Source organism: Paenibacillus jilunlii (assembly GCF_900102965.1).
GTDB classification, from domain to species: Bacteria; Bacillota; Bacilli; order Paenibacillales; family Paenibacillaceae; genus Paenibacillus_AQ; species Paenibacillus_AQ jilunlii.
In genome coordinates this window covers 166,668-328,345 of record NZ_FNGM01000002.1, presented here as the reverse complement: position 1 = coordinate 328,345, position 161,678 = coordinate 166,668, and the positions used below count along the sequence as shown (strand labels likewise).

General features: G+C 53.1%; 139 protein-coding genes, 1 pseudogene and 2 riboswitches. Of the genes and pseudogenes, 101 read left to right on the top strand and 39 right to left on the bottom strand.

The genetic code is table 11. The features are described from left to right. The first annotated feature begins 27 nt into the window (after window positions 1–27). The 9 genes from BLQ82_RS06250 (at window position 28) to BLQ82_RS06210 (ending at window position 13,726) form a co-directional block, all read left to right on the top strand. The gene (locus BLQ82_RS06250) at window positions 28–786 is read left to right on the top strand and encodes a hypothetical protein (RefSeq protein ID WP_425287525.1); all 759 of its coding nucleotides are present in this window, start codon (window positions 28–30) and stop codon (window positions 784–786) included. Between the two features lie 395 nt (window positions 787–1,181). Further along, on the top strand, window positions 1,182–2,168 hold the full coding sequence (locus BLQ82_RS06245) for an ABC transporter permease (protein WP_062520679.1): 987 nt from the start codon (window positions 1,182–1,184) through the stop codon (window positions 2,166–2,168). 12 nt (window positions 2,169–2,180) lie between these two features. Then, the gene (locus BLQ82_RS06240) at window positions 2,181–3,083 is read left to right on the top strand and encodes a carbohydrate ABC transporter permease (protein WP_062520680.1); all 903 of its coding nucleotides are present in this window, start codon (window positions 2,181–2,183) and stop codon (window positions 3,081–3,083) included. 56 nt (window positions 3,084–3,139) lie between these two features. Beyond that, a complete protein-coding gene (locus BLQ82_RS06235) occupies window positions 3,140–4,681 on the top strand; it encodes an ABC transporter substrate-binding protein (protein WP_062520682.1) in 1,542 nt (513 codons plus the stop codon). A 168-nt stretch (window positions 4,682–4,849) separates the two neighbouring features. Continuing rightward, window positions 4,850–8,263: a carbohydrate-binding domain-containing protein gene (locus BLQ82_RS06230; protein ID WP_062520684.1), complete on the top strand. Its 3,414-nt coding sequence runs from the start codon at window positions 4,850–4,852 to the stop codon at window positions 8,261–8,263. 158 nt (window positions 8,264–8,421) lie between these two features. Next, a complete protein-coding gene (locus tag BLQ82_RS31820; RefSeq protein WP_157243759.1) occupies window positions 8,422–8,562 on the top strand; it encodes a hypothetical protein in 141 nt (46 codons plus the stop codon). A gap of 618 nt (window positions 8,563–9,180) precedes the next feature. Then, window positions 9,181–10,908: a glycoside hydrolase family 3 protein gene (locus BLQ82_RS06220; protein WP_062520688.1), complete on the top strand. Its 1,728-nt coding sequence runs from the start codon at window positions 9,181–9,183 to the stop codon at window positions 10,906–10,908. Continuing rightward, window positions 10,898–11,971 (top strand): glycoside hydrolase family 88/105 protein, encoded by a 1,074-nt coding sequence (locus tag BLQ82_RS06215; RefSeq protein ID WP_062520690.1) that lies wholly within the window; start codon window positions 10,898–10,900, stop codon window positions 11,969–11,971. The genes BLQ82_RS06220 and BLQ82_RS06215 overlap by 11 nt, the downstream gene beginning before the upstream one ends. Window positions 11,972–12,007: 36 nt before the next feature. Beyond that, complete coding sequence (locus BLQ82_RS06210; RefSeq protein WP_143013356.1) at window positions 12,008–13,726, top strand: hypothetical protein; 1,719 nt, start codon at window positions 12,008–12,010, stop codon at window positions 13,724–13,726. A 355-nt stretch (window positions 13,727–14,081) separates the two neighbouring features. Here the strand turns inward: BLQ82_RS06210 and hflX are convergent, their stop codons facing one another. Further along, entirely contained in the window at window positions 14,082–15,353 is a 1,272-nt protein-coding gene (gene hflX / locus BLQ82_RS06205; RefSeq protein WP_062520694.1) for a GTPase HflX, read from the bottom strand. Window positions 15,354–15,956: 603 nt separating this feature from the next. Here hflX and BLQ82_RS06200 point away from each other — a divergent pair. Next, the gene (locus BLQ82_RS06200) at window positions 15,957–16,751 is read left to right on the top strand and encodes a hypothetical protein (protein WP_062520695.1); all 795 of its coding nucleotides are present in this window, start codon (window positions 15,957–15,959) and stop codon (window positions 16,749–16,751) included. Window positions 16,752–16,778: 27 nt separating this feature from the next. Here the strand turns inward: BLQ82_RS06200 and BLQ82_RS06195 are convergent, their stop codons facing one another. Then, window positions 16,779–19,811 carry a DEAD/DEAH box helicase gene (locus BLQ82_RS06195; RefSeq protein ID WP_062520697.1) on the bottom strand — a complete coding sequence of 1,011 codons (3,033 nt, stop codon included), beginning with the start codon at window positions 19,809–19,811 and terminating at the stop codon, window positions 16,779–16,781. Further along, the gene (locus tag BLQ82_RS06190; protein WP_062520699.1) at window positions 19,808–21,454 is read right to left on the bottom strand and encodes an SWIM zinc finger family protein; all 1,647 of its coding nucleotides are present in this window, start codon (window positions 21,452–21,454) and stop codon (window positions 19,808–19,810) included. The genes BLQ82_RS06195 and BLQ82_RS06190 overlap by 4 nt, the downstream gene beginning before the upstream one ends. Before the next feature lie 177 nt (window positions 21,455–21,631). On the opposite strand from BLQ82_RS06190, the gene BLQ82_RS06185 reads away from it, so the two are divergent. The 18 genes from BLQ82_RS06185 (at window position 21,632) to BLQ82_RS06100 (ending at window position 40,745) form a co-directional block, all read left to right on the top strand. Then, window positions 21,632–23,947 carry a helix-turn-helix domain-containing protein gene (locus tag BLQ82_RS06185; protein WP_062520701.1) on the top strand — a complete coding sequence of 772 codons (2,316 nt, stop codon included), beginning with the start codon at window positions 21,632–21,634 and terminating at the stop codon, window positions 23,945–23,947. A 174-nt stretch (window positions 23,948–24,121) separates the two neighbouring features. Then, the gene (locus tag BLQ82_RS06180) at window positions 24,122–25,135 is read left to right on the top strand and encodes a tripartite tricarboxylate transporter substrate binding protein (RefSeq protein ID WP_208810744.1); all 1,014 of its coding nucleotides are present in this window, start codon (window positions 24,122–24,124) and stop codon (window positions 25,133–25,135) included. A gap of 160 nt (window positions 25,136–25,295) precedes the next feature. Beyond that, entirely contained in the window at window positions 25,296–26,300 is a 1,005-nt protein-coding gene (kdgT, locus tag BLQ82_RS06175) for a 2-keto-3-deoxygluconate transporter (protein ID WP_062520702.1), read from the top strand. A gap of 247 nt (window positions 26,301–26,547) precedes the next feature. Further along, window positions 26,548–27,123 carry a bifunctional transcriptional activator/DNA repair enzyme AdaA gene (locus BLQ82_RS06170; RefSeq protein WP_062520704.1) on the top strand — a complete coding sequence of 192 codons (576 nt, stop codon included), beginning with the start codon at window positions 26,548–26,550 and terminating at the stop codon, window positions 27,121–27,123. Further along, window positions 27,116–27,670 (top strand): methylated-DNA--[protein]-cysteine S-methyltransferase, encoded by a 555-nt coding sequence (locus BLQ82_RS06165; protein ID WP_062520706.1) that lies wholly within the window; start codon window positions 27,116–27,118, stop codon window positions 27,668–27,670. Before BLQ82_RS06170 ends, BLQ82_RS06165 begins: the two co-directional genes overlap by 8 nt. After that, on the top strand, window positions 27,651–28,550 hold the full coding sequence (locus tag BLQ82_RS06160) for a DNA-3-methyladenine glycosylase family protein (protein WP_062520708.1): 900 nt from the start codon (window positions 27,651–27,653) through the stop codon (window positions 28,548–28,550). The genes BLQ82_RS06165 and BLQ82_RS06160 overlap by 20 nt, the downstream gene beginning before the upstream one ends. A 243-nt stretch (window positions 28,551–28,793) precedes the next feature. Beyond that, window positions 28,794–29,336: a sigma-70 family RNA polymerase sigma factor gene (locus tag BLQ82_RS06155; RefSeq protein WP_062520710.1), complete on the top strand. Its 543-nt coding sequence runs from the start codon at window positions 28,794–28,796 to the stop codon at window positions 29,334–29,336. Further along, window positions 29,329–30,486 (top strand): DUF4179 domain-containing protein, encoded by a 1,158-nt coding sequence (locus tag BLQ82_RS06150; protein WP_062520712.1) that lies wholly within the window; start codon window positions 29,329–29,331, stop codon window positions 30,484–30,486. Before BLQ82_RS06155 ends, BLQ82_RS06150 begins: the two co-directional genes overlap by 8 nt. 180 nt (window positions 30,487–30,666) lie before the next feature. Next, window positions 30,667–31,428, top strand: coding sequence for a hypothetical protein (locus BLQ82_RS06145; RefSeq protein ID WP_143013354.1), 762 nt, complete (start codon window positions 30,667–30,669; stop codon window positions 31,426–31,428). A gap of 151 nt (window positions 31,429–31,579) precedes the next feature. Then, the gene (locus tag BLQ82_RS06140; protein ID WP_062520716.1) at window positions 31,580–32,566 is read left to right on the top strand and encodes an alpha/beta fold hydrolase; all 987 of its coding nucleotides are present in this window, start codon (window positions 31,580–31,582) and stop codon (window positions 32,564–32,566) included. Between the two features lie 894 nt (window positions 32,567–33,460). Then, the gene (locus BLQ82_RS06135; RefSeq protein ID WP_062520718.1) at window positions 33,461–34,471 is read left to right on the top strand and encodes a LacI family DNA-binding transcriptional regulator; all 1,011 of its coding nucleotides are present in this window, start codon (window positions 33,461–33,463) and stop codon (window positions 34,469–34,471) included. Between the two features lie 40 nt (window positions 34,472–34,511). Further along, entirely contained in the window at window positions 34,512–35,336 is an 825-nt protein-coding gene (locus BLQ82_RS06130; protein ID WP_062520720.1) for an ABC transporter permease, read from the top strand. A gap of 38 nt (window positions 35,337–35,374) precedes the next feature. After that, entirely contained in the window at window positions 35,375–36,406 is a 1,032-nt protein-coding gene (locus tag BLQ82_RS06125; RefSeq protein WP_062520722.1) for an ABC transporter ATP-binding protein, read from the top strand. Between the two features lie 53 nt (window positions 36,407–36,459). Then, a complete protein-coding gene (locus BLQ82_RS06120) occupies window positions 36,460–37,632 on the top strand; it encodes an extracellular solute-binding protein (protein ID WP_062520723.1) in 1,173 nt (390 codons plus the stop codon). Further along, on the top strand, window positions 37,629–38,474 hold the full coding sequence (locus BLQ82_RS06115; protein WP_062520725.1) for an ABC transporter permease: 846 nt from the start codon (window positions 37,629–37,631) through the stop codon (window positions 38,472–38,474). The genes BLQ82_RS06120 and BLQ82_RS06115 overlap by 4 nt, the downstream gene beginning before the upstream one ends. Continuing rightward, window positions 38,471–38,944 carry a hypothetical protein gene (locus BLQ82_RS06110; protein WP_062520728.1) on the top strand — a complete coding sequence of 158 codons (474 nt, stop codon included), beginning with the start codon at window positions 38,471–38,473 and terminating at the stop codon, window positions 38,942–38,944. The genes BLQ82_RS06115 and BLQ82_RS06110 overlap by 4 nt, the downstream gene beginning before the upstream one ends. Beyond that, window positions 38,941–39,933: a CehA/McbA family metallohydrolase gene (locus tag BLQ82_RS06105; RefSeq protein WP_062520731.1), complete on the top strand. Its 993-nt coding sequence runs from the start codon at window positions 38,941–38,943 to the stop codon at window positions 39,931–39,933. The genes BLQ82_RS06110 and BLQ82_RS06105 overlap by 4 nt, the downstream gene beginning before the upstream one ends. A 38-nt stretch (window positions 39,934–39,971) precedes the next feature. Then, a complete protein-coding gene (locus BLQ82_RS06100) occupies window positions 39,972–40,745 on the top strand; it encodes a glycerophosphodiester phosphodiesterase (protein WP_062520733.1) in 774 nt (257 codons plus the stop codon). Window positions 40,746–40,835: 90 nt separating this feature from the next. On the opposite strand, the gene BLQ82_RS06095 is transcribed toward BLQ82_RS06100, so the two are convergent. Further along, the gene (locus tag BLQ82_RS06095) at window positions 40,836–41,261 is read right to left on the bottom strand and encodes a VOC family protein (RefSeq protein WP_062520736.1); all 426 of its coding nucleotides are present in this window, start codon (window positions 41,259–41,261) and stop codon (window positions 40,836–40,838) included. Window positions 41,262–41,375: 114 nt separating this feature from the next. Here BLQ82_RS06095 and BLQ82_RS06090 point away from each other — a divergent pair, with 114 nt between their 5' ends. Continuing rightward, window positions 41,376–42,401 (top strand): helix-turn-helix transcriptional regulator, encoded by a 1,026-nt coding sequence (locus BLQ82_RS06090; protein WP_062520738.1) that lies wholly within the window; start codon window positions 41,376–41,378, stop codon window positions 42,399–42,401. 200 nt (window positions 42,402–42,601) lie between these two features. On the opposite strand, the gene pdxR is transcribed toward BLQ82_RS06090, so the two are convergent. Beyond that, window positions 42,602–44,035 (bottom strand): MocR-like pyridoxine biosynthesis transcription factor PdxR, encoded by a 1,434-nt coding sequence (gene pdxR / locus BLQ82_RS06085; protein ID WP_062520739.1) that lies wholly within the window; start codon window positions 44,033–44,035, stop codon window positions 42,602–42,604. A 102-nt stretch (window positions 44,036–44,137) separates the two neighbouring features. Here pdxR and BLQ82_RS06080 point away from each other — a divergent pair, with 102 nt between their 5' ends. The 7 genes from BLQ82_RS06080 (at window position 44,138) to BLQ82_RS06045 (ending at window position 51,778) form a co-directional block, all read left to right on the top strand. Then, window positions 44,138–44,704, top strand: coding sequence for a GNAT family N-acetyltransferase (locus tag BLQ82_RS06080; RefSeq protein ID WP_062520742.1), 567 nt, complete (start codon window positions 44,138–44,140; stop codon window positions 44,702–44,704). 163 nt (window positions 44,705–44,867) lie between these two features. Further along, window positions 44,868–45,335 carry an Hsp20/alpha crystallin family protein gene (locus BLQ82_RS06075; protein ID WP_062520744.1) on the top strand — a complete coding sequence of 156 codons (468 nt, stop codon included), beginning with the start codon at window positions 44,868–44,870 and terminating at the stop codon, window positions 45,333–45,335. Window positions 45,336–45,737: 402 nt separating this feature from the next. After that, window positions 45,738–46,733, top strand: coding sequence for a DnaJ C-terminal domain-containing protein (locus tag BLQ82_RS06070; RefSeq protein WP_062520745.1), 996 nt, complete (start codon window positions 45,738–45,740; stop codon window positions 46,731–46,733). A 183-nt stretch (window positions 46,734–46,916) separates the two neighbouring features. Beyond that, window positions 46,917–47,216 carry a hypothetical protein gene (locus tag BLQ82_RS06065; protein WP_208861945.1) on the top strand — a complete coding sequence of 100 codons (300 nt, stop codon included), beginning with the start codon at window positions 46,917–46,919 and terminating at the stop codon, window positions 47,214–47,216. A gap of 108 nt (window positions 47,217–47,324) precedes the next feature. Next, window positions 47,325–47,672, top strand: a complete 348-nt coding sequence (locus BLQ82_RS06060; RefSeq protein WP_062524887.1) for a hypothetical protein — start codon at window positions 47,325–47,327, stop codon at window positions 47,670–47,672. A gap of 315 nt (window positions 47,673–47,987) precedes the next feature. After that, window positions 47,988–50,630: an ATP-dependent chaperone ClpB gene (clpB, locus tag BLQ82_RS06050; protein WP_062524890.1), complete on the top strand. Its 2,643-nt coding sequence runs from the start codon at window positions 47,988–47,990 to the stop codon at window positions 50,628–50,630. Between the two features lie 344 nt (window positions 50,631–50,974). Then, window positions 50,975–51,778, top strand: coding sequence for an ankyrin repeat domain-containing protein (locus BLQ82_RS06045; protein WP_244280707.1), 804 nt, complete (start codon window positions 50,975–50,977; stop codon window positions 51,776–51,778). A gap of 798 nt (window positions 51,779–52,576) precedes the next feature. Here the strand turns inward: BLQ82_RS06045 and BLQ82_RS06040 are convergent. Next, a complete protein-coding gene (locus tag BLQ82_RS06040) occupies window positions 52,577–53,836 on the bottom strand; it encodes an MFS transporter (protein ID WP_062525280.1) in 1,260 nt (419 codons plus the stop codon). A 66-nt stretch (window positions 53,837–53,902) separates the two neighbouring features. Beyond that, window positions 53,903–55,738 carry a glycosyltransferase family 2 protein gene (locus BLQ82_RS06035; protein ID WP_062524892.1) on the bottom strand — a complete coding sequence of 612 codons (1,836 nt, stop codon included), beginning with the start codon at window positions 55,736–55,738 and terminating at the stop codon, window positions 53,903–53,905. A 285-nt stretch (window positions 55,739–56,023) separates the two neighbouring features. On the opposite strand from BLQ82_RS06035, the gene BLQ82_RS06030 reads away from it, so the two are divergent. The 7 genes from BLQ82_RS06030 (at window position 56,024) to BLQ82_RS06000 (ending at window position 63,387) form a co-directional block, all read left to right on the top strand. Then, complete coding sequence (locus tag BLQ82_RS06030; protein ID WP_062524893.1) at window positions 56,024–57,640, top strand: ABC transporter substrate-binding protein; 1,617 nt, start codon at window positions 56,024–56,026, stop codon at window positions 57,638–57,640. An 82-nt stretch (window positions 57,641–57,722) separates the two neighbouring features. Continuing rightward, on the top strand, window positions 57,723–58,673 hold the full coding sequence (locus BLQ82_RS06025; protein WP_062524899.1) for an ABC transporter permease: 951 nt from the start codon (window positions 57,723–57,725) through the stop codon (window positions 58,671–58,673). A 4-nt stretch (window positions 58,674–58,677) separates the two neighbouring features. Beyond that, window positions 58,678–59,523: an ABC transporter permease gene (locus tag BLQ82_RS06020; RefSeq protein ID WP_062524901.1), complete on the top strand. Its 846-nt coding sequence runs from the start codon at window positions 58,678–58,680 to the stop codon at window positions 59,521–59,523. A gap of 16 nt (window positions 59,524–59,539) precedes the next feature. Continuing rightward, a complete protein-coding gene (locus BLQ82_RS06015; protein ID WP_062524903.1) occupies window positions 59,540–60,556 on the top strand; it encodes an ABC transporter ATP-binding protein in 1,017 nt (338 codons plus the stop codon). Beyond that, entirely contained in the window at window positions 60,528–61,457 is a 930-nt protein-coding gene (locus tag BLQ82_RS06010; RefSeq protein WP_062524905.1) for an ABC transporter ATP-binding protein, read from the top strand. Before BLQ82_RS06015 ends, BLQ82_RS06010 begins: the two co-directional genes overlap by 29 nt. 83 nt (window positions 61,458–61,540) lie before the next feature. Then, window positions 61,541–61,987, top strand: a complete 447-nt coding sequence (locus BLQ82_RS06005; protein WP_062524907.1) for a hypothetical protein — start codon at window positions 61,541–61,543, stop codon at window positions 61,985–61,987. A gap of 572 nt (window positions 61,988–62,559) precedes the next feature. Further along, window positions 62,560–63,387 (top strand): MBL fold metallo-hydrolase, encoded by an 828-nt coding sequence (locus BLQ82_RS06000; protein WP_062524909.1) that lies wholly within the window; start codon window positions 62,560–62,562, stop codon window positions 63,385–63,387. A 224-nt stretch (window positions 63,388–63,611) separates the two neighbouring features. On the opposite strand, the gene BLQ82_RS05990 is transcribed toward BLQ82_RS06000, so the two are convergent. Next, window positions 63,612–64,451 (bottom strand): SDR family oxidoreductase, encoded by an 840-nt coding sequence (locus BLQ82_RS05990; protein ID WP_062524912.1) that lies wholly within the window; start codon window positions 64,449–64,451, stop codon window positions 63,612–63,614. Window positions 64,452–64,631: 180 nt separating this feature from the next. Between BLQ82_RS05990 and BLQ82_RS05985 the strand changes: the two genes are divergently transcribed. Beyond that, a complete protein-coding gene (locus BLQ82_RS05985; protein ID WP_062524914.1) occupies window positions 64,632–65,660 on the top strand; it encodes an AI-2E family transporter in 1,029 nt (342 codons plus the stop codon). Window positions 65,661–65,795: 135 nt separating this feature from the next. Next, window positions 65,796–66,235 (top strand): annotated as a pseudogene (locus tag BLQ82_RS32550) (hypothetical protein); the annotation flags it as partial. A 382-nt stretch (window positions 66,236–66,617) separates the two neighbouring features. Here BLQ82_RS32550 and BLQ82_RS31270 read toward each other — a convergent pair. Beyond that, the gene (locus BLQ82_RS31270) at window positions 66,618–66,923 is read right to left on the bottom strand and encodes a hypothetical protein (protein ID WP_143013352.1); all 306 of its coding nucleotides are present in this window, start codon (window positions 66,921–66,923) and stop codon (window positions 66,618–66,620) included. 23 nt (window positions 66,924–66,946) lie between these two features. Next, a complete protein-coding gene (locus tag BLQ82_RS05975) occupies window positions 66,947–67,336 on the bottom strand; it encodes an SHOCT domain-containing protein (protein ID WP_062524920.1) in 390 nt (129 codons plus the stop codon). A gap of 374 nt (window positions 67,337–67,710) precedes the next feature. Between BLQ82_RS05975 and BLQ82_RS05970 the strand changes: the two genes are divergently transcribed. The 16 genes from BLQ82_RS05970 (at window position 67,711) to BLQ82_RS05890 (ending at window position 84,802) form a co-directional block, all read left to right on the top strand. After that, window positions 67,711–68,406 carry a response regulator transcription factor gene (locus BLQ82_RS05970; RefSeq protein ID WP_062524921.1) on the top strand — a complete coding sequence of 232 codons (696 nt, stop codon included), beginning with the start codon at window positions 67,711–67,713 and terminating at the stop codon, window positions 68,404–68,406. Further along, on the top strand, window positions 68,403–69,869 hold the full coding sequence (locus tag BLQ82_RS05965; RefSeq protein ID WP_062524923.1) for a sensor histidine kinase: 1,467 nt from the start codon (window positions 68,403–68,405) through the stop codon (window positions 69,867–69,869). Before BLQ82_RS05970 ends, BLQ82_RS05965 begins: the two co-directional genes overlap by 4 nt. Window positions 69,870–69,963: 94 nt before the next feature. Continuing rightward, window positions 69,964–71,085 (top strand): TolB family protein, encoded by a 1,122-nt coding sequence (locus BLQ82_RS05960; protein WP_062524925.1) that lies wholly within the window; start codon window positions 69,964–69,966, stop codon window positions 71,083–71,085. 637 nt (window positions 71,086–71,722) lie between these two features. Further along, window positions 71,723–72,265, top strand: a complete 543-nt coding sequence (locus tag BLQ82_RS05955; protein WP_062524927.1) for a MarR family winged helix-turn-helix transcriptional regulator — start codon at window positions 71,723–71,725, stop codon at window positions 72,263–72,265. Between the two features lie 184 nt (window positions 72,266–72,449). Continuing rightward, window positions 72,450–73,904 carry an aryl-sulfate sulfotransferase gene (locus BLQ82_RS05950; protein WP_062524929.1) on the top strand — a complete coding sequence of 485 codons (1,455 nt, stop codon included), beginning with the start codon at window positions 72,450–72,452 and terminating at the stop codon, window positions 73,902–73,904. 37 nt (window positions 73,905–73,941) lie between these two features. Beyond that, entirely contained in the window at window positions 73,942–74,970 is a 1,029-nt protein-coding gene (locus BLQ82_RS05945) for an ABC transporter substrate-binding protein (protein WP_062524931.1), read from the top strand. 22 nt (window positions 74,971–74,992) lie between these two features. Next, window positions 74,993–75,769 (top strand): ABC transporter ATP-binding protein, encoded by a 777-nt coding sequence (locus BLQ82_RS05940; protein WP_062524933.1) that lies wholly within the window; start codon window positions 74,993–74,995, stop codon window positions 75,767–75,769. Window positions 75,770–75,788: 19 nt separating this feature from the next. Then, complete coding sequence (locus tag BLQ82_RS05935; protein ID WP_062524935.1) at window positions 75,789–76,565, top strand: ABC transporter permease; 777 nt, start codon at window positions 75,789–75,791, stop codon at window positions 76,563–76,565. Window positions 76,566–76,664: 99 nt separating this feature from the next. Further along, complete coding sequence (locus tag BLQ82_RS05930) at window positions 76,665–77,102, top strand: MarR family winged helix-turn-helix transcriptional regulator (RefSeq protein WP_062524938.1); 438 nt, start codon at window positions 76,665–76,667, stop codon at window positions 77,100–77,102. A gap of 71 nt (window positions 77,103–77,173) precedes the next feature. Further along, window positions 77,174–78,292, top strand: coding sequence for an alpha/beta hydrolase family protein (locus BLQ82_RS05925; RefSeq protein ID WP_062524940.1), 1,119 nt, complete (start codon window positions 77,174–77,176; stop codon window positions 78,290–78,292). Window positions 78,293–78,532: 240 nt separating this feature from the next. Further along, window positions 78,533–79,645 carry an ABC transporter substrate-binding protein gene (locus tag BLQ82_RS05920; protein WP_062524942.1) on the top strand — a complete coding sequence of 371 codons (1,113 nt, stop codon included), beginning with the start codon at window positions 78,533–78,535 and terminating at the stop codon, window positions 79,643–79,645. 98 nt (window positions 79,646–79,743) lie between these two features. Then, on the top strand, window positions 79,744–80,667 hold the full coding sequence (locus tag BLQ82_RS05915) for an ABC transporter permease (RefSeq protein WP_062524944.1): 924 nt from the start codon (window positions 79,744–79,746) through the stop codon (window positions 80,665–80,667). Next, window positions 80,664–81,464 (top strand): ABC transporter permease, encoded by an 801-nt coding sequence (locus tag BLQ82_RS05910; protein ID WP_062524945.1) that lies wholly within the window; start codon window positions 80,664–80,666, stop codon window positions 81,462–81,464. The genes BLQ82_RS05915 and BLQ82_RS05910 overlap by 4 nt, the downstream gene beginning before the upstream one ends. 100 nt (window positions 81,465–81,564) lie before the next feature. Beyond that, complete coding sequence (locus tag BLQ82_RS05905; protein ID WP_062524947.1) at window positions 81,565–82,608, top strand: ABC transporter ATP-binding protein; 1,044 nt, start codon at window positions 81,565–81,567, stop codon at window positions 82,606–82,608. A 224-nt stretch (window positions 82,609–82,832) separates the two neighbouring features. After that, window positions 82,833–83,714: an alkaline phosphatase family protein gene (locus BLQ82_RS05900; protein WP_062524949.1), complete on the top strand. Its 882-nt coding sequence runs from the start codon at window positions 82,833–82,835 to the stop codon at window positions 83,712–83,714. An 851-nt stretch (window positions 83,715–84,565) separates the two neighbouring features. Next, window positions 84,566–84,802 carry a DUF6953 family protein gene (locus tag BLQ82_RS05890; RefSeq protein ID WP_062524953.1) on the top strand — a complete coding sequence of 79 codons (237 nt, stop codon included), beginning with the start codon at window positions 84,566–84,568 and terminating at the stop codon, window positions 84,800–84,802. Between the two features lie 691 nt (window positions 84,803–85,493). Here the strand turns inward: BLQ82_RS05890 and BLQ82_RS05885 are convergent. Then, window positions 85,494–87,821 carry a UvrD-helicase domain-containing protein gene (locus BLQ82_RS05885; RefSeq protein WP_074647917.1) on the bottom strand — a complete coding sequence of 776 codons (2,328 nt, stop codon included), beginning with the start codon at window positions 87,819–87,821 and terminating at the stop codon, window positions 85,494–85,496. Between the two features lie 199 nt (window positions 87,822–88,020). Here BLQ82_RS05885 and BLQ82_RS05880 point away from each other — a divergent pair, with 199 nt between their 5' ends. Beyond that, window positions 88,021–88,506 carry a hypothetical protein gene (locus BLQ82_RS05880; RefSeq protein WP_062524957.1) on the top strand — a complete coding sequence of 162 codons (486 nt, stop codon included), beginning with the start codon at window positions 88,021–88,023 and terminating at the stop codon, window positions 88,504–88,506. Between the two features lie 29 nt (window positions 88,507–88,535). Here BLQ82_RS05880 and BLQ82_RS05875 read toward each other — a convergent pair whose 3' ends face one another. Further along, window positions 88,536–88,985, bottom strand: a complete 450-nt coding sequence (locus BLQ82_RS05875; RefSeq protein ID WP_074647967.1) for an Imm30 family immunity protein — start codon at window positions 88,983–88,985, stop codon at window positions 88,536–88,538. A 749-nt stretch (window positions 88,986–89,734) separates the two neighbouring features. On the opposite strand from BLQ82_RS05875, the gene BLQ82_RS05870 reads away from it, so the two are divergent. Next, entirely contained in the window at window positions 89,735–89,902 is a 168-nt protein-coding gene (locus BLQ82_RS05870) for an aspartyl-phosphate phosphatase Spo0E family protein (protein WP_074647913.1), read from the top strand. A gap of 164 nt (window positions 89,903–90,066) precedes the next feature. Here BLQ82_RS05870 and BLQ82_RS05865 read toward each other — a convergent pair whose 3' ends face one another. Then, the gene (locus BLQ82_RS05865; RefSeq protein WP_062524959.1) at window positions 90,067–90,939 is read right to left on the bottom strand and encodes a Cof-type HAD-IIB family hydrolase; all 873 of its coding nucleotides are present in this window, start codon (window positions 90,937–90,939) and stop codon (window positions 90,067–90,069) included. 267 nt (window positions 90,940–91,206) lie between these two features. Here BLQ82_RS05865 and BLQ82_RS05860 point away from each other — a divergent pair, with 267 nt between their 5' ends. Beyond that, a complete protein-coding gene (locus tag BLQ82_RS05860) occupies window positions 91,207–92,448 on the top strand; it encodes a DUF445 domain-containing protein (RefSeq protein ID WP_062524962.1) in 1,242 nt (413 codons plus the stop codon). A 363-nt stretch (window positions 92,449–92,811) separates the two neighbouring features. On the opposite strand, the gene BLQ82_RS05855 is transcribed toward BLQ82_RS05860, so the two are convergent. The 3 genes from BLQ82_RS05855 to BLQ82_RS05845 all read right to left on the bottom strand — a co-directional run bounded on the left by BLQ82_RS05855 (window position 92,812) and on the right by BLQ82_RS05845 (window position 95,344). Beyond that, window positions 92,812–93,138, bottom strand: a complete 327-nt coding sequence (locus BLQ82_RS05855; protein ID WP_020433554.1) for a P-II family nitrogen regulator — start codon at window positions 93,136–93,138, stop codon at window positions 92,812–92,814. Between the two features lie 204 nt (window positions 93,139–93,342). Then, window positions 93,343–94,443 carry a glycosyltransferase family 4 protein gene (locus BLQ82_RS05850; RefSeq protein WP_062524965.1) on the bottom strand — a complete coding sequence of 367 codons (1,101 nt, stop codon included), beginning with the start codon at window positions 94,441–94,443 and terminating at the stop codon, window positions 93,343–93,345. Between the two features lie 85 nt (window positions 94,444–94,528). After that, window positions 94,529–95,344, bottom strand: coding sequence for a hypothetical protein (locus BLQ82_RS05845; RefSeq protein WP_062524966.1), 816 nt, complete (start codon window positions 95,342–95,344; stop codon window positions 94,529–94,531). A 295-nt stretch (window positions 95,345–95,639) separates the two neighbouring features. Between BLQ82_RS05845 and BLQ82_RS05840 the strand changes: the two genes are divergently transcribed. The 27 genes from BLQ82_RS05840 to BLQ82_RS05715 all read left to right on the top strand — a co-directional run bounded on the left by BLQ82_RS05840 (window position 95,640) and on the right by BLQ82_RS05715 (window position 124,097). Continuing rightward, a complete protein-coding gene (locus BLQ82_RS05840; RefSeq protein WP_062524969.1) occupies window positions 95,640–98,798 on the top strand; it encodes a PAS domain S-box protein in 3,159 nt (1,052 codons plus the stop codon). Then, the gene (locus tag BLQ82_RS05835) at window positions 98,795–99,403 is read left to right on the top strand and encodes a C39 family peptidase (RefSeq protein ID WP_062524972.1); all 609 of its coding nucleotides are present in this window, start codon (window positions 98,795–98,797) and stop codon (window positions 99,401–99,403) included. The genes BLQ82_RS05840 and BLQ82_RS05835 overlap by 4 nt, the downstream gene beginning before the upstream one ends. 73 nt (window positions 99,404–99,476) lie before the next feature. Next, entirely contained in the window at window positions 99,477–101,450 is a 1,974-nt protein-coding gene (pulA, locus tag BLQ82_RS05830) for a type I pullulanase (protein ID WP_062524975.1), read from the top strand. 700 nt (window positions 101,451–102,150) lie between these two features. Further along, a complete protein-coding gene (locus tag BLQ82_RS05825) occupies window positions 102,151–102,477 on the top strand; it encodes a PadR family transcriptional regulator (protein ID WP_062524977.1) in 327 nt (108 codons plus the stop codon). A 6-nt stretch (window positions 102,478–102,483) separates the two neighbouring features. Continuing rightward, entirely contained in the window at window positions 102,484–103,272 is a 789-nt protein-coding gene (locus tag BLQ82_RS05820) for a permease prefix domain 1-containing protein (protein ID WP_208810748.1), read from the top strand. 15 nt (window positions 103,273–103,287) lie between these two features. Beyond that, window positions 103,288–103,449 carry a hypothetical protein gene (locus tag BLQ82_RS32340; protein ID WP_208810750.1) on the top strand — a complete coding sequence of 54 codons (162 nt, stop codon included), beginning with the start codon at window positions 103,288–103,290 and terminating at the stop codon, window positions 103,447–103,449. Between the two features lie 260 nt (window positions 103,450–103,709). Then, window positions 103,710–105,194 (top strand): glutamate synthase subunit beta, encoded by a 1,485-nt coding sequence (locus BLQ82_RS05815; protein WP_062524979.1) that lies wholly within the window; start codon window positions 103,710–103,712, stop codon window positions 105,192–105,194. A gap of 118 nt (window positions 105,195–105,312) precedes the next feature. After that, a complete protein-coding gene (yfcE, locus tag BLQ82_RS05810) occupies window positions 105,313–105,855 on the top strand; it encodes a phosphodiesterase (RefSeq protein WP_062524981.1) in 543 nt (180 codons plus the stop codon). 150 nt (window positions 105,856–106,005) lie between these two features. After that, window positions 106,006–107,064 carry an agmatine deiminase family protein gene (locus tag BLQ82_RS05805; protein WP_062524984.1) on the top strand — a complete coding sequence of 353 codons (1,059 nt, stop codon included), beginning with the start codon at window positions 106,006–106,008 and terminating at the stop codon, window positions 107,062–107,064. Further along, entirely contained in the window at window positions 107,061–107,936 is an 876-nt protein-coding gene (gene aguB / locus BLQ82_RS05800; RefSeq protein ID WP_062524986.1) for an N-carbamoylputrescine amidase, read from the top strand. Before BLQ82_RS05805 ends, aguB begins: the two co-directional genes overlap by 4 nt. 298 nt (window positions 107,937–108,234) lie before the next feature. Beyond that, entirely contained in the window at window positions 108,235–109,044 is an 810-nt protein-coding gene (locus BLQ82_RS05795) for a transporter substrate-binding domain-containing protein (protein ID WP_425281123.1), read from the top strand. Window positions 109,045–109,143: 99 nt separating this feature from the next. Next, window positions 109,144–109,791, top strand: a complete 648-nt coding sequence (locus BLQ82_RS05790; protein WP_062524988.1) for an amino acid ABC transporter permease — start codon at window positions 109,144–109,146, stop codon at window positions 109,789–109,791. A gap of 15 nt (window positions 109,792–109,806) precedes the next feature. After that, window positions 109,807–110,529: an amino acid ABC transporter ATP-binding protein gene (locus BLQ82_RS05785; protein WP_062525286.1), complete on the top strand. Its 723-nt coding sequence runs from the start codon at window positions 109,807–109,809 to the stop codon at window positions 110,527–110,529. A gap of 157 nt (window positions 110,530–110,686) precedes the next feature. Next, window positions 110,687–111,133, top strand: coding sequence for a tellurite resistance TerB family protein (locus BLQ82_RS05780; RefSeq protein ID WP_062524991.1), 447 nt, complete (start codon window positions 110,687–110,689; stop codon window positions 111,131–111,133). 123 nt (window positions 111,134–111,256) lie between these two features. Further along, entirely contained in the window at window positions 111,257–111,853 is a 597-nt protein-coding gene (locus tag BLQ82_RS05775) for a TerD family protein (protein WP_062524993.1), read from the top strand. A 29-nt stretch (window positions 111,854–111,882) separates the two neighbouring features. Next, window positions 111,883–112,458 (top strand): TerD family protein, encoded by a 576-nt coding sequence (locus tag BLQ82_RS05770; RefSeq protein WP_062524995.1) that lies wholly within the window; start codon window positions 111,883–111,885, stop codon window positions 112,456–112,458. Window positions 112,459–112,509: 51 nt separating this feature from the next. Beyond that, the gene (locus BLQ82_RS05765; RefSeq protein ID WP_020430847.1) at window positions 112,510–113,091 is read left to right on the top strand and encodes a TerD family protein; all 582 of its coding nucleotides are present in this window, start codon (window positions 112,510–112,512) and stop codon (window positions 113,089–113,091) included. Between the two features lie 82 nt (window positions 113,092–113,173). Next, window positions 113,174–114,478 (top strand): TerD family protein, encoded by a 1,305-nt coding sequence (locus BLQ82_RS05760; protein WP_062524996.1) that lies wholly within the window; start codon window positions 113,174–113,176, stop codon window positions 114,476–114,478. A gap of 26 nt (window positions 114,479–114,504) precedes the next feature. After that, window positions 114,505–115,245: a TerC family protein gene (locus BLQ82_RS05755; RefSeq protein WP_062524998.1), complete on the top strand. Its 741-nt coding sequence runs from the start codon at window positions 114,505–114,507 to the stop codon at window positions 115,243–115,245. 233 nt (window positions 115,246–115,478) lie between these two features. After that, window positions 115,479–116,687: an HpcH/HpaI aldolase/citrate lyase family protein gene (locus BLQ82_RS05750; RefSeq protein ID WP_244280706.1), complete on the top strand. Its 1,209-nt coding sequence runs from the start codon at window positions 115,479–115,481 to the stop codon at window positions 116,685–116,687. A 76-nt stretch (window positions 116,688–116,763) separates the two neighbouring features. Next, window positions 116,764–118,059: a phosphoribosyltransferase family protein gene (locus tag BLQ82_RS05745; RefSeq protein WP_062525290.1), complete on the top strand. Its 1,296-nt coding sequence runs from the start codon at window positions 116,764–116,766 to the stop codon at window positions 118,057–118,059. Further along, complete coding sequence (locus BLQ82_RS05740; protein WP_062525000.1) at window positions 118,056–119,210, top strand: cysteine protease StiP family protein; 1,155 nt, start codon at window positions 118,056–118,058, stop codon at window positions 119,208–119,210. The genes BLQ82_RS05745 and BLQ82_RS05740 overlap by 4 nt, the downstream gene beginning before the upstream one ends. Continuing rightward, on the top strand, window positions 119,207–120,040 hold the full coding sequence (locus BLQ82_RS05735; protein WP_062525002.1) for an HAD family hydrolase: 834 nt from the start codon (window positions 119,207–119,209) through the stop codon (window positions 120,038–120,040). The genes BLQ82_RS05740 and BLQ82_RS05735 overlap by 4 nt, the downstream gene beginning before the upstream one ends. Then, window positions 120,037–121,110: an ATP-grasp domain-containing protein gene (locus BLQ82_RS05730; protein WP_062525004.1), complete on the top strand. Its 1,074-nt coding sequence runs from the start codon at window positions 120,037–120,039 to the stop codon at window positions 121,108–121,110. Before BLQ82_RS05735 ends, BLQ82_RS05730 begins: the two co-directional genes overlap by 4 nt. 24 nt (window positions 121,111–121,134) lie before the next feature. Continuing rightward, window positions 121,135–121,842, top strand: coding sequence for a hypothetical protein (locus BLQ82_RS05725; RefSeq protein WP_425281124.1), 708 nt, complete (start codon window positions 121,135–121,137; stop codon window positions 121,840–121,842). Between the two features lie 14 nt (window positions 121,843–121,856). Next, window positions 121,857–122,957 carry a toxic anion resistance protein gene (locus BLQ82_RS05720; protein ID WP_062525006.1) on the top strand — a complete coding sequence of 367 codons (1,101 nt, stop codon included), beginning with the start codon at window positions 121,857–121,859 and terminating at the stop codon, window positions 122,955–122,957. Between the two features lie 333 nt (window positions 122,958–123,290). Continuing rightward, the gene (locus tag BLQ82_RS05715; protein ID WP_062525007.1) at window positions 123,291–124,097 is read left to right on the top strand and encodes a formate/nitrite transporter family protein; all 807 of its coding nucleotides are present in this window, start codon (window positions 123,291–123,293) and stop codon (window positions 124,095–124,097) included. Window positions 124,098–124,268: 171 nt separating this feature from the next. Here BLQ82_RS05715 and BLQ82_RS05710 read toward each other — a convergent pair whose 3' ends face one another. From BLQ82_RS05710 to BLQ82_RS31815, 6 genes are all read right to left on the bottom strand, one after another. Next, entirely contained in the window at window positions 124,269–124,925 is a 657-nt protein-coding gene (locus tag BLQ82_RS05710) for a 3-oxoacid CoA-transferase subunit B (RefSeq protein WP_062525009.1), read from the bottom strand. Beyond that, the gene (locus tag BLQ82_RS05705) at window positions 124,918–125,586 is read right to left on the bottom strand and encodes a CoA transferase subunit A (protein WP_062525011.1); all 669 of its coding nucleotides are present in this window, start codon (window positions 125,584–125,586) and stop codon (window positions 124,918–124,920) included. The genes BLQ82_RS05710 and BLQ82_RS05705 overlap by 8 nt, the downstream gene beginning before the upstream one ends. A gap of 41 nt (window positions 125,587–125,627) precedes the next feature. Further along, a complete protein-coding gene (locus BLQ82_RS05700) occupies window positions 125,628–126,368 on the bottom strand; it encodes an acetoacetate decarboxylase (protein ID WP_062525013.1) in 741 nt (246 codons plus the stop codon). A 32-nt stretch (window positions 126,369–126,400) separates the two neighbouring features. Continuing rightward, the gene (locus BLQ82_RS05695) at window positions 126,401–127,585 is read right to left on the bottom strand and encodes an acetyl-CoA C-acetyltransferase (RefSeq protein ID WP_062525015.1); all 1,185 of its coding nucleotides are present in this window, start codon (window positions 127,583–127,585) and stop codon (window positions 126,401–126,403) included. A gap of 375 nt (window positions 127,586–127,960) precedes the next feature. Further along, a complete protein-coding gene (locus BLQ82_RS05690) occupies window positions 127,961–130,210 on the bottom strand; it encodes a TPM domain-containing protein (protein WP_062525017.1) in 2,250 nt (749 codons plus the stop codon). Between the two features lie 158 nt (window positions 130,211–130,368). After that, complete coding sequence (locus tag BLQ82_RS31815) at window positions 130,369–130,512, bottom strand: hypothetical protein (RefSeq protein WP_167529887.1); 144 nt, start codon at window positions 130,510–130,512, stop codon at window positions 130,369–130,371. 281 nt (window positions 130,513–130,793) lie between these two features. Between BLQ82_RS31815 and BLQ82_RS05685 the strand changes: the two genes are divergently transcribed. Further along, a complete protein-coding gene (locus BLQ82_RS05685) occupies window positions 130,794–133,928 on the top strand; it encodes an EAL domain-containing protein (RefSeq protein WP_062525019.1) in 3,135 nt (1,044 codons plus the stop codon). 99 nt (window positions 133,929–134,027) lie between these two features. Here the strand turns inward: BLQ82_RS05685 and BLQ82_RS05680 are convergent, their stop codons facing one another. Next, on the bottom strand, window positions 134,028–135,122 hold the full coding sequence (locus tag BLQ82_RS05680; protein ID WP_062525022.1) for a GGDEF domain-containing protein: 1,095 nt from the start codon (window positions 135,120–135,122) through the stop codon (window positions 134,028–134,030). A gap of 225 nt (window positions 135,123–135,347) precedes the next feature. Further along, window positions 135,348–135,447, top strand: a riboswitch (purine riboswitch). A gap of 122 nt (window positions 135,448–135,569) precedes the next feature. Between BLQ82_RS05680 and BLQ82_RS05675 the strand changes: the two genes are divergently transcribed. Next, the gene (locus BLQ82_RS05675; protein WP_062525024.1) at window positions 135,570–136,994 is read left to right on the top strand and encodes an NAD(P)/FAD-dependent oxidoreductase; all 1,425 of its coding nucleotides are present in this window, start codon (window positions 135,570–135,572) and stop codon (window positions 136,992–136,994) included. A 420-nt stretch (window positions 136,995–137,414) separates the two neighbouring features. Here BLQ82_RS05675 and BLQ82_RS05670 read toward each other — a convergent pair whose 3' ends face one another. Next, window positions 137,415–137,996: a nucleotidyltransferase family protein gene (locus BLQ82_RS05670; RefSeq protein WP_062525026.1), complete on the bottom strand. Its 582-nt coding sequence runs from the start codon at window positions 137,994–137,996 to the stop codon at window positions 137,415–137,417. Window positions 137,997–138,255: 259 nt separating this feature from the next. Between BLQ82_RS05670 and BLQ82_RS05665 the strand changes: the two genes are divergently transcribed. From BLQ82_RS05665 to BLQ82_RS05655, 3 genes are all read left to right on the top strand, one after another. Continuing rightward, on the top strand, window positions 138,256–139,860 hold the full coding sequence (locus tag BLQ82_RS05665) for a LytS/YhcK type 5TM receptor domain-containing protein (RefSeq protein WP_208810822.1): 1,605 nt from the start codon (window positions 138,256–138,258) through the stop codon (window positions 139,858–139,860). Further along, window positions 139,857–140,585 (top strand): LytR/AlgR family response regulator transcription factor, encoded by a 729-nt coding sequence (locus BLQ82_RS05660; protein WP_062525028.1) that lies wholly within the window; start codon window positions 139,857–139,859, stop codon window positions 140,583–140,585. Before BLQ82_RS05665 ends, BLQ82_RS05660 begins: the two co-directional genes overlap by 4 nt. A gap of 124 nt (window positions 140,586–140,709) precedes the next feature. Further along, window positions 140,710–141,987 (top strand): L-lactate MFS transporter, encoded by a 1,278-nt coding sequence (locus BLQ82_RS05655; protein ID WP_062525030.1) that lies wholly within the window; start codon window positions 140,710–140,712, stop codon window positions 141,985–141,987. 139 nt (window positions 141,988–142,126) lie between these two features. On the opposite strand, the gene BLQ82_RS05650 is transcribed toward BLQ82_RS05655, so the two are convergent. Together BLQ82_RS05650 and BLQ82_RS05645 are read right to left on the bottom strand one after the other, a co-directional pair. Then, window positions 142,127–142,567 carry a MerR family transcriptional regulator gene (locus BLQ82_RS05650; RefSeq protein WP_062525032.1) on the bottom strand — a complete coding sequence of 147 codons (441 nt, stop codon included), beginning with the start codon at window positions 142,565–142,567 and terminating at the stop codon, window positions 142,127–142,129. Window positions 142,568–142,587: 20 nt separating this feature from the next. Beyond that, a complete protein-coding gene (locus tag BLQ82_RS05645) occupies window positions 142,588–143,328 on the bottom strand; it encodes an SDR family oxidoreductase (protein ID WP_062525034.1) in 741 nt (246 codons plus the stop codon). Window positions 143,329–143,499: 171 nt separating this feature from the next. Here BLQ82_RS05645 and BLQ82_RS31810 point away from each other — a divergent pair, with 171 nt between their 5' ends. Both BLQ82_RS31810 and BLQ82_RS31805 read left to right on the top strand, forming a co-directional pair. Next, window positions 143,500–143,643: a hypothetical protein gene (locus BLQ82_RS31810; protein WP_157243828.1), complete on the top strand. Its 144-nt coding sequence runs from the start codon at window positions 143,500–143,502 to the stop codon at window positions 143,641–143,643. Between the two features lie 267 nt (window positions 143,644–143,910). After that, window positions 143,911–144,048 (top strand): hypothetical protein, encoded by a 138-nt coding sequence (locus tag BLQ82_RS31805; RefSeq protein ID WP_167544676.1) that lies wholly within the window; start codon window positions 143,911–143,913, stop codon window positions 144,046–144,048. Window positions 144,049–144,193: 145 nt separating this feature from the next. On the opposite strand, the gene odhB is transcribed toward BLQ82_RS31805, so the two are convergent. Next, a complete protein-coding gene (odhB, locus tag BLQ82_RS05640; RefSeq protein WP_074647910.1) occupies window positions 144,194–145,495 on the bottom strand; it encodes a 2-oxoglutarate dehydrogenase complex dihydrolipoyllysine-residue succinyltransferase in 1,302 nt (433 codons plus the stop codon). 50 nt (window positions 145,496–145,545) lie between these two features. Next, window positions 145,546–148,416: a 2-oxoglutarate dehydrogenase E1 component gene (locus BLQ82_RS05635; RefSeq protein ID WP_074647907.1), complete on the bottom strand. Its 2,871-nt coding sequence runs from the start codon at window positions 148,414–148,416 to the stop codon at window positions 145,546–145,548. A gap of 437 nt (window positions 148,417–148,853) precedes the next feature. Next, window positions 148,854–148,947: riboswitch (cyclic di-GMP riboswitch) on the top strand. A 29-nt stretch (window positions 148,948–148,976) separates the two neighbouring features. On the opposite strand from BLQ82_RS05635, the gene BLQ82_RS31005 reads away from it, so the two are divergent. After that, entirely contained in the window at window positions 148,977–149,132 is a 156-nt protein-coding gene (locus BLQ82_RS31005; protein ID WP_082722731.1) for an anti-repressor SinI family protein, read from the top strand. Window positions 149,133–149,227: 95 nt separating this feature from the next. On the opposite strand, the gene BLQ82_RS05625 is transcribed toward BLQ82_RS31005, so the two are convergent. The 5 genes from BLQ82_RS05625 to BLQ82_RS05605 form a co-directional block, all read right to left on the bottom strand. Then, on the bottom strand, window positions 149,228–149,560 hold the full coding sequence (locus BLQ82_RS05625; protein WP_036706095.1) for a helix-turn-helix domain-containing protein: 333 nt from the start codon (window positions 149,558–149,560) through the stop codon (window positions 149,228–149,230). Between the two features lie 257 nt (window positions 149,561–149,817). Further along, a complete protein-coding gene (locus BLQ82_RS05620; protein ID WP_062525039.1) occupies window positions 149,818–150,426 on the bottom strand; it encodes a TasA family protein in 609 nt (202 codons plus the stop codon). Between the two features lie 85 nt (window positions 150,427–150,511). Next, window positions 150,512–151,099, bottom strand: coding sequence for a signal peptidase I SipW (sipW, locus tag BLQ82_RS05615; protein ID WP_062525041.1), 588 nt, complete (start codon window positions 151,097–151,099; stop codon window positions 150,512–150,514). Window position 151,100: 1 nt separating this feature from the next. Next, the gene (locus BLQ82_RS31800) at window positions 151,101–152,354 is read right to left on the bottom strand and encodes a hypothetical protein (protein ID WP_062525043.1); all 1,254 of its coding nucleotides are present in this window, start codon (window positions 152,352–152,354) and stop codon (window positions 151,101–151,103) included. A 652-nt stretch (window positions 152,355–153,006) separates the two neighbouring features. Next, window positions 153,007–153,930 carry an AraC family transcriptional regulator gene (locus BLQ82_RS05605; protein WP_062525044.1) on the bottom strand — a complete coding sequence of 308 codons (924 nt, stop codon included), beginning with the start codon at window positions 153,928–153,930 and terminating at the stop codon, window positions 153,007–153,009. A 272-nt stretch (window positions 153,931–154,202) separates the two neighbouring features. On the opposite strand from BLQ82_RS05605, the gene BLQ82_RS05600 reads away from it, so the two are divergent. Next, window positions 154,203–154,940: an SDR family oxidoreductase gene (locus tag BLQ82_RS05600; protein WP_062525295.1), complete on the top strand. Its 738-nt coding sequence runs from the start codon at window positions 154,203–154,205 to the stop codon at window positions 154,938–154,940. A gap of 299 nt (window positions 154,941–155,239) precedes the next feature. On the opposite strand, the gene BLQ82_RS33160 is transcribed toward BLQ82_RS05600, so the two are convergent. The 6 genes from BLQ82_RS33160 to BLQ82_RS05570 all read right to left on the bottom strand — a co-directional run bounded on the left by BLQ82_RS33160 (window position 155,240) and on the right by BLQ82_RS05570 (window position 161,070). Further along, the gene (locus BLQ82_RS33160) at window positions 155,240–155,326 is read right to left on the bottom strand and encodes a hypothetical protein (RefSeq protein ID WP_425287524.1); all 87 of its coding nucleotides are present in this window, start codon (window positions 155,324–155,326) and stop codon (window positions 155,240–155,242) included. 106 nt (window positions 155,327–155,432) lie between these two features. Continuing rightward, on the bottom strand, window positions 155,433–156,470 hold the full coding sequence (locus tag BLQ82_RS05595) for an aldo/keto reductase (protein WP_425281126.1): 1,038 nt from the start codon (window positions 156,468–156,470) through the stop codon (window positions 155,433–155,435). A 54-nt stretch (window positions 156,471–156,524) separates the two neighbouring features. Then, window positions 156,525–156,737 carry a hypothetical protein gene (locus BLQ82_RS05590; protein ID WP_062525046.1) on the bottom strand — a complete coding sequence of 71 codons (213 nt, stop codon included), beginning with the start codon at window positions 156,735–156,737 and terminating at the stop codon, window positions 156,525–156,527. Between the two features lie 192 nt (window positions 156,738–156,929). Further along, on the bottom strand, window positions 156,930–157,490 hold the full coding sequence (locus tag BLQ82_RS05580; protein ID WP_062525049.1) for a PadR family transcriptional regulator: 561 nt from the start codon (window positions 157,488–157,490) through the stop codon (window positions 156,930–156,932). A gap of 5 nt (window positions 157,491–157,495) precedes the next feature. Continuing rightward, on the bottom strand, window positions 157,496–159,016 hold the full coding sequence (locus tag BLQ82_RS05575) for an MDR family MFS transporter (protein WP_062525051.1): 1,521 nt from the start codon (window positions 159,014–159,016) through the stop codon (window positions 157,496–157,498). Between the two features lie 212 nt (window positions 159,017–159,228). After that, window positions 159,229–161,070: a bifunctional diguanylate cyclase/phosphohydrolase gene (locus BLQ82_RS05570; RefSeq protein WP_062525054.1), complete on the bottom strand. Its 1,842-nt coding sequence runs from the start codon at window positions 161,068–161,070 to the stop codon at window positions 159,229–159,231. Between the two features lie 180 nt (window positions 161,071–161,250). Between BLQ82_RS05570 and BLQ82_RS05565 the strand changes: the two genes are divergently transcribed. Next, window positions 161,251–161,619, top strand: coding sequence for a metal-sensitive transcriptional regulator (locus BLQ82_RS05565; protein WP_060865284.1), 369 nt, complete (start codon window positions 161,251–161,253; stop codon window positions 161,617–161,619). The last annotated feature ends 59 nt before the right edge of the window (window positions 161,620–161,678 follow it).

The following is a 161,678-nucleotide window of genomic DNA, read 5'->3' as shown; positions in this document are numbered from 1 at the left end:
GAAACGGGAGCGACTGGAGTTACAGGTGTGACTGGCGCAACCGGAGAAACGGGAGCGACTGGAGTTACGGGTGCAACGGGCGCAACCGGGGAAACGGGAACGACTGGAGTTACAGGTGCAACAGGTGCAACAGGCGCAACCGGGGAAACGGGAGCGACTGGAGTTACAGGTGCAACGGGTGCGACCGGGGAAACGGGAGCGACTGGAGTTACGGGTGCAACGGGCGCAACCGGGGAAACGGGAGCGACTGGAGTTACAGGTGTGACTGGAGCAACTGGGTCAACTGGTGCAACCGGCCCGAATGTTGCGGCGGAAGGGTTCTCGGCGTTTCTGCCCACAATCTCGGCCAGTGCCAGCACCCAGCTTGCCGGCTGGACGGTGACGTCGCCGTATTACGACAGCACCTCGTTTAACGAAACAACGGGGAACTATACGGTTCCGGTTACGGGCCGGTACTCTTTTGAAGCAACGATCAACTACTCTACCACCGCAGCGATTTCGGTTGCGTTAGGTGCAGGAGTTAACCCTTCATTTGTGATACGGAGAACTTCTCCTACGACTGTAGATTTGGTAACCGGACTATTCCCTCTGCTGAATGTCAACATTGCGCTTGTATTAACCCTTAGAACGATCTTGGGCAACGGGACAGTTACCTTGGCCGGTGAGTTTGATCTGACAGCAGGCGATGTGATCGGTCTCTTCTATGAGGCGGATGGTTTAACGGTTCCACTTGATCTGGGGAGCACGTCCTCTGGCGTGGTCTGGTCAGTTCACAGATTCACTTAATGCATTGTAAGAAGAAACATATTTAAATTACAACCAGAAGGGGCCAACATCCACGGGTGAAGGCCTCTTCTTTTGTGCATTTAGAAAATTATGATTTTTCTGTTGCGGATAATGTGTCTATAAAAGTCGGGGGTAGGGATAAAAAACTTTTAGTTCAATTTGTTTAGCGAGAAATGCCGTAGTTGAAGAGCTGAAGGCTGATTTGTCCGGAAATAACAGCAGAAATGCCGTTGTTCAAGTAACGAAGGCCGGTTTGGTCCTGAATGGAGCGATCTTCAAACTCTGTAGATTATCGAACTTTTATTATAGATGGCCTTATTTAGCATCTGCGGTTCTCCGGCTACACTTAAAGCATAGAAGAGAGAGACTGCTGAAGAAATCAGGAGGCGTAAGCGATGATCACTCATGAAAAAAGAAACGCGCTGGACACCAGGCTGCATCTGCCGGTGCGGTTACATCCGAAAAGAAGCTCCATGCTGGGGTATTTGCTGAAGCACAAGGTGCTGCTGCTTATGCTGCTGCCGGGTGTAGTGTTCCTGCTCATTAACAACTACCTGCCGATGTTCGGGATCATCATTGCCTTCAAAAATATTAACTATGTCGACGGGATTCTCGGAAGCCCGTGGGTGGGGCTGGATAATTTCAAATTCCTGTTCGCTACCTCGGACGCCTGGATCATCACCCGCAACACGGTGCTGTACAATTTCGTGTTTATCATTCTCAATCTGGTGATTGCCGTGTCCATTGCGATTGCCCTGAATGAGCTGAAAAACAAGCTGGCCGCCAAATTTTATCAGAGTATTATGTTCTTTCCGTATTTCCTGTCGATGGTGGTGGTGAGCTACCTGGTATTCGCTTTTCTAAATGTTGAATACGGTTTCATTAACAAAGGAATCCTGGCGATGTTCGGGCTGAATGAGCTGAACTGGTACTCGGAGCCGAAATATTGGCCGTTTATACTGCCGCTGATCAATCTCTGGAAAGGGGTGGGGTATGGCTGCGTAATCTATCTTGCGGCAATTATCGGCATTGACAGCGAGTATTATGAGGCGGCGCTAATCGATGGAGCCAGCAAGTGGAAGCAGATTCTCCATATTACGATCCCGCTCATCCGTCCGGTCATCATCATCACAACCATTCTTGCCATCGGCGGCATTTTCCGCTCTGACTTCGGGCTGTTTTACCAGACTACACTCAACTCCGGGGCGCTCTATCCTACAACGCTTGTTATCGACACCTATGTCTATAATGCCTTAATCAACATGGGCAACCTGGGCATGTCCGCCGCAGCCGGGCTATACCAATCCATCGTCGGCTTCTTCCTCGTTCTCGGCTCGAACTGGATCGTGCGCAAGGTCGACAAGGACCAGGCCGTTTTCTAAAACTTAAGGAGGATGGAACCAGTGACCAACAATCAAATATCCCGGCCGACGAATATTATACTTCATATGATCTTTATCATCCTGTCGATTACCTGCCTGCTGCCGATTGTACTGGTGTTCATGATTTCGATTACCGACTACGATTCCATTGTGCTGAACGGTTATCAATTTATCCCGGAGAAGCTCAGTCTGGAGGCGTATGCCTATATTTTCAAAGACTATACCGTCATTGTAAAAGCCTACGGCGTGTCCATCTTCGTTACCGTTGCCGGCACTCTGCTCAGCGTATTCATCTCTTCCCTGTATGCGTATCCGATTTCGCGGGCTGATTTCAAGTACAGAGGATTCTTTGCTTTCCTGATTTTTTTCACGATGCTGTTCGGCGGCGGGCTGGTGCCCTGGTACATGGTCTACACTCAGGTACTCGACCTCAAAAACTCAATATGGGCCCTCATCGTTCCGATGCTGCTGTCCCCGTTCAATGTGCTGATTATGAAGACGTATTTCCAGATGAGTGTGCCGCCTGCGCTGATTGAGGCCTCCAAAATTGACGGTGCCGGTGAGCTGCGGACCTTCTTCCGGATTGTATTCCCGTTGTCTCTGCCGGTATTTGCGACGATTGGCCTGTTCAACACCCTGCATTACTGGAACGACTGGTTCAACAGCATGATCTTCATCACAGACACAGACCTCTATTCCCTGCAGTACCTGATGTATAAAATGATCTCCCAAGCGGACTACCTGAGCCGCAACGGGGCTTTGATTCAAGGCTCGGCGACTGAGCTCGCCAAACTGCCGGGTGAAACCATCCGCATGGCCATGGCGCTGATCGGCATTGGTCCGATTGTGCTGGCATATCCGTTTTTTCAAAGGTATTTCATCAAAGGCCTGACGCTGGGCTCCATTAAAGGCTAACCTCGGATTCCACCGGTTTAGCATATATTGATTCATCTAGGGGAGGAAAACAAGATATGGCGGGAAAAAAGGGAACGGGTCTACTGCTTTCACTTGTACTATTGATTGGTCTATCGTTAAGCGGGTGCGGCGGAAACAACAGCAATAATGAGCCGGCCCCGGCCGGGACGCAGGCGGACAGCACCGCTGCTCCGGCTGCTTCGGATCAGGCGGTGGCCACCGAAAAAACGAATAAGCTGGAACAGGTGGAGCTGTCGCTGTATTTGCCCGGCGGACCGGATAAGGATGTGGCCTCCGTCGAGCAGGCGATCAATGAATATCTGAAGGATAAGATTAACGCCACAATCAAGATCAACCAGCTCAGCTGGGATAAACCGGCAGACAAGGTGAACCTGATGATCCAGTCCGGCGAAGTATTCGACATGGTCTACACCTGGAACTTTATGACCAACGCCGCCAAAGGCGCGTATCTGCCGCTGGAGGAACTGCTGGACACCTATGCCAAGGAGACCAAGGCACAGATTAACCCGGCTTACCTGCAGGCCGCTACCGTCAACGGACATTTGTATGCGATTCCAACCGAGAAGGAGCTGGGCCAGTCGGTAGGGTTTGCTTTTGACAAGGCGATTGTTGACAAGTATGGGTTCGATGTGAACAGCATCAAGAAGCTTGAGGATATTGAACCGATGCTGAAGACGATCAAAGAGAAGGAGCCAGCCATTACACCGCTGTTCATGAATCATACCGACAGCCTGAACTGGTTCACCGTGTACCCGGACAGCGAGGACCTCGATGGCAGCAATGAAATTCCGACACTGCTCGATTATAAGACGATGAAGGTTTTTAACGAATACGATACCCCGGAAATTCTGGCACGCCTGCAGCTGATCCGGGAATGGTACAAAGCGGGTTATATCAACAAGAACGGGGCTACCGACAAAACCGAGCTGAAGGATGCCGTAAAAAGCGGCAAGGCCTGGTTCACCTACGGCAATATGAATCCAACCTCCACCAATGACTGGACCCGTCTCGCCGAGAAGCCGATGGTCATCAAAACCCTTTTGCCGGTACAGGTCAGCACCAAAAGCCTGCAGGGCTCTATGCTCGCCATCTCCAGAACCTCCAAAAACCCTGAGCGGGCCATGATGTTCATGAACCTGATTCATACCGATCCGGTCCTGTATAACCTGTTAACCTTCGGCATTGAAGGCAAGCACTACAAAAAAGTAAGCGACAATACGGTTGAATTTATCCCGGACAGCGGCTATAACTCCGTATCCTCGTGGATGATCGGGAATGTGCTGCTGAACTATCTGAACAAGGACGAAGACCCGAAACGGGTGCAGCTCTATACCGACTGGAACAAAAACTCCAAGGTGTCCCCGGTGATCGGCTTTGTGTTTGACTCGACCAAGGTGCAGTCGCAGATCGGCGCGCTGATCAACATTACGAAGCAGTATAAGAATACCCTGTACTCCGGGGAAAAAGACCCTGAGCCCATCCTGAAGGAAATGAACAACAAGCTGAAGGCTGCTGGACTGGATGCTGTCATAAGCGAAATTCAGTCGCAAATGGATGCGTTTTTGGCCGCCAAATAAGATGTTGAATGATTAGCAGACCCAATATCCGGTACAGTTCGGCCGCCTCCCTGATTCTTAACTTCAGCTTGCTGCGGCCGCTTGCCTGGGTGTCGGGTATTCCTATTCGCCGAATTAGCAATTGGGGGCCCTGTTTCTATTCTAATAGAAGAGGGTGTTAATGTGCGAATGATTAAAAAAACAGCTGTACTGCTTACCCTGTTATGTGTGCTGATGACGGTTCTGATGCTGGGCGGGCGTATTGTATCCGCTGCGGCAACCGCCACCTGTGAGTGTGAGCCGTCCGGCTTACTGTGGCAGGTGGGCGAACCGGACAATAGCTCAGCCGAATTTACAGTTTACAATAATGTGTACAGCAACCTTCCCCTGCCTCTGCCCGCTGAAAGTTGGAATACGATCTCCAAAGGAATGAAGGCCGATGTCAATCCGGCGATGAGCCTTGCGTTTGATTTGACGGCGGTTCCCCAGTATGGAGTGGAGTTCAGCTTCAAGGTGATAGACGCAAGCACAGCAATTCCCCAGCTTACCGTTTTCACAAATGGTCTCATGAGCGGACTCATTCAAATTACAGGTCTGAATAACGGAGAAGCTGCCCTGGAGAACACGTGGAAGCAAACCTACAGACTGTATATTCCCAAAGAGCAGCTGCACGTTGGCCAAAATGTGCTGCAGCTGGAGGTCGACCGTGGGTTGTATGCGGATCCTCAGGCTCCCGGTTATGATGGAGATCAATATTTATGGTTCGAGTGGGACTATTTCAAGCTGAAATCCCGGCATCAGCAGGCTGATGAGCCGATACATGGACGGTACGTGCATCTGGGAACCACGCTGGCGGCAGCTACCTTCAAATATGACGAGAATGCGATACGCCATCTGGCGCCTATGACCAAATGGATGGGCATCGCCTACAGCGGCAATTGGATGCGGGCCTCCTTCTGGTCGGATACGAGCGCAGGCTGGGATCCGCAGGGCCGGAACTATCTGGAGACGCTGCGTGATCTGAATCTGGAACCCATGGTGAATATCATCGGGGGCAATTGGAAGAACAATGCCGATCTGGTGGGCGGAACGGTCAGCACGGCACTGAGGAGCTATTACTCCGCATTTGTCAGCAAATTCGGGGATTTGTACCAATATGCGGAATCGGGCAATGAGCCCGGCTTGTTCAGGTGGTCCCAGCAATCTGTGCTGGCAATCCATGAGCTGATGGATCAGGAACGCCAGACCAACAACCAGCCCTATCTCAAAATTGTGGCACCGGGCTGGGCCTATTGGCCGTACAACGGAATACCTGACGGGTGGGAGCGGGATGCTGCCCAGCGCGAAGAAATTGAAGCGCTTTCAGATGTAACGAACGGACACAGCTATGGCGGAACCGGCGTTCAGCCGCTGCCGGGCGGCAGCCTGTATGAGAATCTGCAGGTGTACGGAGAAGCGGATGAGGGCTTTGGCAAAGAGATGGCGATGAGCGAAACCGGCAGCAACGACAATCATTCCGACAATACGAAATACGGTACGTATGCTTACAGGTTCGCTTCCGCTTTTGACCGGGAGCTGCGCGGGAATATCGGCTATGTTGACCATATTATGCAGCACGCAGCCTTCTTCAATGACGGGACGGAGTTCGGGTTGTTCGATTCCGGCATCAACTGGAACACACACCGCTTCGAGGATACGGCGGCTGTAGCGGCCAATAGCAACGAACCGGGCGAGACGCGGCTGAAGACATTCCGCAGGCTAGCCGCCGCGTATGCCACCCATGGGCGCCCGCTCAGCTACGAGATTATGAATCCGTCTGACCTGAGCGGCAAAAAAGCGTATTTCCGCGCGGTCGACACCTCGGCGCTGGATACTTCGGAGATAGGGGCATCGGCAGATAAGATCCTGCTGAATTTTGTGAACTTTGAGACGCAGCCTGTGACAATGCAGGTGCGGGTCACGATGCCAGAGGGCGGGGAATACGCCGGAGAGCGGTTCGGCCCGGGCGATACCTATGCCGCCGCCCACTCCAATCTCCAGCTTACGGCAACGCCCGATCTTACGCTTACAGTAACCCTCGGCGCAGGCGAAACTGTCCAGTATATTCTGGATGAGCTGGAGACAGAATCGCCCACTGCTCCCACCAGTCCGGCAGCAGTGGCGGTGAGCCACGAGCAGGTGAAGGTGACCTGGAATGCCGCAACGGACAACGACAGTGTTGTGAGTTACAATGTGTACCGGGACGGCGGGACAGAACCGGTAATGACTATTCCGGGGCGGATTACCTTTTATAATGACTACACCGTAGCTCCTGAGACGTCATACAGCTATAGGGTTCAGGCGGTGGATGATTCCGGCAATGTCTCGCCCTTGACTGCAGCCGTATCTGCAACCACACTGCCGATGCCGATCACGCCGCATGTGGCGGGAGACCCGACCAAATTTGAGGCGGAAGCCACCGCATTTGCCGCGCCGCTCAAAATCGGCCACTACAGCATTGCTTCAGGGGGAAGAGTGGTGGAGCAGACCCATGCCGGAGGTTTGACAATTCAAGGGTTCTATTCGGAGAACGGCGGAAGCTACACATTAACAATTGCATACGCTTCCAATCAGGATTCGAAGAAAAATATCCTGATTAACGGCCAAAAACAAACAACCGTGACCCTGCCTTCCACCGGAAGCTGGAACTCTAACTTTACCGCGAAACAGTATGGCATTACGCTCCAGCCGGGGTATAACATGATCAGCTTCACCTCCGCCGGGAACGGTGCAAATCTTGATTATTTCAAGCTTGAGGAAGGGGCTTATGTTCCTGTCTCGGCCTGGTATACCGTGGAGCACGATCATGCTTATATCGACTATACCGGCTTCACGACAGCTTCCAATAGTGTATCTCACGTGACCTATGCGCCTGACGCCACGGCGATGTTCAATTTCAAAGGCATCGGGGTCCGCTGGAGATCGGATGTCAAAAGTGATATGGGCAGCGCCGATGTCTACGTCGACGGGCAGTATAAGGAGACGGTAGTTATTCCCCAGGCTGGTCTTGAGGGAGATAACAAAATTGTCTATGAGCTTACCGGTCTGGAGTATGGCCTGCACCGGATTGAGATCAAAGGGACCAACGGGCTGGTGATGGTCCATGGGTTCGAGTTCGAGAGTTATGAATCCACACTTCCCGCTCCGCTTCCGGACCTGACTGTTACGGATATCGGCTGGAACATCGTTAATAGCGACGGCACTCCATCTTCGCACACGGCTCCGCAGCTCGGCGATTCCTTAATTTTCTGGGCCAAGGTAAAAAACATCGGAGTGCGTCCAACGCCGCTGAACACCTCTACGGGATCTGGCCAAATAACCGGCGGCGCTTTTTCCGTCAACGGCGGAGTGGTCTCCTGGACGGATACGAACAACACCGTGATCCAGCCGGGAGAAGAGATCACCCTGACCGCCAACGGCAGTGCCCAAGGCACGCCACGGTGGGCAGTTCCCACCATCGGCGATTTCAACATCGGCTTCTTCGTGAACGATATCTGGCGGTATGAGGAGATGAACAAGGAGAATAACAAATTGAATGAGACATTGAGCATCAGCTTGCCCTAGCAGGGCTTTAGATTGGAGCGCATAAGTCTGCAACAGTATCCCGCCGCCTGCTTTGTGAAGTGCGGCGGCGGGAATTTACATAAGGGGACCGTCAACGGACGGCATTTCCCCATTCTGATGTATTTCCTGCAACAGAATTTGATCCCAGGGGGCTGGAATTGGATTCGATTGCACTTTGTGCAGCAGAATATGGCGGGGAAGCTGAGATAAGGCCGTTTTCAGAATTTCTATTGCACGAAATACAGCAGATTAATATTTCAGACACGAAATCAGCAAATCTGCTGTACGTTTTGCAATAGATGGAGTTGAGCAGCTAATTGTGCTGCTGTTGCAGTTTTGGGGCAGCGCAGCTGGCCCATGCCTTTACGGTTTGGTGGGGAGCAGCGTCCCGATGTTTTCCGGGAGGCGGGTTACAGCCAAAGCGTCCCCGCAGGGGTAAAGGCTCTCTGCACATATTAGCGCGGGAGCTCCCCCCTGCCTACGCCAGCTATCCGGGTGTCCAGAGGGCCGGGGCTCTTAGGGTCCCCCTTGGCTAAGGGGGATTTAGGGAGATCGAAAATCCAATAGGATTTCGAACTTTTATTATAGATGACCTTATTTAGTCGCTGCCGTCTGCCAGATACACTTAAGACAGTAAAAGTTTTTGGGGGAGCAAATTGTCCCTTTGCCTTGGGATGTTTGGGGGAAGCGGAGCGTTCCCTTGCCTTTTGCAGCAGGCGGGCAACAGCCAAAGCGTCCCCCCGCAGGGGTGAAGCGCTCTCCGCACACAGCAGCCCGGGAGCACAACACCCCCGCCTCCGCCAGCTATCCGGGTGTCCAGAGGGCCGGGGCCCTTGGGGTCCCCCTTGGCTAAGGGGGATTTAGGGGGATCGAAATGCCTTTAGGGGGATCGAAAACTGATCAGGAGGAATTCACACATGCAAAGGCCGCTGACAAGGGAAGAGCAGGATTGGGTAGAGCGCACGCTCGCATCCATGAGCCTGCGGGAAAAGATTGGGCAAACGATGCAGGATCATGCGGGGCGGCTGCCCTTCAAGGGTAACGATGAGGAGGCGCTTGCGGCATATTTGAAAGCGTATCCAGTAGGCAGCTTTTTTATCGGTGGAGAGGTTATTCAGAAGGCGGCGGGCAAGGCAGAGGAGTACAGGGATTGGGCGGAGCAGCTGCAGCGGATCAGCAAATATCCCCTGCTGTTCTCCGGCGATCTGGAGTTCGGCGCGGGATCGGCGGTGAAGAGCCTGACCGCATTCCCGCCGCTCCTTGGGCTGGCTGCTGCCGACGATGAGGCCCTGGCCTACGAATACGGCAAATTTACAGCACTGGAAGGCCGGGCAGCGGGTTTCACCTGGGCGCTGGCACCCGGGACGGATCTTTTGCTGAACTGGATGAATCCTGTAATTACTACGCGCTGTCTAGGGGATGACGCGAGACGGGCGGCCAGACTGGCGGGCGCAGTCATGCGGGGGATGCAGGACCATGGCCTGGCAGCATGTGCCAAGCATTTTCCGGGAGACGGGGTAGACTATCGGGACCAGCATATTGTCACCACCATCAACGGCTTGTCTGAGGAAGAATGGTTCGCGGCTTACGGGCAAGTGTCGCAGCATATGATTGATCAGGGTGTCCTGTCATATATGACCGGGCATATTGCCCTTCCCTGGCTGGAGGGGGGGATGCAGGGGGAGAAGCCAGTACCGGCAACAGTGTCGGAACGCATCACCACAGGGCTGCTGCGGAAGCGTATGGGCTTTGCGGGCGTGGTGCTGTCGGATGCACTGGATATGGGCGGATTTCTGGCCTGGGGCGAGTATGAGAAACGGCTGGTGGACTGTTTCAACTGTGGGACGGATGTGCTTTTGTGGCCGGGTGTGGATTATTTCGGGGTCATGGAGCGGGCAGTCAGGGACGGGGCCGTCCGTATGGAACGGCTGGATGCCAGTGTCCGCCGGGTGCTGGTGCTGAAAGCCCTGCTTGGGGTACACCGGGTGGATCCAAAAGGCAGGGACCCGCAAGCGGTTCCGCTGCTCAATGATCGGCTGCCGCCAAAGCTTGACCTGGAAGCCAGGCAGCTAAGCCGGACGATTGCGGAGCGATGCATCACGCTTGTCCGCAATCGTGGCGGTATGCTGCCGCTTAACCCGCAGACCACCCGCCGGGTACTGGTGGTTCTGCTGAACAAAGTGACGGAAGGCCGCAAGTATGAGCGGATGAATGTCTTTGTGGAGCTTTTACGGGCGAGAGGGTTACAGGTGGATATCCTCGATGAATTTGAGCCGCTGAGCACGCTGCGCAAATGGGAGCTGTCAGGGATTCGCTGGGATGCTGCGTTTGCGCCTTATTTTTTGCCTCTGCACGGCATGATGAATACAGCCCGGCCGGTGGGCGAGGCGGCCAAAGCGATCTGGGCGATGCAGCATGCGGAGACCATCCGCCCGATTGGAATTTCTTTTGCCACACCATATCTGCTGCAGGATATGCCGTTTCTGGATGCGCTAATTAATGCCTATTCGCTGCATGAGGAGACGGTGGAGCTTACGGTAAAAGCGCTGTTCGGAGAGGTGCCCTTTCAGGGGCAGTCTCCGGTGAAGGCGGACCCGCAGGACGGTTCAATGGAATTAAGGGGGCTTCATCATCATGAACACTGAGCGGAAGCTTGCGGAGACGCTGGATTTATTGTTTCGGTACATGATTTTGGAGGAGCACAAGGGAAAGTGGGGAATGGACATCGACCACTGGGATTGGGTGCCGGGGGTCGGCGTGATTTCGTTGATGGAGTACGCCACAGCCAGCGGACGGGAGGAAGTTCTGGATTATCTGCTGCAGTGGGTGAACCGCAATAAGCGCAAGGCCGAAGGGGCAAAAGTGATCAATTCATTGGCCCCCTTTGCGCTTTTTCCAGAGCTGTACCGCCGGACAGAGGATCCATGGTTTCTGCAAAAGGCCATGTCCGCCGCCGATTGGATGCTGAAGGCTGCTCCGGTCACACGTGAAGGCGCGTTAGAGCATACTGTAACGGAAAATGTGGATTTCCCGGAGCAGGTATGGGCGGATACGGTCTATATGGCGGTTTTGTTCCTGGCGCGCCTGGGCGGGCTGACGGGAGAATCCCGGCTGGCGGATGCTGCAGTCAGGCAGACGCTGCTGCACCTGCAATTGCTGCAGGACCCGGAGTCGGGGCTGCTGTACCACGGCTGGAATAGCCGGGCGGGCCATCATATGTCGGCCGTTCATTGGGCGCGCGCCAATGCATGGATTACCCTGGCCGTTCCCCAGATTGTTGCGGAGCTTAGAGAGGTGGTTGCGATTCCCGAAGAGCTGTACAGCCGGTACCGCTCGCTTGCCGCAGGTCTGCGGTCCTGTCAGGCGGGGAATGGGTTATGGCATACGGTCTTGAACCGAACGGATTTTGTTCAGGAGACTTCAGGCAGTGCGGGCATAGCCTGCGGGTTCATCAAGGGCGTGGAGCAGGGCCTGCTGGATGCCTCTTATCTGGATGGTGCCCGGCGGACCGTTCAAGGCATTCTTCCGCTCATCGCGGAGAACGGAGAAGTGCAAGGGGTGTCCGGCGGGACGCCCGTCATGCCCACGGCAGATGCTTACAATACGATCGAAGTCTACCCTACGCTGTATGGACAGGGGCTGGTGATGCAGCTGTTCACGCATGCACCGGATTTGTTATCGGGTACACGTTCGGCATGGGAAGTGTGATTGGAATCCCTTTACCTTGAGGAAAGGAAGATCATCATGAAGAAAACGGCCGAACAGCTAAATAAGCATGAAGCCATAGATCATCAACGGATGCTGATCCGCAAAATGCAGTCACTCGGGTCCCGCTACAGCCCGGAGCTCTGCATGCTTCAGTCGCCGTTCAGCAGCCCGGGTTATCATACCGCGCTGCGGGATGCCGAATTCATCCATTCCACCCGGGATTCGCTGTCGTATGCACTCGGGCTGCTGGATACAGAGCTTGCCGAGCATGAGCTGCGGGCCTTCGAGATTATCGCCCGGGTGGTGTCTCTGCAGGATACTGACCGCAGCCATGATACCTTTGGGATCTGGTCCTGGTTCTACGAAGAACCGCTGGCACAGATGGCGCCGCCCGACTGGAACTGGGCAGACTTCTGCGGCAGCCGTCTGGTTCAGGCTCTCAAGCGCCATGGGAGCAGATTCCCGGGGGCCCTGCGCAAGGCCGTTGCCGACTCCATTGGCTATGCCTGTGAGGCCATTATTAAGCGGAATGTCGGGCCGGATTACACGAATATTGCGATTCTGGGGGCCTTCGTCACCAGAATTGCAGGGGAGCAGCTGGGACGCGGGGATTTCGCGGACTATGGGTTGAAGCGTCTGCAGAAGCTGTATGCGTATACGATGAAACGCGGCGCTTTTCAGGAATACAACAGCCCGGTCTATACGTACATCGCCATCCTGGAGTTGTCCAAGCTGCATTCTGAAACCATGGATGACGAGGTGCGCGGGCTCACCAGAGAGTTGATTGATCTCACCTGGAGGACAGTGGCGGGCTATTACCACCCGGCGACGGGGCAGTGGTCCGGCCCGCATTCCCGCTCTTATGAGACACTCCTGAATAATCAGAGCAAGGCTTTTTTGCAGGTGGCCACACGGGGGACAGTGATGTTTTTCCGTTGGGATGAGCTGCCGTACGAAGAAGAATGGTACAAAAGCGGCTTCGAGTGTCCAGCGGCCTGTCTGGAGGCCTTCAGCGTTCCGCGTACACAAGAAATCAGGCAGCTCTATGAAGGCGATGAGACGGATGGCACCGGCAAATGGGCCGTTACTTATATGACTCCCCAGATCAGCATCGGATCTTTTACAACTAGTGATCTGTGGAATCAGAGGCGGCCGCTGCTGGTCTATGCGGATAACAACGGCCTCCCTGCTTATATTCAGCTCCGCTGCCTGCACGATGGCTATGATTTTTGCTCGGCCCGCTTCAAGTCGAAGCAGGAACAGGGGCAGGTGCTGTTCGGCATTGATTTCATCACAGACGGGGGGGATACCCATCCCAATCTGGATCTTACCGGCGGCGCAATCGAGGCTGGGGATTTACGGCTGCGGCTGGAGATCGGAGGCCGGCTGGAGGGAGTGGTGGCCGAGTCTACGGAAGAAGGGGCTTCCATTCGGATCGGAGAGGCACACTGTGTGCTCACGACATGGTTTGCATCGTTTACCGGGCACGCAGGCGGGAGCCGCGACTGGACCTGGGAGGTTCAAGAGACAGGGGACCGCATTCTGGTGGAACTGGTTCTGTACTCCGGCCCGCGCAAACGCATAGACCTTCGTGCCCTTCAGCAAGCGGCAATGGTTTTTTCTTTGGATATGGAGCAGGTGCCGGGAAGCGCCGGTCCGCAAATAGAGGTGACAGCGGGCAAGCTGCGGGTGAGCGCCGGCGGGGATGAGGCGGAAGCCTTCTCGCTTCGTCTGCGTCCTGGTCAAGCGGAGTAGAACTGTTACCGGGTGCAGTCGTCGTAAAAAAGAATAAAGCAGCAAAAGAAGGAATGATGGGAGTTCTAAAAGAAAGTGAGGTGGAATTAGTACACTTAAATGGACTCAAGAGCTTCTTTTAGAGCGGTTAGTGACGGTTAGTGGGAAAAAGTAAAGTTAATTTAAGTGGATTGCCCTCAAAGGGCACGAATCGCTAGGATTAAATATCCTTTTTCCAACTAACGCTAGAAAAGAGCCAACTACATGACAGTGAGAGTCCACTACACGGCCACCAGGTAAAACAGAACCTATAATCCACAACGGCTGCGCAGTCCGGTGAAGGACGGCGCAGCCGTTTGTTCATTCTGCTCACTGCCTACTGAGAGATCACAACAAAATCGCTTTTGAACCGCTCATAATCGGCAGCCCGGCATTCCAGCTTCAGGCGTGTGCCCTGTTCTTCATAACTGACCGCCTGCACATCGGCGTGGTTATTGAAGTAGGAAACCACGCTGCCGCGGTCGAAGGGCACGAGTATTTCGCACTGGATATAATCATTGAAGACATGCTGCCTGACCAGGCCAATCAGCTCGGCGATTCCGCTTTTCTCCTTAGCAGAGAGGGTGACGGTATTCTCCTTTACTACAGGATAAGGCAATTCCGTCAGGTCAGCTTTGTTATAAGCCTTAATGGCCGGGATTCCGTCCGCGCCCAGGGCCTTCAGGGTTTCCTCCGTAACAGCGATATGCTGGCCCACCTGCGGATCGGAAATGTCGGCTACATGAATCAGCAGATCAGCCTCGGTGACCTCTTCGAGCGTAGAGCGGAACGCCTTGACCAGATGATGGGGCAGCTGGCTGACAAAACCGACCGTGTCGGTCAACAAAAAGGTTTTACGGTCAGGCAGCTCAATGCTGCGCACTGAGGTTTCCAATGTGGCGAACAGCATATCCTTGGCCAACACCCCTTTTTGAGATCCGGGGTGGTAGGTTTCCATTATGGTGTTCATTAAGCTGGACTTGCCGGTATTGGTATAACCGACGAGACAGACTACGGGCACCTCGTTTTTGCGCCGCTGCTTGCGCTGGACCTGCCGCCGGGCCACTTGAGTCTGCAGCTCCAGCTGCAGTGCCGTGATGCGTTCCTCAATTCTGCGCCGGTCCAGCTCCAGCTTGGTTTCCCCGGCGCCGCGGTTTTTCAGTCCTGCCCCGCCACCTTGTCTGCCGAGAGACTCGCGCATCCCGGTCAGCCGGGGGAGCATGTACTGCAGCTGTGCCACCTCCACCTGGAGCTGGGCCTCCTTCGTTTTGGCGCGTTCGGCAAATATATTCAGAATCAGCACGGTCCGGTCAATGACCTGACGGTCCAGCGCCGATTCCAGATTACGGATCTGGGAAGGGGAAAGCTCATCATTAAAAATAACAATAGGCGCATCCAGCGCTTCCAACAGGGCTTCCAGCTCCCCGATTTTGCCTGTACCGATATAATGCGACGGATTAATGCGGCTGGATTTCTGGCTCAGCTCCCCGACCACCTCAAGCTCGCAGGCGGCCGCCAGATTGCGCAGCTCTTCCATGGAATAAGCGAAATCCTTGTCATTCTGCAGCTGAACACCGACAATCACTGCTTTTTGCTGTACAGTTTCCATATATTCATTCAACCTCCACTAGTAAAATTGGACATGAAAAAGCACAGGCGGTCTGCCTGTGCTAACAGTATCAATAGAGGACAACAGAATAGGGCCGCCGGAGGAATCTCCATCCCCCAGTCCCTTCGTCGGCATTTCCATAGCAACAATGAATGTATGCGAAAAATACAGCGGCCCTGCAGAACAGCAAGCTGCTGCACCTGCCTGTGGGGCGGTTCATTGTTATTGCCTAATGGAGCTGCAAGTATTCCTAAAGGCTGATGCCGGCGGGCCTGATCTGTCCGCCGGACGATGGGTTTAAGCTGTGGGCTGCCTTCAAAAATAGATAGACCTATCCTGAGTCCTCTGCACGGGGCAGAGCTTTAGCGCTATAAAATTAGCTTAGCCGCGTAAAGTACGAATCCGGATATAGTCTATCACACGCAACCCTCCGTTCTTCAAAAGTTACGTTGATTCTAACACATTAGCCGGAAGCTGGCAACTTGCTCCATTTCAGGAAGAGTCCGATGCGCTGCCATGCTGCCAATCTGCCGTTTTAACTAGATACTTCCAAATTATGCCGCATACGATATAAGAACGGCATTACTAGAAGGAGGATGAACTGTGCCTTATTTAACGACTAACACATTAACAAGCAGACCTACCAGGGGGCTGGGCACCATTAGCCAGGTAATCATAAAAGCGGTCAACAACGGATCGTCCAAAGCTGTGGTGTATATAACAGGCCTGAATAATGATGTAACCCCGGAAACACTGTTTGCCCAGGAATTATTTGAAGTGAATTACCGGGAAGTAGTAACCAGAACCTATAACATCACCCAGACTTATTTTCAGTTCAATGCCGTATATTCCCAGGAACTGATGCAGCTCCAGATTTTCCTCGTGGATAGTGCGGGTGTCTTGTCGCTGGTTCCGCAGGAGCAGCTTAAGGTTAGCAGAATCACCTCGGAATTCCGGGAAAATATTGCTGTGACTACCTCGGATTTTGCTCTTATCAGTTTCCGCAGAAACACTGCAGTCGTAATTCCGGAGGCTGTTGCCGCTGAAATCAAGCCGGACAGCCTGGAAATTCTGGCCTCCACGCCTATCCGGTACAAAATTGTGGGCGGCGGAACCGTGAATGGCACCTTTGTCAGCTTCCCTACGCCTACTACGGCGATACCTGCAACCGCAACAGCACTGCAAGTGAATTACACCTGCACGGACGTGACCGGCGGAAGAGTGATCACCCAAGGCATCGGTTCCGGCATAGCCGGTGCCTATCAGAATGTAGCCGCCAATTTGGCCGGTCAGCAGCTTTTATATAATCTGACGGATGAAATTATCACGCTGGTCGTCAGCTCGCTTGCGGGTTCAGACAACCTGGCAGCGGTCTTCAGAATGTCCGAGGAATGGTGAAGCTTGAATGCGCCAGCTCATGACCGGTCAGCCTACCCACTCCCTCCGCAGTGTGAACAGATCCTTCAGGGCATCGGTGGACAGCTCGGTAATCCAGCTTTCGGAGCTTGCGATCACATCATCGCTGAGCTGCTGCTTGCTCTCCAGCATTTCGTCGATTTTTTCCTCCAGCGTCCCCAGTGAGATGAACTTGTGCACCTGCACATCCTTGGTCTGGCCCATCCGGTACGCGCGGTCCGTCGCCTGATTCTCAACAGCCGGATTCCACCAGCGGTCGAAGTGGAAGACATGATTGGCTGCGGTCAGGTTCAGGCCAACCCCGCCCGCCTTCAGCGAGAGGATGAACACATTGGGCTGGTCCGACTGCGGCTGGCCCCCAGCCGGCAGGGCTTCCCCCTGCGGCGGCGCAGGGGTCTGGAATTGCTCGATCATGCGGTCGCGTGCGCTTTTGGGTGTGCTGCCGTTCAGATACAGCACAGGTTCCTGCAGCTCCTGGGACAGCACGGCCTGCAGCATCTTGCCCATGCCGACATATTGAGTGAAGATCAGGCAGCGCTCATTCTCCTCGCGCAGCTCACGCACCATGGCGAGCAGCCGCTCCAGCTTCGCTGACCGCTCAATCAAGACCGCGGTATCGAGCCGGCCTTCCGTTTCTGCCTCGGGCAAGGCATCCTTGCTCAGCAGCAGCGGATGATCACAGAGCTGCTTAAGACTGGTCAGTGCAGCCAGAATAGCTCCTTTGCGTTCAATGCCCTCCAGCTTTTGCATCCGTTCCAGAAGGCCGTTGACGTTCTGGTCATACAGGGCTGCCTGTTCAGCCGTGAGGTGTACATAGGTTTTCATCTCATTTTTGTCCGGAAGATCGAGCTGGATCGCCGGGTCTTTTTTCTTGCGGCGCAGCATGAACGGCTGAACCATCTTCTGCAGATCCGCCGTCCGCTTCGCATCCCGCTCCTTCTCAATGGCATTTGCGAACCGGTCCTGAAAGGATTTGGCGCTGCCGAGGTACCCCGGGGTGATGAAATCATAGATTGACCACAGCTCCGAGAGCCTGTTCTCAATCGGTGTCCCCGTCAGCGCGATCCGGTGGAGTGCCGGGAAGCTGCGTACAGCCGAGGACTGCTTGGTCCCGGCATTTTTGATGTTCTGCGCTTCATCGAGACAGACCGCCGCCCAGGTGAATTGCTTCAATAGTTCCTGGTCGAGCGCAGCCGTGGCGTACGAGGTCAGGACCACATCCGCCTGAGAAGCTGCGCCGTAGAAGTAGCCGGCATCCAGCCGTTTGCTGCCATAGTGCAGCATCACCTTCAGGGAAGGGGCGAACCGCTGCAGCTCCTTCTGCCAGTTGCCGAGCACTGAGGTCGGGCAGATGATCAGGGAAGGCCAGCCGGGCGGGTCCGTCTGCCGCACCCTGCCGGCAGCGGGGACAGCTTCGGCTGCCTCCTCCAGCTCCTTCAGATGGAGCAGATAGGCAATGAGCTGCACGGTTTTGCCCAGGCCCATGTCGTCGGCCAGCACGGCCCCCAGGCCGAAACGGCGCAGGAAGGCCAGCCAGGCAAAGCCCTCCTGCTGGTAGCTTCTCAGCTCAGCGTGCAGCCCCGCAGGCACAGCGGGCTGCGGCCACCGGTCACGCTGGCCGAGCTGGCCGATCAGCTTGACCAGATGCGCGTTCAGCTCCACTTCCAGCCGGAAGCGCGCTGCGTCCTCTTCAGCCTGCTCCGCTGCAGCTTCAGCAGCTTCCTCTTCGCTGCTGCCGAGCAGATGCAGCTGCAGCACGTCCTGGAAGGACAAGCCCTGCGACTTGTCCATTCCGGCCATGGCCCGTTGGATCTGGGCCAGGAGGGCGGGGTCCAGGGGAATCCACTGGCCCCTGAACTTCACGAGCCGCTCGCCGCGCGCGACCAGCTCGGCGAACTCCGCCTCGGAGAGGTCGGCGTCGCCGATGGAGATGCGCCAGTCGAAGTCGACCAGCGCATCCAACCCAAACAGCGACCGGCCTCCGCGGGTGCCCTCGCCGGAGCTGATCTTGGCGCGCAGGCGCGGCTTTTTGCGGCTGGCGGCTTCCCACCACGCCGGCAGCAGCACCTGCCAGCCGGCCTCCAGCAGGCGCCGGCTGTCGACCGTAAGGAACCGCCACGCGACCTCGTCGCTAAGCGGTTCCCCAAGCACATCGCGCCCGCGGCCGATGTGCCCGCCGGGCAGGCTGTCCCGCAGGCGCGACAGCCACCCGGCCGCCCGCTCGCGGACGTGCTCCGCCCACGGCGCGGGCCAGCGCCCATGCGGCTCTCCGTCGTCGGAGAGCCGCAGCGGCACAAGCGCGGATTCATCGCGCTTGTCCTGAAGCAGCAGCTGCAGCCGCCAGGAGGACGAGTCCCCGTCCGGCTCCAGCAGCTGCAGCACGGGACGGAACGGCGCGGAGTCTGCCTTCCAGCCGATGGACATCAGCCAGCTGTCCGCGTCCATCCCCGCGGCCGCCAGCCCGCTGCGGCTGAACAGCAGCGGAAATTCGCTCCGCAGGTCGCCCGCCTCGGCTTCCGTGCTGTAATACCGCTGAAAGACCGCCGCCGAGAAGGCGGCCTGCAGCCCTTCGGCAAGCGTGCTGCGCTCCCGCAGCCCGCGCAAGCCCGCTTCGGCTTCCGGGTTACCTTCCGCCGCGCCCGCAAGCGCCTGGCTGTCCCAGTCCCACCGCAGCTGCCCTTCACGGAAAGCGGAGAAGCTGGGAACATACTGCTTCTCATCCAGCAGCGCGGCCAGAACCGGGGCCAGCGCAGTCAGGATTCCGGCATTGCCCTCCCAGCTCCATCCGATATGCCGGAGCACCTTCAGATCCGCGAAGAACGGGATTACCTGCTCGGCAGGAAGAATGACCAGCTCCACGCCATCGGCGTTCTGGGTAGTTAATTCCGTGCCATAGAAGGATTCCTCATGCCAGGCGAACAGCTGCTGCTTCAGCAGCAGGCCGGAGACATAGTCATCCCGTTCGTTGATGCCGTAGATCAGGGCATCGCCATATTGGCTCAAGGCCAGCTGGACGGTAATATTTCGCGTATGCATACTCATGGAATCAGCTTTCCTTTCCGCAGCTCCTCCTGCAATGCGCGAAGCCGGCTGTGCCGGGTGGTGAAGGCATCCAGAAATTCTCCCCACCGCTCCTCGCGCTTCATCTTCTTATACAACTTGGCGAGACGCTTCAATAGCTTAACAGCGGCCTTATAGCTGTGGCGGTTCTTCTCCAGCACGAACCGTTCCGCCGCCTGATGGTAGAACGGCAGCAGCAGCTCCGGCGCATGTTTCTCCACCGGCTGCAGGTCGCTGACCCGGAAGTCGGAAGGCACCTTGCCGGAGGACAGCTGATAGTCCATCCATTCCTGCCATTTGCCGTGGTCCAGCAGCTTGTCTTCATAGATACCGCCCGAGAGCGGAAGCATCGCGGATAGCGTGTTCCACATTTGGGGTTCCGCCTCCGGCAGACGGCGGACAACGTCTTCCCAGTAGCCGGCATATCTGTGCAGATTATATAAGCGGCTGTTCAGCAGGGGGCCTGTCGTTTCAAGCCAGGCCGCAAGACGGGACCAGTGTCCGGCTTCGGCGAGCGGCTCCAGGCAGCCGAGCAGCTCGTCCGGATGCAGGCCCGGCCGCCCGGAGGCGGCAGCCAGCCGTTCCCAGGCGGCTTTGTCGTCGCTGAGGTAGAAGTACATCCGGCTCTCTGCCAGCAGCAGCGCTGAGCGGTTAACAGCAGCGCCCAGCCCGCCAGCCCGTTCGCGGAGCGACTCAAGCTCCTCCAGATAGAGCGCCGGATCGCTGGCGTTCGGGGCAATCCAGCGCTGCCAGAGCTGATCGTAGCAGAAGGAGAAATAAGGCTGCTCCCGCAGACGGTCGCGTGATTCCGTCAGCATCTCAAGCTGCACATAAGCCAGCGTATCCTTGAGCCTCAGCCATGCCTCCGGCTCTGAGTCGAGCGGCAGGCTGCGCTTCATCAAGCGGATAATCGCCTCTTGAAGCTCAGAGACGGCAATAGCTGTGTAATATCCCAGCGAATAGCCTGGAGAGGAGAGGGCTCCAGCGTTATGCTGGCCGCCGGGTGTAATCAGACTCTCCAGGATGAACAGATGGGCATTAAGCTGGAACAGCAGTTCAGCGGCAGGCGGGAGGCCGGCCTCCGCCTGCGCAATGGCGGACAGCGCCCGTTCAGCATATTGCGGATTGCGTACCGTCTGGGCCAGCGGCGCGGTGAGCAGCGCCATATAGTCACGCCACTCGGCTACCGTTGCCCCGGGAATCAGCCCGGCGAGCTTCTTCGCCTGTTCCCGGCGGCTGCCGGAAACACCGGCAGCAGAGGAAGCCTCCAGAGCCTCTGCCTTCTTCCGGTCGATGACGGCCTTGGCATTGGCCAGCATATTCACGGACCGTTCCTGCGACTCGGCAACACTCATCAGCACAGCCGCCATATGCTTGCAGGGTCCCTGAACGGGGCAATCGCAGTGGCTTTCCGTCAAGCTGTCCAGCTCCACACTGACAGCGTAATCCTCTCTGCCCTCGACAACCGCCATCACTCTCCGGGATGAGATCATCCGGAGCGACCGGACACGGTTCTGCTTATAATATTGAAATCCCCGCTTGAGGGTCAGATCCTCAAAATAGTAGGCCACATCCGAGATGAGCTTGTCCCATTCGGCATCGTTTATCATTAAATTAGGCTGCATTTGGATTAATCTCCTGTATAAAGATCTTTTTGAACCCTACTATTATATCATTGATCAGGTTCTTCACTCTAAACGTTTAAAATCTTAAAGAGTATGATATGCTCCATATTGAAGTATGGATGAAACATGCTACTCTATGGTCTGGAACCAGACCTGCGGAAGGATGAAGCAATACCAATGCTGCGATTCAAATTGAAATATTTGCTGAACAACAAACAAAACCGGCTGATCCTGATGCTGACCGTCAGTGTGTCGCTGCTGATTATACTGATTGGCCTATTCTCCTACAGAGAGTACCGGAATGCGCTCGATACCGAGTTGAACACGCCGAATATTGAACTGCTGCAGATCAATCTGGATGTCACCAACAGGGCATTCCGGGAGTCGGACAATAAAGCGGTGGATGTATCCTTTCATCAGGCTATCCTGAAATACATTGATGCAGACGCTGAAAATGCGGGTATAGCCGCCGAGCCGCAGGATGTATTGAAAACGCTCGCTACAGAGCCGGACATTCATGCCATCAGCGTAATCAAATTCAAGGATCATTCTGTGATTTCAAGCGGCTATGGCTACAAGGCTTCCTGGGAGGAAGCGCCGGAGCATGCCTGGATCCCGTGGATTGGGCAGATTAAGGAGAAGCCGCTGCTGATCAAAAGAAGAGTCTACACCGGCACCGACCCCCAGCTCAGCGCTACGGAGCTGCTCTCATTAGCCCGTCCGATTGTCCGGAATGGCGAGGTTGCGGGAGCGGTATTGATTGATCTGGATTACGACATGCTGTTCTCCAAAATGTACAGCCATTTGTCGAGCTATCAATTTGTGTACAATCTGGAAGGCGAATTGATCTACCCCAAACTGAACCTCCCGTTTCCCCTTACGGAAATGGACAAGGTGTTGAAGGATATTGACGTAAGCCCTTTTGCACACGTGAAGATTGAAGGCAAGGCCTACATGGCCAACCAGACCTTCTCCAATGTGACCGGCTGGCGGATGCTTTCACTGGTTCCCATGGAGCAGCTGCTCAAAAATGTGACCACCGCGCGCAATATGATGCTCATGCTGTCACTGATTTCCATCGCTGTAGGATGCTCGGCCATTTATTATTATAACTTTGCGGCCTTCCGGCCTTTGAAACGGATCAACAAGCTGTTGACTCCGGATATGGCAGCAGCCGGTCATGGCAATCTGTATGATCTGGAGCCGGTGATCGGCAAGCTGGTGGGTGATTTCCAGAGCAAATCGCTGGTCGCGGATTGGAGTCTGCCGGAGCTGCGGTCCAAATATGTAAATGATCTGATCAGCCGGAGCATGGGCACACAGGAAATGCGGACCAAATGGGAGCACTATTTTGCAGATTGGCGGGAGGATTCCTTCCAGCTGCTGACCATATCCATTGACCGCCATTCGCAGTGGGCATCGTCTTTTGTGGAAGAGGACCAGATGCTGCTGAAATATGCGATGAACAATATTGTACTGGAATATTTTGGGCCCGTCTGGAGAGTCGTGACCACTGCTCCGCAGAAGGACAGTCTGGCCGTGCTGCTTCAGCCCCGGGAGCAGGAAGAGAGGGATCTTAAAGAGGAAGCGGTCAGACTGGTCGTTCTCCTGCAGGAGGTGCTGAAGATCTCTGTGTCCATTGGTGTGGGAGGCACCGCTTCAGGCGTTGCGCAGGCGGCCCGCTCCTACGATGAATCCATGCACGCCTTGTCCTGCCGCCTGTATGAGGGGTACGGCCTGGTTCATGCTTACCCGGAAGCGGAGGGCAAATATACCGAAAACGCCGGCGCTGCGGATGAAGCCTGGAGGCAGGAGGTGCTGCACGCGCTGAAGTCATCGGATGGCGAGACAGCCCGGGAGCGGGTCCGCAGAGGGACGAGCGATACACGCAAACTGGGCATACAGCCGCAAAAGGTCTTCCGCTCCATCAATGATCTGCTGGAAGAGATGATGAGTATTGCCACAGCCGGAGGTTATCCGCTTCCCGCTGAGCTTGCAGATTACACCTGGCATCAGGTGACAACCATGGATCTTGCTGAAATTGAGGATATGCTGTGCCGTATTGCCGTTCATATGGCTGGTGTGCTGGGAGCGCACCGGCAGTCCAAGGAATATTTGCTTGTGCAGAATCTGATTGCGTATATGGAGAGCCACTTGCAGGAGAACATCGGACTTCAGGATATCGCAGCCCATGTCAATATGGGGGTATCCTCGGTCAGTACGATCTTCAAGGAAGAGACTGGTTCAACGGTATATGACTACCTCACCAACCTGAGAATTGATAAAGCCTGCGGGCTTTTGCAGGATAGCGGCCTGAAAATTGCCGACATCGCCCTTCAGGTGGGGTACCAGAATGAGAACAGCTTCATCCGGGCCTTCCGCAAAATCAAATCGACGACTCCGGGCAGGTTCCGGGAGAGCAGCAAATATGCCAGCGGGTATGCAGATCGGCCAAAACCGCGCCATTCCGGCATTTCTGAGGATTCGGAATAAGATAATATGATTGTAGGACACCCCCGAATACGATAAAGTTCTACTTGAGAAAACTTTCACAGCTGCGAAGCATACTGGCTGAGGTTTAGAAATCCGGGGGTGGGGCAAAAGAGTAAACGGCAGGATTTGCAGGTTCCGGCCACCAGCTCGATATCCTTAATGAAGAGAAGAGGGATGCTTTTGAAACGGGGAATGCGAATAGGAATCTGGACAGCATCGCTGCTGGCTGTGGTCCTCCTCCTTCTTATTGGAAACCGCATAACGGACGATCACAGCAATAAGGGGGATAACGCTGATTTCCCCGAGAAGCCGGTCACATTAATTGTGCCGTACGCTGCAGGCGGAGGAACCGATGCAACAGCAAGGGCATTAGCCAAAGCGACAGAGAAGGTTCTGGGACAGCCGGTCATCGTGGTCAACCGGACAGGCGGGGGAGGCTCTGTTGGACTGATGGAAGGCGCGGGCGCCAAGGGTGACGGATACACGGTGACTTTTTTGCCGGCCGAATTGACCATCCTTCCGCATTTGGGCTTGCTGCCGATTACCTATGAGAAGTTCAAACCCATCGCTCAGACCAATTTTGATCCTTCCGCCATTACCGTAAGGCAAAGCGCACCGTGGCAAACTGTGAATGAATTTCTCGACTTTGCGAAAGCGCATCCAGGTGAACTGAAAATGGGAAACGCAGGAACCGGAAGCATTTGGCATTTAGCTGCCATAACGTTGGAACGGGAAACAGGCGTGAAGTTTGCACATATTCCCTTTGAAGGTGCCGGGCCCGCCGTTTCCGCTTTAATGGACGGTTTTGTGGATGCGGTGCCTGTAAGTCCCGCTGAAGTGAAAAAGTATGTGGATGAAGGAAAGCTGCGGACACTGGCGGTTAACGCCGACAAGCGCTCTGATGCGCTGCCGGGTGTTCCCACTCTGGAGGAGCAGACCGGAATACATGTGAATTTCACGGGTACATGGAGAGGACTTGCGGTACCAAAGGATACACCGGACGCGGTTGCGGATATACTTGCCGGGGCATTTATCAAGGGCACCGAAGACAAGGCATTCCGTGAGTATATGAATGTCAATGGACTTGGACTGCTGGTTAAGGACGGCAAAGCCTTTTCCCGGCAATTGAAAGAAAGCGATGATGTATTCGCCAAAATGATTCCGGAGCTCGGACTCAGCCGCAAGTGACGTGAAAGCGCAGTCAAGCGAATTTTCTCTCAGAGACAGCTGCCCGCAGGTTAGCATACTGCAGTGGACAGCTAGGCTCGTGGGCTGATTTGCTGTGCCTGTAACATAAAAAATATTCATTTTATGCAAAAATTAAGTGAAGAAGGGTATGATTAATCACATGAAAATCAAACAAACCTTAGATAGGATTCCCGGTGGTATGATGCTGGTTCCATTATTTCTTGGAGCTATCATCCACACGGCTTTTCCGAATGCGGGCGAGTACTTTGGCGGCTTCACCAAAGGTCTGATGACAGGTACTGTGCCTATTCTGGCTGTCTGGTTCTTCTGTATGGGCGCTGCCATTGATGTGAGAGCAACCGGAACTGTACTCCGTAAATCCGGTACACTCGTATTGACCAAAATCGCCGTAGCTTGGGTTGTAGCCATGATTGCGATCCAGTTTCTGCCCGAAGGCGGTGTTCAAACCGGATTTTTTGCCGGATTATCTGTTCTGGCGATCATTTCCGCAATGGATATGACGAACGGCGGCCTGTACGCTTCTATTATGCAGCAATATGGCACCAAAGAAGAATCTGGCGCATTTGTATTGATGTCTCTGGAATCCGGTCCGCTTGTAACCATGCTGATCCTGGGCAGCACCGGGGCAGCCGTATTCGAACCGCATCTGTTTGTAGGTGCTGTGCTTCCTTTCCTGATCGGTTTCCTGCTGGGTAACCTCGACCATGATCTGCGCGCTTACTTCGGCAAAGCTACACAGACACTTATTCCGTTCTTTGGCTTCGCACTGGGCAGCTCGATCGACCTGGGTGTAATTGCTGATACAGGCCTGCTCGGTATTCTGCTGGGGGTTGTTGTCATTATTATTACAGGTGTGCCGCTGATTCTGGCCGACAAATTCATTGGCAAGGGCAACGGGACTGCCGGACTTGCCGCTTCCAGTACTGCCGGAGCCGCTGTAGCGAACCCGATGCTGGTAGCCAACATGAAGCCTGAGTTTCTGCCAGCCGCCGAGTCTGCAACCGCACTCGTGGCCGCATCCGTTATCGTGACCTCCATCCTGGTTCCGATCGTTACAGCGTACTATTCAGATTATATGAAAAAGAAGAACCCGCCGGTAGAGGGTGGCCCTGTGGATGTTCAAACTGGGAAAGCTGCGATATAATATATTCATATAACAACGAAGATAATATAATTATCTTATACAAACAGCCCCTCCGTCACCGCCGTCATGGCGGTGACGGAGGGGTATTTCTATAAGGAATGATGGCGAAAGATTCAGGTTCAAGGAAGTGGCAAAGGATACGAACCGGGGAAGCGTATATTGCACTGTCGGAATCTTGCTCTCCTGTTCCAAAGGGCTGCATAAGGCATATTGAATCGTATATACTGGCGGTATGAGGTGATTACCGATGGAACAGGCATTATTCGAGCGGATCTACGAATCCGTTGTGCGGCGCGAGCCAACCTATGATGGCGTATATTATACAGCGGTGCTGACGACACATATTGTCTGCCGCCCATCCTGCCGGGCGAGAACGCCGAAGGCGGGCAATGTGGTTTTTTATGACTCATTGGAGCAGGCGGTAGCCGCCGGGTTCAGGCCCTGCAAAAGATGCCGCCCGGAGGAAGGCGGCGTGCTGCGCCCGGACGCGGTGCTGGCGGCCGAGGCGGATAAGCTGATGGAGACGCAGTTCGGGCAGAAGGTGACACTGCAGATGCTTGCCGAACGGCTGAGGGTCAGCCCGTTCCATCTGCAGCGCACCTATAAGCGGGTCACCGGGCGGTCGCCCGCCGTGCGGCTCGATCAGCTGCGCCTGGAAAAAGCCTGTGCGCTGCTTGCAGATACGGAGCTTGCGGTTGCTGACGTGGGACAAGCGGTGAGCTTTCGCGGGCCATCCCACTTTACTGCATGGTTCACGCGGAAGACCGGTCTGCCGCCGACAGAATACCGTGCCCAATTCAAAGGAGGGATTCATCATGAGTGAAATTACGATTTATCGTCATACCCTGAACCTGGGGAACCGGGACTGGACCCTGTGGGCCAGTGAAAAGGGCCTGGTCCGTTTATCTTTTGGGCTAGAAGATCGTCTGCCTGAAGGGAAGTGGCTGAACACCTATGCCCCACGGCACCGTTATCAGGAAGATCAGACGGTGTTCGAGCAGCTGGGAATTACCCGGGAAATGGAGAGCTATTTCGGGGGAGCAGCGGTCAGCTTCAGGGATATCCCGCTGGATATCTGGGGAACTCCGTTTCAGCAGGAGGTCTGGAAGGGCCTGGCCACTATTGGGCACGGTGAAGTCATTACCTACCGGGAGCTTGCTGAGAGAATTGGCAGACCGCAAGCCATGCGCGCCGTAGGGACAGCCAACGGACAGAATCCGCTGCCGGTCATTCTGCCTTGTCACCGGGTCATTGGCACGAATGGTACACTGACCGGATACCGGGGAGGGCTCAAGCTGAAGCAGGAGCTGCTTGCCTTGGAAGGCATTAATCATGTGGGGGCGGCGGGCCATGAACGATTTGCTTTTTGAGCTGCCGCTGCCGGAGTTTTTCGATTTCGGGGTCTGCCTGGAATACCTGAACCGCTCGCCGCTTGAATGCCTGTACCGTACGGATCAGGAGGGGGTGACCCGTTATTTCAATCTGGATAACCAGCCGCTGCTGATCCGGCTGACAGCTCCCGGGGGGAGCAGAATGCACGTAACGCTCCTGCACGGAGACATTCCCGGTCCAGGAGCGGCAGAATGGCTGGCCCGGTATATCCGGGAATGGTTCGATCTGGACCGCGATCTGGTGCCATTCTACCAGTTGGCGCAAGCTGACCCGCTGCTGGCACCGCTTGCTGAGCAGCACAGGGGGCTGCGGATCGTCGGCATTCCCGATTTGTTCGAAGCATTGTGCTGGGCTATCCTGGGCCAGCAGGTGAATCTGGCCTTTGCCTACAGGCTGAAGCAGCAGCTGACCGCTGCCTACGGCGGATCGCTGGAATGGGAAGGGCATGTCTATTATGCATTCCCCGGCCCGGAAGTGTTTGCAGATGTGCAGCCGGAGGAGCTGTGCGCCCTGCAGCTGACCCGCAGCAAAGCCCGGACGGTGCTGGACGTGGCCGACCTTATAGCCAGCGGCGGCTTAAGCCGCGAATCCCTGCTGGCGCTGCCGTCCCCGGACGCCGCCGAGCAGCGTCTGCTGCAGATCCGCGGAATCGGCCCATGGACCTCGCAGTATGTGAGGATGCGCTGTCTGGATGACACCACAGCCTTCCCGGTGGGAGATGTCGGGCTGCAGAATGCGGTCAAATTTCTGACCGGCATGGACCGGAAGCCTACCCCGGCAGAGCTGCTGAAGCTGGCAGAGCCCTGGCGCGGCTGGGAGGCTTACGCCACGTTCTATTTGTGGCGGGCGCTGTATTAAAGCTTAATGAATCTCCGGGAAGGCCCAAGAATGCTGCGTTCAGCAGATGTCCGGCCTGTCTATGGATACACTATATCAGCATACAAGCCATGGTTCCTGCAGCATCGGGAGTCATGGCTTGTATGTTTTACAGAACGGATGACCAAACTTTCTGCCGATTTTCAGTTTTTTTTCCTTGAAAATAACTTTTTGGATGTCTTGCCCATCTAATTATATAGAGGGCCCTCAAGGAGGAAGAATCATTTGCTGGACAACGAACTGGATATCCAAAAGGCGCAGAGAGGCGACCATGAAGCGTTTATCCGTCTTTTTAGACAACTGGAATCACAGTTGTACCGATTAGCCAAAACCATTCTGATCCAAGATGAAGATTGCGCAGATGCGCTTCAGGAAACGACACTGAAGGTGTATAAAGGACTCGCGAGCCTTAAGCAGCCCAAGTTTTTCAAAACCTGGGTGATCCGCATCCTGATTAATGAATGCAATCAGTTGCTCCGCATGCGTGAGCGGACTGTGGTTGTGGCGGAGATTCCCGAAGAAACGGCCGCTTCCTATGCACATTTTGAAGATTCAGGGAACGTGGACTTGCAAAGCTGCATTAATAGGCTGGACGAATCCCTGCGGCTGGCTATCGTGCTTTTCTACTATGAGGATTTATCCATTAAGCAGATTGCGGGTGTGCTTGGCATCTCCGAAGGGGCGGTCAGGGCACGGCTTCACCGCGCACGCCGATTGTTATCCGAACAGATACATCCTGTGCGGGAGGAGGGTCTTGCTCATGAATAATGAAAATTTAGAAAAGCAGCTCAGGGAGCTAAGAAAAGCAAATAAACAGGAGCTTCCTCCTTTACTGCGAACGCGGCAGGATTCAATTTATGCATCGCTCGCCACAATCGTCCAGGATTCTGCCGGGAAGAAAAAGAAAAGAAAAATATATCCAAAAATTGCGGCTATAGCTGCGGCAATATTGCTCAGTGTTATGCTAACGGCAATCTATCCGCCAGCGTTAGCCAATGCGCTGAAGCAGCTTCCGTGGGTAGGCGGTATTTTTGAACGGGCAGATGATCTGGGACTGCAGGCCGCCCAGAGTTTGGGTCTGATTTCCCGTCCAAATAGCAGTGATACTCATGAAGGGATCACCTTATCTGCCGAAGAGGCGGTATTTGACGGCAACCGTTTGGCATTCTCAGTGAAGCGTGAAGGGGAAGGGCTGGGCGGTAAGCTGACCGGAGTTACAGTGGGCCCGGATGGGAAACTTTTTCAGGAGAAAGGCACAATTTCATCTGCAAAAGTAATGATCGACGGGGTTCCGCTGGAGGTGTTTGCAGATGGCCGTTGGGACGCTTTGCCGTCTTTAAGCTGGATAGGGGGGAAGGAGGGCAATACAGCTATTTTTGCGCTGGTCGATTCTTCGAATTTGGGTATCTCGACGAAACCCTTTCCTGACCAGTTTGTACTGACCTTAACCATTGGCTTAGAAGGTATTGATGAACCGTTCATTCTCCAAATTCCCGCACGGAGGGTTACAGAAAACATAATTGACAACCCTGATATACGCGTACAGGCAGATGGATGGAGTCTGACGCTGCAAAAGCTGGAATACAGTCCATTAACGACCCGTCTGTCACTCACGCTTGAACAAGAGGCAGACGGAGACCGCACAGCTTTTAATCTAACGGGCTTTGAAGTAAAGGATGAACAGGGACTGGTGCTGGAAAATATATCTCAATCCGAGCTCCTGTCTTCTGATAGGTCGCGTAATGTGGATTTGCTTACAGAGCCGTTCGGCAAACACCCAAATATGCTCACCATCCGAGCCTATTATAATGAATTAAAGGGCCCGGAGAAAAAGCATGGGCTGTTCAAAACAGATAGCACAGGAAACCCGGTGAAGCATTATATTGACGGTCTGGAGATCAAAGTGGCAGTCCAATAAAAAAATTAGGAGATGGATATCATGAGAAAAAAGACAATAAAATTGGCTGTAATTGTAAGTGCTTCCGTATGGCTTGGAGTGCTGGGAATACCGGCTGCCACCTATGCATCCGGGGTTCAACCGGCCGCCGAAGCTATCCTGAATACACCGGAAGCCTCGGATTCACACGATGAGCTTACTTTGAAAGGCAAAGCACAGTTTGACGGAAATTATATTAAACTCAATCTGAGCCGTGAGGGAACCTTGTATTCAGGAAATTTCGCAGGAATAACCTTAAATGCTAAAGGCAAACCTTATATTGCAGAAGGGACAATAGTGGATATAGATGCAAAGATAACTCAACCGGGAGGGATTGAGTTGATGTTCCCACGCTGGAGCAAGGATGGGGATATCAACAAAGCGGTTGTTGTATTGCCGATCGGATGGTTAAATGAAGAACAAAAGGCAGGCCTGGCCGCTGCCTCTGAAATCAGCGTGAATGTCAAGCTTCAAGGTGTACAAGAGCCGTATGTACTGAAGCTTCCCTTTAAGCAGGAAGGAGTGGTGCGCAACATTCAGCCGCCTGCTCCAAAGGCAGACAGCCAATTTCAAATCGGAACCACCCGAATCGCTGCAGGAGAGGGTTCTGTGCGTATTGAATTGGCGGTAAAAGGAGTACCCGAGCAAGCCCATCATATAGGATATGACATTTATGATAACCTGGGAAATGAGTTGGACATGATCGCAAGGGATTCTAAACCATATACCAGGGATACTATTAAGGATACCATTTTTGAAGACTTATTGTACGGAGCGGTCCGCCCAGACGCAGAATTTCTGATAATCAGACCCTATCAAGCGGTGTTTGAAAAGGGCAACCAAGGGTTATATAAGCTGGATGCCAAGGGAAACGTAATTAAAAATTACTACAAGCAGCTGGAAATCAAAATTCCTCTGAAATAGGCATTGCCGCAAGCAAACTTATTTTAAACAAAATTTAAACAGCCCCTGCCCATGTATTTAAACTAAGCCCCTTACAATGAAGTAATGAAGAGAGGGTATGAAAGCAATCATCTTCATTCATCCATCATTGGTTAAAGGGGCTATTCATTCTATGAAAACGAAGAAAAAGTTCAAGTGGCTGAAAATAATCAGGAACATCATGCTGTTTGTAGTCGCAGTCCTGCTTATAGTTATGTCGGGTAACAGTGTAATGACCATGTATGAGCATAAGCAATATCCGGCATGGGGCCAGTATGTAGAAGTGAAGGGCAAGAAAATGCATGTGTACACGAAGGGAACAAAGGGCCGCACAATTGTAATGTTACCGGGGCTGGGCACAGCCGCACCTGTGCTGGATTACGAGCCTTTGCTTAATGAGTTGGCCAAACAAAATAAAGTGGTAGTCGTAGAGCCCTTTGGGTATGGCTGGAGCGATCTGACCAATGAAGAGCGGACTGTGGACAACATCGTCGGGGAACTCCGCAGCGCGTTACAGCAAGCGGACATCCCGGGCCCATACACGCTTTTGTCCCACTCTGCATCCGGTATCTACAGTGTGTATTATGCCAACAAATATCCCGATGAAATCGAAGCGATTGCAGGAATTGATATCACCCTGCCGCAGGCTGTGGAGTATTTCAAGGAATCTGTACCTGGGATCCCTGCATATATGAGCCTGATTGCACCAAGCGGTGCGGCAAGACTTGTAACCTATATAAATCCGTCAGATTTCCTGCCGAAGGCGGACGAAGGTACGTATTCTGATGAGAACATAAAACTGACCAAAATGATCACAGCCTGGAAAGCGTACAATAAAGACGTAGTAAAAGAAGCGAATGAAATGGAGCATAACATCAACGCAACGAAAGAGATGACCTTGCCGCCCAATTTGCCTGTGATAATCTTTACGCCCAAGATAGATAAGGTAACTGAAGACGGCAAGTCCAATATCACCTTCTATGAAGAGCAGCTCAAGAATGTACGCACCCACCAACTAATCGTATTAAAAGGGCATCATTATCTGCATTGGACACACTATAAGAAAATAGCCGATGATGTGAATGCATTTTTAAGTGCTTCTCTGGCGCACCCTTTTTGATTCATGAATAATATTGAACTGAACGAAGATAGTATGGGTCCGGTTGCATTTGATATTGGAATATTTGAAGATGAACGACAACAATCATGAGTGTTTGGCAAAGAGAACAAGCTGTCTGGTATGCATGATTGCACTTCGTGCAATAGGTGCTGCAGCAAAAGGGAAACGCCCTAAAAAGACGACCTTCATTCTGAATTCCGAATGAAGAGTCGTCTTTTTTACCGTATGGGAAATTATGGTTTCCTAACGAATTCACCCGGCAGGGAGGTAATCAGTCGGTTCGATAGCCTTTTTCTAACTCGCGCTTGGAAAGAAGCAGATGAACAATCATTAGTTGGAAAAAGGGAACTTATTTCCCCTCCAAATCAATAAATGGAGGAATTAAGTGGAAAAATGGAACTTAATTGTGTGATATTACTCCTTCAGGAGTGAAATGAGCTGAATTAGTGATCCTTTTTCCACTTGGAATTACCGCCGGATGTATGAAGCGTCCTCCAGGCAATGCTAAATTGAAATCCACAACAACTACGTTTTCCAGTGAAGGACGGCGCAACCGGTTTGTTCAAATATAAGGAGTTATATGTTTAACGCCACAAATCATCCTTATATTGCTCGCTGAAACGGTACCGTCCATTTTAAGGGCGGTGAAGCCATTTCTTCTCCAACCCTTCCAAGATCTCACATTTCCCCAAACCGCATTTGCAGAAGGCTTACATAACAGCGCTTCCGGGAGCTTTTATTGAGAATAGAGCCCAAGATTACGTAAAGCTCAAAAAAATGATTTACGAAATTGAACCTTTTCATTAATACCGGACTTACATTCAGTAGTTAATCTGTTTGATGTGGGAACGATCTCATATGGGAACGGTCTCACAGAGAAAGCGAGGGTAATCCGTGAGAAATATCAAAGAGATTGCGCAACTGTCTGGTGTATCCAAATCTACAGTTTCCCGGGTAATTTCGGGCAGTGGATATGCAAGCCAGGAGGCAAGAGACAAAGTGCTTAAAGTCATTCAGGAGCTTCAGTACAAACCCAATGCGGTTGCGCGGGCGATGGTCTCGCAGCGGACACACAATATCGGCGTACTGATCTATCGGCGTGAGTATCCTGTTGCGTCGCATCCTTTTTACGGAAAAATACTGGATGCCATCCTTGCGTCGGCTTCCTCCATGAACTATTCGGTATTTGTGACCACCGATCATGAGATGTCGCTGCGCTCCGCTGACTTTATGCTGGAGAAAAGGGTGGATGGGCTGATCCTGATCAGCCGTCTTGAACAGAATGTGATCGACCACATCGGCAAATTTGGCGTTCCGTACATCATGGTGAACGGGTCCACGGATGTTCCCGGGGTCATTCATATCGTTAACCGCGACCAGAACGGAGGCCTGGAAGCCGCTCGGCATTTGAGCGGACTTGGGCACCGGCGGATATTCATGCTCGCCGGACCGCAGTCCCACCGGAGCCATCATCTCCGGCTGGAGGGCTTCCGCGCCTATATGAACGGGCAAAGGGCAGAGTTTGGCGATTCCGATATTGCTTATCTGCTGGCATCAACCTTTGAGGAGGGCTACCGGATGATGAAAGAGCATTGGGAGCATTTCCGAAGCCGGTCCTACACTGCGGTCTTCGGCACCAACGATATGATCGCGCTGGGGGCGATGAAGTTTCTTATGGAGCATTCCGTTAGTGTTCCCGGGCAGGTAGCTGTTATGGGCTTCGATGATAATGATGTTGCATCCATTCTGACACCCTCACTGACTACGGTGAGAGTCGATACGGAGAAAATGGGGAGGCTGGCCTGCGTGATGCTGGACAAGCTGATCCGGCATGAGCCGGTAGAGGAAACAGCGGTCGAGCTGGAACCGCAGCTTGTAATCCGGGACTCCACCCGACGATTCTAATAACGGCGTGATGCTGATGCAGAGAGGAGAAACGCTTGTAATGAGATGGTATTTAAAAGCTGTCGGCCCCAAAAAAATTATCGAGTTTTTGTTGCTGGCCGCCTTCGTGATTTTCTTTATGGGGCCTTTGTTAAATCTGGCGCTCCTGGCTTTTACCGGAAATTGGAGTTATCCGGATCCGCTTCCCAGAGAGTGGTCGCTGAAATGGTGGTCCTTTGTGCTGTCACGGGACGGAATTGCCGAGTCGATTGGGCTCTCATTCGGCATTGCTGCTATCGTCACCGCAGTGTCGATCCTGCTGTGCGTTCCTGCAGCGTATGCGTTCGCACGGATCCGGTTCCCGCTCAGCCGTTTCTTCCTGTTCTCGTTCCTGCTGACACACGCTTTTCCCAAAATGGGTCTATATGTTTCGATCGCTGTATTGTTCTATAAAATCGGTCTGATGAACACCCTGCTGGGAGTGGTGCTCATCCATATTATCAACGTGCTAATGTACATGACCTGGATTCCCACTGCTTCCTTCCGGAATGTCCATACGGCACAGGAAGAATCGGCAAGGGATGTGGGAGCAAGTCCGTTCCGCGTATTCCGCAGCATCACTTTACCGCTGGCGATGCCGGGAATCATTGTCGCTTCCATCTTCACCTTCCTCAGTTCATTGGATGAAGCGCAGGGGACCTATCTTGTAGGGGTGCCTAATTTCAGAACAATGCCCGTGGTTATGTATGGCATTATCACGGATTATCCCGCTTATGCCGGCGCAGTGTTCTCCATTATTTTGACAGCTCCGACCTTGATTCTGCTGCTGGCCGCCCAGAAATTTGTCAGTGCAGATGTCTTGTCGAGCGGGTTCCAAATGAAATAACAGGCGTAATTCCGCAGTCACTTTGACAGGAGGTCATTATGAAGGCTCATTTATCGATACAGAAGCTGACGAAACGGTACAAGACTGGCGACGGTGTCACCGATATTTCATTGGATGTGAAGAAAGGAGAGATGATCACCCTGCTTGGCCCTTCCGGCTGCGGTAAAACGACGGTGCTTCGCAGCGTCGGCGGCTTCCTGGACCCGGACTCCGGTGACATCATGATCGAGGGAAAAAGCGTCTTGAGCGCTCCCCCGGAGAAACGGCCGACATCCATGGTGTTTCAGGGCTATAATTTATGGCCGCATATGACGGTTTATGAGAATTTGGCCTTTGGACTCAAAATCAGGAAAATCCGGAAGGCTGAACGCGATAAAGCGATTTCAGAGGTGCTTGAGCTGGTCCGGCTGCCCGGCTCAGAGAAGAAGTATCCCGGGCAGCTGTCAGGCGGACAGCAGCAGCGTATTGCGGTGGCGAGATCGCTGCTGCTGAAGCCGGCAGTCCTGCTGCTCGATGAGCCATTCTCCGCCCTGGACGCCAAGCTGCGCCACGAGATGCGTGAGGAGCTCCGGGAGATCCAGGCTGAGCTTGGACTGACGATGGTATTTGTCACGCATGACCAGGAGGAGGCATTATCCATTTCCGACCGGATCGTAGTCATGAACCATGGACAGATCGAGCAAATTGCCACACCGCAGGAAATTTACGATGAGCCGAAATCCTTATACGTCGCTCAATTTATCGGGAAAATGAATTTTATGAAGGGGGTGATCACTGAAGAGGGCATTCAAGTAGGTTCACTTCACTTTCCCAATGCCACAGGCCTTTCAGGCGAAGTCACTGTAGCGGTTCGGCCTGAGGATATTATATTGGAGAGCTCAGCAGGAAGCGGACTTCATGGAATCATTAAACAAATTATGGTGCTTGGGCATTATGCCGAAGTTTCTGCCGACATCCGGAATCATGGCGTGATCCGGGCTTTCATGGCCCGTGACAAGGTTAAGGAACTGCAGCAGGGTCAAGAGATTTCCGTCCAGTTCTCGAAAATTTTGGCGTATCCGCAAGTGTAAATCAAATTTCCAAGACTTTTATAAATTCATGAATCCTGAGGAGGCATTTGTGTATGTTGAATAAGAAAAAGGCTTTATCCCTGACGGCAGGTCTGGTTCTGGCGGGTTCTGTGCTGGCTGGCTGCGGTGCTGACAAGAAGGCCGAATCCGCTGCGGACGGGGGCGGAAATTCCACTTCAGCTCCAGCCGCTTCATCGACAGAGTTCACTTTCTATTATACAGGTTCGCAAAATGTGGATGATTTATGGAAAACGCTGATTCCAATGTTTGAAGCGAAGAACCCGGATATTAAGGTTAACCCGGTCTACGTTGCTTCCGGTACAGCTGCTCAGCCTACCTATGATAAAATCATGGCTGCCAAGCAGGCGGGCAAAGGCTCGGGCGGTGTTGATCTCTATGAAAGTTCAATTGATGACGTAACTAAAGGTAAAAATGATGATCTGTGGGATTCGCTCAGCGACGGTAAGATTCCTAACTTGAATAACGTCGACCAGCAAACCATGAATGATGTATCCAACCTGGCCGTTCCTTACCGTTCGTCTGCGGTAGTCCTCGCTTATAACAGTGATAAAGTTACTGCGCCTCCGCAAACACTGGACGAGCTTTACGACTGGATTCGTGCCAATCCGGAGAGGTTCGCCTACAATGATCCGTCTACCGGCGGTTCAGGCAGCTCGTTCGTGATTACGTCAATCTACAAATTTCTGCCGGAAGAGGCCATCCACAACTCCGATCCAAGCATTGAGAGCCAGTGGACGCAAGGCTTTGATCTGCTGAAGGATCTGGGTAAATATGTATACGGAAAAGGAATTTATCCGAAGAAAAACCAGGGAACACTCGACCTGCTCGCCAGCGGCGAAGTAGACATGATTCCAGCCTGGTCGGATATGGTTTTGGATCAGATCGCCAAGGGGCAGCTGCCGGCTTCCACCAAAATGCAGCAGGTGACGCCAGGCTTTAATGGCGGCCCTACTTATCTGATGGTACCTAAGCTTTCTGACAAGAAAGACGCGGTGTACAAATTCCTCGATTTCACGCTATCGCCTGAAGCGCAGGCAGAGGTTGTGAATAAAATGCAGGGCTTCCCGGGCATTAAGCTGTCCAATATGCCGCAAGACATCCAGGATTCCTTCAAAGGCGTGTCCGAAGGCTACCGGACATTCAGCCTTGGGGATCTGGGCAAGGATATCAATCAAAGATGGCAAAGTGAAGTTGCTGCCCAATGAGCAGACAGGCAAAAAGGGGGCTGCTGGGGATTTCCCTGGTGCTCCCTTCCTTTCTAATTCTGGTGTTTATCGTCGTCCTGCCTATTATAGGTTCTTTGAAGGAAAGCCTCACGAATGACGGGGGCGGCTACGACCTGTCCAATTATAAATTTCTGTTTACGGACAAGCTGATGCGCTCCAACATCATCTTCACCCTTGAGGTCACCGTGATTTCTTCACTGCTTGTACTGGCTGTCAGTTATGTTCTCGCGGTCTATATGCGTTTCAATAACGGCTTTGCTGTGCGCTGGATCCGCCGGATGTACATGATTCCGATCTTTATTCCTACCGTTATTGCTACTTACGGCCTGATGCAGCTGCTCGGCAATCATGGCTGGGCGTCGCGGATTTTGTACCATCTGGGGCAGGACAGCTTTCCGCGGATGATTTACGACATGAAGGGCATCATTATCGCAAATTTATGGTTCAATATACCGTTTACGACGATGCTGCTGGGCTCCGCTTTATCGTCCGTGCCGGATGCCGTTATTGAAAGCGCCAAGGATGTAGGCGCAGGACGGCTCCGGATTTTCTGGAGATTAATTCTTCCATTGACCTATAAGACACTGCTAGTGGCGGTCACCTTCGTGTTTATGGGTGTGATCGGCTCCTTTACGGCGCCTTATCTGGTGGGTCCCAATGCTCCGCAAATGCTTGGCGTCTCCATGGAGCAGGTTTTCGGTGTTTTCCAGGACCGTCAGCTTGCTGCAGCCTTGGCCTTCTTTACCTTCCTGTTATGTTCGTTTATCGGATACTTCTATGTCCTTTCTATGATTAAAGAGGAAGGGATGCGGCGGTCATGAAAAAGGTAATCGTGGATGCACGGGGCAGAGTGACACCTGCAAGCTCGAAATCGCATATTATCCACCGGTTCTTTCTGGCTTCGGCGGGAGGGCGGCTAGGGATCAATTTTTGGTACGGACCCAAGCAGCTGGAAGATTTGGAGAAAGCGAGAACTTTGGTCGAGCGCAGTATTGATCTCTACTTTGAAGAAGAAACCATAGCGCAGGCCAAAGCACACTTTAAATCGTATCTACCGCTTAACAATTTGATTACGGTCTCGGTTGACAGTCCCAATGGGCATCTTGGTGCTGCGCACCGGCATGATCCGGAACAGTTTCTCCATATTTCCAGACATGAAGCCTCTCCCGGTCTTGTCTGCGGGGATATCGTGGCGGGAATGTGGGAGGTTACCTTAAGCCTGCATGCCATCGTAACCGACTACTGTGAATATTCGCTGCAAATCTGGCAGGAAGAGGAGGCGGCGCAATGACCTGGATAGCCTGTGAGCTTCATACACATACGTTCCACAGTGATGGCAGGCAGTCTTTGAACGAGCTGGCTTTGGGAGCCAAAGCGCTTGGTTTTGACTGTATTGCCCTGACCGACCACAATACGATGGCAGGACTGGCGCGCAAAGAACAGATTGAACGTGAAACCGGACTGTTGATTATCCCGGGTATGGAATGGACCACTTTCTTCGGTCACATGGTTATAATCGGGGTCAAGGATTACCAGGATTGGCGGAGGGTGGGGCCGGGAGATATCCATGCCGGACTGGCCCGGGTTCATGAGCAGGGCGGCCTTGCCGGCATGGCTCATCCTTTCCGTCCGGGCAGTCCGATGTGTACGGGCTGTTTCTGGGAGTTTGAAATCCGCGACTGGAACGAGATTGATTATATCGAAGTCTGGTCCACGACCTTTGCCCCGGTGAAGAAAAACAACATCCGTGCTTACCGGCTGTGGACGGACAAATTGAACGAGGGGTTCCGGCTTGCCGCTACTTCGGGAAGGGACTGGCATCTCCAGGAGCGGACGGATGCACCTTTATCCGTGACCTACTTGCGGATTCAGGAGGGGGAGGCGCCTTTTACTGAACGGGCGATAGAAGCGTTGTCCTCCGGCCGGGTCTCCGTCACCTTGGGACCCAGACTTGATCTGGAAGTGAATGTTAACGGGGAAGTGTATCAAATCGGTGATGCAGTAAAAGGCTCGGACGAAAGGGAACGGCTGGCATCTGTTAAAGTGCTGGCGGATTTCACCTCCCGCCATGAGCATTGGCATTTGCCGGAGCAGTCCTTTACGGTCAGTCTGAAGAGCAATTTAGGCGTACTGTCCGAGCATGCCGCGATGCCGGAGCAGTTGCCGCTTCATACTGAAATCTCCGTTCAAGGCCTGCTGTGGATGCGCGCCGAGCTGTGGGGGATTATTCAGGGTGTGAGAACGCTGATTGCGTTTACGAATGCCATATATTTCGACTGATCAAAGAATTTATCCAGCATGAAGGCGAGGGATCGGAGATGGAGGCAGAAGGAAGGAACTCCTTCCCATTCATAACAGCGCATACTGGCTGCATGGAGACGCTGGACAATACCCTGGATGCCGTGCGGATGGGGATTAAGCTTGGAGCGGATATTGTGGAGGACGATGTGCGGGTGACGAAAGACGGAATTGCGGTACTGGCCCATGATGATATCTGGACCACGGTAGCAGGGCGGAGCATCAGCATCTCAGAGACGAGTTTCGCAGAGCTGAAGAATGTGGAGGTCGCTGTAGATTATGCCGGCAAGCGGGGCAGCATGAACTTCAGCACGCTGGAAGAGATGCTGCGGTTAATTAAGCCGTCCGGAACCATCGCCAATCTCGATCTGAAAGTGGATGAAGCTGTAGACGCTGCTGCAGAACTGGTCCATAGATTAGGTATGCCGGAACAGGTCTTTCTGTCAGGCTGCGAAAGGGAGCGTGCCCTATTGGCACAGCGCAGACAGCCTCAGCTCAGAAAGCTGCTTAATGCAGACATTCAGCTCTTCAGAACCTCGCCTTATGAGTTTGCCGTGGGACAGACCTGCCGGGAGGCACTGGAGGCTTCTTGTTTTGGAATAAACATTTATCATGAAATTGTGACCCCCTGGTTTATGGAGCGCGCCCATGCTTCCGGGCTGCCCGTGTATGTCTGGACCGTGAACGAGACGCGGCTTATGGAGCACTACGCCGATCTTGGCGTTGCCTCTATTACGGCCCGGAATGTGCAGGCATTGGTGGACTTGAAGCAGGCGAGAGCCAATGAAGCATGACCATATTCCTCAATCTGAACTAACCTGCAAACGAGAGAAAAGGCTTGAGCAGCGGAGTCTGCATCAAGCCCAAAACCTACTTTGGGGTATTCACCGTCCCCGCTTCGTGAATATCTGGAAAGCCACACCGAACTTGTCAGTGACCATACCATAAGCGGGACTGAAGTAGACGGGGGCAAGCTCAATATCAACTTGACCGCCTTCTTTTAAAGAGTGGTACAGCTGTTCTGCCTCTGCGGTGCTGTCTGCCGTGATACAGATATTAATGCCATTCCCCGGGAGCAGTGTCTGTCCCTCCTCCAGATCGGCTACAAAAAAGTCCGTCTCTCCGACACGCAGCACAGAGTGGGCAATGCGTGCCTTAGCTTCCTCTGACATCGGTGCATCGGGATTCTGCGGTCCTTCTCCGGCGGTTTGCTTGAAGAGCAGCTTCGCTCCCAGCACCTCCTGATAGAATTCAATCGCCTGCTGTGCATTGCCGTCGAGCAGTATAAAAGGGTTCAGCTGTAATGTCATGTTCCAATCTCTCCCTGTTAATGAATTTGCCGTCTGCAGATGGGCTATGAGTTCATTGTAGGGTATAATAGTGACAAGTGTTGTCATAAATATAAAAAATATTGGAGCTATGCTATGTCAAAATCCAAACGGCTGCTGGATCTGATGATGACCGTCAACCGGAAGCGCAAGTTCACCGTCAAAGAGCTGGCAGAGGAATTCGGTGTGTCCTCCCGGACCATCCTTAGGGATTTGCAGGAGCTGGGCGAGCTGGGTGTGCCGCTCTATTCTGAAGTGGGGCCGCATGGCGGCTACCAGGTGCTGAACGAGAGAATCCTCCCTCCGATTGCGTTTACGGAGGAGGAAGCGGTGGCGATCTTTTTTGCCAGCCATGCCCTGCGCCACTATAAGTACCTGCCCTTCAAGGAAGAGTCTGTGGCCGCATTGCAGAAATTCTATCATTATATGTCCGGAGATGTCCGCGACCGTATTGACGAGATGAAGCACCGGATAGATTTTGTAACCCCGGCGCGGCAGGCGGAGTTTCCCTATCTCGCTATTCTGCTGGAAGCCGCCACAGGGCAGAAAGTGCTGCAGATTGATTATGAAACCAAGGGCAAACGTATGGAGCGGGCCATCCAGCCGATCGGCATCTATGCCAGCAGCGGCTTATGGTATTGCCCGGCCTATTGTTTCCTGCGGGGCGGCATCCGCGTGTTCCGCTGTGACCGGATGCATGCTGTGAAGGTTGACACCGCAGGTCTTGCGCCGCTGGATCTGCGGCATGTTCATCTGGGGAATAGGGAAGCTTACAGCCACTTCCAGCAGGGAGCTGAACAAGAAGAGCGGAAGGAACCCGGGCAGGAAGCAGACGAGAGACCGGGGCGGGTGCCAACTAACGGCAAGGAACAGTCCCGGTTGCATATTGAGCTGACACAAGAAGGGGTTCAGGCATGCGAGGCCGAGCTCTGGTCAGCGTCCTTGCTGCACATCCGTGAAGACGGCACCGGCTGGCTAGGAGGCCAGGTCCCGCGCAATGATCTGCGATTCTTTGCCCGGTTCGTGATTGGCCTGTGCAACGAGGCTGAGGTACAGGAGCCGCCGGAACTGGCCGGGAGGGTTAGGGAGCTGCTTGCCGGGATGCTGGCCAGATATAAGTAGAGTGGTGCCGGGAGGCCTTTCCTGATTATTGTCTTTGTGCAGAATCTATCAGAAGACTCAGAAGTCTATATTTCTGATTGCAGCGCGGTCAACTGGGAATTGGTATTCCTTAATTTCTAAATCTAATTTCCCTGGAGAAAAGATATTTTCTTTATACCCGCCCATATAGACTGAGTTCATAAGAAAATCAAACCATTCCTTTAGAAGGCTGTGGCTTCTAAACCTTTATCCCACACTCCGGCCAGCCGCCGGATGCCCTCCTCAATCCTCTCCTCGGCAATGCCGCCGAAGCCCAGAATAAATTCCGGCTCGTCATGCTCCGGCCTGCTCCACCATGTATAGGACATGGGCGTAACACGGATACCTGCCGCTGCGGCCTTTTCTGCGAGCTGGCGGGCACTGCCGCCGCTGTGAAGGGTGAGCAGAATGTGGAATCCTGCCCCTTGTCCGTGCACGGCTGCTTTTTCCCCGAAATTGCGTTGGATCGCACTCAAAAGCAGATCATGCTTCCTCTGGTAGACCAGACGCATTCTCCGCAAATGCTTCGCAAAGTGCCCCCTCTCCATGAAATAATGCAGCGCTATCTGATTCAGCCGGGAAGCGGAATGCTCCAAGTACAGCTCGCTTTTCAGGCTGTGGTAGTCCGGCACAAGCGACTTGGGCAGCACCATATAATGAATACACAGCGCCGGGGCCAGCGATTGGGCGAAACTGCACATATAGATCACAGGACTGTCTTCCAGGAGTCCCTGCAGCGCGGGAATCGGCCGTCCATGATAGCGGAACTCACCGTCATAATCATCCTCTATAATATAGCTGCTGTTCCTCCGGGCCCACTCCAGCAGCGCCAGCCGGTTCGCAATGGGCATCACCATCCCCCGGGGGAACTGGTGGGAAGGCGAGATGTACACGCAATTTGCTCCGCTTGCGTATAGCTGCGTTACGTCAAGCCCGTCTTCCTGCAGTTGAAGGGGCAAAATCTGAAAGCCATGCCGCTGAAATGCCGCAGGGAGCAGGTGGTATCCCGGATTTTCAATCGCAAGCTTCATCGCCTTCTCCTGAAGCAGGAGTGCCAGAAGCGAGCATAGCGTATACTGGTCGCCGCCGATCACAACCTGCTCTGCTGTGCAGCGCAGCCCGCGGAACTGCCGCAAATGGGCGGCGATGCTCTCCCGCAAGGCAGGTTCTCCCTGTGGATCGCCATATTGCAGCAGATCGGGATTGGCAAGCTGCTCCTGGTAGAGGCTGCGCCATATTTTGTCTGGAAAGAGGGAGAAGTCGTTACGTGAAATATGGAAATCATATGGGTAGGTCCGGGAATCACGCGGGGTAATAGAACGGACCGGCAGCGGTGGACGGTCTGGCTCTGCTGCGGTTCCGCCCAGCCCATGCACCTGTTGTACATAATATCCGCTGCGCGGCCTGCTCACGATGAAGCCCTCGGACAGCAGCTGCTGGTAGGCCAGCTCTACCGGAGTGGTGCTGAGCTGAAGCTGGGCGGCCATGATGCGGATGGAGGGCAGACGGGTGCCCGTAGGCAGCGAGCCGCTGATGATTTCTTTTTTTAAATAGTCATATAGCTGTATGTAGTAAGGTACTCCGCCAGTATCGCTGAGATTCGGGACAAGCAGCATAGGAACTCCTATCTGTCCTTCGAAAAAGGACGGATTTGTCTATTTGTAAGTATACAATTTTGCCATATCATAGAGCTACATTAACGACAGGAGATGAAGAGAATGAGCAGGAACTCCGGCATGTTATGGGGGGAAAAGGTGTATCTGCGCCCGCTGAACGGGGAAGACGCCGAGCTGTATTACCATATGTTCTACGATGCGGAGGCCCGCAGGCTTACGGGAACGCAGAAGCATATTACGAAGGAGCAGATCGCGGCATATATTGAGCGCAAAGCGGAGGATGACAGCGGGGTGCTGCTGCTAATCGCCCTTAAGGACACCGATGAGACCATCGGGGACATCGCCATTCAGGATATGGACCGCAATAACCGTACAGCGAATCTGCGGATCGCTATTGGAGATGAAGCCCATCAGGGAAAGGGCTATGGCCGGGAAGCGCTGCTGCTGATGCTCGACTACGGCTTCGGAATTCTGAATTTGCACCGGATTGAACTCGAGGTTTACGCATATAATAAACGCGCAGCGCATGTGTATGAGTCCATTGGTTTTGTCCGGGAGGGTGTGCGGCGCCAGACGCTTTTCTATAATCATCAGTACCATGATGTGGTAATGATGAGCATGCTGGAGAACGAGTACCGGGAGCGCTACATATCCATGAAGGTCAAATAAGGTCAAAAAGTGAAAAACACTAAAATTTGGTTTAAAAAATGAGCTGAAATGCCGGATTTTCCCGGTTTTTCGGCTTATACAGGTTTTGTCTTCCCCCGGGAGGGGGACTATAATGAAGCCATAGGTCAAATAAAGTCAAAGTCAAATGAGAGGAGAATGTAAAATGTTTGATTTGGTTCCTTTTGGAAAACGCAGAGATGATGCTTTTGGTGTGCTGGCCAAGTCCCTGAATGAAGTGTTTAATGATGATTTTTTTGCACCCATTAAAAGCTCAACGATGTCCTTCCGTACGGATATCCGGGAGAACGAGCAGGCGTATCTGATCGAGGCCGAACTGCCCGGCTTCAAAAAAGAAGAAATCGACATTGATTACGCCAGCCCTTATTTGACGATCAAAGCGGTACGCAAGGAAGACAACAGTGAGGAAAACAAGGACCACCAGGTGGTGCGCAGAGAACGCCGGTATGGGGAGTACGTCCGCCGGTTCTATGTGCAGGATGTTGCCGAGGATGGAATTCGCGCTTCGCTGAAGGACGGCTTGCTGACCCTGTCGGTACCGAAACAGCAGAAACCGCTAGGTAAACGCATTGAGATCCAAGACGATGGTTCATCCGGAGAGCGGCTTCAATAAAAGCTTCGTAAAAGCTTCAATACCAGGAAGTTGGCAGGTACGGCGCTATGCGGCAGGCCTCCGGGGGAAGCGGAGTGCCTGCTGCACCGCTGAAGTGTAGAAGGAAGCAGATGTTCAAGTCCGGCTGGATCGGCTGGTAAAAGGGATTCCCGGGCCGGCGGCCAGCGCCGTTCCCTCTAAGGTCCCTGCAGGAACAGCGGATTCACCGGGCTTTTCATATAGCACCATCATACAGGCGCATTGTAGTGGGGATTCCGGCTATGGTGCGCCTTTTTACGGAATTGGAAATTCTATAGGGCAGCAGAGTCCCACACAGCAACATAAACAGGCCGGAAAACAGGGTAATAGATAATAAAGAACAGATGAATGGTACGGCTCAGCTTATGAAAGGAGGAGATACCGTTGGCGGCAAACTATTATGAAGCATTGGGTGTAGGGGAAAAGGCCTCCAAGCAGGAAATCAAAAAAGCCTACCAGAGGCTTGCCAAGAAATGGCATCCCGATGTTAATAAGGCCCCAGAGGCGGAGGCCAAGTTCAAGGAAGCGGCGGAAGCATATGAAGTGCTGGGCAATGATGAGAAAAGAAAAGCCTATGATCAGGAGCTTCACTACGGATTCGGCGGCGCAGCCAGCAGCGGGGCGCGGCGCAGCGGAGCTTCTTCGTCGGCGTATGGGGATTCACCTTTTGGCGCGGGATGGGGCGGAAGCTCCTCCTTCGGCGGGAGTATTCCTGATGATGATTTGTTTGGAATGTTTTTTGGCAGCCGGGGGGCGGCGGACCGGGCGGGGTTTGATTTCTTCTCCGGCAGCACCGCCGCCGGCAGCCCATTCGGTGAAGCCCGGAGCACGATGCAGGCGCAGCTTGAAGTTTCACTGGAGCAAGCATACAAAGGCGGCAGCATCCGGGTTCAGGTGGGCGGCAGGGATGTGAACGTCAGCATTCCGCCGCGTTCCGCTGAGGGGACGGTTATCCGGATTCCCGGCAGCAGCGGGAATGGGGCGGTGCAAGGCGGTGATCTGCTGATCTCCCTGCATCTGCTGCCGCATGACATTTACGAACCGGACGCCGGAGATCTGTACGGCACAGTGGAGATTGCGCCTTGGCAGGCCGTGCTCGGCGGCGAAGCCAAGGTGCCGCTGCCGGACGGCAGCAGCGTGAAGCTGAAGATCCCGGCCGGGATGGCGGGCGGTCAAACGCTGCGCCTCTCCGGCAAGGGGCTGAAGCGCCCGGATGGCGCGAACGGAGACATTCTGTTCGCGGTAGAGATTGTGATTCCCGCCGGGTTAACGGAGGCGGAGAAGAAGCTGTACCGCCAGCTGGCCGAAGCTGGCAGCTTCCAGGCCGGGCCCAAGCGGAAGGGCCCGGGGGCTTCGCGGCGCAAGGCTGCGATGGGCTAAGCGCCGTGCCGGCCGCTGGCGGCACTGGCCGCCGGGCGGGCGAGCCCGGCGGGGCTTGACGGAAGCGGGGCTTGGCGGAAACAACGGCAATCTGCCGTTGTCGAGCGACCTGCGATGACCGGAACTAAGGAAATAAGAGGTAAAGCTACCCTTGAATTCGGCGCAGGCGGGCGGTACGAGGGAATGAGAGGTAAAAGTACCTTTGAATTGGCCGCAGGTGGGCGATATGAGGAAATGAGAGGTAAAAGTACCCTTGAATTCGTCGCAGGCGGGCGGTACGAGGGAATGAGAGGTAAAAGTACCTTTGATTTCGGCGCAGGTGGGCGATATGAGGAAATGAAAGGTAAAAATACCCTTGAATTCGCCGCAGGCGGGCGATACGAGAGAATGAGAGGTAAAAGTACCTTTGAATTGGCCGCAGGTGGGCGATATGAGGAAATGAGAGGTAAAAATACCCTTGATTTCGGCGCAGGCGGGCGATAGGAGGGAATGAGAGGTAAAAGTACCTTTGAATTCGTCGCAGGCGGGCGATATGAGGAAATGAAAGGTAAAAATACCCTTGAATTCGCCGCAGGCGGGCGATAGGAGGGAATGAGAGGTAAAAGTACCCTTGATTTCGGCGCAGGTGGGCGGTATGAGGAAATGAAAGGTAAAAGTACCTTTGAATTCGCCGCAGGCGGGCGATACGAGAGAATGAGAGGTAAAAGTACCCTTGAATTCGCCGCAGGCGGGCGGTATGAGGAAATGAAAGGTAAAAGTACCTTTGAATTCGCTGCAGGCGGGCGATATGAGAGAATGAGAGGTAAAAGTACCTTTGAATTCGGCGCAGGTGGGCGGTATGAGGGAATGAGAGGTAAAAGTACCCTTGAATCCGCCGCAGGCGGGCGGTATGAGGGAATGAGAGGTAAAACCTTTGAATTCTCCGGGGACGACTATTGATTGTTTGAGCTTCGGCAGAAGTGTTGCAGCTGGGTTTGGTGCAAACAACGGCAGAAGTGCCGCTGTTTGGTGCGTGGTAGTCGGTTTTGGTGGGAACAACGGCAAAAGTGCCGTTGTTTGGCGCGTGGTAGCCAAGTTTGGTGCAAACAACGGCAAAAATGCCTTTGTTGGGAGCGTGGTAGCCGGGTTTGGTGGAAACAACGGCAGAAATGCCGTTGTTGGGCGGATAGGCCGCCCCAAACGTCCTGCCATCGACGCGGGCGGCGGCCCGGAGTCACGTGCGAGCAAGCAAATTACTGAAAGGTGATGAAGGAGATGGACTTCAACAAATTAACACAAAAGCTGCAGGAGGCGGTTGCCGCAGCGCAGTCGCTGGCAGCCGCTGCCGGGCATCAGGAGATTGACAATCTCCATCTGCTCAAGGCGCTGCTCCAGCAGCATGAGGGTCTTCTGCCGCGCCTGCTGCAGAAGATGAATATTCCTGTACCCGAGCTGCTGCAGGGTACGGAGGCACTGCTGCAGCGGAAGCCTAGCGTCAGCGGCTCCGGGGCAGGGACAATGCGGCGGTATGCATCGCCGTCGCTGATCGCTGTGCTGGAGCAGGCAGAGAAGGAAGCCGCGCAGATGCAGGATGAATTTGTGGCGGTGGAGCACGCTGTGCTTGCGATGGTGTCCGATTCCAGCAGCGGGAACCGGGAGCTGCGCGGGCTGTTTACCAGCCGCGGCGTGACGCGCGACAAGCTGCTGGAAGTGCTTGCTGAGATCCGCGGGCATCAGCGTGTGACCAGCCGTGAGCCGGAAGCAACCTATGAGGTGCTGGAGAAATACGGCCGTGATCTGGTGGCCGAGGTGCGGGCGGGCAAGATTGATCCCGTCATTGGGCGCGATGGAGAGATCCGCCGGGTGATCCGCATTCTCTCCCGCAAAACGAAAAACAACCCGGTGCTGATCGGGGAGCCCGGCGTAGGGAAGACAGCGATTGTTGAAGGACTCGCCCACCGGATAGTCCGCAAGGATGTGCCGGAGGGGCTAAAGGATAAGACGATCTTTTCGCTGGATATGAGCGCGCTGATCGCCGGGGCCAAGTACCGTGGGGAATTTGAGGAACGGCTGCAGGCAGTGCTGAAGGAAATCCGTGAAAGCGACGGACGGATCATTCTCTTCATCGATGAACTGCATACGATTGTCGGCGCGGGCAAAACGGAAGGCGCGATGGACGCAGGCAATATGCTGAAGCCCATGCTGGCGCGCGGTGAGCTGCACTGTATCGGTGCGACGACGCTGGATGAATACCGCAAATATATTGAGAAGGACCCGGCGCTGGAACGCCGCTTCCAGCAGGTGCTGGTCAGCGAGCCGGATGTGGAGGATACGATCTCGATTTTGCGCGGATTAAAGGAACGTTTCGAGGTCCATCACGGGGTGAAAATCCATGACAGCGCGCTCGTGGCCGCCGGTGTATTGTCGAACCGGTATATTACGGACCGTTTTTTACCGGACAAGGCGATTGACCTGGTCGATGAAGCCTGTGCGATGATCCGTACGGAGATTGATTCCATGCCGGGCGAGATGGATGAAGTGACCCGCCGCCTGATGCAGATGGAGATCGAAGAGGCTGCGCTCAAAAAAGAAACCGACGATGCCAGCAAGCGCCGCCTGGAAACCCTGCAGCGTGAGCTGGCGGATCTCAAGGAAAAACATCTGGAAATGACGGCGCGTTGGGAGAAGGAAAAGTCAGCCATTCAGGGTTTGCGTGAGCTGAAGAAGAAACTGGAACAGGCCCGCAAGGACCTGGTGGATGCCCAGGAGGTTTACGATCTTAATAAATCTGCCGAGCTGAGCTACGGCATTATCCCCGACCTGGAGCGGCAGCTCAAGGCAGCGGAGGAGGCGGCGTCGCAGGATCAGGAGAGCCGGCTGCTGCGTGAAGCTGTGACCGAAGAGGAAATCGCTGATATTGTATCCCGTTGGACTGGGGTTCCTGTAAGCAGACTCGTGGAAGGCGAGCGGGATAAGCTCCTGCGGCTGGAGGATACGCTGCATGAGCGGGTAGTCGGGCAGGAGGAGGCCGTCCGGCTGGTAGCCGATGCTGTGCTCCGGGCCAGAGCGGGCATCAAAGACCCGAACCGGCCAATTGGCTCATTCCTGTTCCTGGGGCCGACCGGTGTCGGGAAGACGGAGCTGGCGAAAGCGTTGGCGGTATCGCTTTTTGACCGCGAAGACGGCATGATCCGCATTGATATGTCGGAGTATATGGAGAAGCACAGCGTTTCCCGCCTTGTCGGTGCGCCTCCGGGGTATGTAGGGTATGAGGAAGGCGGCCAGCTCACCGAAGCGGTACGCCGCCAGCCATATACCGTGGTGCTGCTGGACGAGGTGGAAAAAGCCCATCCTGATGTGTTCAACATCCTCCTGCAGCTGCTGGATGACGGACGGCTGACCGATTCACAGGGCCGGATGGTAGACTTCAAGAATACGATTATCATCATGACCTCAAACATCGGCTCGCCGCATCTTATTCAGGGTACCGATGACAACGGGGAGCTTACGAATGCGGTCAAGGACCGGGTCATGAAGGAGCTGAGCAGCCATTTCCGGCCGGAGTTTTTGAACCGTGTGGACGACATTGTGATGTTCAAGCCGCTCCAACTGGATGAGATTGAACAGATTGTTGTTAAATTGGTGGATGGACTCCGTCTGCGTCTGGCTGACCGCGGCGTTGGCCTTGCGCTTAGCGAATCAGCCGTACGTTTTATCGCCAGGGAAGGCTTCGATCCGGTATACGGCGCAAGACCGCTGAAACGGTTCATCCAGCGCAGCCTGGAGACCCGTGTGGCGCGTGCGCTGATCGCCGGTGAGGCAGAAGAAGGCTCCGTAATGGAGGTCAACGAAGCCGGAGGAGAACTCTCCGTAACGATTACCCACCCGAAGCCGGCTGAGGCGCTGAACTCTATCTGATTGAAGGGGATGTGTGCCGGATTCTGAATGGGTACAAAGCCGATAGCTGACACTTTTACACAATGAAACAGGCTTGAATGATGAGTTGAAGTGAAATTTGAGGCAGTCAGAACATTCCAGAATTCCAGCCAGTAAACCGGATATCGTGTAGAAGAAAGTAAAATTGAAGGCATCGGACAAAAAAGCTTATAGTATAGTCATGTTATACGAGGAGTGTGTGTTATGCTCATCAACCTCCGCTGGCATTCGGTAAAATCACAATAAAAAATGTCGAATATATAGCAGGCTTCGGGCAGGACTAGGTTTGGCGGTTGCGAGAGAGCAGGAACGGAGGTTCTTATCTTATGTGCGGGGAGAAAGATATGCCCTTTGTATCAAAAGACAACCCGCTGGTAGTTTCCGTGATTAAAGCGATTCGTACTGGCGATGTCCCATCGTTAAGGCGGCTGCTTGCCGGGAGTTCCGGGCTGGTTACGTCAAGAATTACCGGAATAGACGACGAGTACAACAGCAGGGGGGAGTCGCGTACTCTGTTGCATGTAGTCACCGATTGGCCCGGCCATTTCCCAAACAATGTTGCGATAGCTGCCGCGCTGATAGAGGCCGGTGCCGACGTGAACGCCCGATTTACCGGACCGCACAGCGAGACGCCGCTTCATTGGGCTGCGAGCTGCGATGACATCGAAGTGCTTGACATGCTTCTCGATTCCGGTGCCGACATCGAGGCTCCCGGCGCTGTCATCGCCGGTGGAACGCCACTGGATGACGCAGTGGCGTTCGCACAATGGCGGGCGGCGCACAGGTTGATTGAGCGCGGGGCCAAGTTCGCTCTTTGGCATGCGGCCGCGCTGGGTCTGCTTGACGCTATGGAGGCGCACTTCGCCGGAGAATCGCTTTCACAGCGATACCCTTGGGGAGCGGGACATCCTTCACCTCCGGACGAAGTGACCGTCGCTTTCTGGTGTGCTTGCCACGGCGGGCAGCGACACGCCGCCAAATACCTGCTTGATCGAAAGGCTGAGCTGAACTGGATTGCGGTGTGGGATCGCCTCACCCCCCTGGACGCTGCTATGCGCAGTAATGCTGCTGATTTGGCACAGTGGTTGCGCGGTCTGGGCGCTAAATCCGCACAAGAGCTAGTACCTTGACCGGATATGATTCTAGTTTCATGCACTTCCTATAGGGAAAATGTGGTAGGGCCGCAGATGGACAAAAAACACACGAATATGTTCGCAAAGGAAGAAATGTTCGCAAAGGAAGCTGCAGCCTGTTTCTGTTCACGGAGCCGCCCGCCGGATGACGTCACGTGCAGGCTTCGGAAAGACGTATGAAAACTTTGCACCTGAACAGGCGTTGGCCTTGACGAAACGGTTGGAAATCAGTCGAATTTGATAGCCCTTTTGATCCTTTTTCCAAATAGCGCTTGCGAAGAAGTAGCTGAGCAGTGCTAGTTGGAAAAAGGGAACTTATTTCTTCCCAAAACCAACAATTGTGGAATTTAAGTGGAAAAAGGAAACTTAACTAGGCCCTATTCCCTCGGCAGGGGCAAAATGAGCTGAATTAGTGTACCTTTTTCCACTTCACCTGCGGAGAATAGGGTGCTGGGGCAAATTAGTGTACCTTTTTTCCACTTGTAATGGCCGAAGGACTCGTAAAGGGTTCTCCAGGCAACGCTAAACTACGGGTACCGTCCTAATAAGGACGGCGTAGCCGTTTCTGCTTGTTTTCCCCGTTATCCGGGGGAAGCAGAAACCAACGGAAACAAACGTCCGCAAGCCGTAAAGGCGGGGACGCTTGTTAATATTACGCCTGGATTTATATGTTTCACGCCACAAATCATCCTTATATTTCTCGCAAAAACGTACCGTCCTTTTATAAGACGGTACGTTTCTGCTTGCGGAAAACCAGTTCCTTCCCGCCCAGTGCAGCTTGTGTTATACGCTGCCCTACATCAACTGCCCTCTGACCTTTAAATGGCGGTATAGCCAATATGCCGAAACCGAGCACAGCAGCGCGCACAGTCCGATGAAGCCGTAGCCGGCCTGCAGTCCGCGCAGCAGCCCGGTGCCATCCTCCTGCCCCCCGGAGAACAGCTGCTTGATCCCCTCGGTGATCGCACCGATGAAGTAATTGCCGAGGACGCTGGCCACACCCATCAGAGTGACGATGAAGGTGATGGCCGTATCGCTGCCCTGGCGGTAGCGGTCGGCGATCAGTGCCATAATGGTCGGGTAGATGGGTGCGATGCCGACACCGGCGATGGCGAACAGGATCGCACCCGATTCGCCCCAGAGAATGGCGGCGAATGTGCAGATACCCGAGAAGGCAGAGAACAAAATCAGGGACAGGGCGAAGCCGATTTTGTCGGTCACAGGACCCAGCACAAGCCGGGCCAGTGTGAAGCAGAGGAAGAAGGCGGACAGCATGCCCGCAGCGGATGAAGACGGCCAGCCGTAGGCTTTTTCCAGAAAATTAACCAGCCAGCCGCCCACGGCCAGCTCCGAAATAACGCCGAACGAGAGAACGGCTACCAGCAGCCAGATAACCGGATCACGGGAAATGGCGGAGAGCGGAATCCGGTCTTCTGTAAGTGTGGCATCACCGGGGAATTTGCCCAGAACAGCTGGAATCATCGGAATCACCGACAGCATGAGAATCAGCAGATAGACTCCCCGCCAATCCAGCATATGGCCGAACAAAGTCACCGTCATCAGCCCGGAGGAGATCAGCGGGGCGACTGTCGAACTTAGGCCGTAGAAGAAGTGCGACAGGTTCATCATGGTTCCCGTATTTTTTACAAAGATTCTTGCCCCGAGCACGGCGAGCCCGATCTCCAGCATGCCGTTGCCGATATACATCAGGAAAAAAGATCCTGACAGCGCCGGATAGCTATGCGAGAGAAAGATGAACACACCAGATATGGCCATGGAACCGAAGGAGAGCAGACTGACCGCCTTGATGCCGATTTTGCGGATCAGCAGGGCGGTAAACGTGCATGCCAGCAGATACCCGAGGGAGTTCAGGGACAACAGGGTGCCCAGCTGCATCTCATCAAGCCGCAGATCGCTCTGGATGCGCGGGATGGCTGGACCTTTGATATTTTCAGAAAAGCCGAAGACCAGAAAGCCGATGAATACGGTCAGCAGTTGCAGCGTATAATTGCGTTTGGATGAAGCGGAATTAAGAGACGAGTCAGCTTTCAAAATGTACCTCCTGAAGTTTATGTGCGCCGGATTAAGGGTCAAACCGCATGAGGCTCATTATACCACCGTTCACTCTGTCCAAGGAACCAAATTTGGATGCGGATCCAGAATGGACCTGTATTGCTCTTTCCAGCCGTATTGCCCATCGGGATCAAGCAGCATATAGCGCAGATATTTGTCCAGCCGGTATTCCGCCTTGGACCAGCCCAGATGCTTCAGCCGCAGATTGCTTAACAGATGGGGGAGCTCAAAAATATTCTCCGGCAGCCGCCCGCAATGCTGCGGAAGATCATTCCACTCAAAATTGAAATCTTTTCGGTAGCGGAGCAGAAAGGGGCGGTACCGCAGATGGGAGCGCCAGTATTCATCTTCACGGTAATGCCGGTCGTCCCAGAAATCGTACAGCCGGAAGCAGAACAGGTCGCAGCTCTCTTCACGGAGCAGGCTGTCGATATCACTGGCGAACCTGTCTTCAAAAATCTCATCCGCATCCAGACAGAGAATCCATTCAGGATCGCTCTTCACGACCTCCTCCCACTGCTGCTTGCGCAGCTCGGATTCATTGCTGAACTTGGAGACGCTGTTGCGCACAAGGTGCAGCGGAATACCCTGCAGAACCTCCCGGCAGATCTCAGCCGTGTCATCGGTGCTGCCATCGTCAATGATAACGGCCTCGTCGATGTACTTGCGGTGCACCTGCAGAACCTGCCGCAGGAAGCGCTGGCCTTCATTTTTGACCACCATGGTTAAGGTCAGCTTCGGCCGGGGGGAAGTGCCCCGCTCTGTCGAAGCTGCGGCAAATTCAGCCGCCGCCCGGCCGGCTTTTTGGCCGCCTGTCTCCTCTTGCTGCAGCGGGTCCTTGCTCAGGCGCTGCCGGGCCGCAGCTTCCGTCCAAGGCCGGGTCCCGTCCTCGGCGGCGGATGGTGCCGCTTGCTCTTCCTCCGCGTCTGCCGCTGTCACTGTCACTGTATTGGCTTCCGTTCTCCCCGGTGCATCCGCCTTGTCCGCTGATCCGGCCTTAGATCCCTGGACGTCTTCGGCCGTCCTCTCATGGATTGCGGCCTTCCTGGACGGGTCATCCGGCTCGACCACCGTCGTGAGCCTGATGAAATCCGGCACCTTGTCGAGGTCGCTGTCCCTGTACAGGTGGAGCGCGGGATAGTGGGTATCCACATAGAGCGGGATGCCCAGGGCGGCAGCGCGGATGCAGAAGTGGCGGTCTTCGCCCCAGTAAGAGATATTGCGGATTCTGTCATAGCTTGCGCCTGAAGCAATGGCCCGGCTGCTGATCAGAGTGCAGGCGCCCAGACCGCCGACCTCATAAATGCCCGGTACCTGCAGTTTGGCCAGGAATGCATGGAATCTGCGGTTGATCTCTTCCCGGCTGAGCTGTTCGCCCGGTTCTGCTTCCCATTGATTGTATTCATCATGCATCCAGACCTGAGGCTGCAGGATAGTTCCCGGTTGCCACTGTGTCCAGAACACCTCGGAAATAATATCCCTGCCGGTTCCGATCAGATGCAGGAGGGTGTCCGGATGCAGGATCAGATCGGAATCGATCAGGAACAGATAATCGTAGCTGAAGGCTTCGGCCCGCCGGATCATCAGATTTTTGAAGCCTGCGACCTTCCAGACCAGGTTCGAATTCCAGAAATGGGTGGTATCGTTGCGGATATAGGCATCATGGAGCCCGGAGGATTGGAGGAAAACTTCATTTCTGCTGGCTGCGAAGGTATCGAGCAGGCGGCTGGATTCCTCCTCGTCGTTGTCATCGATCAGATAGAAATTCAGTTCCAGACCCTCGCGCCGCAAGCGCAGCAGGGAGTCCAGGAACTCCTGCAGAATGTGCGGCTTCTGGTGAATCGGGCTGCCGATCAGCACCCGCTTCTTGCTCTTGCTCATCATAGTCCACTCCAGTACAAAGAGGTGTAATGGTTATATGTATTCAATATATTTACAGAAGTACTGGACTAACCCTCATTTTTAACGGAATCCGGCAAAAGGCCGGGTCTGCGGGTGGAATGTTTACAGCACCATCCATGGGAGAGGAAGGCCCCCGAAGGGCCTGCTGGCCATTTTCCTGCGTGTTACAGTTATGTTAATTCCAAACCATTGTAATTCCTAGTATTCCGATATATAATTCAAAAACAAAGAGTGAAGCTGCTTATAGACAATGGAGGAGAGAAAGATATGCGTAGAGGGTTATCTGGGGTTATAGCTATAGTATTGTTAACATTTTTGATTAGTGCGTGCTCCGGGGGGAATAACGCGGCATCACCGGCAGCAAGCGGTACACCTGCGGAATCACAGCAGCCGGCTGCGGGCGAAGGGCCGAAAGATGGTGGAAGCCTGATTATCGGAGTTGCAGCCGACCCGGTAGTGCTTAATCCGAACTATGCGGGGGACCGTGTCAGCCTGACTATTGACCAGGCGCTGTACGCGCCGCTGTTCCAGGTCAACAACGGGAAGAAAACCTTTTATCTGGCGGACAGTCTGACACCATCTGCCGATAATCTTACCTATACATTGAAGCTGAAGAGCGGACTTACCTGGCATGACGGGGAGAAGCTTACCGCCGATGACGTAGTGTTCACTGTTGAGAAGATTCTGGATGAGAAGCAGAACAGCTTCCTGCGGGCCAACTTCCTGATTAACGACAAACCGGTCACAGCCACGAAGGTGGACGATCTCACTGTGGAATTCAAGCTGCCGCAGGTCAGCCCGGCTTTTGAAGCTACGCTGGTGCAGGTCACTCCGATTCCTAAGCATATTTTTGAGAACGAGACTGATATTGAGAAAAGCACCAAAAATGCTGCTCCGGTGGGCTCCGGTCCCTTCAAATTCAAAGAATACAAGGCAGGCGAATATCTGACGCTGGAACGTTTCGACAACTACTTCGGCGGCAAGCCGCACCTGGATTCGGTCACTTACCGGATTGCCAAGGATACGAATGCCGCGAACCTGGCCCTGCAGAATGGCGAGATTAACGTGCAGTACCTGGATCCGAAGGATGTAAGCACCATTCAAGCTACCAACAACTTTGAAATCCTGCCTTACGCCGAAGGGCGCTTGTCCTATCTCATGTTCAATGCGAACAGTGATACCGGTGCCCTGGCCAAAAAAGAAGTCCGTCAAGCCCTGTCACTGGCGCTCAGCCGTGATGAAATTATTCAGACCGCCTACACTTCGGGCGAGTATGCCGATCCGGCCAAGTCTTTCCTGACCCCGGATGCACTATACTTCACTAACGATGTGCCTACCTACGATAATGATCCAGCCAAGGCCAAAGAACTGCTGCAATCGGCAGGAGTCAGCAATCTGAAGCTGAGATTTATCGTACAGAGCGGCAACAAGGCGCAGGAAGCCATCTCGCTGTACGTGCAGCAGAAGCTGAAGGCAATCGGCGTGGAGGTTGAACTGCAGAATATGGATTCCTCTGCCTGGGTGCAGAAGTTCATCGACCTGAAATCCACCGATTATGAACTGGCCCTGACCGGCTATATTATGGGCTATGATCCGGATGCTTACCGCATTCTGTTCACCTCCGGAGCGTCTTCGAACTATTCGCATTATGCAAACCCGGAAGTCGACAAGCTGCTGAATGAAGGTGCGGGTGAAGCCGACACAGCCAAACGTGCGGAAATTTACAAAAAAGCGCAGGAGCTCGTCGCCCAGGATGCGCCGATCTATCCAATTGCTTATACCAAAACCGTTGTCGCTGTATCCAAGAACTATGGCGGTCTTGAAGAAGCGGTGCTGAAGCCTGTTGTTATTTTCGAAGACCTGTCCAAGATCTACCAGAAATAAGCGCGGGGAAAATAAGTGCGGGAAAAAATAAGCTGGGCCGCCCGGCTTATTTTTTGCCGATCAAGAGCGGGAGAAGCTGCGTATGAGACAACTCATCGTCCGAAGATTGCTGCAAACACTGCCGATGCTGTTTTTTGTGTCGGTAGTGTGCTTTACCATGATCAAGCTGGCGCCGGGAGATCCGGTGCTGTCTTTTGTTACACCGAATATGCATGCGGATGACATTGAGCGTATCCGTCATAACCTGGGACTGGACAAACCGGCCTATATTCAATATTTTATCTGGCTGAAAGAAATGGCTAAAGGGAACTTCGGGTATTCCCTGGTTAATCACCAGCCTGTGCTCGGGCAAATTCTGGAGCGTCTGCCGGCAACAGCCGGTCTGATGGGCAGCGCAATTGCGCTGGCTGTAATGCTGGCGGTTCCGCTCGGCCTGATTGCCGGTGCGAACCGCAACCGCTGGGCCGACAAGCTGATTAATTTTATTTCCTATGTCGGCATCTCCATTCCTTTATTCTGGCTGGCGATTCTGCTGATATATCTGTTCGCCATCAAGCTGCACCTGCTTCCCAGCATGGGAATGCGCACGATTGGTGTGGAATCCGCAGCGGATGTGCTGAAGCATGGGATTTTGCCCTGCTCGGTGCTGGCTTTTGGGTTCCTCGCCGGGTATGTGCGCTATATCCGTTCCAGTACGATTGGGCAGCTGAAGGAGGAGTATGTGCAGATTCAGTATGCCTTCGGCTCCAAAAAGTCGACGATCCTGTTCCGGCATGTCATGAAGCATGTGCTGCTCCCGGTCATTACGCTGCTCGGGATGTCCATGGGCGATCTGGTGGCGGGCGCTATCGTGACGGAGACGGTTTTTTCCTGGCCGGGCATCGGCTCGCTGGGCATGACGGCGGTCAAGGGAATGGATTACCCGGTGATTATGGGGATTACACTGTTCTCTTCGCTGATGCTGATCTTTGGCAATATGGCGGCGGATATACTCTACAGCTTCGTGGACCCACGAATCAAACTTAAGGGGTGACCTCATGAACCGCAGTAAATGGAAAAATGTAAAAGACGAGCTGTTTGCCAACGGTCTGGGTGTCGCCGCTGTGCTGATTCTGACGGTCTTCACGCTTGGAGCAGTGTTTGCCTTTCTGTCCGGCTATGATCCCAATGCGATGGACGCCATGGCCCGGCTCACGCCGCCCGGTGCCGGCCACTGGTTCGGGACGGACGACTATGGCCGCGATTATCTGGCGCGGGCGCTCTATGGCGGGCGTATCTCCCTCTTGGTCGGCTTCGCTTCAATGATCGTGGCAACCGGCATTGGGGTCACCATTGGTGTAATCAGCGGCTACTTTGGCGGCTGGCTGGATAATCTGCTGATGCGGATGCTGGATGTGGTCCTGTCGATCCCGTCCTTTCTGATTCTTCTGCTGCTCAGCGTCTATTTGAAGCCAAGCGTCGGCAACATTATTATTATTATTGCCCTCTTAATGTGGATGAACGTAGCCCGGGTCGTCCGGGCCGAGACTATGACGATCAAGGAACGCGAATATGTGCTGTACGCCAAAGCTTCAGGCCAAAGTGCCTCCGGCATTATCTGGCGGCATATTCTTCCCGGCCTGGTGCCGGTCATTATCGTAGGCGCGACCAACAATATCGCTTCGGCGATTATGATGGAATCGTCGCTGAGCTTTCTCGGCTTCGGGGTGCAGCCGCCGAATGCGACCTGGGGCAGCATGCTGAACAGCGCCCAGGGCTATATTGCCCAGGCGCCTTATCTCGCGCTGTTTCCGGGTCTTTTGATCCTGCTGACTGTACTGAGTTTTAATGTGCTGGGTGATATTTTGCGTGTCGGCTTTGAACCGAAGCTGACACGGAGATAGGGAGTGTGAAGACATCATGACGAAGCGGCTGCTGTCTGTAGAGAATTTACAGGTTTCGTTCGCGACCCGGGATGGGGAGAACCAGGCCGTCCGGGGGGTCAGCTTTCATATAGATGCCGGTGAAACGGTAGGTATTGTCGGGGAATCCGGCAGCGGCAAAAGCGTCACAGCCAAAGCGGTCATGTCGCTGATTACCCCTCCGGGCCGCATAACGGCCGGGAATATCAGGTTTCGCGGCGGGAGTCTGACCGGACTGTCCGAGAAAGAGTGGCGGAGTCTGCGCGGCAACCGGATTGCGATGGTTTTTCAAGACCCGATGACCTCCCTGAATCCGGTGAAAAAAATCGGCCAGCAATTGACGGAGGTCATCCGCAGGCACCGTGGACTGAATAAAGAAGCGGCGTTTGCCGAAGCGGCCAAACTGCTGCGCCAGGTAGGCATCCAGCAGCCGGAGCAGCGGCTTAAGCAGTATCCGCATGAATTCAGCGGCGGGATGCGGCAGCGGGTAATGATCGCCATGGCGCTGTCCTGCCAGCCGGAGCTGCTCATTGCCGATGAGCCGACAACGGCGCTGGATGCCACGATACAGGCACAGATTCTGGACCTGTTCAAGGAGCTCAAAGAAAATTCCGAAACGGCGATTGCGCTGATTACGCATGATCTCGGAGTGGTGGCGCAGGTCTGCACCCGCGTGATTGTCATGTACGGCGGGCTGATTATGGAGGAAGGCACGGTGGAGGATATCTTCTACCGGCCTCAGCATCCGTATACCCAAGGCCTGCTGCGCTCCATTCCGAAGCGCGGCGGAGGCTCGCGCGAGCGGCTGATTCCGATTGAAGGCACACCGCCCGATCTGCTCGACCCGCCGCCCGGCTGTCCGTTCATGGAGCGCTGCCCCCATGCTTTTGGCCGCTGCAGCGAACGCCCGCCTGTCGTAGAGCACGCTGCAGGCCACCGCTCCATGTGCTGGCTGGCCGAGGGTACGCAGAATCAGGCGGCGGCATATGCCGAGGGGAGGACTTCCGGTGAGTGAGAGCAAAGTATTGGTGGATGTGAATAACCTCCAGAAGCACTTCTCCAAAGGCAAGGATCTGCGCGGACGCGATACTGCTGTAGTAAAAGCAGTCGATGGCGTAAGCTTCCAGATCCGCCAAGGGGAAACCTTCGGGCTGGTGGGCGAATCCGGCAGCGGGAAGTCTACGGTCGGGCGCTGCCTGCTCCGGCTGTACGACTATACTGGCGGAGAAGTGTTCTTCGATGGACAGCCGCTCGGCAAGCTGGGGGAGAAGGGGCTGAAGCCTTTCCGCCGCCGCATTCAATCGATCTTTCAGGACCCGTATTCTTCGCTGAATCCGAGTCTGAATGTGCTGGAGCTGATCAGCGAGCCGATGAAAATCCACGGCATCTACCAGGGGGAAGAGCGCAAGGAAGCGGCGGCGGCGCTTTTGGAACGGGTAGGACTGAAGAGAGAGCATCTGTACCGTTTTCCCCATGAGTTCAGCGGCGGGCAGCGTCAGCGCATCTCCATTGCGCGGGCGTTATCGGTCCGGCCGGAATTTGTCGTCTGCGACGAGCCGATTTCGGCACTGGACGTGTCCGTTCAGGCACAGGTTGTCAATATGCTGGAGGATCTGCAGTCGGAGTTTGGCCTGACCTACCTGTTCATTGCCCATGACCTGTCGATGGTCCGGCATATTTCGGACCGCATCGGCGTCATGTATGCTGGACGACTGGTTGAGGTGGCAGACAGCGATGAATTGTATGACAATCCGCTGCATCCCTACACCAGGGCACTGCTGTCCTCTATACTGGAGACTGACCCGCGCAAGGGCAGCCAGAGAATCAGGCTGGAAGGTTATTCCCGAGCGAGCGGTGCGGATGCCCAGGCAGTGCTGAGGGAAGTAAGCCCCGGCCATTATGTGGCTGTTGACTGAGCATAGCCGCACCCATGCACAACCATAATGGGAGGTTATGAGATGGCAGGGGCCATAGACAAGGTAAAATGGGAGGTTTTGAAATGACAGAGACGCTAGACAAGGTAAAGCTGTCGCAGTGGGATGCGCTGCTGGTAGAATCACTCCGTTCCCTCGGCTGGTCCGATGAGGAACTGCTGCGCAGAGTAGAGGCAGGTGAGCTGCCGGTAGATGAGAGCGAATACCATTTTGATTATGCCCAGCTGACCCATCTTGCAGGGGAGCAGCCGGAAGTGTTCCGGCAGGCGGTAACGCAAGGCTACCAGATCAAATACAATACGATTCGCGGCATCCGCAGCTGGATTTTCGTTGCCCTCGGTAAAGAGGCCGACCTGGAGCTGGAGGAAGGCAAGGAAGCAGCGGAAGTGACATTGACTGAGCCTGAGCATGACAGACTGGAATCCGTGCTCTCTTTCGGCTGGCGGATTACAGGCGGTCCTTCGGGCACAGATGGTACCGGAGTTTACCGGATCGAACCTATCCAGAGATAAATTCAACGTGAAGATTAACTGCCCCGCCGGCTTTGCGCCAGCGGGGCAGTTTTTGTGCAGGGAAGTGTGAATTTTTCCGGATACTATTTTACCGTTGGCGGTTTATCTGTTGTAGTCTTGGGCAATAGGTTTTGCCGTTGGCTGTATATTGACTTTATTGTGGCTGTATGCTGGCTCTGTTATTAACCGTATATTGGTTCTGTTGTTAGCCGTAAGCTGGCTGTGTAAATCTGTGGCCGTCTGAAACGCACGCCGTACAATAGACGTATGATAAGAAACAGAAAAGCGGCAAGAACTGTTAGAAGTAAATAAGAGCTATATGGGAAGATAAAGTCAGAGACCTAAAGAGTGAATAATCAGGTGAAATTAGGCAGAGCTAAATGGAGCTGTGCGCGTATGATTTTTCCACCTATTTCAAGCGATTTCAGCGGATAAGGGTTATTTGAAGCAAATTAGGTTTCCTTTTTCCCACTATTGCTCTTGTCAGGTGGGGATCACCCGAAATAGGTTTCCTTTTTCCACGATAGGTTATCAGTCGGGCGCAGTTTATGATTAGGAGGGGAGAAAATCAAGTGCTGAAGTGGAAGCGCGGTGAAATTACCTTGTTCCAGAGTGAGCTTTACGAGACGAATTCACTGGTTATTGAGAGCGCCGGACATGTGCTGGTCGTTGATCCTTGCTGGTTGCCGCGCGAGGTAGAGGAGATCCGTCAATATGTCAGCGGCATCCTTGGCGGAAAACGTCTGCTGTTGCTGTTCACTCACTCTGACTTTGATCATATTATCGGATATGGGGCCTTTCCGGAGGCTGAGATTATTGCAAGCAGAGGTTTTGCAGACAAAAGCCTGGAAGTGCGGGAAACGATTCTGGAGGAGATCCGCATCTTTGACGATGATTACTACCTGAGAAGGCCTTATGCCATTGCCTATCCCGCTGTGGATCATATCATGGAGCAGGATGGTCAGGAGATGGTATTCGGGGAACTGCGGCTTACGGGTTATATGGCGCCGGGTCATACCAATGACGGTTTGTTTACGGTGGTGGATTCACCCGGAGTGGTCATTGCCGGAGATTATTTGTCGGATGTGGAGTTTCCTTATATTTATGACAGCAGTACCGCCTATGAAGCTACGCTTGACAAGGTGGGGCAGATTATAGCCCGGCATCCTGTCCCGCTGCTCATCCCCGGACATGGGGAGGCAGCGGAGAGTTTGCTTGAGATCGAGTGCCGCAGGGCAGCGGGATTGGGGTACATCCGCAGACTGCGGGCGGCTGTCGCTGCCGGCGATCAGTCTGCGGCGGATCAGCTCATTACAGGCTGTGCCTTTCCCCGCAATATGCGCAAATTCCACCGCAGCAACCAGGAACTGATGGAGCAGGAGCTCTATGGGACCGGATGAAACTGCCGGTCTTGCCGAAGACATCTCTGCAGTGGATCAGGGCACTATTACCGGGGATCGTTGTGGTGACTTCCTCATAAAGTCTGTGCCCATGGCCCAGCCCGAACAGTATGTGCGGCCCCGGGCTAGCGTTAGACGCAGCCCCGGTACCGGGCTTCCTGTCGTGCTTCGTCTGCCACCGCTACCGGCATTCATGGCCTGATTCCCCTGCGTTGGAAGCGCCCTTACATATTCAACTGGATTTTGCGGGTGCTAAGTACCCCCTCCAGACCGGTAGGGTCTGTGCTTACTTTGCGGGAGACGAAGTTCTCCGCATGTTCCGAAGTGCGGATGCGGAGCGGCTTGGGCTCCATATGCACCAGGTTCCACATGACTTCGGCTACAGAATCTGCCGACTGAGGCTCCACATTACGCTCGAGGAATGCCTGGGTATATGCCTCAATTACCGGTTTGTATTCGTCATCGAGCACCCCTCCGGTTTCGGATACATGCCCAAGCACGGTGTTGTTGAATTCCGTCGCGATCGCGCCTGGCTCAAGCAGGGAGATGTCAATATTGAACTGTGGCTTGTAATAGGTAGCCATACTCTCAAGGAGGCCTTCCAGTGCGAACTTGCTCGCACAGTAGATCTCATTCATGGGCTGGCCCACCAGTCCGCCTACGCTGGAGGTGGCTACGATATGCCCGTAGCCGGTCTTGCGCAGCAGCGGAAGCCCCGCCCGGATCGTATGCATGACTCCATAGACGTTGGTGTCGAACACGCGGTGAATATCCTCTACCGGTGCTTGACCGAGCGCTCTGAGGTAGCCGAATCCGGCGTTGCAGAACAGCACATCGAGCGTGCCCTGCTCCTGCTCAATCTGATCGATGACCCGCTGAATGCTCTCAGGTTTCGTGACTTCCAGCTCTACGAATTTTAGATGCTCCACTTCGCGGTAGCGCTCCTGATCACGCTCCAGGTTGCGGGTTCCGGCATAGACGGTCCAGCCTTCCTTGGCGAATTTCAGGGCCGAGGACAGGCCGATGCCGGATGAAGCGCCGGTGATACAGATAATTTTACCCATACTGGATGCCTCCATTTTTTTCACACATTATAGCATACAAAGGCCAGGCATTCAGTAAGTCGACATAAAGTTTGTATTTTCGCAGATTTGACAGGGCATTCAGTTGCTATAAGTGATTTCGGTACTGTAGACTGTATATAAAGTCCTAATCGCAAGCGAATAGAGAGGAACAGAGGAATAATGGATGTGTTTAAGCGTTATTATGCCAATTTAACAGTCCGGCGCTTTTTGATTCTGGCGCTGATTGCACTGCTGCTGTACAGTATCCGTGATATGCTCAATCTGGTGCTGCTGACGTTTCTGATTGCTTATGTGATGAACAGCTTTCAGGTGCTGCTGTCCAAGCGGATCAGCAAATACGTCAAGGTGAACAGCAAGGTTATTATTGTTGTTTTATACCTTGCTCTAATTACGATGATCGTGCTGGCGCTCGTCAAATATCTGCCCAAAGTATATACGCAGATTAAGCAGTTAACTGATTTTCTGACCACCCTGACCCCTGACGATCTCCCGCAGAACGAAATTACTCAATACATATTCAATCAGCTGAAGGATTTGAACTATGAGTCCTATGTGACCCATGGCATTGGGTATGTGCTCAAAATCAGCAACTGGGGGACCACCTTCGTTTTAGCAACCATTCTGAGCTTTGTCTTCATTTTGGAGAAAAACCGTATTGTGAGCTTCACGTCCCGTCTGAGAGACAGCAAGATTTCCTGGTTCTATGTGGAACTGGAGTACTTCGGCAAGAAATTCATCTCTTCTTTCGGCAAGGTTATTGAAGCACAGATTCTCATTGCCTTGTTCAACACCATGTTTACTGTAATTGGCTTATGGATACTTGGCTTGTTTTTTGAGCCGTTCCCGTATCTGTTCGCGCTGTCAATTATGATCTTCTTGCTCAGCCTGATTCCGGTAGTAGGATTTGTGATCTCACTGATTCCTCTATGTATTATCGCGTACAATATCGGCGGACTGGCGATGACGCTCTATGTGCTGGGACTGATTGCCGTGCTGCATTTCATGGAAGGCTACTTCCTGAATCCGAAGCTGATGTCCTCCAAAATGAACCTGCCCATGTTCTACACCTTTATCGTGCTGCTGTTCTCCGAGCATTATATCGGCGTATGGGGGTTGATCCTCGGTATTCCCATTTTCGTCTTTTTCCTTGATATCCTGGATATTACCCGGGAGAAGCCGGAAGTGTAGGCCGTACCAAGACATAGCAAATTTAGTACACTATTAAAAGGGGCATTCCGACTGATTCTGGTTTGAATGCCGCTTTTTTTAGTTCGTTGGGATAAAAGAATAACCGTGGCAGTAAAAAGAGAATGGGAGGATTCAATGATCAGATATCCGTCTTTACAAGCAGGAGCTGTGATGGGGACAACATGCCCTTCATCCGGGGTGCCAACGGAAACGCATGAATTGCTTAAGCTTGCGGTTAGCCGCATGGAGTTCATGGGTTTGCCACCGCACATGGGACGAATCTGATTGATCTCAGAGGGGAGCTTACGGATGAGGCCACAGCGATGTGGTCAGAAGTGCTCGCTTTGCAGGTGGGCGAATCCATTCTTCAGCATTCATCTTCGTTGTATCAAAAGGAATGGAACTTTGCGGAACCCTCGCCTTGTGTATTTCATTTGACGGAGCCGACCCGCTGGAGATCCGTATCCGGGGCGAATGTGCATATGCAGGGCCGCCTGCTTGGCGGATGCATCGATGTGATCAGACACTTGATTGGGACACCGTTCGGGGATGTGCGGCATTTTCAGCAAAATTACGGCGCGTACGCCGAGGCAGAGCTGAGAGCCGCTGAGGGCAGCGACTCAGTGAAACAGACGTTCAAGACGTAGCCTGCTGGAAAAGGATGGCGCTGTCGCAAGGGATAAAGTATCTCTGATTCCGGAGAACCGGGCTACTGGGCCAAATGAGAAGGTAAGCCAAGTGGAAAAAGGGAACTTAAATTCCTCAGAAATCAACAATCGCGAGGGTTAGGTGGAAAAAAGGGAACTTAATTCAGCAATATTCCCTTATCCGGAGCGAAACGGACTGGATTAGTGTCCCTTTTTCCACTTAGCCTGCCGGGTTGCTTGCTGCTTAAGCAAATTAGTGATACTTTTTCCACCTAAGCAGCAAACGAAGGGCGAAGAAGACACACCCTCCTTACACAAACTTCTTGACACTGCCTGCCGCAAGCGGCAGGGTGTGAAACAACGGCAGAAATGCCGTTGCTGGAGCCGCCGCAGGCGGCAGGGCATGAAACAACGGCAGAAATGCCGTTGCTGGAGCCGCCGCAAGCGGCAGGGCATGAAACAACGGCAGAAATGCCGTTATTTCACGGCCCTCCTCCAGGCCCTGCCTCCCATGGGCCGCCCGCCGCTGGCAGCAAACAGGCTGTCCCCTAAGCAGATTTTCTGCGAGAGGACAGCCTGTTTTTCCAGACCCTATAGAGACAGAATAGCTCGTCATGTGTAGAGTGTATGTACCCTCTGTCAGCCGAAAGAGGTCATTACACTTTGGGTTACGATCTCCTTCAATTCGGCTTTTTGCGCGGCATATTGCTGGCGGGTGATGCTGCCGCTCGCGAGGCGCTGATCCAACTGCTCTGTGAGCTGGCTCACCTGCAAATCAATGACGCTTACAATATTCCCGCCGCTCTCTTCAGCGATATCCATTAGAGACTTGCCGTCATACAGCGCGTCATACAGCTCCTCATCGGAGGACTGATTCAGCGCCTTTAATAAATCATCTTTATCGGCTACACTGGTGGCAGACCATTTGGCGACCGGGCTCGCATTTAGGGCGGGCTTGCCCCAGGCGGTTCCTCCAAAGGAGATGGCCACAATCATGGTCCCGACAATCATCACTCGTTTAATATTCATCATTCATCCTCTTTTCAGATTTTATTATATCGGTCAGGGTCATTAGTTACGGCAGTTAGGAGTTTTAGGCTTAAATTCATTCTAACCGGCAAAGCTGAGGTTAAGCTTAACTCTTCTTTAAGATAACCTAAAGAATGAATCCCTCCCCCGGTACTACGTCTCTAATCACGAAGAGGGCTCAACTATTTCTAGCCGACAGGAACTTTTCAGCGCTAGGCACGTCTGGAAGTGTGCGGCTTTCCTGTATGATTTTTTATCAAGAACAAGCAAGGTAGAAGGCTCCCGGTAACATAGATCAGCCTGGGGAGCATGAGTTCACCGGTGATTCTCTGGGCCATGAATTAATAACCGCAAGCGGAAGAGGTGAACCTCCAATGACCAAAAAAGTGCTGGTAGTTGATGACGAGCCGGGGATTGTAAATGCGATTGCCTATGCGCTGAGGCGTGAAGGCTATGTGGTGGATACCGCCGGGGACGGCGAGGAGGCGCTTGCCAAAGCGCAGATTTTTCATCCGAACGTGATGGTGCTGGATGTGATGATGCCGAAGCTGAATGGCTATGATGTGTGCCGCAAGCTGGAGGACCGCGATGACATCGGAATTATACTGCTTACCGTCAAAAATGATATCGTTGATAAAATCGTCGGCCTGGAGCTGGGCGCAGACGATTATATGACCAAGCCGTTCGAGATCCGCGAGCTGCTGGCCCGGGTGAAGGCGCTGATGCGCAGGCTGGACAAGAATATGGCCGAGGTCAAAAGCGAGCTGATCGAATATGGTGCGCTGCGGATTTACGCGGACCGGCGGTCCGTTCAGCTTGGGGAGCAGCAGCTGGAGCTGACACCGAAGGAGTTCGATCTGCTGCTCCTGCTGCTCTCCCATCCGCAGCGCGTCTATATGCGCGAAGAGCTTCTGGAGCAGGTCTGGGAGATGGACTATGCGGGCGGTACGCGCACCGTGGACATCCACATCCAGCGGCTGCGCAAAAAGCTGGGCGAGCCCTACCAGAATATTCTCCAGACCGTCTATGGAGTCGGTTATAAGGCCGTTCCGGCAGGGAGCTTCGCATGAGGATCAGCATCAAGCTGAAATTTAGCCTGTTCCTGGCGGTGCTGCTGATTTTGTCGATCAGCATCCTGAGCTATTTTGTGCTGCGCGGAGTCGGGCGGAATCAGCAGGCGCAGACTGAGAACCTACTTGCCCAGCATGTCAAAACGGTAAATCTGCGGGTTAAGCAGACGTATTATACCGGCACCCGCCTTACGCCGCAGGCCTTCATGCAGCAGCGGGGAAAAGCGCTGGCCGCAGAGCTGGCCGGATTCACCGGACTGCAGGTGACGCTGTACGACACCAAGGGACAGCAGGTAGGGACATCGCTGCAGAGGGAAGGGCCGGCGGCGGGGCGGAAGCCTGCTGACGCGCTGGCCTATGCGCTGCAGAACAAAATCGCCTACCAGAGCTCAGGCGATACCCTGCTCTATCTGGCGCCGCTGCAAGGGCCGGAGCACCAGATGGGGGTAGTGCAGCTGGAGTATCCGCTGCAGGATGCCCAGAGCTTCCAGCGGACGCTGCTGAATCTCTTCCTGACCACAGGCGCCGCTGTCCTGGTCCTGAGCTTTATTGGCGGCTACCTGTATTTCAACAAGGCCGCCGCAGCGATCGGGCGGCTGAAGAAGGCGGCGGAATCGATCCGCCGCGCCGAGTATATCTCTGCCCCGCCAGTGAAGCGGAAGGATGAGCTGGGGGAGCTGGCCGACGGCATCTACTTTATGAGCCGGGAGATTGACAGCAGCATTGCCGCGAAGGATGAGGAGCAGCGCAAGCTGCAGCTCGCCGTGCAGAAGCTGCAGGCGCTGGAGCAGCAGCAGAAGCAGTACATCGGGAATATCAGCCATGAATTTAAGACGCCGCTGACTTCGATCAAGGCTTATGTCGACCTTCTAAATATGTACGATGATGACCCCAAGCTGTTGTCGGACGCTAAACTCAGCATTGCCAAGGAGACCCAGCGGCTCTATGAAATGGTGGAGAAGGTGCTGCAGCTGACGGCGCTGGAGAAATATGATTTTGAGTCCCAGGCTGAGCTGCTGGAGGTAGCGGACGTACTGCAGGATATCTGCAGCCGTATGAAGGGCAAGGCGGAGCGGTACGGTCTGACGATTACACTGGATGCCGAGCCTGCGCAGATCTGGGCCGATAAGGAAAGCTTCATGCATATCTTCATCAACCTGCTGGATAATGCGATCAAATATAATGTCCCGCAAGGGACGGTGCTTCTTCACAGCGGGGTCAGGGATCACCGGGTCTGGATCACAGTCAGAGATTCCGGCATTGGCATTCCGGCGGAATCCAGGGACAAGATCTTCGAGCCCTTCTACACAGTCAACCGCGACCGTTCCAGACAATCGGGCGGTACGGGGCTGGGGCTGTCCCTCGTCCGCAATCTGGTGGAGAAGCAGAACGGAACCATTGAACTGCTGGAGCCGGACGGTGAGGGGACGGCGTTTCAGCTGTCTTTTCCCGTAATGTCCTGAAGTGGTTAAGTTTACAACTTGGAAACATCCGGTGAGCACTTTGGAAATAAGCATCCGGTATGCTGGGGGCAACACAACCTGGGAGGAACCATCTATGAATTTGAAAAAAAGGGTCAGGCTTAGAAAAGCAGGCGTGATTCTGCTGTGCAGTGCTGTCCTGCTGTCCGTGGCTGCTTGCAGTCCGGAGAATTCCGAATCACGCCAGACGGTCGAGAAATCCGGCCAGAAAATCACGGTCATAGACAACACCGGCGAATCGGTCTACACGAAGCTGAAGCTGGAGGGCATCGACAAGATTGAAGGCGTTCGCGGGACGGATTTTGCCGGTGAGGATACGATCGTGGTGGATAAAGAAAACCGCAATCTCTCCCCGCAGACAGTGGAAGGGCAGGAGCGTTATCCGCATAATCTATACCTCCGTACGCTCTCTTCGGGCACCGAAACGCCGCTGCAGGAGGGTGAGAAAAATTACGGCGCGGCACAGCTGTCTCCGGACAAGAAGCAGCTCTTTTACAAAGAGCTCTATGACGCTACCGGCCTCGGCTTTATTATGAATCTGGCCACGGGAGCATCCGTGAAGGCAGGCGATGCGGAGTTCAGAAGCGAGGAAGGGAGCTGGGCGGACAATGAGCATGTGATTTACCCGGATATGGAAGGGACTATCATAAAAGCGGACGTGAACGGGAAACAGGAAACGGTGGTGAAGACCGGGGTCCCTTATGTCCATGAGGTGGTTCAGACCGGCAGCCGGATTCTGTATGTCACAGGGGAGGACGGCCAGCTGAGTGCTTATAACACGGAGACCAAGCAGACCAAGGTGCTAAAAAAGAGTGTGCTGTGGGTTATTCCGTCACCGGATGGCAGCAGGCTGGCGATTGTCGAACGGGTGAAGCCCGGAGAAATGGTGCTGCTGCTCTGCGACAGCGAAGGCAGTGAACAGTCCCGGCTGGCTGCGGGCCAGCAGATCTTCGGGACCAGCTGGTCGCCGGACGGCAGCAAGCTGGCTTATGCAACGACTGCCGCAAGTGCTGCCGAGGACCAGGACGGCCTGTTCATCACTGAAGTGGAGACCGGGGAGCAGACGCCTGTGCTGAATGACATTGAGGTGGCTGACCAGCTCCGCTGGAGTCCCTCGGGCAAGAAGCTGCTGGCCTCCGTTTCAGTCCTGAAGGATAATGTGTATCAGTTTATTACGTATGTTGTAAGGCTGTCTTGATGTGTCAAAGTCACCGGATCTTATATGTTCAAGTTGATTGAAGTGAGAGATGGCGATAATGTGATATACAGGCACCTATTCATACCGATTGACACCGTAATTACCTCAAAAAGAAATAGGCCGCCCTCTGTACAGGATAGCGACCTATTTCTGTGGGTAATGCCTGTTTAAAGCCGCCGCCCTTAAAAGCGGCTATTGCACCGGAGAGTCGTGTTAGCGCACGGCTCTCTTTGCAGTGTACGTCTTTTGTATCTTTACTATACCACAAGTGGATTTAATAAATATATATATATACAATTCAAAATACATTCATTTCTCCTACTCGAATATACCAGTTTCCGGTTGGATCAACTTCACGGAGCGTTTAGGTATAAATGCCCGAGTTTTGAAGTATTAACTTAGAATTATTCCTGGTGGTTTCCCTTTTTCAAAAAAATCCTCACTTGACAGGTATGAATAAAGGGGTATATGATAGCAGCAATCCTTCACTGCTAATTAAATGAACAGTGAAATAAAACCTTTGAAAATAATAACCGAGCTGATTGGACCGCCAAAGGCTCCCGAGTATCTTCCCGCATCAGGGAATATTTCGGGGGCCTTTTATAGTTGGTCTATGAGTGGAAAGCAGGGGAAGAGCATGGATGATAAGCAGTGGCAGCGGCTACAGGAGGCCGACTACCTGTTCCGCAAAATGGTGCGCAGATTTGTGAAGGAACGCGACCGCGTGAGCGTGGAAGGGATTGCTTTGCCGGGCATGCTGATTCTGCAAAAGATCATCCGTGACGGCGAGCAGCGGCTCGGCGATCTTGCGGAGCAGCTGGATTTCACATCGGGTGCGATCACGGCGCTGAGCGACAAGCTGGAGGCAGGCGGTTATACGGTGCGCAGACGCAAGGAGGATGACCGGCGGACGGTGCTGATGGGCATTACGGAGAAAGGGCGGGAGATGGTGGGGCGAAACGGCAGCATTGGGGAACGATGTATTACGCTTCTGTTCGAGGGGTTCACGGAAGAAGAGCTTGAGCAGCAGAGCCGTTTCTATGAACGGATCATCAGCAATCTGGAGGGATTCTCGGAGACCCTGCTTAAGCTGGCACAGCAGAATGCGGAGATTCCTGTCCCGCAGGCCCCTGAACAGAAGCCGCGGACAGCCGCGAAGAAAAATTATCTCAGCTACTGAAAACGGGAGCATCGGCTTAGAAAACTTAAGCCAATGCCTTGCCTTCAGAGCAAGTTTTGCACGAAGCGAAATTAAGGATTCGTGTGCTGACAAAACTTAAGTGTATGCTTCTGAAGCGGGTTTTGTACGAAGCAGTTCAAGGGTGTATACACTATGCACTACAAAACTTTAAGGAGAGATGATCATGGGACATTCAACGGTATATCCGACAGGAGCGACAGTATATAATCCTGCCAAGGCATGGAGTGGCTACACAGTTTTCCAGGCGGGGGACGAAGGGGTTGTGCTGATCGATATGAGCGGTAAGGAGGTGCATTTGTGGCAGGGGCTGATCGGCTTTCCGGCCAAAATCCTCCCCGGAGGCTACGTGCTGGGCAGTACGGGCAGAAGAGATCCGAAATTCGGCATTCAGGATAATGTCGATCTGGTTCAGGTCGATTGGGACGGTAATGTGGTCTGGAAATACAACAGCTATGAGCATATCGCGGACCCGGGGTATGAGCCGCTGTGGTACGCCCGCCAGCATCATGACTACCAGCGGGAAGGGAATCCGGTCGGATACTATGCTCCTGGCCTTGAACCTTCAGCTAACAGCGGTAAAACGCTGATACTGGCTCATAAGAATCTGCACAACCACCAGATTTCCGACAAGCAGCTGCTGGATGACACAATCATCGAAGTGGACTGGGAAGGCAAAATTGTCTGGGAATGGGCGGCCAGTGACCATTTTGATGAGCTGGGATTTGATGAGGCCGCGCGCAATGTCCTGTTCCGTGATCCCAACACCCGCTCCTTCGGTGATCTGGGCGGCGGCGTAGGCGACTGGCTGCATATCAACTCGGCTTCGTATGTGGGGCCGAACAAATTTTATGATCAGGGAGATGAACGTTTCCATCCGGACAACATTATTTGGGATGCACGTGAGGCGAACATTATAGCCATTACCGACAAGCGTACCGGGGCTATCGTCTGGCGGCTGGGACCGGACTATTCATTGCCGGAAGTAAAGCATATCGACTGGATTATCGGCCAGCATCATGCCCACATCATTCCGAAGGGACTGCCGGGGGAAGGCAATCTGCTGGTGTTCGACAACGGCGGCTGGGGCGGCTATGGCCTGCCTAATCCCTCTTCGCCTTTTGGACAAAAAAATGCGCTGCGCGACCACTCGCGGGTATTGGAGATCAATCCGGTGACACTGGAGATCGAGTGGCAGTATACCTCGGCAGAAGCGGGGTTCTCTGTTCCGACTGATTCCTATAAGTTCTACAGTCCGTATATCAGCTCGGCCCAGCGGCTTCCGAACGGCAACACGCTGATTACCGAGGGCTCAAACGGCCGCCTGTTCGAGGTGACAGCAGAGCATGAGCTGGTCTGGGAGTATATTTCCCCTTACACTGACCGCAGAAATACGAACATGGTTTACCGTTCCTACCGCGTACCGTACACCTGGGTGCCGCAGCTGGCGAAGCCGCAGGAAAATGCCATTGAGCTGATCGATGTATCCACCTTCAGAGTGCCGGGCGCTGCGCCGAAGGGGTCGGATTCTGTAGTAAGTGTAGCGACAACCCTGCCTTTTATGGAAGGGGCCGCTTGTGTGGCTACTGCCGATGAGGGCGGCGGCCGGAGAACCAGTTAGAGCAATTAGGAAATCCATAACGAAGAGGTGCATAGTATTGAAAAAGTCATGGTACGGCTCAGCCATTCTGCTCTTATCCATATCTCTGGTTCTGGTTCTCTCGGGCTGCGGCTCCAAAGGGGACGCAGCGGCTTCCTCTGGGGCGGACAGCAGCAAGCCAAAGACTCTGAAGATCAAAATTGCCGACATCAATACCAATCCGACCTTCCGGGTCGCGCTGGATCAAGGCATTTTCGCCAAGCACGGCATCGATGCGGAAATTGTCAACTTCGGTACTCCGGCAGAGGGCGTGAATGCGCTCTTCATCAAGCAGGTCGATGTTGCCTTTGGCGCGGACTTTCCGGTGCTGAACGCCGTAGCCAAAGGCGATTATTCCATTATTGCTTCCGCTGGCCAGGCCACAGATCAGGCAGCAGCCGTGTGGAAGCTGTATGTGAAGGATGAGATCCAATCGGCGGCTGATTTGAAAGGCAAGAACTTAAGTTTCATGCGGGGCACTTTTCTGCCGTACCTGTGGGATGAATACCTCAAGGCAGAGGGCATCGCGCTGAGCGATGTCACCTTGACGGGACAGGGGGCTTTCGACGAAGCCTTCATTGCACTCAAACAGGGCGATGTGGATGCCGCCTGGTTCAGCGGCTCGGCGCTGACCGATAAGCTGGCTGCGCTGGAAGGTGTGCATGAACTGACCGACATGTCCAAGACCCCGGTTCGGCTGGGGATGGGGATAGTGGCCGGGAATGCATTCGTGCAAGCCAACCCCGATGGGATCGGGCAATTCCTCGCAGCGGTGGACGAAGCTTCGGTCTATGCCCAGGAGCATCCCGGAGAAGTGGCCGACCTGATGTTCAAAGAATTGAAGCAGCCCAAGGAAGCCACGCTGAAGGACCTGCCGGTCAACCCCTGGAAGGTCGGATTCACGCAGGCTGCGTATGACAGCCTCGCCGGACAGAAGAAGTACATGGTCGATACAGGTATTATCGAACAGGATTTTGACCTCGACAGCAAGCTGAAGCTGGAGCCGCTCAGGAAAGCGCTGACGGATAAAGTGACGTACACGAAATAACCCAAACTTCAGGAGGTGCCCCATGTCTTTACCTGCCAAGCAGAATGCCATTCATATCGAGCAGCTCCGCAAAAGCTACAGCGAGCCTGCGGCCGGGGATGTTCATTACATTATCAAGGATGTAAATCTGGTGATCAGAGGCGGCGAGTTCTTCGTGCTGCTCGGCCCGAGCGGCTGCGGGAAATCGACATTGCTGAATATGATCGCCGGGTTTGTCTCCAAATCCGGCGGCAACCTGAGGGTCGACAACGTGGAGGTGGATAAGCCCGGCAGGGACCGGGCGGTTGTTTTTCAGCAGGCGGACTCTTCCCTGTTCCCCTGGCTTACCGTGCGTGAGAATGTGGAATTCGGACTGCGGATGAAGAAGACGCCAAGAGCGGAGCGCCGGGCCATCTCGGACCGCTATATCGGGCTGGTCGGGCTGAACGGGCATGAGGACAAGTTCCCGAAGGAGCTGTCCGGCGGCATGAAGCAGCGGGTGCAGCTGGCCCGGGTACTGGCGAATGATCCGGCTATTTTGCTGATGGATGAGCCTTTCGGCGCACTTGATGCGATGACCCGGCGGACGATGCAGAAGGAACTGGTCCATATTTGGCGCGAGACGCATAAGACCGTTATTTTTGTGACTCATGATATTCAGGAAGCGCTGCTGCTGGGCGGGCGCATTGGCATCATGTCCGTTGGCCCATCCTCCAATATCACCGATATCTACGACAATGCGCTGCCCTTCCCGCGGGATGTGGCTTCACCGGAATTTTATGCGTTGTACAACCAAATTCAGAGTCATTTTGAAGAATAGGAACGGGGTGTGACCATTAATGAAATGGGTAGAGAAAAAATGGGTATCCGTCTCCCTGCTGTGGCTTGCCGCATTCTGCATCTGGCAGCTTGGCGCTCTATTGTATGGCCCAGATGTCATTCCCGGGCCGTGGGCCACGCTAAAGGGAGGACGGGAGCTGATTGAAGACGGCACTTTGATACAGTATATCGGCATCAGCTTTTACCGCGTGTTTGTCGGCTGGGTGCTAGGCAGCCTGCTGGCTGTTCCGGCGGGGCTGATTATCGGAAAGGTGAACGCCATCCGCATTTTTGCCGAGCCGTTTCTGAATTTCATTCGCTTCATTCCGCCGATTGCCTTCATTACGCTGTTCCTGGTCTGGTTCGGCATCGGGGAGCAGTCGAAGATCGCGCTGATTATGTATGCGACCTTCTTTATCGTCGTACTGAACACTTTAACGGGTGTAATGTCGGTGGAGGAGGATAAGATCCGTTCGGCCCGAAGCATGGGGGCAAATGAGTGGCAGATTCTGCTGCATGTGATTGTTCCAGCTACGATTCCTTATATCTTCACGGGTGTGCGGCTGGCAATGGGTACTTCCTATATGGCCATTATCGGCGCGGAAATGATTGCCTCGAACGAAGGCGTAGGCTATCTGATCTGGAATTCACGGCTGTTCTTCCGCACAGACTGGATTTTTGTCGGGCTGTTCTGCCTGGGGTTCATGGGTTTTGCGACAGACCGGCTGTTCGGCTGGTTTGGCCGGAAGGCACTCTATCGCTACGGCGTGGTGAGTGTGGCGGCGCGGAGAAGATAAAGCGGGTAATAATCCTGCCATCTGCAGCAAAGGTCCTTGACAAATAAAGGTTGTTACAGCTACTATAGCTGTAGCAACTTGTTGAGGACGGGTGAGGATATGCCTAACGGATTTGATTATACAGAACTGATTGGATTCCAGATTATTAAGGGCGAGGTGCTGGTTAAGCGCAGGATGTTGGCCATTTTTATGGAAAAGGGCTACGATCTGACCTTCGAGCAATGGACAGTGCTGAATGTGCTGTATGCGGAGCCTGGAATCATTCAGAGCGAGATTGCCGCCAGAACCTTCAAAGACAAGACGAATGTTACGCGTATCCTGGATGTGCTTGCCAAGAAGGGATATGTGGCCCGCGAAGCGCACGGCAAGGACCGCCGGAGTTTTCAGATTTATCTGACGGCAGCGGGACAAGAAATGTTCGCTGATCTTATCCCCCATGTGCAGCAGTTAAATGAACAATTTAAGCAAGACATTCCGGATGAGGAAATGGCACAGTTCATTCATACCTTGGAGAAAATCTGCCGGAACGCGCAATAAATTTTTTTTGTCCAAATGGTTGTTATAGCTATTATATATATAACTACAACCTGCGAAAGGATTGGTCGATCATGACGGAACTGACGGTGAAGGAAAGATTTGCATTCCGGTTTATTTTTAATGAAAAGAGAGTGTATCAGCGCTGGTATGGCCGGTTTCTATTGTTTGGGACGGATTATGGAAGACTCAGAAGAGTAGTGGCGAGGATCGGTGATTGGCGTAAGTGGTGTGAGGTTTGGACAGCGGAGGGAGATGAGGTGTACCGCACAGCAGAAAGGGCGCTCGCGCAAGGCAGCCAGGGTAAAGCCAGAGCCTTGTTCCATGAAGCGGTGGCCTGCTACCATGCGGGTCAGCATATCTTTTTTATCGACAGCCGGCAGAAAGAAGCCACACAGGAAAAAGCAAGGGAAAGCTATACCCGGGCGCTCTCGTTGTATAACGAAACGGAGAAGCCTGTCCGGGTGGATATTCCGTATCGCGGAGTCTCCATCCCGGGCTATTTGCGAAAAGCGGATACGGAAGGCAGACCCCTGATTATTTTCGTGAATGGCATGGATAACATCAAGGAAGCGGAAGGGCATCATTTCGGCTCGGTGTTTAACCGGCAGGGCTTTAACTTTTTTACGTTTGACGGACCGGGCCAGGGGGAGATGTGGAGTTCGCTGAAATTCGATGCCCGGGATTACCATACGGCGGTGTCGGCAGTCATCGACTGGTTCGAACAGCAGCCGCCGTGCGGGATCGACCTCGGAAGAATCGGACTCGTCGGCTTCAGCCTGGGTGGATATCTGGCGCCTGAGGCCGCAGCCCGCGATTCCCGGGTAAAATGTACGGCAGGCAACAGCGGTTTGGTCTATATCGGCGGCATCCGGGGGCTGAAGCAGCTCAATCCGATCTGGCAGAGGGGAGTTACTTATATAACGGGCTGTGAAACGCTGGAAGAGGCGCTCCCGCAGTTCAATTATGATATTGAAGACGCTCCGGCCCTGCGCTCGCCGCTGCTCTTTTTTCATGCGGGCCGTGATGAGGTGATGCCTTCACCCAAAAGGCATGCGGATAAAATGGTGAGCTGGGCCAAAGGGGAAACAACGCTGAAATATATGGAGGATGCGGAGCACTGCACGATGAATTATCTGGATGAAGTTTTTCCTGAAATCCTGGACTGGTTCATGAGGGAGCTGCGCATGTAACCTGGACAGGTAAGCTCAATATAAAGATGCACAGCAACTGCCCGGCGTCCGGGCGGTTGTTTTTTTACATATCTGAACCAGCTTCCATATAAAGGCTCCACTTTGTGGGGGTATTTTACAAATGTTACTATCGCACTTAATGCCTGGCGAACAGTGGCCCCATATACTTCAGTTGGGCAGCGAACCAGCTTGGATCAGAGATGAAGCCCGCAAATCAGAAATAGGAGTGATGGGGAAATCATGAAAAAGAGATTCACGCAATTCTTGTCCATGGGTCTGCTGTTGTCCTTGCTCGTCCTGTTGCTTACCGCTTGTGCCGACTCCGAAGCCAAAGCTGATGAAGGGAACGGCAATGCCCCGGCCAAGGAGCTGAACTTAAGCGAAATCGAAGCGGAAGCTACCAAAGAAGGCGCTGTGGTCAGTGTAGGCATGCCGGATTCCTGGGCCAACTGGAAGGATACCTGGAATGATATTACCAGCAAGTATGAAATTACACATACCGATACTGATATGTCGAGCGCGGAGGAAATCGCCAAGTTCGAAGCGGAAAAGGATAAGCCGACAGCCGATATCGGCGATGTGGGCATCGCCTTCGGTCCGGTTGCAGTAGATAAAGGCGTAACCCTGCCCTATAAAACCTCCTACTGGGACGAAATTCCCGCTTGGGCCAAAGATAAGGACGGCCACTGGGTCGTTGGCTATCAAGGCAGTATCGCGTTCCTGACCAATACTAAGCTGGTCGCAGATCCGCCCAAAAGCTGGGAGGACCTCAAGAACGGCAGCTATAAAATCATCGTGGGCGATGTGACCAAAGCGGCCCAGTCCCAGATGGCTATCCTGGCCGCAGCGATTGCCTTTGGCGGGGATGAGTCGAACATTGAGCCGGGGATTGCTTTTTTTGAGGATTTGGCCAAAAAAGGCCGGCTTTCGAACGCCGAGGCTTCGCTTGCGAACATCGAGAAGGGCGAAGTGGAAGTCACGCTGCTGTGGGATTTCAACGCGCTGAACTATAAGGACCAGATCGACAAGAATGGGTTTGACGTAGCAATTCCGCAGGAAGGCAGTGTCGTCAGCGGCTATGCGACCGTCATCAACAAATGGGCGCCGCATCCCAATGCGGCCAAGCTGACGCGTGAGTATATTCTCAGTGACGAAGGGCAGATCAACCTGGCAAAAGGTTACGCCCGTCCGATCCGTGACAGCGTGAAGCTGCCGGAGGATGTGGCCGCGAAACTTCTGCCTCAAGAGGAATACGCCAATGTGAAGCCGGTTGGCGATTACAAAGTGTGGGAAGAAACCGCGAAGAGCCTTCCGCAGCTGTGGCAGGAGCGCGTGCTTGTGCATTTGAACTAACCGTTTCTGGAAGCGGGTTTGATATAAGAGATGAAGGGGCGCCTTTGCTGTAGCCAAAAGGCGCCCGCTTGCTATTCCATACGAGAGGAGCATGCAGGATGAAACAGAGAGAACGCGGCCTGATCCTGGCCCTGGCTCCATTCGTGCTGATGGTGCTGGCGTTTCAGGTAGTGCCCGTCTTTTCCATGCTGACGGGCAGCTTCCGCGATGCGGACGGGGCGGGCTTCACACTGGGCAACTATCAGCATGCCCTGAGCAGTGCCTATTATCAGCAGGCGATCAAGAACAGCCTGCTGATATCCGCTCTGTCCAGCCTGATCGGGCTGGCTGTAGGGCTTGTGTGCGCGTACTGCATCACGCGCTTTGCCCCTGCGGTGCGGGACCGGCTGCTGATGCTGTCCAATATGACCTCGAACTTTGCCGGCGTCCCGCTGGCCTTTGCCTATATCATTCTGCTGGGCAACAATGGCGTGTTCACGCTGCTGTTCAAGCAGTGGGGCTGGAACGTGTTTGACGGATTCAATCTGTACAGCTGGTCCGGGCTGATTCTGGTCTATGTCTACTTTCAGATCCCGCTGGCTTTATTGCTGCTGTATCCGGCGTTCTACGGCATCAGGGAGCAGTGGAAGGAGGCGGCAGCTCTACTGGGAGCAGGGACCTGGCAGTTCTGGCGAACAGTCGGGCTGCCCATGCTCTCCCCGGCGATCTTCGGCACGCTCGGCATTCTCTTCGCCAATGCCATGGGGGCCTATGCCACCGCCTATGCGCTGGTTGGCGGCAACTATAATCTGCTGGCCGTCCGCATCGGCTCGCTGGTCGCCGGTGATGTGGTGACCCAGCCGCAGATGGGCAGCACCCTGGCGGTTCTGCTGGCGCTGAGCACGCTGCTGGCAGTGTTCCTGAATCAGCGGATGGTGCGGCGGATGGAAGGGTTCGGCGGCAGAAGCCCGGCCGGGCGGGAGCGCAGCAGCGGTTTATTCCGGCGGCGCTGGCCCGCTGTCCGGGAGGAGGCAGGACAATGAATACGCGTAAGGCGGGGATCGCCCCGCGTACCTTCATGCTCCTGCTCATGGTCTATTTGCTGCTGCCGCTACTGGCAACGGGGCTGTACGCTTTTGCCCAGGATTGGCAGAATACGCTGCTCCCCCGCAGTTGGACATTAGGCTGGTTCCGCGACATGTTCCAGGATATCCGTTTTCTGGAGGCGCTGTGGACCTCACTGTATCTGTGTGTAATCAGCGTGCTGCTCAGTCTCGCCGTGATGCTGCCGGCAGTTTTTGTGATTACCGTGTATTTCCCGCGCTGGGAGAGCTTCATGAAGGGGGTTGTCGTTCTGCCTTATGCGGTGCCGGGGGTGGTGGCGGCAGTGGGCCTCATCCGCGCTTATTCCTCCGGCCCCTTTGACATTTCCGGGACCGCCTATTTGCTGGTCGGGGCCTATTTTGTGGTCATTCTGCCTTATATGTATCAGGGCATCCGCAACAGTCTGCTCAGCGTATCCGCTGTAGAGCTGCTGAACGCCGCCGAGCTGCTCGGGGCCAGAAGACGGTCCGCTTTTGTAAATGTGATTCTGCCGAATATCTGGCCGGGGGTTATGGTCTCTGCGCTGCTGTCCTTCTCCGTGCTGTTTGGGGAGTTCGTGCTGACGAACATGCTGGTCGGGGGGCACATCCAGACGATCCAGGTGTATTTGTTCCGGCGGGTCGGGGAAAGCGGACATTTGGCCAGTGCGATAGCGATCTCCTATTTTGTATTTATTCTGCTGCTGTCGGCGGTGCTGATGAAGCTGGGGATGAAGATTAAAGGACAGGCGAAGTAAGGCTTCTTATAAGATGAACTTTAAAAATGAATAAAAAGGTAAGTTGCGGAGACCTAATATGAAGATCAAAAGTTCAATTTATATAAGGGGGGGTACGGAAATGAATGATTATCTCAAGCTGCAAGGCATCCGCAAAAGGTTTGGCGATGCCCCGGTGCTGGCTGGCGTCGATCTAAATATTGGCGAAGGGGAGCTTGTTACGCTGCTGGGCCCTTCAGGCTGCGGCAAAAGCACGCTCCTGCGCTGTATTGCCGGACTGACCGAGCTGGACAGCGGCAGCATTCTGCTCGCAGGCAAGGAGCTGACGAAGCTGCCGCCGCGCAGCAGGGATGTGGGCATGGTGTTCCAATCCTATGCACTGTTCCCCAATCTGACGGTTAGTCAGAATGTGGAATACGGGATGCGTATGCGCGGGGTTGCTCCGGCTGCCCGGCGCAGCCGGTGCGAAGAGCTGCTGGCGCTGGTCGATCTCGAAGACAAGCGCGATGTCTATCCGCAGTCGCTGTCCGGCGGACAGCAGCAGCGGGTGGCGCTGGCCCGCTCGCTGGCCGTCCAGCCCAAGCTGCTGCTGCTGGACGAACCGCTCAGCGCGCTCGACGCCAAAATCCGCAAGAATCTGCGCGCGGAAATCCGCGATATCCAGCGGCGGCTCGGCATGACGACGCTGTTCGTCACCCACGACCAGGAGGAAGCGCTGATTCTCTCGGACCGGATCTGTATCATGAACCAGGGGCGGATGGTTCAGGAAGGCTCTCCGGAGCAGCTCTATACTGCGCCGCGCACGGAATTCGCTGCCCGGTTCATGGGCAGCTACAACGTCTTCAACCGGGCGGAGGCGCTCAAGCTGTTCCGCAGAATTGACAGCCGCGCCGACCGTTTCGCCATCCGCCCCGAGGCGGTGACACTGCTTGCCGAAGGCGAAGCGATCCAGGATGATGCGGATGGCATGATGGATGTGCACGGACAGGTCCAGGCCGTGTCGATTCTGGGCAATATCATCCGCGCTGCTGTCGTGGCTGAAGGCGTTCATCTTACGGTAGACCTGCTGAATGACGGCCGCTGGCTGCGGGTGCGGGAAGGGGATCGTGTGACCCTGCTGCTTGATCCTGCCCAGCTGCTGCATCTGGAGCAGGAAGGGGCATAGATATGGCATAAATAGCAGTGAGAGTAGCTGGGGGAATTAGCCATTGAAGGGCAGCTTGTGCGTCAAGGCAGGCTAAGAGTGGAGCAAATCGTGAATCCAGTCCATTTCAATTTGTGTACAGGAGCAACTCACGGGTAGTGGTTGTGTAATGAGAGGTCCAGGGCAAAAGCCACTGCAAGCGCATAGTCATAGCGAACTAAGATGTTAAGGAGGCGGAGATACTCATGACGGAAACAGCAAGCAAGCTTATAGTGGTTGTGCTCGACGGGCTGCGCTATGATGCTGCCCGCAAATATCTGGGGTACATGGAGCATCTGGTGGAGCAGGGACAGCTGTCGTGCTACAAGGTGCAGTCAGAGCTGCCAAGTCTGTCACGTCCTCTCTATGAGGTGCTGCTGACCGGCACACCGGTATCGAGAAATGGAATTACCGCCAATCATATAGCCAGACTGAGCCGTGAGCAAAGTGTGTTCCATCTTGCCGTTGCCGCCAATCTGCGTACGGCGGCTGCCGCATATCACTGGGTCAGCGAGCTGTACAGCTCGGTCCCCTTTAATCCGGTCTCCGACAGGCATCAGCATAATGTGCTGAAGCCGATTCAGCACGGCAGCTTTTATTTCGAGGATCATTACCCGGACAGCCATGTATTCGCAGATGCTGAATATTTGCGGGCGGCCTACGACCCGCATTTCCTGTATATTCATACAATGAATATCGACGATGCCGGGCATCGCTATGGAGGGGAAAGCAAGGAGTATGAGCTGGCGGTCCGCCGGGTAGACGGATTGCTCGCTACGCTGCTTCCGCAGTGGATGGAGCAGGGCTATACGGTGCTGGTTACTGCTGATCATGGGATGAATGTGAACGGCTGCCACGGCGGGGTCACTCCGGCGGAGCGGCATGTGCCTTTATATGCTTTTGGTGAAAAGGTACTTTCACCGGAACAAGAAATCCAGGCGCTGCCCCAGCTGCGGCTTGCTCCGTTAATGTGCCATTGCCTTGGCATTCAGCCTTCAGCGGCGATGACTACGGAGGGGTTGCCGCCGATGGTACCGCCAGCCCCTCAGCCGCAGGAAGAAGTAACAGCACTGCAGCAGCTGCGGTGATGCCTGCGGATTATGCGACGAGGCTGCGGCTGGCAGAGCGTTCAACCTTAGATTTTCAGGAAGAAAACCTTAGGTGAATGAGCATGGAACAGCTGTCAAAGCCATAAGATTAGCTCTGACGCTATACTTAACAGTCACTGGCCCGCTTTTCTATCGGGAAACTCCATTCAATTGCACTTTGTACAGCAGATGTCCAAAAAAAACGCCCCAAAACGGATTCTATTGTACTTTGTACATTAGAAATCAAGGATTCAGGTAAAATTCAGCGGATTATAGAAATTCTGCTGTATGAAGTGCATTAGAATGATAATTTGTATCTGTGGGACGGCATTCTGTTGCACAAAATACACTCGTACATCTATATGAACTGAACTGGAGAACTTGAAAAGCTTGGGGAACGCAATGAAGCTCATCAGGAACTAAAGCTAAGTGGAAAAAAGTAAAACTAATGCACCGAAAATCCCGGCTACAGCAGGTTTTAGTTGGATTTTGTACACCTAATTGGTGCATATTCGTCCCATACGGCCACTTTTAGCCGAATTAGTGATACTTTTTCCCACATAGGAACTTCCATAGGCCAAACGAGATCAATTATGAACCTTTTCCCGCTAGGGGTGACTGCATGGTTCATAAAGTTTTTTAGTTCTATCAATATAGTCCCACCGTCCAGTCCAGTCATCCAACCCATCACCCACCACCATCCAACCCATCATCTAATCCCTTACGCTAGCGTCTTCTGCGTGTCCCCTCCCGCACCAAACGGCCCCGTCCGGTGAACCTCCCGACTAGCCATATTCATGCTATAATGGGGAAGCATTTTAGAGGGATTTACAGGAAGGAGCAGTACCTGGATGGAAGCAACCGCACAAGAGGTAGCGGAATGGATGGTCAAGGAGATCCGTTTTACGGGAACCTTGTACCAAACCGCAGCGATAGAATATGTGAAGGCCAATTTTGGCGAGCAGTTTGTATATGTGAATGAGAACGGGAACGCCTCCTTGTCCAAGGATGTGAAGAAGGCTTTCCGCAAGCTGCATGGCGGGAGAATCGCCTGGGACCGCGATGGTTTCCTGTGGGCCTGGACCTGAATAAAAGGCCCGTATAGTAGGTATTGTCCGGTGCCGGATCAGTACCCTGTGCAATTTCTATTTAATACAAAAATGACCGTTACTATAATAGTGACGGTCATTTTTGTTCTCTTTTATAGAAACTCTTTATTATGGTTAAAATCCTATAACCCCGGGGATTAAGCAGGCGCGAATTCAGCGGATTCAGCCGATTCAGCGAATTCACTCAAACCGGTAGAAATCAGCCAGAAGCGATAGCCTGTTTCCAGCTAACGCTTGCGAAGAAGCAGGTGAACAGTATTAGTTGGAAAAAAGGAACTTATTTCTCTTGAAAATCAATATATATGAGATTTAAGTGGAAAAAGGGAACTTAGATGGGCTATATTTCCTAGTCAGGGGCGAAATGAGCTGAATTAGTTACCCTTTTTCCACTTAACCTGCGGAGAATGGGGTACTCGGGCAAATTAGTTGCCCTTTTTCCACTTGAGATTACTAAAGGACTCATAAAGGGTTCTCCGAGCCACGCTAAACTGTGCGGAGGGAAGCGGGCAGGGAGGCCGTATTTTACGAAAAGGTCTGCTTTTCCGGTTGTTTCGGACTCAGTAGCCGTTATATCGTTCCTTCAGGTCCAGAAGGCCTCTTCAATGACGTGTCCATTGAGAGTAACTGTCTCATCCCATCCGGTGTCCCTCCGCGCTTACCTCCGGCAAGATCACACCGGGACCTCCCTCATGCTCTTCTCCATCGGAGAGCTGCAGAGCGGGCAGGGCTTGGAGGACAGGTGATCCTCGGCTCCGCCTGCCTTCATGCGCGTCCAGCCCGGACAGCTGCTGCCGGTGCACTTCCAGACGGGGACAGTGTGCGTTCTTCCCCCGGAGGACCTGGCGGAAGTGTGCCGCACTGCTGCCGGGGTTCTGTTAGCAGCTGCCGGAGCCGGAGCAGCCGGTACCGCAGAACGGAAGGCGGACAGCATAAATCTGGAGACTTCTGCCTTTTTGCCCCGGTGCCGTGCCGGGGAGCTGATGAACAGCTCTTCGCGGGCTCTGGTCACGGCCACATAAGCCAGCCTCCGCTCCTCTTCAAGTGCAGCGGGGCCAGCGGTATTGCCTACAATGACCTTGCTGTCCCGTGCACCTGGCGGAGGGGATGTCTTCCGGTCCTTCAGCCGCTCGCCTTCCAGTGCGGAGCTGTGGGGAAGGATGCCTTCTGACGCCCCGATCAGAAAAACAACCGGGAACTCCAGCCCCTTCGACTTATGAATTGTCATCAGGGCAACCCGGTTCCCCTGTTCTTTTAGTCCCGGCTGGCGGCTCAGCTCATTGCGTTCGGTCACATTACCGATGAACTCCAGAAACACCGGGAGGCTGTCGAACCGTTCTGCCGAGGCTTCCAGCTCATCAAGCATTTCTTTCAGCATTTCCCGGTGGAGCGTGGCCTGATGCCGATCATTGGCCTCGATGAAATAGTCATAGAAGCTTGAGCGGATCTGGCGGATCGCCTGCACCGGTGTCAGCCGGATCAGGCCCCGGATCAGCTCCAGGCGTTCACGCAATTTCCCGCTTTTGAAGTCCTCCATACCCGGCAGGGACAGCAGGTGGATCAGCGGGCCCTGCTTAGGCTGAACGGCCTCCATCCGGCGGATGTGGTTCATGCCCTTTTCCCGGTTCAGATACAGGGTCGGCAGGATATTCTCCATTGCCGCGAAATTTCGCCGGTTCAGCGACAAACGCAGATGATCCAATACCGGAGAGATCAGCCAATGCTCGTAGAGCAGTTGGCCTTCTCCGTAATCGACGTAGGGGACATCGCGGAGGAGCAGCCGCTCCAGCAGAGCCCGGTTGCTGCTGGAAGCACGGTAGAGCAGAGCGAAATCGCTGTATGCTCTAGCCCCGCTGGCTACCTCGTTCAATATATGCTCCACGATTTGCTCGGCTTCCTCGTCCGCTGTCTGCGGGCGCAGGTACCGGGGCTGGCGGCCGCTGCCTTGGGCCGCTTGCAGCGTTTTGGGCCGCCTCCGCATATTGTGGCGGATAATGCCATTGCCAAGGCCGACAATCGCGGGGCCGGAACGGTAATTGATATCAAGCGTGATGACCCGTGCGCCCGGATACAGCTTCTCGAACTCCAGAATGAACTCGCTGCGGGCTCCGTTGAAGGAGTAGATCGTCTGGTCATCGTCCCCGACCACCATCAGATTATGCTGCGGGTGGGCGATCATTTTGACAAGCTCATACTGCAGCGCATTGGTATCCTGAAACTCATCGACCATTACGTACAGAAACCTCATCTGCAGCTCCAGCAAAAGCGCAGGCTTCTCCCGGAGCATGCGGTAGGCGATCAGCAGCACATCGTCGAAGTCGATTTTGAAATTGTCGGTCTTCCATTGTTCATACAGCAGCAGGACCGCTTTCATTTCCTTCTCGGCGGTTGAGGTTTCCGGCAGCTTCTCCGGCTCGCCCAGATTCATCTTGCAGGTGGAGAGCAGAGCGAGCAGGGTTTCCGGCGGATAGGCATCCTTAGGCAGACCCAGCTCGCGCATGATTTGCTTCAGCAGAATGTGCTGGCGGCGCGTCTCATTGAAGATTTCCTGCTGAAGACCCTGACGGCGCAGGAAATAGAGAAAAAAAGAATGGAACGTACGCGCCTGCAGGCGCGCGGCATCGCTCTCGCGGACGCCTGGCAGCAGGGCAATCCGTTCACGCATTTCCGCCGCCGCTTTGTTGGAGAATGTCAGCAGCAGCAGCTGGCTTGGGGAGATGCCCCGTACCGACAGCAAATACCCGGTTCTGCAGATCAGTACCGAGGTTTTGCCGGAGCCAGCCCCGGCCAGCGTCAGCAGCGGGCCCAGATGATGCCGCACCGCCGCGATTTGCGGGGAGTTGAGCAGAATTCCGCCCTCCTCCAGCCTGCGGAAGTAAGCGGCATCGGAGTCCCCGGGCTTCACCATCTCCCGGCTTGTCCGGGCAGAGGCGGTCTTCGCCTGCGGAATGCGTTCGCCGCTAGCCCCGAGCGGTATATTGTGAAATAAAAGCTTGTTCATTGGACAGATTCACCTTCGTTTGTTTCATTGCGGGTTAAATTAAATTTTAGCCGATCTATACTATACCATCCCGCCCGCGCCGCTGTCCCGTAATCAAAATAATACTGCTCATTTTTTTGGTGTCACACTCCTGGGTGTATGAATATTCTGACTATTATACGTATGTACTGAAATTCATTCCCGGAAAGGTGTGATTGTGATGAAGCCTATTGCCCGGACAAGAAAGCTGGCAGTACAAAGGAACCGTTCCGTTCCCCGCACAGGTTCGCCCAGAACACTGCTCTACCGTAACTCCAAGTATGGCTTCAGCATCAGGCTCCCCCGCAGATGGAAATGCTACACAGTGGTTAGAAGAAGCTCCCGGCTGGACGATGCGGAGTACGCTGTGTATTTCCTTTTTAAATACAAAGGGAAGATTTATGAATCGGCGCTCACTCTGCTGGTGTACCGGATGACGCTGAAGAAGTGGATTGAAGAGGGCTATGATGAGTCCCCAATCATCCGGCTGGCTGTGCGTAATGGGCGGATTTATGCCTATGCGCTTCCCAGTGAGCTGCCTGAAGAGTTCCTGAACGCCAAAGGCGATGACTATGATTACAAAAGATATGGCAGACCCATCCGCATCCTGTCCAGCATGGTGAATGACGATGTGCCAAAAATCGTAAAAACCTTCAAGCTCCGCTGACTTGTTCCCCCCAGGCTGGAGAGCGGTCTTCATTTCAATTGTCCAAGGATAGCATTGACCTTGCGCTCGTATAGCCTTGGGTTGTCCTCTTTGATTTCCTCCAGCAGAAAAGCCAGCGATCTCTTGATCCTTGGCGTCATGCCGGCAGCGATATCGGCGTACTCTCTGCGGCAGAGGTCATCCTCAAGGATTCTCTGGTTCAGCACAATGGCCCAGTTGCGTGCATTCTCCAGCATGTCCGGCAGCGACTCCAGCAACTGGGTAAGGTACATCTCCATCTGGTAGCTTTCCACGAAATGGACAAGTCCGAACATAACGTCCTCCTGCTCGGTATCGTCGTCAAAAACGTTGAAGATTTGGTGGATCACCGCATCCTCCGTGTCTCCGGCCAACCCCTCCAGCGCCAGATCAAAAGCCTCGCATTCCAGCTCCGTCCGCAGCAGACGGTTATGATATAACTGGGCAATCCCGGGATACATATTCAACTTGTGATTCCCCCTATGTTGGTCTGGTTTACAATCCGGTAATGTACCAACATTTTAACATACTATTGTTTGACCCCCGGCAGAGTCGCCAGAGTGTTCGAAAAGTCGCGGTAGTGAGTATTGACCGCTGTTATATTTTGTATAATAATAGGGTTATTATTCTAGTTATTGGTTTTAATTGTGAAAGGTGGTCGCAAAATGGAGCCTGCACCCACGATATTGGCGGAGATGGAGGAAGCAACCAACGCGCCCGCTTATCTATTACATTCTATATGCTTCTTTATTGAGGTCATTAGTTTGTGATAAATGTGGGGATTATCAGAAGGCTATATACTATGCTTCATTATACGTGGATATAATTACTTATTGAATTAGCTACATATTACTTGAGACATGAAAGATTTGAGAATGGATTTAATTACTTAATGGGTAGTTTGGAATCATCTGTTAAAATGGGAAACGATTATAATATAGTTAAATGTGTAGTGTTGTTTGAAAAATACCACTCAGAAGCATTGCAGGAACAAACAAGTTTGTACAAAAAGTTATATGACTCATGGTGCTGGGGGCTAAGTAAGGAGTATCCATTTCACGACAATAGGAAGTAGCATATTTAGAAGAACCGGAGTTGATCGGTTCTTTTCTTTTGCCCCTACCATTAGCGGCACTCAGCTGTTTTCACTTTATTCAAATTCCGCATTTTGACAGCTTGTACTAAAATATTACATGAAGGGGGTGGAACTATGCATAACAATGAGAAGATGGTGCTGCTTCATGTAGAAAGCGCCAGGGAGAAGCTATATCAGGCGCTGAAAAAGTATGGTTTTTTGACGCATCCCAAGGTTATTGAACAATCTGTTGCTTTGGATCATCTGCTTAATCAATACAGCTCCCAAAAAACAGTTTGTTGATCTGTATATCAATCTTTTCATAAGGAGGAAGACTGTGTTTATTCCAATTCTCACAGCACTGACTACGACGCAGCAGTGGGTCCTTTTGATCCTGCTGGCGGTGAATATAGGCGCAATTTATTGTTTTATCAAGTTTGGAGCAGGCAGACGTTAGTAGCTTCTCTTCACTGTCCTTCTCTTTTCTCCAAAAGATGCCGCAGACCCTCAGCTACACCATTCTCCGCATGATTCCCCGTTACAAAGTCGGCCGTTTCTTTTAGAATCGGTGCGGCGTTCTCCATGGCAATTCGGTAGCCGGCCATTTCAAACATCGGCAGATCATTATAGCTGTCACCCATAACAGCCACTTGTTCGGCAGGAATGCCGTAATGTGCCGCCAGCATTCCCACACCTGAGCCTTTATTGGCATCCTTGTGGTTAATTTCGATATTGTTTACATGCGAGGCAGTAATAATCAGCCCGGGAATTGCCGCGAACCGTGTGGAGGCTTCCTTCAGCAGCTCCCGGTTCAGCGAGAAAGCCAGCGTTTTATAGATTACATACTCGTCTTTGCTCCAAATCTCCTCCATGCTCTCTACATAGGTGACAGAAGCTTGCTGGAACTGCTCAGCGATCATAGCTTTTAGCAGCCAGCGGAGCTCCCCGGGAACATCCTCATCGTTAAGCTCGGACAGCTTCTCCAGCCGCACCCGCTTGTCGAGCTCCACATATACGTTATCTTCAGTGTACACCTCGTAATACAGTTCAGGAATTTCGCTCATCCAGCGTAAAGCCGGAATGATATCCTCCTTATTGAGCGGCTTGCTTGCTGCCAGCGTCCGGTCAGGCAGCGTCACTACCGCTCCGTTCAGACTGACCACAGGGCATTCCAGATCCACCAACCGGAGCTGCCGTTCCGCATCCATGTAAGAGCGGCCTGTAGCGATAATCACGATGTGGCCCAGGCTCTGGGCGTGCACAATAGCCTCGCGGTTCTCCGGGCTGATCTTGCCCTCCCCGTTGAGCAGCGTTCCGTCCATATCGAGTGCAATCAGCATGTTGATTTTCTCCTTTTCTTTTCTGGGGCTGTTCTTTTTATGGGCGATGAAATTATTGCTTGTATCTTATCATTAATTCTCTGAAAATTAAAAATCCATTTCCATGAGGGTACTCTGATTTTCCGGCTGCCTGCTGAGCGAGAGGGCGAGGATTTTCAGAAAAGAGTTCCGTCGTGGTACAATATAAGGCGGACCACTTAGTATACATCTAATCATGTCAACAGCATCAGGAAGCCATGCTCACAATACTTTTAGGGGGAACTGTGATTGAAATCCAGAAATTTAGCTACGATTTCGCTGGCGATTATGGCCTGCGGCTTTCTCATTACACTATTTTTGCCGGAAAATCTGGCTGTTGTTCTGCTGAGGGGAGGCTTTGAGGCCGGACTGGTCGGGGGGATTGCGGACTGGTTCGCCGTGACTGCGTTGTTCCGCCACCCGCTGGGTCTGCCGATTCCGCATACCTCCCTGCTCTTGAAGAACCGGGACAAAATTATTCAGTCCCTGATCTCCGCGATGGAGAACGAGCTGCTGAACAAGGCAAGTATTGAAAACAAGCTGCGCAAAATCCGTATAGTGTCGCTGGGCAGCACCATGCTGACACGACTATTTGCCCGCAAAAAAGCGAGAGCCGAAATGCTGGAACAGGTCAGCGCCTTCGTGCAAAAGCTGCCGGTGGAACAGGCGGTACCTTATATCCAGTCAGCTGCAGCCGGCTATATCCGGGAAGCCAAGCTTGGAACGGCTGTGGATACCATCGTCACCAAGCTTATGAATGACGGAAAGGATGTCGCGGCTCTGGATTTCGCGCTCGAAGGGATCTCTGGCTGGGTGGAACGTCCCGAGACCCGGGCTATGCTGGGTAAGATCGCCAGTGAGAAGCTTGCCGAGGTGAAGCTCGGCGGCTTGAAGGGGATGGCTTTTCAGGCTTTTGTCGGTTTTGTGGATGCCGAGATGCTGGGGGGGATGCTGCAAGGCATGGTGCAATCCGGGATCAACGATTTCCGCAGCGAAGACAGCCCTTACCGCGAGGAGATTATCCGGGAAATCCGTGTAGCCATCTTCCAGACAGTGAATGACGAGGCGCGGATCGCTGCCATTAAGGAGTGGGGGCTGAACGAGCTTCAGAGTGAAGCTGCTGCGTCGTTCCTGCGGGAGCAGCTTGAGCATTTCCGGGGCAGGGCGGTTGCCTGGCTTGAAGAAGAGCGGTCTGCGGGCGGACGCAAGCTGTTTGGACTGTATGCCATGCTGGCCCGCCGTATCGGTAAGGAACAGCAGTGGATACAGGAATGGGAAGAACGCATCCGTGCTTCTCTGATCAGCTTCGTCGAAGCCAACCATTACCGGGTGGGGCTTCTGGTCAAGGAGAACCTGGATCTGATGGATGATGCCAGTCTGGTAAATATGCTGGAGGATAAAGTGGGCAAGGATCTGCAGTGGATCCGGGTCAACGGTGCGGTATGCGGTTTTGTCGTAGGTCTGGTGCTTACAGTAATCCAGTTGTTTTGAACATAAAAGCAGCGGCAACCTGGAAACAGCAAGATGCACCTCTGGGGTCAGAGATTCTGAGGCCGGGTTGCTGCTTTGAAGACGGTAAGGATGGAATCGTAAGCAACTGCAGGGAAGCGAAGTGGAATTAGTCCATTTAAATGGACCCGAAAACGTACTTGTAGAGGGGATAGTGGGAAAAAGTAGAGTTAATTTAGGCAAATTTGACGGTAAGGATGATAATTTGCCGAATTGGTGATCCTTTTTCCACCTAAAGCTTGCGGGAAAGCGGGTTCAGGAGACCCAAAAATTCAAAACGGCTGCGCTGTCCACGGAAGGACAATGCAGCCGTTTCTAGTTACATTTCAAATATGGATAGGAGCTCTACAGCTGGCTTTTACCGTTGCTGATCGTGTAGGCTTCCTGCACAGGCAGCACGAAGATTTTGCCGTCACCGAAGGAACCCTGCTCACCGGTTCTTGCCGTTCTCATAATAATGCTGATGACATCTTCCTTCTCGTCGTCATTGATGACAATCATCAGCAGTTTTTTGGAGATTTGATTATAATGATTGGTTCCGACCTGGATTCCCTTTTGTTTGCCGCGGCCGAGCAGATCCATCTTGCTGATGGAAGGAAAGCCGGCAAGCAGCAGTTCAGCCATAACCGCATCCGCTTTCTCGGGTCTAACTATAGCTTTGATCATTAACATAACGATGCACCCTTTCTACAGCGAATAATGTGTTGTAGGGGGTTGCCAATGTCTGGGTGGCCTTAGTGGTGATCTGTTTGCTTAATGGCAACGCTTACAATTCGAGTATAATATTAACTGTAGTTGGTTCCTGCGAATATGGTCACAAATTTCATTGTACATTGTGTCGCATAGCACAGAAGCGGATAACAGCATAGCATTCCGCTAATTCAGCAAAAGAAAACGGTACAGCTCTTCCAGCGCCGCTGCTGTATGCTGCCAACCGAAATTCTGCAGTGCGTCCCTCCTTCCCTGCAGTCCGATTCTGGCTGCAAGCTGCGGCTCGCGGCCGAGCTGCAGCAGGGCTTTGGCGAACGGTGACGCTTCGCGGTACCGCTGCACCAGATATCCATTATGGCCCGATACAATAATCTCCCGGATGCCGCCGTTGTTCGAGGCAATGACGGGCAGTCCGGAGGCCATGGCCTCTACATTGACCAGCCCGAAGGATTCATGCCGCTGGGACGGGCAGACAAAGACATCTGCCGCATGGTACAGATCGTGAATATCTTCATGAGCGATCCTGCCGATAAAAACAGCCCGGACTCCCAGACGCCGGGCCATGGCCTTAAGCTGCCGGATATACGGCGGCTTGCCGTGGCCGGCGATAATCAGCTGGGCCGGCAAGCGTTTATGAAGCAGGCGCATGGCTCTAATCAGCACAGGAACGCCTTTGCGCGGAATGACCCGGCCGACGAACAGCACAGTAAACACCGGAGACAGGCGGTACAGCCTTCGCATTTGCTGCTTCTCCGGCAGCTCTGCCGGAGAGAACCGGCTTAAATCGGCGCCGAGCGGCACGACACGGATGATTCCGCCCAGGCCGGGAAAGCGGCGGGCAAGCCTGCGCTGCAGGGAGCGGCTGTTGACAGCAATGAGATTAGCTCTCGCCAGGCTGCGTGCAATTCTCGATTCAGCAGGCACAAAAGTCAGGGAATGAAGGAACAGGATAACAGGCGTATATGGATGCCGGCGCTTGACGGAGGACATCAGGAGCGGCCGGTTATCGACTTGTATCACATCGAAATGTTCTGTTTCAAGATAGTCCAGGACGGATGCAAGATAACGTGCAGGCGTGCCTGAGACCAGGCGGACGATACGCACCTGCTCTTGTTCATCGGTGTCAGGAAGTCCGGGAGCCTTTCTGCTCACGATAGTTACTTTATGCCGCCGGGCCAGCTTTCTGGCAATCGCCCAGATGCAGATTTCCACAGAGCCGTCTCCCGGCACCGGATACTGCTCCGGTGCAATCATGCAGATATGCATAGGTATATGCCTCCTCACCCCATAGCTGTAGCCTCTTACCTAACATATGCCGCCAAGCAGGGGGAAGACACATTGATGAGCAGGATCAGGTGATTTGCTTCGAAGCTGCAGTGATTACACCGGCAATCTTTTGTTCCAGTTCGATGATCCTTTGCTTGCTGGCTGCAATTTGCCGGTGGCCGGAGAGCAATGAATTCAGGGACAGGCTGGTCAAGGAAGGGTTTTGTTTGCGGATGGCCGATTTGAAGTCGCTCCAATCTGCAGACAAGCGCTTGTTCAGGGAAGAGATCACACTTTTCTGGGATTTGATCGACGTCTGCGGACTGTCGATCCCGGCAAGAGTCTTGCGTGCCGCAGCTATTTTCTTGGCCCGGGCCTCTTTGGCGGCTTTCAGCCGGGCCTCTTGGTCGCGGATGTCCTGACGGGCCATCTGGACGAGAATTTTCATGGCATCGGACTGGGCGCGCAGCACGGAATTCAAGGACTTGTCCCGCATTCCCCTAAGCAGGGATATACGCTTGTTAAGCGCGCTGTATTGGTCGAACAGCGGCTGGTACCGCGCCTTGGTGCTGGCAGCTGCAGCGGTAAGCCGGGCCACGGTGTCCTGATCAATATTCTTGATCTTCTCTTTCACCGTTAGGAGTGACTGCGCATTACTCTCATGAAGCTTCCGGATTTGTTCCTCTCTGCTGTTATATTGTGCTGATAATACGGATAGCTCACTATACTGGCTGTTCAGCTGGCTTCTTGAGGATGAATCTGCAACAGCAGCTGTCAAATCAAAGGCGGCCTGGATTGAAGGGGTCAGCTCCGTCCCGGAAGCAGCCGCCTTGCCTGCCAGCGGCAGCATTAGAAGCAAAAGCGATAAAAGTGTCAGAACAGAATTCTTAAGGGTAGTCATCGTTCTCCTCCTTTTTTAACATCCGCAGACCTGCATAAAAAGACAAAAAAGCACCCGCAGCAAAGGCTAATAAGCCTTCATTACGGGTGCTTCCAGCGTAACAGGACACGAATAAAATATGTATCTAAACTATAGATGAATCTCCTATATCCGTCAATATTTTCAATTTTAGATTTTTCTGGTTTGAAACAGGCCTGTTCATTTCTTTCCGCACTTCTCTTAGCGTATACTGGGGTAATAGGATAACAGAGAGTCTGCAAAAGCAGCGGCTCGTGATGAAGGAGGCCTGGCTGAATTGGATGAGAATAACAGGGAGCTTCTGGATTATGCATTCCTGATGTCTCCGCTTGGAACGGGAGTGCTGTCTCCAGAGGGCAAGTGGCTGAAGGTGAATCCCGCTTTTTGCCACACGATCGGCTGCAGTGAACAGGAGTTTCTGGCCGGCGGGTTGCTGCACAACACTGTTGCCCAGCAGGAGGAAATTCAGCAGATGGACATAGATCTTATTATCGGCGAGCTTGACTCCTCTGCGGAGCGCTCTCTGGTCAAAGAGAAGAAACTTCTAACCCGCTCCGGCCGCACGGTGTGGCTCCTGCTTACGTGTGTGAAGGCTCCGGCGGGACAAGCTGGTTCCCATATTATTGTCTATGCCCAGGATATTACCGACCGCAAAATCGCCGATCAGCTGACCGTGGACAGCCGTGATTTGTATGATTTATTTATAAAAGATGACCAGACGATGATTTCCTTCACCCTGCCTGATGGGACGCTGAGCTTCATATCTCCTTCCTCACAGCTGCAGATTGGCTTTGCGCCGGAGGAGATGGTTGGCAGGAACAGGCTGGAGTTCTACCATCCTGATGATATTGAAGGGATGGACCAGTCCCAGGGGCTGCTGGAGAGCAAAACCTATATCCGGCGGCTGCGCCATAAAGACGGACATTATTTGTGGTTCGAGACTTCCTTTCATGTAATCCATGATGAAAATAATGAAATCGTGCGGATCATGGGTATCGGGCGCAATGTGACCAGCCGTAAGCAGAACGAGGAGGCTCTGGCTGCCGCCCAGCGTGTGGCGAAGATTGGTTCATGGGTTTGGGATTTGTCCAAAGGCACATTGGTGTTTTCGGAAGAGCTGCAGCGTATGCTGCACTATAGCACAGGGACGGATGTAAAATACGAAACCTTCTTGTCTTTGGTTCATCCGGACGACCTGGAGCTGCTGAAAGCGGAAGTTGAACGGGCGGTGAAAAAGGGGGAATCCGGTGAATCCGCCTACCGTCTGGTTCTTCCTGACACTGCGTTGCTTACAGTACACATTCAGTGGGATGTCATGCGCGGCCCTGACGGCAAGCCGGTGCAGCTTATCGGCATGATGCAGGATATTACCGAGCGGCGTCAGATGGAGCAGCAGCTTAGAGAAAGCGAGCAGCGCTACAAGTCCCTTTTCGAATATAATCCGTCAGCAGTCTACTCCATGAATCTGAACGGGGAATATTTGACGGCCAATGCCAATCTGGAGGAACTGACAGGGTATACTCTTGATGAGCTGATCGGCATGTATTTTGGACCCATTGTGCATGAGAAGGACATTGAGAAGACCCTGCATCATTTCAGACTGGCCAGCCAGGGGGAGCCGCAGAGCTATGATCTGACACTGATCCATAAGGATGGACATCTGGTCGAAATTAATACCCTCAACATTCCAATCATCGTAGACAGGCAGGTAGTAGGGGTGTATGGGATTTCCCGCGACATCACGGAGCGCATCAGGTATACCGAGCAGATCGAGAAGCTGAGCAATGAATACACACTGATTCTGAATGCGGTGTCTGAAGGCATATTCGGACTGGATACCGAGGGAAGGATCACGTTCATCAATCCGGCTGGTGCATATATGCTGGGTTTTGAGCAAGACGAAATCATGGGCCGCTCCTATCTGAACCATATCCGGCAAACGGCGTCTGACGCTGTTCATTACCGGACGGAGGCTTCTCCCCTGCTCCGGGTTATTCAGGCCGGAGAGTCCCAGCGGAGCATGGATGCGGTGTTGTGGCGCAAAGACGGGTCAAGTTTTCTTGCTGAATATCAGGCAACACCTCTGTTTGACAAAGGAGAGCGCAAAGGTGCAGTTGTGGTATTCCGGGATATTACCGACGAACAGGAAATTATCCGTGCCAAAGAGTCTGCCGAGAAGGCGGACCAGGCCAAATCGGAGTTTCTGGCGGTGATGAGCCACGAGTTGCGGACCCCGATGAACGGGATTATCGGCATGACGGATTTACTGGCTGAAACGGACCTTAATGAGGAGCAGCGCGGTTATGCGGAGATCATCAGCCAGAGCAGCTCTTCCCTGCTGTATATTCTCAATGAGATTCTGGATTTCAGTAAAATCGAAGCCGGTAAAATGACCCTTATGCATGAGCTGGTCAGTGTGGAGTCGGTGATGGGCATTGTAACCGAGCTGTTCTCACCCAAAGCCAAGGAAAAAAATGTCCTGTTGTCCAGCCGCATAGCGGAAGATGTACCGGAGCTGATTATGGGCGATGCGGACCGTTTGCGTCAGATACTCGTTAATTTGGTGAGCAATGCCGTCAAGTTTACCGAGGAAGGACAAGTCTCTATTGGCGTAGAAACAGAATTTTGCCCGAATGCGAAGAAGTTCAGCCTGAAGTTCAGTGTGCAGGATACCGGAATCGGTATTCCCTCCGAAAAGCAGCCGCTGCTCTTCCAGTCCTTCTCCCAGCTGCATCCGTCGATTAACCGCAAGTATGGGGGGACAGGTCTGGGGCTTGCGATCTGCAAACGCCTTGTCGAGCTTATGGGCGGTGCGATCGGGATGGAGAGCGTAGAAGGAAAAGGATCGAATTTCTACTTTACGCTTCCCATCGTCTCCGGCAGGGAATGGGAAGAGAACGGGGCGGAGGATCATGAGCCGCCACAAGTTTTAAATACGCCGGATAGCGGTGCAAATACTGCTGCCTGTGCGGGCGGGAAACATCTGGAACAGGTAGGGGGCGGTGGTTTATTGCCTGCCGGAGAACTGCCCCCGGGGCTGCCTGAAGCGAAGTATGGGCCTCTGCGGATTCTGGTCGCGGAGGACCATCCCGTTAATCAGAAGCTTATACTGACGATGCTGGAAAAGCGGGGGTATCGGGCGGATCTTGCGGAGAACGGCCAGCAGGCGCTGCAGGCTGTCCTCGGGCAGCCTTATGATCTGGTGTTCATGGATGTGCAAATGCCGGTGATGAGCGGGCTGACAGCGGCTGCCAGAATCAGGGAGCAGGCACCGGTGAGCCACCAGCCGTTCATCGTTGCGGTAACCGCATATGCGAGGCCGGAGGACCGGGAGCGGTGCCTGGCTGCAGGCATGGAAGACTTCATGAGCAAGCCGTTTCTCTCCTCCGACATCGAACGGATACTCCGGGAGCGGATGGAAAAGATATCGCTATGAGAGAGGAACATCCCGAAATTCGGCTGGATGTGGAGCCGTACACGCAGTGGGAACCGGGCGTATCCTCGCCCGGCTCTGCCTGCGGCCCGGCGACCATAGCCGCCTTAATGGAATATTGGCACACGCGGAGAGGCTGCAGCTTAATTCCTGGAGCAGGTCATTTCCACTCCAAAGCGGCGCATATCAATTATATATACAGTCATCACGGGGGGAAGCCGTGGGGGATGAGTGCACGCGGTTTTGTCAAAGGGCTGCAGGGTTACCTGGGAGCTGCTCTTCCGCGTGAACACCGCAAGCCGTTTTCGGTATCCCTTTTTAATCATATGCAGAGGTACCAAGCCGAGATTGACGCGAAGCGCCCGGTAGCGGTGATGTTCGACAAATGGTTCAGCCTCCGCTGGAGGGGGAGCTATGCGTATGATTATCATTGGGTGCTGGGGACCGGTTACGATATGACAGATGCGGCAGCGGGACCCGTGCTGATTGTCCAGGATAATGGCATACGCCATAAGAATGGAGGGTTTACCCCTGGCCGGGAACGCCGGATTCCTTATTTGCCCAATCGGAGCATTCTCACCATGGTAGCTTTGCATATAGACCTCTAAGTACAAACGTTTGCACAAACTTGTTGATCAGGGTATAATATCCAATTAATAAGGGGAAAAGGGGAATATTTGGATGTCAGTACAAAGGGAAATGGAAGAACCTATCTACTTTGGAGATCCTGCAGCTACCAGCGGGGTTTCTGTATTCGACCAGGATTTTGACAAGCTGTTCAGCTATGACGGAGATGACCTTGGCCTCGCTTATACACCGGCCTGCTCAGCATTTTGTCTGTGGGCGCCTACGGCCCAGGAGGCGGAGGTTGTGCTGTATGACTCCTGGGAGCAGACTGTCGGCCGCCGCCTGCCTATGGTCCGCGAGGTGCGGGGGACCTGGAGACTGACGGTTTCCGGTGATCTGGAGGGCAAGCTGTATACCTACCGCGTGCGTATCGGAGAGCAGTGGAATGAGGCGGCAGACCCTTATGCCCGGGCTGTCGGTGTAAATGGGGATAGAGCGGCGATTATTGATCTGCGCAAAACGGACCCGGAGCGGTGGGCTGAGGATAAGCTGCCTTCAGATACTCCGCCTTTGGCTCATCCAGTGGACGCGGTTATTTATGAGCTTCATCTGCGGGATTTGTCCATTCATCCGGCCAGCGGGATTGCCCACAAAGGACAATATCTGGGTCTCGCCGAAAGCGGAACACGGGGTCCGGGGGGGATACTGACCGGACTGGATCATATCGCTGATCTTGGGGTGACGCATATCCAGCTGCTGCCGATCTACGACTACTCCACAGAGAGTGTGGATGAGACCAAGCTAGATCAGCCGCACTTTAACTGGGGCTATGATCCGAAGAATTTCAACGCGCCGGAGGGTTCCTATGCAACAGACCCCTATCTGCCGGGCCTGCGCATTACCGAGCTCAAAACCATGATCCAGGCGCTCCATGACCGGGGTCTGCGCGTTATCATGGATGTGGTCTACAACCATGTCTATGACGGGTACCGTGTGAATTTCACCAAACTCGTTCCCGGCTATTATCTGCGCTATAAGCGGGATGGCAGTCTCTCCAACGGCTCAGGCTGCGGCAACGATACGGCTTCAGAGCGTATAATGATGTCCCGTTTTATTGTGGATTCGGTGCTTTACTGGGCCAAAGAATATCATTTGGACGGTTTCCGTTTTGATCTGATGGGCCTGATTGATATTGATACAATGGCGGAAGTCCGCAGACGGCTGGATGAAATCGACCCTTCGATCATGACAATTGGCGAGGGTTGGATCATGGAGACCGAGCTTGCCATGGAACGGCTGGCTAATCAGAGCAATGCGGATGCACTGCCGGGGATTGGACAATTCAACGATGGTTACCGTGATGCGGTGAAGGGCAACATTTTCCTGCCGGATGACCCCGGCTTTATCGGCGGCAGATCGGGACTGGAGCAGGCGGTAAAGACAGGAATTACCGGGGGAGTGGTGTACGGACAGACAACCGGCCAATTTGCCGATGAACCCCAGCAATGCGTGAACTATATGGAGTGCCATGACAACCATACCCTGTGGGATAAAATTGTCTTGTCCTCCCCTAAGGCCAGCAACGAACAGCACCGTGCGATGCACCGTCTGGCTTCCGCCATGGTCCTGACAAGCCAGGGAATTCCATTTATTCATGCCGGACAGGAATTTCTGCGCACCAAAGATGGGGTGGAGAACAGCTTCAGGTCACCGGTCGAGATCAATTGGCTGGACTGGGAGCGCTGTGCCGCGTATGCGGACGATGTTGCTTACATGAAAAAGCTCATCACGCTGCGCCGGGCACATCCTGCCTTCCGGCTGCGCAGTGCAGAAGAAATCCGCGCGAAGCTGTTTTTTGAGAAGGCGCCGGCGGGTGCTATAGCTTATACCCTGCGGGAGCATGCCGGTGGCGATGAGGCGCAGCATCTGTACGTTGTCTACAATACCAATCCGAAGGGGTCAACGCTTGCGCTGCCGCCGCTGGGAGGTTGGGAGCCGCTGCTGGGCGAAGAGCTGGCGGTGCTCCAGACAGACGGGCGGCTGACTGTTAAGGGTATAGGGATGGTTGTACTCGCTGTTCAGGCTTAGCCGGACGAAGGCCAGAATCACGTCATTGAAGAATATAAAGACTGTCTTAAGGGTAGAGTCATCTGCCTACGGGACAGTCTTTTTTTGCTGTATTTTTTGCTGTATAGGTAATTATACATGAATGAGGAGCGATAGAATCATTTAACGGAGCGGGGAAGTTAAGCAAAATCACCAGTAAGGGTGCGAATCGATCGGATTAGTTATCCTTTTTCCCACAAGCGCTTGCTCACCGCCTTTTTCGCAAGCGCTAGTGGGAAAAAGGGAACTTATTTCTCCCCAAAATCAACAATTGTGAGATTGAAGTGGAAAAAGGGAACTTAATTGGACCCTATTACCTTGTCAGGGGGAAAATGAGCTGAATTAGTGTACCTTTTTCCACTTAATCTTTGGAGAACAGGGTGCCGGGGCAAATTAGTTAACCTTTTTCCACTTGGAGTTGCGCCGATCTGCCGATCCAATCAGGAAGGGCTGGGAGAAGATCGCTTCACTTTGGCAAGGGTAGGCTACAGAGTACCCAGGCAACCTAAACCTAAAATCCATAAAGGCTACGCTGTCCCGTGATGAGCAGTGTAGCTTTTTTGTTCAAGAAAAAAACAGGCTCATTTTTCCAAAATTAATACTACACCTGTCGTAGTAATTATGCTACAATGCAATTACTACGACAGATGTAGTACGACAGGTGAAGTAAGGAGGAAGATCATTGATCAGCAGCGATGTGATCCGCGGATACAACGATACATTTATTTTATACATGCTATTGGACGGAGAATCCTATGGTTACGAGATCGCCAAGAATATCAGGAAGCTGTCGGATGAGAAATATATTATGAAGGAAACCACCCTTTATTCAGCGTTTACCCGGCTGGAGAAGAATGGGTACATCTGCTCTTTTTATAAGGATGAGACACAGGGGAAGCGTCGCACCTACTACCGCATCACTCCGGAGGGGCTGGCCTATTACCATGAGAAATGTGCCGAGTGGCTGATTACCCAGGAAGTTGTAAACAAATTCATTAAGGAGCTGTGATCAGGAATGGACACCATCATCGGTTATTTGAACAATATGTTTGCCGCTCTGCCTAAGACCTCGCAGATAGAAGGGGTCAAGCAGGACTTGCTGGCGAGCATGGAAGAGAAGTACCGTGAGCTGAAAGAAGAAGGCAAAACCGAAAATGAGGCCGTTGGCATCGTGATCTCCGAGTTCGGCAACATTGATGAACTGATGGAAGAGCTGGATATTGCGGTTGAAGGCGAGGAAGACAATCTTCCTGTGCTGGCACCGGAGGATACCTGGGACTACATGGTTGCCAAGAAGAAAGCGGGGTTCATGATAGGGATTGGTGTGATGCTGTGCCTCATAGGGCCTGCGCTGCTGATTCTGCTCGATGTCCTGGCTGAGACCGGCTTTCTACAAGGAATCCTCTCGGAAGATGCTGCTGGAATCTTAGGTGTGGTGGCTTTGCTTATACTGGTGGCTTTGGCGGTTGGGCTATTCATATTCAGCGGCATGATGCTGGAAAATTATAAGTATTTGCACAAAGGCTTTAACCTGCCGCATCATTTGCGGTCCGAGATTCAGCAGCGCAGCAGTGCTTATGCCTCGACGTATACTTTGTCCCTGGTGATGGGCGTATGCCTGTGTGTATTAAGTCCCGTTCCGGTCATTGCGGGGTCTCTCATCAATAACGATTCTTCCGGGTATGGCGTGGTGCTTTTACTCTCACTGATTGCTGTGGCTGTTTTTCTGTTCATTTACTATGGGACCATCAAGGAGAGCTTCAGCTTTCTGCTTAAGGAGGGCGAGTATACCCGGGAAAAGTAAAAGAAGAACCGGGTCATGGGCTACGCCGCAGCCATTATCCGGCCGCTGGCCGTCGTCACTCTCCTGATCAGCGGGTTTGTTTTTGGAAGCTGGGATGTCAACTGTGTGGTGTTCCCGGTTACCTCAATTCTGCTGGGTGTGCTCAATTCCATTTATCATGCAGCAAAGGAACAATAGTCTATTAAAATAGCGTTGCCCATCCCCGGAATTTTATTTAAAAAATGTGACATTACTCATTTAGGCTATAGAGGATAGATGATAATATGAAGTCATTTCAGGCGGAAACCCGCCTTGTCACAGCTTTTTGCTTTGCTGCTTTACAGTGACAAATGATCAGTCGGTGACAGAGAGTAACTGTCTTTTTGGAGCCGAATGGGGCAAGAATGCCGCCCTTTAATATACGGCGGCCAATCAGAGAGACTCGGAGGATGACAGGGATGGGTAAAGCAACAGGATTTCTCGAATATCAGCGGCAGACTCCTGCGGAGTGCGAGCCTTTGGAGCGGATCAAGAACTGGAATGAATTTGCACAGCCGATGGATGAGGAGAAGCTCCGGGAGCAGGGCGCGCGCTGCATGGATTGCGGTACGCCGTTCTGCCATGTGGGGCGGCTGCTCTCGGGGATGGCTTCCGGCTGTCCGCTGCACAATCTTATTCCGGAATGGAATGATATGGTTTACCGCGGTAACTGGGAGGTAGCCCTGAAACGGCTGCACAAGACCAATAACTTTCCGGAGTTTACCGGACGTGTCTGCCCTGCGCCCTGCGAAGGTGCATGTACCGTGGGCATGAACGGCAAGCCGGTCACCATCAAATCCATTGAGAAAGCCATAGTGGACAGAGGTTTTGAGGAAGGGTGGATCGTTCCCCAGCCGCCGCTCACCCGTACGGGCAAAAAGATTGCGATCGTCGGCTCCGGCCCGGCAGGCCTTGCTTGTGCCGCACAGCTGAACAAGGCAGGACACAGTGTCACCGTATATGAACGTGCAGACCGCATCGGCGGCCTGCTGACTTACGGAATCCCGAACATGAAGCTCGACAAAAAGACTGTACAGCGCCGCGTGGATCTGCTGGCAGCAGAAGGCATTACCTTTGTTACCCGTACCGAGATCGGCAGAGATATTGCCGCATCACAGCTGAAGGAGGAACATGATGCAGTGGTGCTCTGCGGCGGCTCCACGCAGGCGCGTGATCTGGCACTGGAAGGGCGCGGGCTGCGGGGCATTCATCAGGCGATGGAGTTCCTGACACTGAATACTAAGAGTCTGCTCGACTCCGGTCTCGCAGACGGCGAGTACATCTCGGCGGCCGGCAAAGATGTGGTCGTCATTGGCGGCGGGGATACAGGCACAGACTGTGTGGCGACTTCCATCCGCCACGGCTGCCGCAGTGTGATCCAGCTGGAGATTATGCCGCAGTCTCCGCTTACCCGCCAGGCGGGTAACCCTTGGCCGGAATGGCCGAAGGTGTTGAAGGTCGATTATGGCCAGCAGGAAGCGGCTTCGCTGTATCAGGAAGATCCGCGCCGGTATCTTGTGAACACGAAACGTTTTGTTGGAGACGACGGCGGACATGTGCAGGAGCTGCATACTGTGCGTATTGAATGGAGCCGGAATGAGCAGGGCCGGATGGTGCCGGTTGAGGTTCCGGGCAGTGAAGAAGTCATCAAGGCGCAGCTTGTGCTGCTCGCCCTGGGATTCACCGGACCGGAAGAGACTGTGCTCGGCCAGCTTGGAGTAGAGCGTGATGAGCGCTCCAACGCCAAAGCTGAGTTTGGAACACAGGCAACTAATGTGGAAGGCGTATTTGCCGCAGGGGATATACGGCGCGGCCAGAGCCTTGTGGTGTGGGCGATTAATGAAGGGCGGCAGGCAGCACGGGAAGTGGACCGGTTCCTCACGGGTTCCTCGAATCTGCCTTAAGCCATGCTGGATAAGAACCTGAGGTTCAGGACGCCCTGCGGGGCGTCTGCTTTGCGTTTCCGGTCCCTTGCAGGTTAAGATAAATAGATACATAGACCACATAAAAGGAGAATGTATCATGAAACTGATGTTCATTTCGGATATTCACGGATCGCTGCATTGGCTGGAGCAGGCTTTGGCGAAGGCGGAGGAGGAGCAGCCGCATACGCTTGTTGTGCTGGGCGACTTCCTGTACCACGGGCCAAGGAATCCGCTGCCGGATGGTTATGATCCCCAGGGAGTCGCCGCCAGGCTGAATGCCTATGGCAAATCGCTGGTGGCCGTGCGCGGCAACTGTGACGCCGAGGTCGATCAGATGCTGCTGCAGTTCCCGATGATGGGCGACTATGTGCTGATCCTTCATGAAGGCCGGAAGATCTATGCCACCCACGGGCATGGCTTCAGCATCGACAATCTGCCTCCGCTTGCGCCGGGCGATGTTTTTATTCAGGGGCATACCCACCTCCCGGTAGCTGAGGTCAGAGAAGGCATCACGGTACTAAATCCCGGCTCAATCTCGCTGCCAAAAGAGAATAATCCCAACTCCTACGCGATCCTGGAGAATGGAGAATTCATCATCAAGGATTTTGCCGGAAAAATTGTGAAGCAGATCCACCTGTAAAAATAGCTGGCCCTAATCCCCCTGGATTTTCCCAGGGGGATTTGCTTGTCCGGCAATTGAGCGCATCCCTATATTATTGTATGATGGGTAAGGAGCTTTTCCGGGACAGCTTTCCCGCTCCAAATATGAATAGCAGAGGTAATTATAAGAATGTATCCCAAAGATTTAAACTATACAATGCCGCCGGAATGGGGCGAACATGAACGCACGTTTATTTCCTGGCCAGTTCAGGCTTCCATGGTGTTTCCGGATAATTATGAAGCGGTGAGCGCCGGCTATGCCGAGATTATCCGGGCCATTGCCGAGTTCGAGCCGGTAACCGTGGTAGTCAATCCCGAAGAGCTGGAGCAGATAGAGAAGCTGGCTCTGGGAGACAACGTTACATTGCTGCCGATCCGGCATAATGATGCCTGGCTGCGTGACAACGGCCCGACCTTTGTGAAGGGTGCGGATGGCGCTCTTGCAGGAGTGAACTGGAAATTCAATGCCTGGGGCGGCAAATATTCGCCTTGGGATCTTGATGATGAGGTGGCTCCGCAGATTCTCGAGCAGGTCCAGGTGACCCGTTACGATGCTCCGCTGGTCATGGAAGGCGGCTCAATCCATACGGACGGTGAAGGTACGCTCATTACCACCGAGGAATGCCTGCTGAACAAGAACCGCAACCCGGAGCTGGACCGGGAAGAAATTGAAGAATACGTGCGGAAATATACGGGCACAGAGACCATCATTTGGCTGAAACGCGGCCTAAGCGGGGATGAAACGGATGGTCATGTTGACAATATTGCCTGCTTCGCTGCACCTGGCAAGGTGATTATCCAGGTCTGCGATGACCCGCAGGACGAGAATTATGAGATTACACGGGAGAATTTACGCATTCTGGAGAATGCCGTGGATGCCAAAGGCCGGAAGCTGGAGATTGTCACCATCCAGCAGCCGCCTCGTACCGACTATGACGGCAGCCGTCTGACGCTCAGCTATTTGAATTTTTATTTTGTGAACGGCGGGATTATCCTGCCGGTGTTCGGCGGCACCGCCGCTGAGACGGATGCGCTTGCCGAAGAGAAGCTTGCTGCACTGTTCCCGGACCGCAGAATCCGCACAGTGGACGGAATGGCCGTGATTGGTGAAGGCGGCAATGTACACTGCACCACCCAGCAGATGCCTGCCGGGAGATCATCTATTTATGCAAGGAGGACAGAACTGTGAGAAACGTAAAAGTAGCCGCGACGCAAATGAGCTGCTCGGGCGACATTGATGAGAATATCCGCAAGGCGGAAACACTGGTTAGAGAAGCTGCAGCCCAAGGTGCGCAGATTATTCTGCTGCAGGAGCTGTTTGAAACCCCGTATTTCTGCCAGAAGGAGAAATCCGATTATTATGCTTATGCCACTGAGCTTGAGCACAACAAAGCGGTGAACCATTTCAAGGCCATCGCCAAGGAGCTGCAAGTGGTGCTGCCGATCAGCTTTTATGAAAAGAAAAACTATGCCCGTTACAACTCCTTGGCCGTGATTGATGCCGATGGCACGGTGCTGGGCAAGTACCGCAAAAGCCATATCCCGGATGGCCCAGGCTATGAAGAGAAGTTCTACTTCAATCCCGGGGATACCGGATTTAAGGTGTGGAACACCCGCTATGCCAAAATCGGCGTAGGTGTGTGCTGGGATCAATGGTATCCGGAGGCAGCGCGGGTAATGAGCTTGATGGGTGCGGAAATTCTGTTCTACCCAACGGCCATTGGTTCGGAGCCGCAGGATGGCTCAATTGATTCCAAAGACCACTGGCAGACCTGCATGCTGGGCCATGCGGCGGCGAATCTGATTCCTGTCGTAGCCTCGAACCGGATCGGAGAAGAAACCGATGAGGAGTCCAGCATTAACTTCTACGGCTCTTCATTTATCGCTGGCCCGCAGGGCAACAAGATTGTTGAAGCCGGGCGGGATGAGCAGACCGTACTGGTCAGCGAATTCGATCTTGACGCACTGGAGGTTGGCCGGATTGAGTGGGGAATCTTCCGCGACCGGCGGCCGGAGCTGTACCGGATGATCGCTTCGTATGACGGAGATTTGACGTTTTAAGTATAAGCAAGCGGTAAAAACCATTAGAACCCATTAGGGAACCGCAGCATAGCCAGGCACCGCCAGGAGGATGAGCCTCTTCCGGCGGTGCCTTTTTTTGATGCAAAAACGTTTGTATGGCAGGAATTTTGCCGTATTTCCGAATTACGGGACGGAAAAAACATCAAATGTTACAATCCAGCAATAATATGTTATATAACATAACATAAATGTGAAAAGTTAATTGTCACTGACACTTTAATCTGATAAAATCTCCTTAAGTTATCTTACAAATCAGTAGGGGGATTGGCGGATGGGGATGAAAAAGAAATGGGCGGTGTCAGCTTTGGTAGCATTTATGGTGTTTACAATGGCAGGCTGCGGCTCCGGCAATAAGGCGGATAGCGGCAGCGCCGGCGGGGAGACGATCAAGTTCGCCAGTGACGCGAGCTATGCGCCGATGGAGTACATGGACACCGATAAGATTAAGGGCTTCGACATTGATTTCATCAAGGCGGTCATGGAAGAAGCGGGTATCGGTTACACTGTTACGAACACGGGCTGGGATACCATGCTGTCCAGCGTGAAGCAGGGCACGGAATACCAGGCCGGGTTATCTTCGGTGTCCATTACGGACGAACGTAAGGAGACTTATGATTATTCCATCCCTTATTTTGAATCCACCAACATGATCATGGTTAAGGAAGGCAGCGATATCAAGAGTGCGCTTGACCTGAAGGACAAGAAGGTTGCTGTGCAGGCGGCGACTACGGCGGATGATTTGATGAGCGGGATTATGGGTGTGGACAACGGCAACCTGAAGCGTTTCGACAGCAACGCGGTGGCCCTGATGGAACTGAATAGCGGTGGAGCGGATGCGGTGGTAGCGGATATCGCCATCGTGAATGAATACATCAAGAACAATCCGGATCAGAAATTGACGGGGATCATCGACAAGGAGAACTTCGGCTCTGAATATTACGGCATCCTGTATCCGAAGGGCAGTGAATGGAAGGCCAAGCTGGATCCGGCGATCAAAAAAATTATCGAGAACGGCAAATACGCCGAAATCTACAAAAACTGGTTCGGTGAAGAGCCGGATACCCAGACCCTTTTGAACGCGGAGTAAGCGTTGGAACAACTAAGCATGCGTAATGATTGCTATTGCGCGTGCTTCTTTTTTTGAAATAGAGAGAAAGAAACAAGCTGAAGAGAAGGGAAGAGTTCTATGGATTTCAGATTTGACATCATTGCTCATTATCTGCCGGTATTGCTTAAGGGTACGGCCTTTACAATCGGTGTATCTATCGTCTCAATCATCTTCGGTTCTATCCTGGGGCTGGGAATCGGCTTTGGCAAAATGGCTCCAAAAGCGTATTTCCGCTGGCCGTTTCATTGCTACATTAACTTTTTCCGCGGAACCCCTTTGTATGTGCAGATTTTGATTGTCCACTTCGGGGTGATCCCTGCCTTTTACGGCAGCACGAATGTTCTGATGACCTCGTTTGTAGCACTCTCTCTGAACTCAGCGGCCTATTCAGCCGAGATTTTCCGGGCGGGCATCCAGTCGATTGACCCGGGGCAGCGGGAGGCTGCAGTGTCACTGGGGATGACCGGATTCCAGGCGATGCGGTTTATCATTCTGCCGCAGGCGGTTAAACGGATGGTGCCTGCGTTCGGCAATGAATTTATCGTTCTGGTAAAAGACTCCTCACTGCTCGCGCTGATTGCCGCCCCGGAGATTATGTACTGGAGCAACACGATGAAAGGCCAGTATTTGCGGATATGGGAACCCTATCTGACCGCTGCACTCATTTATTTCATTCTTACGTACTCGCTCAGCAAGCTGCTTAATTATATTGAACGGAAGGTGTAACCGCACATGGAGCCTATGATCTCAGTTAGACATCTGCATAAATCATTTGGCGCCCACAAGGTGCTGGCCGACATTAATGTGGATATTCACACCCGGGAGGTTGTGGTGGTGATCGGACCTTCGGGTTCGGGCAAATCAACCTTTCTGCGCTGCCTGAATTTCCTGGAGCAGCCGCAAGAGGGCGACATCCTTATTGAAGGAACGTCCCTGATGGCCAAAAGTACCAGAATTAACGATATCCGTACAGAGCTTGGCATGGTTTTTCAGCAGTTCAATCTGTTCCCCCACAAAAAAGTGATCGAGAACATTATGCTCGCCCCGGTCCAGGTCCGCAAATGGCCTGCGGAGCAAGCGCGCCGGAAGGCGCTGGAGCTGCTGGACAAGGTAGGATTAAGCGAAAAAGCCGAGGCGTATCCTGCCTCGCTGTCCGGCGGTCAAGCCCAGCGGGTAGCCATTGCCCGTGCGCTGGCGATGGAGCCGAAGATCATGCTGTTTGATGAGCCCACCTCTGCGCTTGATCCGGAAATGGTCGGTGAGGTGCTTGCGGTCATGAAGGATCTGGCCCGTGAAGGGATGACCATGGTAGTGGTTACCCATGAGATGGGGTTTGCCCGCGAAGTGGGGGACCGTGTGCTGTTTATGGAGCAGGGGGCGGTTGTCGAGGAGGGCCATCCGGAGCAATTGTTCAGCCATCCGTCTCATGAGCGTACCCGGGCCTTTTTGTCCAAGGTATTGTGAAATCCTGGCAAAGTAGAATCTTGGCGATTAATCGGTTATATTAGAGGGGTAAGGATTGAGAGCTGGAACTTTAAGTAAATATCTGTCGAAACGGCTGAGAGGAGGCTCGGGGATATCTTTTGTTTATCATAACTTATAGTGATAGAAGGAGAATACGATGAGCACATTTAAAAATTGGTTGAACACTACAAAAAGCGGACTGACTGAACAGGTGAAAAAGTTCAAAAATAAAGATTTCATGAACGCTGTTGTCGCGGGCTGCGCCCTGGTGGCTGCGGCTGACGGCAAGATTGAGGAAGCTGAAAAGAACAAAATGGCCGGATATATGAACCTCAGCAACGAACTGAAGGTTTTTGACATGAGGGATGTCATTGCCCAGTTCAATTTCTATGTCAGTAATTTCGAATTTTCTCCGGAGATCGGCAAGCAGGAAGCGCTGAAAGCCATCGCCAAATTCAGCAGCAAACCGGAAGTTGGACGTGTAATTGTAGGCGTATGTTCCGCAATCGGAGCGGCTGACGGTGATTTCGACGAGCAGGAAAAAGCAGTGGTGCGGAATATTTGCAGCGTGCTGGGGCTCAGCCCAAGCGAATTCAGCCTGTAAGCACCAGATTGAAATTTACCGGGAAACGGGTGAAACGTAATTGCTTCTGTGTCGTATCACTGGTATAACACCCGCAAGTTAGAATTTTAGCTGCGATTCTTTTCGAAACGGAGGTACGTGAATTTGGCTGGTATTAATTTGGTAAAAGGTCAAAAGATTGATTTAACAAAAGGAAATGCCGGGTTGTCCAATGTCATTGTAGGACTTGGCTGGGACCCTGCTGAGCCGGCACGCGGATTCTTCGGCGTCAAGAAGCAGGCCAACGTCGACTGCGATGCATCGGCGCTGCTCTTGAGCGAGAATGGCAAGCTGACCAACAAGCTGAATCTGGTCTGCTTCCACAACAAACAGAATGCAAATAGCTCTGTTGTCCATTCCGGGGATAACCTGACAGGCGAGGGAGACGGGGACGACGAGCAGATTAAGGTGAATCTGAAGGCGATTCCTGCCGATGTGCACAAGGTTCTGGTCGTAGTCAATATCTATGATGCCGTGAACCGCAAGCAGGATTTCGGAATGATTAAATCGGCGTACATCCGGATTGTGAACGCGTCGGGCAACATTGAACTGGTCAAGTTCAACCTGACGGACAATTACACAGGTTTTACTGCATTGATCTGCGGAGAGCTCTACCGGCATGGCGAAGAATGGAAATTCGCAGCCATCGGTGAGGGGGCGCACGCAGCACATATCAACCAATTGGCTGAACGCTACATCTAATTCCAATATAAGAAAAGAGGTTTCTATTCATGGCGATTAATTTATCCAAAGGGCAAAAAATCGATCTGACCAAAACCAACCCGGGTCTGTCCAAAATCACAGTGGGCCTCGGCTGGGATACCAATAAATACGACGGCGGTAAAGATTTTGACTTAGACGTCTCCGTCTTTTTGACCAATGCCAGCGGTAAAGTGGATAAAGAGAGCAACTTCATTTTCTTCAACAACAAGCAGAACGAGAACGGTTCCGTTATCCACACCGGTGACAACCGCACAGGCGAAGGCGACGGGGACGATGAGCAAATTGCAGTGGATCTGCTGAACATTCCGGCAGATGTTGAGAAAGTGGCTTTTACCATTACCATCTATGAAGCTGAGGCCAGAAGCCAGAACTTTGGACAAGTCTCCCGCTCTTATGTGCGTATTGTAAATGATGCCAACAGTGAAGAATTGATCCGGTTTGACCTGGGAGAAGATTTCTCCATTGAAACCGGCGTAGTGGTAGGCGAACTGTACCGCAACGGTGCAGAATGGAAATTCAATGCCATCGGCAGCGGCTACAAGGACGGTCTTTCCGGCTTGACCCGCGATTACGGGCTGCAATAAAACCTGCGGCTTTCGTTAAATGATACTATTCACGAAAGAAGGTTGTTACCAGTGACGATCAGTCTTTCCAAAGGACAGCGGATTGATCTTACCAAGACCAATCCGGGTCTGACGAAGGTAGTTGTGGGACTCGGCTGGGATACGAACAAATATAGCGGCGGCAAGGACTTTGACTTGGATGCTTCGGCATTTTTGCTCCATGAGGATGGCAAAGCCAAAGGTGAGGATGATTTTGTCTTTTACAATAATCCTTCCGGCGGCTCCGGATCTGTAACCCATACGGGGGATAACCGTACAGGGGAAGGCGATGGGGATGACGAGCAGATCCTTGTGGATTTCAGCAAGGTTCCCGCCAATATTCAGCGTATCGGCATTACAGTAACCATTTATGATTATGAGGCAAGAGTCCAGAACTTTGGACAAGTCTCCAATGCATTTGTGCGTGTCGTGGATGCTTCCAGCGACCGTGAGATTCTGCGGTTCGATCTGGGCGAGGACTTCTCAACAGAAACTGCCGTTGTCTTCTGTGAATTCTACCGCCATGGTGCGGATTGGAAGTTCCAGGCGGTGGGAAGCGGGTTTGCCGGCGGCCTTAGTGCCTTGTGCAGGAACTACGGACTGGACGCGCAATAGTAGCTTCAAAGGCGGGATCTTAGCGATCCTGCCCTTTTTATAAATATTAGAAGATTTATGCTTCTCAAAAGGTGGCGTAAGAATGAGCACTCAAGTGGTTAAAGGGCAGAAAGCAGACCTGACCAAAAGCAATCCGGGGCTCCATCACATGATTGCAGAGATCGCCTGGCATGCCCCTTCTTCGATGGAAATTGACGCCTCGGCGTTCCTCCTTGGTTCTGAGGGCAAGGTGCGCGGGGATGATGACCTGATCTTTTATAATAATCCGTCTACATCTTATATCCGGTATAAGGACGTGCCGGGCCAGGCTTCAGGGGGCCTCAGGCAGTTCGAGGTCGAACTGGACAAAATTCCCCCGGACATCATGAGAATCGCATTTACGCTTACACTCTATGACGGCGAAAACCGCAAGCAAAGCTTCAGTCAAATGAGTGAAGCTCATTGCCGGATTCTGAATCAGGCGACAGGCTCGGAAATCCTGCGATGTAACCTTGGAAGTCATTTCTCCGTAGAAACGGCTGTTGTGGTAGGAGAATTATATAGATACAGCGGTGAATGGAAGTTCAGCGCCATTGTGGCGGGTTTTGACGGCGGGCTGCAGGCGCTCTGCAGCAACTATGGAATTGAGGTGTCAGAGGAGCCGCCCCCGGCTCCACCTAAGACGGAGATGACAGAACGGAAGGGTACGCAAACAGAGGCACCGGTGATACCGGTGATTCAGCCGACGGCTGGATCGGCTGCGCCTCCTTCCGGGCGGCAGGAGATTTCTTCCTCTGCGCCGCTAAATCTTAATCTGAAGAAGATTGAGTTGAAGAAAAAGGGCGATTCCATTAACTTGAAGAAGTCCGCCGCCGGTCTGGGTGAAGTGCTGGTCAACCTTAACTGGAATCAGAAGCAGGGCGGCGGACTGTTCAGCCGCAAGGGCGGCGTGGATCTGGATCTTGCCTGTCTCTATGAACTCAAAAATGGCCATAAGGGCGTTGTGCAGGCGCTTGGCAATGCTTTTGGCCATTTTCAGCAGCCGCCCTTTGTGATGCTGGATGGAGATGACCGGACAGGCTCCGTAACCTCTGGAGAAAACCTGCGTATAAACGGGAGTAAGGTTGCGGAAATCCAAAGAATTTTAATTTTTGCTTTTATCTACAAAGGTGTTACCCATTGGTCCGAGGCAGATGGTGTAGTTACCATAACTCAAGGCGGCGGGCCGGATATTATTGTCCATTTGGACGAGCATAACAACCGGAAGGGCATGTGCGCCATAGCCATGGTCCAGAATGTCGGGAATGAAACGTTCAGTATTGAAAGACTCGTGCAATATTTCAGCGGGCATCGCGAAATGGACCAGGCATATGGATGGGGCCTGCAGTGGGTAGCAGGCAGTAAATAAACTATTTTACCGGAGGCAAGAATGGGATGGACTGGTTCAGCGATTTTTTTAGGAGTATAAGCGATAATTACGGGCACTTCTTCTCATGGAGTGATATTGTAGGTACCCTCTCTGACCCTGTAAGCTGGGGGATTATTGGGAGTTTGGTGCTGCTGGAAGGTCTGCTCTCCGCAGATAATGCACTCGTACTGGCAGTTATGGTCAAGCATTTACCCAAAGAACAGCAGAAAAAGGCGTTGTTCTACGGGATTCTGGGTGCATATTTATTCAGATTCCTGGCCATTGGTCTCGGGACATTCCTGATTAAGTTTACGCTCGTTAAGGTTCTGGGTGCGCTCTATCTCTTCTACATCGCCTACAAAGGATTGTTTAAAGGCGGCGAGGAAGATCACACAGAGAACAAAGGCACCTCTTTTTGGCGAACGGTGCTGATGGTTGAGTTAATGGATATTGCCTTCAGTATTGACAGCGTGGTGGCTGCCTTCGGACTTAGCGATAAGGTCTGGGTACTTTTCCTGGGCGGTATACTCGGCGTACTGATGATGCGCGGTGTGGCCCAGCTGTTCCTGAAGCTCATTGCCAGATTCCCTGAATTGGAGCAGACGGCGTTTCTGCTGATCGCTATTATTGCCGGCAAAATGATGGCTGGAGCCTTTGGCTACGAAATGTCGCATGTGGTGTTCTTCACTATTCTGATAGCAGTCTTTGTGGGAACAATCTTATACAGCTCCGGCAAGAAAAAAAGAGAGGCTAACCGTAAAGTTTAACTGAAGCGGCAGTCTTGATGTGAGTCACTGTTTTATAGGTAGAGAGACGTCCACAGGGAAGGTGGATCTCCTCTGCCTGGTAATCGTATAGATAATAGCATGGCCTTTGCTTGTATTTGAGAAAGCCGGATGCCGTCCCCGAGAGGACGGCGCAGCCGGTTCTACTGCTCTCTATAAGGAGAGGCTATTCGTTTTTGCAGCGCTTCTTCGTGAACCGATAAGGGGGAAAGGCCTTGAGATACTTCGATTACCTGACCAAAGAACAAGAAATGTCCTTATTCTACTCTCCGCCTGTTTCATTTAACTCTGCCACACATAAGGAGCTCCTGGCGTATGCTGTCGGAGCGGCCCTATATATGCCGGCTACCCGTCCCAGTGTTGCTGAAGATATTTTGAAGCTTAAGGCTTCTGGATTGGTAACGGTGATTATGGATCTGGAGGATGCCATTGGCGACGGTGAAGTTGATTTTGCCGAGGAGTCTATTGTGAGACATCTTGCGTTCCTCTCGGCCTATGCCGACAATGAGCCGGATCTGAGGAATAGTCTCCCGCTGCTGTTTGTCCGTGTACGCAATCCGGAGCAGCTGCAGCAGCTGATTTTCCGGCTGGGCACTTTAATTACTATGCTGACCGGCTTTGTATTTCCCAAGTTCACTCTGGAGAACGGAGTGGAATACTTCGAAGCGATAGCGGATTATAACAGCTCACGCAGCTATTCAGCTCCTGTGCTGTACGGCATGCCGATCCTGGAAAGTGCACCGGTCATTTACCGGGAAAGCCGGCTCGGCACGCTGCTTGGTATCCGCGATTTGCTGGGTGAATACCGTGAATATGTGCTGAATGTCCGCATCGGGGCGACGGATTTCTCCAGTCTGTTCGGGCTGCGGCGCAGTCCGGATATCAGCATTTATGATCTGACGCCGATCCGTGACTGCATCTCCGATATTATCAATGTGTTCGGCCGGGTGGATGAGGGTTATGTCATCTCGGGACCGGTATGGGAATACTTCGCTAACAAAGGGCACCGGGTTCTGCGTCCGCAGCTCCGGCAGACTCCTTTTGAGGACACCTATGGCAAGCAGGGCCGCGAAATCCGCAACCACTATATTACCAGCGCCATGGACGGGCTCTTCCGTGAAGTGCTTTTGGATAAGGAGAACGGGATTGTCGGCAAGACGATCATTCACCCCTCCCACCTGAGACCTGTGCAGGCCATGTATACGGTGATGCATGAGGAATATGTGGACGCCTTAAGTATTGTCGAGAGCAATGATGGCAGCCGCGGTGTGTTAAAAAGCGAGTATTACAACAAGATGAATGAAATTAAGCCGCATTTGAACTGGGCGAAACGAGTCTTACTACGATCTCAAATATACGGGGTGTTACATGAACAACAGCATTTTGTCGGATTATTGCCCGAGAACGAATACACACACGTTTGATATTGTTGAGAACCTGCAGGTTACGGTAACTGAAACCTCCAACCCTTTTCATATTCCGGTTCATGCCTTGTTCGCGATGGCGGCCCGGATTAATAAGAAACGCTCATTTCTTTTTGTCAGCAAGGTGCTCGGGAAGCACATCCCTGTCCATCCGTATACTCCGCTGCTCAGCGGTGCCGCGCTGGCACTGCTGCTCTATCAGGAGATGGGCGGAGAAGCAGCAGGCGGCGGACGGATGGACAAGCTGCTAAATCAGGCCGTTCACGGACTGATTCATCCGGAGCATGCAGAGGCGGCCTACCGTGATTTGCTGGATGCCCGGCTGGTTCTCCCGGAGCGTGTTCTGTTTATCGGCTTTGCCGAGACGGCAACGGCCCTGGGCCACAGCATGTACCACATGTTTGCCAAAGGTGCATCATATATTCATACTACCCGTGAAGACATACCGGAGCTTGTATCGGTGGTCAGCTTTGAAGAAGAGCATTCCCATGCGGTTGATCATTTATGCTATGCCCTGAATGCCGAGCTGCTGTCCGGGGAAGAACCTGTTGTGCTGGTAGATGATGAAATTACTACCGGCAATACGGCGATCAATACCATTCGTGATATCCAGTCCAAGTTTCCGCGTAAGGAATATGTGGTTGCTTCCCTTCTCGATTGGCGCAGCAGCGCCAACATTCAGGCTTACCGTGATCTGGAGCAGGAGCTGGGCATCCGCATCAGAGCGCTAAGCTTGCTGCAGGGAACAATTGAAGTTAAAGGCACGCCTCAGCTGAGCTTGGTGGAGACTGGGCGGGAGCCTTCGATTGCCGCTGAAGCTCCGGTGATCCTTACCTATGTGCAGGACGGCCTGGAGCGGCTGAATGTAACCTCCTCTGATTCCTCTGGAGAGATTAACCCGGCACCCTACCTGAAGCACAGCGGACGGTTCGGGTTAGAGTCAGAGGATAACAAGCGTTTGGATCAAGGGATTGCACAGGCAGCTGCACAACTTCGCGGGCTGCGGGAGGGGGGGACTGCGCTCGTGCTTGGAGTCGGCGAGTTCATGTATCTGCCGATGAGAATTGCGGCGGAGATGGGCGAAGGGGTCAGGTATCAATCCTCCACCCGCAGCCCGATCCACCCCGACCGGCGTTCCGGTTACGGTGTCCACAGTGCGGCAGCCTATCCGTCAGCAGTGGACCCGGGGATTACTAATTATATCTATAATGTGGAACCTGGCCAGTATGATGAGATTTTTGTGCTTCTTGAGCGTGATGTACCCCGCCGGAGGATTGAACCGATGACCGATATTCTGAAGCGGCTGGCGGGGAGCAAGGTGCATCTTGTCGTCCTGGCCTCTGAACCGGAAGAGGGAGGTTTGACCGGATGAAGGGAACAGATCCGGATTACATCATGAAACAAAAAATTGCCCCCCCTGTGGCGCTGGGCAGCTATCCCCCGTCTGATGTTACGTTTCTGCTTAAGGACCTCAGTGATGTGCATTTGGAGCGCGGGACCACAGAGCGGGAAGCAGCCATCCAGTCCGGTGTGCATTATTCCGAAATGCTCCCTGTTGAATATCAGCCGACCGCGCAGTATATTGCGCTGTTCCATGAGACGCTTCGGCAATCAGCAGAGAAGGTAGCACTGGCAGTCGCGGCGGTCTCCGAAATGATTGTGGCTCAGCGGGGAACCGAGGGTACGGTCCTGGTATCCCTGGCGAGAGCCGGCACCCCCGTTGGTGTGCTGATTAAACGTTATATCTCTGTGCGTTACGGGGTGGAGCTGCCTCATTACAGCATATCGATTATCCGGGGCAAAGGCATCGATGAGAACGCTATCCTCTATATGCTGCAGCAGCATGGAATGGATGCGAAGCTGCAGTTCATTGACGGCTGGACCGGCAAGGGAGCTATCCGCCAGGTCTTAATAGAAGCCTGTCGCAGCATGTATCAGAAATATGGAATTGTGCTTAGCGATGATCTGGCAGTGCTTGCCGATCCGGGTCACTGCTCGGGTACCTTTGGCACCCGGGAGGATTATCTGATTCCGAGCGCGTGTCTGAACTCCACCGTGTCCGGCCTGATGAGCCGCACCGTTCTGCGGGACGATCTCATCGGGCCTGATGAATTCCATGGGGCAAAGTTCTACAGAGAGTGGCTGGAAACGGACCTTTCCAATGTGTTTATCGATGCAATTACACCCTATTATCCTTCAGTTAGTGAAGAGGCTGGGGTTATCGCTGCAGGAATGCTGGCCTCTCCCCCTGAGATTACCTGGCAGGGCCTGCGTGATATTCAGAGGATTCAGGAAACGTTCGGCATAGCGGATATTAATCTGGTAAAGCCCGGGGTCGGCGAGACCACCCGCGTGCTGCTTCGCAGAGTACCCTGGAAGATTCTTGTCGATACTATGGATAATCCGAATCTGCGCCATATTCTGCTGCTGGCGGAAGACCGCGGTGTTCCGGTAGAAATTTTCCCTGGTCTTACGTATTCCTGCTGCGGGATTATCAAGCCGCTGAAGGGGGAGAGTGAATGATTTACGCCAGCGATCTGGACCGCACCCTGATCTATTCCCCGAGTGCAATTGGTGTTCCCGAGGATTCTCCGGGTCTTGTTCCGGCAGAGATTGTCGACGGGAAGACAGTCTCCTATATTTCACAGCATGCGCTGGAGCTGCTTAAAGAGCTTGCGGCCAAAATCATATTTATGCCGGTAACTACACGCACAGTGGCACAGTACAGACGGATCAATCTGTTCCAGGATACGGTTATTCCCCATTATGCGATAACCAGCAACGGCGGGAATATTCTGGTGAATGGGATAGTGGACCAGGAGTGGAGGACTGCTGTAGGCAGGCTGGTGGAACGGGGTTCTGCTTCGGCTGAGGAAGCCGGGAGGCTGGTGCGGTCGGTGGTCCGGCCCGAATGGATTATCAGTGAGCGGTATTGCGATGAGCTGTTCTACACGTTTGTTGTTTATCGTGATTTGCTGCCTATGGATGAAATTACACGGCTTTCGGAGCATCTGAACGGATGGGGCTGGAAGGTTTCGCTTCAGGGCCGCAAGCTCTATGTGGTTCCGGAGGCTGTGAGCAAAAGCGATGCCATCATCCATGTACGCCGCACAGTCCATTCAGAGCCGATGGTAGCGTCGGGCGATTCCCTGCTGGACAAGAGCCTGCTGGCAAGTGCCGATTATGCAATCGCCCCTTGCCATGGAGAAATATTTGCCGAACAGCAGGCAGGTCTAGTAAAATTAGAGTATCCTTTTACGAAGCGGGCCGGTGTATTTGCCGGGGATGAGATTATGGAATATGTACAGAGGCTGTATAACAATTTGACAGCACTAGGAGTTGGGCCACAATGAAAAAGGTAAACATTTATTTTAACCGCTGGTTTTCCGTGGCTTATCATTATATGAACCTTATCCGCAATAATGAGGATGGCCTCCCTGTTCAAATTTTTGCCACCCATCCGGATATCCGGCATATGTCGCTGCAAGGCGCAGATGTTGCCGCAGCGGAGCCTGAGCTTGAAGGGATTGAATATGTGCAATTCTGTGTAGACTTCTGCCGCAGCAATGCGATCGATATTTTTATTCCCCGTCTGCACATGCTGGATATTGCCTTACACGCCCCGATGTTCGACGCCATAGGCACGAAAGTGCTGGTCTGCCGTGATTTGGACCTGCTGGAGAAGATTATGGACAAGGGCAAATTCTATGAGAGTGTCAAAGAAACCGGAATCATGATGATTCCGGATTACCGTGTAGTCAGCACTGTAGAGCAATTCCAGGCAGCTTACGAGGATCTTGCCGCCCAAGGACATCAGGTCTGCTTCAAGCCGACCGAAACCGAAGGCGGGCTTGGCTTCCGCATTATCAATAATGACCGCAATCCATTGCAGGATCTTTTTGGCCATGTTACGCCGTACATATCTTTTGAGGAAGCCCGCCGCATACTCTCCAGTGTGGATTCTTTTCCGAATCTGATGGTAATGGAGCTTCTCGAAGGCTTTGAGTACAGCATTGATTGTCTGGCCGATGAGAACGGCAGACTGCTGGCGGCGGTGCCGCGACGCAAGGCGGGCGGACGCCTGCGGCTGATGGAGCATATTCCGGAGCTGGAGCATATTGCTTCACGGGTGGCCGAGACTTACCGCATTCCCTTCAATTTCAATATCCAGATGAAATACAGCGGCGGGGTTCCGAAGCTGCTGGAGATTAATCCCCGGATGTCCGGCGGGCTGCATATCTCCTGCCTGTCCGGAATTAATTTCCCTTATCTGGCAGTCAAAAGCGCGCTGGGCGGCGAGGTGCAGCCAGCAGAATTCGCCGGCAATGTGCTGGCCAGCCATGTAGAGCAGCCGCTGATTATGAGAATAAACGGTGAATCCGTGATCACGGATGCCGTGAACCTGAGCGGCAGCAGTTCATAAGCCCGTTCACAAGAGGTGAGAACAATTCATTTGAAATGGAAAGTATTGATGTATGCCGGAGCCGGTTACGTGATTGCCTTGGTGACGAGCGCTTTTGTACCGGAGCTAATCTCTCTGCTGCTGCCGGTGGCCGGTGCTGGCGCAGCGGTTATCGGCGGGGCGCGGAACCGCATCAATCTGCCGGCGGAGGTTCTTCCCGCCGGCCAGGAGCAGGAAGCGCTCCCCCCGTCTCCCGCAGCGGGCAGCCTGGAACGGGGCGGTTCCGCAAGCGGAGCCGCTGCTGCAGGCGGACAAGCCCCCGCCGGACGGGGAAGCGCCGAGATCCAGATCAGCGCAGAGTTCGCTCCGGTAGTGGAGTATTTGAGCATTTTGGAGGATATGATCATCTCCGAAGGACAGAAGGATACGCTCGACAATGAGATTGTCGAGAAGTCGCTGGCGCTGTTCGCCAGGCTCCAGCGGGTAATTCCGCTGCTGCAGGAGCTGGGCAACGGCGAGATTAACCATACGGTCCGCAGGCTGGTGCTTAAGGATCTTAATGGTGTGATCAATCCGTTTCTGCGCCTGGGCGGAGAAGCCAAGACAAGAAACCGGAGGATGCTGCTGAACGGCCTGCGGGATGTTGATTCCAAAATATCGGAAATCGCCTCAACGATTGAGCATAAAGACCTGATGGAACTTCAGACCAAGGCGGAACTGATTCATCAGCGGTACAGCAGTTCCGAATTATAGGAGGAGGGAAACCCATGTCCACGCAGTTGATTGAGCTCAAAAAAGAAGATGAGCAGAAGGTTGTCGAAGAAGCCTCGCAGCTGATTGAAAAGGTCGCCAAAACAGACACCGTTGCCCTGGATTCCTTGATGGATGATATCGGCAAGCTGGGAGTGAAGACGCAGGAGAAGGCAGGGCAAACCCTGAAGCTGCTGGACCGCCCGGTGAATGATCTGATGTCCGGCAAACGGGTGGAAGTGCCGAACATGATTATGAAGCTGCGCAATGAATGTGAGACGCTTCAGCAGAGCAAGAACGTCAGCTTTTTTGGCAAAATGCTGCGCAAGAGCCCGCTCAAGAATTACGTATACAAGTATCAGTCGGTCCGCACCAATATTGACGCCATCGTAACGGGGCTGCGTGACGGTCGGGATACTCTGGAAGAGAGCATCGTCAATATGCGGCAGCTCAAACGAACCTCCATGGAGGAGATCTACAACCTGCAGACCAAAATCGCCTTCGGCAACAAGCTGAAGGAGCTGTTCGAGGTTGAGATCGCCAAGCCGGAGAATGAGTTCCGCAAGGCATATCTGGAGCGCGGATTGCGCAAGGTGATGGTTCGTATCCAGTCCATGACGGAAATGATTCTCCTCTACAATCAGGCGATTGCCGCTACGGATATTATCAATGACAACAACGACAAGCTGATCGATTCCGTAAACAACGCGATTGATAAGACTTCGAATCTGATTACCGTCTCGGCAATGATTGCCATGTCCCTGGCGGATCAGGAGAATGTCATCTCTGCGGTAGAAGCGACCAATAAGACCATCGAGGATCAATTCAAAGAAAATGCGCGTCTGCTGCGTACGACTACGGAGAAAACGACGGAGCTGCTCTCCAAGCCCTCTATGTCGCTTGAGGCGGTTAATCAGGCCATTGGCGATCTCTTGAGTGCCCTGGATACTTCCGAGCAGTCCAACCGCCGGATCATTGAGAGCTGTCAGGATTATACGTCCAAAATGACAACCATCAACACGCAGCTGAACAACCGCCTCGGACTCAATGAAGCTTCGCAGCCGCAGGCCTTGAAGCAGGCCGGCAGCGACAGCGAGCTTAGCAGCTTCCTGAATTAAGAATCCAACTTCCCCACTCATAATCCCCTGCTCCTCCACATAAGTTGTCACTGAGGCGGCATATGGAGGAAGTGAGGATAAGCGGATGATTCTGGGGTGTTTGGTACTGGTGCTTATCATCGTAGCCAGCAGTGAGAAGGCAGAAGCGATTGTCAAGCTGAACGATCCTGGCGATGACAGCTAAAGCGGCAACGGCGGAGAGCCCCGATGGATTCTCCACAATTTTTGGATGATCCCTGGTTCAAGCAATTTCCAGCGGTTTATTGGGTATAATAACCGGGAGGCTGCACTTAGCCTCACATTGCTGAAAATATAAGCTGAATCGGAGGTCACATGGAGAACGAGGCACTGCTGCAGGTTGAGAAATTAGCTCTAAAGAAACAGAAGATCTATCAGCAAAGCATTTTGCGTTACATCGCCAGGGCAATGCTGGCCAGTATGTTTATTGGATTCGGCGTCATCGTAGCGTTTAAGACCGGTAACTTTTTCTACATGGAGCATTCGCCGATGACGTACCCGATGGCTGCGATTACGTTCGGCGCAGCCATCATTCTGATCTCGTATGGTGGAGGCGATTTGTTCACCGGAGATACCTTTTATTACACGTATGCCGCCTTAAGACGCAAGCTGCAGTGGACCGAGGTGGTGCGGATGTGGGTCATCAGCTACATCGGCAATATTCTCGGGGCCACGGCCTTTGCGCTGCTGATTTTTTTGACAGGATTGTTCTATGATTCCAGTGTGAACGGATTTCTGCTCAATGTGGTGGCCCACAAGATGGAAGCCCCGGCAATGCAGCTGTTCTTCCGCGCGATTCTGTGTAATTGGCTGGTATGTCTGGCCTTTTTTGTTCCTATGTCTATGAAAAGCGATGGAGCCAAAATGTTTGCCATGGTTCTGTTCGTCTTCTGCTTCTTTATTTCCGGTTATGAGCACAGTATCGCTAATATGTGTACGTTTGCGATTGCCCTCGTGCTGGATCATCCCGGTACGATATCCTGGGGCGGTGTGGTGCACAATCTGGTGCCGGTCACGCTCGGGAATCTGATCGGTGGAGGCGTGCTGATGGGCGTGATGTATTATTATGTGAACAAGCCGTTTCTGGATGAGCCGCATGATGAGCCTAAGGATACGCATTAACCGAAGACAACACAAGCCCGCTTCCCCTGATTGGGGAGAGTGGGCTTGTGTTTTTGAAATATATGAATTTATTCTCGCTGAAACGGTACCGTCCTTTTAAAGGACGGCGAAGCCGGTTCTACTTGGGACGGCGGTGTTAGTATTTGCCATATACCGGAGTTACCGTTTAGCTTAGACGGCAATGGCCTTCAAGTTTGGCGAGACCAACAGCTTGGCCCCGGTTGCCTTTTGAACGTCCTCCACCGACAGACCCGGCGCAATTTCCTTCAGCATCAGCCCTGTGCCCGGAATCACATCGATGACAGCCATTTCGGTTACAATGGTTTTCACCACATTTACAGCAGTCAGGGGCAGCTTGCAGTTTTCTAATATTTTTGGTGCCCCATCTTTGTTCACATGGTCCATGGCTACAATGACACGCTTGGCCCCGACCACCAAATCCATAGCTCCTCCCATGCCCGGCACTTTTTTTCCTGGAATCATCCAGCTTGCAAGGTTGCCGTGCTCATCAACCTCCAGGGCACCCAGAACAGTGATGTCCACATGCCCCCCACGGATGATGGAGAAGGAAAGCGCACTGTCAAAATAGCAAGCTCCTGCCATGGTTGTAACATAACTTCCGCCAGAATCGATACAATCGATATTTTCCTGTTCCTTTGTGGCTTTGGGGCCTACACCGAGGATCCCGTTCTCAGCTTGCAGCATAATATGAACATTATCAGGAATATAGTCTACCGCCATGGTAGGTAAGCCAATACCCAGGTTGACCACATCGCCGTCTTTGAATTCCTGGGCGACTCTTCTCACAATGAATTCCCGGTTATTCATGCGTATCCCCTACCTTTACAATGGCGTCGATAAAAATTCCCGGTACGTTGACATGATTGGGATCAATTTCCCCGAGCTTTACATATTCGTCTGTCTGGGCAACTACATAATCTGCCGCCATAGCCATAACGAAATTGAAGTTGCGTGAGGAGCCGTTGATCACTAGATTCCCCGCTTCATCTGCCTTATGGGCTCTGATTAACGCCACATCCGCTTTGAGCGGCAGTTCGAGCAGATATTCCCTTCCGTCAATATCTATTTTCCTTTTGCCTTCCTCTACAATGGTACCTACACCTACAGGTGTTAAAACACCGCCCAAGCCCGCTCCTCCTGCACGTATTTTTTCAGCTAACGTGCCTTGCGGGAAGAGGTTTACCTCAGCTTCTTTGGTCATAAGGAGTCTTCCCGTTTCCGGATTGGAGCCGATATAGGATGCATAAATCCGCTTGACTCTGCCGCTTTTTACAAGCTCATATATAGATAATTCCGTGGTGCCTGTATCATTGGAAATAATGGAAAGATTACCGGCGGAATGGGTCTCGACAAGCGCTCGCACGAGCTGTTCCGGGTGGCCTCCGGCCAGAAAACCGCCGACCATCACCGTGTCTCCGTCTTTGACCGTCTTAACGGCGTCTTCTGCGGAGATTAATTTGTTATTCATGGTTTCTGACTCCTTGTATATTTATTTTAAGATAGCAAAGCTTACTGGAGATAATCGTGAATGACTCTTGCGTATGGCAGCGTTAAATCGGCAATAAAATGTTTGCCGCCGATATACGCCTTAACTGGCAAATCTGCCACAGGAGCGTTGATATGGGGGATCAGGCTTAACCGGGCCGGCCCTGACCAAGCACCTTTTACTGTAATATTCTCGAGATTATACGCCACTAGCTGCGCAATTTTAGGGGTACCATCCACATCGGGAATTAATTTTAAATTCACTTGGGTTTTGGCGATGGATGTAGCCGTATCCTTTTCGTCGAGAATGTTATGTTTGAAAGGCATGGTTCCCATGGCCACGAGGACATGGTTATAATGTAATGTGCCGGTCAGCGTCTCCGTACCTTCAACGCTCAGGCGGGGATTCGCCCATTTTTTGGGAAACCCCCAAATCTCACGTCCTCCAAGAATAGCAGGCGCGTTATCCAAATACATTTGGGCAACAAAATTGCAGGGTTCCCCCTGAAAGGTACACGGGATGACAATCCCGCTCTCCTCATAACTTCCTAAACCGGATGAATCAGGCATCTTGATCCATTCATAGGAAACGGTATTGCTTCCATCCGGCTCAAGAGGTTCCGGGACCGCCTGTCTAATGGCAGCGGGGTCGGATTCATAGGTAATTATAAAAAACTCCCGGTCGATGAAGCGGTAGGGGGGACGACCGTAACTGGCGCTGGCCGCAGGCATGGACTGCAGTGAAAGAACCTCTTTTGGATTCATACAATCTTGGCTCCCTTTCTTTTAGACGAATGTTAGATGAGTGCATTTTCAACCAGCATTGCGATTCCCATACCCGTTCCAATGCATAACGAGGCTATGCCGTAACGCGAAGATCTTCGTACCATTTCATGCACCAACGTAACCAATATTCTGGCTCCGCTTGCACCGACAGGATGTCCAATCGCGATTGCGCCGCCATTGACATTCACCTTCTCCGGGTTGATCCGAAGCTCTTTCAATACCGCTAATGCTTGTGCAGCGAAGGCTTCATTAATCTCAAACAGATCGATGGCATCAAGGGAAATTCCCTGTTTCTTAAGAAGTGACGAAATGGCTTTCACCGGCCCCATCCCCATGTATGCAGGGTCAACGCCAACAAGCGAATAACCCTTGATATAGGCCAATGGTTGTACCGCATGCTCCTTGCATTTGTCCTCCGACATAACAAGTACAGCCGCCGCTCCATCATTGATCCCCGAGGCATTTCCGGCAGTAACCGATCCGTTTTCCTTAAATACAGGTTTTAGATTCGAAAGCTTTTCTTTGCTTGTATCTGCTCTTACATGTTCGTCCTCCGAGAACCAAATCTCTGCTTTTTTGGTTTTGGTCATAACGGGAACAATCTGCTCGGCAAAAACCTGCTTGTTTTTTGCTTCCAAGGCCTTGACCTGGCTTCCATAAGCAAATTCATCCTGCTCAAGTCTTGAAATGTTATATTTCCCGGCAATGTTTTCTGCGGTAATTCCCATGTGATAATTATTGATGGGACATGTAAGGCCGTCGGCTACCACGCTGTCTATCAATTCACCGTTGCCGAGCTTATAGCCATTTCGTGCATTCCTTAGCACATATGGGGCGTTCGTCATGCTCTCCATACCTCCAGCCAAGAGGACGCTGCCTTGTTCAGCCAGAATAGAGTTGTAAGCTAAAGCGACGGCATGAAGCCCGGAACCGCAAACCGTGTTTATGGTTGATGCAGGTACATCAATGGGGATGCCGGCTTTTAGGGCCGCCTGTCTGGCAGGGTTTTGGCCAATGCCCGCTTGAAGAACATTTCCAAAATAAATTTGATCAATCAAGGCAGGCTCTAATTGGCTGTGCTGAAGGCAGGCCGTCATCACGTTTGCTCCCAATTCCGGAGCGCTCAATGTCGAAAGACCGTTGTTAAAAGAACCCACGGCTGTTCTTAATGGGCTCACCAATGCAACTTTTTTCACAAAACCTCACATTCCTTTCATTGTGTTTAAGAAACCTTTACATGCTTACATGCGGGTATAGATCATGGTGCATGAGAGAGTGGGCGTTACGGTTTGATCGCCTTCCTTCGTCCTTTTATGGAATTTATTAACAAATCAATCGTAAGGCTAATGTTTATTTTACTCAATGTTCAAATAAATACAAAAATTTACATATCAATATGTGTAAGGCCTTGTATACCCAACTAACGAAGCCGTTCTTTCATTTTCTTTGTTTTTCTGGATATTTCTGGTTATTTCTGAAAAGACGAATGAAAGGAGTAAAAGAGTTCAAGGCAAAAACGCCTCCGGCCAGTTATTCTGGGCCGGAGGCGTTTTGCATATATATTTCGCTGTCTACCACTTGGAGCCGCCGGAGGAATTTCTGCCGGATTTGCCGCCGCCACCGCCCCAGGATGACCCGCCGGACGAGCGGCCGCCGCCTCCCCAAGAGGAACCGCCGGAGGATCTGCCGCCGCCGAAGCCGCCCGAAGAGGAGGCGCGCTTGCGCGCCTGCTCCCGGCGCTGCTGCTCCCGCAGGATGGCCAGCTGTGCCAGGCGCTCCTCTTCTTCTTTCTGGCGTACGAGCCGGTTCGCTTCCTCCACGAAGGAGGAAATTTGGGACTCGTAGGCATGTGCAGCGGCTTCCAGCTCATCCAGGTTATAAGGCCGGATGGACATCTGCTGCTCCAGTTCACCATACTCAGGGAGCAGGGAGAGCTGGAATTGACTCCTGGAAGTAATTCCCTTGCTCTGCAGCCGCCGCTGGGCTGTATCCACGCGCTCCTGTCCTTCAGCCAGGAGCCGGGTAACGTTAGCTAAGCGTTGGCTCAGCATATCAAGGCTCTCGCCGGCATTGTCGAATTTCTGGGCGGTTTCCTCCTGAAGCTTGAGCAGCTGGTCCAGGCTATTGCGGGCATTGTCATATTCACCCCGCTGGTCACTGGTCCAGGTCTCGATCTGCGGAACTTCTCCCGCACCCTGGCGGAGCTGGGTTCCCGCAGTCTCCAGGACCTCTTCAAGCGGGGCCAGATGGTGTTCCGCAAACCGGCTGCGGGCTTCGGCGATCCGGCTGTGCAGCTCATTGCGCCGCTGAGACAGCCCGCTCCAGCGGCTGCGGACCGTATCCAGATCCCTCAGGTTGTTCTGGCGGATCAGTGCCTGGCGCTCTGTCATGGCAATGGCTTCGGCCAGCAGGGTATCCATGCGGGCGGCGATTTTGCGCACCTCATCCATGTCTCCGCTGCGCAGGGGAGCTTCAAGTGCTGCCGCGGCTGCGGAGGCCTGATCCAGATTCTCATAAGGCTTGACCTTCATATTGTGGAGGGAATTCTGTTCGATCAATGCGGCAATGGTGCTGCGGGCAGCCGCCAGAACTCCAGGAAAGCCATTCAATTTGTCATCATACGTATCGACATCCTGCAGATCCTGCTCGATCTGCGCCTGCTTCTCCTGCGCTTCCCCGGTCATATCTTGTGCGGCAACCGGGTCGAACAGCTCCAGCTCATCCGCTTTGGCGGTCTCTTCAGCCAGCTCTTTCAGATCCCCGGCAATTTCCTGCAGCCCATAGCCGGTCTCCTTGACCGCACTCTGAAGCTGCAGGTTCAGTTCAGGTGCGTCCTTCTTCAGTTCGGTAATCTGCTGCTTAACGTTGCGGTCAGCATCACTGATTACGGCAATGCGCTGCTCTTCTTCCTCCAGCGAGGAGCGGAACGCTGTTTCAGCCTGCTGCAGCTGTGAGTTGGCCGCACGGAGCGCCTTCAGACGGTAGAAGGGAGGCTGTGAGCTTTGGCTGCTCTGCAATGCGGAGATCTCCACCAGCTGTGCAGACAGCCGTTTGGAGATTCCCTCGACCATTTCTCCCGTCTTGCCTTGAACAATTCCCTGGAACGGCTGCAGGGACTCCAGCGCCCGGTTCGCCCGGACCAGCAAATCGGCCAGCTGCTCCTGCCGGCTGCGGAGCTGCCCCCGTCTGCGCAGGCCGGTGAACAGCACATACAGCACGAATGCCAGCAGCGCTATTCCAATGACAATGCCGGCCATCTTCAGCAGCCCGGGGCCTGAGCTGCCGCTACCGGCCGTGCCACCGCCCGAAGCCGCACCGCTGCCAGTGCCGCTTCCGGTGCCGCCGAAGGAGTGCAGCTTCTGAATCATGGAGCGGATTCCCCCGGCAAAATCCCCTTCCCGGGCATAAGGATTAAAATACGTGTCCAGCAGCCCCGTGATGGCTGCCGTATCCAAGGCTCCGCCTTGGGCTTGCGACCAGGAGTTGATATAACCCTGCAGGCCCGGATTGTTGAAGTTCAGTTCCACCCTCTGGTCTCCGGCAGAGATCAGAAGAAGAACATCACGCGGTGTCAGGCCCCAGGAATCATAGACATCAGCTGCGTAGGCCTCTGGCTCGGCACCGTCAAGAGAATCGACAGTCAGCACCCGGATGGTATAGCGGTCTCCCTCGGCAATTGCTGCAATAGCGGCTGTCTCCTGCTTTGTGAGCAGACCGGCCTCATCGGTAACTATTCCTTGCCGGGCGGGAATTCCAGCCGCGTACATATTAGGCATCCATAGCAGGCTGAACATCAGAAACAACACAAAGGTTTTCTTCAAGCTGACACGCTCCGATCTGCAGGTAGACTATTTGCTGTATATTATGCTGATTGTTACATTATATCATTAAACATCCTGAGGCCTATTTCCGCCCTGTGCCCTTAAAATTAAAAAAAGCCGCCTTCCCTGACCGGGAAGTGCGGCGTAACTCCATAGTGCTATCTGGTTTGCAGGCAGAGTATATATTGCAATCTGGATTTGATTTCCTTTTGCCATTTCAAATCTCCAACTTTTACAGCAAGATTGAGCAGATCCAGATAATCGTCAACCTTCAGTGCCGTCCGGGTAGTGGCTGCGCTCATGGGTGTTCAGTCTCCTTTAATTCAATATAGTGAAGGGGATGATTGAATGTCTTCAATAATGATAATCATTATCAACCGTTACTGTTATTATCCACACTTTTTACCTAAAAAGCAATATAAAAAATAAAAGGATCTCCATCTTTTGAATAAATATTTTATCGGCAGATTTTGCATATTTTATCCCCCTTATGGGGGCAGCATGCAGGAAACATACCATTTTTTGTCGAATAAGGCTTGTTATAAGTGCTGTTAGCTGATTTCTTGGAAAAAGGAGAATTGCGATGAAGCGGTGTCAACTCTTGCTTCTGATTAGCATTGTGTTCATACTCGCACCCCCTGCATCCGCTCACGCCGAAAGACAGGAAATACGATACCAGGCAGAACTGGGTTATCCGCCATACAAGTACCTTCAGAACGGATACCTGACCGGCTTCGATATGGACCTGACGAGTATGATTTTTGAGAAGCAGTCGTATTTAATTCATTACAGTACGGGCGATTGGGAGGAAACATACAGACGGCTGACCCGGGGAGAGATTGATACTACAGGCCTTATGGCTGTAACAGAGGAACGCAAGAAGGAAACCCTGTTCTCCAAGCCCGTGCTTACAAGCTATATCTCCGTATACTCCAGGCAGGCGCTTCAAGAAGAGATCAAGCTAAGCACCCTGAAAAATTATAAAATCGGCGTAGGGAAGGAACAATATTCCGAGACCGTGCTGCGCAGTAAAACAGATGTTTCACAATACATACCGTATGCAACAGTACCGCAAGCGCTGGAAGCCCTGCAGAAGGGTGAGATTGACCTGCTTTTTGAGAATCAGGAGGTGGTTGACTACTTAATCGTTGAGCAGGGCTTGACCGGCAATATTGTCCGCAGATTAAGCAATTTGTACCCCCAGGATGTGGCTTACGGCATCAGCAAATCCGAACCTCAGCTAGTCACTTACATAAATGCCCGGCTGGAACGGCTTCAGCGGTCGGGAGCTTTTGAAGAGCTGTATCAGCAATATTTTTTTACCCATTCCGAGAATTACACATCGATGGTCCGCGGCCGGGTGATCTCGGGAATTGTGATCGGTTTATTTCTCTTAGTTATAGTGATCATTGCGCTTAGAATCTACATCAGGCATCTTCGGCGGACCATCCATTCGGAACAGGCGTTTTTCAGGGATGTAATTGAGCATAGCGGGATGATCGTATGGGCGGTGCATGGCGATAAGCGGGTTATACGGTTCAACCAGTATGCGGCAAGCATGACGGGACTGAACGGGGAAGATGTGCTCGGTGTAAGTCTCGATGAGATACCCGGCCTCGTCGGCGGGGCCGCAGCGCTTAGAGAGCTGCTCGTCAGAGCCGTCTACCAGGATTATGTCAGCAATGTGGAGCTGAAGCTTCCGGACCATTCATCTGAAGCGAGGTACTTCTCTTTCCGGACTACCCTTATCCAGGGAATGGACACGCAGGCGGAGGATATATACGTATTGGTCGGGGTGGACGTTGAAGAGTGCAAGCAGAACGAGCTCAAGCTGCAGTTCAGCTACCAGGAGCTGGAGGCTACCTACGAAGAGCTTGCGGCGACTGAAGAGGAGCTGCAGGATCAGTTCCATAAGCTGGAAGCCAGTGAACGGCGCTTCCGGCTGGCATCCGAGGGATCCGGTGCCTACATGTGGGAGCTGGATTGGGAGAGCGGCATGTACAATCTGTCGGAACGCTGGTATGAGGTGATGGGATATACGGAGGAGGAGATCCACTCGCTCGAGGGCGGCGTTCTCAGCATTATTCATTCCGATGATCAGGAACCGGCCCGCCAGGCGCGCCAGGAGCACCTGGCCGGATTAACGCCCATCTATGAAATAGAGTACCGTATGCGCACCAAGGACAACCGTTATGTCTGGTTCGAAGTGCGCGGGAAGGCGATTGTAGACCCCAAGGACAAAATTGTGCTGTTCTTGGGTTCCTTAATCGATATCAGCAAACGCAAGCAGGCCGAGTTCCAGCTGGGCAACAGCTACCAGGAGCTGGAGGCTACATATGAGCAGTTGACAGCTACGCAGGAGGAACTTAAAGGGCAGTACGATATGCTGCTGGAGAATCAAAAAAATATACACCGTTTGGCGTATATGGATTCACTCAGCAACCTGCCCAACCGCATCCTTCTGCTGGACGCCATGGAGAGTTATTTCCACCGTCCGGGAGGGAAAGCGGCGCTTCTGTTCGTGGATACAGACAATTTCAAATATATCAATGACACCCTGGGGCACAAGTGGGGAGATATTCTGATCCGCCAGGCCAGCGAAAGGCTGCAGTCGGTTATGCGCGGAGGGGACATGCTGTCCCGGCTTGGCGGGGATGAATTTGTGGTGTTTATCAAAGACGCGGAAGACCGCGCAGAGGTGCTGAATCTGGCGGAGAGTATCCTCCGCTCTTTCCGCAGATCGTTTCTGATCGGCGAGAGCAACCTGTATATCTCCGTGAGTATCGGAATCTCCTTCTACCCTGAAGACGGGGAGACTACGGAAGAAATCCTGATGAATGCCGACGTTGCCATGTACAGGGCCAAGGAGGAAGGGAAAAACACCTTTGTGGTTTATGACAAGTCCATGCACATGTCATTTAATGAACGGATGAACATTGAGAAGCATCTGCGCAGTGCGATGAACAACAATGAATTTGAGCTGCATTACCAGCCGCAGGTGGAGATCAAGACGGGGCTCATAACGGGCTTCGAAGCGCTGATCCGCTGGAACAGTCCGGTCCTGGGCTTTGTGTCACCGCTTTCCTTTATCAAAATTGCCGAAGACTCCAGACTTATCATTTATATCGGGGAGTGGGTGCTTAGAGAAGCCTCCGCTTTTATGAAAAGAATGAATGACCGCACAGGCCTTTCCTACAAAATTTCAGTGAATATCTCCATTATTCAACTGCTGCAGGATGATTTTGTGGATATTGTGCTGGACAATCTGAAGGAAAGCGGGCTTGCGCCCCATTGTCTGGAGCTTGAAATTACCGAGTCTATCTTTATGGAGTCTTTTGAAAACACAGTAAGCAAGCTGGAATTTCTGAAATCGCGCGGAATCCGCATTGCTCTTGATGATTTTGGGACAGGCTACTCTTCTCTAAGCTATTTGCAGCAGCTGCCGATCTCCACACTCAAAATGGATAAGATCTTTATCGACTCTCTGGCAGACCAGGGGTACAGCCAATCCTTTGTGCAGACCATTATTATTCTGGGACACAAAATAGGGCTGGATGTTGTCGCAGAGGGAGTGGAGGATGCTGACCAGTTGGCGTTCCTTAAGGAAGCGGATTGTGACAAGGTGCAGGGCTATCTGATTAGCCGTCCAGTACCGCAGCGCGGAGTCATTGAGCTGCTGGAGCCGCAGAGACGTCACGGGCCGGGGTATTCAGAGTAATACAATCAGATTAGGTTTGCCAGGCAAAACAGGCCTCAGAGCATTTCCGCTCTGAGGCCTGTTTTGGTTTTGGTGGTTCTGTAAGCTGTCCGGCCTGGATCAGGCAACGACGATTTTATTTTTCCCTGTTTTTTTAGCCTCGTACAGGGCATCGTCCGCCTGCTGAAAGGTAGAGCTTTTGGAGTCTGTTCCGGCAAAGTCATGCATGCCAATGCTGACGGTTACGGAGTTTCCTTCCATCTCGGCAACGGGAAATGCGGCAATGCCGTGCAGAATCTGCGTCATGATCCTGCGGGAATCCTCCAGCGGCTTGGCTGTCAGAATGACAACGAATTCCTCGCCCCCATACCTGGCGGCGAAATCATCTGCGCCGATATGCTTCAGCACGATTCCGGCAACCTGTCTCAGCACAATGTCTCCGACCCAGTGCCCGTACTGATCATTTACTTTTTTGAAGTTATCGATGTCCAGCACTGCCAGCTGCATGGGAAAAGGATTGCTCTGCTGATGCTCAATCAGCCAGCCCAGATATTCGTGAAAGGTTTTGTGGTTATACAGTTCGGTCAGAGGATCAACCTTCGACAGGCGGTCCATGATGATATTCTGGATGCGCAAATCCTGCTCCGATTTCAGCGAGCTCTCCAGAGACTGCATCAGATCACGCCCCCGGGCAATGAGGGCAAAACCCGCAAGCGCAGTTCCGGTCAAGATGAATGCGATGATCATATTCTGGATGCGCAAGCTATTACCATAGACCGAAGTATCCAGCAGCAGCAGGATCATGTACGTCACACATAAAATGGAAGTGGCTTTCAAGTAGATACTTCTCAAATAGAGCATGGATACCAGCAAAGGGATTAGCATGATAAGCGGCTTCACACGGAAAACGTCACTTAAATTTAAGATCATCAGTATCGCGATCAAATGGCTTGCGGCAACATTGGAAATTTCCGATAACAGGGGGCGCCATTTATAAATGGCCTCAAGTATAAGCATTATTCCCAGTATCATAATGACGGGAATCAGTACATTGCCGGTCAGGTAACTTGTGCCCGATAACCAGGGATAATCTCCTTGCATCGAACAACAGATAATGATTTGAGTGAGCAGATGGACAAGCAGTACCAGCCAGAAAGCATTGAGGATCATACGGTTCCAGTACGTTTGGCGAGGAGTAGGCGGTGGGATGTGCATAAGATGTTCCTCTTTTCCAGTGGCAATATATCTATATATTCGACAATAATCACGTTTTTCCTCCAAATAATGACGCAAGGTATACACCAGAAATAATGTTCGTGTTTTGGCTATTGTTCAGCATTGTGGAGATAGTTAATATTTATATTTTAGGTAAAACACGAATTATAAGAGCTAAATATCCTTGACACATTCGTCTATGTTCGGTAATATTTCAAGTGGCTCAACAAACAATGATTAGCTGTTCGTATATCCTCAAAGATAAGGTTTGGGGGTCTCTACAGGGAACCGTAAATTCCTGGCTACGAATAGGGTGCATTTGGCATACCTATGAAGTAGTCAGGATTTTTTGTGCTGCATTCAGTAAGAATATGATCGCAGAAACGGACAACGCCCTTGCTGGAGGGCAGGCGGTACCGTTTCTTCCTGGGAGGAACAGAGAAACCAATGAGTAAATATGATGTGATTGTGGTGGGTGCCGGACCGGCTGGAATTTTCGCCTGCTATGAATTGACGCGCAAGGCCCCTGGGCTTAAGGTGCTGCTGGTGGACAAAGGCCATGATATATACCGGCGCAATTGCCCGATTCTGGAGGAGAAAATCAAACTCTGCCCTCCGGCCGCGGGACGCAAGGAATTCGCCGGCTGTCTGCCTGCGTGTTCGATTACCGCCGGTTTTGGGGGAGCGGGCGCGTACAGTGACGGAAAGTTCAATATCACCACTGAGTTTGGCGGCTGGATGACAGATTATCTGGCACCCTCCAAAGTGCTGGAGCTGATTCAATATGTAGATGCCATCAATCTGGAGCATGGGGCCACGCCGGTAATTACCGATCCGACCACCGAAAGCATCCGGGGCATCGAGCAGCGGGGATACGCCGCCGGGCTTAAGCTGCTGCGGGCGCAGGTGCGCCATCTCGGCACGGAGCAGAACCTGGAAATCCTGAAATCCATATATGAATATTTGCGGGTACGCATTGATATGCTGTTCAAAACTGAGGTTCAGGATATTGTTACGGTTAAGGAAGAGGGCAAGCACCGGATTACGGGCATTACGCTGAAGAATGGCGAAAGCTATGCGGCGGACAAAGTGATGATCGCACCGGGGCGCGACGGGTCTGCTTGGCTTACGGAAGTGCTGAAGAAACGCCGGCTCAAGATGTACAACAATCAGGTCGATGTAGGTGTAAGGGTAGAGACATCGGATGTCGTCATGAGAGAGATTAATGAGCATCTCTATGAAGGGAAGTTCATTTTCAATACATCTGTAGGTACGCGTGTCCGCACCTTTTGCAGCAATCCTTCCGGACACGTTGTTGTTGAGAACCACAGCGGTGTGATGGCGGCCAATGGCCATTCCTACAAGGACCCTGCGCTGGGTTCCATGAATACCAATTTTGCGCTGCTGGTCTCGCATACCTTCACAGAGCCTTTTGACAAGCCGAATGAATATGCCCGGGAAATCTGCAAACGGGCCAATGATTTGTCCAGCGGCGGAGTCATTGTACAGAAATACGGGGATATCCTGCGCGGACGGCGCTCCACAGAAACCCGGATTAAGGAAGGCTTTCTGGAGCCTACGCTGAAGGAAGCGGTGCCTGGCGATCTCGGGCTGGTGCTGCCTTATAATACAATGAAGAGCCTGATCGAAATGGTGGAGGCTCTGGAGAAAGTCACTCCGGGCATCGCCTCAGAACATACGCTGTTCTATGGCGTGGAGGCCAAATTCTACTCGGCCCGTCCGAAGCTTACAGAGAACCTGGAAACTGAAATTTCAGGCCTCTACTGTGGCGGTGACGGCGCGGGCATCACCCGTGGCCTGGCTCAAGCCGGAGCGGCCGGAGTGTGGATTGCGCGGGGGATGCTGAAGTAAGACGGAGCCTGCGGCTTAGGCATCGGTGAGGAACATGAAGAGCTGTCTCGGAGTAGCAATTGTCTACGATGAGGCGGCTCTTTTCGCGGATGGCGGAGCGTTTTCTATGTATGGTGCCGTTTTTGAAAGTCTGCTGGCAGCGTCAAGAACTTTGTGTAAGAAGCGTTCGTATCTTCCGTATCTTCCGGCTTCGTTAGGTGGAAAAAGTATTACTAATTTGCTCGAGTATCATGCTTCCCGCTAGCCAAGTGGAAAAAGTATCACTAATTCAGCACATTTTGCTCCTGACAGGGTAATATGGCCTGATTAAGTTCCTTTTTTCCACTAAAACCCCACGAATGTTGATGTTGGGGGAGAAATAAGTTTACTTTTTCCACCTGCAGCAGTGTTATTAACGATGTGCTGCTCTTGTCTTTTGGATTAAATCCCCAGTACGGAAAGCACCCGCAGCTGAGTCCAGACGGCCTGCCAGTTCTTCCCGGCCACCCGTGCCTCATAGATAGGATGCAGCTGCGGGTTCGCCCTGAAGTGCGGCGACGCGCGGACGGTCAGCTCCAGCACATCCGAAACCCCATGCGGAGCGGCTAGCCTAAGCTCTCCATGTTCATCCATGGCAAGTCCCAGCGCGGTTGCCGTTTCAGGAAATTTGGACATGCCGTCCGTGGACGAGGAGTAAGGGGGGAGGCCGTTGACGATATGCATTCGCGCTTGATTTTTGACCGACCAGGGGACAGAGGGAGCCGCGCTCCGCAGCTGTGCTTCCCAGGATTTTTCCACTTCCTCACGGATGTTGTCCGGGTCGTAATAGATTACATCCACATCCCCCAAGGGGGTTCTTCCGGTAAAACCGTGCTGCACATCCCACACTTTGGAACGCACAAAACCGGCGCAGACCCAGGAGTCCGGCAAATGCAAATCCCTCACAGCGGCGAGGATGTTCATCATCCAGGGGTCTTCTTTCACAGCCAGCAGCAGGTCCAATTCATTATGTAACCGCAGCATGAACACCTCCATCATATAGTCCGTATTTTACATAGTTCGTATTTCGGAATGCCCGGGTACTATTTTGTCATGCTCTTTTATTATAAGACTGAATCTACAAGGAGGGGTAGAATAAAAGGAATTGCAGGAACGGCAGATAAATTGCTAATCTGGAGCAGCACTCTTATAATGAACCGGTAGATTGACCTTTGGAGGCGTAATTGTGGAGCATAACCTGACGATACTGCTGCAATTGTTCGAAAGAGCGGCCCTGCTGCTGATGTGCCTCTTCGTGCTGACACGGGTGCCGCGGTTTAAAGAGATTTTTGTCCAGGGAGCTTATGCCCCCCAGGAGCTGGCGATGGTGACGGTAATCTTCAGCCTGTTCGCGATCTTCGGGACCTACACGGGGATTAATGTCGAGGGGTCGCTGGTGAATGTGCGGATCATCGCGATCGTGGCCGGCGGAATCCTCTTCGGTCCGTGGGTTGGCCTGATCACCGGAATCATCTCCGGCGTGCACCGGTTCCTGATCGATATCGGTGGAATTACCTCAGTACCTTGCCTAATTACAAGCGTTACGGCGGGTATTGTCTCGGGCATCATTTACCGCCGTACTTCGGCAGAGCGCCGCTGGATTGCGGGTATCCTGGCCGGGATGGCCTGTGAAGCGCTGACGATGGTGCTGATTCTGGTCATGGCCAATCCGGCGTCGCTTGGGGTGGACATCGTTTCGAAGATCGCTTTTCCGATGATTGCCGGCCAGATCAGTGTCGGTCTCATTGTTATGCTTGTTCAGAGCGTGGAGGGGGAGAAGGAGCGGATTGCCGCGAAACAGTCCAAGCTGGCGCTGGATATTGCCAATAAGACCCTGCCTTATTTCCGCAGTATCACTCCCCAGTCGCTGCGCATCATCTGCGGGATTATTAAGGAGGATATTGGAGCAGACGCGGTAGCCATTACCGACACCCGCTACATCCGTGCCTATGTCGGCGTTGGAGAGGAATATTATGCTGAAGCGAATGAAATTATCAGTGAAGAAACGAAGACGACGATCCGCAGCGGCGAGATTACGATCCGCGACGATGATACGGAGTATATGAACCGGGCAATCCGCTCGCTGATTATCATTCCGCTGAAAGAGAAGGGCGAGGTCACAGGTGCGCTCAAAATTTATTACACCAAAGCCCATAAAATCACCTATTCACTGCAGGCGATGGCCGTCGGGCTGTCGCAGATCATCTCGACGCTGATGGAGGTGTCGCGGGTGGAAGACATCAAGGAGATGGCCAACAAGGCGGAGCTGAAGGCACTGCAGACAAGCATTAATCCCCATTTTTTGTTCAATGCGCTGAACGCCATTATTTCTTCCATTCGTATTGACCCGGATAAGGCACGGGAGCTGATCGTTAATCTGTCGGGCTATATGCGCTACAATCTGGAGCTGACCGACGATTTCATCGATATCCGGCGCGAGCTGCAGCAGGTCCAGCAGTATGTGGAGATTGAAAAAGCGCGCTTCGGCAGCCGCCTGGCTGTGGAGTATGAGATTGACGAGGTGGAGGTGCGCATTCCCAGTCTGATTATTCAGCCGTTGGTGGAGAATGCGATTGTCCACGGTATTTTGAAGGTGAGAGGCCAAGGTACGGTGACCATCTCGGTACAAGATCTGGAAAGCGCAGTGCGGATCGGCATCACCGATACCGGTATAGGGATCAGCGAGGAAACGATCGGGAAGGTCTACAGCGGAAACATGCCGGATAATAAAATAGGATTGTACAATGTGCATCAGCGGGTGAAGCTGATTTATGGCAAAGGCCTGACGATCCACAGGCTGGATCAGGGGACAGAAATTTATTTTGACGTGACAAAGGAGCAGCGATGAGAGCGATAATCGTAGAGGATGAAGTGCTGGCAAGGCAGGAGCTTGCCTTTCTGATCGGAGCAAACAGCGCCATAAGGATTGCCGCCGAGTTCGAGGACGGGCTGGACGCACTGAAGTATCTGCAGACGGAGGAAGTGGATGTAATTTTTCTGGATATCAATATCCCTTCCATCGACGGCGTGCTGCTGGCCCAGAATATCAGCCGTTTTTCGGTCAAGCCCTATATCGTATTCATTACCGCATACAAGGAGCATGCTGCCGAGGCCTTCGAGATCGAAGCCTTCGACTATATTCTGAAGCCCTACAGCGAAACGCGGATCAAGGCGATGCTGCATAAGCTGGAGGGGGCATTTGCTGCGCGTGGACATCAAAGAGAAGAGGAGCATGTGAAGCTAAGCGACAAGGTCAACCTGTGGAAAAATGAGAAGATTATCGTCGTTGATGCCGATGAAATCTATTATGCTTCGGCGCAGGAGAAAACGACGAGTGTCATCACCAAGGGGGAAGAGTACAGCATGGCCCTCAGTATCAGTGAGTTTCACAGCCGTTTGCCGCAGGACCGCTTCTTCCGCTGTCACCGCTCATATCTTGTGAACCTGTCCAAAATCAAAGAAATTATCCCCTGGTTCAACAATACCTACCTGCTCAGGCTGCGTGATCTGGACTTTGAAGTGCCGGTCAGCCGCAGCAAGGTGAAGGAGTTCAGGCAGATCATGCGCATCTAGCGGCAGTTCATTCCCCGTAGATGTCATCTCATTCCGGATTTCTCTCAAAAAAGTGCATTTTCGCTACAATGAAGAGGCAAAGAAGGCCTTGAAGCGATCAATAGAGAGAAAGAAGGAATTACCCATGACAACGACTACAGCGGGCAGCAAGCGGTGGCTCATCGTGTTAGGCACAGTGATTATGCAGATGGGACTGGGCACGATCTATACCTGGAGCCTGTTCAATGCACAGCTTGTCAGTAAATTCGGCTGGGAGCTCAGCTCTGTCTCGATAACTTTTTCCATTACCAGCTTTGCCCTGGCCTTCGCGACGCTGTTCGCGGGGAAACTGCAGGACCGGTTCGGCCTCCGCAGACTGACCGCTGCCGCAGGGATTATGCTGGGTCTGGGTCTGATCCTAAGCTCGCAGGCCCGCTCCCTTCCGATGTTGTACCTGCTGGCCGGTGTAGTTGTTGGATATGCGGACGGAACGGCGTACATTACGTCACTGTCCAATCTGATTAAATGGTTCCCGAAGAACAAAGGCTTAATCTCCGGCGTGTCGGTGGGTGCCTATGGAACTGGAAGCCTGCTCTTCAAATATATCAACGGCAGTCTGATTGATTCCGCAGGAGTGTCGAATGCCTTTCTGTACTGGGGTCTTATGGTCATGGTCATGATCGTAATCGGCTCGATGCTGGTTCGGGAAGCGCCTGTGGCCGTACAGGTACAAGCGGCTGGGGGACCAGCGGCTCCTTCAACTGCCGGTGGCTTGCGTGCCGCCGTTTCAGCGGCGTCGAAAGACTACACCGTCAAAAAAATGCTCCGTACCAAGGAAGCTTACCTGCTGTTCGTGGTCTTTTTCACCGCATGTATGAGCGGCCTCTACCTGATTGGCGTCGTCAAGGATATCGGCGTTCAGCTTGCAGGGCTGAATATCGCTGCGGCGGCCAATGCCGTGGCAATGATCGCCATCTTCAATACCGCCGGACGGCTGATTCTTGGAGCGCTGTCTGACCGGATGAGCCGGCTGAAGCTGGTCAGCGCTACGCTTCTGGTCACTGCCATCGCGATGCTGACGCTAAGCTACGCTACCCTAAGCTACGGGCTGTTCTTCACTTGTGTGGCTGCCATTACTTTTTGCTTCGGGGGCAATATTACGGTGTTCCCGGCGATTGTCGGCGACTTCTTCGGCCTTGCCAATCACAGCAAGAACTATGGCATCGTCTACCAGGGTTTCGGGATCGGCGCGTTGTCCGGATCGTTCGTCGCTGCGTTCCTCGGCGGGTTCAAGCCTACCTTCACCGTCATCGGCCTTCTGTGCATCCTGGCATGCATCCTGGCGGCTTCCCTGAAGCCTCCGGTGCAGAAGCAGGCCAGAGAACAGGGAATAAGCCTGAAGCCTTCACGGCATACGGCTTGAGCCATATATAGATTTATGCCGGCTTGAAGTATATTACAGACAAAGAGAATGGCCCCGACTTCCACAAGCTTTGCGAAGTCGGGGCTGTCTATTTAAACCGTCTTATGAACCCAGCGGTGGAACACCTCTCCTGTGTCTGTTACCGCCCGCTATCTCCCGGTACTTCACAGTCGTAAGCATCCGTATTCGGATTCTCTGCCAGCTCGCGGAAGTGGCGGAGCTTATAGCGGATAACGTCTTGCGTTTCCTGAAGCTTAGCGATCTCGCGGGCGATATAGTCATTGTGGGCCTCTAGCAGAGTATATCGTTCGGATAGGGTGCTATCCCCCTGGCGGGTCAGTTCCAGATAATGCCGCATTTCTTCCAGGGTCATTCCGGTAGCTTTCAGGCGCAGCAGAAAACGGATGCCGAGAATCTGGTCCTTGCTGTATTGCCTATGGCCGTTAGGTTTGCGGTCAGCATAGGGCAGCAGACCAATGCGCTCATAATAACGTATCGTATCCTCAGTCAGGCCGGTCAGTTCAGCAGCTTGGCTGATGGAAGTGACGGTCTCCGGAATGTCCTGCGTGGTAATATCCATGGAAACCTCCTTGAGTAGTGTTACCAAGGAACTTCTCCATTCTCATCAAAAAATCCTCCTGTCGGCCCGTCTGCATCCAGTGTTGCCAGCCGTACAGCAATTCCAGCCCCTTGCTCTACGGTGCGTTGACCGGTGAAGCCATTGAGGTCGGTCGCGGTGAAGCCGGGGTCGGCGGAATTGACTTTCAGCGGAGTATCCTTGAATTCCTTGGCAAAAGCAACCGTAGCCATGTTAACGGCTGCTTTGGAGCTATTATAGGCAAGCAGATTAAACTGTGCGTGCTCGTGATCGGGATCACTGTTGAAGGTCAAGGACCCCAGGCCGCTTGACATATTGACAATCCGGCCTGCCGGCGACTGTAAAAGTAGTGGTAGCATAACCCTCGTTACAGAAACCGTACCGAAAAAGTTGGTTTCGAATGTTGCTCTAAGGTCATTCATCGGCAACTGGCTTGGAGCAGCGCCTCCTCCAAGGGAGATCCCCGCATTGTTAATTAGAACATCCAGGCAAGAGTAATTCTTAGCAATAGTCTGCGCTGCGGCTGCCATACTATTGTGATCCTGCAGATCAAGCTGGACAAAGTGAGCATCAACACCTTCTTTTGTCAAAGATGCTGCCGCTTCGCTGCCCCGCTGCTCATCCCGTGAGCCGATCAGAATTCTATGCCCGAGGACCCCGAGCTGCCGGGCCGTTTCGTAGCCAATGCCTTTATTTGCACCAGTGATCAGAATGGTTTTTGGTTGTGTGATGGGTTGTGTCATTTCCTAATTCCCCTTTTCCTCTTTCAAATTACGGTGGCCACCTGCCATGAATGTACTACTTGGAGTATGCTCAAAGTCAAGCAACAAATTTTAAGTAAGTTCGTCTGCGAGGGGGCATTATGCCGTTAGGCGTTAATTAGGGGGAGGACGGGAATTAGAGATATAAAAAGGATGGAGGGCAACAATGAGAAGAGGAAGAGTAGGAAGAGTAGGAAGAGTAGGAAGAGGAGGAGAGGAAGAAGAGGTGGAGGAGGAAGAGGTTTAGGAAGAGTAGGAAGAAGAGAGGAAGAAGAAGTGGGGCTTGTAGGGAAATGAGGAAGGCTGCTGGTTGGTATGTAGCTTTAGATCGATCGTCGGGATTGTCTATTTAATCGAGGGGTATGGAGAGAACTGCGGCTGCGGGATCTATTCCTGTTGAGCTTAAGCATAGAGAACCTCGGGGGCTAACCCGCCTTGCCTAACCAAGAAGTCCATGGATTTAACTTTGCTGCTTAGCTTACTCTGTTTAAGTGGAAAAAGTATCGCTAATTTAGTGGGAAAAAGTAGAACTAATTTGTGTGCTAGGGCGGATAGGGGGCTAAATTGCCTGGATTAGGTGGAGAAATTCCCACTAATCTTCTCTGCGGCGCGGATTTTGGTAAATTAGGTGGAGAAATTCCACCCGCCTTTTTGCTGGGGATTGCTGTGAGGGCGATTAATGGTAATGCGTTACTTATGTAGGCAGACTTAGTAGTTTTATAGAAAAAGAGGGCTACGCGTACGTTGCAACAGTCCGCACAGCCCTCTTGAATGAAGTTATCCCTAGTTTTGTAATGATTTTTGTCCCAAGACGCAAGACGAAGGACTTAACCTTCTAACGCCAAGGCTACCCTTCCAGCAGCAGCGCTTCAGGATCTTCCAGCAGCTCCTTGACCTTCACGAGGAAGCTTACCGCTTCGGAGCCGTCTACAATGCGGTGATCATAGGACAGCGCGATATACATCATCGGACGGTTGGCGGTTCTTTCTTCGTCCAGGGCGATCGGACGGAGCTGGATCTTGTGCATGCCGAGAATGCCGACCTGCGGTGTGTTGAGGATCGGTGTCGACATGAGCGAGCCGAATACCCCGCCGTTCGTGATGGTGAAGGTGCCGCCCTGCAGTTCAGGAAGGCTGAGCGTGTTGGCGCGGGCTTTGGAAGCCAGCTCGCCGATCCGCCGCTCGATTTCCGGGAAGCTCAGGCGGTCCGCGTCGCGGACGACCGGCACCACGAGGCCTTCCTTGGCAGACACGGCAATGCCGATGTCGTAGTATTTCTTGATCAGGAGATCCTCGCCGTCGATCTCGGCGTTCAGCAGCGGATAGGCCTTGAGCGCGCCGATCACGGCCTTGGTGAAGAAGGACATGAAGCCGAGTCCGACATCATGCTTCTCTTTGAAGGCATCCTTGCGGCGCTTGCGGAGGTCGAGGATTGCGGTCATGTCCACCTCGTTGAAGGTGGTCAGCATCGCCGCAGTCTGCTGCGCCTCGACGAGGCGGCTCGCGATCGTCAGCCGTCTGCGCGACATGCGCTTGCGCTCGACGGCTTTGCCGTCCTCCTGCGGCGCAGAGCCCGCCGCCGCAGGCTTAGCCGGAGCCGGCTTCACTGCCGCCGGCGGAGCGCTTGGCGCAGCGGCCTCCGGCCGGGCTGCGCCGTGGTCCTTCACATCGGCCGCAGCAATCCGGCCGATAGGGTCGCGGGCGCTGACCTCGCCGAGGTCGATGCCCCGCTCCCGCGCAAGCTTGCGCGCCCCAGGCGAAGCCAGGGCCGCAGTGCCTGCCGCCGCTCCTTCCGGTGCGGCGGGAACAGCTGGCGCCGCTGCCTGCGGAGCAGCTGCGGCTGGCGCGTCGCTGCCCGCAGCCGCCGCTTCCGGCTTGCCGCCGTCAGCGGCCTGCGGTGCTGCGGCGCCTGCCGTGCCGGCGCCGATGATGCCGATCGCTTCGCCGACGGCTACATTCTCGCCGGCCTGGCGCAGGATGGAGGAGATGACGCCGTCCTCCTCCGCACTGATCTCCAGGTTGACCTTGTCAGTCTCCAGCTCAGCCAGCACATCCCCCTGGCCGACCGTGTCGCCTTCTTTTACCAGCCACTTATAGATGGTTCCTTCGGAAATGGATTCGCCCAAATCGGGTACTTTAATTTCGGACACAGGCCGTTACCTCCCCAAATAGAATAGTTTCATTATCGTGACACCGCCCTCTAGCGGGTAGACGGTACAGCCGCTTGTACTTGCGAATTCAATTTCAGGGCTTCTGTAACTATACGACGCTGCTCAAAAGTATGCACGTCAGCATAACCGCTGGCCGGGCTGGAACGGTCTGGACGGCCGATATACTGTACCTTAACGTTCTGCGGGGCGATGGCCCGCAGCCGGGGTTCGGCATAACTCCAGCCGCCCATGTTCTTTGGTTCTTCCTGCACCCAGACAATTTCTGTAAGGGAGCCCAGTGTACTCAAGTGTGCGGCCAGTTCCCGTTCAGGGAAAGGATAAAGCTGCTCCAGGCGGAGAATATGCAGCCAGGACCAGTCTTGATCTTTGCCAGCCTCCAGCTCGGTCTGCAGATCCAGAGTCACCTTGCCGCTGCACACCACCAGCCGTTTGACCCCGCCGGGATTGCTGCCGAGAAGCGGTTCGGGCAGGACAGGCTGGAATTCTCCCGCAGCCAGCTCGGCTCCCGAGGAAGTGCTGCGCGGGTTGCGGATCAGGCTCTTGGGGGCCATGATCACAAGCGGGCGGGCATCGCTCTTGCCGCACAAGGCGGCCTGGCGGCGCAGCAGGTGGAAATATTGTGCGGCGGAGCTCAGGTTCGCCACGGTCCAGTTCTCCTCTGCGGAGAGCTGCAAATACCGCTCCAGCCGGGCGCTGGAATGCTCAGGACCCTGCCCTTCATAGCCATGCGGCAGCAGGATCGTCAGATTGCTGCGCTGCGTCCATTTGGCGCGTCCGGCAGCGATGAACTGGTCAATAATTACCTGTGCGGCATTGGCGAAGTCGCCATACTGTGCTTCCCAGATCACGAAGGTTTCGGGTGCGAATACATTGTAGCCGTATTCGTAGCCCAGTACCGAAGCTTCCGAAAGCGGACTGTTGTACACCCCGAAGGAAGCCTTGGCATCGCTGAGCTGGTGCAGCGGAGAGAACAATCCCCCTGTCTCGCTGTCGTGCAGCACCAGATGGCGGTGGGCGAAGGTGCCGCGCTGGGAATCCTGGCCGCTTAACCGGATCGGTGTGCCATCCTCCAGGATGGTCGCAAAGGCCAGTGTCTCAGCCAAGGCCCAGTCGATCCGTTCCCCGTCATTCAGTGCATCCTTGCGGCGCTGCAAAATCCGCTCCAGCTTCGGATAGACCTTGAAGCCGTCCGGCACGGTCAGAAGCTCGCGGTTGATTCTCTGCAGCTGTTCCAGCTGCACCGCCGTGGATTGCGGCTGGGAGGCTTCACTCTGCACCGGAACGGAGGTTTTGGTTTCACCGTTTTTGTGCTTGCCATCCTTCATCAGATCGTAGGCTTGCTGCAGCACTTTCTCCGCCTCAAGGTTCATCTGCTTCACATCATCTGCCGTGATGATATTGTCCCGCTGCAGGCGTTCTGCGTAGACACGGTACACGGTAGGGTGATTGCGCACTTTGCCGTATACGATCGGCTGGGTCGTCTCCGGGTCGTCCATTTCATTATGGCCATGGCGGCGGTAGCCGATCAGGTCAATGACGAAATCCTTCTTGAACTGGTTACGGTAAGCGCTGGCCAGACGGACGGCGGCGATGCAGGCCTCCGGATCATCGGCATTCACGTGGACGATAGGAATTTCATAGCCTTTGGCCAGATCGCTGGCATAGTGGGTGGAGCGGGAATCTTCACTTTCAGTGGTGAAGCCGATCCGGTTATTGACGATAATATGCACGGTGCCGCCATTGGAATACCCTTTAAGTTTGCCGATGTTGAGTGTTTCTGCGACGATGCCTTCACCGGGAAAAGCAGCATCCCCGTGCATCAGCACAGCCATAGCCTTGTTCGTGTCGAGCTGCGGCAGTCCCGGAGAATTCCGGTCCTCCTGAGCTGCGCGGGCAAAACCTTCAACAACAGGGTTGACGAATTCCAGATGGCTCGGGTTGTTCGCCAGTGTAATACGGGTGCGGACGGTCTCGCCTTCGCGCACGGCACGGTCTGCGCCCAGATGGTATTTTACATCACCGGTCCAGCCGTAGTTAATGCCCATGGAGCCTTCGGAAGGGAACAGCTCCTTGTTGGGAGAATGATGAAATTCCGAGAAAATAATATCATAGGGCTTCCCGAGAATATGAGCCAGCACATTCAGGCGTCCGCGGTGGGCCATGCCCATCAGAATATGTTCCGCACCATCATGTGCGGCGGCGCGGACAATCTCGTCCAGCATGGGCACCAGCGCATCATTGCCTTCCAGGCTGAAACGTTTCTGGCCGACAAAGGTCTTATGCAGGAAGGTTTCGAACTGCTCTACCTGGATCAGGCGGTTCAGGAGTTCCTTGCGCTCGGTATTATTCAGAGGTGCTGGAGAGCTGGTGGACTCTGCCTGGCTGTTCAGCCAGCGCAGCTCCTGTTCGTCATGCACATGCCCGAATTCATAGGCGATAGTCTGCGTATAGGCCTGGAGCATCCGGTGAACCGCATCCCAGGCGGTATGAACATCCGTCGGCGCATTCTCCCAGATCAGCGAGGCGGGCATAGCAATCAGGTCTTCGCGGGTGAGATCATAGGTTTCATAATCCAGCCATTTCGCCATAGGATTATTTCCCTGCTCAAGCGGATCGATATTGGCGGCCATATGGCCATATATGCGAATATTGGCGATTAGCTTGGAAGCTCTTACGGCCTTTCTCAGCCACTCGGTGCCTCCCGAAAGAGCTGGCTGCGGGGCCTGAACGGCATCCGGAGCAAGTGGAGGAGGGCCGGAAACAGTAAATAGATCACGGTAATGATGTTCTACTGAAGAGGGGTCTTTAACGAATTGCTCATATTTCTCTTGAATATAGCCCAGATTGGGGCCGTGATACTTACTCCAAATGGATTCGTTATAGGGCTCTTTGACTGCCATGAATACATCCTCCTAACGGATGAACTCCACGTGGCCGCATGTGTCTTGAGCGCCCAGTGGAGCTGCGATGTTTACGGTTTCATTTCACATCCTATTGTGCTACTTTCAAGACGTGTAATCAATTCATACTTTCGGGGAATCCGTTCGCAAAACGGCATGATTCAGTCCGGAAATGATGAAGAACGGATATTGGTTGCTGAGACAGGATTTGAAGCCAGCCCAACTAGTGACAATTACCCATTTATAAACCGGGGATATTCATAAACAGCTCCTTAAGACATATATATTGGACAAAGGTTAGCAAAAAAAGCTATTTATCTGCACTACTTAGCATAAAAAAATTCCAGGAAACGACACACTTTTCGTGTGAGATTTTGTATAATGTTATTGCGGATAACGGTTTCATGGTTTCTAACCAGATCCTTTCATGTAAAGGATCCAGTAAAGGGTAAACCTGCCGAAAGGCAGGGACACAAAGTCTCGGGTCTACTGTAGAGATGCTGCACCTACTACGACGGCCGGACTGCCTGGGGACGCATAAATTCTAGGAGGAGATATTCTTGGATAAGTCCAACCAGGGGAATGACGGAGAACTGCTGATGGGTGATCTGGATCTGGAATGGGTGTATTTGCTGATGTCGGCCAAGAAGGCAGGGATTGAAGCGGATGAAATCCGCCGGTTTTTCAGCGAAAAAACAGCATTGCAGGCGATGTAGAGGCGTTTAATATGCGGGAATACATACAGAAAAGGGCACAGCGTTCATACGCTGTGTCCTTTTCTGTATCGCTGGAGCTTGCGGACAACCGCCCATTATTGATCCTTCTGCTCCAGCCGCCATTTTTGGTAATCGAGAAACTCCTTGAATTCCCTCTTGCTTATACCTGAGGCCATGGCTTCCTGAACGAGCCGGAACCATTCGCCGTCCAGGGAGGATTCGTCAGCATCCGAAGGTTCGCCATAGAGCAGACTGTGGATGGAAACCTGAAGCGCGTCAGCGATTTTTTCGATAAATTGGATAGAGGGGTTGGATTGGATATTTCTTTCTACATTGCTTAAGTATGATTTCGCAACATCAGCCTTGTCCGCCAGTTCGGATAAGGACCAGCCTTTTTCCAGACGGAGATGGTGGATGCGACTTCCCATATTATCCGGCACGATTACAACGCCCCTCCGTACTTTTTGTTAAAATATAAGGATTTATACGGTTTACGGCAATAATCATCCTTATATTTCTCGCCGAAACGGATGCCGCCCCTATGGAGGCATAGCCGTTTCCACTTGTCAGTATAACAAATTTCCTTAAAACGGACAAAAATCGTTAGTACAAGGGAAAGCAGCCTAATCTGCTTCCGAAACCGGAATCAGGATAGGCTGCTTCTGAAAATGCAATCCGCTATGAATTAGTAATCTTTTTTGGGGCCTTGTTTGGCTTCGAAATTCCAGGTCAGCTTCAGCTTATCCTTTTGGAAATAGTTTTGTGCTTCGCCATTATCCACGAATTCGAACTTGACCGTAAAGCTGTCGCTGGTCTGTGCTTTGATGCCGTCAGCTTCAGTGAGAATTTGATCCCATCCGGTATTGTTGACAAGATCCGGGGTTTGCCCCTTCAAGGCATCCAGTGTAGTTTCGTACACAACAACTTCCGGTGAGATGATCGTTCCTTTATCATTGTTCTTCAGAAATTTGACCTTGATGAATTTGCTGAGATCGACGCCGTTGTTGTCGCCGAGGGTATCTGTAACCTCAGTGGTGGTTTTCAGCAGAATCGAGCCGATATCGAGGGTTCCGTCATTTTTAAGTTTAAAAGTTTTGGTTACGGTGTCACCCGGTTTCAGGTTTTGGATATCCACGATTACGGAAGGATCGGAGTTCAGATCCAGTGTGCCTGCTGCAAAGGTAGCCGTACTTGTTGCAGTATCACTGAAGTATGCGAAGGTTCCTCCGCCAATCAAAGACAAACCGAGTGCTGCCGATGCGATGCCAAGACCCAATGTTTTTTTGATACCCATATTCGAATTCCTCCTCTGATTTGTGTAGCTGTTGATGAATGTATTATTGTATCTTCCGTTTCGTAGGCGGAAGCGGACAATCTGTTCAGGACTGTATGTCAGTTCCCGGCGGCGCTTGGGGGAGCGCGGTATTTTTTTTCTCAAGGGCGGCCAGCGCCTTCCAAGAGCTGTAGAGTGCATAGAGCAGGAGCAGCAGTCCGGGCACGATCATCAGGACCACACTGCCGGCTTTGGAGGCGGCAAAATTCATGGCATATCCTATATAAGGAACGGTGACTCCGGTATACTCAGCTACAACATTCCCCGAACTGACAGGGGTCATATCGACAGCATCATTGTTGTCGCCTTTGGTATGATAGACCACTTCTCCGGCAGCATTTTTTGCAGAAGCATCCACAATGCGGTGAGTGATCAGAATATTGTCCCCGCTCATGAAGGTAATGACGTCGCCCTTCTTGAAGCGGGTCATATCTCCTCCGGGCTTCAAGGCGACTATGGAGCCGGTCTGAATGCCAGGTTCCATCGAACCGGACAGCACCGTTTTGATCTCATAGCCGAAAAGGGCAGGCTCACCTCCCGAGGCTCTGGATACTACTACAGCTGCTGCCAGCACCACGAAAATTAAAACCATCACTGCGGATAATGTATGGCTGAGTATTTTTTTGATAAGCATGTCAGTTTCCACCTTTAATGAGTTGTGGCTCCGAAGGCAATGCGGTCGTTACCGGACCCGGGATCGGAGGCTCTGTTGCCTGTGGTTCTTGGGAAGGTGCTTTGATCACGTCTCCATCCGGAGGTGTGATTGGGTTACCGGCGGCTGGTGCCGGAGCGGTGCTGGCTGGCGGTTCTCCAGAAGCTCCGGCAGGTATTGCCTCAGGCTCAGGAGTGGTTTCCGGCGTTATTGTAGGAGTTGCCTCAGGTGTTGCTTCCGGTGTGATAATAGGTGTGGCCGCAGGTGAGGCCTCCGGTGTGGGTTTTGGTTCAGTCTGGGCTTTCTCTTCGTTTTCCTTTTCTTTTTCTTTTTCCTTTTGCTGCTTTTCATGGCCGAGTTTTGCTTCTTCGTCCTTTTTGGCCTGTTCCAGTGCTTCCTGGCGGGCTTTCTCAAGCTCTTCAAGCCGCTTGCTTCGGGTCTGGCTGAGCAGCTGCTGCTGGAGCTGAAGTCCTGAAATATCTGCGGTTACTGCCTCTCTGGCACGGTTCAGCTCAACCTCCAACTGCTCATATGAAGAAATCAGCTCATTGGACAGATCTCCCGGAGGCTGGATAAATGGAGTCAGAATCGGCAAGGACTGTAAGGGTTCTCCCGCGCTTAAATGAAGTTGGTTGTAAACAGCCTCGTTAACCGTTAACGGGGATGGAGCCGTGTTGTTCTGAATGGCCCTCAAGTAGCTGACAATTCCGGTTATGGAAGCACTGAAGGATTCGGAGAGTACACCGCTTTGGCTCACACTGCTCTGCAGCTCGTTAAAAAACTGCTCATCCTTAATTTCCAGACAATTGGGATCCAGATCGATCATATATCCTCCAATCTGCACCAGGACCGCAGCGGCCGCGCTGATCTCAGCATGAATCCCATTCCAAATCCCGTTGTTAGCCGCTGTTTGGCCGTTGATGGCGGTCAGATCCGACTGAAGCTCTGCCATCTGCCTTGAAATCTCCTGTTCCGCTATCTCAAGCTCCTCTAAAGACATGGACTCTACTCCGGAAATGCCCGGAACACCTGCCTGCGGAGTGTAACCTTTCAAGGATGCCTTTAGAGCTGCAGCCGCATTGAGATGATCCTTCAACTCATTGAGCAGCTGCTTGACGGACTCAGGGAATACCTGGCAAAAGCCAATGGTGCCCGCTGTCTCTGCGGTACTGCTAAACCCTCCGTAAGTACTGCCTATCTGGCCGGAGGTATACAGCAGCAGAACGGATACGGCCATTCCAGACTGCAGGATGCGAAGACCTTTTTTATGGTTTTTTCTTTTACGCCGTTTGGCGGATCTGGGGTACAGAGGCGGGCCCCCCTCTCATGGCTTTCTAAGGATCTCATTCGCTATTTTCGTTCTTAATTAAGAACGACTTCGTAAGGAAATCATACACTGCCGGCCAGAGAAAAGAAAAATGCTAATTTCGTTTATATGTTCGCAATAAAGATCGTATATCATTGATAATCTGCGGATAGCTGCTTTTATCGCTGTTTTTTGCAAAATGTTCTTAATAAAGAACGTGGAGGGGCGAGCTATTCTGTCTGATGAGGAACATACGTGGGGTGCTGGATGAGGAGTAGGTTCAGGGTTAGGCAGTTGCCAAAGGCGTCAGGGCCGAATGAGAGGTAAAAGTACCTTTGATTTAGCCGGAAGTGGGCGTCAGGGCCGAATGAGAAGTAAAAGTACCTTTGATTTGGCCGGAAGTCAGCGACAGGGCCAAATGAGAGGTAAAAGTACCTTTGATTGAGCCAAAAGTGGGTGACAGGGCCAAATGAGAGGTAAAAGTACCTTTGATTTCACCAGAAGTGGGCCAAGGGGGCGGAATCAAAGGTAAAAGTACCTTTGATTGGTGCCAGCACTGGCCCGGATGGCAAGATAAGCCGGTTTAGGTAACCGGATCATTGATGGAGTCGCGCATGTGCTTAACGTCGCTGATGGGCGGGAGTCCGAACATGCGTGCGTATTCCCGGCTGAACTGGGAGGGGCTCTCGTAACCGACGCGGTAACCTGCGTCAGCCGCGTCCAAAAATTCTGTGAGCAGCAAACGTCGTGCGACTTGCAGCCGTATAGCCTTTTGATACTGGAGCGGGCTCATGGCGGTGACCTTTTTGAAATGCTTGTGCAGGGCTGAGGGGCTCAGGTTGACCTCCTTGGCTAGTTCTTCAATCAGAAGCGGCTTGGCATAGTCGCGGTTGATCAACTGGATCGCCTCAGAGATGCGGTAGGCATGGCTGCCGATAAAAGCAAACTGTGTGATGGACGCCCCCTGCTCGCCTTGCAGCACTCTATAAAGGACCTCACGGGTGATCAACGGTGCGAGGATTGGAATATCTCCGGGAGTATCCTCAAGTTTGACCAGCCGGAGAACGGCATCCAGCAGCGGAGGAGTCGACTTGCTCACGATAATCCCGCGGCCTGTTGTTCCATCCCATTGCGGCGGGTTCCCTTTGACGATATCCAGAATGATCTCCGGGGTGAAATTCAACTGAAGGCTGAGGTAAGGCACCTGCGGCGATGCCTCCGTGATTTTACCGATAACGGGCAGATGAACAGGAGTGACCAGATAGCTGGCCGGATCATAGGTATAGCTTTCAGTGCCTACGGTGGCTGTCTTGGAGCCTTGCACGATAATGCATAGGGAGGGAACGTTAATGGAATGCCTTGGCTCCAGCATATAAGAGGAGCGTCTGAAAAAAAGTGAAGGCACCGCCGAAGGATGTACACCATCTGAAGGTGTGTGACGTTGAATCCGTAACGCCAGTTCATGCTGATACTCTGAAATCGAAGGGTTGATGATGGATAGGCTCATGGTTCTGTGTTCCTCCATTCCGTACAGTCAGATGATCACAGTGTAACCACCAGGGGCAGGATTAGGCAAGGATTAAACATGAATGATCTACCTCCGGCCCATAAAAAATCCCCATAATGGACAGGAAGCCGCAGCGCAGACTGTGGTTAATAAGCAAGCGAAAGAGGGATTGGAATATGAAGCTGGAAGGTAGCGCAGGAAATGCAGCGGGTTCACCAGGAAGCATGAATGGGCAGAACGGACAGATCTCAGAGAAGGGAGAAAAAAATCTAATGTCAGGAATCGAAGGCAAGGTTATAGCGATTACGGGGGCAAGCAGTGGGATCGGCGAGGCAGCAGCGCTCCTTCTCGCAGAGCGGGGAGCGAAGGTTGTGCTGGGAGCGCGTGGAGCCGGACGCTTAGAGGCGCTGGCGGCCCGCATCGCGGATTCAGGCGGTGAAGCTGCATATGCAGTTACAGATGTGAGACGCCGTGATGACGTGCTGGGTCTAGTTAACCTGGCCTGTGAGCGGTACGGCAAGCTTGATGTTCTAATCAACAATGCCGGCGTGATGCCGATATCTCCCCTTGATGAGCTGCGCGTTCAGGATTGGGAGGATATGATCGATATCAATGTAAAAGGTGTACTGTACGGAATTGCGGCTGCGCTGCCAGTGTTCCGTAAGCAGGGGTTCGGGCATTTCGTCAACACGGCTTCTACCGCAGCATTTCGCATTGTGCCGAACATGGCCGTGTATGCCGGAACGAAGTTTGCTGTGCGCGCCATCTCTGAAGGGCTGCGCCAGGAGGCTGGCGATAAGCTGCGCGTGACCATTATTTCGCCGGGCATGACCCGGACGAACTTCGCGGAATCCATGACAAACCCGGAAATCAAGGCCAAGCTTGAAGAGTCCCGGGATGAGATCGCGATGCCGGCGGATGCGATTGCCCGTGCTATCGCTTATGCCATTGAACAGCCGGAGGGCGTTGATGTGAGCGAGGTTATTATTCGTCCCACGGCCCAGGGATAAGCGGGCGCTAACTGGCACAATAGAGCAGGTATTAGAAAAAGACCAAACCTATTATGCTAAGTTGTATTTAGAAAAAAGAAGCCCCTGTTAACACGACCGCCCCTATGCTGTGAATTCTCCTGGGCAGAAGGGAGCGGCAATTCGGAGCGTGCAAGCTTAGGCTCACGGGACGGGAGCCGTGACAGATTGAAGTGGAATAAATCCACTTCAGGGGACGAAAAGGCTTCCCCAGGAGAGAATAGTGGGAAAAAGTAGAGTTAATTTAAGCGAATTCGGTGGTAAGGGGGCAAACTGCTGAATTAGTTATCCTTTTTCCACCTAGCACTTGCGGGGAAGCAAGATGAGGGGGAAATTAGGTTTACTTTTTCCACTTGGGCCTGCTGCAGAGCCTAACAGGGGGGAACTGTGGGAACTGGGAGAACTGGGGGAACTGGGAGGATTGGGGGGACTGGGCGGACTGGGCAAAGGAAGAGATCGTCTGATAAGGCATGATTACAGGTGGCTAAGCCGCCTGAATCTATAATCCAACACGGCTGCGCTGTCCAGTGGGAACGGCGCAGCCGCTTGGCCGCCGCGCGAGCTGACGTACAGGTCGTACCATTCCCTGCGGGACAGCTCCAGCTTATCGGCATCCCTGCAAGCGGCGATCCGCCCAGGATTCACCGTGCCAATCACCGGCTGGATTGCAGCCGGATGGCTCATCAGCCAGGAGAGGACAATCGCCTCGGGCGTAGTGTTCTTCTCCTCCGCCAGCGTCTTGACCATGGCGGCTGTATTGACGATATTCTCCGGCTGCCCATCCAGAGGGCGTCCGCTGAATATTCCCTGGGCCAGCGGCCCCCAGGCCTGAAGCTGAATGTTCTCTGCCCGGCAGTGTTCGATGGTGCCCTCCGGGAAGGTGATATCCTTCCAAGGCTCCCGGTTGACACTGATTACGGCATCGACCCAGCTGATTTTGGCCAGGCTCATATGCAGCTGGTTAACGATGAAGGGTTCATCGCAATAGACCTGAAGCAGCTTGATCTGGGCCGCACTCATATTGGAGACGCCGAAATGGCGCACCTTTCCCGCCGCTTTGAGCTGGTGCAGTGCCTCGGCGACTTCCTCGGGGTCCATCAGCGGATCGGGCCGGTGCAGCAGCAGAATATCGATATACTCCGTTCCCAGGCGGGTGAGGGTTCCGTCGACACTGCTCAGGATATGTTCCTTGGAAAAGTCGAACACATTGGAGCGGTCGCCCGGCTCCATTAGCTTGATTCCGCATTTGGACTGCAGAATGATCTCTTCCCGCAGACCCGGACGCTCCCTGAAAATCTGTCCGAATACCTTCTCGGCTTTCCCGCGGGTGTAGATATCGGCATGGTCAAAAAAGTTAATGCCGATGTCCAGTGCGGCTTCCACCGCCTCATGGCCCTGCTTCACATTTTCTGCTGTAACCGGTTCGTGGTCCCAGCCCCCGCCAAGTCCCATGCATCCGAGGGCAATGCGGCTGGCGGGGATGCCGCGTTTGTTTAGTGGCAGCGTTTTCAGCAAGATGATCCCTCCGTGACGGCTAAATTGCAATTCATAGAGTATTGTACATCTTCAGAATCCGGTATGGTACTTCCTGTCACTGGAGGAGCGGTGTTTGGTGCCTTCCTTGTCCTTCTCCTCTTGCTTCTCCAGGTTCAAATCCTCCACCGGGATAGGATCAACATTCCGTTCACTTTCATCCAGATCGAACAGACTGGGATTCTCAGTGGGATATTGCTCGGGATGGTCCCGCTTGTCTCCTTGGAGCTTGTTGTCTTTGTTCATGCGTCTTCTCCTCGCTTTCTGGCAGTTTGCTCATTAATAAACGGATTTCCTCCCCTGTAAACAGGAAAGAGGCCGCTGTGGCCTCTTTCCAAACTTAAGAATATATTTTCTCCAGTGTAAAACGATGTTATCCAGACTTCACCCGGAAAGGCCGCTTCAATGAAGGTTGTGGCAGGGGTATTGTAGGCATGCTCACAGATCAAGCGGTGTGCCGGCATCCTTAAGCTTCCGTTCGGTTATATCCGCATAGAAGCGCTTCAGCCATTTCAGCTCGGTTAGACTATGCTCGTATCTGCCGTACATCGCATGCAGCACCGAGCGTGGAACAATGGCAATATGCTCCTCATACACCTGATAGGCATAGTTCACCCGATGCTCCGTTTCACGAATCCGTTCCTCCAGCAGCTTCTCCACCTTGCTCTGGTCGATATGGTGCGAGAACGCAAGCGCGGTGTAGAGCGGATGGTAGAAGATATCGTTTTTTTTGATCTGCTGCAGAATCAGCTGCTCGAACAGGGCTTTGCCTTTATCGGTAATGCGGTAGATGGTCTTGTCCGGCCGGTCGCTGCTGTGGATGACCTCAACGGCTTCAATGTGACCTTCCCCGGCCAGCTTGTCCACGGCATAGTATAAAGACCCCATTTGCAGCTTCATCATCTGGTCCATGGCGCGTTCCTTCATCACCAGCTTAATCTCATATGGATGCATATTCCGTTCCAGCAGCAGGCCGAGAATTACCATTTTCATGGACATGGCGGTTACCTCTGCCCACCGGCCGGCTGCTGTTTTTTGCTGTGATCGGTAAGACGGTCGCCCGGCATCAGAAGGACAAACACAAATCCCAGCACAGCGGGAACCAGCGCCCACAAAAAGGTATGGGCAATCGAGCCGGACAGCGCATCGGTGATTTTCTCCAGCACGGGAGCCGGAATCTGGGCTCTGGCTTCAGGAGTCAGGGCCGCGCGCGGATCACCGAACGACGAGGTTTCGGCACCTGCGCCGAAGGCTTCGCTTAGCCCATTCGTGAAGCTGTTGCGCTGAATAATGCCAAAGATCGTAATGCCTAGCGTCATGCCCAGCGACCGCATGAAGGTGCTGGTCGAAGTGGCGGAGCCGCGCTGGCGCATGTCGAAATGATGGATCGAGGACATGCTGAGCACGGAGAAGGAGAAGCCTACGCCAAAGCCCGTCAGCGCCATGAACATATTCAGCATCAGCCGGGAGGTATCCGGGGCCAGCGTGCTCAAGGAGAATACCCCGGCCACAAAGCAGACAGCCGACAGCAGCATGATGTTGCGGAAGCTGGTCTTGGTGGTCAGCAGTCCTCCGGTCTGGCTGCCGATGACCGACCCGATCATCATGGGCATGAGAACAAGACCTGAGTTGGTCGCGGAGCCGCCGTATACCCCCTGCACGTAAATCGGGATGTAAACTGTGGCAACAATAAAAGCAGAGCCATAGAACAGCCCCAGGATACTGCTGGTGGCGAACAGCCGGTTGCGGAACATGGCAAAGGAAATGACCGCCTCAGGCGCCACCCGTTCAATGAACAGGAACGCAATCAGCAGCACGGCAAAGCCGCCGAACAAGCCGAGAATTTGCGCTGAATCCCAGGCATATTGATTGCCGCCCAGCTCCAGGGCAAACATCAGGCAGATCACTGCCCCCACCAGCGTGAAGGCGCCGCCCCAGTCAATGCGCTGCTTGGCGTGGGAGACGGATTCCTTGTAGGACAGGGTGATCAGAATAAATGCGACAACGCCAATGGGCAGGTTGATATAGAACACCCACTGCCAGCCAATATAGTCGGTAATGTAAGCGCCGAGAAGAGGACCTAACACGCTGGAAATACCAAAGACGGCGCCGAAGAGTCCGGTCAGCTTGCCTCTTTTTTCCGGGGGATAGATATCGAACATAATGGTGAAGGCAATCGGCATAAGCGCGCCTCCGCCAATCCCTTGAATCGCCCGGTAGATACTGAGCTGGGTGATGCTGGCTGCCGTTCCGCACAGGGCGGAGCCAACCAGGAATACAATCAGGCCAAAGATAAAAAACCGCTTCCGGCCATACATATCGGACAGCTTGCCGAAGATTGGCGTTCCGGCCATTACCATGACCATATAGGCCGAGGTCACCCAGACGATTTTATCGAGTCCGCCCAGATCGGAAACGATGGTGCCCATAGCTGAAGCTACAATGGTATTGTCCATAGCGGACATAAGGATACCCAGCAGCAGGCCGACAACTACAAGCTTAAGGTTACTTTCTTTACTATGCATGCTTTGCAGACTCCTTCTGAAAAAGTTTCGTGAGCCTCATTATAGTCAAATTTGAATAGGGTGGCAAGCATTATTTTCTAAAAAATTTAACAGATTTTCTGCTGTCCAGATGACTGTCAATCAGAGGAAAACACAAAAAACCGCCGCCCATAGGGAAGAACGGCAGTAGAACTAAGTATTCCAATAATGCGGCGGAATCATAACCGCTTCTCCTAGATTGCCGTTTCGCTCCCGCACACCTCTTTTCTTTCAATATATCGGATGAAAAGTTCGGTTAGCTCAGGGTCGAACTGGCTTCCGGCACAGGCACGAAGCTCAACAATGGCTTCTTTGAACGATTTGGTCGGCTGATAGGGACGTTCGGTGGTCATCGCGTCGAAGGAGTCGATAATGGTCAGCATGCGGCATAACCGGGGGATTTCTTCGCCTTTGAAGCCATAGGGATAACCTTTGCCGTCATAGCGTTCGTGATGCAGCTCGATATAGGGGGCCAAATCTCTGAATTTTTCGTTGGTCAGCGCCATTTCCTTGCCCCAGATGACATGCCATTTGACCATTTCCCATTCCTCCAGCGACAGCTTGTCCTTTTTATTCAGAATCCCCCAGGGAATCTCCAGCTTGCCGATGTCATGAATGAGTGCGCCAAGGGTAAACTGTCTTTTGGAGAGGGTGTCCAGATTCAGCAGCTCGCTGATGTCCATCGCATAGCGGAAGACGCGTTTGGAATGCTTGAAGGTTTCCAGATCCTTGTACATAAACAGGTTCAGCTGCTGCTCAATATCGCGGACATCCTGGCTGAAATCAACATCCCGCTCCTGCAGCGACTGGCTGCCATAGGTATGAACGAGGTTTTTGCCTTGTTTTTTGGCATAATAGAGCGCCTGGTCGGCATGGTCCACAAGCTCTGATTTGAAATGGACATCCGGCTGGTACGCGGCGATGCCGGCAGAGAAGGCCAGACAGCCCTGGGGAAAAATTTCACTCCCTTCAAAACGGGAATGGTTAAGGGTTTTGCGCAGGGACTCGATGAAATTTCTGGCCGCTGCAGCATCGTAGCCCGGCATCAGCAGTGTGAATTCTTCCCCGCCGTAGCGGGACACAATAATGTTCGTGTTCTTCGTCTCCCTCTTCAGCAGCTCCGCCAAAAAAACGATCAGCCCGTCGCCCTTGAGATGGCCGAAGTGATCATTGTACTTTTTGAAATCATCGATATCGATCATTGCCAGGGAGAGGGCGGTGCCGCTGATCTTCGAGCTGCCCATCTCCTCCTCCAGCGCATGCTCAAAATAACTATGGTTAAACAGCCCCGTTCGCGGGTCACGGTTGGAGCGTTCCTCAATGTCACGGTACATGCTGAACAGCCGTCTAAAGGAATAGGAAATGAGAATGCTGAGGCACAGGAACAGTCCCAGGCCAACCATGTGGTTGTGGTACAGCAGAATCGTCAAGACCAGCGACAGCACCAGCGTACAGGCATAGGCGAGGATGGTGTCAGTAAGCATTCCTTTGAGGGTATTGTACAGATTTTTGTGGAAAACAACGTAATAATAGAAGCCGATCAGCAGTGTGTTGAGAATAAAATATACAGCCATAGCGCTTACATAAGCTTCCAGGCGGCTGCTGAGCAGCGGTCCCTGCACACCCCCCAGCGCGGTGAAGGCAGACGAAGCAGAAGCAACCATGATGCAATAGACGGCAAAATTATTGATGTGCTTCCACCACACCGTACTGCCCCATTCCAGGAACAGCAGCACCAGGGAGCTAAGCAGCAGTACCATAAGGGTAAAGGGGAGGCCAAAAATAAAAATGCAGGCTAAATAAACGGAGGAGTCAAGTGACAATCCGTTTCCTTGTGGAGGAAGCTGAAAGGTGAAGACGGTCAGGATCACGGCCGCTCCCGCCATGGCGGTAATCCAGCCCCAGGCGGAAGATGAGAAATGCAGAAACGAACCATTACTGTAAATAACAAACAAGCCTAGCCCGATTAAGCATATGATTAAGGAGTACAAGTGTCCCCTGTTGTGCAAGAAGCTGCTGTTTATCCGTCGGAACAACGCTGCCCCTCCTCTGCGTTTGTAATTGAGTCGTATGCCGGGTTCAAAGGAGCCTTGAAGGTATACATTCGCTTTCTGAAAAGAAATTCCTGCTAAAACATGACAAATGTAGCCGATGTTCGGGAAGTGCGGAAAAGAGAACGAAAGTATTGACATACCCATGGGGGGTATATTATATTGATGTTGAGGAGGCTGATTCCTGTGTCTACCAATGAGAAAGAGCACGCGGGGCATTCCTGCGGAGACGATTGTCATACCTCTGCTCCCGGCGTACGCAAAAGTCACCATTCAGCGGAATTCAAGAGCGGGCTTACCACCCGGCTCAACCGGATTGAAGGCCAGATCCGCGGCATTAAGGGGATGATCGAGCGCGATACCTACTGCGATGATGTGCTCAACCAGCTGGCGGCAGTCCAGGCAGCCCTGAACAGTGTCGGCAAGCTGCTGCTGGAAGGGCACATGAAGAGCTGTATTATTGAGCGGATCGAAGCCGGGGAGCATGAAGTAATCGACGAGCTGCTGGTCACGGTCAACAAGCTGATGAAATAAGGTAAGGAAGCTAGGCTGGTAAACTTAAGGAGATGCTTCTGAAGCGGGTTTTATTGCGC

Bases quoted from the DNA above. Each gene is read 5' to 3' on its own strand.
- BLQ82_RS06110 (WP_062520728.1), top strand. From the start codon at position 38,471: ATGAAAAAGGTAATCGTGGATGCACGGGGCAGAGTGACACCTGCAAGC.
- BLQ82_RS05670 (WP_062525026.1), bottom strand. From the start codon at position 137,996: ATGCTGCGGTTACATAATGAATTGGACCTGCTGCTGGCTGTGAAAGAA.
- BLQ82_RS05740 (WP_062525000.1), top strand. From the start codon at position 118,056: ATGAAGGGAACAGATCCGGATTACATCATGAAACAAAAAATTGCCCCC.
- BLQ82_RS05835 (WP_062524972.1), top strand. From the start codon at position 98,795: ATGAGAGAGGAACATCCCGAAATTCGGCTGGATGTGGAGCCGTACACG.
- BLQ82_RS06215 (WP_062520690.1), top strand. From the start codon at position 10,898: ATGAACACTGAGCGGAAGCTTGCGGAGACGCTGGATTTATTGTTTCGG.
- BLQ82_RS05900 (WP_062524949.1), top strand. From the start codon at position 82,833: ATGACGGAAACAGCAAGCAAGCTTATAGTGGTTGTGCTCGACGGGCTG.
- BLQ82_RS05650 (WP_062525032.1), bottom strand. From the start codon at position 142,567: ATGGATATTACCACGCAGGACATTCCGGAGACCGTCACTTCCATCAGC.
- BLQ82_RS06080 (WP_062520742.1), top strand. From the start codon at position 44,138: ATGAGCAGGAACTCCGGCATGTTATGGGGGGAAAAGGTGTATCTGCGC.
- BLQ82_RS06240 (WP_062520680.1), top strand. From the start codon at position 2,181: ATGGAACCAGTGACCAACAATCAAATATCCCGGCCGACGAATATTATA.
- BLQ82_RS05865 (WP_062524959.1), bottom strand. From the start codon at position 90,939: ATGCTGATTGCACTCGATATGGACGGAACGCTGCTCAACGGGGAGGGC.
- BLQ82_RS06005 (WP_062524907.1), top strand. From the start codon at position 61,541: ATGACAGAGACGCTAGACAAGGTAAAGCTGTCGCAGTGGGATGCGCTG.
- BLQ82_RS06190 (WP_062520699.1), bottom strand. From the start codon at position 21,454: ATGCAGCCTAATTTAATGATAAACGATGCCGAATGGGACAAGCTCATC.
- BLQ82_RS05680 (WP_062525022.1), bottom strand. From the start codon at position 135,122: ATGCACATCCCACCGCCTACTCCTCGCCAAACGTACTGGAACCGTATG.
- BLQ82_RS05580 (WP_062525049.1), bottom strand. From the start codon at position 157,490: ATGTCCATGAAAATGGTAATTCTCGGCCTGCTGCTGGAACGGAATATG.
- BLQ82_RS06025 (WP_062524899.1), top strand. From the start codon at position 57,723: ATGAGACAACTCATCGTCCGAAGATTGCTGCAAACACTGCCGATGCTG.
- BLQ82_RS05645 (WP_062525034.1), bottom strand. From the start codon at position 143,328: ATGACACAACCCATCACACAACCAAAAACCATTCTGATCACTGGTGCA.
- hflX (WP_062520694.1), bottom strand. From the start codon at position 15,353: ATGGAAACTGTACAGCAAAAAGCAGTGATTGTCGGTGTTCAGCTGCAG.
- BLQ82_RS06105 (WP_062520731.1), top strand. From the start codon at position 38,941: ATGACCTGGATAGCCTGTGAGCTTCATACACATACGTTCCACAGTGAT.
- BLQ82_RS05795 (WP_425281123.1), top strand. From the start codon at position 108,235: ATGAAAAAGAAATGGGCGGTGTCAGCTTTGGTAGCATTTATGGTGTTT.
- BLQ82_RS06165 (WP_062520706.1), top strand. From the start codon at position 27,116: ATGAGTGAAATTACGATTTATCGTCATACCCTGAACCTGGGGAACCGG.
- BLQ82_RS05575 (WP_062525051.1), bottom strand. From the start codon at position 159,016: ATGCATAGTAAAGAAAGTAACCTTAAGCTTGTAGTTGTCGGCCTGCTG.
- BLQ82_RS05605 (WP_062525044.1), bottom strand. From the start codon at position 153,930: ATGAGCCTATCCATCATCAACCCTTCGATTTCAGAGTATCAGCATGAA.
- pdxR (WP_062520739.1), bottom strand. From the start codon at position 44,035: ATGCTGCTTGTCCCGAATCTCAGCGATACTGGCGGAGTACCTTACTAC.
- BLQ82_RS05705 (WP_062525011.1), bottom strand. From the start codon at position 125,586: ATGAATAACAAATTAATCTCCGCAGAAGACGCCGTTAAGACGGTCAAA.
- BLQ82_RS06120 (WP_062520723.1), top strand. From the start codon at position 36,460: ATGTTGAATAAGAAAAAGGCTTTATCCCTGACGGCAGGTCTGGTTCTG.
- BLQ82_RS05760 (WP_062524996.1), top strand. From the start codon at position 113,174: ATGAGCACTCAAGTGGTTAAAGGGCAGAAAGCAGACCTGACCAAAAGC.
- BLQ82_RS05930 (WP_062524938.1), top strand. From the start codon at position 76,665: ATGCCTAACGGATTTGATTATACAGAACTGATTGGATTCCAGATTATT.
- BLQ82_RS06220 (WP_062520688.1), top strand. From the start codon at position 9,181: ATGCAAAGGCCGCTGACAAGGGAAGAGCAGGATTGGGTAGAGCGCACG.
- clpB (WP_062524890.1), top strand. From the start codon at position 47,988: ATGGACTTCAACAAATTAACACAAAAGCTGCAGGAGGCGGTTGCCGCA.
- BLQ82_RS05720 (WP_062525006.1), top strand. From the start codon at position 121,857: ATGTCCACGCAGTTGATTGAGCTCAAAAAAGAAGATGAGCAGAAGGTT.
- BLQ82_RS06030 (WP_062524893.1), top strand. From the start codon at position 56,024: ATGCGTAGAGGGTTATCTGGGGTTATAGCTATAGTATTGTTAACATTT.
- BLQ82_RS06045 (WP_244280707.1), top strand. From the start codon at position 50,975: ATGTGCGGGGAGAAAGATATGCCCTTTGTATCAAAAGACAACCCGCTG.
- BLQ82_RS06100 (WP_062520733.1), top strand. From the start codon at position 39,972: ATGGAGGCAGAAGGAAGGAACTCCTTCCCATTCATAACAGCGCATACT.
- BLQ82_RS06170 (WP_062520704.1), top strand. From the start codon at position 26,548: ATGGAACAGGCATTATTCGAGCGGATCTACGAATCCGTTGTGCGGCGC.
- BLQ82_RS05625 (WP_036706095.1), bottom strand. From the start codon at position 149,560: ATGGGAAGTCGCATCCACCATCTCCGTCTGGAAAAAGGCTGGTCCTTA.
- BLQ82_RS05850 (WP_062524965.1), bottom strand. From the start codon at position 94,443: ATGCATATCTGCATGATTGCACCGGAGCAGTATCCGGTGCCGGGAGAC.
- BLQ82_RS06015 (WP_062524903.1), top strand. From the start codon at position 59,540: ATGACGAAGCGGCTGCTGTCTGTAGAGAATTTACAGGTTTCGTTCGCG.
- BLQ82_RS06095 (WP_062520736.1), bottom strand. From the start codon at position 41,261: ATGACATTACAGCTGAACCCTTTTATACTGCTCGACGGCAATGCACAG.
- kdgT (WP_062520702.1), top strand. From the start codon at position 25,296: ATGAAAATCAAACAAACCTTAGATAGGATTCCCGGTGGTATGATGCTG.
- BLQ82_RS06140 (WP_062520716.1), top strand. From the start codon at position 31,580: ATGAAAACGAAGAAAAAGTTCAAGTGGCTGAAAATAATCAGGAACATC.
- sipW (WP_062525041.1), bottom strand. From the start codon at position 151,099: ATGCTTATCAAAAAAATACTCAGCCATACATTATCCGCAGTGATGGTT.
- BLQ82_RS05970 (WP_062524921.1), top strand. From the start codon at position 67,711: ATGACCAAAAAAGTGCTGGTAGTTGATGACGAGCCGGGGATTGTAAAT.
- BLQ82_RS32340 (WP_208810750.1), top strand. From the start codon at position 103,288: ATGGGCTACGCCGCAGCCATTATCCGGCCGCTGGCCGTCGTCACTCTC.
- BLQ82_RS05600 (WP_062525295.1), top strand. From the start codon at position 154,203: ATGTCAGGAATCGAAGGCAAGGTTATAGCGATTACGGGGGCAAGCAGT.
- BLQ82_RS05685 (WP_062525019.1), top strand. From the start codon at position 130,794: ATGAAGCGGTGTCAACTCTTGCTTCTGATTAGCATTGTGTTCATACTC.
- BLQ82_RS31810 (WP_157243828.1), top strand. From the start codon at position 143,500: ATGGAGGGCAACAATGAGAAGAGGAAGAGTAGGAAGAGTAGGAAGAGT.
- pulA (WP_062524975.1), top strand. From the start codon at position 99,477: ATGTCAGTACAAAGGGAAATGGAAGAACCTATCTACTTTGGAGATCCT.
- BLQ82_RS06010 (WP_062524905.1), top strand. From the start codon at position 60,528: ATGCCGAGGGGAGGACTTCCGGTGAGTGAGAGCAAAGTATTGGTGGAT.
- BLQ82_RS05935 (WP_062524935.1), top strand. From the start codon at position 75,789: ATGAAATGGGTAGAGAAAAAATGGGTATCCGTCTCCCTGCTGTGGCTT.
- BLQ82_RS05855 (WP_020433554.1), bottom strand. From the start codon at position 93,138: ATGTTAATGATCAAAGCTATAGTTAGACCCGAGAAAGCGGATGCGGTT.
- BLQ82_RS06150 (WP_062520712.1), top strand. From the start codon at position 29,329: ATGAATAATGAAAATTTAGAAAAGCAGCTCAGGGAGCTAAGAAAAGCA.
- BLQ82_RS05665 (WP_208810822.1), top strand. From the start codon at position 138,256: ATGTGCCTCTTCGTGCTGACACGGGTGCCGCGGTTTAAAGAGATTTTT.
- BLQ82_RS05770 (WP_062524995.1), top strand. From the start codon at position 111,883: ATGGCGATTAATTTATCCAAAGGGCAAAAAATCGATCTGACCAAAACC.
- BLQ82_RS05700 (WP_062525013.1), bottom strand. From the start codon at position 126,368: ATGAATCCAAAAGAGGTTCTTTCACTGCAGTCCATGCCTGCGGCCAGC.
- BLQ82_RS06245 (WP_062520679.1), top strand. From the start codon at position 1,182: ATGATCACTCATGAAAAAAGAAACGCGCTGGACACCAGGCTGCATCTG.
- BLQ82_RS05710 (WP_062525009.1), bottom strand. From the start codon at position 124,925: ATGAATAACCGGGAATTCATTGTGAGAAGAGTCGCCCAGGAATTCAAA.
- BLQ82_RS06195 (WP_062520697.1), bottom strand. From the start codon at position 19,811: ATGAGTATGCATACGCGAAATATTACCGTCCAGCTGGCCTTGAGCCAA.
- BLQ82_RS05660 (WP_062525028.1), top strand. From the start codon at position 139,857: ATGAGAGCGATAATCGTAGAGGATGAAGTGCTGGCAAGGCAGGAGCTT.
- BLQ82_RS05790 (WP_062524988.1), top strand. From the start codon at position 109,144: ATGGATTTCAGATTTGACATCATTGCTCATTATCTGCCGGTATTGCTT.
- BLQ82_RS06065 (WP_208861945.1), top strand. From the start codon at position 46,917: ATGAGAGGTAAAAGTACCTTTGAATTGGCCGCAGGTGGGCGATATGAG.
- BLQ82_RS31800 (WP_062525043.1), bottom strand. From the start codon at position 152,354: ATGGCCGTATCCGTTCTGCTGCTGTATACCTCCGGCCAGATAGGCAGT.
- BLQ82_RS05885 (WP_074647917.1), bottom strand. From the start codon at position 87,821: ATGAACAAGCTTTTATTTCACAATATACCGCTCGGGGCTAGCGGCGAA.
- BLQ82_RS06235 (WP_062520682.1), top strand. From the start codon at position 3,140: ATGGCGGGAAAAAAGGGAACGGGTCTACTGCTTTCACTTGTACTATTG.
- BLQ82_RS06180 (WP_208810744.1), top strand. From the start codon at position 24,122: ATGCTTTTGAAACGGGGAATGCGAATAGGAATCTGGACAGCATCGCTG.
- BLQ82_RS06115 (WP_062520725.1), top strand. From the start codon at position 37,629: ATGAGCAGACAGGCAAAAAGGGGGCTGCTGGGGATTTCCCTGGTGCTC.
- BLQ82_RS05785 (WP_062525286.1), top strand. From the start codon at position 109,807: ATGATCTCAGTTAGACATCTGCATAAATCATTTGGCGCCCACAAGGTG.
- BLQ82_RS05880 (WP_062524957.1), top strand. From the start codon at position 88,021: ATGAAGCCTATTGCCCGGACAAGAAAGCTGGCAGTACAAAGGAACCGT.
- BLQ82_RS05755 (WP_062524998.1), top strand. From the start codon at position 114,505: ATGGACTGGTTCAGCGATTTTTTTAGGAGTATAAGCGATAATTACGGG.
- BLQ82_RS06125 (WP_062520722.1), top strand. From the start codon at position 35,375: ATGAAGGCTCATTTATCGATACAGAAGCTGACGAAACGGTACAAGACT.
- BLQ82_RS05845 (WP_062524966.1), bottom strand. From the start codon at position 95,344: ATGACTACCCTTAAGAATTCTGTTCTGACACTTTTATCGCTTTTGCTT.
- BLQ82_RS05735 (WP_062525002.1), top strand. From the start codon at position 119,207: ATGATTTACGCCAGCGATCTGGACCGCACCCTGATCTATTCCCCGAGT.
- BLQ82_RS05620 (WP_062525039.1), bottom strand. From the start codon at position 150,426: ATGGGTATCAAAAAAACATTGGGTCTTGGCATCGCATCGGCAGCACTC.
- BLQ82_RS05990 (WP_062524912.1), bottom strand. From the start codon at position 64,451: ATGGGTAAAATTATCTGTATCACCGGCGCTTCATCCGGCATCGGCCTG.
- BLQ82_RS31270 (WP_143013352.1), bottom strand. From the start codon at position 66,923: ATGACGAGCTATTCTGTCTCTATAGGGTCTGGAAAAACAGGCTGTCCT.
- BLQ82_RS05780 (WP_062524991.1), top strand. From the start codon at position 110,687: ATGAGCACATTTAAAAATTGGTTGAACACTACAAAAAGCGGACTGACT.
- BLQ82_RS05920 (WP_062524942.1), top strand. From the start codon at position 78,533: ATGAAAAAGAGATTCACGCAATTCTTGTCCATGGGTCTGCTGTTGTCC.
- BLQ82_RS06160 (WP_062520708.1), top strand. From the start codon at position 27,651: ATGAACGATTTGCTTTTTGAGCTGCCGCTGCCGGAGTTTTTCGATTTC.
- BLQ82_RS05960 (WP_062524925.1), top strand. From the start codon at position 69,964: ATGAATTTGAAAAAAAGGGTCAGGCTTAGAAAAGCAGGCGTGATTCTG.
- BLQ82_RS05675 (WP_062525024.1), top strand. From the start codon at position 135,570: ATGAGTAAATATGATGTGATTGTGGTGGGTGCCGGACCGGCTGGAATT.
- BLQ82_RS06020 (WP_062524901.1), top strand. From the start codon at position 58,678: ATGAACCGCAGTAAATGGAAAAATGTAAAAGACGAGCTGTTTGCCAAC.
- BLQ82_RS05635 (WP_074647907.1), bottom strand. From the start codon at position 148,416: ATGGCAGTCAAAGAGCCCTATAACGAATCCATTTGGAGTAAGTATCAC.
- BLQ82_RS05730 (WP_062525004.1), top strand. From the start codon at position 120,037: ATGAAAAAGGTAAACATTTATTTTAACCGCTGGTTTTCCGTGGCTTAT.
- BLQ82_RS06090 (WP_062520738.1), top strand. From the start codon at position 41,376: ATGTCAAAATCCAAACGGCTGCTGGATCTGATGATGACCGTCAACCGG.
- BLQ82_RS06230 (WP_062520684.1), top strand. From the start codon at position 4,850: ATGATTAAAAAAACAGCTGTACTGCTTACCCTGTTATGTGTGCTGATG.
- BLQ82_RS05985 (WP_062524914.1), top strand. From the start codon at position 64,632: ATGGATGTGTTTAAGCGTTATTATGCCAATTTAACAGTCCGGCGCTTT.
- yfcE (WP_062524981.1), top strand. From the start codon at position 105,313: ATGAAACTGATGTTCATTTCGGATATTCACGGATCGCTGCATTGGCTG.
- BLQ82_RS05955 (WP_062524927.1), top strand. From the start codon at position 71,723: ATGGATGATAAGCAGTGGCAGCGGCTACAGGAGGCCGACTACCTGTTC.
- BLQ82_RS05590 (WP_062525046.1), bottom strand. From the start codon at position 156,737: ATGAACAAAGACAACAAGCTCCAAGGAGACAAGCGGGACCATCCCGAG.
- BLQ82_RS06185 (WP_062520701.1), top strand. From the start codon at position 21,632: ATGCTGCGATTCAAATTGAAATATTTGCTGAACAACAAACAAAACCGG.
- BLQ82_RS06130 (WP_062520720.1), top strand. From the start codon at position 34,512: ATGAGATGGTATTTAAAAGCTGTCGGCCCCAAAAAAATTATCGAGTTT.
- BLQ82_RS06210 (WP_143013356.1), top strand. From the start codon at position 12,008: ATGAAGAAAACGGCCGAACAGCTAAATAAGCATGAAGCCATAGATCAT.
- BLQ82_RS06035 (WP_062524892.1), bottom strand. From the start codon at position 55,738: ATGATGAGCAAGAGCAAGAAGCGGGTGCTGATCGGCAGCCCGATTCAC.
- BLQ82_RS05565 (WP_060865284.1), top strand. From the start codon at position 161,251: ATGTTGAGGAGGCTGATTCCTGTGTCTACCAATGAGAAAGAGCACGCG.
- BLQ82_RS05940 (WP_062524933.1), top strand. From the start codon at position 74,993: ATGTCTTTACCTGCCAAGCAGAATGCCATTCATATCGAGCAGCTCCGC.
- BLQ82_RS05870 (WP_074647913.1), top strand. From the start codon at position 89,735: ATGCATAACAATGAGAAGATGGTGCTGCTTCATGTAGAAAGCGCCAGG.
- BLQ82_RS31815 (WP_167529887.1), bottom strand. From the start codon at position 130,512: ATGAGCGCAGCCACTACCCGGACGGCACTGAAGGTTGACGATTATCTG.
- BLQ82_RS05745 (WP_062525290.1), top strand. From the start codon at position 116,764: ATGGCGGCCCGGATTAATAAGAAACGCTCATTTCTTTTTGTCAGCAAG.
- BLQ82_RS05805 (WP_062524984.1), top strand. From the start codon at position 106,006: ATGTATCCCAAAGATTTAAACTATACAATGCCGCCGGAATGGGGCGAA.
- BLQ82_RS05890 (WP_062524953.1), top strand. From the start codon at position 84,566: ATGGAAGCAACCGCACAAGAGGTAGCGGAATGGATGGTCAAGGAGATC.
- BLQ82_RS06060 (WP_062524887.1), top strand. From the start codon at position 47,325: ATGAGAGGTAAAAGTACCCTTGATTTCGGCGCAGGTGGGCGGTATGAG.
- BLQ82_RS05950 (WP_062524929.1), top strand. From the start codon at position 72,450: ATGGGACATTCAACGGTATATCCGACAGGAGCGACAGTATATAATCCT.
- BLQ82_RS06075 (WP_062520744.1), top strand. From the start codon at position 44,868: ATGTTTGATTTGGTTCCTTTTGGAAAACGCAGAGATGATGCTTTTGGT.
- BLQ82_RS05820 (WP_208810748.1), top strand. From the start codon at position 102,484: ATGGACACCATCATCGGTTATTTGAACAATATGTTTGCCGCTCTGCCT.
- BLQ82_RS05975 (WP_062524920.1), bottom strand. From the start codon at position 67,336: ATGAATATTAAACGAGTGATGATTGTCGGGACCATGATTGTGGCCATC.
- BLQ82_RS05815 (WP_062524979.1), top strand. From the start codon at position 103,710: ATGGGTAAAGCAACAGGATTTCTCGAATATCAGCGGCAGACTCCTGCG.
- BLQ82_RS05875 (WP_074647967.1), bottom strand. From the start codon at position 88,985: ATGTATCCCGGGATTGCCCAGTTATATCATAACCGTCTGCTGCGGACG.
- BLQ82_RS05655 (WP_062525030.1), top strand. From the start codon at position 140,710: ATGACAACGACTACAGCGGGCAGCAAGCGGTGGCTCATCGTGTTAGGC.
- BLQ82_RS05915 (WP_062524944.1), top strand. From the start codon at position 79,744: ATGAAACAGAGAGAACGCGGCCTGATCCTGGCCCTGGCTCCATTCGTG.
- BLQ82_RS05925 (WP_062524940.1), top strand. From the start codon at position 77,174: ATGACGGAACTGACGGTGAAGGAAAGATTTGCATTCCGGTTTATTTTT.
- BLQ82_RS05965 (WP_062524923.1), top strand. From the start codon at position 68,403: ATGAGGATCAGCATCAAGCTGAAATTTAGCCTGTTCCTGGCGGTGCTG.
- BLQ82_RS05715 (WP_062525007.1), top strand. From the start codon at position 123,291: ATGGAGAACGAGGCACTGCTGCAGGTTGAGAAATTAGCTCTAAAGAAA.
- BLQ82_RS05910 (WP_062524945.1), top strand. From the start codon at position 80,664: ATGAATACGCGTAAGGCGGGGATCGCCCCGCGTACCTTCATGCTCCTG.
- BLQ82_RS05905 (WP_062524947.1), top strand. From the start codon at position 81,565: ATGAATGATTATCTCAAGCTGCAAGGCATCCGCAAAAGGTTTGGCGAT.